The 230,686-nt window shown below is 57.2% G+C and carries 202 protein-coding genes and 1 pseudogene (2 of these 203 running past the window's edge); 96 read left to right on the plus strand and 107 right to left on the minus strand.

Features of this window, described 5'->3' with window-relative positions; genetic code table 11:
• Positions 1 to 1,428 carry the 3' portion of a protease pro-enzyme activation domain-containing protein gene (locus OHL23_RS14040; protein ID WP_263352535.1) on the plus strand. The gene continues 1,491 nt to the left of window position 1, outside the view, so 1,428 of the gene's 2,919 nt are visible here — the last part of the coding sequence; the start codon falls outside the window, past its left edge; it ends in the stop codon at positions 1,426 to 1,428.
• A 113-nt stretch (positions 1,429 to 1,541) separates the two neighbouring features.
• On the opposite strand, the gene phoU is transcribed toward OHL23_RS14040, so the two are convergent.
• The 9 genes and pseudogenes from phoU to OHL23_RS14085 all read right to left on the minus strand — a co-directional run bounded on the left by phoU (position 1,542) and on the right by OHL23_RS14085 (position 10,405).
• Complete coding sequence (phoU, locus tag OHL23_RS14045) at positions 1,542 to 2,258, minus strand: phosphate signaling complex protein PhoU (RefSeq protein WP_263352536.1); 717 nt, start codon at positions 2,256 to 2,258, stop codon at positions 1,542 to 1,544.
• Positions 2,255 to 3,013 (minus strand): phosphate ABC transporter ATP-binding protein PstB, encoded by a 759-nt coding sequence (pstB, locus tag OHL23_RS14050; protein WP_263352537.1) that lies wholly within the window; start codon positions 3,011 to 3,013, stop codon positions 2,255 to 2,257. The genes phoU and pstB overlap by 4 nt, the downstream gene beginning before the upstream one ends.
• A complete protein-coding gene (gene pstA, locus OHL23_RS14055) occupies positions 3,013 to 3,906 on the minus strand; it encodes a phosphate ABC transporter permease PstA (protein WP_263352538.1) in 894 nt (297 codons plus the stop codon). The genes pstB and pstA overlap by 1 nt, the downstream gene beginning before the upstream one ends.
• A gap of 16 nt (positions 3,907 to 3,922) precedes the next feature.
• Positions 3,923 to 4,909 carry a phosphate ABC transporter permease subunit PstC gene (gene pstC / locus OHL23_RS14060; protein ID WP_263352539.1) on the minus strand — a complete coding sequence of 329 codons (987 nt, stop codon included), beginning with the start codon at positions 4,907 to 4,909 and terminating at the stop codon, positions 3,923 to 3,925.
• Between the two features lie 341 nt (positions 4,910 to 5,250).
• Positions 5,251 to 6,294 carry a phosphate ABC transporter substrate-binding protein PstS gene (pstS, locus tag OHL23_RS14065; RefSeq protein WP_263352540.1) on the minus strand — a complete coding sequence of 348 codons (1,044 nt, stop codon included), beginning with the start codon at positions 6,292 to 6,294 and terminating at the stop codon, positions 5,251 to 5,253.
• 191 nt (positions 6,295 to 6,485) lie between these two features.
• Positions 6,486 to 7,856: pseudogene (locus OHL23_RS14070) on the minus strand (sensor histidine kinase); the annotation flags it as partial.
• Positions 7,857 to 7,934: 78 nt separating this feature from the next.
• The gene (locus OHL23_RS14075; RefSeq protein WP_263352542.1) at positions 7,935 to 8,633 is read right to left on the minus strand and encodes a winged helix-turn-helix domain-containing protein; all 699 of its coding nucleotides are present in this window, start codon (positions 8,631 to 8,633) and stop codon (positions 7,935 to 7,937) included.
• A gap of 178 nt (positions 8,634 to 8,811) precedes the next feature.
• Entirely contained in the window at positions 8,812 to 9,621 is an 810-nt protein-coding gene (locus OHL23_RS14080) for a hypothetical protein (RefSeq protein ID WP_263352543.1), read from the minus strand.
• Positions 9,622 to 9,661: 40 nt separating this feature from the next.
• Positions 9,662 to 10,405, minus strand: coding sequence for a class I SAM-dependent methyltransferase (locus OHL23_RS14085; RefSeq protein WP_263352544.1), 744 nt, complete (start codon positions 10,403 to 10,405; stop codon positions 9,662 to 9,664).
• Between the two features lie 864 nt (positions 10,406 to 11,269).
• Here OHL23_RS14085 and OHL23_RS14090 point away from each other — a divergent pair.
• Both OHL23_RS14090 and OHL23_RS14095 read left to right on the plus strand, forming a co-directional pair.
• A complete protein-coding gene (locus OHL23_RS14090) occupies positions 11,270 to 12,025 on the plus strand; it encodes a hypothetical protein (protein ID WP_263352545.1) in 756 nt (251 codons plus the stop codon).
• Positions 12,025 to 12,570, plus strand: coding sequence for a type II toxin-antitoxin system VapC family toxin (locus OHL23_RS14095; protein WP_263352546.1), 546 nt, complete (start codon positions 12,025 to 12,027; stop codon positions 12,568 to 12,570). The genes OHL23_RS14090 and OHL23_RS14095 overlap by 1 nt, the downstream gene beginning before the upstream one ends.
• Positions 12,571 to 12,647: 77 nt before the next feature.
• Here OHL23_RS14095 and bshB1 read toward each other — a convergent pair whose 3' ends face one another.
• Together bshB1 and OHL23_RS14105 are read right to left on the minus strand one after the other, a co-directional pair.
• Complete coding sequence (bshB1, locus tag OHL23_RS14100) at positions 12,648 to 13,388, minus strand: bacillithiol biosynthesis deacetylase BshB1 (RefSeq protein WP_263352547.1); 741 nt, start codon at positions 13,386 to 13,388, stop codon at positions 12,648 to 12,650.
• Between the two features lie 33 nt (positions 13,389 to 13,421).
• A complete protein-coding gene (locus OHL23_RS14105) occupies positions 13,422 to 14,900 on the minus strand; it encodes a hypothetical protein (protein ID WP_263352548.1) in 1,479 nt (492 codons plus the stop codon).
• A gap of 268 nt (positions 14,901 to 15,168) precedes the next feature.
• On the opposite strand from OHL23_RS14105, the gene OHL23_RS14110 reads away from it, so the two are divergent.
• The 4 genes from OHL23_RS14110 to OHL23_RS14125 all read left to right on the plus strand — a co-directional run bounded on the left by OHL23_RS14110 (position 15,169) and on the right by OHL23_RS14125 (position 19,104).
• The gene (locus tag OHL23_RS14110) at positions 15,169 to 17,028 is read left to right on the plus strand and encodes a bifunctional homocysteine S-methyltransferase/methylenetetrahydrofolate reductase (protein ID WP_396127374.1); all 1,860 of its coding nucleotides are present in this window, start codon (positions 15,169 to 15,171) and stop codon (positions 17,026 to 17,028) included.
• 41 nt (positions 17,029 to 17,069) lie between these two features.
• Positions 17,070 to 17,291 carry an exodeoxyribonuclease VII small subunit gene (locus tag OHL23_RS14115; protein ID WP_263352550.1) on the plus strand — a complete coding sequence of 74 codons (222 nt, stop codon included), beginning with the start codon at positions 17,070 to 17,072 and terminating at the stop codon, positions 17,289 to 17,291.
• Positions 17,292 to 17,472: 181 nt separating this feature from the next.
• A complete protein-coding gene (locus OHL23_RS14120) occupies positions 17,473 to 18,228 on the plus strand; it encodes an SDR family NAD(P)-dependent oxidoreductase (protein ID WP_263352551.1) in 756 nt (251 codons plus the stop codon).
• A gap of 27 nt (positions 18,229 to 18,255) precedes the next feature.
• The gene (locus tag OHL23_RS14125) at positions 18,256 to 19,104 is read left to right on the plus strand and encodes a fumarylacetoacetate hydrolase family protein (protein WP_263352552.1); all 849 of its coding nucleotides are present in this window, start codon (positions 18,256 to 18,258) and stop codon (positions 19,102 to 19,104) included.
• Here the strand turns inward: OHL23_RS14125 and fucP are convergent.
• Together fucP and OHL23_RS14135 are read right to left on the minus strand one after the other, a co-directional pair.
• Positions 19,101 to 20,414, minus strand: coding sequence for an L-fucose:H+ symporter permease (fucP, locus tag OHL23_RS14130; RefSeq protein WP_263352553.1), 1,314 nt, complete (start codon positions 20,412 to 20,414; stop codon positions 19,101 to 19,103). The two genes, OHL23_RS14125 and fucP, sit on opposite strands and share 4 nt — an antisense overlap.
• A gap of 17 nt (positions 20,415 to 20,431) precedes the next feature.
• On the minus strand, positions 20,432 to 21,292 hold the full coding sequence (locus tag OHL23_RS14135) for an amidohydrolase family protein (protein WP_263352554.1): 861 nt from the start codon (positions 21,290 to 21,292) through the stop codon (positions 20,432 to 20,434).
• A 110-nt stretch (positions 21,293 to 21,402) separates the two neighbouring features.
• Between OHL23_RS14135 and OHL23_RS14140 the strand changes: the two genes are divergently transcribed.
• Positions 21,403 to 22,608 carry a thiolase family protein gene (locus tag OHL23_RS14140; RefSeq protein WP_263352555.1) on the plus strand — a complete coding sequence of 402 codons (1,206 nt, stop codon included), beginning with the start codon at positions 21,403 to 21,405 and terminating at the stop codon, positions 22,606 to 22,608.
• A gap of 8 nt (positions 22,609 to 22,616) precedes the next feature.
• On the opposite strand, the gene OHL23_RS14145 is transcribed toward OHL23_RS14140, so the two are convergent.
• The 13 genes from OHL23_RS14145 to OHL23_RS14205 form a co-directional block, all read right to left on the minus strand.
• Positions 22,617 to 24,089, minus strand: coding sequence for an NADH-quinone oxidoreductase subunit N (locus OHL23_RS14145; RefSeq protein WP_263352556.1), 1,473 nt, complete (start codon positions 24,087 to 24,089; stop codon positions 22,617 to 22,619).
• On the minus strand, positions 24,086 to 25,618 hold the full coding sequence (locus tag OHL23_RS14150; RefSeq protein ID WP_263352557.1) for a complex I subunit 4 family protein: 1,533 nt from the start codon (positions 25,616 to 25,618) through the stop codon (positions 24,086 to 24,088). Before OHL23_RS14150 ends, OHL23_RS14145 begins: the two co-directional genes overlap by 4 nt.
• Entirely contained in the window at positions 25,618 to 27,132 is a 1,515-nt protein-coding gene (locus tag OHL23_RS14155) for a complex I subunit 4 family protein (RefSeq protein ID WP_263352558.1), read from the minus strand. Before OHL23_RS14155 ends, OHL23_RS14150 begins: the two co-directional genes overlap by 1 nt.
• A 5-nt stretch (positions 27,133 to 27,137) precedes the next feature.
• Complete coding sequence (nuoL, locus tag OHL23_RS14160) at positions 27,138 to 29,237, minus strand: NADH-quinone oxidoreductase subunit L (protein ID WP_263352559.1); 2,100 nt, start codon at positions 29,235 to 29,237, stop codon at positions 27,138 to 27,140.
• Between the two features lie 97 nt (positions 29,238 to 29,334).
• The gene (gene nuoK / locus OHL23_RS14165; protein ID WP_263352560.1) at positions 29,335 to 29,658 is read right to left on the minus strand and encodes an NADH-quinone oxidoreductase subunit NuoK; all 324 of its coding nucleotides are present in this window, start codon (positions 29,656 to 29,658) and stop codon (positions 29,335 to 29,337) included.
• Positions 29,655 to 30,218, minus strand: a complete 564-nt coding sequence (locus OHL23_RS14170) for an NADH-quinone oxidoreductase subunit J family protein (protein WP_263352561.1) — start codon at positions 30,216 to 30,218, stop codon at positions 29,655 to 29,657. Before OHL23_RS14170 ends, nuoK begins: the two co-directional genes overlap by 4 nt.
• Before the next feature lie 33 nt (positions 30,219 to 30,251).
• A complete protein-coding gene (gene nuoH / locus OHL23_RS14175; protein WP_263352562.1) occupies positions 30,252 to 31,433 on the minus strand; it encodes an NADH-quinone oxidoreductase subunit NuoH in 1,182 nt (393 codons plus the stop codon).
• Positions 31,430 to 32,080 carry a 4Fe-4S dicluster domain-containing protein gene (locus tag OHL23_RS14180; protein ID WP_263352563.1) on the minus strand — a complete coding sequence of 217 codons (651 nt, stop codon included), beginning with the start codon at positions 32,078 to 32,080 and terminating at the stop codon, positions 31,430 to 31,432. The genes nuoH and OHL23_RS14180 overlap by 4 nt, the downstream gene beginning before the upstream one ends.
• 25 nt (positions 32,081 to 32,105) lie before the next feature.
• The gene (locus tag OHL23_RS14185) at positions 32,106 to 33,263 is read right to left on the minus strand and encodes an NADH-quinone oxidoreductase subunit D (RefSeq protein WP_263352564.1); all 1,158 of its coding nucleotides are present in this window, start codon (positions 33,261 to 33,263) and stop codon (positions 32,106 to 32,108) included.
• Positions 33,260 to 33,910 (minus strand): NADH-quinone oxidoreductase subunit C, encoded by a 651-nt coding sequence (locus tag OHL23_RS14190; RefSeq protein WP_263352565.1) that lies wholly within the window; start codon positions 33,908 to 33,910, stop codon positions 33,260 to 33,262. The genes OHL23_RS14185 and OHL23_RS14190 overlap by 4 nt, the downstream gene beginning before the upstream one ends.
• Complete coding sequence (locus OHL23_RS14195; RefSeq protein WP_263352566.1) at positions 33,907 to 34,548, minus strand: NADH-quinone oxidoreductase subunit B; 642 nt, start codon at positions 34,546 to 34,548, stop codon at positions 33,907 to 33,909. Before OHL23_RS14195 ends, OHL23_RS14190 begins: the two co-directional genes overlap by 4 nt.
• A gap of 39 nt (positions 34,549 to 34,587) precedes the next feature.
• Positions 34,588 to 34,989: an NADH-quinone oxidoreductase subunit A gene (locus OHL23_RS14200; RefSeq protein WP_263352567.1), complete on the minus strand. Its 402-nt coding sequence runs from the start codon at positions 34,987 to 34,989 to the stop codon at positions 34,588 to 34,590.
• A 150-nt stretch (positions 34,990 to 35,139) separates the two neighbouring features.
• A complete protein-coding gene (locus OHL23_RS14205) occupies positions 35,140 to 35,385 on the minus strand; it encodes a hypothetical protein (RefSeq protein ID WP_263352568.1) in 246 nt (81 codons plus the stop codon).
• A 24-nt stretch (positions 35,386 to 35,409) separates the two neighbouring features.
• On the opposite strand from OHL23_RS14205, the gene OHL23_RS14210 reads away from it, so the two are divergent.
• On the plus strand, positions 35,410 to 37,809 hold the full coding sequence (locus tag OHL23_RS14210) for a tetratricopeptide repeat protein (RefSeq protein WP_263352569.1): 2,400 nt from the start codon (positions 35,410 to 35,412) through the stop codon (positions 37,807 to 37,809).
• 35 nt (positions 37,810 to 37,844) lie between these two features.
• Here OHL23_RS14210 and OHL23_RS14215 read toward each other — a convergent pair whose 3' ends face one another.
• From OHL23_RS14215 to OHL23_RS14225, 3 genes are all read right to left on the minus strand, one after another.
• Entirely contained in the window at positions 37,845 to 38,843 is a 999-nt protein-coding gene (locus OHL23_RS14215) for a PGN_0703 family putative restriction endonuclease (protein ID WP_263352570.1), read from the minus strand.
• Positions 38,844 to 38,958: 115 nt separating this feature from the next.
• On the minus strand, positions 38,959 to 41,487 hold the full coding sequence (locus OHL23_RS14220; RefSeq protein WP_263352571.1) for a TonB-dependent receptor: 2,529 nt from the start codon (positions 41,485 to 41,487) through the stop codon (positions 38,959 to 38,961).
• 341 nt (positions 41,488 to 41,828) lie between these two features.
• Entirely contained in the window at positions 41,829 to 44,339 is a 2,511-nt protein-coding gene (locus tag OHL23_RS14225; RefSeq protein WP_263352572.1) for a TonB-dependent receptor, read from the minus strand.
• Between the two features lie 260 nt (positions 44,340 to 44,599).
• On the opposite strand from OHL23_RS14225, the gene OHL23_RS14230 reads away from it, so the two are divergent.
• Entirely contained in the window at positions 44,600 to 44,986 is a 387-nt protein-coding gene (locus OHL23_RS14230) for a c-type cytochrome (RefSeq protein ID WP_263352573.1), read from the plus strand.
• A 97-nt stretch (positions 44,987 to 45,083) separates the two neighbouring features.
• On the plus strand, positions 45,084 to 45,233 hold the full coding sequence (locus tag OHL23_RS14235) for a lmo0937 family membrane protein (protein WP_263352574.1): 150 nt from the start codon (positions 45,084 to 45,086) through the stop codon (positions 45,231 to 45,233).
• Positions 45,234 to 45,256: 23 nt separating this feature from the next.
• Here the strand turns inward: OHL23_RS14235 and OHL23_RS14240 are convergent, their stop codons facing one another.
• Positions 45,257 to 46,477, minus strand: a complete 1,221-nt coding sequence (locus OHL23_RS14240; RefSeq protein WP_263352575.1) for a GntR family transcriptional regulator — start codon at positions 46,475 to 46,477, stop codon at positions 45,257 to 45,259.
• A gap of 252 nt (positions 46,478 to 46,729) precedes the next feature.
• On the opposite strand from OHL23_RS14240, the gene OHL23_RS14245 reads away from it, so the two are divergent.
• Positions 46,730 to 47,728: an aldo/keto reductase gene (locus OHL23_RS14245; RefSeq protein ID WP_263352576.1), complete on the plus strand. Its 999-nt coding sequence runs from the start codon at positions 46,730 to 46,732 to the stop codon at positions 47,726 to 47,728.
• Positions 47,729 to 47,797: 69 nt separating this feature from the next.
• Here OHL23_RS14245 and OHL23_RS14250 read toward each other — a convergent pair whose 3' ends face one another.
• On the minus strand, positions 47,798 to 48,700 hold the full coding sequence (locus OHL23_RS14250) for a carbohydrate kinase family protein (RefSeq protein ID WP_263352577.1): 903 nt from the start codon (positions 48,698 to 48,700) through the stop codon (positions 47,798 to 47,800).
• 177 nt (positions 48,701 to 48,877) lie between these two features.
• On the opposite strand from OHL23_RS14250, the gene OHL23_RS14255 reads away from it, so the two are divergent.
• The 4 genes from OHL23_RS14255 to OHL23_RS14270 all read left to right on the plus strand — a co-directional run bounded on the left by OHL23_RS14255 (position 48,878) and on the right by OHL23_RS14270 (position 51,285).
• Complete coding sequence (locus tag OHL23_RS14255; RefSeq protein WP_263352578.1) at positions 48,878 to 49,285, plus strand: hypothetical protein; 408 nt, start codon at positions 48,878 to 48,880, stop codon at positions 49,283 to 49,285.
• Positions 49,282 to 49,488, plus strand: a complete 207-nt coding sequence (locus OHL23_RS14260) for a helix-turn-helix transcriptional regulator (protein ID WP_263352579.1) — start codon at positions 49,282 to 49,284, stop codon at positions 49,486 to 49,488. Before OHL23_RS14255 ends, OHL23_RS14260 begins: the two co-directional genes overlap by 4 nt.
• 152 nt (positions 49,489 to 49,640) lie before the next feature.
• Entirely contained in the window at positions 49,641 to 50,585 is a 945-nt protein-coding gene (locus OHL23_RS14265; RefSeq protein ID WP_263352580.1) for a branched-chain amino acid transaminase, read from the plus strand.
• A 97-nt stretch (positions 50,586 to 50,682) separates the two neighbouring features.
• Positions 50,683 to 51,285, plus strand: coding sequence for an LbetaH domain-containing protein (locus OHL23_RS14270; RefSeq protein ID WP_263352581.1), 603 nt, complete (start codon positions 50,683 to 50,685; stop codon positions 51,283 to 51,285).
• A 104-nt stretch (positions 51,286 to 51,389) separates the two neighbouring features.
• Here OHL23_RS14270 and OHL23_RS14275 read toward each other — a convergent pair whose 3' ends face one another.
• The 6 genes from OHL23_RS14275 to OHL23_RS14300 form a co-directional block, all read right to left on the minus strand.
• The gene (locus OHL23_RS14275; RefSeq protein WP_263352582.1) at positions 51,390 to 52,658 is read right to left on the minus strand and encodes a BON domain-containing protein; all 1,269 of its coding nucleotides are present in this window, start codon (positions 52,656 to 52,658) and stop codon (positions 51,390 to 51,392) included.
• Between the two features lie 163 nt (positions 52,659 to 52,821).
• Positions 52,822 to 53,577: a WecB/TagA/CpsF family glycosyltransferase gene (locus OHL23_RS14280; protein ID WP_263352583.1), complete on the minus strand. Its 756-nt coding sequence runs from the start codon at positions 53,575 to 53,577 to the stop codon at positions 52,822 to 52,824.
• Positions 53,578 to 53,587: 10 nt separating this feature from the next.
• Positions 53,588 to 54,589 (minus strand): NAD-dependent epimerase/dehydratase family protein, encoded by a 1,002-nt coding sequence (locus OHL23_RS14285; RefSeq protein ID WP_263352584.1) that lies wholly within the window; start codon positions 54,587 to 54,589, stop codon positions 53,588 to 53,590.
• A gap of 251 nt (positions 54,590 to 54,840) precedes the next feature.
• Positions 54,841 to 55,413, minus strand: a complete 573-nt coding sequence (locus OHL23_RS14290) for a porin family protein (RefSeq protein WP_263352585.1) — start codon at positions 55,411 to 55,413, stop codon at positions 54,841 to 54,843.
• A 229-nt stretch (positions 55,414 to 55,642) separates the two neighbouring features.
• Positions 55,643 to 56,260, minus strand: a complete 618-nt coding sequence (locus OHL23_RS14295) for an HD domain-containing protein (RefSeq protein WP_263352586.1) — start codon at positions 56,258 to 56,260, stop codon at positions 55,643 to 55,645.
• Between the two features lie 10 nt (positions 56,261 to 56,270).
• Entirely contained in the window at positions 56,271 to 57,311 is a 1,041-nt protein-coding gene (locus OHL23_RS14300; protein WP_263352587.1) for a type I phosphomannose isomerase catalytic subunit, read from the minus strand.
• A gap of 532 nt (positions 57,312 to 57,843) precedes the next feature.
• Between OHL23_RS14300 and OHL23_RS14305 the strand changes: the two genes are divergently transcribed.
• From OHL23_RS14305 to OHL23_RS14330, 6 genes are all read left to right on the plus strand, one after another.
• Positions 57,844 to 59,262 (plus strand): UDP-glucose dehydrogenase family protein, encoded by a 1,419-nt coding sequence (locus tag OHL23_RS14305; protein WP_263352588.1) that lies wholly within the window; start codon positions 57,844 to 57,846, stop codon positions 59,260 to 59,262.
• 141 nt (positions 59,263 to 59,403) lie between these two features.
• On the plus strand, positions 59,404 to 60,330 hold the full coding sequence (locus OHL23_RS14310) for a UDP-glucuronic acid decarboxylase family protein (RefSeq protein ID WP_263353244.1): 927 nt from the start codon (positions 59,404 to 59,406) through the stop codon (positions 60,328 to 60,330).
• A gap of 495 nt (positions 60,331 to 60,825) precedes the next feature.
• A complete protein-coding gene (locus tag OHL23_RS14315) occupies positions 60,826 to 61,875 on the plus strand; it encodes a beta propeller repeat protein (RefSeq protein ID WP_263352589.1) in 1,050 nt (349 codons plus the stop codon).
• A 154-nt stretch (positions 61,876 to 62,029) separates the two neighbouring features.
• The gene (locus tag OHL23_RS14320) at positions 62,030 to 62,842 is read left to right on the plus strand and encodes an ABC transporter ATP-binding protein (RefSeq protein WP_263352590.1); all 813 of its coding nucleotides are present in this window, start codon (positions 62,030 to 62,032) and stop codon (positions 62,840 to 62,842) included.
• Positions 62,843 to 62,978: 136 nt separating this feature from the next.
• Positions 62,979 to 65,444 (plus strand): ATP-dependent Clp protease ATP-binding subunit, encoded by a 2,466-nt coding sequence (locus OHL23_RS14325; RefSeq protein ID WP_263352591.1) that lies wholly within the window; start codon positions 62,979 to 62,981, stop codon positions 65,442 to 65,444.
• Positions 65,445 to 65,590: 146 nt separating this feature from the next.
• Positions 65,591 to 66,949 (plus strand): aminotransferase family protein, encoded by a 1,359-nt coding sequence (locus OHL23_RS14330; protein ID WP_263352592.1) that lies wholly within the window; start codon positions 65,591 to 65,593, stop codon positions 66,947 to 66,949.
• 15 nt (positions 66,950 to 66,964) lie between these two features.
• Here OHL23_RS14330 and OHL23_RS14335 read toward each other — a convergent pair whose 3' ends face one another.
• A complete protein-coding gene (locus OHL23_RS14335; RefSeq protein WP_263352593.1) occupies positions 66,965 to 68,041 on the minus strand; it encodes a pentapeptide repeat-containing protein in 1,077 nt (358 codons plus the stop codon).
• A 59-nt stretch (positions 68,042 to 68,100) separates the two neighbouring features.
• A complete protein-coding gene (locus OHL23_RS14340) occupies positions 68,101 to 69,531 on the minus strand; it encodes an NCS1 family nucleobase:cation symporter-1 (protein WP_263352594.1) in 1,431 nt (476 codons plus the stop codon).
• Between the two features lie 312 nt (positions 69,532 to 69,843).
• Here OHL23_RS14340 and OHL23_RS14345 point away from each other — a divergent pair, with 312 nt between their 5' ends.
• Positions 69,844 to 70,557: a hypothetical protein gene (locus OHL23_RS14345; RefSeq protein WP_263352595.1), complete on the plus strand. Its 714-nt coding sequence runs from the start codon at positions 69,844 to 69,846 to the stop codon at positions 70,555 to 70,557.
• A gap of 96 nt (positions 70,558 to 70,653) precedes the next feature.
• Positions 70,654 to 71,718: a cobalamin-independent methionine synthase II family protein gene (locus tag OHL23_RS14350; RefSeq protein ID WP_263352596.1), complete on the plus strand. Its 1,065-nt coding sequence runs from the start codon at positions 70,654 to 70,656 to the stop codon at positions 71,716 to 71,718.
• A gap of 63 nt (positions 71,719 to 71,781) precedes the next feature.
• Here the strand turns inward: OHL23_RS14350 and OHL23_RS14355 are convergent, their stop codons facing one another.
• Positions 71,782 to 72,330 (minus strand): SRPBCC family protein, encoded by a 549-nt coding sequence (locus tag OHL23_RS14355; protein ID WP_263352597.1) that lies wholly within the window; start codon positions 72,328 to 72,330, stop codon positions 71,782 to 71,784.
• Positions 72,331 to 72,464: 134 nt separating this feature from the next.
• On the opposite strand from OHL23_RS14355, the gene OHL23_RS14360 reads away from it, so the two are divergent.
• Complete coding sequence (locus OHL23_RS14360) at positions 72,465 to 73,088, plus strand: TetR/AcrR family transcriptional regulator (protein ID WP_263352598.1); 624 nt, start codon at positions 72,465 to 72,467, stop codon at positions 73,086 to 73,088.
• A 12-nt stretch (positions 73,089 to 73,100) separates the two neighbouring features.
• Here the strand turns inward: OHL23_RS14360 and OHL23_RS14365 are convergent, their stop codons facing one another.
• The 6 genes from OHL23_RS14365 to OHL23_RS14385 form a co-directional block, all read right to left on the minus strand.
• On the minus strand, positions 73,101 to 73,658 hold the full coding sequence (locus OHL23_RS14365; RefSeq protein ID WP_263352599.1) for a carboxymuconolactone decarboxylase family protein: 558 nt from the start codon (positions 73,656 to 73,658) through the stop codon (positions 73,101 to 73,103).
• Between the two features lie 3 nt (positions 73,659 to 73,661).
• Positions 73,662 to 74,243: a carboxymuconolactone decarboxylase family protein gene (locus OHL23_RS14370; RefSeq protein ID WP_263352600.1), complete on the minus strand. Its 582-nt coding sequence runs from the start codon at positions 74,241 to 74,243 to the stop codon at positions 73,662 to 73,664.
• Positions 74,244 to 74,251: 8 nt separating this feature from the next.
• A complete protein-coding gene (locus tag OHL23_RS14375) occupies positions 74,252 to 75,598 on the minus strand; it encodes an APC family permease (RefSeq protein WP_263352601.1) in 1,347 nt (448 codons plus the stop codon).
• Positions 75,599 to 75,658: 60 nt separating this feature from the next.
• Complete coding sequence (locus OHL23_RS28855; RefSeq protein WP_396127361.1) at positions 75,659 to 75,901, minus strand: type II toxin-antitoxin system RelE/ParE family toxin; 243 nt, start codon at positions 75,899 to 75,901, stop codon at positions 75,659 to 75,661.
• A gap of 68 nt (positions 75,902 to 75,969) precedes the next feature.
• Positions 75,970 to 76,263, minus strand: a complete 294-nt coding sequence (locus OHL23_RS14380; RefSeq protein WP_263352602.1) for a type II toxin-antitoxin system ParD family antitoxin — start codon at positions 76,261 to 76,263, stop codon at positions 75,970 to 75,972.
• A gap of 112 nt (positions 76,264 to 76,375) precedes the next feature.
• The gene (locus OHL23_RS14385; RefSeq protein WP_263352603.1) at positions 76,376 to 76,855 is read right to left on the minus strand and encodes a nucleoside deaminase; all 480 of its coding nucleotides are present in this window, start codon (positions 76,853 to 76,855) and stop codon (positions 76,376 to 76,378) included.
• Positions 76,856 to 76,903: 48 nt separating this feature from the next.
• Between OHL23_RS14385 and allB the strand changes: the two genes are divergently transcribed.
• The 4 genes from allB to OHL23_RS14405 are packed head-to-tail and all read left to right on the plus strand — an operon-like array spanning position 76,904 to position 81,722.
• Entirely contained in the window at positions 76,904 to 78,370 is a 1,467-nt protein-coding gene (gene allB, locus OHL23_RS14390; RefSeq protein WP_263352604.1) for an allantoinase AllB, read from the plus strand.
• Complete coding sequence (locus OHL23_RS14395) at positions 78,367 to 79,629, plus strand: allantoate amidohydrolase (protein WP_263352605.1); 1,263 nt, start codon at positions 78,367 to 78,369, stop codon at positions 79,627 to 79,629. Before allB ends, OHL23_RS14395 begins: the two co-directional genes overlap by 4 nt.
• A gap of 46 nt (positions 79,630 to 79,675) precedes the next feature.
• On the plus strand, positions 79,676 to 80,452 hold the full coding sequence (gene allE / locus OHL23_RS14400; RefSeq protein WP_263352606.1) for a (S)-ureidoglycine aminohydrolase: 777 nt from the start codon (positions 79,676 to 79,678) through the stop codon (positions 80,450 to 80,452).
• Positions 80,453 to 80,474: 22 nt separating this feature from the next.
• Positions 80,475 to 81,722 carry a M20 family metallo-hydrolase gene (locus OHL23_RS14405; RefSeq protein WP_263352607.1) on the plus strand — a complete coding sequence of 416 codons (1,248 nt, stop codon included), beginning with the start codon at positions 80,475 to 80,477 and terminating at the stop codon, positions 81,720 to 81,722.
• 313 nt (positions 81,723 to 82,035) lie between these two features.
• Here the strand turns inward: OHL23_RS14405 and lon are convergent, their stop codons facing one another.
• The 3 genes from lon to OHL23_RS14420 form a co-directional block, all read right to left on the minus strand.
• The gene (gene lon, locus OHL23_RS14410; RefSeq protein WP_263352608.1) at positions 82,036 to 84,483 is read right to left on the minus strand and encodes an endopeptidase La; all 2,448 of its coding nucleotides are present in this window, start codon (positions 84,481 to 84,483) and stop codon (positions 82,036 to 82,038) included.
• Positions 84,484 to 84,896: 413 nt separating this feature from the next.
• Complete coding sequence (gene pheA, locus OHL23_RS14415) at positions 84,897 to 85,730, minus strand: prephenate dehydratase (RefSeq protein ID WP_263352609.1); 834 nt, start codon at positions 85,728 to 85,730, stop codon at positions 84,897 to 84,899.
• A gap of 162 nt (positions 85,731 to 85,892) precedes the next feature.
• Positions 85,893 to 86,759, minus strand: coding sequence for a UbiA-like polyprenyltransferase (locus OHL23_RS14420; protein ID WP_263352610.1), 867 nt, complete (start codon positions 86,757 to 86,759; stop codon positions 85,893 to 85,895).
• Positions 86,760 to 86,838: 79 nt separating this feature from the next.
• On the opposite strand from OHL23_RS14420, the gene OHL23_RS14425 reads away from it, so the two are divergent.
• The 7 genes from OHL23_RS14425 to OHL23_RS14455 all read left to right on the plus strand — a co-directional run bounded on the left by OHL23_RS14425 (position 86,839) and on the right by OHL23_RS14455 (position 94,327).
• Entirely contained in the window at positions 86,839 to 88,845 is a 2,007-nt protein-coding gene (locus OHL23_RS14425; RefSeq protein WP_263352611.1) for a PP2C family protein-serine/threonine phosphatase, read from the plus strand.
• Positions 88,846 to 88,897: 52 nt separating this feature from the next.
• On the plus strand, positions 88,898 to 90,373 hold the full coding sequence (locus tag OHL23_RS14430; RefSeq protein WP_263352612.1) for a M20/M25/M40 family metallo-hydrolase: 1,476 nt from the start codon (positions 88,898 to 88,900) through the stop codon (positions 90,371 to 90,373).
• A gap of 86 nt (positions 90,374 to 90,459) precedes the next feature.
• Positions 90,460 to 91,302, plus strand: coding sequence for a helix-turn-helix domain-containing protein (locus OHL23_RS14435; RefSeq protein ID WP_263352613.1), 843 nt, complete (start codon positions 90,460 to 90,462; stop codon positions 91,300 to 91,302).
• Positions 91,303 to 91,412: 110 nt separating this feature from the next.
• A complete protein-coding gene (locus OHL23_RS14440; RefSeq protein ID WP_263352614.1) occupies positions 91,413 to 91,874 on the plus strand; it encodes a VOC family protein in 462 nt (153 codons plus the stop codon).
• The gene (locus tag OHL23_RS14445) at positions 91,871 to 92,230 is read left to right on the plus strand and encodes an MmcQ/YjbR family DNA-binding protein (protein WP_263352615.1); all 360 of its coding nucleotides are present in this window, start codon (positions 91,871 to 91,873) and stop codon (positions 92,228 to 92,230) included. Before OHL23_RS14440 ends, OHL23_RS14445 begins: the two co-directional genes overlap by 4 nt.
• 92 nt (positions 92,231 to 92,322) lie before the next feature.
• Positions 92,323 to 93,303, plus strand: coding sequence for an ABC transporter ATP-binding protein (locus OHL23_RS14450; RefSeq protein ID WP_263352616.1), 981 nt, complete (start codon positions 92,323 to 92,325; stop codon positions 93,301 to 93,303).
• On the plus strand, positions 93,296 to 94,327 hold the full coding sequence (locus OHL23_RS14455) for an ABC transporter permease (protein ID WP_263352617.1): 1,032 nt from the start codon (positions 93,296 to 93,298) through the stop codon (positions 94,325 to 94,327). The genes OHL23_RS14450 and OHL23_RS14455 overlap by 8 nt, the downstream gene beginning before the upstream one ends.
• Positions 94,328 to 94,335: 8 nt before the next feature.
• Here OHL23_RS14455 and OHL23_RS14460 read toward each other — a convergent pair whose 3' ends face one another.
• From OHL23_RS14460 to OHL23_RS14485, 6 genes are all read right to left on the minus strand, one after another.
• Entirely contained in the window at positions 94,336 to 94,527 is a 192-nt protein-coding gene (locus tag OHL23_RS14460) for a hypothetical protein (protein ID WP_263352618.1), read from the minus strand.
• A gap of 140 nt (positions 94,528 to 94,667) precedes the next feature.
• A complete protein-coding gene (locus tag OHL23_RS14465; RefSeq protein ID WP_263352619.1) occupies positions 94,668 to 94,883 on the minus strand; it encodes a hypothetical protein in 216 nt (71 codons plus the stop codon).
• Positions 94,884 to 95,172: 289 nt separating this feature from the next.
• Positions 95,173 to 96,009 (minus strand): BON domain-containing protein, encoded by an 837-nt coding sequence (locus OHL23_RS14470; RefSeq protein WP_263352620.1) that lies wholly within the window; start codon positions 96,007 to 96,009, stop codon positions 95,173 to 95,175.
• A 169-nt stretch (positions 96,010 to 96,178) separates the two neighbouring features.
• A complete protein-coding gene (locus OHL23_RS14475; protein ID WP_263352621.1) occupies positions 96,179 to 100,453 on the minus strand; it encodes a translocation/assembly module TamB domain-containing protein in 4,275 nt (1,424 codons plus the stop codon).
• Positions 100,450 to 101,283 carry a SurA N-terminal domain-containing protein gene (locus OHL23_RS14480; protein ID WP_263352622.1) on the minus strand — a complete coding sequence of 278 codons (834 nt, stop codon included), beginning with the start codon at positions 101,281 to 101,283 and terminating at the stop codon, positions 100,450 to 100,452. Before OHL23_RS14480 ends, OHL23_RS14475 begins: the two co-directional genes overlap by 4 nt.
• On the minus strand, positions 101,283 to 104,711 hold the full coding sequence (locus OHL23_RS14485) for a POTRA domain-containing protein (protein ID WP_263352623.1): 3,429 nt from the start codon (positions 104,709 to 104,711) through the stop codon (positions 101,283 to 101,285). The genes OHL23_RS14480 and OHL23_RS14485 overlap by 1 nt, the downstream gene beginning before the upstream one ends.
• 497 nt (positions 104,712 to 105,208) lie before the next feature.
• Between OHL23_RS14485 and OHL23_RS14490 the strand changes: the two genes are divergently transcribed.
• The 7 genes from OHL23_RS14490 to OHL23_RS14520 all read left to right on the plus strand — a co-directional run bounded on the left by OHL23_RS14490 (position 105,209) and on the right by OHL23_RS14520 (position 109,722).
• The gene (locus tag OHL23_RS14490) at positions 105,209 to 106,042 is read left to right on the plus strand and encodes a sigma-70 family RNA polymerase sigma factor (protein ID WP_396127362.1); all 834 of its coding nucleotides are present in this window, start codon (positions 105,209 to 105,211) and stop codon (positions 106,040 to 106,042) included.
• Complete coding sequence (locus OHL23_RS14495; RefSeq protein ID WP_263352624.1) at positions 106,039 to 106,329, plus strand: hypothetical protein; 291 nt, start codon at positions 106,039 to 106,041, stop codon at positions 106,327 to 106,329. Before OHL23_RS14490 ends, OHL23_RS14495 begins: the two co-directional genes overlap by 4 nt.
• Position 106,330: 1 nt before the next feature.
• Positions 106,331 to 106,945, plus strand: coding sequence for a shikimate kinase (locus tag OHL23_RS14500; RefSeq protein WP_263352625.1), 615 nt, complete (start codon positions 106,331 to 106,333; stop codon positions 106,943 to 106,945).
• Between the two features lie 169 nt (positions 106,946 to 107,114).
• Positions 107,115 to 108,161: a heme o synthase gene (gene cyoE / locus OHL23_RS14505; protein WP_263352626.1), complete on the plus strand. Its 1,047-nt coding sequence runs from the start codon at positions 107,115 to 107,117 to the stop codon at positions 108,159 to 108,161.
• Positions 108,162 to 108,224: 63 nt separating this feature from the next.
• Positions 108,225 to 108,794 (plus strand): DUF420 domain-containing protein, encoded by a 570-nt coding sequence (locus OHL23_RS14510; RefSeq protein WP_263352627.1) that lies wholly within the window; start codon positions 108,225 to 108,227, stop codon positions 108,792 to 108,794.
• Between the two features lie 19 nt (positions 108,795 to 108,813).
• Complete coding sequence (locus OHL23_RS14515; RefSeq protein WP_263352628.1) at positions 108,814 to 109,143, plus strand: hypothetical protein; 330 nt, start codon at positions 108,814 to 108,816, stop codon at positions 109,141 to 109,143.
• 99 nt (positions 109,144 to 109,242) lie between these two features.
• Positions 109,243 to 109,722, plus strand: coding sequence for a single-stranded DNA-binding protein (locus OHL23_RS14520; RefSeq protein WP_263352629.1), 480 nt, complete (start codon positions 109,243 to 109,245; stop codon positions 109,720 to 109,722).
• Positions 109,723 to 109,825: 103 nt separating this feature from the next.
• Here the strand turns inward: OHL23_RS14520 and OHL23_RS14525 are convergent, their stop codons facing one another.
• The 6 genes from OHL23_RS14525 to OHL23_RS14550 form a co-directional block, all read right to left on the minus strand.
• The gene (locus OHL23_RS14525; RefSeq protein WP_263352630.1) at positions 109,826 to 110,002 is read right to left on the minus strand and encodes a Sec-independent protein translocase subunit TatA/TatB; all 177 of its coding nucleotides are present in this window, start codon (positions 110,000 to 110,002) and stop codon (positions 109,826 to 109,828) included.
• A 109-nt stretch (positions 110,003 to 110,111) separates the two neighbouring features.
• Entirely contained in the window at positions 110,112 to 110,510 is a 399-nt protein-coding gene (locus OHL23_RS14530) for a DUF1634 domain-containing protein (RefSeq protein WP_263352631.1), read from the minus strand.
• A complete protein-coding gene (locus tag OHL23_RS14535; RefSeq protein ID WP_263352632.1) occupies positions 110,507 to 111,343 on the minus strand; it encodes a sulfite exporter TauE/SafE family protein in 837 nt (278 codons plus the stop codon). The genes OHL23_RS14530 and OHL23_RS14535 overlap by 4 nt, the downstream gene beginning before the upstream one ends.
• Before the next feature lie 88 nt (positions 111,344 to 111,431).
• Positions 111,432 to 112,700, minus strand: coding sequence for a cupin domain-containing protein (locus OHL23_RS14540; protein WP_263352633.1), 1,269 nt, complete (start codon positions 112,698 to 112,700; stop codon positions 111,432 to 111,434).
• Between the two features lie 212 nt (positions 112,701 to 112,912).
• The gene (locus tag OHL23_RS14545; RefSeq protein WP_263352634.1) at positions 112,913 to 113,803 is read right to left on the minus strand and encodes a LysR family transcriptional regulator; all 891 of its coding nucleotides are present in this window, start codon (positions 113,801 to 113,803) and stop codon (positions 112,913 to 112,915) included.
• A gap of 108 nt (positions 113,804 to 113,911) precedes the next feature.
• Positions 113,912 to 114,856: a hypothetical protein gene (locus tag OHL23_RS14550; RefSeq protein WP_263352635.1), complete on the minus strand. Its 945-nt coding sequence runs from the start codon at positions 114,854 to 114,856 to the stop codon at positions 113,912 to 113,914.
• A 203-nt stretch (positions 114,857 to 115,059) separates the two neighbouring features.
• Here OHL23_RS14550 and cyaY point away from each other — a divergent pair, with 203 nt between their 5' ends.
• From cyaY to OHL23_RS14575, 5 genes are all read left to right on the plus strand, one after another.
• A complete protein-coding gene (gene cyaY / locus OHL23_RS14555; protein ID WP_263352636.1) occupies positions 115,060 to 115,368 on the plus strand; it encodes an iron donor protein CyaY in 309 nt (102 codons plus the stop codon).
• A 30-nt stretch (positions 115,369 to 115,398) separates the two neighbouring features.
• The gene (locus tag OHL23_RS14560; RefSeq protein ID WP_263352637.1) at positions 115,399 to 116,181 is read left to right on the plus strand and encodes a glycosyltransferase family 2 protein; all 783 of its coding nucleotides are present in this window, start codon (positions 115,399 to 115,401) and stop codon (positions 116,179 to 116,181) included.
• Between the two features lie 89 nt (positions 116,182 to 116,270).
• Positions 116,271 to 117,350, plus strand: coding sequence for a LacI family DNA-binding transcriptional regulator (locus OHL23_RS14565; protein WP_263352638.1), 1,080 nt, complete (start codon positions 116,271 to 116,273; stop codon positions 117,348 to 117,350).
• A 60-nt stretch (positions 117,351 to 117,410) separates the two neighbouring features.
• Positions 117,411 to 117,689, plus strand: coding sequence for a type II toxin-antitoxin system ParD family antitoxin (locus tag OHL23_RS14570; RefSeq protein ID WP_263352639.1), 279 nt, complete (start codon positions 117,411 to 117,413; stop codon positions 117,687 to 117,689).
• The gene (locus tag OHL23_RS14575) at positions 117,686 to 117,988 is read left to right on the plus strand and encodes a type II toxin-antitoxin system RelE/ParE family toxin (RefSeq protein WP_263352640.1); all 303 of its coding nucleotides are present in this window, start codon (positions 117,686 to 117,688) and stop codon (positions 117,986 to 117,988) included. The genes OHL23_RS14570 and OHL23_RS14575 overlap by 4 nt, the downstream gene beginning before the upstream one ends.
• 50 nt (positions 117,989 to 118,038) lie before the next feature.
• On the opposite strand, the gene OHL23_RS14580 is transcribed toward OHL23_RS14575, so the two are convergent.
• Complete coding sequence (locus OHL23_RS14580) at positions 118,039 to 118,401, minus strand: hypothetical protein (protein WP_263352641.1); 363 nt, start codon at positions 118,399 to 118,401, stop codon at positions 118,039 to 118,041.
• Between the two features lie 9 nt (positions 118,402 to 118,410).
• The gene (locus OHL23_RS14585; RefSeq protein ID WP_263352642.1) at positions 118,411 to 119,709 is read right to left on the minus strand and encodes a homoserine dehydrogenase; all 1,299 of its coding nucleotides are present in this window, start codon (positions 119,707 to 119,709) and stop codon (positions 118,411 to 118,413) included.
• A 141-nt stretch (positions 119,710 to 119,850) separates the two neighbouring features.
• On the opposite strand from OHL23_RS14585, the gene OHL23_RS14590 reads away from it, so the two are divergent.
• The 3 genes from OHL23_RS14590 to aqpZ all read left to right on the plus strand — a co-directional run bounded on the left by OHL23_RS14590 (position 119,851) and on the right by aqpZ (position 123,554).
• Positions 119,851 to 120,276 carry a hypothetical protein gene (locus tag OHL23_RS14590; RefSeq protein WP_263352643.1) on the plus strand — a complete coding sequence of 142 codons (426 nt, stop codon included), beginning with the start codon at positions 119,851 to 119,853 and terminating at the stop codon, positions 120,274 to 120,276.
• A 155-nt stretch (positions 120,277 to 120,431) separates the two neighbouring features.
• Positions 120,432 to 122,738 (plus strand): TonB-dependent receptor, encoded by a 2,307-nt coding sequence (locus OHL23_RS14595; RefSeq protein ID WP_263352644.1) that lies wholly within the window; start codon positions 120,432 to 120,434, stop codon positions 122,736 to 122,738.
• A gap of 117 nt (positions 122,739 to 122,855) precedes the next feature.
• The gene (gene aqpZ / locus OHL23_RS14600; RefSeq protein ID WP_263352645.1) at positions 122,856 to 123,554 is read left to right on the plus strand and encodes an aquaporin Z; all 699 of its coding nucleotides are present in this window, start codon (positions 122,856 to 122,858) and stop codon (positions 123,552 to 123,554) included.
• A gap of 13 nt (positions 123,555 to 123,567) precedes the next feature.
• Here aqpZ and OHL23_RS14605 read toward each other — a convergent pair whose 3' ends face one another.
• The 4 genes from OHL23_RS14605 to OHL23_RS14620 form a co-directional block, all read right to left on the minus strand.
• On the minus strand, positions 123,568 to 124,284 hold the full coding sequence (locus OHL23_RS14605) for an SIR2 family NAD-dependent protein deacylase (protein ID WP_263352646.1): 717 nt from the start codon (positions 124,282 to 124,284) through the stop codon (positions 123,568 to 123,570).
• Between the two features lie 9 nt (positions 124,285 to 124,293).
• Positions 124,294 to 125,262, minus strand: a complete 969-nt coding sequence (locus tag OHL23_RS14610) for a quinone oxidoreductase family protein (protein ID WP_263352647.1) — start codon at positions 125,260 to 125,262, stop codon at positions 124,294 to 124,296.
• A gap of 417 nt (positions 125,263 to 125,679) precedes the next feature.
• Positions 125,680 to 127,107 carry an alpha-L-fucosidase gene (locus OHL23_RS14615; RefSeq protein WP_263352648.1) on the minus strand — a complete coding sequence of 476 codons (1,428 nt, stop codon included), beginning with the start codon at positions 127,105 to 127,107 and terminating at the stop codon, positions 125,680 to 125,682.
• A 148-nt stretch (positions 127,108 to 127,255) separates the two neighbouring features.
• The gene (locus tag OHL23_RS14620) at positions 127,256 to 128,245 is read right to left on the minus strand and encodes a glycosyltransferase family 2 protein (protein WP_263352649.1); all 990 of its coding nucleotides are present in this window, start codon (positions 128,243 to 128,245) and stop codon (positions 127,256 to 127,258) included.
• Between the two features lie 150 nt (positions 128,246 to 128,395).
• On the opposite strand from OHL23_RS14620, the gene OHL23_RS14625 reads away from it, so the two are divergent.
• On the plus strand, positions 128,396 to 128,791 hold the full coding sequence (locus OHL23_RS14625; protein ID WP_263352650.1) for a VOC family protein: 396 nt from the start codon (positions 128,396 to 128,398) through the stop codon (positions 128,789 to 128,791).
• Between the two features lie 46 nt (positions 128,792 to 128,837).
• The gene (locus tag OHL23_RS14630) at positions 128,838 to 129,533 is read left to right on the plus strand and encodes a helix-turn-helix transcriptional regulator (RefSeq protein ID WP_263352651.1); all 696 of its coding nucleotides are present in this window, start codon (positions 128,838 to 128,840) and stop codon (positions 129,531 to 129,533) included.
• 59 nt (positions 129,534 to 129,592) lie between these two features.
• Here OHL23_RS14630 and OHL23_RS14635 read toward each other — a convergent pair whose 3' ends face one another.
• The 3 genes from OHL23_RS14635 to hemW form a co-directional block, all read right to left on the minus strand.
• Positions 129,593 to 129,883: a YXWGXW repeat-containing protein gene (locus OHL23_RS14635; protein WP_263352652.1), complete on the minus strand. Its 291-nt coding sequence runs from the start codon at positions 129,881 to 129,883 to the stop codon at positions 129,593 to 129,595.
• 138 nt (positions 129,884 to 130,021) lie between these two features.
• The gene (locus tag OHL23_RS14640) at positions 130,022 to 131,128 is read right to left on the minus strand and encodes a threonine aldolase family protein (protein ID WP_263352653.1); all 1,107 of its coding nucleotides are present in this window, start codon (positions 131,126 to 131,128) and stop codon (positions 130,022 to 130,024) included.
• A gap of 115 nt (positions 131,129 to 131,243) precedes the next feature.
• Positions 131,244 to 132,467 (minus strand): radical SAM family heme chaperone HemW, encoded by a 1,224-nt coding sequence (gene hemW, locus OHL23_RS14645; RefSeq protein ID WP_263352654.1) that lies wholly within the window; start codon positions 132,465 to 132,467, stop codon positions 131,244 to 131,246.
• A 156-nt stretch (positions 132,468 to 132,623) separates the two neighbouring features.
• Between hemW and OHL23_RS14650 the strand changes: the two genes are divergently transcribed.
• A complete protein-coding gene (locus OHL23_RS14650) occupies positions 132,624 to 133,406 on the plus strand; it encodes a CPBP family intramembrane glutamic endopeptidase (RefSeq protein WP_263352655.1) in 783 nt (260 codons plus the stop codon).
• Here OHL23_RS14650 and OHL23_RS14655 read toward each other — a convergent pair.
• From OHL23_RS14655 to OHL23_RS14670, 4 genes are all read right to left on the minus strand, one after another.
• A complete protein-coding gene (locus OHL23_RS14655; RefSeq protein WP_263352656.1) occupies positions 133,331 to 134,206 on the minus strand; it encodes a CPBP family intramembrane glutamic endopeptidase in 876 nt (291 codons plus the stop codon). The genes OHL23_RS14650 and OHL23_RS14655 overlap by 76 nt on opposite strands.
• Before the next feature lie 665 nt (positions 134,207 to 134,871).
• On the minus strand, positions 134,872 to 135,504 hold the full coding sequence (hxlA, locus tag OHL23_RS14660) for a 3-hexulose-6-phosphate synthase (protein ID WP_263352657.1): 633 nt from the start codon (positions 135,502 to 135,504) through the stop codon (positions 134,872 to 134,874).
• Positions 135,505 to 135,609: 105 nt separating this feature from the next.
• Positions 135,610 to 136,188: a 6-phospho-3-hexuloisomerase gene (hxlB, locus tag OHL23_RS14665; RefSeq protein ID WP_263352658.1), complete on the minus strand. Its 579-nt coding sequence runs from the start codon at positions 136,186 to 136,188 to the stop codon at positions 135,610 to 135,612.
• 89 nt (positions 136,189 to 136,277) lie between these two features.
• On the minus strand, positions 136,278 to 137,201 hold the full coding sequence (locus tag OHL23_RS14670) for a LysR family transcriptional regulator (RefSeq protein ID WP_263352659.1): 924 nt from the start codon (positions 137,199 to 137,201) through the stop codon (positions 136,278 to 136,280).
• A gap of 318 nt (positions 137,202 to 137,519) precedes the next feature.
• Here OHL23_RS14670 and OHL23_RS14675 point away from each other — a divergent pair, with 318 nt between their 5' ends.
• Both OHL23_RS14675 and OHL23_RS14680 read left to right on the plus strand, forming a co-directional pair.
• Complete coding sequence (locus OHL23_RS14675) at positions 137,520 to 137,816, plus strand: helix-turn-helix domain-containing protein (RefSeq protein WP_263352660.1); 297 nt, start codon at positions 137,520 to 137,522, stop codon at positions 137,814 to 137,816.
• A gap of 29 nt (positions 137,817 to 137,845) precedes the next feature.
• Positions 137,846 to 138,889 (plus strand): SDR family oxidoreductase, encoded by a 1,044-nt coding sequence (locus OHL23_RS14680; RefSeq protein ID WP_263352661.1) that lies wholly within the window; start codon positions 137,846 to 137,848, stop codon positions 138,887 to 138,889.
• Between the two features lie 206 nt (positions 138,890 to 139,095).
• On the opposite strand, the gene OHL23_RS14685 is transcribed toward OHL23_RS14680, so the two are convergent.
• Entirely contained in the window at positions 139,096 to 139,689 is a 594-nt protein-coding gene (locus tag OHL23_RS14685) for a hypothetical protein (protein WP_263352662.1), read from the minus strand.
• A 301-nt stretch (positions 139,690 to 139,990) separates the two neighbouring features.
• Between OHL23_RS14685 and OHL23_RS14690 the strand changes: the two genes are divergently transcribed.
• The 10 genes from OHL23_RS14690 (at position 139,991) to OHL23_RS14735 (ending at position 155,497) form a co-directional block, all read left to right on the plus strand.
• Positions 139,991 to 141,994, plus strand: a complete 2,004-nt coding sequence (locus tag OHL23_RS14690; RefSeq protein ID WP_263352663.1) for an ABC transporter ATP-binding protein — start codon at positions 139,991 to 139,993, stop codon at positions 141,992 to 141,994.
• A gap of 300 nt (positions 141,995 to 142,294) precedes the next feature.
• Positions 142,295 to 143,473 (plus strand): lipid-A-disaccharide synthase, encoded by a 1,179-nt coding sequence (gene lpxB, locus OHL23_RS14695; RefSeq protein WP_263352664.1) that lies wholly within the window; start codon positions 142,295 to 142,297, stop codon positions 143,471 to 143,473.
• Between the two features lie 76 nt (positions 143,474 to 143,549).
• A complete protein-coding gene (locus OHL23_RS14700; protein WP_263352665.1) occupies positions 143,550 to 145,562 on the plus strand; it encodes a M1 family aminopeptidase in 2,013 nt (670 codons plus the stop codon).
• Positions 145,563 to 145,861: 299 nt separating this feature from the next.
• Positions 145,862 to 150,334 carry a chitobiase/beta-hexosaminidase C-terminal domain-containing protein gene (locus OHL23_RS14705; protein WP_263352666.1) on the plus strand — a complete coding sequence of 1,491 codons (4,473 nt, stop codon included), beginning with the start codon at positions 145,862 to 145,864 and terminating at the stop codon, positions 150,332 to 150,334.
• 27 nt (positions 150,335 to 150,361) lie between these two features.
• Positions 150,362 to 151,651 (plus strand): phosphotransferase enzyme family protein, encoded by a 1,290-nt coding sequence (locus OHL23_RS14710; RefSeq protein WP_263352667.1) that lies wholly within the window; start codon positions 150,362 to 150,364, stop codon positions 151,649 to 151,651.
• On the plus strand, positions 151,651 to 152,277 hold the full coding sequence (pnuC, locus tag OHL23_RS14715) for a nicotinamide riboside transporter PnuC (RefSeq protein ID WP_263352668.1): 627 nt from the start codon (positions 151,651 to 151,653) through the stop codon (positions 152,275 to 152,277). Before OHL23_RS14710 ends, pnuC begins: the two co-directional genes overlap by 1 nt.
• Positions 152,278 to 152,339: 62 nt before the next feature.
• Positions 152,340 to 152,795 (plus strand): DNA glycosylase family protein, encoded by a 456-nt coding sequence (locus OHL23_RS14720; RefSeq protein ID WP_263352669.1) that lies wholly within the window; start codon positions 152,340 to 152,342, stop codon positions 152,793 to 152,795.
• Positions 152,796 to 152,991: 196 nt separating this feature from the next.
• Positions 152,992 to 153,960 (plus strand): deoxyhypusine synthase family protein, encoded by a 969-nt coding sequence (locus OHL23_RS14725; protein WP_263352670.1) that lies wholly within the window; start codon positions 152,992 to 152,994, stop codon positions 153,958 to 153,960.
• 303 nt (positions 153,961 to 154,263) lie between these two features.
• On the plus strand, positions 154,264 to 154,398 hold the full coding sequence (locus OHL23_RS14730) for a hypothetical protein (protein ID WP_263352671.1): 135 nt from the start codon (positions 154,264 to 154,266) through the stop codon (positions 154,396 to 154,398).
• Between the two features lie 13 nt (positions 154,399 to 154,411).
• Positions 154,412 to 155,497 (plus strand): YeiH family protein, encoded by a 1,086-nt coding sequence (locus OHL23_RS14735; protein ID WP_263352672.1) that lies wholly within the window; start codon positions 154,412 to 154,414, stop codon positions 155,495 to 155,497.
• 3 nt (positions 155,498 to 155,500) lie between these two features.
• Here the strand turns inward: OHL23_RS14735 and OHL23_RS14740 are convergent, their stop codons facing one another.
• Entirely contained in the window at positions 155,501 to 156,430 is a 930-nt protein-coding gene (locus OHL23_RS14740; RefSeq protein ID WP_263352673.1) for an alpha/beta hydrolase, read from the minus strand.
• 149 nt (positions 156,431 to 156,579) lie between these two features.
• On the opposite strand from OHL23_RS14740, the gene htpG reads away from it, so the two are divergent.
• Together htpG and OHL23_RS28860 are read left to right on the plus strand one after the other, a co-directional pair.
• Positions 156,580 to 158,454, plus strand: a complete 1,875-nt coding sequence (gene htpG / locus OHL23_RS14745; protein ID WP_263352674.1) for a molecular chaperone HtpG — start codon at positions 156,580 to 156,582, stop codon at positions 158,452 to 158,454.
• 64 nt (positions 158,455 to 158,518) lie between these two features.
• The gene (locus OHL23_RS28860; protein WP_396127363.1) at positions 158,519 to 158,767 is read left to right on the plus strand and encodes a tyrosine-type recombinase/integrase; all 249 of its coding nucleotides are present in this window, start codon (positions 158,519 to 158,521) and stop codon (positions 158,765 to 158,767) included.
• Positions 158,768 to 158,806: 39 nt separating this feature from the next.
• Here OHL23_RS28860 and OHL23_RS14750 read toward each other — a convergent pair whose 3' ends face one another.
• Both OHL23_RS14750 and OHL23_RS14755 read right to left on the minus strand, forming a co-directional pair.
• Entirely contained in the window at positions 158,807 to 159,028 is a 222-nt protein-coding gene (locus tag OHL23_RS14750) for an SRPBCC family protein (protein WP_263352675.1), read from the minus strand.
• 45 nt (positions 159,029 to 159,073) lie between these two features.
• Positions 159,074 to 160,066, minus strand: a complete 993-nt coding sequence (locus OHL23_RS14755) for an aldo/keto reductase (protein ID WP_263352676.1) — start codon at positions 160,064 to 160,066, stop codon at positions 159,074 to 159,076.
• A gap of 626 nt (positions 160,067 to 160,692) precedes the next feature.
• Here OHL23_RS14755 and OHL23_RS14760 point away from each other — a divergent pair.
• Entirely contained in the window at positions 160,693 to 163,245 is a 2,553-nt protein-coding gene (locus OHL23_RS14760) for an ABC transporter permease (protein WP_263352677.1), read from the plus strand.
• Positions 163,246 to 163,587: 342 nt separating this feature from the next.
• On the opposite strand, the gene OHL23_RS14765 is transcribed toward OHL23_RS14760, so the two are convergent.
• Positions 163,588 to 165,174, minus strand: a complete 1,587-nt coding sequence (locus OHL23_RS14765; protein ID WP_263352678.1) for a tetratricopeptide repeat protein — start codon at positions 165,172 to 165,174, stop codon at positions 163,588 to 163,590.
• Between the two features lie 323 nt (positions 165,175 to 165,497).
• On the opposite strand from OHL23_RS14765, the gene OHL23_RS14770 reads away from it, so the two are divergent.
• The 5 genes from OHL23_RS14770 to OHL23_RS14790 are packed head-to-tail and all read left to right on the plus strand — an operon-like array spanning position 165,498 to position 172,940.
• The gene (locus OHL23_RS14770) at positions 165,498 to 166,559 is read left to right on the plus strand and encodes a hypothetical protein (protein ID WP_263352679.1); all 1,062 of its coding nucleotides are present in this window, start codon (positions 165,498 to 165,500) and stop codon (positions 166,557 to 166,559) included.
• Positions 166,556 to 169,330 carry an FG-GAP repeat domain-containing protein gene (locus OHL23_RS14775; RefSeq protein WP_263352680.1) on the plus strand — a complete coding sequence of 925 codons (2,775 nt, stop codon included), beginning with the start codon at positions 166,556 to 166,558 and terminating at the stop codon, positions 169,328 to 169,330. The genes OHL23_RS14770 and OHL23_RS14775 overlap by 4 nt, the downstream gene beginning before the upstream one ends.
• Before the next feature lie 19 nt (positions 169,331 to 169,349).
• Positions 169,350 to 169,997, plus strand: a complete 648-nt coding sequence (locus OHL23_RS14780) for a carboxypeptidase-like regulatory domain-containing protein (protein WP_263352681.1) — start codon at positions 169,350 to 169,352, stop codon at positions 169,995 to 169,997.
• 42 nt (positions 169,998 to 170,039) lie between these two features.
• Positions 170,040 to 170,774, plus strand: coding sequence for a DUF4384 domain-containing protein (locus tag OHL23_RS14785; protein WP_263353246.1), 735 nt, complete (start codon positions 170,040 to 170,042; stop codon positions 170,772 to 170,774).
• A 15-nt stretch (positions 170,775 to 170,789) separates the two neighbouring features.
• Positions 170,790 to 172,940 (plus strand): tetratricopeptide repeat protein, encoded by a 2,151-nt coding sequence (locus OHL23_RS14790; RefSeq protein ID WP_263352682.1) that lies wholly within the window; start codon positions 170,790 to 170,792, stop codon positions 172,938 to 172,940.
• Between the two features lie 32 nt (positions 172,941 to 172,972).
• Here OHL23_RS14790 and OHL23_RS14795 read toward each other — a convergent pair whose 3' ends face one another.
• The 7 genes from OHL23_RS14795 to OHL23_RS14820 all read right to left on the minus strand — a co-directional run bounded on the left by OHL23_RS14795 (position 172,973) and on the right by OHL23_RS14820 (position 181,177).
• On the minus strand, positions 172,973 to 173,683 hold the full coding sequence (locus tag OHL23_RS14795; protein ID WP_263352683.1) for a DUF4384 domain-containing protein: 711 nt from the start codon (positions 173,681 to 173,683) through the stop codon (positions 172,973 to 172,975).
• A 261-nt stretch (positions 173,684 to 173,944) separates the two neighbouring features.
• On the minus strand, positions 173,945 to 175,819 hold the full coding sequence (locus OHL23_RS14800) for a bifunctional serine/threonine-protein kinase/formylglycine-generating enzyme family protein (RefSeq protein WP_263352684.1): 1,875 nt from the start codon (positions 175,817 to 175,819) through the stop codon (positions 173,945 to 173,947).
• 1,008 nt (positions 175,820 to 176,827) lie between these two features.
• Positions 176,828 to 177,364: a YybH family protein gene (locus tag OHL23_RS14805; RefSeq protein ID WP_263352685.1), complete on the minus strand. Its 537-nt coding sequence runs from the start codon at positions 177,362 to 177,364 to the stop codon at positions 176,828 to 176,830.
• 116 nt (positions 177,365 to 177,480) lie between these two features.
• Positions 177,481 to 178,257 carry a hypothetical protein gene (locus OHL23_RS14810; RefSeq protein ID WP_263352686.1) on the minus strand — a complete coding sequence of 259 codons (777 nt, stop codon included), beginning with the start codon at positions 178,255 to 178,257 and terminating at the stop codon, positions 177,481 to 177,483.
• A 291-nt stretch (positions 178,258 to 178,548) separates the two neighbouring features.
• Positions 178,549 to 179,115: an STAS domain-containing protein gene (locus OHL23_RS28865; RefSeq protein WP_396127364.1), complete on the minus strand. Its 567-nt coding sequence runs from the start codon at positions 179,113 to 179,115 to the stop codon at positions 178,549 to 178,551.
• Positions 179,060 to 180,466, minus strand: coding sequence for an MBL fold metallo-hydrolase (locus OHL23_RS14815; RefSeq protein ID WP_263352687.1), 1,407 nt, complete (start codon positions 180,464 to 180,466; stop codon positions 179,060 to 179,062). Before OHL23_RS14815 ends, OHL23_RS28865 begins: the two co-directional genes overlap by 56 nt.
• Before the next feature lie 51 nt (positions 180,467 to 180,517).
• Complete coding sequence (locus tag OHL23_RS14820) at positions 180,518 to 181,177, minus strand: peroxiredoxin (RefSeq protein WP_263352688.1); 660 nt, start codon at positions 181,175 to 181,177, stop codon at positions 180,518 to 180,520.
• 121 nt (positions 181,178 to 181,298) lie between these two features.
• Between OHL23_RS14820 and OHL23_RS14825 the strand changes: the two genes are divergently transcribed.
• The 3 genes from OHL23_RS14825 (at position 181,299) to OHL23_RS14835 (ending at position 188,715) form a co-directional block, all read left to right on the plus strand.
• On the plus strand, positions 181,299 to 183,038 hold the full coding sequence (locus OHL23_RS14825) for a winged helix-turn-helix domain-containing protein (protein WP_263352689.1): 1,740 nt from the start codon (positions 181,299 to 181,301) through the stop codon (positions 183,036 to 183,038).
• 246 nt (positions 183,039 to 183,284) lie between these two features.
• Entirely contained in the window at positions 183,285 to 185,111 is a 1,827-nt protein-coding gene (locus OHL23_RS14830) for a M20/M25/M40 family metallo-hydrolase (protein ID WP_263352690.1), read from the plus strand.
• A 313-nt stretch (positions 185,112 to 185,424) separates the two neighbouring features.
• Positions 185,425 to 188,715 (plus strand): TonB-dependent receptor domain-containing protein, encoded by a 3,291-nt coding sequence (locus tag OHL23_RS14835; RefSeq protein ID WP_263352691.1) that lies wholly within the window; start codon positions 185,425 to 185,427, stop codon positions 188,713 to 188,715.
• Positions 188,716 to 188,889: 174 nt separating this feature from the next.
• Here OHL23_RS14835 and OHL23_RS14840 read toward each other — a convergent pair whose 3' ends face one another.
• Positions 188,890 to 189,354 (minus strand): VOC family protein, encoded by a 465-nt coding sequence (locus OHL23_RS14840; RefSeq protein ID WP_317891687.1) that lies wholly within the window; start codon positions 189,352 to 189,354, stop codon positions 188,890 to 188,892.
• Between the two features lie 148 nt (positions 189,355 to 189,502).
• Positions 189,503 to 189,706, minus strand: coding sequence for a hypothetical protein (locus OHL23_RS14845; protein ID WP_263352692.1), 204 nt, complete (start codon positions 189,704 to 189,706; stop codon positions 189,503 to 189,505).
• A gap of 501 nt (positions 189,707 to 190,207) precedes the next feature.
• Here OHL23_RS14845 and OHL23_RS14850 point away from each other — a divergent pair.
• Positions 190,208 to 190,435 carry a type II toxin-antitoxin system Phd/YefM family antitoxin gene (locus OHL23_RS14850; RefSeq protein ID WP_263352693.1) on the plus strand — a complete coding sequence of 76 codons (228 nt, stop codon included), beginning with the start codon at positions 190,208 to 190,210 and terminating at the stop codon, positions 190,433 to 190,435.
• Entirely contained in the window at positions 190,432 to 190,821 is a 390-nt protein-coding gene (locus OHL23_RS14855) for a type II toxin-antitoxin system VapC family toxin (RefSeq protein WP_263352694.1), read from the plus strand. Before OHL23_RS14850 ends, OHL23_RS14855 begins: the two co-directional genes overlap by 4 nt.
• A 110-nt stretch (positions 190,822 to 190,931) precedes the next feature.
• Here the strand turns inward: OHL23_RS14855 and OHL23_RS14860 are convergent, their stop codons facing one another.
• The 6 genes from OHL23_RS14860 to OHL23_RS14875 form a co-directional block, all read right to left on the minus strand.
• Entirely contained in the window at positions 190,932 to 191,153 is a 222-nt protein-coding gene (locus OHL23_RS14860) for a cytochrome ubiquinol oxidase subunit I (RefSeq protein WP_263352695.1), read from the minus strand.
• 12 nt (positions 191,154 to 191,165) lie between these two features.
• Complete coding sequence (locus tag OHL23_RS14865) at positions 191,166 to 191,687, minus strand: DUF1641 domain-containing protein (RefSeq protein WP_263352696.1); 522 nt, start codon at positions 191,685 to 191,687, stop codon at positions 191,166 to 191,168.
• Positions 191,688 to 191,707: 20 nt separating this feature from the next.
• Entirely contained in the window at positions 191,708 to 193,834 is a 2,127-nt protein-coding gene (gene fdhF / locus OHL23_RS14870) for a formate dehydrogenase subunit alpha (RefSeq protein ID WP_317891688.1), read from the minus strand.
• Positions 193,765 to 194,715 carry a 2Fe-2S iron-sulfur cluster-binding protein gene (locus OHL23_RS28585; RefSeq protein WP_317891689.1) on the minus strand — a complete coding sequence of 317 codons (951 nt, stop codon included), beginning with the start codon at positions 194,713 to 194,715 and terminating at the stop codon, positions 193,765 to 193,767. Before OHL23_RS28585 ends, fdhF begins: the two co-directional genes overlap by 70 nt.
• A gap of 396 nt (positions 194,716 to 195,111) precedes the next feature.
• Positions 195,112 to 195,726, minus strand: a complete 615-nt coding sequence (locus OHL23_RS28870) for a response regulator (RefSeq protein ID WP_396127365.1) — start codon at positions 195,724 to 195,726, stop codon at positions 195,112 to 195,114.
• Positions 195,727 to 195,828: 102 nt separating this feature from the next.
• Entirely contained in the window at positions 195,829 to 196,440 is a 612-nt protein-coding gene (locus OHL23_RS14875; RefSeq protein WP_263352697.1) for an RNA polymerase sigma factor, read from the minus strand.
• Between the two features lie 665 nt (positions 196,441 to 197,105).
• On the opposite strand from OHL23_RS14875, the gene OHL23_RS14880 reads away from it, so the two are divergent.
• Positions 197,106 to 197,501: a nucleotidyl transferase AbiEii/AbiGii toxin family protein gene (locus tag OHL23_RS14880; RefSeq protein ID WP_263352698.1), complete on the plus strand. Its 396-nt coding sequence runs from the start codon at positions 197,106 to 197,108 to the stop codon at positions 197,499 to 197,501.
• Positions 197,502 to 198,220: 719 nt separating this feature from the next.
• On the opposite strand, the gene OHL23_RS14885 is transcribed toward OHL23_RS14880, so the two are convergent.
• The 5 genes from OHL23_RS14885 to OHL23_RS14905 form a co-directional block, all read right to left on the minus strand.
• Positions 198,221 to 198,979 carry an MFS transporter gene (locus OHL23_RS14885; RefSeq protein ID WP_263352699.1) on the minus strand — a complete coding sequence of 253 codons (759 nt, stop codon included), beginning with the start codon at positions 198,977 to 198,979 and terminating at the stop codon, positions 198,221 to 198,223.
• Between the two features lie 53 nt (positions 198,980 to 199,032).
• Entirely contained in the window at positions 199,033 to 199,425 is a 393-nt protein-coding gene (locus OHL23_RS14890; protein WP_396127366.1) for an efflux RND transporter periplasmic adaptor subunit, read from the minus strand.
• A gap of 335 nt (positions 199,426 to 199,760) precedes the next feature.
• Entirely contained in the window at positions 199,761 to 200,420 is a 660-nt protein-coding gene (locus OHL23_RS14895; protein ID WP_263352700.1) for an N-terminal phage integrase SAM-like domain-containing protein, read from the minus strand.
• Between the two features lie 918 nt (positions 200,421 to 201,338).
• Positions 201,339 to 202,547, minus strand: a complete 1,209-nt coding sequence (locus OHL23_RS14900; RefSeq protein ID WP_263352701.1) for an XRE family transcriptional regulator — start codon at positions 202,545 to 202,547, stop codon at positions 201,339 to 201,341.
• Entirely contained in the window at positions 202,544 to 203,197 is a 654-nt protein-coding gene (locus OHL23_RS14905) for a hypothetical protein (RefSeq protein ID WP_263352702.1), read from the minus strand. The genes OHL23_RS14900 and OHL23_RS14905 overlap by 4 nt, the downstream gene beginning before the upstream one ends.
• Before the next feature lie 528 nt (positions 203,198 to 203,725).
• Here OHL23_RS14905 and OHL23_RS14910 point away from each other — a divergent pair.
• The 15 genes from OHL23_RS14910 (at position 203,726) to mobF (ending at position 219,378) form a co-directional block, all read left to right on the plus strand.
• Entirely contained in the window at positions 203,726 to 204,058 is a 333-nt protein-coding gene (locus tag OHL23_RS14910; protein WP_263352703.1) for a TrbC/VirB2 family protein, read from the plus strand.
• 64 nt (positions 204,059 to 204,122) lie between these two features.
• Positions 204,123 to 204,422, plus strand: a complete 300-nt coding sequence (locus tag OHL23_RS14915) for a VirB3 family type IV secretion system protein (RefSeq protein WP_263352704.1) — start codon at positions 204,123 to 204,125, stop codon at positions 204,420 to 204,422.
• Positions 204,422 to 206,926, plus strand: a complete 2,505-nt coding sequence (locus tag OHL23_RS14920) for a VirB4 family type IV secretion system protein (protein ID WP_263352705.1) — start codon at positions 204,422 to 204,424, stop codon at positions 206,924 to 206,926. The genes OHL23_RS14915 and OHL23_RS14920 overlap by 1 nt, the downstream gene beginning before the upstream one ends.
• Positions 206,923 to 207,687, plus strand: a complete 765-nt coding sequence (locus OHL23_RS14925) for a TrbG/VirB9 family P-type conjugative transfer protein (RefSeq protein WP_263352706.1) — start codon at positions 206,923 to 206,925, stop codon at positions 207,685 to 207,687. The genes OHL23_RS14920 and OHL23_RS14925 overlap by 4 nt, the downstream gene beginning before the upstream one ends.
• Positions 207,688 to 207,692: 5 nt before the next feature.
• Complete coding sequence (locus OHL23_RS14930) at positions 207,693 to 209,054, plus strand: TrbI/VirB10 family protein (RefSeq protein WP_263352707.1); 1,362 nt, start codon at positions 207,693 to 207,695, stop codon at positions 209,052 to 209,054.
• Between the two features lie 13 nt (positions 209,055 to 209,067).
• Positions 209,068 to 209,361, plus strand: a complete 294-nt coding sequence (locus OHL23_RS14935; RefSeq protein ID WP_263352708.1) for a hypothetical protein — start codon at positions 209,068 to 209,070, stop codon at positions 209,359 to 209,361.
• A 57-nt stretch (positions 209,362 to 209,418) separates the two neighbouring features.
• Entirely contained in the window at positions 209,419 to 210,306 is an 888-nt protein-coding gene (locus tag OHL23_RS14940; protein WP_263352709.1) for a hypothetical protein, read from the plus strand.
• Positions 210,307 to 210,351: 45 nt separating this feature from the next.
• Complete coding sequence (locus tag OHL23_RS14945; RefSeq protein WP_263352710.1) at positions 210,352 to 211,212, plus strand: type IV secretion system protein; 861 nt, start codon at positions 210,352 to 210,354, stop codon at positions 211,210 to 211,212.
• A 22-nt stretch (positions 211,213 to 211,234) separates the two neighbouring features.
• Entirely contained in the window at positions 211,235 to 211,918 is a 684-nt protein-coding gene (locus OHL23_RS14950) for a type IV secretion system protein (RefSeq protein ID WP_263352711.1), read from the plus strand.
• Between the two features lie 36 nt (positions 211,919 to 211,954).
• Positions 211,955 to 212,767: a single-stranded DNA-binding protein gene (locus tag OHL23_RS14955; protein WP_263352712.1), complete on the plus strand. Its 813-nt coding sequence runs from the start codon at positions 211,955 to 211,957 to the stop codon at positions 212,765 to 212,767.
• Between the two features lie 66 nt (positions 212,768 to 212,833).
• Positions 212,834 to 213,844: a CpaF family protein gene (locus OHL23_RS14960; protein WP_263352713.1), complete on the plus strand. Its 1,011-nt coding sequence runs from the start codon at positions 212,834 to 212,836 to the stop codon at positions 213,842 to 213,844.
• The gene (locus tag OHL23_RS14965) at positions 213,831 to 214,133 is read left to right on the plus strand and encodes a hypothetical protein (RefSeq protein ID WP_263352714.1); all 303 of its coding nucleotides are present in this window, start codon (positions 213,831 to 213,833) and stop codon (positions 214,131 to 214,133) included. The genes OHL23_RS14960 and OHL23_RS14965 overlap by 14 nt, the downstream gene beginning before the upstream one ends.
• A 211-nt stretch (positions 214,134 to 214,344) precedes the next feature.
• Entirely contained in the window at positions 214,345 to 214,731 is a 387-nt protein-coding gene (locus OHL23_RS14970) for a hypothetical protein (protein ID WP_263352715.1), read from the plus strand.
• Between the two features lie 3 nt (positions 214,732 to 214,734).
• On the plus strand, positions 214,735 to 216,648 hold the full coding sequence (locus tag OHL23_RS14975; protein WP_263352716.1) for a type IV secretion system DNA-binding domain-containing protein: 1,914 nt from the start codon (positions 214,735 to 214,737) through the stop codon (positions 216,646 to 216,648).
• A gap of 6 nt (positions 216,649 to 216,654) precedes the next feature.
• Positions 216,655 to 219,378: a MobF family relaxase gene (gene mobF, locus OHL23_RS14980; protein WP_263352717.1), complete on the plus strand. Its 2,724-nt coding sequence runs from the start codon at positions 216,655 to 216,657 to the stop codon at positions 219,376 to 219,378.
• Positions 219,379 to 219,549: 171 nt separating this feature from the next.
• Here the strand turns inward: mobF and OHL23_RS14985 are convergent, their stop codons facing one another.
• The 6 genes from OHL23_RS14985 to OHL23_RS15010 all read right to left on the minus strand — a co-directional run bounded on the left by OHL23_RS14985 (position 219,550) and on the right by OHL23_RS15010 (position 227,123).
• Positions 219,550 to 219,918 carry a hypothetical protein gene (locus tag OHL23_RS14985; RefSeq protein WP_263352718.1) on the minus strand — a complete coding sequence of 123 codons (369 nt, stop codon included), beginning with the start codon at positions 219,916 to 219,918 and terminating at the stop codon, positions 219,550 to 219,552.
• A gap of 124 nt (positions 219,919 to 220,042) precedes the next feature.
• Positions 220,043 to 221,584 (minus strand): hypothetical protein, encoded by a 1,542-nt coding sequence (locus tag OHL23_RS14990; RefSeq protein ID WP_263352719.1) that lies wholly within the window; start codon positions 221,582 to 221,584, stop codon positions 220,043 to 220,045.
• A 152-nt stretch (positions 221,585 to 221,736) separates the two neighbouring features.
• Positions 221,737 to 222,357 carry a hypothetical protein gene (locus OHL23_RS14995; RefSeq protein WP_263352720.1) on the minus strand — a complete coding sequence of 207 codons (621 nt, stop codon included), beginning with the start codon at positions 222,355 to 222,357 and terminating at the stop codon, positions 221,737 to 221,739.
• Positions 222,358 to 222,377: 20 nt separating this feature from the next.
• Positions 222,378 to 223,016 carry a hypothetical protein gene (locus OHL23_RS15000; protein ID WP_263352721.1) on the minus strand — a complete coding sequence of 213 codons (639 nt, stop codon included), beginning with the start codon at positions 223,014 to 223,016 and terminating at the stop codon, positions 222,378 to 222,380.
• 45 nt (positions 223,017 to 223,061) lie between these two features.
• Positions 223,062 to 224,135: a hypothetical protein gene (locus OHL23_RS15005; protein WP_263352722.1), complete on the minus strand. Its 1,074-nt coding sequence runs from the start codon at positions 224,133 to 224,135 to the stop codon at positions 223,062 to 223,064.
• Positions 224,136 to 224,261: 126 nt separating this feature from the next.
• A complete protein-coding gene (locus OHL23_RS15010; RefSeq protein WP_263352723.1) occupies positions 224,262 to 227,123 on the minus strand; it encodes a tetratricopeptide repeat protein in 2,862 nt (953 codons plus the stop codon).
• 222 nt (positions 227,124 to 227,345) lie between these two features.
• Here OHL23_RS15010 and OHL23_RS15015 point away from each other — a divergent pair, with 222 nt between their 5' ends.
• Entirely contained in the window at positions 227,346 to 228,470 is a 1,125-nt protein-coding gene (locus OHL23_RS15015; RefSeq protein ID WP_263352724.1) for a helix-turn-helix transcriptional regulator, read from the plus strand.
• 82 nt (positions 228,471 to 228,552) lie between these two features.
• Here OHL23_RS15015 and OHL23_RS15020 read toward each other — a convergent pair whose 3' ends face one another.
• Positions 228,553 to 229,287: a hypothetical protein gene (locus OHL23_RS15020; protein WP_263352725.1), complete on the minus strand. Its 735-nt coding sequence runs from the start codon at positions 229,285 to 229,287 to the stop codon at positions 228,553 to 228,555.
• A gap of 279 nt (positions 229,288 to 229,566) precedes the next feature.
• Positions 229,567 to 230,686, minus strand: partial view of a chitobiase/beta-hexosaminidase C-terminal domain-containing protein gene (locus tag OHL23_RS15025; RefSeq protein ID WP_263352726.1) — the end only. 1,829 nt of this gene lie beyond the right edge of the window; 1,120 of the gene's 2,949 nt are visible here — the last part of the coding sequence; its start codon lies beyond the right edge, outside the window; it ends in the stop codon at positions 229,567 to 229,569.

Genomic DNA, 230,686 nt, shown 5'->3' on the forward strand with positions numbered 1-230,686 from the left:
GGGGCGGGAGTCCCGGCGGATGGAGCGCGTGACGTGCCCGACATCGCTCTCGACGCCTCGAATGTGCATGACCCGTACGTCTATTGCTCCAGCGATATTGCGGCAACCGGCATCTCCGGCAGCTGCTCGTCGGGATTCCTCGATTCGACGGGCAAGAATCTCACCGAGGCCGGAGGCACGAGCTTCGCGACGCCGATCTTTGCCGGCATTCTGGCGCTCATCAATCAGAAGGAAAACTCTACGGGACAGGGCCTGATCAACCCTACTCTCTATTCGCTTGCATCCAGCTCAAGCGTGTATGCTTCGGCCTTCCATGACATCAACACCGGGAATAACGACTGCAACTCGGGCAGCACATTCTGCCTGACCAGCGGTTCTTCGAGCGGCTTCAGCGCTGGAACCGGCTACGATCAGGTCACTGGATTGGGCTCGGTCGACGCGAACGGCCTCGCCACAAATTGGCCTGCCACGGTCGTCGGCACGGCGCCATCTCTGTTGGGCTCGGTCACCACGGTCACCACGTCCAGTTCGACAGCACCACTTTCAACCGCCGTCACCTTCACGATCAAAGTAGCGCCGATTTCAGGCAGTCGAACTCCGAGCGGAACTGTCAGTTTCAGCATGGACGGGGCTCAGGTAAGCACCGCCACTCTGAGCGGTGGGTCTGCGACCTACTCCGCGACCTTCACAACTGCGGGAAATCACATTGTGGAAGCGAACTACTCTGGCGACTCATCCTATGCACCGTCGGTTGGCACGGGCAGCATCAACGTGCTGTCTACTGCCGGGTCATTCTCGTTCGCTGCGGCAGCGACCAACGTCACTGTCTCTTCCAGCACAACCTGCTCCAATTCAGCGCTGGATGGAAACGGCTTCAGCACTTACTGCGATGTGCTAACCGTTACCCCCACCGGCGGCTATACGGGACTGGTTGATTTTCAAGCCACAACCACCGATCCAACGCTGGCTTCCGAAGGCTGCTGGAACTTTGATGAGGCTACCGTGAGCGGTACCGGAACCGGCAGCGGCACCATCTACATCTCCGTCAACTCCTCCTTCTGCAGCAGCAATGGCATTCCAGTCACCGGCAATCACCGTCCCAATCAGCGCTTCAAGCTGGTCCCGAAGACAACCGCGCAACTGCAGCATTCCAGCCTGCCCGCGCAATCGAGCCGTGCCGGATTGTGGGCGATCAGTCTGCTCGTGGCAGCATTGGTCGGCTTCCGCGTTCGCAAGCTGCGCGGCCTGGCTGCATTTGCCATGCTGATGGCGCTTGGATTTGGCCTGAGCGCCTGCGGAGGTGGTGGCAGCAGCAGCACTGGAACAACTACGACAGGACCAACCGGTGTGCCGGTTGTCGTAACGGGTACGGATACCGTTTCGCCTTCCCTCACGTCTTCCGTCACGCTCTCAGTGGTCGTGCAATAGCAGCCGCTGTCCGCTGATTCGCCCCTCAACACAAAGGGCAGGCACTCATGCAGTGCCTGCCCTTTGTTACTGGCGTCGTAACCTTGCCGATCTTGAGAGCCTTGAGGAGATTCTTAGCTCGTCGGACGTTCTGCCTTGGAAGTCTGCAGGGACTGAGCGGCGACGGCATCGACGCTGCCTTTGTGGCGCACATCCGCGCCTTTGACCCAGAAAATAACGTCTTCAGCAATGTTTGTAGCGTGATCCGCCACGCGCTCGAGACTGCGGCAGACCATCAGCGCATTCAGGGCCTGCGGCGCGAGATGGCCTTCCGTGGCCATGACGTGCGTGAGCGTCACGTGAGCAGCACGATTCATTCCGTCGACGGCATCGTCCATGCTGAGCACCGACTGCGCCATCTCTGCATCCGCTTCAATAAAGGATTGCAGCGATTTCCGGACCATGTTCGCGGCGAGAGAGGCCATGCGCGGAATGTCCACGGGCAGGTCGGCGACAGCCATCGATTCCATCGTGCGCACACGGTCGCTGATGCTCTTGGCCGCGTCGCCCACGCGCTCCAGATCGGCGTTGATCTTGATGACCGCGAGAATGAAGCGGAGGTCGATGGCCATGGGTTGCTCCATCGCCAGCAGGTCGAGCGCGGCCTGATCGATCTCGCGCTCCAGGCGATTGATCGCCATCTCGCTGCGGCTGACCAGGTCACATATGGACAGGTCGCGGACTCGATACGACTCCGTAGCCCGCTGAATCGCCTGCTCGGCAAGGCCGGCCATGATCAGAAGCTTTTCTTTCAATTCGTCGAGACTGCGTTGAAACCGGATTCGTGTCATCCAAACCTGCCTGTAATGTAGTCTTCGGTCCGCTTGTCGCTGGGGTTTGTGAATATCTTGTGCGTCGAATCGAACTCGACCATGCGACCGTTGAGAAAGAAGCCGGTTTTTTCAGCCACTCGCGCAGCCTGCTGCATGTTGTGCGTGACTATCACAATAGTGTATTGCGTCTTGAGCTGAAAGATCAGGTCCTCAATCTTAGACGTGGAAACAGGATCAAGCGCCGACGCAGGCTCGTCCATCAGCAAGACCTCCGGATCGACGGCAAGCGCACGCGCAATGCACATGCGCTGCTGTTGACCGCCGGAGAGGCTGGCGCCGGATTTCTTCTTGAGATCGTCCTTCACTTCGTCCCACAGCGCGGCGTGTTTCAGCGATCGCTCGACAATCTCATCCAAAGCGCGGCGGTTGCTGAAGCCGTTGAGCTTCAGGCCGGATGCGACATTGTCATAGATCGACATAGTTGGAAAGGGGTTCGGTCGCTGAAAGACCATGCCGACGCGGCGGCGAACTTCAACCGGCGAGGCATCGGCATAAATGTCGGTTGCGCCGATGCGAACCGATCCCGTCACCTTTGCGATCGGGTTGGTTTCGTGCATTCGATTGAGGCAGCGAACAAAGGTAGACTTGCCGCAGCCCGAAGGGCCGATCAGAGCCGTGGCGTGATTTGCCGGAATCGGCAGATTGATGTCTTGCAGCGTGTGGTTTGCTCCGTACCACGCGTTCAGGTTGGTGACCTCGATCCCTACACCCACTAGCTCGCTCCCTTCAAAATGCCGCGGCTGGCGACGTAGCGCACCAGCGAAACGGCCAAAACGATCAACGCAATGAGAACCAATGCACCCGCCCAGGCCAGACGGTGCTGATCGTCGTAGGGGGAGATGGCATAAATATAGATCTGCAGCGGAAGCGCCGCGATCGGCCGATTGACATCGACGCTCCAGAACTGGTTGCCGAGAGCGGTGAACAAGAGCGGAGCAGTCTCACCGGCAACGCGCGCAAAGGCCAGCATGCAACCGGTGATCACACCTGGAGATGCGGTCTTGAGCGTAATCGAAAGCACCGAACGCCAGTTGGGAACACCGAGCCCCAGCGCCGCCTCGCGAATTGAGTTCGGCACCATCAGCAGCATCTCTTCGGTGGTTCGTGCGACTGTGGGCACCATCATGATGCCGAGGGCAACTCCGCCTGAGAATGCGGAAAAATGCTTTTGCTGGAAAACTATGAGTGAGTAGATGGCGATGCCCATCACAATCGACGGCACGCCATTGAGTACATCGGCGGTGAAGCGAATGGCATTCGCCATCCGCGTGCCCCGGCCAAACTCCGCCAGATAAATGCCGCCGCCGATGCCGATCGGAACACCCAGCAGGCTGGCGATTCCAAGCAGCACTCCAGAGCCGACGATGGCATTGGCCATGCCGCCGCCAACTTCACCCTCCGGCTTGGGGATCTCGGTGAAGAAAGCCAGATTGACCGAGCTTGCGCCTTTGTAAATGAGGTATCCGAAGATCGCAACGAGCGGCGTGACGACAAGCACGGTCGCCAGTATCGCGAGGCCCGTCGCCACGTGATCCGTTGCGGTGCGCATCGCGCTTCGCATCATACTTTGCCGGCTTTGCCCGGCTATCATTTTCCCTTCGGCCATCGTTTCTTCCTCAAACTCAGTTCGCCCGCACCGGTGTGCCGCGGGTTACGGCCCAAACCAGAAGACGAGCCAGGCCGTTCACAAGGATGGTGACCAGAAACAACGCCAGGCCAATCTCAATCAGTGCGCTGCGATGCATATCGCTGGTGGCTTCGCTGAACTCATTCGCGATGACGGAGGCCATCGAGTGCCCTGTCGACAGCAGCGACTTGTGAATCTCCGCAGAGTTGCCGATCACCATCGCAACGGCCATGGTTTCACCCAGCGCCCGGCCCAATCCGAGGATGATCGATCCCACGATGCCGATGCGGGCATTGCGCAGAACGCCGACGCGAATCATCTCCCACCGCGTGGCGCCGAGCGCCAGCACGGCTTCGCGCTGCGAGTGCGGAACAGAGGACATGACCTCCCGGGTGAGGGACGCGATGATGGGCAGGATCATGATGGCGAGGATCACACCGGCAGCGAGCAGCCCCAGGCCCAGGTTGACGCCTCCGAATAGGCCGTCATCGCCAACAAGTCCCGTCCATCCGAAAAGCCTCACCATCCACGGAGCGCTGAAAATTCCGATAAAAATTGGATTGACCTGCTCCCGTAACAGCGGAACCAGCACAAACATGGCCCACAAGCCGTAGACGACGCTCGGAATCGCGGCCAACAGTTCCGTGAGAAACGACAGCGGCCCGCGCAGGAAACCGGGGCACATTTCGGTGAGGAAAACTGCTACGCCAATCGCCAGCGGAACCGCAATCAGCAGCGCAAGCAGCGACGAGATCAGCGTGCCGTAAAGAAACGGGAGGGCGTAAAATGTGCCGTTGACCGGATCCCAGAAAAGGGGCAGGTGGGTATCCGGATCGACATTGAATTTATAGAAGAACGGTAGACCGAACTTGTGCCAGCTGAGCTGCGACTGCATGATCAGTTCGGTGGCGATCAAGACGACAATCGCAAAGATGCTTGCCGCGCAGGCGAGCATGAGGCCGCTGAATGTCCGGTCCGCCATCGCCGAATTGCCGCGAGAGAGCAGGAAACGCCGGACCTCGGAAACCGGAGAAGCAGACGGCCCCGAATTAGACGACGCGGCGATCCCATTCGTTCCGGAAGGTTCCGAAGAGACCCCAGAAAAAGATTGAGAGGTGGTTTCCGGTTTTCGTACGCGAATCTCAGACAATGGGACAGTCACCTGTATGAGGCTAACGGCGCAATATGAATAGGGTGTGAATGCACCGCGAAATCAAGCGCATAGCAGCTTGTTTCCAGTAACCATCCGGTAATCAGTGCTTGCACAGAATCAAACGGCCCGGAAATTAGATTCCGGGCCCGGTTGCATAGTTGCAGGGAAGTTCAATGCAGGTTATCGACGGTAGCGTGTTCCTTGTCGACAAGCGACTTGGGCAATGGAGCATAGTAGAGCGCCGAGACTTCATTCTCGCCGCTGGTAAGCATCCAGTTCAGGAAGTCCTTGAGCACCTTGCCTTTATTCGCATCTGCCGACTTCACCGGAACGAGAAGCCACGTAAAGCTGGAGATCGGGTAGGCGTTGGCGCCAGGCGCGTTGGTGATGGAGACCCGGTAGTCGGCAGGCATTTGTTTTACGCTGGCCGCAGCCTCGGTAACACCGGCAATCGACGCCTTTACCCAGTTTCCAGCCGCATTCTTTATTTCGCCAAAGGAGATGTGGTTCTGCATCGCATAGATCAGTTCCACATAGCCAATGGATCCGGGAAGTTGCCGCACAAGACCCGCAACGCCTTCATTTCCCTTGCCGCCGATTCCCTTGGGCCAGTTGAGCGCCGAGCCCCGATTGGGACCATTCGCCCAGTCCTGGCTCACTTTGGTCAGGTAGTCGGAAAAGATAAAGGTCGTGCCGCTGCCTTCGGAACGATGGATGACATTGATCGTCTCGTTGGGCAGCTTTACGCCTGGGTTGTCTTTGGCGATGCGCCCGTCGTTCCAATTGGAGATCTTGCCGAGAAAGATGTCGGCCAAAACATCCGGCGAGAACTTCAGATCATTCACTCCGGTCACATTGAAAATCGGTACGACCGCGCCGAGAACGCTGGGAATATGGATCAGTTTGATCTTCGACCCCGCAAGCTGATCGTCGTTCATGGGGACGTCGCTGGCTCCGAAGTCAACCAAACCGCCCGTCACCTGCTTGATTCCGCCGCCGGAACCGATGGACTGATAGTTGATCTCAACGCCCGGATGCGCGGCGCTGTACTCGCTGAACCATTTGGAATAAATTGGATACGGAAACGTCGCTCCGGCGCCGGTCAACTTCTGGGCCTGCGCCACTCCGCCGGCCACCAGCAGCAACAACCCCCCGGTCACCGCTGCAACTTTGATGGAATTCATCGTTGAATTCACGAACGAAACTTTCTTCACGATTGGCTCCCCTTGGTTATGATGCGTGCCTTATTGTCCACTCCAAATGTTACGGACGATTGAACAAGGGCTGGCTGTCCCACACTTATTTCGGTTGCTAACGGACTGATTTCATGATCGGTCGACGACTGCGGCAAATTCTCCACGGCCAGCGAATGCACCGTCTCAGACCCTGGATGTTGAACCTCGCGCGCGACAACGGGAAGCGTGAAATGGAAGGCTGCGCCTGCGCCCAGTTCGCTTTCGCACCAGATGCGCCCGCCGTGGGCCTGCACAATGTGCTTCACGATGGCCAGACCCAGCCCGGTGCCGCCGGAATCGCGCGAGCGCGCCTTGTCGACCCGGTAGAAACGCTCAAAGATGCGGTTGAGATGCTCGAACGCGATACCCTGGCCGAAGTCCTGCACCACGAACTCAACCTGGTGGTCGAATGCCCGGGCGTAGACTCGGATACGCCCACCGGACTTCCCGTATTTCATAGCGTTCTCGATCAGGTTGCCAAAAACCTGGGTCATGGCATCGGGATCGGCGAGAACCACAGCCACCGGAGCGCCGCCCGACTCAAGCTCGATGCCGGAGTCGACGACCATGCCAGCCAGGGACTCTATCGCGTCTTCCACGAGCGACGAAGCGCGGATCGGCTGCGGACTAAGCTTGTAGTCAGGGCTCTCGACACTGGCAAGCTCCAGAAGATCCTCGGTCAAGCGGTTCATTCGATTGGAGTTCTTCAGAATAATTGAGAGAAATTCGCGCGTCGTTTCGGCTCGCGGAGCCGGGTCCTCAAGCAGTGTCTCAAGGTAGCCGGAGATCGAAGTCAGAGGGGTGCGCAGTTCATGGCTGACGTTGGCGATGAAATCCCGGCGCGACCTCTCGGCCGCTTCGACACTCGTTACGTCATGCAGCACCACTACTGCACCTCCGCCCGGCATGGGAGCGGCATTAATCTCGAAGATTCGCCCCGGAGCGAGGGACGTCGCCCGGCCATACCGCACCTCACGCTCTCGCAGCGCAACTTCCGCGCAGGCCAACACATCCGGGTCCCGCACCGAATGGACGAGCGCCCGGCCCTCACGGATCTGCGTGCCAGCCAGCCGCTGCATCACGGCATTGGACCAGCTCACATTTCCCTCGCGAGTGATGGCTACGACACCTTCCTGCATCGAGTCGAGCAACGCAGCCAGTTCACGGCGGCGGCTCTCAAGCTCGGCAAAACTCTGCTCAAGGCGCTCAGCGGTTGTGTTGAGCGCCTCAGCCATAGTGGAGATTTCGTCGTTGTAGGGATCCGCCAGCCTGGCTTCGAGATCGCCCTCGGCAATACGATGGGCAAACTTGACCATCCGGCGGAGACGCTGCGAGATGCTCAGCGAAAACCACGCCGCCAGCGGGAAGGCCACGAGGATAGCAGCCACCCCGGAAAGCAAAGCCTCTCGGCCCAGCACGGGCAGTGTGCTGACGGCCGACGTCTCCACGATCTGATGGAAGATGGCTCCCATCACGACCGCATGGAAGACCAACAGAAGGGAGAATGCCCCGAGGAGTTTGTAAAAAACCTTGCGCGTCACAGGAGCAGCCTGCCTTGGCCTGTCTTAGCTTGACCGGCTACGGAAGAACATGTCCATCGCCGTCCGTCGTCAGGGACGTTACTCGCCCTTGGGAATCTCGAATCGGTATCCGGCTCCGCGAACGGTCTTGAGGTAGCGCGGATTCTCTGCATCCACTTCGATCTTCTCACGAATGCGCCGGACATAGACATCGACAGACCGAGGCGTGACGAAACGCGCATCGCCCCAGACCGCATCCAGCAGATGATCGCGGCTGAAAACCCGGCCGGGATGCCGCGCCAGATAGTCCAGAAGACGGAACTCGGTCGCCGTGGTCGTGGTCAGCTCGCCGCGCACCTTCAATTGCATGGCGTTGGCGTCGATGATCACTTCTTCGAAGCTGATTACCGTCGGCGAAGTTGGCCGCTCGAAGCGACGCAAAACCGCCTTGACCCGCGCTACCAGTTCGCGCGTGGCGAATGGCTTGGTGATGTAGTCGTCCGCGCCAAGCTCCAGGCCGAGTACGCGGTCGTTTTCGCCGGCGCGCGCGGTGAGGAAGATGATGGGAATGGTCGAAAGCGCGGGGTGATTGCGCAATCTGCGGCATACATCCAGGCCATCGCCGCCGGGAACCATGATGTCCAGCAGAAACAGCGCAGGGGCCTGACGCTCGGCGTCGGGAATGAGGTTGGCAGGGGTGTGGAAGACGCGGGGAGAAAAACCCGCCGCCTCCAGATGATGCTGAACGAGACGGGAGATATCCGTGTCGTCCTCAAGCACAAAAACTATCTGGCTCAACAGCTCTATCCTCGCTTGTCAGTCCGGCTTTGTCTTCCTGAGCGAAACAAAGGGTTTGCGGCCAGACTGAGTCATTCTTAGAGTAGACTGCCGGGGCAAAGAGATTGCAAACGTTTGATGAATTTGCGAGATTCAACTTGAATCGGGGCGCGGATGCTGTTTTCTCAGTTCGCGGAGTTCAGAACCAGTAGTTTGGCGCGATCACCCGCAATGCTGCGCGAATGGCCCGGGTAAGAGCTGTCTTCGGCGAGCGATAGCTTCTGGATTTGAATCCTGAGTAGCCTACTGGCTCGATGTTGATGGGAAAGCGCAGATAGATTCCCGGCTGGCCCTTGAATGGAATGATTTTGCGATAGATCAGATGCTCCAACAGGCGGACGTCGGTGGAATTCATCTCTCTCTTTGAGTCCCGCAGCACATGGTCGTAGAAATCATGCGAGCAGACGAAAAGCTGTGTGCTGGCGTCGAAGCCTCGGCGGGGGAAACCGAGTTTGCGGCACTCTGCCATTAGTTCAAACGGCTCGCCAATTTTGTCGAGAGCCTTTCCGATCGCTGGGAAGGTCAGGCGCCCCGTCACCTTAATTATGTGCGTGGTTTGCTGCCGAAGCTGGCTTTGGGCGAGTCCCTCATCGAGCATCTGCATCTCTGTATAGCCGTAGTTGGTGCCTTCGGGGATTCGGTTTCCGGGCACAGAGAGAATTTCGACTGCCTTGCCGTGCGGATTTTCGTCCGCTGCGATGGCTCGCAACTCGGCCAAATCGGCGCCGGAGTTCTCCAGCAGGAGAATGCGCTCCGCTGCCGGATGGTCGTAGTTTAGCCAGTAGCGCAGCGCCTGTTTGTAGTCTTCCAGCCTGAGTTGTGGATCGGCACGGCGAACTCCAGCGTTTGCTGCGGGGATGATTGTGGCCGTCATCACCAGCAGGTAGCGTGGCGTGCGAAGGTCGGGCTGATTCGATTTCGCGCTTTGCCGGTCTTCGCCCGATGCCATATTGGCAATTCTAATCAGGCTCGGGCGAGCCGATGGCGGCTCAGGCTCGTGCGATGAAGCGCAGACGGACGTAGTCGCCTGTCCAGTTGCCTTGTTCGTCGCGCAAGACGGGTTCGAGCAGCGCGACCGTCTCGTCGATGACGGACTGACGCAGGTTTCCGGGGACTGCTTCCAGAACTCCGCTGCGGAAGGTGGTCAGCCACGCGGACATGCCTGCCGGAAGCGGCGTTGGGCGCGGAATGAGCTGTATTTCTTCGACGGTAAAACCGTGCGATGCAAGACGCGCTGTGTAACCCTCGGGTGTGGGATAGTAGTTCACGCCATCTTCGAGGCCCGCGCAACCGTGGCGTTCCAACACGGCTACCAAGGCGACGAGAATCGCCGCGACATTGCCGTGGCCGCCCATCTCGGCGACAAACCGGCCTCCTGGCTTCAAGGCACGCTTCACTCCGGCCAACATCGCGTCCTGGTCGCGAACCCAATGGAGTGCGGCGTTCGAAAAGACGGCGTCAAATTCGGAGCGGAAAGGCAGGGCCTCCGCGTTGCCGATGCGGGCGTCAATTCCCTTGCTCAATGCGCCTTCCACCATTGCGGGCGAAGCGTCTATGCCGACGACTTCCGCGCCGGATGCGGCGATCTTTGCGGTCAACTGGCCGTCGCCGCAGCCGAGATCGAGAATGCGCTCGCCGCGCTGCGGGGCCAGCCACTCCAGCACGCCAGCGCCGAGGCTGGGCACAAATGCTCCGACTTCTGCGTATACCGTAGGGTTCCAACTCTGAGCCATCTTGTCTCCTTGTGAGGATTCTCGGTCAGAGGTCCGCATAAGGCAAACTTATTCTATTTTGGTTGACGATAACTATATCTAATACTTACTCCGCCGCCCGATGGTTTCGTCGGAGCAGGAAGCGGGCAATTGCTGGAGTTGAAATGCGTCCTGACTGCCGAAAATGACGAAAATTAAGCTTCAGGGGGTGGGGGGTACTACTTTTGCGATATATCCCCAACCGAATGTATGACTTGCGAGATATTTTGAGTGCGATTTATGGCGGTTTTGCGCCACTTTTGTGCACTTACATAGATGCCGATCCATGGTGCTCAGCATAACTGGGAATGCTGTGGGATGTGCTAGAGACTTCGAACTCCACCCCCATTATGCGCCAATGAACGGTATTTCCACGCAACGCGAGGGAGACGCAATCCGCTTACCAACTCTGACCAGTTTGCTTCTGCTTTAACCTAAGTGGCATCTAACCGCCTTACGTGGAAAGAGTTGACGGGAGGGAAGAAGGATCAGTCTTCTAAGGTTTTGAGGAAAGCGCTGCGGGGATGTACTTGTATCTTTTATTCCATGAAACGCACTCTTTCGGCTCTTGCACTAGGCGCTTCTGCATTTCGGCGCGGGAAACCCTTGAAAGCTTCTGGAGAGCATCAATAAAGGCTTCATTTTCTGCGCATAACGAAGAAGGTTCGGTCTTCGTTGCTGTAGCCTATCGCTTTCAGTACAATTGTGCGATCTTGGATAAGAACAACCGTTTGCTCAGGCGGTTTGAACCGATCAACTCGATTTTCCATCGTCGCATAGACTTGGCGCTCACGACGTCAGGCCAATGCGTCCTACCCAAAGGGTATCACCACGGAGGCAGGAGCGATGGCCAGCAAACAATCTAAAGCACCGCAGGAATATAGATTTGAGATAGATGCCTTCACGCCAGAAACGATTCCCATGGAACGCCTAGCCCAATATCTCAGCGATTTGGCGCGGATGATGGGAGAAGCAAATGGCGTCCATCTCGCACGCATTGCAAAGGGCAGTACTGTGCCGATCATCCGCGTGGATTGGGAAGCAGAGCCAAAGGTCCGGCAAAGGATTCAAGAGGTTAAGTTCAATGAAGGTCCGAGAGAGGCCCAGCGAGCGTATCGGGAAATCAATAAGAAACTCGTTGAAGACAACGCAAGTGGAACCCTCCTGGACCGCTCTAAGAACCAAGTAATCAGATTCCCTGGGCGGGAAGCGGCAAACCAACTCGAATTTGGGCCAATTCGTCAGCACTCCACCTTGCAAGGGATTCCGATTAAGGTTGGCGGGGAAAAGGCAGATGTGCCCATACATCTCGAAGACGGCGACCTGAACCATATCGTTTATGCCCCTAGACGGATTGCTAAACAGATTAGTCAATACTTGTTTACTACCGTTGTTCGAATCGAGGGAATGGGTAGATGGTTTCGCAATCGATTAGGAGAGTGGGAACTAAGGGAACTGTACGCTGAGACCATTCACCCGCTTAGCGAAGGAAATCTTAAAGGCGATATTGCGCGTCTTCGGGCAATTCCCGCCGATTGGAAACAGATGGATGATCCAATCGGCGAACTGATGGCCCTTAGAAGTGGAGAAGGATCTAAATAATGGTGTCTATCGATACCAGCATACTGAGCCTGCTACTTCATCCGTCGGCAAAGCCGCCGATCGACCCCGCGACCAACAAGCCTCTGGAAAAAGCGCACGAGCGGGTAGACCAACTCGTCGACGACTTGGATTCAGCCAAGGAGAGGATCATAATTCCGGCACCTGCATTATCGGAATTCTTGGTGATTGCCGACGCTGCTGGACCTCAGTACCTCGCGGAAATATCCAATTTGTCGCATGTGTACATTGAGCCGTTCGATCAACTTGCGGCCATTGAGTTAGCTGCCATGGAGTTGCTTGCGCGTAAGACGGGAAACAAGCGACACCCCCTTCCCCCAGATGTTCCTTGGCAAAAGGTCAAATTTGATCGCCAGATAGTTGCGATTGCAAAGCGTATCGGATGTAGAGCGATCTATTCGGACGATGAACATGTGCGACGTATTGCAGAGGATATAGGAATGAAGGTTACATCCTCGTGGGAATTACCGTTTCCACAGAGCAAGACGCCACTATTGGACGCTTCGGGAAATCCGATAATTCTTTAGGCCATTGAGTTAGCCAACGTAATTATTGCCTGTATTTCTGATAGACGGCGAAGTCATGAAACGAGTGGCTGTAAGGCTCAGATCGACTGAACTGGGATCAGTGTCAGGTCGTCGACCAGCCCTACTTCGCGTTGCACAAAGGGTTCGCCGTATCGCACTCCGGCGAGGAGGCCGTAGTGTCTGGCTTCGGCGAAGGTCCGCTCGCGAATCTCTTCTTCCGGAACGAACAATCCCCCGCCCTGCGCCTGATTTGCATACTGCGACTTGTAGGCCATCAGCGAGGCGTGGCGCTGCTCGATGAATTGTGTAATATCCACTATGAAGCTGGGGCGCACGTCGGCGTAGAGGCTGGCGTAGACGATCTTGAAGGGACGATGCGGCGGCAAAGCCTCTACGCCCATCCCTTGCAGGCGGGAAAGTCCCGCTAGAAAACAGGCTTCGTAGCCGAGCGTGGAGCAGGTGGCGTGGTCCGGATGGCGGGCTTCCCCATACGGCAGAATTACTACCCTGGGCCGTAATTCGCGGACGACTCGCGCAATCTTGAGGCGATTTTCCAAGGTGTTCGAGACTGCGCCGTCGGGTAAGTCCAGCGCCTGCCGGTGGGTTACGCCGAGGATTCGGGCTGCCTCTTCGGCTTCAGCAGCGCGTTCCGTGGCGCTGCCACGGGTGCCGGATTCGCCTTGCGTCAGATCCAGAATTCCGGTGCGGAGGTTGCGCGCGGCCATGCGGAGGAGCGTGCCGCCGCAGGTCTGTTCGACATCGTCGCGGTGAGCTGCGATGGCCAGCACATCGACGGAAGGATCGGATGTGCTGGTCATCTGCTGGTCATGTGTAGCTCAGTCTGCATTGCCTTAGTAGACCGTGTTGTCTCCGTCTGTGATCGCGTCCATGTAGGCCACGTCGTAGGCGGTACCGGTGACGGTGACGTAGAAGTTGTTGATCGCCGATCCGTCGGTGGTCGAGTAGATATACACCTGGCCGCCTTCGGCGATGTAAACCTTGTTCAGACTGGTCACTGCGGCGATTCCCGTCAAGTCCCCCTGATACGGTTCGATCAGGGACACCGTGTTGGTGGACGTGTTGAACATTGTGAGACAGCCGTAGGGCTGGCCGGTCGCGTATCGCTCTCCCTCGGTGCAGCGAATGCCTCCGAGCCAGAGCGTGTTGTTATCGGCCAGAACCATGCGCGTCCGCTGACCTGGGGAGCTGTCACTGACGGAAATCGGGCTTCCGGCGGTGCTATTGGTGAGATTGATCGGGGTGAGATATCCGGAGAACAACTGGCCTGCCGCCAGAGTGCCGGTGGGAGATCCCTCTCCTAATACGTAGAGCGTGTCGACGTTGTCCGGACCGCCCGTCGCTTCCAGGGCGTTGCTGGCGCCGCCGGGCACCGCGATTGTGCTCTTTGTGAGAGCAGACGTGGTAGGAAGCGAGCCTTCCTGCTGGCCATCTGTCACGTTAAAGGGACCGGTCGGCAGAATGCTGACAGAGGAGGCGTTGCCGCCGCACTCGGGACCGCAGTTCAGGATGTAGATCGAGCTGCCGTCTTCGGAGAAGACGCCTTTGACCGGCCGATCGAAGCTCAACGGCGCACCGTAAGCGACGTTGAACTGCGTATTCATATTGTCCGGGCTCTGCATCTGCGCCAGGCACATGCCGGGTTTATTCTTCGGTTCGCAATCGACGTAGGGAGCCGGCCAGGTTTGATTCGTCAGGTAGAAGGCGGCGAGCGCGGCGGAGTCGGCGGAGGTCAGTTTCCGCGGATAGTAGGCGTAGTTGGAGTTCTGAACGAAGGCCAGCATGATCGTCCCGCCGGGATTCATCGAGACGTGGTTCACGCCGGGCAGGCTCAGGGCGTAGGTATTGCCCCCGGCCTTGTCCACTACCGTGAGCACGTTGGCCGACTGGCTGGCAGCAATGACCCATAACTGATTGCGTGAGACGAAGACGCTGGAGGAGAGTCCAGCGAGGGTCGCGGCGGAGCCGATTACGGACTCCTTCGCGTAGTTGATCAGGGTGAAGCTTCCGTCGCCCGATCCGTACACGGCGCCGATCTGCTCTTCGGGCATGTTTTGAATGGTGCTGGGCAGCGCGCCGCTATAGCCGCTGATGCTGAACGAAGGGACCTTGTCGTTGAAGCTTTGACGGATGTCGTAAAACGCGTCTACGAACTGAAGCAAGCCCTTGCTTGCCGCGCTGGGGTTCTGAATCGCGATGAGCACCCGATTGGCTATGCCGCTGGGTGGCAAAACACGGCCATCAAAATAGAAATTGTTTCCACAGCCCGCCAGTACACCCGCGGTGACAATCGCCGCCAAGGCGCAAATCACGAGACTTCTCTTCTTCAAAATCCTATACCTCAAATCAACAGGCTGACTGGCAAAGTATAACAAAGCGGGCATTGTACCCGCGCCCGGCCCAAGGGGCCGACTCGATATCCCGCTCGAACTGCTGTGAAAGAGAGTCTCGAATCCGTCTCCGCATTGGACGCAAATCAATGAACAAGGACAGCCGACTTGCAAACGCGATAGCATGATTTGTAACGTGCGAACCTTGAAGGAAATTTTTGCCGACCGGCCGGTGCTCTGTGACGGAGCGATGGGAACCGTCCTCTACGCTCGCGGAATCTTTATCAATCGCTGCTACGACGAGCTGAATCTCTCCGATCCCTCGCTGATCCTCTCGATTCACGAGGAGTATTTGCAGGGGGGAGCTGAAATTCTGGAGACGAACACCTTCGGGGCGAATCGCTTTCGCCTTGCCCGGCATGGATTGGCGAGCCGGACTGCGGAGATTAACGAAGCCGGTGTCCGTCTTGCGCGGCAGGCTGCCGAGCATCTCAAAGACAAGCAGGCGGGCGACGCCTGGGTAGCCGGATCGGTCGGCCCGCTTGGAGTGCATCTGGAGCCGCTGGGAAAGACCGGGCTGGAAGAGGCCCGCGCGGCATTTGCCGAGCAGATTGCCGCCCTGGCGGCGGCAGGCGCGGACATGCTGATGATTGAGACGATGCCCGCCCTGAACGAGGCTCGCGAGGCTCTGCTGGCGGCGAAAGAAACCGCTCCGGGATTGCCGGTCTTTGTGATGGTGACGGTGGATGATGACGGCAACTGCCTGGACGGATCATCCCCGGAACATGCGGCGACGATGTTCACCGAACTGGGAGCCGATGCGATTGGCTGCAACTGCTCTACGGGACCGGCTACCGTCCTGACGGCGATTGAGGCGATGCGGGCGGTTACTTCCCTGCCGCTGGTTGCGATGCCCAACGCCGGAATGCCGCGGGCTGTCGAGGGGCGCAACATCTATCTGTGTTCGCCAGAGTACATGGCGAGTTTTGCGCGCAAGGCCATCAAGGCCGGGGCGCAATATGTGGGTGGCTGCTGCGGAACTACGCCGAACCATATCCGGGCAATGAAATCGGCTATCCGCGCAATCGATGCTCAGAATCGCAATGAATCTCGCGATCAGGCGAATCCTAAGAGCGGGGTCGAGGTTCTTGGAGGCGCTTCTTCGGCGCTCAATGCAGAGATCCCGCCTGCGCCGCTTGCCGAGCGCTCCCAGATCGGCTCACTTGTGGCGGAAGGGACGTTCGTTACGCTGGTGGAGATCGTTCCGCCGCGCGGCATCGATTGCCATAAGGAGATCGAGGGGGCGCGGCTACTGGCTTCGCTTGGCGTACATGCGATCAACGTGCCGGATTCGCCGCGCGCTTCGGCTCGCATGAGCGCGCAGAGCCTGTGCATTCAGATTCAGCAGCACACCGGGATCGAGACGGTGCTGCACTATACCTGCCGCGACCGCAATGTTCTCAGCATTCAGTCGGACCTGCTCGGAGCATCGTCAATCGGATTGCACAATATTCTGTGCCTGACCGGCGATCCGCCCAAGCTGGGTAATTATCCCGATGCGACGGCGGTGTTTGACGTGGATGCGATTGGTCTGGTGAACATCGTGCGGAAGCTCAATTATGGCTTCGACATTGGCGGCAACTCGATCGGTGCCTCCACCAACTTCACCATCGGCGTTGCAGCCAACCCCGGCGTGCCGGACATTGAGCAGGAATTGCGCCGATTTGCCTGGAAGGTGGAGGCCGGCGCGGAATATGCCATTACCCAGCCGGTCTTTGACCTGCGATTGCTGGAGACATTCCTGCGCCGTATTGAGGAGTTTCGAATCCCGGTGATTGCGGGAATCTGGCCGCTGACCAGCTTGAGGAACGCCGAGGTGCTGCGCAATGATTTGCGTGTTTCGGTGCCCGAATCTGTGATGCTGCGCATGGCCCAGGCGGATTCGCCCGAAGCTGCCCGTGCGGAGGGCGTAAGCATCGCACGTGAGATGCTGATGGAAGCCCAGCCGATGGTGCAGGGCGTTCAGGTCAGCGCACCTTTCGGCCGGTACGCGCTGGCTGCCGAGGTCATTGCATCGGTCCTGCCGGAAGCAACAGGGCCGACACGCTAAACTGCTGCGGATCGGGCCACAAAAAGGAGCAAAGAGCCTGTATGGCTAACTTCGAAGACTCGCTGAAGAAGCTGGAAACGATTGTCGCGCAACTGGAGCAGGGCGATCTGGCTCTCGAAGAGTCCCTCAAGTTATTTGAAGAAGGCGTAGGCCTGTCGGCTGCCTGCAAGCAGGAGCTGGACGCTGCGGAAGGTAAAGTTCAGATGCTGGTGAAACAGCGCGACGGCAGCCAGAAACCTGAACCATTCCTGGCGGAGAGCTAGCCCGGCTGCTTCTAGGGCCATCGTTCAACTGGCCGTCAGCATGTATGATTTTTTGAACAGGATTGCCTGCTCTCAGGGAAGGCCTGTTCTAATTACTTCGATGCCTGAATCCAATCAAGACACAATTTCCAAATCCGAAGCCGCAGATTCGACGGCGCCTACCTCAATCCATGAAACGGCAGTGCGCGAGCCTTTTCGGCTAGACGGCCTGCACGCGCTCGTCACCGGCGGGGCAAGCGGCATCGGCGAGGCAACCTCGCGGGAGCTTGTTCGCGCAGGCGCGTTCGTCTGGATCGCGGACATCAACCTGACCGCGGCGAAGGCGCTTGCCTCCTCGCTGGGCAACGCTCAGGCCGTTTCCATGGATGTAACCTCAGCACAGTCCATAGAAGAGGCCGCTCTGCAACTGCCGCAACTCGATATTCTAGTGAACAATGCCGGGATCGGACATGTGGGCGGCATCGCAACGACACAGGCCGAGGATTTTGACCGGCTCTTGAACGTCAATGTCCGATCGGTTTTTCTGGTTACGCAGCGATTGCTGCCGCTGCTGCTGGCAAGCCCCGCAAAAGGCTCGATTGTGAACATCGGCTCGGTGGCCGGAATGATCGGAATCCGGCAGCGCTTTGCCTACTGCACTACGAAGGGTGCGGTGCTGGCCATGACGCGGCAGCTCGCGGTCGAGTACCCCAAGGAACTGCGGGTTAACGCCATCTGTCCCGGCACCGTGGAAACACCCTTTGTCGAAGGCTATCTGGACAAGTACCACGCGCATGAGAAAGAGAAGATTCGCGAAGAGTTGCGCGCGCGCCAGCCGATGGGACGCCTGGGACAGCCGGAAGAGGTTGCATCAATGGTGCGATATCTGAGTTCTCGCGAGGCCAGCTTCATCAGCGGTTCGCTATTCACAATCGACGGCGGTTGGACTGCCGCTTAAGCCTCTGTAACTCGAACGGGAGTTGGCATGAAATTAGTTTCCTTTTCTGAATTGAATAGACCTGCTGGTCCCGGTTCGATCCGTCCCGGAGTCCTGTTGGACGAGGGCAGCCGGGTAATTGATCTCACCACAGCCGGCCACGCCGATGCGCTGGCGGCAATCACCGCCGGAGTGACGGCGCTCACGAATGGCGGCGCGTATCGCGGCTACGCTGTCGACGAAATCAAGCTGCATGCGCCGCTCTCGAATCCGCCGCGCATCTTCTGCATCGGGCTCAACTATCGCGACCACGCCATCGAGTCCGGCATGGAGATCCCCAAGTTTCCGGTGGTCTTCTTCAAGATGGTGCCGTCGATTGTCGGGCCTGGCGACACAATCGTGATCCCGGAGATTACGAAAGAGCCGGATTATGAGGCCGAGTTTGCGTTCGTGATCGGAAAAGGGGGATTTCAGATTCCCGCGAGCAAGGCGATGGATCACGTCTACGGCTACACGATCATCAATGACGTTAGCGCTCGCGACATTCAGTTCTCGACGTCGCAATGGTCGCTCTCGAAGAGCCTGCCCACATTCTGCCCGATGGGGCCATCGATTGTGACTGCGGACGAGATTGCCGACCCGCATGCGCTCGATGTGCAACTCGCAATCGACGGCGAGGTGCTGCAGCACTCCAACACGCGCGAGCTGATCTTCAAGATTCCGGAGTTGATCGAATACATCTCGTCGATCACGCCGCTGTTGCCGGGAGATATCGTCTCCACCGGGACTCCTTTTGGCGTGGGGCTGGGGCGCAATCCGAAGCGCTGGCTTAAGGCGGGCGAGACCGTGACCATCACCATCGAAGGCCTGGGACAACTGACAAATCCAGTTGCCTAGGCCGCGGTTGTCTTCGCGGGACGCGCTCCGAACCAGGCGTAGAGCGCGATGCCGAGGAAGCATGCACCGGGCACACTGTAGGCGACATTTACGCTCATCGCGTCGGAGATCTTGCCCATGACAGGCGTGAGCGCGGCTCCGCCGATGATGGCCATCACCATCAGCGATCCGCCTGTCTTTGTTCGCGATCCGAGGCCATGAATCCCCAACGCGAAGATCGTCGGGAACATCATCGACATGAAGAAACTGCTGCACAGCAGGCAGATCACACCGACCCAGTTGAGCTGAGTAATCGCCATCAGCACCAGAAGGACGTTGCAGGCGGCAAAGATGCTGAGCAGCCGATCTGGGCGAACGTATTTCAGCAGCCACGCTGAGAGGAAGCGGCCAATGGCGAAGGCTGCGAGGGTTCCGGTGAGCATGTACCCGGCGACGCGCTCGGGCACTCCGGCATACGACTGCACATACTGGATGAAGTAGCTCCAGGTGCCTACCTGCGCGCCGACGTACAGGAATTGCGCCACGACGCCAAGGATAAAATGCCGCTTGAGCAATGTTCCAAGGCCGTCGCCGGTGCTGCCCTCTTCGTGCTCCTCTTCGACGTCGAGCGATGGGAACTTAGTGCGAGCGATGAGAAAGGCCAGGACCAGCGCTGCTATCCCGAGCACGAGATAGGGCGTCACGACGCGGATGATCTCTGAGTGCAGGTAGGCGGAGTATGTGCCATCCGCCTTCTTCGCTGCGATTTGACCTGCCGTCAGTTCCACGCCGGAAAAAATAAAAACCGTGCCGACCAAGGTGGCCGTGATGCTGCCTAACGGATTGAATGCCTGGGAGAAATTGAGCCGCTGCTCGGAGTTCTCCGGCGCACCCATCCGCACGATGATTGGATTGGCCGCCGTCTCAAGGAAAGACAGGCCGGAAGCGATGACGAACAGAGCCAACAGGAAGAAGCTGTAACTTCCGGCATTGGCTGCCGGCCAGAAAAGAAAGGAGCCGCTCGCGAGCAGGCACAACCCGGTCAGAATACCGAGCTTGTATCCGAAGCGCCGCATCAGGATTCCCGCCGGAATCGCCAAGCCAAAGTATCCCAGATAGAATGCCGTCTGAATGAATCCAGCCTCGAATCGCGTCAGGGCGAAGGATTTCATGAACTGGCGAATGAGGATGTCGTTCAGGTTGTTCGGAATCGCCCACATATAGAACAACGCCGTGACCAGCACAAAAGGCACCATGCGACCCGGCGGGACAATGGGCTGGTTCGACTCGCGCATCGGGTGAGTCTGCGAACTGGGAACAGTAATGTTCAAGTTAGTTCCACCTCGTCTTAGTAACTTGATTCGTCGAGCCTGTAGAAGCGCACGGCATTGCGGCCAAAGATCATTTCCTGCTCGTTCCGGCTAAGCTCTGATACAAAATCCTTTACAACATTGGCCCATCGCACATAACCACAAGCTGCGGCGCAGACAGGCCAGTCGGAACCAAAGAGCAACCGCTCCGGCCCGAAGGCCTCCAGCGCTGTCTCGACATAAGGCCGTAAATCGTCAACTGTCCATTCGTCGAAGTCGGCTTCGGTTACCATGCCGGAGAGCTTGCACGAAACATGAGGCCTTCGCGCAAGCTCGCGGATATGGGTTCGCCATGGCTCCAGTTCGCGGACGGCGATCAATGGCTTTGCGATGTGATCCAGGACCATCGGCTGCTCTGGGTGTTTGTCCACAAACCGGATCGCGGCGGGCAACTGGCGCTCGAAAATCAAGACATCGTATGTCAAGGAGTAGCGTTGCAGCAGTGCGATGCCGGAATTGAAATCATCGCGGGCCATGTATTCATCGGGCTCGCCCTGCAGCACGTGCCGCACTCCCTTCAGCTTCGGGTTTGCAGAGAGTGTATCGAGGGTCCGTTCGACATTCGGATCAATCAGCGGCACCCAGCCGACTACGCCCGCGATCCTTGGCTCTTTGTCAGCTAATTCGAGCAGCCATTCAGTTTCCGCCAGAGACTGGCAGGCCTGCACGGCAACCGTCGCGTCGATTCCTGCCTCGTCCAGCAAGGGCAGCAAATCCGCAGGCAAAAAATCCCGCCGGATGGCCGCCATCGAATCGTTGATCCAGCCAAATTCTTCGCGGGTATATTGCCAGAAATGCTGGTGCGCATCGACACGCATCGGTTTCGTTTCTATAGACATAGGCAACGCAATCGTATCCGCTCACACACAGGGTTGGCTATGGTATTCTCCGCGATGGTGGTCCCTGTCCGGAACCGTTTGTCATGGGACGAGCATCCAAGAGTGAAGTTATGAAGCCGATTTACATCGCCGCCTATTCTCAGTCCAAATTTGGCAAGTTGCTGGCCGTCACACAGGAGCAGATGATCGCGTCCGCTGTCGCAGGCGTCTGCGCCGAGATCGGGGTCACTGCTGACCAAATCGACTCCGGTTCCATCGCCGCTGCGTGCAACTTCTCGCTGCACCAACAGGGGTTGATGGCTGGCCTACTCGCTGGAGTTCCGGGGATGGCTGCGAAGCCCCTTGAGGCCGTCGAAAACGCTTGCGCCTCGGGAGGACAGGCGGTGCTTTCGGGCATCTACAAACTCCAGGCGGGGATTGGAGAAACGGCAATCGCTGTCGGGCTCGAAAAGATGCGCGATGACCAAGGCCGTGCCGACGGGGTTCGCGTCGGCGCTGCGCTCGGATATTTCTCCGACCCGGCCGAGCGGGGAGGCAAGACCTTTGTCTTTCCGCATATTTTTGCCGAGATCATGCAGCAATACATGCAGCATTGGTCGGTTTCGGAAGCCGAACTTGCGGCAATCGCCGTGCAGGAATACGCCAATGCCAGGCACAATCCGTTTGCGCAGATGCAGAAGGTCGAGGTGACTCTGGAGCAGGCCACAACGATAGGCGGAAACAATCGCTATCTGATCGATGGCTTGCCGCTCAAGACGTACGATTGCTCGCAGATTACGGATGGCTACGCCGCCATGATCCTTGCGACGGAAGAGGGCCTGAAGCGGCTCGGAGTCGACCGGCATAGCTGTGTGCAAATTGCAGGCTGGGGGCAGGCCGTCGACCCGCTGCAACACCAGCAGCGCCATGTGCTGGAACCGGCTGGTGCGTACCGGGCGATGCGCGGCGCATATGCCATGGCGGACATCACGCCGGCGGAGATTCAGGCTGCCGAGATTCACGATTGCTTTACGGTGATGGGCGCGCTGGGCACGGAGATCCTGGGCAAGGCCAAGCCCGGCAAGGGTGCGGCTTATTGGGCCGACGGCAACGCCGGCCCTGACGGGGATTGCGGTATTAACACTTCGGGCGGTCTCATTGCGAAGGGACACCCGGTTGGCGCAACGGGCGTTGCGATGATTGGCTGGGCGGCCTGGCAATTACTGAGCAAGGTACCGGCTCCGTTGCAGGTAGGCAACGCGGAACACGCGGCGACCTTTAACATCGGTGGACCGGTCTGCGCTTCGGTCTGCACGGTGCTGCGCGGCCCGCAATAGCCTTCCAATCAGCCGAGCGGAATCCAGCCACTGAGGGCGCTTGGAAATACGCCAAGCAGAGCTACTGCGAGCGCGATGATCACGAGAGTTGCGAGTTCGACGAATGAGATCAGCAGCGGCTCGGTCTGCGCTGATTTCACCACGTACACCCGCTTCAGCACCTGCAGATAGTAGAAGAGAGAAATTGCACTGGCGCCCAACGCCAGCGCCACGAGGGGCAGACCCCAATGGCCAGCGGTTGGCGAGCGCAGCACAGAAGCAAAAAGATTGAACTTGGCCCAGAAGCCGACTAACGGCGGAATTCCGGCGAGCGACAGAAGAAAAATCAGCATCGACCCCGCCAGAAGCGGATTGCGCCGGCTTAAGCCTGCGAACGCATCCAGCTTGTCGCTCCCTGTCGAACGCTCCACGATGGAGATTACTCCAAAAGCTCCGATGATCGTTAACGCGTAGGTCAGCGTGTAATAGAGGACCGACGCGCTGCTCTGGGGTGTGTGGGCGGCGATTCCAAGCAGCATGTAGCCTGCGTGTGCGATTGCCGAGTAGGCGAGCAGCCTGCGAACGCTGGTCTGGACCAGCGCTGCAAGATTGCCGAGCACGATGGAAGCGAAGGCCATCCAGACCAGGACCATGATCCATGGGGGATTTTGACCGTAAGGCTGGCTTCCGAGTACGCCGTCGGTCAGCGCAATGAGCACGGAGAAGCTGGCAACCTTGGAACCGGATGCGATCAGCGCAGCGATCTGCGTGGGCGCTCCCTGGTAAGTATCCGGAGCCCAGAGATGAAACGGCACTGCGGCGATCTTGAATCCGAGACCTGCGGCGACTAGCACCAGGGCCACGACCAGCAACGGACTGATGCTCTGCGACGCGAGGGCTGTGGCGATCTCAGACAAATTCGTGCTGCCGGTGAGGCCGTAGAGATAGCTGAAGCCGAAGAGCATCATTGCGGCGGACATGCCGCCGAAGAGGTAATACTTGAGAGCCGATTCCGCCGACTGCGCGGAACTCTTGGCGAACGCCGTCAGGACGTAAAGCGACAGGCTCAACAGCTCGAGTGCAACGAAGATGATCAGCAGATCACGCGCCGCCGTGACCAGGAGCATGCCGGTCGCGCTCAACAGCACAATGGCTGCATATTCGCCGGGATTGCGGGAGAACTCCGCTTTGACGCTTAGTAACAGCACCAAGGCTGTCAGAATCAAGATTCCGATCTGCGCTGCGGCCACGAGCGGGGTTGCCGCCAATGCGTCCGTGGCGAGGCTTGCTGTCTGAGGATGCGCGGACAGCCAGAGGACCGACGACAGACATCCGAGCACCCCCAGCACACACGCAGCCGCCATGCGGGTCGATTGCGCGCTCTTGCGCAGCCAGCCCAGATCGACGACCAGCACGAGCAGGGAGACTATTTCCAGAATCGTCTCTGGCAAAGTGACTGCAAACAGGTTGCCGTAATTCACGCCGTTTACAAGCGAGTTCATTGCCGGCCTCCCGTGAGCAGAACGTGAGGCATTGCCTGTACCGCTGGTGCGATTACGTCGAGCAGAAGACGCGGGTAAAGACCGATCACGAGACTTGTTCCAGTGAGCAGGATTACACCGGTCTTCTCCGCCCAGGTCACGGGCTCATACTCTGGTATTGGGACGCTGGCTCCGCTTGAGTCAATCGCTGGCAGGTCGCTGAAGAAGACCCGCTGCATGGCTCGCCAGGTGTAGGCGACACCGATGACGATTCCGAGACCGGCCAGCACGGCGAACCACGGGAATGCACGCCATGCGCCAACGAGAACCTGCACTTCCGCTACAAAACCGCTAAAGCCCGGCAATCCCATCGAAGCCATTCCGGCGATGACAAAGAGCCATGCGGCAAAGGGCATCGCCTTGCCCAGTTGCAGCCTGCTCAAGATTCCCAGATCCCTAGTGTGGGTGCGTTCGTAGACGATGCGGCCGACCGTTGCGAAGAGCAGGCCGGCGAGGATTCCATGCGAGAACATTTGCAATACCGCGCCATCGATACCGATCTGCGTCAGTGTCAGCAGGCCGAGCAGAACGAGCCCCATGTGGCTCACACTGGAGTAGCCGATGACAAATTTGAAGTCGTTCTGTACCAGGGCGACCACTGCGCCGTAGAGGATGCCGATGACGGCGAAGAGCGCGAAGACCGTGCGCCAGGAATCGATGCCCAGGACTGAGAATCCCCATGGATCAAGGCCGTGCGGGAAAAGCGTCATCGCAACGCGCAGGCAGCCGTAGGCGCCCAGCTTCATGACTACGCCGGCCAGCAGCATGGAAGCGGCGGTTGGCGCGGCGACGTGACCTGTAGGCGCCCAGGTGTGAAAGGGCCACATGCCCGCGAGAATTGCGAAGCCGGTAAAGACCAGCGGGAAGGCCCACATCTGGAAGCTGATAGGAAAGGGATACTGCGCGAGTGCCTGCAGATTCATCGTGTGGCTGCCTGCCGTTGCGTAAGCCGCCAATAAGCCGATCAATACCATCGCGGAACCTGCAAACGAGTAGAGAGCCAGTTTCATTGCTCCGTATTCGCAGCGGGTCGAGCCCCAGATCGCGATGAGGAAATACTTGGGCACGATCGCGATTTCGTAGAAGACAAAGAGCAGAAAGACATCTACGGAAAGAAAGACGCCGTAGACGCCTCCGATCAGCGCCAGAAAGAAGGCGAAGAACTCGTTGGCGCGATCCCCTTCTTTGTCGCCGATGTTCCACGAGAAAAGAATTCCGGCGACTGCAGCGAGGCCGGTGAGCAGTACCAGAACCCGGCTGATGCCGTCGGCAGCCAGCGTGTAGCGGATGCCCATCGCCGGAATCCACGCGACATCGGCGACGGCTACCGGGCCTTGCGCTCCTGCAGCGACAAAGCTCATGAGGGCCACGGCCAGCCCGATTACGGCCACTGCCAAGGCAATGACTCGAACAATTGCCGCGGCGGCTCTCGGCATCATCGCCAACACCAGCGCGCCCGCGAATGAGATGTAAATCGTGAGGGCCAGCATCAGAATCTCCACCCCGCAAGCAGGTGCATCACAGTAGCATTGATTGTTCCAAGAGCCAGTTGCGGTACAAGGCCGAGTACCGCCATCAACACAAGGGCCGGGGCAACGGCCAATCGCTCAACCGCGGTTAAATCCGGAAACGCGTTCCATCGCTCCGGCAGCGGTCCGCTGAAGACGCGCTGAATCACGGTGAGAATCACTGCCGCAGTAATCAACAGTCCCAACACAGAGACTGTCGCGGAAACCCAGCTTAGCGGGAAGACTCCGCGGAAGATGAGGAATTCACTGACGAAGCCGTTCAGGCCCGGCAAGCCGAGCGAAGAGAAGAGCGCGATGCCCATCAGTCCACAGAAGACCGGCGCGGGCTTGCGCAGTCCTCCGAAATCGTCGATTCCCAGCAACCCTCCGGAGCGCTCCTCGAGCAGAGTCAGGAACCAGAAGATGGCGGCTGCGGTCAAACCATGGTTAAACATCTGCAGCACCACGCCATCGAGGGCTGCGGTCTCGCTCAGGCTCGTCGCCCCACTCGATCCTGAGGGCAGCGCAACGGCAAAGATAGCCAACAGGCAATAGCCGAGATGATTAACCGATGAGTATGCAAAGACTCGCTTTAGATCTTTCTGAACTGCAGCGGCCCATGCGCCGGCAACCACCGTAAGCGTGGCCAGCACCAGCAATGGTGTTCGCACCTGGGCGAGTTCGTGGCCGAAGATTGGCAACGCCAGCCGCAGCAGGCCGTACACGCCCATCTTGGACATGGCTCCTGTCAGCAGCATCGTGACCGGCGTCGGAGCTTTTGAGTATGTAGCGGGAAGCCAGGTGTGGAATGGCATTAGCGGTACTTTCACAGCAAAACCAAGCAGTACGGCGAGAGCGAGCCAGAGCGTAATCGGTCCGAGATGGGCCTGAATTGCGGTAGCCAGTTCGCCGGTCGCGGCCATCTGTGTCAACACCTCAAAGTCCATGCTGCCGGTGGCGAGAAACAGAGCCAGAAAAGCTAGTAGCAGCGCGACGGAACCGACCATAGTGTAGACAAAGAACTGCGTAGCCGCCGGGCCACGTCCTTCTCCGCCCCAGAGTTTGATCAGAAAGAACGCAGGGATCAGGCTGAGCTCCCAGAACAGGAACCAGTGGAAGAAGTTGAGTGCTGTGAAGGTTCCGAAGAGGCCGGACTCCAGCAGCAGAATCAGCGCGAAATAAAGCCCTGGCTGGCTGGCGACTTTCCTTGATGCCGCGATTACCATCAGCGAAACGATTGCGGCAAGCAGGAGCATCAACGCACCCAGCCCGTCGACACCGAGGTGGTATTCGATGCCCAAGCCGGGAACCCAGTCGGCGCGCTCGGCAAACTTCATTGTGCCGTCGGTCCCAATGCCGAACCAGACCCTGGCCGCAAGCGCGAGCGAGACTGTTCCGGCAACGAAAGCCACGCTACGAGCCACTGCTGCACGATTACCTGCCAGCAGCGCGATGACTGCGGCTACCGCGGGGATTGCGGTCAAAACGGTCAGCATGGGGATCATAGCCGCACCTGCCCAGTTGCCGCACCTACGACCAACGCCAGTCCGGCAAGCACAAGCACTCCCAAAGTCAAGACGCGCAGATATCCCGGCGCACGGCCGGCCTGCAACCAGGCCAGCACTCCGCCGCCGGTCACGAGCTCTTCGCAGCCCTTGTCGAAGGCGCCGTCAATCCATTGGGAATCGATGGATTTGTTTGTCAGTCCAAGGCCGCGGAAGCCGCTCGAAACGGCAGCTACGATTCCGCCCCAGACGCGCCGATCCAGCCAATCTGAGAACCGCGCAAGAGCTGCATACCAACGCAGTACCGTAGCCTCATATAACTCGTCGAAGTAGAGCCGATTTGCAAGCCCCTTCCATACCACAGGTGTAGAAGATTCGAGGACGTCTCTCATATCACAAGGAGTATCTTCTGGCTCATCGCCATGCTCTTGAAGATGGTGATGCGCTGGGGCTCCCACAGGCGCCTCGATGGGCTTGCGAGCATAGAGCCACCACCCAGCACCGAGCCCAGCAGCCACCAGAAGCGTGGTAAAGCCCATAAGGGGCAGCAGCCCCGGCTCACTGAATGCTTGTATATCCACACTAAGAGATTTGCTCTCGATGAAGCTTGTAAACCACGGCCATGCAGGCGTCCCGAGAATGCCAAGACCAATTGCGAAAACAGCGAGAATTGACAACGGCAGCGTCATCACCATCGGGCTCTCGTGCGGATGGGTGTGATGCGAGCCTCGCCAGTTTCCGAAGAAGACATAAGCGACTTGCCGGGTCATGTAGAAGGCCGTCAGTAATGCGCCGATTATGAGAAGGACGAACGGGCCTTGCGAGACAGGCCAGGAGTGCGCTGCGCCGATGATTGCGTCCTTGCTCCAAAAGCCGGAGAAGAAGATCGGGAAGCCGCTCAATGCCAACATGCCGATGGAGTACGTAAGAAATGTGATGGGCATAGCCTTCCGGAGATGGCCCATACGGCGAATGTCCTGCTCCTCGTGGCAGCCGTGAATGACAGACCCGGCGCCGAGGAAGAGCAGCGCTTTGAAGAATGCATGCGTGATCAGATGGAACATTCCGACGGCCACGCCGCCAACGGCGAGGCCAACCATCATGTAGCCGAGCTGTGAAACTGTTGAGTAGGCGAGGATGCGCTTGATGTCGTTCTGCGCAACGGCAACGAATGCGCCAAAAAGCGCGGTCAATGCGCCAACCCAGGCTACGACGGTCAGAGACACCGTAGAGCCTCCGACTGCCGCTCCAGCCGACATAAGTGGGTAGACACGCGCGACCAGATACACGCCCGCAGCAACCATCGTTGCCGCGTGGATCAATGCCGAAACCGGCGTTGGGCCCTCCATCGCGTCCGGAAGCCAGACGTGGAGCGGCAACTGTCCGCTCTTGCCCGCTGCGCCCGCGAAGATCAACAGGCCAATCGCGGTTGCGGCTGACAGGCCGAGGGCTGCTGGCTGACTCAAAAGGATCGCCAACGCTGCCGGCTCCATTGCGCCCGCGCCGTGGTTGTAGAAGAGCAGCGTGCCTGTCTGCGCAAAAAGCCACACCATGCCTAACAGAAAGAAGATGTCGCCCACGCGCGTAGTGAGGAATGCCTTCTTCGCCGCCGCTGCCGCACTCGATTTTTGATACCAGAAGCCAATCAGCAGATACGAGGTGAGGCCGACAATCTCCCAGCACATGAAGAGCAGGAGCAGGCTGTTGGCGATCAGCACGCCGAGCATGCCTCCGGCAAAGAGCGACAGGAAGCAGAAGAAGCGCGTGAAGTTTTCGTCATGCGCCATGTAACCGGTGGAGTAGATGAAGATCAGCAGACCGACAAAGGTGACCATCACCAGCATGATCGCTGCGAGCGGGTCGAGTATCCAGCCCAGTTGAAGATAGGTCGCTCCGAGATCGATCCAGTTGAAGTTGACGACCTCGCGCGTCGCGGTTCCCTGCCCCCATGCGGTCAGCACATGCGCAAAGGCGCATAGCGCGAGTAGAAGCGAAACGCTTAACCCGCCTATCGCGAGTGCTGCGGCAGTCTTACGTAGCGGCTGCTTCAACAGGGCGATCAATCCGGCGGCCAGCATGGGTACGGCAGGAATCATCCACAGATTCGCCACGATCCACGATGGTGAAATCGGAGGCAGGTCTTGAGGTATCTGGGCAGCTAAAAGGGATGCACTACAAGCAATCATTCCTCGTTCATCCCTTCATCCGCGTCATGGCATCCAGATCGGTCGTTTTCGTATGGCGATGATATGCGATCACCAAGCCAAGGCCTACTGCGGCTTCCGCAGCGGCAACGGCAATCGAAAAAATTGCGAACATCATGCCGGTGAGTCCATCATTGTGCCCGTTTGCGTGTGGAGTAAATCGCCAGAATGCGATCAGGTTCAGATTGGCGGCATTCAACATGAGTTCAATGCCAATCAGCACCAGGATGGCGTTGCGTCGTGTGAGCGCGATGGCCAGGCCAATCGCGAAAACGAGCGCCGCAACAATCAGGAAAGCTGCCAGTGGAGTCATTTGCCGCTGCTCGTTTCTGCGCCGGACGTGTCTGCGCCGATCCTGGGCGTGCGCGTTTCCGGCATCGCTACGATTACGGCTCCAATAAGTGCGACTGTAAGTACGACCGCGACGATTTCCAAGGGCAGCACATAGGTGCTCATCAGCGCGGCTCCGATCGACTGGACAGAGACAGCGGGGACGGCGGGCGCTACGCTCGTTGCGATATTCGCGGGAAGGCTTCTGATTACAGACCACGCAAGCAGTGCGAAAACTGCGGCTGCAATCACCAGACAGGCCAGCCAACTGGAAGAGAAGCCGCGATACTCTGGGATGCCCGCGCCGCGAGTAAGCAAGATGGCGAAGACGACAAGGATCGCGACTGCTCCGATATAGACAAGAATCTGCGAAAATCCGGCGAACTGCGCATCAAGCTGCAAATACAGGAGCGCAAGGCCAGCAAAAGTAACCGTCAGGCTGAGCGCGCAATGCACGAGATTCTTGAGCAGAGCTGCCGCGAGTGCGCCTGCAACCGTAAGGGCAGCCGTCAACAAAAAGACGGCGCTTAGTCCGAAGATCATAGGTTCGTACTCCTCACCGGAGTTATTTCAGAGCTACTCCGCATAGCGATAGCTCCTCGGGCCGAGACGCTGATGGCGCATTAGAATGCGGCCAAGCAGCACGTAGGCACACAAAAGTACGAGACTGCAAATCACCCAGCGCGACCAGCCTTCGCCGAGGAACCGCCAGGCGCCGGCAACGAGGATATTCAGCAGCGTCATGGGCAGCATGAACTTCCAGGCGAAGTTCATCAGTTGGTCCTGACGCAGGCGGGGCAAGGTTCCGCGTAGCCAGATAAAGAAGACGATTGCTGCCAGAAGCTTGAAGAAGAACCACGCCCAGGACGGCACGAAACCCAGGAAGGAAAACGGTGCGCCCCATCCTCCAAGAAACAACGTGATTGCGAAGCCGGCAATCGAAAACATGCCGAGATACTCGCCCAGGAAGAAGAGCGCGAACTTGAAGCCTGAGTATTCGGTGAAGTAACCGGCGACCAGCTCCGATTCGCCCTCGGGCAGATCGAATGGCGAGCGGTTGGTTTCAGCTAGCGCGGCGATGACGAATAAGACGAAGCCCGCGAATCCCCATGGCGTGAACACGTACCAGTGAGGAAAGATGCCGGTAAATCCACTCTGCGCTTCCACGATCTTGACGGTCGAAAGCGAGCCGGTGATCATCACCGCGACCACGCTGGAAAGCAGCAGCGGAACCTCATAGCTGATCATCTGCGCCACGGCTCGGAGTGCGCCAAGAAGCGAATACTTGTTGCGGCTCGACCATCCAGCCATGAAAATCGAAAGCTCGGTCGACGCGCCAATGGCGAAGAAGAACAGGAGTCCCGCGTCCATGTTCATCAGCACCATATTGCGCCCGACCGGCAGCACTGCGTAGCCCAGGAAGATGGCTACCACCAACACGACCGGCGCGAGGAAATGCACGACTGCATCGGCGCTGCGCGGCACAATGTCTTCCTTGGTCAGGGACTTGATGCCGTCGGCGACGGGCTGCAGGATACCCAACGGCCCTACACGATTCGGCCCGAGGCGATTCTGAATGCGGCCCAGGCCCTTGCGCTCAAGCACCGTGGTGACGGCAAAGATAGCGGGGAAGGTCGCGACGATTGCGACCACGGCGACCACCGCTCCCACCGCTGGCTGCAGTGACTGCGGAAAGAAGCCTTCGATCCAGTGTTGCAGGAGCACGAATATCTGATCGAATTGCGAGGAAAGGCTCACGCGCCGGGCTCCTTTGCGGGAGCAACCTTTGCGACGGGAGCGGCAGCAGGAGTTGGCGGCGCGGCCGCAGCAGCCGCAGCTTTCGCAGCAGCCGCCTCTGCCGCGGCTTTGGCCTTCGTCTCAGCCTTGGCCTTTTCTTCAGCGAGCCGCGCGTCGACTTCCGCTGCTTCCGTCGGATGAATCTTGTGATAGTGCTCGTTTGACTTGGAGAGCTGCTCGCGATCGTACAGAAGACCGCCAAAGCGATCGGTCGTGCTCAACTCGAACTCCGTGTCCATCTTGATCGCCTCAAAGGGACAGACCTCGACGCATATCTGACAGCTCATGCAGACGGAGATATCAATGTCGAATCGGGTCGGATAGATCTGCATCTTGCCTACAAAATCCGGCTTCTTATCGGTGGACTTTACGATGTAAATGCATTTAGGCGGGCATTCTTTTTCGCAGATTTGGCAGGCTACGCAGCGCAGCCCGGCCATCGGGTCATTGCCGTCATAAATCAGAATCGGGAAATCGCGGGTGTTCTCGATCGGCGCGATCCGCTCTTCGGGATATTGCACCGTGGTAAGCCGTTCTTTCGAGACAAAGCTGCCGGCGAAGTTCTTCGCCGTCTCTGCCAGTCCCTGCAGAATTCCTTCGCCTAACATCGGGCGTACTCCTTTTGTACGGCCATTATCTGTCTACCTCGCCCAATACAATGTCCACGCTGCCAAAGATCAGGACCACGTCGGCTACGTTCCGGCCGAGGCACATGTCCTCGAGCACTGTCAGATTGATCAACGATGGTGGCCGAACGCGATATCGATATGGATTGGGGCTACCATCGCTGATGAGATAGAAGCCAAGCTCGCCTTTTGGAGCTTCGATGCGCCCATAAGCTTCGCCGGCCTTGGGTCGAAAGCCGCGAATCTTCGATTTCGGGTCCATGATCGGGCCTGCGGGAATATCCTTGATTGCCTGCTTCAGAATTTCAATGGACTCGCGCATTTCCAGTATGCGGATCATGTAACGGTCATAGATGTCGCCGTGATCGCCGAGCGGCACGCGGAATTTGAAACGGTCATAAATGCCGTAGTGATCGACCTTGCGGATGTCGTAGTTCACGCCGGTGGCTCGCAGCATCGGCCCTGTCACTCCGGCGTTCACTGCCAGATCCGGTTTGAGGATGCCCACTCCCTGCGTGCGGGCCATCAGGATTTCATTCCCGGTCAAGAGCGCTTCCGTTTCGTCGATGAACTCCGGCAAGCCATCGACGATCTTGCTGACCTGTTCGAGCCAACCCTTGGGAAGTTCGACGCGGCATCCACCGAAGCGCATGTAGTTGCACATCATGCGCGAACCGGTGAGCGCCTCAAACAAATCGAGGATTTTCTCCCGCTCGCGGAAAGCGTACATCAGCGGAGTGCCGCTGGCGCCCATCTCCTGCAAGAGAAAGCCGATGGCGCTGGCGTGGTTCTGAATGCGGGTCAGTTCCGCCGTGATGACGCGAATGTATTGTGCGCGCTCCGGAACTTCCATCCCGGCGAGCTTTTCAACCGCGATGGCATAGGCCCAGTTATTGGTCAGCGAGCAGAAGTAGTCGAGCCTGTCGGTATACGGCATCGACGCGAGATAACTGGTTGTCTCGGCAATTTTTTCGTGATTGCGATGCAGATAGCCGAAGACCGGCTTGAGCCGTACGACCCGCTCGCCATCGAGCGCGACATCCATGCGAAAGACCCCGTGGGTCGAGGGATGGTGCGGTCCCATCGCCACTTCAAGCAGTTCATCGCCTTCCTCGGAGAGTTCGATGACGGGCGGCCGGTAGCTTTTGAGATCAGTCGCGGTCATGCCGTCACCCCGGTATTGGCCTTATGTTGTTCCGCGCGTTTCAGGACCTCGTCGTGCGGCGTCGGTTCGTATTCAAAGTCGTCCGGGTCCACATAGTCGCGGCGCATGGGGTGGTCTTCGAAGCCGTCCCACATCAGAATTCGCCGCAGGTCCGGGTGCCCGGTGAATACGATTCCAAAAAGGTCGAAGATCTCCCGCTCCTGAAACTCCGCGGAGCGCCATACCGGCGTCAGCGACGGCAGTTCTACCTGATCGGTCCGGTTGACCGTGCGCATTCGCAACACGACTGGACCGGCGATCTCCCGGTGCGCGTGTTTCATGGAATAGAGGTGATACACGGCCTCCAGGTAGCCCGCCTGGACGCGCTTGACGGTCTCTTCCACAATGGTCTCAACACCGTCGACGACCTTGGTCACCTTCACCTTTTCGGTGATTTCCTTACCCGGCCAGTCAACGCCTGTTGCGTTGGAGCAGTAGTCCAACGCCAGCTCCGGATCATTGCGCAGAAAACTTGCGACAGCCAGAGCATGAGCCGGATCAAGCCGCAAAGAGTGCTGCGCGGAGGGACTGGGATTCGGCACCAGTTCCACGCCCGCTTCCGGCAACGCCGTCTTGATTGCGGCGAGGATTTCTTCGGCGGACTTCATTCGCAACTCCCTGTTGGCTTGCCGCTGGTCGATGGAGCGGGCAGTGGCCACACCAGCCGGTTCACGGGTGGCTCCAGATCGTGGGCGCCCTGCTCCGGAACGGGAAACAGGCCCTGCGCGTCGGCGTCCAGATGGCGCGGCCTGTCGCCGCCGGTCAATGGCTGGGCGTCGATCCTGGCTTGCAGCGTCATGAAGGCATGAATCAGCGCTTCCGGGCGCGGTGGGCAGCCGGGAATGTGCACATCGACCGGAATGTAGCGGTCGATCCCCTTGAGCACGTTGTAACCCTGCTTGAAGGGACCGCCGGAGATGGCGCAGGCGCCCATCGCAATCACGTATTTCGGCTCGGCCATCTGGTTGTACAGGCGAACGACCTGCGGAGCCATCTTCTTGGTGATCGTTCCGGAGATGATCATCAAATCCGCCTGACGCGGCGAGGGTCGAAAGACCTCTGCGCCAAAACGCGCCAGATCATACCGGGCCATAGTCGTGGCGATCATCTCAATGGCGCAGCAGGCGAGTCCAAACTGCATGGGCCAGACAGAGTTCTTGCGCCCCCAGTTATAAATCTCGCTAATGGTCGTCACGAAGACGCCTTGTTTGCCGAGTTCGATCTTCAAGTCAGGCTCAACCGCCATCCATTGCTCCCTTAATTCGCAACACTCGGAACCCGACACTCAGGCCCAGGTCAGTACGCCTTTGGCCCAGGCCCACGCCAGCCCCTCGGCCAGCAACAGGACAAAGACCAGCATTGCAACGCATGCGCCCACGCCCAGCCCGGTAAAAGCTACCGCAAACGGAAGCAGAAAGACCGCCTCCACATCAAAAATGAGAAAGATGATCGCGTACAGGTAATAGGCCGATCGGAACTGCACCCAGGCGTCGCCGCGCGACTCAAGTCCGCACTCGTAAATCGCGTTCTTGATAGCGTTCGGCTTGGCGGGCGAAACGAGCCGCGCCCAGGCCCAGGCCAGCCCCAGCGGAGCCAACCCGAATCCCAGCGCCGCTATGAACAAAACTGCCAGTGGAAGATAAGGATTTGAGGCCATCGTCATATCGAGTAAAAGTCTTGCGGACAACGTTTTGGATATCCTGGCTGCTTACTGCCGAGGTGGGCAGCTGGAAGTTTCCCCCATCCCAAACCAGACCCGCATTTTGCAGTTCATCGTACTTTATTTGCCATTCGCTGCGCTATATGGCGATTGGGCAAAGCGCGCCGAAGTCCCACATCATGGCCCATGGCTCGCTTGAGAACCGCGCACGACCTCCATCAAAGCTGTCAGAATCTCCATCTTCCGGTGGATGACAGTCGACGCCTCGGTGCTGCTATCGTTCGCAATGGAGATTCCGGCGTCAATTCTTCCCCATTCCAGCGCCAGGCTCTCCATTTCCGGGGGGACGCGAAGCTGATGCACGACAAACTTTTCCGCCAATTGGCCAACTGTCCAGCTCGCCGATACCGCCAGGCCCGTCACGTTGCGACATCGAGGCGTTTCCGGATGCTGGGTGCGTCTTTCGGCCTCGCAGCTTTTGTCTTCGCGCCGGTTGGATTGGTTCGCGCAGGCACCGGTTTGCCATCAGCCCAACAATCGGCGGCTCAGACCCAGGCGGCTCAGGCTCAGACCCAGGCTCAGACTCCAGCTTCCTCGCAAACTCAGCAGCCCGCAGCAGTCCCCGCCGACGAAGGCACCTTCGGCAGCGCACCCGGAACTCCCAGCACCACCCCAACCGTAGCCCCGTGGATGACGGTCCCGCCGACCGAGTACCATACGCACGTCGCCTCCAAGTACAACTATGCTTTTGGAAAAGAATCGCCGTTTTTGCCCTCGAACGCGACCTCGTACAACGGCGAGTTCATGAGTCCGAAGAGCTTTCCCACCGCGCAATATTGCGGCCATTGCCACCAGGAGAGCTACCGCCAGTGGCGCCAGTCCGCGCACTCCAATAGTTTTCGTGCGCCCTGGTATCTCAAGAACGTAAATCTGCTCATCGAAGAGAAGGGCGTGCAGTTCTCGCGGCATTGCGAGGGTTGCCACAATCCGGTGGCGCTGCTCTCCGGCGATCTCTCGCAAGGCATGCCGCGCAAACGGCCCTTTGAAGACGAAGGCCTGACATGCATGACATGCCATGCCATCACTTCTACGACCACCTACGGGACGGGCAGCTATGTCATGGGCTATCCGGCGGTGATGGTCGACGAGAACGGTCAGCCAATCACGCATTCCGTGCCGGACAGCGAGATCCTTGCGCACCTAGACCGTCATTCGAAAGCCGTTATGCGGCCGCTACTGCATACATCGGAATTTTGCGCCGCCTGCCACAAGGCCGCGATCCCGAAGTCTCTGGATGACTACAAGTGGCTGCGCGCCATGACGCCGTACGATGAGTGGCAGGCAGCCAGCTTCACCAAACAGTCGCCACTTCCCTTCTACCGCAAGGAGATTGTCTCCACCTGCCAGACCTGCCACATGGTCAAAGAGGCCCTCCCGGCAAGCTCGTCCGACTACGGAGCAAAAGAAGGCAAGCTGGTCAGCCATCGCTGGCTTGGCGCGAACACACTGATTCCTCAGTACTACAAGTTCGATGAACAGGCCGAAAAGACTGCGGCCTTCCTGCGCAACGGCGTCTTCAACGTCGATATCTTTGCTTTAGAGACGGAAAGCTCCGGGGGGACCTCTGCCGATTCCGTTCTGATTGCCCCGCTCGGCCTGACCGGCTTCTCGCTAGCCTCAGGTGAAACCCTGACCGCCGACGTCGTCATCCAGAACAAAGGGGCTGCGCACTCGCATGTGCCGGAGCAGCGCGACTTCTACGAGTCGTGGGTCGATTTCACCGTGAAGGATGCAAGCGGCAAGACGCTTGTCGAGAGCGGATTCCTCAAACCTGACGGCTATCTGGATGAATCGGCCCACTCATTTACCAACCGCATCATCAATAACAAGGGCGAGTTCAACGATCTTCACCAGATCTGGCACAACCGCGTGCTTGCCTACAACAACACGATCCAATCGGGGCGAAGCCAGTTGGTGCGCTACCGTTTCCGCATTCCGAAGGACCTTACCGGCTCCTTCAGCGTCACAGCAACCGTCAAGTATCGCCGATTCAATCAGCGCTTCATCGATTACGCGATGAAGGAGAAGCACTACCCCGAGCCGGTGATCGAAATGGCTGGCCAGACGCGCACCTTCGCAATCGGTGAAAACGCGCCCGTGAAGCCCGGCCCCGACGAGAACAAGGAATGGATGCGCTGGAACAACTACGGCATCGGCTTGCTGGATGCTCAGCAATACGCCGCCTCGGTCCATGCCTTCGAACGGGTTGCGGCCCTCCGGCCCGATTACGCCGACGCCTTCACCAACATGGCTATCGTTGAGATTCTGTGGGAAAAGTACGACGACGCCCGGCCAAATCTCGCCAAGGCGCTATCGTTGCTGCCCGACGATCCTCGCGCGCTCTATTACCGCGCACTGGTTGAGCGCAACGGAGGGCAGGTCAAGGAGGCCATCACGGACCTCGAAGCCGTGCTGATCAAATATCCACGCTCCCGCGATGCACTGCGCGAGCTTGGCTTCAGCTATTACCAGCAGCACAATTACCCGCGCGCCCGCGACATCTATGAGCAGTTACAGGGCGTCGACCCGGACGATCTGGCCGCGCACTACAACCTGGCTATCCTCTACCGTCGTCTAGGTCAAAAGGACAAGGCCAGTTACGAGGCGGCTCGTTTCGCCGATCAGAAAGATGACCCGACAGCCTCCGTTTATGCGCTTGAATTCCTGCGCAAGCATCCTGAGGTTGCGAATGAAAGCGTCGTCTGGCATGCGCATGACTTGACCGGCGATCCAATCAAGCACTCCGACAAGATCCAGTACACCTATATGTCAGGCGGAGGCGAGTAATTTCCGTTGCCGCCGCCGGGAGACTGCGGCGCAATTTAATCCACCGCCACAATCCCGTACTTCCGATCCAGAAACTCCCGCAATGGCTCTGGTAGCAGCGCCGCCAGCTCCTGCCAGGTCAACACCTTACACCGCACGCGCATCTCCGCGCGCCGGACCGCCGTTATCACTCGAAACCAGGCCTCCCGCAGATCCGGCCTGCGCTGGTCGTGCATCACGCAAAAGCTGCATCCAGTAGCATAGGCCGCCAGTACATTGCGAATGAGTTGATAGCCCGCGTAGCCCGGCTCCACCGGCTGTTGTGCTACTCCCTTCGCCACAATTGCCTGCTGATATGCTTTCGCCGCTGCGGCCCTCACATTCCTCTCGTCGTCTGGCGCGTCCGAAGCCTCCCACTCCTGCGAAAACTCCTCTGGAAACTCCGCCGCGGCCTTCTGTCTTAAAGTCCTAAGCTTCACCCTCGGGAGCAAATCCCGATCAAAAACCTCATCAAAATCCCGGTACGCCTCGACGACGGTGGCAGAGCGCGTCTGGAAATCCGCCTCGGTCAACTTCGCTTCAACCAGCAGCCCGCCCCATCGCATATCGACTTCAGTCCGGTCTTCGCGGGCGTTCCTGAGCGGCACACGCGCCTTCCATCCGAAGACAGGCGGCTCATAGCCGGCGACTCCCAGCGCGCGATGCACTCTTGCCGATTCCACTACCCCTGGCGTACAAAATACATTCATCAGCAGCGCATCCGAGCTGGTCGAGGAGTCCAGCTCACGCCAGAGCCGGCCCGTCTCATGCCTGGGCAACGACTGCCTGGCCTGGGCGTGAATTTTTGTCAGCCGCCGCATCCATTCCGGCCGTGCGCAAATGGCCGCATAGGCGTCGTCGAAAAAGTTCCCGTGCCGCCCGCCATCCGGCGCGTACACAATCACCGGCTGGCTCCCGTAACTCTCAACATGCACCCATCCGGTCGCGTATTGCCGGTTGCGCTGGCAAAGCTCGTGCCGCAGTCGACTTGCGTAGCTGTAGTTTTCCTCCGCCATACCGAGAGCCTATAGCGGTTCGGCTTCCTTCACAAACGCCGAAAGCCCCCTCGATGACGCCTCGCCCGTCGCCGGGTCCGGTCTCATCGAAGAGGCCTTCGGTTGATTCCGCGAACTACCTTCCCTTCGAACCGAACCCAAGTTGGAAGGTAACCATCACGCTGCGCCCTGGAACCAGCGTCAGTATGTCACCGCCGTTGGGAGCATATGGATTCGCAGCCGTACCTGGATTCGCAGCCGTCGTTAAGGTGTTGTTGTTGTTGTTGAACAGGTTGTTGACGCTGAACCGGATCTTCGACTGATCCCACTTGGAACCATTCTTGAGCGTATAGTTCAGAAACAGGTTGGCCACCGAGAACGGAGCAATCGGAATCGCCTGATGCAACAAGTTGCCGTTCGCATCGGTGTTGTCGTTCCACTGCGAGCCGACACGTTTGTTAAAGAAGCCCAGACTCCAATTCCTATCCTGGTACGTCACGCCTTCCGTTTCCGTGTCGTGCGGAGCGCCGGCTACCCAGAGCGAAGGCGTTGCAGGAGCGCCCAGAACCGGATTCGCCGCTGCTGCCACGTACTTCGCCGAAGCCAGGGTGCCGTTCAGGAAGACGCTCAGCTTGTGAGTCACAGCGATGTTGCCCTCAGCCTCGACACCAGTCGTATTGGAGGGTGGAGTCGCGGTGTAAGTGTAGCTATTTGCCACCGGAGCCGCAACATAGGAGTTCTCGAAGTGGATGTAGTAATAGTCCGCATCAAAGCTGACACGATCCAGCTTCACCACTGTTCCGCCCTGGTAGGTCGAAGAAACCTGCGGCTTGGGCAACACCGTAACTCCAGACGCCCCCGATCCCGAAGTCTGGTTTATGTCATAAACTGAGCTCGGCGGAATCTGACTACCCATGCCGTACTGGACATACGCCGACCAGTTAGGCTTGATCCGGTAGTTGGCCTCAAAAGAGGGCAGCCACGAATTAAAGTTTCCGTCGTTGGTTACGTAAGGCGCGCCGTTCAGGTTGCCCACAATATGACCGTTATCGGCATACTGCTTCAGGCTCATGTTGTAATAGGCATCCTTCAGGCCCAGCGTGATCGTCCATTTCGGAATCGCCACCAGTTGATATTCGGCAAAGGGCTGCGCCGAATTCGTCCAGAAGTTCTCGTGGAAGTTGATGCCCGCGATACCGGCCTCATCTAACTCATTAACCGGGTTGGACTTGATCTGAAAGCGGTTGGTGCTCGCATATTCATACCAGAATCCCGTTCGGAACACACCGTATTTCGACGCTGAACTCGCCGAGACGACTTCACCGAACTTGAAGTACTGGTTCATCTTGTCGATGGCGCTTGTATCCGTCACCGTATCCGAATTCTGGTAGTACTGATGGTTTGAATAAGCGTAGACGTACGGCTTTACATCCAGCTTCCAACCATGCCCAAGGTCCTTGTTAAGGTCCACGTACTCGAAATCTGTCGGGATGTGGTTGAAGTAGAACTTGTAGTAGAAGGGGTCGTAAGTGGTCGTACCTGGAAGGAACTCCGTGTTATCCATCAGGTAGTTATTGCCGTGCTGGGCGATCTGCGCAGCCGTCACATTATTGTTTGGAGTATTGGCATCGAGAATTACCGAGTTGCCATCGACCGTCAGGTAAGTCTTGTCAGAAAACTTGTAAGTAAATTTCAGCGCCTCGGCTGTCCGCGTCTGATAGTTGAAGGTCTGATAACCGTCCGAACTCATGTGGTGAGCGTCGAACCAAAGATTGGCCTTGGGATTTTTCCCGCCGAACAGCCCCGAGTTAAACTCGCCGTCGATCAGATTCGTATTCCACGAACCGTATGAATCCGACAGCCTGTAGAGCCGGTCCGGCGGCAACTGCGGCGATAGGAAGTGGATCGATCCGCCATAATTCGCCGGCCCGATGTCCGACGCGGTGCCCGGGCTGCGGTCGAAGTCCACGCCGCCAATGCTCGGCCCAGGGAAATAAGCCCACGAGTGATGCGTAGGGTTGTTGGTGTCCTCGAACGGGATACCATCGTAGGTCACGGTGTAGTCGCCATCGATGAATCCGCGAAATGAGGTGTCGCTGTCGCCCAGGCCCACGCCGTTCGGGCTCACGCTGAATGTGCCGGGCGCCGTCTGCATGATCTCAGTAAAGTCCGTCACGGGCGACGTGAATTCACGGATGAATTGGTTGGTGATCTCCGTCCGCGCCGAGCCGGCATCCAGCAGCGCCTTTACCGGCGACAGTTGGGCTGCCAGTGAGGTGTTGTCTTCCGCGCTCACCGTCACTTCCTCGGCCACCGATGCCAGTGTCAGAGTGACGGAGAGACTTGGACTTGCATCCGCACCCACACGAACATGACTGCGGGTAGCGGGAGCAAAACCTGGCGCCACGATCTCGACCGTGTAGCTTCCGTCGGCGAGTCCGTTTATCGAGAAGCGACCCTCGTTGTTCGTAGCCACCCTGTGGATCGCCGTATTACTTTCGTTATGGACGATGATCGCCGCACCCGCAAGCGCCTGCCCTTTGGGGTCAACGACCGCACCTTGCAGGGTTCCCGGTGCATTCGATTGAGCCCTCATAAATGGCGACCAAGTCGCCACCAAAATCATCAATAAGCTGTTAAAGACAACGTGATGCCAACGCTTCAAAAAAAGCCTCCATGGATTGACTCTCTTCCGGCCATCGTTCAGAAACCCGGCGATGAATCGACGTGCAGAGTTAAGTTAAGAACTGATTGCTAACGGCTGTTAACAATCCTGTTAAAACCGTTTAATAGAAAAATGCATAGAAATTAATAAAGGGCGTAATCAAGGTCGATTTGTCTCACTCAGCATGACTTGCCTGAAGGATTTTGCGGCCATCGGCGTCACCGGCACATGCCCCAGCGCCGATGGAAAAGCCCCGCATCTGGCGGAATCCCGATGCCCTGGGACTTTTCCAAATGCGGGGCTATGGTTGAATTGCGTTCAGTTCAGATAAGAGGCTTCAATTACCGTCCCTTCGGGCCAAGACCCATCTGGAAGGTAACCATCACGCTCCGCCCGGGCAGAAGCGTTAAGGTATCCGCACCATTCTCGGCAAAAGGAGTTGTTGATGTCGCGGCATTTGCCGGGGTGATGGCGGTTACGTTGTGATTGTCGAACAGGTTGTTGAAGCTGAGTTTGATCTTCGACTCGTCAAACCGTGAGCCGTTGTGCAGCGTGTAGTTGAGGAAGAGGTTGGAAACAGAGAAAGAATCGATCGGTACCGCTTGATGCACGGACCCGTTGTCATTCCACTGCGAACCGATCCGCTTGTTGAAGAAACCCAGGTCCCAGTGCCTGTCCTGATAGGTAAGCCCTTCGCTCTCCGTATCATGCGGCGTGCTCGCCACCCATGCTGAAGGAGTAGCCGCAATGGCCGGCGTAGTGCTTGTGGCGGCCTGTGCCGGAGCCGCAACGTACTTCGCGGTGGTCACAGTGCCATTGAGAAACACGCTCAAGCCGTGAGCCAGATACAGGTTGCCTTCGGCTTCAAAGCCCTTCGTGCGGGAATCAGGGCTCAGGTATTCGTAGCTGATGCCTTCGTCCGGACCAGAGGTTGGAGTAAACGAAGAGTATGCATTCTGGAATCGGATGTAGTATCCATCCGCATCCAGGCTGAGCCGGTTGAGCTTGAGCACCGTTCCGCCCTGGTAGGTCGAGGCTTTGGTCGGATTCGGCAGGCCCTTCACTTCAGCGTTCGTCACGTCAAAGACACTACTCGGCGGAATGATGCTTCCCTGGCCGAACTGTCCATAGACGGACCAGTTTGGCCGCACACGGTAGTTCGCCTCAAAGGACGGAAGCCACGAGTTATAGCCGGCGTCGTTCGTCACATACGGAGCGCCGCCAAGGTTTCCAACGATCTTGCCGTTGTCCGCATACTGCTTCAGGCTCATGTTGTAGTATGCGTCCTTGATACCGAGGGTAATGGTGAGCTTCGGTATCGCAACGTATTGGTATTCGGCAAACGGCTGCACCGAGTTGGTCCAGAAGTTCTCGTGGAAGTTCGGCACTGTTTGGTCAATCCAGTCGGTTGGATTGGCAGGAGTCTGATACCGGTTGGTGTACGACCACTCATACCAGAGACCCGCCCGGAAAACTCCATACTTCGAGGCCTGGCTGACCGTAAGTGTGTCGCCGAGCCTGTTATAGGAATTCAATTTGTCCGTCGCGCTGGTTGCCGAGATTTTGGTTCCGCTGCCGTTGTAGTGCTGATGGTTGTAGTAAGAGTAGGTATACGCCTTCGTATCCAGTTTCCAGCCGTGCCCGAGATCTGAAGTCAATCCGGCGTACTCGAAGTCCGTCGGCACATGGTAGAAGAAGTACCGGTAGTAGTTAGGGTCCAGGTTTCCATTCGCCAGATACTGCGTGCCATCCAGTAGGTAATTATCGCCAAACTCAGCGATCTGGGCCCTTGTCGGACTTGCGTTGGGCGTATTGCTATCCAGGATAACTACGCTGCTGAACAGGGAAAGCACAGTCTTATCGGAAAACTTGTAGTTGAACTTCAGCGCGCCTGAGGTTCTTCTCTGATAATTGAAGGTCTCATAGCCGTCCGAGCTCATGTGATTGCCTTCAAACCACAGGTTGGCCTTCTTGCCCGAGCCGATGAGGCCCGAGTTGTATTGACCGTCGATCAACTGAGTATTGAAGGAACCGTACGAGTAATCGAGTATGTATCCCTTTTCAATCGGGAGTTGCGGGGAGAGCAGATGGATCGATCCGCCGAAGTTGGTCGGCCCGATGTCGGAAGCTGTACCGGGGCTGCGGTCGAAGTCCACTCCACCAATGGTCGGCCCAGGAAAGAATGCCCACGAGTGATGCGTGGGGCTGTTGGTGTCCTCGAAAGGAATTCCGTCATAAGTGATCGTGTAGTCGCCGTCGGCAAAGCCGCGGTAAAAGGTGTTGCTTTGGCCAAGACCGACGCCGTTGGGGCTCACGCTGAAGGTGCCGGGCGCCGCCTGCATGATGTCGGTGAAGTCGGTTACCGGCGAGGTGAATTCACGGATATAGGAGTTCGTGATCTCCGTGCGTGCCGAACCGGCGTCGAGCATCGCCTTCACCGGCGATAATTGCGCCGCTTCGGAAGTTACGTCCTCCGCGGTTACCGTGACCTCTTCGGCCACTGAAGCTACTGCTAACGGGATCGACAGAGCCGGAGTTGCGTCCGCGCCTACCCGCACGTGATTGCGCGTAGCCGGAGCAAAACCGGAAGACGAAATCACGACAGTATAGCTCCCATCTGCAAGTCCGGTAACTACGAACCGACCTTCGCTGTTGGTAGCTCCTTTGTGGATCTCATCCTTGCTTTCACTCTGTACGGTGACAACTGCTCCAGAGACTGCCTGCCCTTTCGGGTCTACAACGGAACCTTGCAGAGTCCCAGGCTCATTCGATTGCGCTGCCAAAGGTAACGGCAAGGCCGCCACCATCATCAACGATATATTTGCGATAACTACGGAAAGCCAGCGTTTCAAAAAAGTGCCTCCATGGATTGATACACTTCGGGGTAGAGTTCTAGACCCACGAATGACTTGAAGTGCTAACTTACCTTAAGAATTGATTGCTAACATCTGTTCACATTCTCGTTAAAACCCTTTAATCAATTAATGTTTAAGTTTTAATAGAGAATCTCTCACGATCCGAGACGGTTCGGCATGCCAGAGGCCGACATTCAAGTCTGCTAACCCACCGTGAGATGGAGGAAAAGCCCTTCGAATAATGAGAAAATGATTCTGTGATCGTGCTCAAAGTGCAGCATCTGCGTCTGTCTTCGGCTCTGGCTCTCGCCTTCTTCTTCCTGATCCTCTCTCAAATGGTTCTCGCCGCGGGGCCCAAAGACGCGGAAGCGGCAGGCGCAACGCTTTTTCGCGATAAGGGATGCTCCTACTGTCATGGGGCGACCGCTCAGGGCACGCAAAAGGGCCCCTCGCTGGCCAACGTTCGCAAGAAATTGAAGCCTGCCCAGATTGCAACTCAGATTGAAAACGGCGGGCAGAAGATGCCTAGTTTCGAAGACTCGCTTTCCAAAGACGAGGTGGCGCAACTGGTCGCGTTTCTACGCGCGAAACATCGGCCTGAGCCGGCTCCCATAGCGCCCAAGCCGCAAACTCCTGCCCCGTGATCAATCCGGGTCAGTAAGGATAGAGCCGGTCTGTCACTATCATCTCCGCGCCCTTCCCCGGGGTCGATCCCATATCAGGGAAGACAAGGAGAACGAAATGCTTTGGACGATTTTTGTAATTCTGCTGGTGTTGTGGCTTCTGGGATTCACGCTCCATGTTGGCGGCGCGTTGATTCACCTGATCCTGGTCGTGGCAGTGATCATGCTCATCTACAACCTCATTGTTGGACGTCGGCCCGTCCTTTAATCAAGAAGACGGTCCTGCGGGGATCACCTGTCCGGATTCGTGCTCGGATTCGTGTCCAGATGCGCACCGCACGACCGTCGCACCACCAGCTTCGTAGGCACCAGAATATCTCTTGTCGGCAGATCCGGGTGTTCCAGTCTTTCCAACATGGTAGCCATCGCGATCACCCCAATAGCCGGGCAGTTCTGGTGCATCGTGGTCAAGGGAACCGGTAGCAGGCTGGCGTATTTCACGTCATCGATGCCGACTATTCGCACATCCTCCGGAATCCGCCGTCCCATCGCCAGCAACGTCTGCATCAGGCGCGCGGCTGTTACATCATTCGCGCAAACGATACCTTTCGCCTGCGTGATTTCCAGCGCTTTTTTCACAAATTCCTGATCCTGCGCGCTGCCTCGCCACGCCGGTTCCACTTCCGGACGAATTCCGTGTCGTCTCAGCGCCTCATGGAAACCCGTGATGCGCGCATCAACCGTCGAGGCTGAGTGGTCTTCGGCGAGGAACGCCAGTTCTCTGACTCCGAGCTGGATCAGGTGTTCCGTTGCCAGAAAGCCGGTGCGCCGGTTGTCGATGCCCACCAGATCCAGAGATGAACGCTCTGGGTAGGGCAGATAGCACCGGTCCAGCAGCACGATTGGAATCTTCATCCGCTCCAGCATGCGGACAATGCGCCGGTTCGCAGCATCCTTGTCCGGAATCAGTTCCAGAGGCGCAAAAAATATCCCGGAGACCTTTCGAGCGATGAAATGCTGCGCCATGTGCTCAGCTTCTTCCGCAACCTCCCGACGCGAGCCGGAAGCTCCCGCTCCGGAAGCGTTGCCCCAGACAAGCGCGTCCGGTCTCGCAAACGGCGAGCGCATCATGCCGTGGCAGATCGGCTCGAAGATCTCGGTCAGCCCAAGCTCTGGAATCAGCAACCCAAAGGTGTGCCCGTCCACCTGCTGCCTGGTTTGGACGTGCGTCCCGGCGCCCGGACGTCGCGTCACAAGATTCATGCGCTGTAGTTCCAGCACCGCCTTCGCCACCGTAATGCGCGAGGCGTCGAACATCTTGCCCAATTCCGCTTCACTCGGCAGCCGGTCGCCCGGTTTGAGCACTCCGGATTGGATACTGCCGTGCAAATAGTCGAAAACTACCTGATGCTTGGGGATTTTTTTCGAGGACTCGGGGTGCGACGCCTCCGAGATTACAGTCGAGATCGCAGCCGCGTCCGCCGCAGGTATAGTCTTTCCGTGCTTAGCCATTCACCAACCTTGCAATTTCGATACTCGTTTGTTCTCTTGATTTCCTGTTCTCTTGATTTCCAATCCCGATGAAACGGAGATCAAGAGAACGGTACACGAATGTATCATCTTTTGTCGATAGATTGACGATACGATCCATTTTGATTGACTACTCATTACCCTGCGGTGCAATTTTCGAAAATGCGCCATCTGATGGCTCAACCTCATCTCTGGCAAAGGCTGCAAAACACAAGAAAGGAATTTACCCTTCCAATGGAACATCGTCTTTTTGCCCAAACAGGCATCTCAGTTTCCCGCATGGGACTCGGCTGCATGGGCATGTCCGAGTTTTATGGTTCCGGACACGCCGACAGCGATCCGACTGAGTCGATCGCAACCATTCACGGCGCGCTCGACCTCGGTGTCAATTTCCTCGACACTGCCGACGTTTACGGCGTGGGCCGCAACGAAGAACTGGTTGGCAAGGCCATCGCAGGTCGTCGCAACGAGGTCTTTCTCGCAACAAAATTCGGCAATGTCCGTTCCGCTGAGGGTCAGTTCCTCGGTCTTAGCGGCAAGCCGGACTACATTCGGCGGGCATGCGAAGCCAGTCTCAGACGTCTCAATGTCGATGTGATCGACCTTTACTACCAGCATCGCGTCGATCCCACCACGCCAATCGAAGAAACCGTTGGCGCCATGGCCGATCTGATCAAGGAAGGAAAAGTCCGATTTCTGGGGCTCTCGGAAGCGGGACCGAACACCATCCGGCGCGCCCATGCGGTCCACCCGATCGCCGCCCTCCAGACCGAATACTCCCTCTGGACGCGCGATCCCGAAGCTGAAATCCTCGGCGTGACCCGCGAACTGGGCATCGCCTTTGTCCCTTATAGTCCGCTTGGCCGTGGATTTCTCACCGGTCGGTTCCGCACAATCGATGATCTGGACCCGGCCGACTGGCGGCGCAACAATCCCCGGTTTCAAGGCGAAAACTTCCAGCGCAACCTGGAACTCGTCAAGCTGATTGAATCGCTGGCTGCGGCGAAGGGCTGCACGGCGTCGCAACTTGCTCTCGCGTGGCTTCTCTCTCAGGGAGAGGATGTTTTTCCGATCCCGGGCACTACTAAGGTCCACCGTCTCAAGGAAAACATCGACGCTGTGAAGGTCACACTCACCGCCGATGATCTCGCCGAGATCGACCGCTGCTTCCCTCCCGATGCCGCAACCGGCACCCGCTATCCCGAAGGCGGGATGCGTGTCCTCAACGGCTGAAGTAGTTGAGGTTCGGTTATCCCAGGTCTCGATATGATGCTCTCGTGCCGAGAACCTGGGATAACTGATTCAGCCCTCGATCTCTCGAGTGATCCGCTGCAAGGTTTCAGGCCCGATCTCAGGCATCGCGCCCGACTGCGAGGCGACATAGCTCCCCCAGCGGTTCCCTGCTTCGTTGAGCACGCTCAGGGAAGCGCCACGCAGCAGGTAGTGCGTCATGGCCGCTGTAAACGCGTCTCCAGCCCCGATTGTGTCCGCAACCTTGATCGGAATCCCGGGGTGTTCGTTCCATTCCGAACGGCCCACCAGCAAACTCCCCGTACCGCCCCTCGTAATTGCAACCAGCGCCAGACCAGTAAAGTGTTCCAACAACCGCTCAGCGCCCCCGCGCAAAGAAGCGGCAGTGGGAAAGCCGAGCAAATCCAGCACCAATTGGACTTCGGCATCGTTCATCTTCATGACAGACGCCAGTTCCAACGATTCCCGCACAATCTCCGCACTGTAAAACGGCGCTCTCAGGTTCACATCGAAGATTCGCTGGCACTGCGGGCGCGTGGCCTTCACGAGCGCATGAATGGTCTGTCGCGACTGCTCGCTTCGTTGAGCAAGGGAGCCAAAGCAAACCGCGTCCGCCTGCGCCGCCTCGTTCAGCCAGCTTTTTGTCAGTTCAAAGAAATCCCACGCAACGGGTTGGTGGATCGTATAGCTCGGTTGACCGTCCTCCAGCTTCACAGTCACGCGGCCGGTTGCCTGCTCCGGGTCCACTTGCAACCGCGTGCAATCCACAGGAAACGGACGTAGCATTTCGAGCGCCCGCTCGCCCAATCCATCGCGCCCGATGCGGCTCAGAACTGTCGCGTGATTCCCCATACGCCCGGCCATGACGCTGTAGTTGGCCGGCGCTCCGCCCAATTGCGGACCCTCCGGCAGCATATCCCAAAGTAGTTCGCCGATCCCCAGGATGGTATACACAAAATCTTCCTTGCAGCGTTCCGTGGCCGGAAGCGTCCTCAAGATTGTACGACCCAACCCTAAGCTTCAATCGGATTCCCACCTCAGAGCCATAACATCAAGAAAATGACAAGCAAGCTTGACATGTCTAATCTTTTTATGTAAAGCTCAATTGTCATAAAGGAAAGGAAACACGTCATGCAACTCTGTCGAAGGAATCTCAGTACCTACCAACGGCGCTCAATGCGCACCATCGAAATTCTGATGGGACTTTGTATCGCCCTCAGTATCGTCCTCCAGGCCATACTGGAGCGACACAACCTCTCCATGGTCACGCGATACGGAATCGCAGTTCTTTCCATCGCCCCGGTGATCGCGACCATCATCGTTGTAGCCCGCTATCTACGAGGCGAAAACGACGAGTATCTTCGCAACCTTGTCGTTGAGTCGATGCTGTGGGGACTGGGCATTGTGCTCGTCGCCGATACATTCTTCAGCTACGTTCAGCCCTACTCGTCCCTGATTCCCTTCGGCAACATCAGCCTGGATATCTTTATCGTTACCTCTTCCATCACCCTGGAAGTCAAACTTTGGGGGAACCGGTGAAGAACCGACTTCGCGTCCTTCGCGCTGAGCGGCAATGGAGCCAGGCCGACCTTGCTCAAAAGCTAGAAGTCTCGCGACAGAGTGTCAACGCCATCGAAACCGGCAAATTCGATCCCAGTTTACCGCTGGCATTTCGTTTGGCAAGACTCTTCGAAACCAGCATCGAGTCGATCTTCTCCGACGAACCAGAAACTATCTCATAGCAACCCAACCGGTCTATCGGAGTTGGCGTTGGCGATGATACAGACTTGATTCGTTTTGATTCGGGAATTAGGCAGGTATTGGTGACACTCCGCCCCGCTTCGCGATACTCTAGACAGTATTCTTGAAGTAAGACAAGAGAGGTACTCTAACGATGCCAATCCAGCCTACGGAAAAAATCTGGCGTAATGGCCAGCTCATTCCCTGGGAACAGGCGAATATTCACGTGATGAGCCATGTCGTGCACTACGGCTCCAGCGTATTTGAAGGAATCCGTTGCTACGGCCAGCCCTCGGGAGCAGCAGTCTTCCGTCTGCCTGAGCACATGCAGCGCCTTATCGATTCCGCGAAGATCTACCGTATGACCCTGCCCTACTCGCTCGATGAGCTCTGCGCAGCCGTCGTCGACGTCATCGAGAACAATGGCGTCGCCCCCTGCTACATTCGTCCCATCGCCCTGCGCGGATATGGCGAGATTGGCGTCAACCCCACAGGCTCGCCGATCGATGTTTTCATCGCCAACTTCCCCTGGGGCAAATATGTTGCAGGTGGACACGGCGGAGCGGACGTCTGCATCAGCAGCTGGAACCGGCTTGCGCCAAACACCATGCCCGCTCTGGCCAAGGCCGGCGCGAACTATATGAACTCGCAGCTCATCCGCATGGAAGCCGATATCAACGGCTATGCGGAGGGCATCGCTCTGGACGTCAATGGCCTGGTTTCCGAGGGCTCCGGCGAGAATGTTTTCGTAGTACGTAACGGCGTGCTCTACACCCCGCCGCTGGCCAACTCGGCGCTTTCCGGCATCACCCGCGACTCGGTGCTGACCATCGCCCGCCATCTTGGCCTGCCTGTGTTCGAGCAGTCGATTCCGCGTGAGCTGCTCTACATCGCCGACGAAGTCTTCTTCACCGGCACGGCTGCGGAGGTTTCGCCAATCCGCTCGATCGACCGCATTGTGATCGGGGACGGCAACCCAGGCGCTCTCACCAAACAGATCGCCGATGAGTTCTTTGGCATCGCCAACGGACTCAAGCCCGACCGCTTCGGCTGGCTGACGCCGGTCAAGGTCGACGCCGTAGAACCTGTCAGTGCATGAGCTTCTTGACAGATATCAAGTCGCAAAGGGATGAGCCATGGCTCATCCCTTTGTTTCAAGGTAAACCCTGTCCAAATTATCTTCTCTGGAATATGGAATGGCCAAGCAGCTTCATTACAACGCAGCCGAACACATAGCCGCGGATACCGCCGAGGACCCTTATCTTCGGCCGGCGTTCTCAATTCAAAACCGGATCATGCGACTGACCTGGAATATCTGCTGGCTACTCTTGTACCGGATTTCCCCACGTCCGTTCCATTCCTGGCGATCCATGCTGCTGCGGCTCTTTGGAGCGCAGATGGGCCCGAACTGCCATTTCTATCCCGGCTCCAAGATCTGGGCCCCATGGAACCTGATCTGCGCCGATCAGGTCACTGCCGGCGATGGCGCAGAGATCTACAATCCAGCACCCATGCACTTTGGATCGCATGCCATCGTCTCTCAGGGAGCCTACATCTGCGGGGCAACTCACGACTTCGATGATCGTGCATTTCCGTTGTTGGCGTACTCAATGGTGATCGGTTCCTATGCCTGGATATGCGCCCGCGCCTGCGTAGGTCCGGGAGTGCAGGTCGGCGAGGGAGCGGTACTTGGACTCGCCTCTGTCGCCTCCCGTGATCTGGAGCCATGGACAGTCTACGCGGGTGCTCCGGCGGTCAAGGTAAAGGACAGGAAGCAGTTTCTTCAGAATGAGCGTTAGTCTCTCGCCCAATTCAACCCAATCTGTTCCCCCCAAAAAGAAACCGGCTCCAGAAAGCATCTGGAGCCGGTTTCTATTAACTTACGCAACTTGGGGCCGCGAGATTAGTAGGGGCGATAGTAATAGCCCGGAGGCGGAGGTGGCGGAGGATATCCGTAAGGGTAGTATCCGCGACGATAGAGCGTTGGCCGCTGCGACGGTGGAGGAGCATTCGCCGCAAGGCGCATTGCCTCCTGCGAACTGACCGGAGTTACCGTCAGCGGATTGTTCAGGTGGAAGTCCATGAGCGCTTCCGCAGGAATCCAGACCTGAGGTCCGGGAGTAGCGGCCGAGGCCGCCGTTCCGCCGACCGCGCCAGCTCCGGCACCGATGGCAGCACCGCCACCGCCGCCCACCGCGCCACCAATAATCGCACCGAGAAGCGCGCCGCCAAAGGCGTTACCGACTGTTCGCCCAGCTTTATTGGGGCCTTTCACGCTGAAGGGGTCTGAATCTAGCGCGTAGTTCCTGCCGCCAAGGTCGAGCGAATCAAGCTTCAGAGCCAGCTCGGGGCTGCCACCCAGCGCGCCAGATTTCTTCACATCGAGCACTTCCCCGTGGATCGTTGCGCCGCGAGGAATCGCCAGCACTCCCGCCGCGTAGACATCGCGCACCACGGTGAACTCGATGGCCGTTCCATCCTTGGCCTTCTTGCTGCTCAATGGTTCGCTGGTGCGAACCTTCAACAGAGTTCCTTTCACCAGAGTAACTGGCTCATGAGGAGGCTCCGGCATCTGCGCCACTTGGGGCTGTGGCTGCGCGTAGCCGCCTTGCGGAGGCGGCGGGTATCCGGGTTGAGCCTGTTGGTAGCCGGGTTGAGGTTGTTGATAGCCGGGCTGATAAGCCGGCTGCTGCGGAGCGGGCGCATTCTGTTGCGGGGCCTCGTTCCCATAAGCTGGAGCCGGTTGTCCCTGATCCGCATAATCGACCTGATCTTGGGGCTGCCCCTGTCCGTTCTGGGCAGTCTGCGGGTCACCGACTTTGAGATTGTTGACGACTTTGGTTACGCCAGGAACCTTCCCTGCGATCGACTCAGCCAATTGCCGGTTCGCAGCGCTGGCCGAGGTGCCGGACAGCGTTACTTCTCCCTGCACTGTCCCTGCGGTAATCCAATCGTTTTGGAGCGACGGCGCCGCATCCAGCGCATGCACGACGTCCATCTCGATCTGTCCATCGGTGCGTTGCCCTGCTGCGGCCGTATCCTGGGCCGCAGCTCCGCCATCCTGGGCCATCGCTAAGGGGCCGCTCAAAGTCATCAAGCCACCAAAGCTCCCAATCACGATAACCGCAGGCCAAATATTGCGAAACGTCTGGTTGGTCCCAATTCTGGTCATGGTTTTTCCTGTTCCTCCGTCCCATGCTTCCGGAACGATCTCCACTGCTCTTGCCATTACTCTTAAATAGCGTACTTGGGCAAGAACCGCCAGTCTCTTAGACCCAGCTCAAATCGAAAAGTTCCGGCGAAAAATCCCGAAGTTGGAAAAGAAACAACTTGACCTAAAGGCTCCCGATCGGCAAACGATCCCGATACTTCAACAGCAACCGAGCCAGATGCCGCGCGTCCCAGTAGCGCGGAAAAAACCGCTTGGGATCTGCCACGGTACGGTAGAACCATCCTAACCCCAGCGTATCCGCCCAGACCGGGATGCGCACCTGATCGCCGCTGAGAAATGCAATTGCGGCGCCAATGCAATGAATAGCCGGCCGGTACGACAGTTGCTGTTTCAAATACAGCCCCAGCCGCTCCTGCGTTCCCCCGCCGACCCCCAGAACAATGTGCCGGGGCCTTCGCTCCTCGATGCGCCCAAGCAGCTCTTCGTCACTGATCGTCTGGCCGTAGAGAGGCGCAAGATAGACGTCTTCGTTGGCGACATTCACGCCATTCTCGCGCAGCCAGCTTATATTCCGCTGCGCGCTCACAGCGGTGGGCATAACCCAGAATGTGCTCCCGCTCGCCTTGAAATCCGGCTCCTGCACAAGCGCCCGGAGGTACTTGAGGCCAGAAAGTTTGGGAATGCGATTGCGATCGATCAGGTTCCATAACAGCACCATGAAAGCGCTGTCGGCAATGGCGAAATCCGCCCCCAACAGCGCTTCCCGATAGCCCTTGTCAACAGCCAGATTCTTCAACGCCGGTGCGGCAGGCACAACTACGAGACCGCCGCACTGCGACACCTCATCAATTGCACCCTGGGCGTCGCCCACAAAAAAGCGAACGCCCAGAATCTGCTGGAACTGCGGAGTTGAACTCATGGAAAGGCTCCTACTTGGTAGCAGTTGTAGCAACGCCGGCAAGCATTTGCTGTTCAATCCAGGCCATAGTTCTTTCCAGCCCATCGCGGAGTTTGATGCTGGGCTCCCAGCCTAAATACTGTTGGATTTTGGTGTTGTCGCTATTGCGGCCATTCACGCCCTTCGGCGCGCTCAAGTTATAGTGGCGCTTCAACTTGACGCCAGCCAGATCTTCGGCTACGTCGACCAGTTGGTTGATGGTTACCAATTCGCTGGATCCGAGATTGATGGGCTCCAGGATGTCGCTGTGATAGATATCGACGACCCCCTTCGTGCAATCGTCGACATACATGAAGCTGCGAGTCTGATTTCCGTCGCCCCAGATTTCGATTTCATGCTTTCCCGAAATTTTGGCTTCCAGAACCTTGCGGCAGATGGCCGCCGGAGCCTTCTCGCGACCGCCCGTCCAAGTCCCGAGTGGGCCATACACGTTATGAAAGCGCGCCACACGCGTCTCCAGACCGTAGTCCTCGCGGAAATGCCGGCACATACGCTCGCTGAAGAGCTTCTCCCATCCGTAGCCATCTTCCGGCAGCGCCGGATATGCGTCTTCTTCCTTGAGCGCCACTACGTTGGGATCTGTCTGCTTGTCACCGTTGTACACGCACGCCGAGGAAGAATAGAAGAATCGCTTCACACCCTGTTCACGCGCTGCCAGCAGCATGTGCGTGTTGGTCAACACACTGAGCATGCACAGAGCTTTGTTGTTTTCGATGAATCCCATGCCGCCCATATCCGCAGCCAGTTGAAACACTGCGTCAATTCCTTTTGCGGACTTCAGGCAGGCTTCTTTCTCCTGAAGATCCAGCACGAGACTCTCCGCAGCTGGATTTGTCTGGTACCACTCATCCAGAGGCTTCAAATCTACTGCACGTACACTCGCTGCTCCGTCTTCCAGGAGTTTGTTGACAAGATGGCCTCCGATGAAGCCGCCAGCTCCACAAACCAGAGCGCGCGCGCCACGAATCTGCATAGGCTAAGTAGTCCTTTCTTAGGTACAAGTGCTTAAGAATTTCTTATCCCCGGCGGCTTAGAGACACACAAGCGCTGGAGACGATCAGGCATAGTCGCGGAGGCAACTCAAAACCAAATTCCATGCCAAGGTACCTTTAAGTATACCAATTGACCAGAAAGCGGAATCCGGAACTTAGATACCTCAGAGAGCGTTATGCGTTCAGTCCACGTATCGGCGGTTGAGAGCAATCGAAATCACTTCACCGCACATCAGCGGTGAGCATGAATGCCGCGCAGATAGTATGTCGCGCCTATCGTGAAGCCATTGGGATTGAGCGTATTTCTACCGAAATACTGGTCCACGAACTGGTACTCGTAGTCCCCGCGCGCGTACAGGGTCTTCCAGATTTTGTACTCGCCTCCACCGCCAAACGCGTACATGGTGAAAGTGTCGTGCGTATAGAAAGGATTGCGTGAGGGAAAGTCGATACTGGCGATACCTATCAGCCCCTTGACATACGGGCGAATTCCAAAAATAGGATGAGTGCGGTAAATCGCGCCACCCTTGATTGTGTCCTGGCGCATTCGCTGTAGCTCAGAAGGTTTGTCGGCAAAAATCGACGTGCCTTCTGCCTCCACGCCCAGACCGTGAAAGAGGTTGTAGTCCGCCCAGGCGGATACGCCGATCATTCGGCGACCCGAGCCATAATCCACACTGTAATCTGAAACACCAGCGCCTACACCCAGGGGAAGGCCACCGATCTTGACCGCAGGGGCTACCTGGGCAAAAACGGGTAGGGTGGAGAGGGTTAAAAGTGCTGCCAGGACAAGCTTCGATCGCATTCGACGTCTCCTTGTGATTGCAGACCTCCTCCCCCGAGGCCGATCTTGGTAGAAGTGTACAACGACCCCTCCCGAATCCAATGCAAAGAAATTGCAAAGACTTGCAAAGAAAAGGGCTATGCCACATTTATCGGTAAAAATACATACAAAACTGCACACAATTTTATTTATTATTCCCATTTTGGGAAACGCCATAACCGGAAGGATTTGCACGATCTGAGGTACAGTTTCAGTACAAATTTTGCCCTGCCTCTTCGTAGATAGCAGTCAGGAGGGCTGCAAGCGCTCGCACCCGGCCTTGTGCCAGATCTCGGGACCGGTTGAGCTGTAGTTTGCCGGGAAGAACCTCCAATGCCCGTTCCAGGACGGGAACCACGTCCGAATAGGTTGCGAACCGGGTGTCTCTTCCAACCTTGACGAACGCTCGCAAAGCTCCGATTGCGCCCAGCTGTTCGAGAATATCGGCATCCCGCAGGACTACGGCCTCCGGAAGAATGGCGTGGTCGTTGGATTGATGCGTTCGGATCGACTCGGCCACCGCAGCCAGCTTTTCGCTAGGAAAACCCCAGCCAGACAGCAGTTCCCTGCTTTTTTCAATGGTGTAGGGGACATGATCCCATGCGGCGAGTTGGACAGGATCAGCGGGCCGGTGCCCAAGAAACACTCCCAGATCGTGCATCCATGCAGCAGCGAAGAGCACGTCATCGTCGCAGTCTTCGCCTTCGGCAATTTGCCGCGCCAGCGCATATAGCCGCGGCTGATGGCCAAACTTGTCCGTTGGCGTTGCCTCCGCCCGGATGTATGCAATTACGGATTCGCGCCAACCGCCGCCCACCGGTTTCGTCATCTCAGCTCCATTACGCCGTGTGTGTCACTTCGGTTGCGGGAAAGCGCGGTGTGATCCGGATCAGTTCCAAGCCGCCGCGATCCTCGATCTGCCAGGCAGGCGAGGTTGCAGGAACAGCCACCATGCCCCGGGGAGCCAACTCCACACCCTCAAATGCCTCTGATCCCGCGGACGAAATCCAGCCTGAGCCGCTGGCAGCGAAAAGATATGTCAGCCCTGGATCACCACCAGCCTCCGTGCCCTCAGTCGCAATCATGGAAGAGCCAGTCCTTACTCCGCTTACGATCATTTTCTCGACGCAGAAGTACTCCCGTTCCACGAGCACAGCCCGGTCTGTCAACTCCACTGGCGCAATCTTTCCAGCCGCGGTCTGGAGCCGGATTGCTTCCAGAGCCTTCGCCACGTGCAACTCGCGCGGCCTCCCATAGTCGAATAAACGGTAGGTGATATCGGAGTTCTGCTGGGTCTCCAGCAGCACCGATCCGGGCCAGATCGCGTGCACAGTCCCGGCATCCACGTAAACCAGATCTCCTGCCGTCACCTGCACAACCTCCAGGCATTGTTCCAGCGAACCGTCGGCAACCCCGCTCTCCACCTGTTCCAGGGTTGTACCAGGCCTGAGCCCTGCCGCAACCTCCGCGCCCGGCTCCGCCGCCAAGGCATACCAGCACTCTGTCTTACCGCGAGGCTGGCCATACTTCTGCGCGAGACGATCATCCGGATGCACCTGTACGCTCAACTTCTCGCGCGCGAAGATCACTTTCATCAACAAGGGAGATGCGCCATGGATTGAGTCCGGAACCGCAGACCCCAGCATCGCCCCGGAGTGCGCAGCGAATACCTGCCCCAGCGTCATTCCCGCCAGACTACCGGTTGAAACCTTGCACTCATCGCCGGTCAGCCACACTTCACCGATCGGGTTGTGACCTGGCTCTGCGCTGGACACATAGTTGTACCAGGGCCTGAGATCGGCCGTGCCCCAGATCCGTTCCACAAACAAAGGGTCCAGCCGAAACGGCGCTAACGTTGCGATTTCAGACTTCGAATTCATCTCACTCCACGCTTCTGAGCGCAAATCCTGCTCGATTCCAACACTGTAGCAAAGTGACGTTCGACCCCGTTGTTCGACGCTTGTCCTGCGGTTGTTCCGGGGGCAAATCCTGCGCCGCGATCTCCCTACAGACCGGCGTTCTCTGCTAACCGGGCTCGCGATTTCGAGGGTCGCGAGCTGCAAATCCAAGCCAGCGATTCACTTATGAGTAACAATTAAAACTTAAAAAAGAACCGCATCGATTTCCGCGAATGAGAGAAAACATTGCTTGCAAGCCTCCCTTGCGGATAACCTGAGTGTGACAGGCGACGTCGAAGTCCGATGACGAAGCGATCGCCAGGAGATCAGATTTTCCTCAGGGACGCGCTCAACCCCTATTGACTGCACCCGAACCGCCATTAGAACCTTCCCGGCCTCAATTCCGGGCCTGGCGGTCCGGTCGTCGCAAGCCGGGCCCCCTGCCAACCATGAACCCACGGGTAGGCGCGACCCGCCGACCTGTCGCCTGAAACGGCTTAGGAGAGCCCTACGCATGACGAATCAAGTTTCCATCTGTGTGCTTGGATCCGGGTATGTCGGCCTTGTTGCTGCTGTTTGTTTTGCTGAGATTGGCCACAGGGTCATCTGCGTTGACAACAATGAAGCCAAGGTAAACATGCTCAACGAAGGCGGTGTTCCGATCTACGAACACCACCTGCCCGAATTGCTGGGCAAACACCTCAACCGCGGCGTCGAATTCACTACCAATCTCGCTTACGGCGTCGAGGAGTGCGAGGCTATCTTCATCGCGGTAGGCACTCCCCAGGGCAGCACGGGATCGGCTGATCTGTCCTACGTCGAAGCCGTTGTCAGCGAGATCGCCCGCGCCGTCAATGGGTACAAAGTGCTGGTGGAAAAGAGCACGGTTCCGGTCTATACCAACGAGTGGATCACTCGTTGCATGCACCGGCACGGCGTTGAGCCGGGTACATTCGACGTCGTTTCGAATCCCGAATTTCTGCGCGAAGGAACGGCAATCGGTGACTTCCTGCATCCCGACCGCATTGTCGTAGGAGCCAATAATGATCGTGCTGCGGATGTGCTTCGCAGCATCTACGCGCCGCTCACCGACGGCAGCTACTTCGCAAAGTCCGACTCGCTTCCTGGTCCGCTGTCGCAGGAGAATCCGGCCAAGCTGCTCGTAACCTCCGCTCAGAGCGCGGAGATCATCAAGCATGCCTCCAACGCTTTCCTGGCGCTTAAGATCTCCTTTATCAACGCCGTATCCAATCTCGCCGAATCAGTGGATGCGGACATTGAAGACATCGCAGCCGGCATGGGGCTGGATTCGCGTATCGGGCCGAAATTCCTGCGGGCCGGCCTGGGATACGGCGGTTCCTGCTTCCCGAAGGATGTAGCGGCATTTTACTGGGTTGCGCAGCAGCAGGGTGTCGACTTCCAGCTTCTTGAAGAGGTGCGCAAGATCAACGCCACTCAACAGGAAATCTTCTTCAACAAGGTTCGCTCCGCGCTTTGGACGCTTCGCGGCAAGAAACTGGCTGCTCTCGGACTGGCTTTCAAGGGAGATACGGACGACATTCGCGACTCTCCCGCAATCGACGTGATCAAGAAGCTGATCGCAGCGGGAGCGACGGTGACCGCTTACGACCCAGCCGCGATTGAGAAGGCAAAGGGCGTACTTCCTGCTTCGGAAAGCATGAGCTACGCTGCAAGCGCTTATGAAGCTGCCGAGAACGCAGACGCGGTTCTGATCCTGACGGACTGGGCGGAGTTTGCGGAGCTTGACATGGTCCGCCTGGATCAGGCGCTTAAGTTTCCCATTGTCATTGACGGCCGCAACCTGTACAAACCGGCGTACATGCGGGAACAGGGCTTTACCTACGTCAGCGTCGGCCGACCGGCTGCCTACACGGCTCAACAGGGCAAGCCGAAGCGGCTGGTTTTATCCTAGCTGGTCTTGTCCTAGCTGGAACGGTGAGCGATTTCGCTTAACAGCCGGGAATTCTTTTTCCCGGCTGTTGCATGCCGATCTGCTTACAAACGATTCCGAAACGGATTCCGATAAAACATTCCGGAGCGTAACTCTTTGACTATGCGTGTACTTGTTACCGGCGCTGCCGGTTTTCTGGGTTCTCACCTTACCGACCGCCTGCTGGGCGAGGGCCACTCGGTGCTCGGCGTCGACAATCTTTCGACCGGCGACCTTGGCAACATTGCTCATCTTGCGAATGAGCCGCGATTTGTGTTTGAGCAAAAGGACATCTGCCAGAGCTTCGACCCGGGCAAGGTGGATGCGGTCTTTAACATGGCTTCGCCGGCCAGTCCGCCGGAGTATCTGAAGCTGGCGATTGAAACGCTGCGTGTCGGCTCGGTTGGCACAGAAAATACGCTGGAAATTGCTCAGAAATATGACGCTGCCTATTTGCATGCTTCTACTTCAGAGTGCTACGGCGATCCGCTGGAGCATCCGCAGACGGAGAGCTATTGGGGCAATGTGAATCCGGTTGGGCCTCGGTCGGTTTACGACGAAGCAAAGCGTTACGCGGAGTCGCTGACGATGGCTTACCACCGATATCGCGGGGTCAACACGCATCTCGTCCGCATCTTCAACACCTACGGGCCGAGGCTGCATCCGAGCGATGGGCGCGTCATTTCCAACTTCATGATGCAGGCACTGCGCGGTGAGCCGCTTACGGTTTATGGCGACGGGCAACAGACGCGCAGTTTCTGCTTTGTCTCGGACCTGATCGATGGCATCGTGCGGCTTTCGCGGTCGGACGAACATCTGCCGGTCAATATTGGCAATCCTGTAGAGTTCACCATTCTTGAGTGCGCTCAGGCGGTGCTTGAGGTGACGGGTTCGAAGAGCGAGTTACTCTTCAAGCCGCTGCCGCAGGATGATCCTACGCGGCGGAAGCCGGATATTTCCAAGGCGAAGGCGATTCTCGGTTGGGAGCCGAAGATCAGTCTTCGCGAAGGGTTAGAGCTTTCGCTGGATTTCTTCAAGTCGAAGGTCTAATGGACCTTCGACTGGCGGGTCAAATTTGGCGAAGATACGACAAATAAAATAAGAGGGAGGGTAGGGGGTGGGCATTTTTCTCCTGTATCCCCCACATTCCAGATTGGTTAGATGATATTTAGGGTGCGTTAAAACGCCACTTTTGGGCTGTTTTAGTGACGTTTTTCGGCGTATTTTTCTTCTCCTGAAGACATCGATTGGCCAAAGTTTCCGGCCTTCTTTATTGTGGGCTTTTGCGGGGTAATTCTGCGCAATTTGGGATTCGGTTTTTCGCTGGCGAAATGCCCGCGGCTGAAGCCGCTTTGCTCTTGAGCGGGCATTTCAGGGGCATGAATGCCTCTGCTCCCTCCGGAAGTGACGGATTAGCCCTTTGCTTGAGCGAGCTATACTCGGGCGATGACTTTCCACTATTGCAATCGAATTCTGATCGCTGGTGCGATCTTATCTTCTTGCTGTGGCGCAATTTTTGCGCAGACGCATGAGGCTGGCGACGCGGTGTCTCAATCGCTTCGTTGGGTCATGCAGGATTCGGGGACGACGGCTGGGTTGCGCGGAATCTATTCAGTTGATGGCAGGATCGCGTGGGCCAGTGGAACTGGCGGAACGGTGTTGCGGTCCACTGATGGTGGTGAGCATTGGACTAAGTGCGCGGTGCCCGATGCAGATAAAGATGGCGCGGCGTTAGACTTTCGCGGAGTACAGGCTTGGGATTCTCAGACGGCCATCCTGATGTCATCTGGCCCGGGCGACAAAAGCCGGTTGTACAAGACAGTTGACGGCTGCAAATCTTGGATGCTGGCATTGCGCAATGAAAATCCCGACGGCTTCTGGGATGCAATTCGCATGTGGACGCCGACCGATGGTTTTCTGGTTGGTGACCCCGAGGCAGATTCTGACTCTGACCACCCAAAAACTAAATTCTTATACCTTTCGGAATTCACTTCCTGGAATGGCATCGTAGATGATTCCGTCTTTAGTGAGAGCGTCGAGGCTAAACCCGGAGAATCGTCCTTTGCCGCTAGTAATCGCTGCCTCGCCATAGGTCCTTTCCGAAACAAGGATGGAGAAGCGAGGGAAGCTTGGCTTGCTACTGGAGGCCCAAGTGGTTCGCGTGTGCTCCATTACTCACATTTTCTGGGTGGAGAACCGGAACGCCAAGCGAGCAACGAAGTGGAACTTCCGATGTTTCCGAAAACTCCCAGTGGTGGTATTTTCTCTCTTGATCTTCACGGCTCATTGGCTCTAGTCGCCGTAGGCGGAGACTACACCAAGCCTAATGACAGCATTGGCACAGCCGCTTACTCCCTTGACGGCGGGCTGCACTGGACGGCGGCAGCAAAGCCCCCGCATGGCTATCGGTCTTCGGTAGCGTGGAGAGATGAACTGAAAACCTGGATCACGGTTGGGACGAATGGAAGTGACATCAGCCGCGACGACGGAAAGACATGGCAGCCATTGGACGACGGCAATTGGAACGCGATTTCGCTGCCCTTTGTTGTCGGACCGAAGGGGCGGATTGCGCGGCTCGTTGTCGGGCTGAAATGAACAACGAAGGCTGGAAAATGGATCTCTGTATAGACAGAGCGGAGGGCTTCTGCTTCCATTCGCTCTGCTGCCGCATCCAACTAAAGTGGCATTTCCTCTTTTCGCGGCGAATGGGGCGCACCGAAATTCCCGCGTTAGGATATGAGTCATAGGAATGAAAGAATCGTTCCCCACCCCGATCTCCTATGGCGGCAGTGTAACCTTCCCGCTGCCGGAACCGGGGATGCGTCAACTTCCACATTCTGAAGATCAAGAGCCGTTGCTCCGCGTGGAGGGGTTGTCGAAGGAGTATCCAGGCAACAGCAGGAGCGGCCGCGGAGCTCTTCGATTGTTCGACGGACTCGATCTGGAGGTCCGGCGCGGCGAACTGGTGGCCATCGTGGGCCAGTCCGGAAGTGGGAAAAGCACACTTTTGCACATGCTGGGCGCTCTTGATACCCCTTCGGCGGGAGAGATATACTGCGCCACAACTCAGGTAACGAATTTGAGCGTTCGTGAGGCGGCCCGGTTTCGCAATGAACAAGTCGGGTACGTGTGGCAATTTCACTATCTGCTGCCGGAGTTTACGGCGCAGGAAAACGTGGCCATGCCGCTGCTGGCGCGAGGCGTTGAAAAGCGGAAGGCGATGCAGGACGCAGCTGCGTGGCTCGCGGAAACGGGCCTTGCAGACCGGGCGGCGCACAGACCCGGCGAGTTGAGCGGCGGAGAACAGCAGCGGGTGGCACTGGCGAGGGCGCTGGTGACGAATCCGCAGCTTTTATTGGCAGACGAGCCGACCGGCGATCTGGATAACGATTCGGCGGACCTGGTATTTGGCTTGATTGAACGGCTGCATGAGGCGCACGGACTGACCTCCGTGCTGGTAACGCACAACCTGGAACTGGCCGGGCGATGTACCCGGACGCTACGTTTGGCGGGGGGCAGGCTGTTGGAGGTTCCCCGGAGCATGTCAAATGCAGAGAAATAAGAACGAGCAAAGGCGAGCGTTCACCCACCACAGTAACCCGCGGTAAGTCTTATCTGAAGGTTGGAACGTAGATCGGATTGGAATTTCGTTCCGTACTTCAGCCACCGCAGCCGATAGTTATCAGAAAAGGAGCACCATGTTCGAACGCTACACGGAGAAGGCGCGGCGCGTAATCTTCTTTGCACGGTATGAGGCAAGCCAGTTTGGTTCGCCTTATATCGAGACGGAGCACTTGCTGCTCGGCCTGTTGCGCGAAGACAAAGCACTCACCAACAGATTTCTGCGCTCCCATGCTTCGGTGGAATCGATCCGCAAGCAGATCGAGGCGCATACAACGATTCGCGAAAAGGTTTCGACCTCGGTCGATCTGCCTCTGTCGAATGAATGCAAGCGAGTGCTGGCCTATGCGGCGGAAGAAGCCGAGCGGCTGGGGCATAAGCATATCGGCACGGAGCATCTGCTGCTGGGATTGCTGCGCGAGGAAAAATGCTTTGCCGCTGAGATTTTGCAGGAGCGAGGATTGAAGCTGGCTGCGATTCGCGAGGAACTGGCGCGCGTGACGCAGGAGAAGGCTCCGCAGCAGGCGCGGCAGCGCGAGAGCAGTTTGCTGGCCGAGTTCAGCCGCGACCTCACGCAGTCCGCGATGGACTCGCAGCTTGATCCGCTGGTGGGCCGCGATGGCGAACTGGAGCGCGTGATTCAGATCCTTTGCCGCCGCACGAAGAACAACCCTGTGCTGATCGGCGAGCCGGGCGTGGGCAAGACCGCCATTGTCGAGGGACTGGCGCAGCGCATTGCCGACGGCGAGGTGCCGAGCTTCCTCGCAGACAAGCGCGTGCTGGCGCTGGATCTATCGCTGATTGTTGCCGGAACGAAGTATCGCGGGCAGTTTGAAGAACGGCTCAAGACGATCATGAAGGAGTTGATGGAGAATCAGAACTCCATTGTCTTCATCGATGAGCTGCACACGCTGGTGGGCGCGGGTTCGGCGGAGGGTTCGCTGGATGCTGCGAACATACTGAAGCCGGCGCTGTCGCGCGGCGAGATTCAGTGCATTGGCGCAACCACGCCGGCTGAGTTCCGCAAGTCGATTGAGAAGGATCGCTCGCTGGAGCGGCGCTTCCAGGCTGTGAAAGTGCCTCCGCCGAACGAGACCGACGCGATCAAGATCATCATGGGCATCAAGGACCGCTATGAGAAGTTCCACGCGGTCAGCTATACCGATGCGGCGATTGAGTTTGCGGTGTCGCATTCGAATCGCTATATTCCGGATCGCTTCCTTCCGGACAAGGCAATCGATCTGATCGATGAGGCGGGTGCGCGCGTGAAGCTGCGGCAGACTTCCCTGCCCGAAGAGATCACCGAGGTTCAGAAGCGGATCAAGTTCATTGTGCATCGCATGGACTCGGCGATTGCGAATCACGAGTTTGAGAAGGCTCGCTTCTACTCGGATGAGGAACGCAAGGAGCGCGAGAACCTGCGCACTCTGCGCGAGAAGTATCACCTCGATGATTCTGCTGCCGGGATCGTTGGCCGCGAGGACATTGAGGATGTGGTGAGCCGCTGGACCGGTGTGCCGATTACTTCGATCAAGGAAGAAGAGACGCAGAAACTGCTGCGCGTGGAAGGAGAGCTGCACAAGCGCGTGATTTCGCAGGAGAAGGCGATCTCGGCGCTGGCGCGGGCGATTCGACGTTCGCGGGCTGGTCTGAAGTCTCCGCTGCGGCCGATTGGCAGCTTCCTCTTCCTGGGACCGACAGGCGTGGGCAAGACGGAGATGGCGCGGACGCTGGCGCAGTTCCTGTTTGGCAGCGAAAAGGCGCTGATCCGATTCGATATGTCGGAGTTTATGGAGAAGCACTCGGTGTCGAAGCTGATCGGTTCGCCTCCGGGATATGTGGGCTACGAGGAAGGCGGCCAGTTGACGGAGCGCGTGAAGCGCTCGCCGTACTCGGTGGTGCTGCTGGATGAGGTCGAGAAGGCGCATCCGGATGTCTTCAATCTGCTCTTGCAGGTCTTTGAAGACGGGCAGTTGACGGATGGGCTTGGCAACACGGTCGACTTCAAGAACACGATCATCATCATGACTTCGAACATTGGCGCGCGGCACCTGATGAAGAAGCAGGGGCTGGGCTTCCAGAGCGAGCGCGAAGACCTGGTGATGGAGAAGATCGAGGAGTTGGTGAAGGGCGAGGTCAAGCGCACCTTCAATCCTGAGTTCCTGAACCGCATTGACGAGGTCATCCTCTTCCAGTCGCTGTCGGATGCGGACCTGATCCAGATTGTGGATCTGCTGGTTACGCAGCTCAACACGAATCTGGCGCAGAAGTCGATTACGATTTCGGTGGACGAGGACGCGAAGAAGTGGATTCTCGACAAGACGCTGGGCGACCGCAGCTATGGTGCAAGGCCCTTGCGACGCGCATTGCAGCGTTATATCGAGGACCCGCTCTCGGAAGCGCTGATCAGTGGGCAGATCATGGATCGGCCGGCGTTCCTGGAGGTCTATATCCGCAACAATCAACTCTTCTACCGCTCGGTATCGAACGCTCCGAGCGATACGGAAGAGAAAGCAGATGGGATTTTGCTCTACAGCGCGTAGAGTTCGATCCATCACAAAACCAAGGGCCTCCGCAGACAATGCCGAGGCCTTTCTTTTGCTATGACGCAAGTGGAATCAGGGGCGTGATCCACGAGCAACGCCGCGATGATACGATGTTTTGAATCTTCTTTGTGGGGAGCAATGCGATGAGCGACACGGTCCAGATAGCGGGTCTCACGTCAGAGCAAGTCACAGGCATTACGCGCGAGTATAACTACGGCACATGGCGCATTCAGAAGACGTGGAAGCCGTTGCATGTGGTGGATGCCGAGGGTTGCTATTTCATGGATGCTGCGGGCAAGCGGTATCTGGATTTTTCATCGCAGTTGATGTGCGTGAACCTCGGGCATAAGAATCCGCGGGTGATTGAGTCGATTGCGGAGCAGGCGCGCGAATTGCCTTACGTTCTGCCGGGGTATGCGACAACGTCGCGCGCGAGGCTCTCGCAGAAGCTGCTGGAAGTGCTGCCGGAGGGACTGGAGAAGTTCTTCTTTGCGACTTCGGGGACTGAGGCGAACGAAGCGGCTTTCAAGATTGCGCGCATGTATACGGGCAAGACCAAGATCATCTCGCGGTATCGCAGCTATCATGGCTCGACTTCGGGGTCGATTGCGGCTACTGGCGATCCGCGGCGCTGGGCAATGGAGCCGAGCGGCAAGGGGCAGGGATTTGTTTTCGCGCCGGAGACGAACTGTTACAAGTGCCCGATCAAGCATACGTATCCGAGTTGCGGCATTGCGTGTGCGGACTATATCGAGCATATGATTCGCAATGAATCGGATGTTGCGGCTGTAATTGTGGAACCGGTGGTGGGAACCAATGGAGTTCTCGTTCCGCCGAAGGAGTATCTGCCGCGGCTGAAGGCTATCTGCGAAGAATATGGCGTGCTGCTGATTGCCGATGAGGTTATGACTGGGTGGGGACGCACGGGTAAGTGGTTCTGCGTGGATCACTGGGGAGTTAAGCCAGATATTTTGGTTACTGCCAAGGGAATAACTTCGGCGTATGTTCCGCTGGGGCTGTGCGCGACCACGATGAAGATTGCGGAGTACTTTGAGGAGCACTATTTCTCGCATGGGCACACGTATGAGGCGCATCCGATGACGCTGGGGCCGGCGGTGACCACCATCGAAGAGATGGAGCGGCTGAAGCTGGTGGAGCGGGCTGCTTCGCTTGAGCCGTATGTACGCACGAAGCTGGAGGCGCTGAAGGAAAAGCATCCGTCAATTGGCGATGTGCGCGGGCTGGGGCTTTTCTTTGGCGTTGAGCTAGTGAAGAATCGCGAGACCAAGGAACCGTTCAACACCATGCGCGATAAGGTGGAAGGCAAGCCGCTGGTGGTCGATCTGGTGGCTGCCAAGATGATGGGCCGGGGTGTGGCGTTGCAGGCTTGGGTGAGCCACTTTGTGATCGCTCCGCCGCTGATTGTGACTGAGGCGGAGTTGGATGAGGGCATCAATGCGCTGGATGAGGCGCTGGCGATTGCGGATGCGTTGGTCGAATAGCAGTGGAATACGATACTACTGCTGTGTCTGTGATACCAATCGTTTCAACGATGCGTCGTACTCGGCCTTCGTCGGTTTGGGATTGGTATTTAACCACCCTTCTCCTTTGGGATTAAATGTGTAGTATTCAGTCAAATATTTTAGAAGCTGAGGACTTATGCGATGGGCGCGCCACCACGCACACCAACTAAAATTCGCGCCTTCAAACTTTGTGATGCCGCTAAAATCGGCGCGGTCAACGACATTGTTGGACAGGTTGACCGACGTGATGTCAGCCCCATTCAGATTGACTCCAGTAAGATCGCAGCTAGAGAAGCTAACAGACGCCAGATTCAGGTTTAGGTGAGCGTCATGGGTCGATTTCAGCAGTGGGAGGATCTCGGTGCAGGTGTACGTAATTTCATTTGATAGGTTGTTCAAGGCTGTTCGATCACCATCTGAAAGCTTTGATTCAATAAAAATATCCCTTTTCTTATCCTGTCCCTTATTTAGTAAGATGTCTGCCTGCGATCCGAGATGAATGTTCAATGCCACAATCTCGGGAATGGAGTCCCAACTGATCGGCTCAAACGTCGACTTAAAAATATCTTCGAAAGAGGCGGGATCATTCGCTTTCTGAGTTAGGAGTTTCAACATTTCCTGATGCGCAAGTTCTTTGTAAGCTGGAGTGGTAAAGCTTTGCAGAAGAGCCTCGGCAGGAGAAAGTTTCTCCGACTCAGATATGAGCTTCAATGCCTCAGTCCAACGCGTTTTTTCTTCCGCTTCTACCTGACGCTGCATATCTACCGCTTTGTCTTGTTCTGACTTACGGAATGAATACGTCTGAAATACGAGTGTGCATGCCAGTACAAGGGTAGTGAGAAGAGGGGTCACCGAAGAAACGAGGTCTCGCCACACGCCGCGGTTCTCTTTTTCTCGATTTCGCTGAATCTCCTTCTCTTCTTCCAATATCTTGATTGTGTTCGCTCGTTCTCCTTCTATCTCATCGAGAGTCTTAATGAAGCTTGCGACCTGATCGAAGTCCGTATGATTTTTTGCTTCTGACAACAGCTTAGTTGCATAGTCTCTTAGGGACGATATGTCTACAGTCACGCAGGTCTCCGTTGCGATTTTCAAGAGTAGTTTAGGTTTATGGTAAAACATAATACGAATTACTTCGAAACGTCAAGGTCAATTGACTCTCCGATTAACTTAGCCCTATTCATCAGCAAAAGATACACAAAGCCTGCTAAAAAGAAGCCTACGAACCAGGAATAGTCATAGACGAAATGCAGTGACGGTACGAAGAGTCCAACCAGTGCGACGGCTACGCCTGTTACCAATGCTGCTATAGCGCGGGGATTGATGCCTTTGGTGTAGTGGTAGATGCCTTCGCGGTGATAGAGCGAGTAGATAGACAGTTTTGTTCGGCGGATGAAGAAGTAATCGCAGATCATGATGCCTGCGATTGGGCCCATCAGGCCTGCGTAGCCGCTGAGCCAGCCGAAGATGTAGGCGTCGGGAGTCGCGAGTAGCTTCCAGGGCTGCATGGCGAGGCCGAGGACGCCGGTGATCATGCCTCCTGTGCGATAGCTGATGAGTCGCGGATATAAGTTGGAAAAGTCGTTCGATGGAGATACGACGTTGGCGCCGATGTTTACGTTGAGCGTGGCAACGAGAATTGCGATCATTGCCACGAAAGCCACGAATGGTTGATGGAAGCGGCCCAGAAGATCGATGGGGTTCCAGATGGGCTCGCCGAAGAGAACTACGGACGCAGATGTGACGGCGATGCCGACGAAGGTATACAGCGTCATGGCAACGGGCAGGCCGAAACCCTGGCCGACGATCTGCGCGCCTTGCGACTTCGAATAGCGCGTGAAGTCGGGGATATTGAGAGCGAGTGTTGCCCAGTAACCGACCATGCCGGTCAGGGTTGGAAAGAATACGGGCAGGAAGTCATGCCAGCTTTGAAATTTGCTCGGCGTGGATAACATCGTGCCGAAGCTGCCTGCCTTGATTCTGACCCAGATGAGCAGAGCGGCGGCCATAACGAACATGAAGGGCGCAGCGAAGCCTTGCAGGAAGCGGATGGATTCGACGCCACGCCAGACTACAGCCATGTTCAGCAGCCAGAAGCCGAGAAAGCAGGCCCAGAGCGCCCATTCCACATGCCCGACCGAGGGCCATATCACGACGAGCATGGAATGGATGGCCTGGCCGCCGATCCAGGATTGAATGCCGAACCAGCCACAGGCTACGAGCGCGCGCATGATGGCGGGGATGTTTGCGCCGCGTACGCCGAAGGGCGCGCGGATGAAGACGGGGAACGGGATGCCGTATTTTGCTCCGGCATGAGCGTTCAACAGCATCGGAATGAGCACGATGAGGTTGCCTATGAGCACCGTTCCAACGGCTTGCTTCCAGTCCATGCCTTTGGCAATGAGGGAGCTGGCGAGCTGGTAGGTGGTGATCTCCATGGACATGGAAAACCACAGCGCGATGTAGTTGTAGGTGCCCCAGGTGCGATGCGCGGGCGTGGTTGGAGCAAGGTCGTCGTTGATGAGGGACGAGTCTTTCCCGGTCAGGATCGCTGTGCCCAAAAGGTCCTCCAATTGGGGAATGAGAATTTGAAAATAGCCGAAAGCTGCTGATACGGCAATGAATTTCTTTGGCTGAGCGCGACGGCGATGTAGGTCACTTACAGGGCACGGGCTGGACGACAGAATCGCAGATAGAAAACACGGCTACGTTGACTGGCCGATGCCGGAAGAGAATGTTTGCGAGTTGCGCAATATCGCAAATTGCGCGACAATTATGCCCGAAATGCGTGGAGAGACTTACAAGCCGATTTCCCTGCACTGACTTGAGCCTGACTACGCCAACCTGGGTCGGAAGCCGATTGAGGAGGCAATATGGCACATGTTATAGAAAAGCCGCTCGGTTCAATTCAATCGAGTACTCCTGAAAAAGATAAGTTGCCCGCCGGTGAGCCTGTGATGCCCGTCAGCCAGCCGTCATGGGCTGACAACCCGGCGCCCGGTGAAGAAGCGCCCGGTGGCCGTAAGTATTTTGGAATGCCTTCCGGGGCCGCTGTCGTGATTGGCATCGTGGTGCTGGCAGCCCTGGTCGCAGTTGGCATCTATTTTGCGGGCTTCAGCCAACGCTCCGCAGAATCGACCGTCGCGTCGGGAGCGCCCCCAGTCTCCCAGGCCGCAACTCCGGCAGCGGCCGCTCCCACATCCAAGGTTCAATTGAGCGCCTCGGATATCAAGGAGATGAAGGCTCGCGACGACTACGCAGCGAACCTCTCCAAGTTTCTTCACGTCAAAATGCCGGACTACAAAAACGTAAAGATCTACGCCGACAGTTGGGCAGGAACGAAAGCTCCGGCGAAGACGCCTCTGGCCGATATCAAGTCCAGAACCGGCGACAATCTGATGCTGGTGTTCTGGTCGCCGGAAGCGGGGACGGCGCGAAGCCTGGCGGCCTTTACCAAGTCTCAGGGCGCGCAAGAGGCCGTCAATGCGGGATTTGCGGAGTTCCAGTTCGTCGATCCCGACACCTATTGCTATGCAACGGTTGTGCCGGTAACTGGGGTGGGCGGAGTGGTCTGCGGAATTCGGTGATGGTCCGAGGAAAAGACAGACCTGATTGTGAAATGAAATTGGGGTCAACCTTTCGGTGGAAGTGTTCCTTGCTTTCGCCTTGGTAGGCTTCTGCGCATGACGATTCCTACCGAAGCGATTGGCAGCATTCCCCGTCCTCCGGAACTGATTGAGGCAATTACCTCCTTTCATCTAGGCAAGTTTGCGCCGGTAGAACTGGAAAGCGCATACGATGCTGCGCTTCGAGATACCATTGGCCGGCTGGAACAGACTGGTTCGCCGGTACTGACGGATGGCGAACAGACCAAGCCAAGTTTTGCAACTTATCCACTGAGCGGCTTGACCAACCTTGCCTCCGACGGAGTCGTTATCCCGTTTGCCGACGGGCACCAGCGGCAGTTGCCACGACTGACAAGCGGACCATTCCACTACGGAGTTCATGCGGCAACGTATCTCAGGGCAGCGCGCACATACACGAAGCGTCCGATGAAGCAGGCAGTCATCTCTGCCTCCGCGTTGAGCCTGCTTTATCCCCCGGACGGAATTGCGGATTATTCGCGCGAAGCGTTTGTTGCCGACTTACTGGACGATGCTGAGGAGGATATTCGCGGCGCGCTGAATGCGGGCGCGGCAAGTGTCCAGATTGACTTTACTGAAGGACGGCTTTCGCTGAAGCTCGACCCTTCGGGTGGCTTATTGCGCAGTTTTATCGCTCTGAACAATCAGGTGCTTGATCGTTTTTCCGCATCCGATCGGCAGAAGATCGGAGTGCATGTTTGCCCCGGCGGCGATCATGATTCGACGCATTCCGCAGATGTGGACTATGCCGCATTTCTGCCTGATTTATTCAAGATGAATGTTGGGCGTTTCTATCTGCAATTGGCCAGTGAGCCGGATAGGAAGCGTGTCTTGCGATTGATCAGCAAGTTGAGGCAGCCGGATCATCTTGTGTTTATCGGCGTAATTGATCCGATCAATCCCAGGATAGAGAGCGCGGAAGAAGTTCGCGACCGCGTTCTTGAAGCGGCGGCGTATTTACCGATAGATCGCCTTGGCACTACGGACGATTGCGGTTTTTCGCCGTTCGCCGACGACATTTCAACCGCTCGCGAAACTGCGTTTCGGAAGATTCAGGCAAGAGTTGAAGGGACTGCGCTCGCAGCGAAAGAGCTGGGGCTTTGACGCTGCGAGCAGGTGGTTTCCAGTTGCAACAATTACGGCTCATCGCGCTCCAGGTGATAAGGGCTACTCGAAATACTTCTGGAGAGTATTCAAGTAGTGCTCGTGCCATCCTGAGTCGAGGTGATCAGCCAGGCCTTCAGGGAAACCTGTGTGGTCCAGCACCAGCGTCGCCCCCCCGCCGTTCGATTTCAGTTCGAACTTCACGATCGAGTAAATGCCCGGGCTCCATGACGCTGGCCGCCAGGCCTGCACGATGCGCTGGTTGGCGATCAATTCGATATTTCTTCCGACAATCTGCCCGCCGAAGAGAGAAAAGGCGCCGCCAGCCTTTGCATCGATCTCCGCCGGCATGCCGGAAAAGGCAGCGAATTGCTTTGAATCCAGCAGCGCCTCGTAGATACGCTGAGGTGCGGGTTTGAAATCGACCTCATAATGCAGGGATGTTCGCGTCTTATTGGCGGCAGAGCTGGGTATCTCCTTCATCGTTGATTGAGGCGTCCCTCCCCAGGCCTTCGAAACGCCAAATGCAGCCAACACAATGGCCAGTCCCTTGACCAGTTGCCTTCGGCTCTCAAGTTCAACCGCCGGGTACGAACTCAGAATTTCTTTCATCGCATTCTCCCCAAAACGATGGCATCGACCACCACTGCATCGGAACACGCAAGTGAATTATGTTCAAGATCATATTTTGGGCGGTAGAATGCGTTGGAATTCTGATAGCACGTTGCAAGAGGCAAGGAGCTTTCATGCCCTATCCGGCCGGTCATAGCGTTGAAATCAGAGGCAAGATCGTTCAAAGCGCGCGAAGACTGTTCAATCGCCACGGCTTCGACAATGTCTCCGTGGACCAAATCATGTCCGGCGCAGGACTAACGCGCGGCGGCTTCTACAACTACTTCCAGAGCAAGAGTGATCTCTATACGGAGGTCCTCGGCTGCTTCTTCACCGACCCGGAATGGAAGAACTGCTGGGAGGGAGTAGAGGTCGACTTATCGTCTGCCGATGTAGGACAACAAGTGGTTCGCGCTTATCTGTCGCGCCAGCACTTCGAAGATGTGGAGAACTCCTGCCCCATGGTTGCGCTGCCCTCCGACGTTACGCGCAGCAGCGACAGCGCGAAGTGCGCTTTTGAAAATGTCTTCAGCGCGATGGTCAGCATATTGGAGCGAAGCATGGCCAGAGAAAGTTCTATCGAGGGCCGGTCTGGACGACGCGACAGAGCCAGTGCCGTCGCTGCGCTGTGCATTGGTGGAATGGTCGTTGCTCGTGCCATGGGTAATCGCACGAGCGCGGACCAGTTGCGCGATGGATGCCTAACCGTGGCCCTCGAACTTGGAGGCTGGCAAGAAGTTGCAAGCGGAAAGACATGATTGGCCTTTCCCTCAATCCGCTGCGCTTGGACGGACTGAGGGGGTTCGATAGCCTTCGCTTGCGAGATGCCGGCCCATCTGCGCGTACATGGATTCCTCCTGCGGCTGCCAGGTAGCCAATCCATCGACATAGCGGTTGTACATGCAAAAGGCTGCCGCGATAAGAACCGTGTCATGGATTTCAAGGTCGGTGGCGCCCTGCTGGCGCGCCGCCTCTATATCTTCCGCAGTAACATGTTTTCCGCCCTGCTGAACCTTGCCTGCAATGACCAGGAGGTGCTTGAGTTTTTCGGAGATTGGCGCCTGCATGAAGTCGGTCTTTACCTGCTTTACCGTGGCCTCATTTCCCAGATGACATGCGGCGGCGGCTCCGTGGCTGGTCTGGCAGAAGTAACAATCATTTCGCGAAGACACATAGGTCGCAATCAGCTCTCGCTCACCGGGAGTAAGGCTGTTTGGCTCGTGCAGCAGTATGTGAGCGAGTTCGCGCATGGGCTTCGCGGTTTCCGGACGGAAGGCAAAGCCGGAGCTGATTCCGGGAAGCCCCCGGGGAAGATCGATATGCGGCATAAGTCAGGCTCCTTGTGTTTCTAACTCGGGTTGAGGTAGATATTCGCGGCTCATGGTCACATAGCCATCTCTGGCGGTCTTTTTGCCGCGCTGGCGATAGAGTTCTTCGTCCTCCGGCTGCCAGGTTGCGAGACCATCCACATAGCGGTTGAACATGCAAAAGGCTGCAGCGATCAGCACGGTGTCATGAATTTCGATATCGGTCGCTCCCGCCTGGCGCGCCTCTTCGACATCGCTCGCTGTCACATGCTTGCCGCCGCGCTGCACTTTGGATGCAATGACCAGCAGCGCCTTCAGCTTGGCGGATATGTCTGCGTGCTGGAAATCCGCCTTCACCCGTCGCACCAGGTCTTCATCGCCATCCAGATGAGCGGCGGCAATCGCACCGTGTACGGTTTGGCAGAAGTAACAGTCGTTGAGATGTGAGACATAGGTTGCGATCAGTTCGCGCTCACCGGGCGCGAGCGAGTTAGGCGCGTGCAGAAGGATCTCTGCCAGTTCGTTAAGCGGCTTTGCGGTCTCAGGACGAAAGGCCATGGGTCCGCGAATGCCTTGCAGACCTTCGGGAAGTTGAATATGGGGCATGGTGGCTGTTAACTCCCTTCTGTAACTTCGGATATGTGTGGCGTGGCAGCATGTGGTGTGGCGAATAGTCTGCGCAATGGAAGACCGCAGAGCACGATGGCGACCCCAGCCAGCGCCGGCCAGGGATCGTGCATGAGAATGAGGAGCGCAATCATGACAGAAATGACGATGAAGAGGATGGGCGCAATGGGATACCACCATCCACGCACTGGCGTTTGCACACGGAACAGCGTGGAAGCGGCCAGCGCAAGGAACAGCACCGCCGAGAAGATGATGTAGGACAACACGCGATCGAATGCGCCCAGCAGGAGCACTGCAAGCGAGAGGCCTGTTTGCAGAAGGATGGCGTTTGCGGGTGTTCCCCAGCGCGGATGCAGTTTGGCGAATGCGGGAAAGAACGCGCCGGACTGCGCCATTGCGTAGCAAACGCGAGGAGCAGCCATCGTAAGCGCGGCCATCCCGCCGCAGACGCAGATCAGCACGCAGATGGAGAGAATACGCGCGCCGAGAGATCCAAAAAGCACCTGACCGAACTGAGCGACGAATGCGGTGTTCGAAGTGAGGCGCTCGATGGGCAAGACAGAGAGAAACGCTGCGCTGATAAGCAGGTAGACGGCTGTCACAACGGCAACGCCGCCGATAAAGGCTAGCGGCAATGTGCGCCTCGGGTTGCGAACTTCGCCTGCGATCTTGCTCGCCTCCCACCATCCGCCAAAGCTGAAGAATGCACTCACCACGCCGCCTGCAATGGCGGGAAAGATCGCCTCCGAACCGGGCCTGCGCACGGTGAATGGCATCAAGTTGCTCAGGTGCGCGTGGCCGGAAACGGCCGCCCAACCGACGAGTGCGAAGAGGATGACCAGCTTGAGGATGTTCACGAATGACATGATCGAGCCGCTCAATCGCGTGCCAAGCAGGTTGATTCCACCGAAGAGGCAAAGCAGCACGACGGGCATTGCGCTCAGCCACGCCGAACCGATGGGAAGAACCTGGGCCAGATAGGGAACCGATCCGACAGCCAGCGCTGCCGCCACGCCCGGATACATGACGATGGAACTCATCCAGCCGTAGAGAAACGCTACCGGTTCACCGTAGCCCGCCCGCAGATAAACATACTCGCCGCCTGATTCGGGAAATCGAATCGCGAGTTCGGAGTAGCAAAGTGCGCCGCACATGGCCATCAGTGCGATGACCAGCCAGACGAGCAGAAGCAGGAGCGGCGATCCAAGAGACCTGGCCATGGCTGCCGGGGTAAGGAATATGCCCAGCGCGATGGATTCGCCGGTGACAACGGCAATGGCCGCTGCCAGACCGAGTTGCCTCTGAGGGCGCGAGGAATTCGAATCAATCGGCACGCGGGAATACTACGTGGCGATCAGCGCTCCCGGCATCCATCGAAAGTTTTAGTTGGTCTCTCAGTCAAGTAGTGCCTCGATGTCGCGGGAGCCGTGGATAACTCGCACGACCTCAATACCCTGGTGTTTGGGTTGGTAGAAAATAAGCCAATTTTCGAAGCCTTTCAGTGGCCAGCGGCGAATCCGACGCAAAGATAGTCTGCGAAAACCGCAGCGCAGACCCATTCTCGGCATGCGCCAATGCTTCGAAGGTTTCGCGGGCAGCCGTAACAAATTGGTCAGCCAGCCCAATCCCTGCCTCATTCTCCAGGTAGGCAGTGCAATCGATCAGATCCCGACGGGCTCGGGGAAGAATGAGGACGCTTGGCAAGCTACGAAGCCTTAGCCGACTGAACTACCATTTTGGCGGAGGTCTTACGGGAACTCGACCGCTCTCTTATTTCGTTTCGCAGGGTTGCCCACCACTCCGGGGTCGCTTCCATGGCCTCACCTGAGTTGAGCGCATCCAGCAAGGTTTGCTCCAGTTGCTCTTTCGCGTGACGTTTCTGGTCGGCGCGCACCAGTTCGCGAATATATTCACTTGCGCTCGAATACGCTCCGGCAGAAACCTGCTCTTCAACAAACTGTTTCATTGGATCGGGAAGAGAGATATTCATGGTTTGCATGGAATGCTCCTCTCCAGCAGTGTAATTTCATTGACAAAAATTGGCAATTCCTGCCAATGCACGAAAATCTAAGAATAACCATCCGCGAAAATCAAGGCCCTCACCGCATATATCAGTAATTCACCTTTATCGGGGCTGTGATCCAGGTTGCAAAGGGCTCCCATGCCTCGGACTGGAGGAGCTGAACGGACGGAATATTGCGTTGCCCGGCGCTCTTGCGGAACTCTTCATACAGAAATGCGTCATCGAAACCCGCCTTGGCTGCGTCCTGCTGATTACTGCCGAAGTAGATTGCCTCCAGACGCGCCCAGTAGATGGCCGCGAGGCACATCGGGCATGGTTCGCAGCTGGTGTAGATTTCGCAGCCGGTCAGTGAGAACGTTCCCAGTTGTGTGCAGGCTTTGCGGATGGCGTTGACTTCGCCGTGGGCTGTGGGGTCATTCGTCGTGGTGACGGAGTTGGCGGCCTCGGCGATTACTTCTCCGTCGCGAACAATCAGCGCGGCGAATGGTCCACCGGCGCCCTCAAGCACGTTCTGGGTAGCAAGCTCAATGGCGCGGCGTAAAAAGGCGGGGTTGGGTTGACGCGACATCGAGCTCCAGACCTCCGATACACTTGATTCTCAGGGAATATCGACAGTATGGCACAAGGTTCAGGAGAAAGCTGGAAGACAACACTGACGTGGGCCTTTCGCTCGCGGCGGGTGGCGACAGCGGATGGCTTGCGCCCGGCAACTGTGGTGGTGAAAGCCGACCGGATTGTGGATGTAGCGGAATGGAACGAGGTGCCGGTGGCTGCGCATCTACGCGATTATGGAGACCATGTACTGCTCCCCGGTCTGGTCGACACGCATGTGCATATCAATGAACCGGGGCGAACTCACTGGGAAGGATTCAGGACCGCGACCCAGGCCGCGGCGGCAGGCGGCGTTACGACGCTGGTCGATATGCCGCTGAACTGCAAGCCGGAGACGATCTCGGTGGCAGCGCTGGAGGCCAAGCGGGCAGCTGTGCATGAGAACGAAAGCGGTTCAGTGACCGGAGCCAGCGAAGGCGTGAGCCATGCCTGGGTGGATTGGATGAGCTGGGGTGGTGTCGTTGGGAATCATGGTGGGGGCGGCAACGAGGCTGAGATTCCGTGGCTGATTGAGGCCGGTGTTCCGGGCTTCAAGTGCTTCCTTGTACATTCCGGAATCGACGGCTTTGCATGGGTCGACGAGGCTCAGTTGCGCAAGGCGCTGGCGATGCTCCGAGTCTCTGGATTGCCGCTGCTGGTTCACGCGGAGCTGGCTGGCCCGATAGACCGCGCGACGGCGCTGATCAACTCGTCGAGTTCGGCTGACTGGCGGAGCTACGCCACCTATCTCGCATCCCGGCCCGACGAAGCGGAGATCGAAGCGATTGAGCTTCTGATTGGTTTGGCGGATGTCTTTGACGCCCGGCTGCACATTGTCCACCTTGCAACGGCCAAAGCGCTTCCGGCAATTCAACAAGCCCGGGCTGCCGGACTCAAGATTACGGTCGAAACCTGTCCGCAATACCTCTGGTTTGCCGCGGAAGAGATTCCGGATGGGGCTACGGAGTTCAAGTGCGCTCCGCCGATCCGCAATGCGGACAATCGCGAGGCGCTTTGGCAGGCGCTCCGCGACGGCGTCATTGATATGGTTGCAACGGACCACTCACCATGCCCGCCTGAGATGAAGAACCGCGATTCGGGGCGCTTCGATCAGGCCTGGGGTGGAATTGCAAGCCTGGGACTGGCTTTGCCCGTGGTCTGGACTGGATTGCGGCAACGCGGAGGCGGTCTGGAACTGCTTGCCAAATGGATGGCCGAAGGACCGGCCCGGCTGGCTGGGCTAACTGGCCGCAAGGGAGCGCTGGCTCCCGGTTACGACGCCGACTTCGCCGTGCTGGACTCGGAGGCAGAGTGGACGGTGACGGAAGAGGACTTGCGATTCCGGCACAAGCTTTCGCCTTACCTCGGAGCTTCTCTGCGCGGCAAGGTGCTTGAAACCTACCTGCGCGGAGAATGCATTTACTGGGGGCGAAGCCAAGACTCCGTTCTCGATCCAAAGGCGCGGGGACAAGAGATTCGGCGGACGCCATGACGGAACCAACTGCGACAGATACAAAGACCAGAGCCGCGGCGGCGATTGCCGAGTGTCGCCTGATCGCCACCATGAGCGAAGAGGCGGGACGGACGACGCGCCGGTTTCTGACGCCACCCGTCACCAAGGTTCACGCGCATCTGCGTGCTCGCATGGCCGCGCTTGGGATGTCGGTAAGGGTTGATGCGGTGGGAAATCTGCGTGGACTGTGGCAACCAGCTTCCGGTACATCGAAGCGGTTCGTACTCGGTTCGCACATCGACACGGTTCCCGATGCTGGAGCTTTCGATGGCGTTCTCGGCGTGGTGCTGGCGCTTGAACTTGTGGAGATGGCGCGCGTCCGTTCTCTGCCCCTCGCGATCGAGGTCATCGCCTTTTCAGAAGAAGAGGGCGTTCGATTCGGCGTTCCTTTTCTTGGGAGCCGCGCTGTGGCTGGGCGGTTTGACCCCGCGTTACTGGATCTGCGTGATTCCGCAGGAGTGTCGGTGACGGAATCGATCCGGAACTTCGGGCTTGATCCGGGAGAAATAGACGCGGCGCTCTTAAGCGACGCCGCTACCGGCTTTTTTGAGATTCACATCGAGCAGGGGCCGGTGCTCGAAGCGGAAGGGTTGCAACTCGCAGTGGTAACGGGCATTGTCGGGCAAACCCGCTGCGAGGTGTGCTTCCTGGGACAGGCCAATCATGCCGGGACGACTCCGATGGCGCACCGCCGGGATGCGCTGACGGCAGCGGCGGAATGGATATGCGCCGTGGAAGCGGCGGCGAAGGAGCACAACAGCGGCCGGGATGAAATCATCGCGACGGTCGGCAAGATTGTCGCGGAACCAAATGCGGGAAACGTCATTGCCGGGAGTGTTCGAGTAAGCCTGGATGTGAGGAGCACGCGGGACTCTGTTCGGGAGGCGACCGTCGCAAGGCTGCTCGATCTGGCAGCAGCCATCGCAGCCAGACGCGGATTGAGGTGCGAGGCAAAGCGGCAGATGGAGCAGCCAGCCGTTCCGATGGATGAGCAGTTGACGGCGTACCTGACGGAAGCTCTGGAAGCCGCCGACTTCCCGGTACGGCAGATGCCGAGCGGTGCAGGCCATGATGCTATGGTGATGGCAACACGTGTTCCGACTGCGATGCTTTTTTTGCGCAGCCCCGGCGGCATCAGTCACCATCCGGCGGAAGCGGTTCGCGAAGAAGACGTAGAAACAGCCCTGATCGTCGGTGACGTCTTCCTGCGTCGGCTAGCGACTATTCACACGCATTAACCACATTGACATCTGTTGCTTACAGACAGAAGTGAAAGAGGATTCCGTGCCGCATGGATTGGGAAATACCCGAAGCAGCCTGAAGGCGGATCATCTCCTGCAGACTCCGGACACTTTCATTCGCACACCGCTCCCGGGCGCGAACGGCGTGGAATTCGTGGTGCACACCGGATCGCGTCTCGGCACCGCTTTTACGCAGATGACTGCCGAATTCGCCCGGAATGGATCGCTCGCCCCAGCCGGACCGGGAGTGCAGCGGTTCGTATACGTGCTGGACGGGCTCGTCGATCTGGAAGTCCTGGGAGGAAGAACAAGCGGCGCACTGACTCCCGGGGGCTTCGCCTACATTCCTGCGGATGGGGCCCACCAGATTCGCGCACGGGAGGTCTCGCGTGCGGTTGTGATCGAGAAGCGCTACACGCTCCTGGCCGAAAGCATCTTCGGAACAGGCGCGCAAGCCAACCAGCCGGAGGTAGTCATCGGCGACGAAGCGCAAGTTGCACCCGAAGCGCTAGGCGGCGATGAAGGTCTGCAGGTTCGGCATTTGATGCCGGACGGACCCGGTTGGGATTTTGCTGTGAACACGATGACCTATGACCCCGGCGCAGCGCTGGCGATGGTCGAGATTCACGTCATGGAGCATGGGCTGTTTATGCTCGAAGGCGGCGGAATCTATCGCCTTGGGGACAGTTGGTATCCGGTAACGGCGGGCGACTTTATCTGGATGGCTCCGTATTGCCCGCAGTGGTTTGGGGCGATTGGGAAGACTCCGGCGAAGTATCTGATTTATAAGGATTGGTACAGGCATCCGCTGGCTACGTAAATAGAAATCTGGGTGAGAGAACATGGCCGAAGTGGCACCGCTCGTCGAAATCGACAGATTGATGGCAGAGCTGGCGAAGCTTGCGCGCATTTCCGAGGCCGAGCCGCCGGTCGTGACCCGCATCGTATTCAGCAAAGCGGACCTGCGGGCTCGGGCGTACATGAAAGACTTGTGTCGCGTAGTGGGTTTGTCGATCCGCGAAGACGCCGTCGGCAACACATTTGTCCGATGGCAGGGCGCTGATCCGAAGCTGGCGGCCGTCGCGACCGGTTCGCATATCGATGCCATTCCCAATGCGGGCGCCTATGACGGAGTGGTCGGCGTGCTCGGCGGTCTCGAAGCAATTCGCGCTCTGCAGCGCACGGGATTTCGGCCCCGCCGACCGATTGAGCTGGTGATCTTCACCTCCGAGGAGCCGACCCGCTTCGGCATAGGCTGCCTGGGAAGCCGGATGATGGGTGGAGTGATGACGCCGGACCATGCTCGAACTCTGCGGGACAGCGAGAGCCGCAGCCTGGACGAGCTGCGAGGGCAAGCCGGATTTTCCGGCAACCTGGAGACGGTTTTGCTTTCAGAGGGTCATTTTCATGCTTTTGTCGAGCTGCACATCGAGCAGGGGCCGATCCTGGAAAGCGAAGGGATCGATCTCGGAATCGTGACGCACATCGCGGCGCCCGCGTCGTTGAAGGTGACGATCGAGGGCGAAGGTGGACATGCCGGCGCGATGCTTATGCCCATTCGCCACGACGCCCTGACCGCAGCTGCAGACCTGATTCTGGCTCTTGAGGCCGCGGCAAAATCCAGCGGCGTGATCGATACGGTGGCGACGGTCGGTGTATGCGAGGTCTTTCCGGGGGCGGTGAATTCGGTTCCGTCGCTGGTGCGGCTCGAATCCGACATTCGCGACACGGACGGGACGCGCAGGGACGGGGTCGTGGAAAATTGGAAGGCCGTTGCGGCAGAGGTCGCTGCCAGGCGAGGAGTACAGATCAACTTTGAAACCGTGAATGCGGACCCGCCGGCCATCTGCGACGCCTCTGTTCTGGAGGCTGTTCAGAACGCGGTGAGCAGCGCCGGAAAGACCAGCGTGCGGATGGTCAGCCGGGCTTATCACGATTCTCTGTTCGTGGCCCGGTTCGCTCCGGTGGCGATGATCTTCACGCCTTGCCGAGGTGGCGTGAGTCATCGGCCCGACGAATATGCCAGTCCGGAATGGATTGCCAGCGGGGTCGAGGTCCTGGCGCGAACATTGGCCAATCTCGCGAGATGAAGAGAGAGCAAGAGGTAAACCCTAGTAGTTTTATCTTTATAATCAATCACTTAAACTGCAAAACTAAATGTAAATTATCATAATTTGAAGCGCTCGTCTTTCATTTTGGAACAGTCAGCCACATTTTGGACTATTTTGTGGAAAACCTGTGGGCATCGATCTATATTCCTCTCGCAATTTTCTGCTAACGCATTTATTTATCAGTCCATTACAGAATAAATCTAAAGTTTGCTTCTCCGAGGCAACTTCTTCAAAAAAGATCCCCGGCTCCAAATGGAACCGGGGACCGTTTGTGCTGTCCTTTCAGCTCAGCTCAGGCAACGTGACCAACAATCACGCCGCTCAAGGCCTCAGCATCCTGCGGCCGGGCGTGGAGGAGCGGCAACGCTGCTGCCAGCACCTCCTCGACGCGACTCGCGTAGTGGATCGTGACGCCCTCGGTTTGGGCCGGGGTCAGATCCTCTTCGACGTTCTGGCGGTTGTCCGCAGGCAGAATCACGTGCTGGACTCCGGCGCGCCGGGCGGCGAGGAACTTCTCCTTGATCCCGCCGACCGGCAGTACGTTTCCGCTGAGAGTCACTTCGCCGGTCATGGCCGTAAAGGGCCGGATCGGCGTGTTCGTCATGAGCGAAACCAGAGTCGTGACCATGGTGACGCCTGCGGACGGACCATCCTTGGGGATGGCGCCCGCCGGCACATGAATGTGCAGGTCGACGGAGTTGGTGAAGTCCTCTTCCAGGCCGAGGCTTCCGGCGTTGGAGCGGACCCAGGTCAGCGCGGCCTGCATGGATTCCTGCATGACTTCGCCGATCTGGCCGGTCATCGTGAACCCGCCCTTGCCCTTCATGCGGTTAGCCTCAATGAAGAGGACATCGCCGCCAGCGGGTGTCCAGGCAAGACCGACCGCTACGCCAGCCCGGCGCGTCCGCTCGAAGACTTCCATATCGACGCGAACCTGAACGCCACCGAGGAACTCCTGCAGAAGCTCTTTGTCGATGACCAGCTTCTCCTTGTTTCCTTCGACGTAGCGCCGAGCGACCTTGCGGCAGACCGTGCCGAGCACCTGCTCCAGCCTGCGGACGCCGGCCTCGCGGGTGTAGTGACGGACGATGTGCTTGACCGCCTCCTCAGGGAACTCAATTACCTCGGCCGGAATGCCGTTGCCTGCAATCTGCCTTGGAATCAGGTATTTGTATGCGATATGGACCTTTTCCTCCTCGGTATAGCCCTGGAGCGAGATGATCTCCATGCGGTCGAGCAACGGCTCCGGAATGGGATCGAGCATGTTCGCGGTGCAGATAAAAAGCACTTTGGACAGGTCGAACGGCACATCCAGGTAGTTATCCCGGAAGGTGTTGTTCTGCTCAGGGTCGAGCGTTTCGAGCAGGGCAGCCGCCGGGTCGCCGCGGAAATCGCGGCCGAGTTTGTCGAGTTCATCGAGCATGATCACCGGGTCGTTGGTGTCTGCGCGACGGATGCTCTGCATGATCTGGCCGGGAAGCGCGCCTACATAGGTGCGTCGGTGGCCGCGAATCTCGGCCTCGTCGTGCATGCCGCCGAGCGAAACGCGCTGGAACTTCCGCCCGAGCGCCCGAGCGATGGACCGTCCCAAAGAGGTTTTGCCGACTCCGGGAGGTCCGACGAAGCAGAGGATCGGCCCCTTCATATCAGGCTTGAGCTCGAGAACGCTGAGGTAGTCGAGGATGCGGTCCTTTACCTTTTTCAGGCCGTAGTGGTCGTCATTGAGGATCTCGGCAGCTTTGCCCAGATCGACTTTCGTACCCGAACTGCGTGCCCACGGCAGGGACGCAAGCCACTCGACGTAGTTACGAACAAGGGACGAATCCGATGCCATTGGAGACATCCGCGCCAGCCGATTCAGTTCCTTGAGCGCCTCTTTCTTGACGTCATCGGGCATTCCGACTTCTTCGATTTTCTTGCGCAGCTCGTCGATATCCTTTTGTCCTTCATCGACTTCGCCGAGCTCTTTTTGAATTGCCTTTAACTGTTCCCGGAGGTAATAGTCCCTTTGTGACTGTTGTACCTGATCCTGCACCTCGGTCTGAATCTTGTTCCGGAGTTGCTGGACATCGATCTCTTTGGCGAGAAACTGGTTGATCTTCTCCAGACGCGCGGCGACGTCAGCGGACTCGAGCAGGGTCTGCTTGTCGGTGGTGGTGAGGAACGGTAGCGACGAGGCGATGAAGTCCGCGGCGCGACTGGGCTCCTGGATGTTAGCCGCGATGGTCTGCAACTCATCGGACAGGGTCGGCGATGCGTTGACGATCTGCTGGAACTGGAAGATAACGTTGCGCTGCAGAGCCTCAACCGCTGACGATGCGGCAGCCTCGGCCGCCTCCACGTCCGCGACCGGCTCGACTTCAGCCATCAGAAACGGCTCCGTCTGGCTGAAACGGACGAGGCGCACGCGAGCGGTGCCTTCGGTGAAGACAAAGCGGCTCTGGTTCGGCATCTTCACGACCTTGTGGACGGTGGCGAGTGTGCCGTACTCGTACAACTGGTCGGGCTGCGGCGAGTCCACACGGGCGTCGCGCTGCGCCACGACTACGATAGTCCGTTGATCGCCCAAGGACTCAATCAGCTGAATCGAGCTTTCGCGGCCCACGGTCAACGGGAGCACGGCGTGGGGAAAAAGCACCGTATCGCGCACCGGCAATACGGGAATGGCCTTGGCGGCGGACTGGGTGAGCTCTAGTCCGGACTGGGAACTGGGCTGGGAATTGGAAGATGGATTGAACATTGCGCGTCCTCGTATCAACTTTCCTTATTAGACACTACACAAGCTTGAAAGTTTCAGAAAGGGATTTTCGATACCAGTTCCCTTGCTTCAAATCTCCTGGCGCATCAGGAGTTACGTAAAATCACCGCCCTCCCGTTCCATGTGAATGAACTGTGGCCTGGCTTCGCAGCTTGCAGACCCACTTCCAACGGGAAAAAGCTCCGCAGGCCGCCTAGAGGCAGTCAAGGGATGTATCGGCGCTCTGGTCGATTGCTTTATCTAAAGAAGGATGGCGGAATTGGCCGGAAATATCTGAAGTATTTGGAGATAGTGTAAGGGCTCGCTAATTACTTCCGGGGTTCGCCGCTCCGGCTGAGGCAATTTCAGAGTTAAACAAGCCGGACTGCCTGGAGACATAAGCCTTGAAGCCGCCCTTAGCGGGCGGCTTCGACGTAGCGCCCAAGTTCCTTGACCATGGAACAGTGGGTGCGGAGCGCCTCGATTGCGCGGGTGCCGTCTGCGGGGCTGTGGAGCTGGCAATCGACGTAAAACACGTACTCCCAGGGACGGCCATGGACTGGGCGGGACTCGATCTTGGTGAGGTTTGTGCCTTCCTTGGCCAGTTCCGAGAGCGCGGCAACCAATGTTCCAACCCGGTTTTCGACGGTAAACGCGAGGCTTAGCTTGTTCGCATGGGGGTTCGGTACTGCGTCGGCTAGCCGGCGGAGGTAAAAGAAGCGGGTGTAGTTTTCCGGATTGTCTTCGACGCCAGAGACGAGAATCTGAGCGCCGTAGTAGCTGGCCGCCTCTGCGCTCGCGATCGCCGCAGCGTGACGGTCGCGGAGCTCGACCAGTTGCTTTACGCTTCCCGCCGTATCGTAAAAGGCGAACGACTCCATCTTCGGATGTTCGGACAGAAAGCGCCGGCACTGCGCCAGGGCAACGGGGTGGGAAAAGACGCGGTCGATCTGGTTGAGGGATGCTCCGGAGATCGCGATCAGGTTGTGGCGGATGCGCAGCAGAGCCTCGCGGACTATGGTGACATCGTGCGTCAACATGAGGTCGAAGTGTTCTGTGACGGAACCGGCCAGCGAGTTCTCAATGGGGATGACAGCAGAGTCGACGTCGCACCGGGACAGAGCGGCGAAGGCCTCGGCGGAGAGGGAAAACGGGATGATGCGTGCGTCTTCGCCCATCTCGGCAGCCAGCCGGGTGGCAGCCTCGTGGCTGAAAGAGCCGGGTTCTCCCTGGATTGCGATCTTGGTCAAGATAAAAGGACACTCCTGCAAGGGATGCGGATCAATCTCTGGTTTGTTCTGGACCCTCGCGGGTGGAAAAACGCGTGTATCCGAAAAATATCATAGTGCTGGACAAGGATCTTGCCGCTTTTGGGTGATGCGCATTGGAGAAATGCCACTGAGACGCAAACACTAGTGCTTGAACCAAAGGTCGGCGGCTACAAACGCCAGAAAGACCGTGGCGATCACCCCGTTCATGGTGAAGAAGGCGGCGTTGAGCTTGCGCAGATCTCGTGGGGAGACCAGGCTGTGCTCATAGAGCAGCAAAACTGCGACGGCGGCGATGCCGATACGGCCTGGCCAGCCGAAATAGAAGAGGATGGCGAACCAGCCCAGCAGCACCACGACTGTTAGATGAAGGATGCGGGCCATCCAGAATGCGGCGTCGAGACCGAGGGCCTGCGGAATACTGAACAGGCCCGCAATTCGGTCGTGTTCCATATCCTGGCAGGCATAGAGAATGTCGAAGCCCGCGACCCAGCAGGTGACGATAGCAGTGAGCAGGGCGATGCGCAGGTCTAAAGAGCCGCGGACGGCGATCCAGGCGGCAGACGGCGCGATACCGAGCGCCAGCCCGAGAACGATGTGCGACCAGCGGGTGACGCGCTTCATGTAGCTGTAGCCCAGCAGCACTGCGAGGACGATAGGCGAAAGCTCCAGCGTCAGTGTGTTGAGTTGCCAGCAGGCCAGTTCAAAGACGGCGATCATCGTCAGGATGAAGGCGAGTACGAAGCCGCGCGAGAGCAATCCGGCCGGAATGGCCCGGGTGCTGGTGCGGGGGTTAGCGGCGTCGAGCGCGGCGTCGGCCCAGCGATTGAAAGCCATGGCCGCGGACCGCGCGGAGACCATCGCGACCAGAATCCAGCCGAGGGTTCGCATCGAAGGAAGGCCCTGCGCCGCGAGCAGTGCGCCGGTCAGCGCAAACGGGAGCGCGAAGATCGAGTGCTCCCACTTGATCATTTCCAGCGTGATCCTGGTTTTCGCCCAAAGGGTAGTCATAAAAACGTAATCAGCCCACTCTTCAGTGTACTTGAGGGATCGACGATGGTAGGTTGGAACGAATCTCCGAGGAGGACGCTTGAACCCTCCGGAATCTCTCATTCCTAACCGCATACCTGAGCGCTGGCGCTGGCTCTTTGCTATCGCAGGGTGCCTGGGTTTAGCGATTGCGTCGCCGCCCTTGAGGGCGCAGAGCTTCGATGCCACCAATCTGCGCGTACCGGCAGAGCTGGGTGCAACCGGCGTCTTCATCGGTGGAGATGACCCCGCCTTCGCGCATCCCAACTATGACGACTCGAAGTGGCTCTCCGCCAACGACAAACGACCGGTACGCATGATCATTCCTTCCAGCCAACCGGAAATCGTCTGGCAGCGCATACACGTGAAGGTTTCGCCCGACGAGACCGGATTGGCTGTCAAAGCCTTCGATGTCGCTGATGCCTTTGAGCTTTTTGTGAACGGTCAGAAGTTGCTCGAATCTGGCCGGTTTGCTCCCCTGGTTCGCTACACTGAGGGCGCAAGGCTTGTGGCGCGAATTCCAGATGCTCAGATCGCAACCGGAAACCTTGTGATCGCGATCCGCGAACGCACGAGGCCAACATGGTGGCGGCAATCGAGTGACGTCGCGTTCTTCGCGGAAATGCTCTCTCTGGGGGAGGAAACCGCACTAACCGACCATGTCCGGCTTGGCGTGATCTACCCCAACGCCTTCGGCTGGCTTGTTCAGCTCATGGGCATCGGCGTGAGCGTGGTTGCCTTAGCCCTCTTCACCGCGCAGCGGCAGCAGAAGGAATATCTCTGGTTGGCTCTTCAGGGGGGATCTATATGCCTCGATCTTCCCATCGAGATAATCCAATCGCTCAGAAATATACCTGCTTGGGTCCAATATCTTTATCCGCTTTCGGACGGACTCTTGAATTTCTTTACTGCCCTTATGGTGTTTGCGTTTGTCCACCGGAAACTCCGCGGATGGCTGCGCATTTATATCGTCCTGAGCTGTATCAGTATCGTCCTCGTGAACTGGGTGGAATTGTCCGACATCATCCTCCCGGCCTATTACAGACCGATCATAGATGTTCCCTTTTTTGCGATATTCGCTATTGTGATCCCCGCTGTGCTGATCTCAGATCTGCGATGTGGCAACCGGGGAGCACGCATCCTACTGATTCCTGTGGTTTCCTGGTGCGTGAGCAATGTTCTCTGGGGGGCCGAGATTGTGATGGGTATTGTCCCTAGATGGCACGCGGCAGGAACTCATCTAGCACAAACGATGAATTCTTTTGCGGTCGGGCCATTTATTGTGAACACAGGTTCGGTGACGGCCGCTATTGGCTACGTCTCGCTGACCGTCATCATGGTGCTCCGCTCGACACAGACCAGCCGCCAGCAGGCAGTGTTCGAGGGTGAGTTGGAGGCAGCCCGCCAGGTGCAGCAGGTCATACTGCCAGAGCAGATCGAAGCAATTCCCGGATTCATTGTCGAAAGCGTCTATCAGCCCGCGCAACAGGTCGGCGGCGATTTCTTCCAAGTGCTTCCAACAGATGACCTTGGCCTGCTTCTGGTTATTGGCGACGTTGCCGGCAAGGGCTTGCCCGCAGCCATGCTCGTTTCCGTACTCGTGGGGTCGATTCGAACCGTGGCCGAAGACACGCATGACCCTCAGATCATCCTGCGCAGGCTGAATGAGCGCCTGATAGGCCGCACCAGAGGCGGTTTCTCGACGGCGCTCGCCGCCCAAATCACCGCCGACGGCGCGGTGACCATCGCCAATGCCGGCCATTTGTCACCCTATCTCGATGGGCAAGAGATAGAGCTGCCCGGCGCGTTGCCCTTGGGCGTCGTGAGTGGCGCAAGCTACGAGACATTCCAGTTTCAACTCTCCCCAGGCAGCCGGCTCACCTTCTATTCCGATGGTGTCATCGAAGCGCAAAGCGAAAAGGGCGAGCTATTCGGATTCGAGCGCGGACGCGAGATTTCCACGAAGCCTGCCGCCGCAATCGTGGAAGCCGCGAAGCAATTCGGCCAATCCGACGATATCACTGTTGTAGCCATTACCCGCGTCGCCGCAATTGCAACCGCCGCCTGAGGCAATGGGTACGTACCCCTGAGCAGGCGAACGAAAAAGGTAGACTGGTGCCATGCTTTCAAGACGCCTTCTTTTCTGTCTGTTCGCTGCGATCCTGTTGCCGCGGCAGACGCTCGCTGCCCCAACCCCTGCGCAGGCAGCGCACCAATACACGGCCGGTCATCAGTCTGAGCTGATAAAACAGTTCAGCGACTTTCTGGCTATCTCGAATGTCGCTGCCGATCCGGCCGGCCTCAAGCGCAACGCTGACCTGTTGGTGGATGAACTGAAGAAACGCGGTGCGGACGCTCAACTGCTTTCGATACCCGGCGCACCGTCTGTCGTATATGGACGGATCGATGTTCCGGGCGCTAAACACACCATTGTTTTCTATGCCCATTACGATGGCCAGCCGGTGACTCCCTCGGAGTGGACGGTAACGCCGCCATTTATGCCGGTTCTACGAGAGGTCGACGGAAGCCAACGAATTTACGCGCGGTCTGCGGGAGACGACAAGGCGGCGATCTTCGCGCAGCTTATTGCCCTCGACGCGCTGCGCGGCGCTGGGATTCCGCTGCGCGCCAATATCCGCTTCGTCTGGGAAGGCGAAGAAGAGGCGGGATCGCCGCATCTGGAAGAGATCCTTACCGCGCATCGGGACCTTGTGCATGGCGATGTTTTTCTGGTCTGCGACGGACCGGTGGATCAGAGCGGAAAGCAGACGGTGGTTTTCGGCGCGCGCGGCGATGCCCATCTCGAAGTCACGCTTTATGGGCCTCATCACGGTCTGCACAGTGGCCACTACGGCAATTGGGCTCCGAATCCGGCGATGATGCTTGCCCAGTTGCTGGCTGGCATGAAGGATGAGTCAGGACATGTGCTGATTCCGCACTTCTATGACGGCATCGCGCCGTTATCCAGTCTGGAAAAACAGGCTCTCGAGCGCGCTCCGGTCAACGACCACATGCTCATGGACGCCTTCTGGCTGGGTCACATCGACGGCTCTGGAGCGCATCTGCTTGACCTCATCAACCAGCCGTCGCTGAATGTCAATGGAATCTCGTCCGGACAGACGGGCCCACATGCTGCGAATGTCATTCCGCCGACAGCGACCGCCGATCTGGATTTGCGACTTGTTGTCGGCATCGACTGGCAGAAGCAACAGGAGCGCGTGGTGGATTACGTCCAGTCTAGCGGCTATTTCGTGGTGGCGAGCGAGCCGACGCGCGAGATACTGCTGGCCCATCCCAGGGTCGCGCGCATTGTACACGATCCGGCCAGCTACAACGCTGTTCGCACACCGATGGATCTTCCGATTGCGCAGGAAGTAATTCATGCCGTGGAGGCTGCACGTGGCGACGTCGTACTGCTGCCGACGATGGGCGGCAGTGTGCCGCTGGGTGCAATGGAGCGGGCGGCGCAAACGCGTACCATCACTGTCCCAATTGCCAATTACGACGACAATCAGCACGCGGCGAACGAGAACCTGCGGCTTGAGAATCTCTGGGATGGTGTCGAGACGATGGCTTCGCTGTTGCAGATGGAGTAGTACGGCGAATGTACTGAGCAAAAGCTTAGGCGTAGACTGGAAGACGCTCGCGTCCTCATGCGCGAGTCGCAGCGTGATTGGAAGCCATGTTCTACCGCCGCTACACTCCGCCACCTCCGCTGTCGGCCTTCGTCGACTGCATGTGGTATTCCGAGGGCTTTGAGGGTACCCATCAGCGCGAGCGGCTTCTGCCGAACGGCGAGTCGGGTATCGTCTTCGACCTGCGCGAGGAGCAGCCGGTTCGTAATCCGGTCCGGATATTCAACCCGCAAAACGACGCCCGATTCGAAACCTTCGCCCCGGCTATCTTCTGCGGAGCCCGGACTGACTGCTTTGTGATCGAAACCAGCCAGCAGGAGCGTGTCATCGGCATCCAGTTTAGGCCGGGCGGCGCGTTTCCCTTCCTCTCCATGCCCGCGTCTGAGGTTGCCAATGCGACTTACTCGCTGGACGACATCTGGCCGGGTCAGGCTGCGTCGATTCGCGATGCGCTGATGAACGCGTGCGATTTCCGAGCGATGTTTTCCATCCTCGAACGAGCGCTGCTGGCGCGGCTCAGAAACGCCTCGCCGTTGCATCCGGCGATCGCGTTTGCTATTGCTCGCCTGGCGAGGCCCAGTCAATCCGGTGAAAATGTGCGCGTAGGCGACATTGCCGATCGCGTGGGATTCAGCTCCCGCCGGTTTATGGAGCTTTTTCGCCAACAGACGGGACTGGCCCCGAAATCCTTTCAGCGCGTCAGGCGCTTTCAGCGTGTTCTGCAAACGCTGCGCGCCGAGTCGGTCGAGAATTGGGCTGATGTTGCGTATCGCTGCGGATACTACGATCAGCCGCATTTCATTCATGACTTCCGGATGTTTTCGGGGCTAACGCCGGGTGAGTATGTCGCCGTGGCTACGCCGCATCTGAATCATGTTCCGCTGACCTGAGTTGGCATCGACTGCCGTATGGTTTCTGGGAACAAATTCCACCAAGGCCACTTTTTTACAATCCTTCGCAACTGCGGTGGTCAAGAATGCTTGTACAAGGAGCATTCGTTATGACCGAGAGTGTTATGATCCAGACCCGTAAGGTTCCCGAGGGCTATCACAGCGTGCAGCCCTACCTGATGTTTGTCAACACGCGCGAAGCTATGGCCTTCTTCGCCAAGGTCTTCGGGGCGAAGGAAAAACTCTGCATGCAATCGCCTGAGGGGCGTGTTCATCACGCGGAGATCGCGATCGGCGATTCCGTCGTGATGATGGCGGATGAGAACCCGGCGATCGAAGCCTTTGCAGCGTCACACTACGGAGGGTCGCCGGTCAGCGTGATGGTCTACGTCGACGACTGCGACACGACCTACGCCAAGGCGCTCGAAGCAGGAGCAACCAGTCTTCGCGAGCCCGCCGATCAGCCCTATGGCGACCGCATGGCCGGCATTCTTGACCCCTTTGGCTACAAGTGGTGGGTCGCTCATTCACTCGCAAACAACGCCCAGCGCGGCACGGAGGAAGGCCAATGACTGCCGACGAATTCCGCGAACTAGCCCTCAATCTCAAGGACGCGACCGAGTCCGCGCACATGAAACATCCGGACTTCCGCGCACATGGCCGCATCTTCGCCACGCTTGGCTATCCTGACAGCTCATTTGGCATGGTCAAGCTCTCACCGCAGGATCAAAGACATTTCGTCGATCTGCATCCTCAGGCGTTTGTGCCAGTCAGAGGCGCGTGGGGATTGCAGGGCTGCACCAGTGTTCGTCTTGGGGCGGTCAAGCCGGACGCACTGGCGCAGGCGCTCGATCTTGCCTGGCAGCGGAGCGCCGAGGCTCCTCCGGTCAAAAAGGCGAAGAAAAAAGTTGCCCAACGCACGGCATGAATGGTGCCAATTGCGTGAAATTCCGGCAACTGTAGAGATGAATGTTGATCGCAAGAATTGATTCAGCTTAGTCTTAGGCCATGTCTATCGAGATGAGGACCCCTACGCAGAAGACGCCAGCCAGCGCTCCGGCCTCCGGCACATCGGCAGGGCCGACGCTGCTGCTGCGCGGGCTGCGCAAGGTCTATGCCGATGTGGTCGCGGTCGATAGCCTCGACCTTGAGGTTGCGCGCGGCGAGTGCTTTGGCCTGCTCGGACCCAACGGCGCGGGCAAGACCACGACCATCGAGATCTGCGAAGGTCTGACCACGCCCGATGCCGGCACTGTGGAATTGCTTGGCCTAGGCTGGAGCGCGAACGCCAACGAGTTGCGTCAGCGCATCGGCATCCAGCTTCAGGAGACGCAGTTCCCCGACAAGCTCACGGTTGAGGAGACGTTGCGCCTGTTTCGCAGCTTCTACAAGCGCGGCATCTCGGTCGACGAATCGATCAAGACCGCGCAACTGGAAGAGAAACGAAAATCGCGAGTCGGTGGACTTTCCGGCGGGCAGAAGCAGCGCCTGGCCATGGCCTGCGCTCTGGTAGGCGACCCGGAGCTGCTGTTTCTCGATGAGCCGACCACGGGTCTCGATCCGCAGGCCCGGCGGCATCTATGGGATCTGGTCGACAACCTGAAGCGGGCCGGGCGCACGATCATCCTCACAACACACTATATGGATGAAGCCGAACGGCTCTGCGACCGCGTGGCCATCATGGACCATGGCAAGATCATCGCGCTCGGCACCCCGCAACAACTCATCGCTTCGATTGGCGGCGAGCATATCGTTGAATTTGCATTGAGCGCTGACCTGACGCCGGATATCGCGCCTCTGCTGGCGATCGCAGGCATCCAGTCTCACCGCGTCGATGCCGGACGTCACCAGCTCTCCGTTTCTGAGCTGCATGTCGCCGTGCCGCGCATCTTTGCCGCGCTCAACGACCAGGGGCTGCACCTGAGCGAATTCCGCACCCACTCGGCTACGCTCGAAGATGTTTTTGTCGGATTGACAGGGAGGAATCTACGCGATGAGTAGTTTTGAAAACAGCTCCCTGTTTCAACTGACGATGACGCGCTTCCGGCTCTTTCTGCGCGAGCCGGAGGCTATCTTCTGGATCTTCGTCTTTCCCGTTCTGCTAGCCGTTGGCCTCGGCATCGCCTTCCGCAACCGTCCGGCGGATGTGCTGCAGGTGGGCGCGACGACCGCGCAGCTCACGCAATCGCTCGCCGCCGACAAGGGCCTTGCCGCAACGACGATGGACGAGGCTGAGGGCACGCACGCGCTCGCAACCGGAAACATTCTGCTGCTGGCAATCAAGACACCGGATGGCGTCACCTACAAGTACGACGATACGAATCCTGATGCGCGAACGGCGCGGCTGCTTGCTGACCGGGCAATTCAGACGGCAGCAGGCCGCAAGGAAGCTCTGCCTTCCGGCAACCAGCTTATCCATGAGACAGGCGCGCGTTACATCGATTTCGTTGTTCCCGGCCTCTTGGGGATGAATCTGATGGGCTCGGCGATCTGGGGCCTCGGCTTTGCCATTGTCGAAGCGCGCCAGAAGAAGCTCCTAAAACGACTGGTGGCCTCGCCGATGCCTCGCTGGCAATACCTCGCCTCTTATATCTTGTCGCGTTTGATCATGCTGGTGATCGAGGTCGTGGCTTTTCTGGGCTTTGCCCGGCTGGTCTTCGGGGTGCCTTTGCGCGGCTCGCTTCTGGAGCTGGGCATACTCTGCGTGCTCACTTCCCTCGCCTTTTCCGCATTGGGCCTGCTTGTCGCGTCACGCGCGAAGACCATGGAAGCCGCATCGGGTTTGATGAACCTGGTGATGCTTCCCATGTGGATTCTCTCCGGAGTTTTCTTTTCGGCGAGCCGCTTTCCGGCGATCATTCAGCCATTCGTGCAAGCTTTGCCGTTGACCGCTGCCATCGTCGCGCTGCGCGGCAACATGCTGCAGGGGATGCACCTAGGCCAACTTGTCACCCCGGTTGCAATTCTGCTGGCCTGGCTAATCGCGCCATTCGCCGTCGCGCTGAAGATCTTCCGCTGGAGATAGGCGGTGAGCTACCCGAGCCACGGGAGGGCGGGCTCGAGCTGATGCAGGTCCGACTCGAACTCCGACCACTGCGCCTGGGTGATGGTTTTTTCCTGATAGAGCCGGTACAACTGCTTCTGCACCGTAACCAGACTGCAATTCCTGAGCAGTCGCCGTTCCTTGAACGCGAGAACGAAGCTATGCCATTCCGCGACGCACATTGGAACCTCCTTAGCTCAGGCAACTGTGCCTGAGCTAAGGAGTAGTGGCGGGAAGCCCAAAACCGTTACAGGAAAAACGTGAAAGGGAACCTACAAAGAAGACGAACTGAATCCTAGAAAACCGTGCAACCAGAAGGATTCTATCCTCGAATTTCCGTGGCCGACTTCAACCGCCAGGGCAAGCTTGGTTCCAGCCGATGAATCCCGGCCTCGAACTCCGCCCATTGCGCAGTCGTAATGGAGCGCGACTTATAGTACTGATAAAGCTGCGCCTGCACCGCGTGCAGATTGCAGCCTTTGGGCAATTTTCGTTCCTTAACCATGAGCATGAAACTCTGCCATTCGTTCGGATACACAATAGCCTCCTCTTTATTAAGCGAAAACGCTCGCCATTTTCCTTCTAGCGATTAGTGGTCTCTTACGGAATAACGTTACAAATTGAATTTATTCGGTTCGCTTGATTGTACACTTCGGCGGTCTCCGCCGCTTCAATAGGTGAAATGGGGATAACTGCCGTTACAATCGTGCATCGTTTGAGAACACGCAGTCTGCCGGTCAAACCGTAAAAAAGCCCGGACTTTTCGATCCGGGCTTAAGGCTTTATCGTTTCGGCCATGTGTCTGGATTCGGCACAACGGTAGTGTCTTAGTTCTGCTTGACCTTGTTGTTTGCGTTGTCTTCCGGAGTCTCGTTGGCGACCTGCAGATAGTTCTTCACGCCGAAGACCCCTGGAACGCTGTTGGCGCGCAGATACGCGACATCCTTGTCAGCCTTCGTATCGACAACTCCGTACAATTCGACATTGCCGTTCTGCACCGAGATCCGAATCGGCTTCGCCGGGTCGATCGCGTATTTGTTCAGGCTCGGAAAACCATAGACAGACCGCGCCACTTCCATCCGAATGCGATCGTCCATCTGCGAAACTGGGTCGACCTGGATCTCCTCATTCACGTCCTTGACGCCGGGGTACATGCTGACCAGCGCCATCGCGGAATCTCTGTCAACATAAGTCCTGGCATGACCGGCAAGAGTCACCACGCCGTTCTGAACGTCGACCGATATGGCGTTGAAGGCGTTGCCATAGCCGACGCGATCATATTGCAGCTTCTCGACAAGTTTGGCCTTGAGCTGGTCGTCGGGAACGGATGGTCCCGAAACCTCGATCTGGTTGCGCACCGCTGCGATTCCCTTCACTTTCTGGGCGCGCTTGGCCGCATCGGCCTTGTATTCATACATCTCGACCGTGCCGGTCAGTGTGGCGATGCCGTTGTCTACGGTGGCTTTGACGTTTTGAAACTGTTTCTTGTCGAGTTTGGCGGTTACGGCTGCGGCGGCCGAGTTCTCATCTTCCATGCTTGCCGTCGCTCCAGGCGTCCCAGAAGCGGATAAAGGAGCGGCAAAAGAAGCCTGCGGAAGGCTGAGGAGGGCCCCCATGACGAGTCCGGCGAGAGTGATCCTGCCGGTAATGCGAGTGGGAATCATACCCAAATCCTCCTTTTACGAGCGCTGGAGAGCTTGGCTATTGAATTTGTCCAGATAGGCTCTGAACGCTGCCCAAGCCTTCGACATCCATCGTTCGTTCACTATAGACACGAGGCTCAACGTGGAGTTGTGCCGTTTGGAACGGCGCGGCGGTTGGATGGAAAATATCTTACTTGAATCGCCGCCGGATCTTCACCACCATGGAGAAAATCCCGGATTCATCCTGCGTCAGCACGAGGGAGACGTGGCGATTGATGGCAATTTCCGCCTGGATGAGCTGTTGGGTGGTGGTGTTTACGTTGCTGGCGTAAGTAAAGGTCAGGTTGTTGCCGATCTGCTCCACGACCGTTACCCGAGCCGTCGAGTTGCCCAGCGTCCCGATGAAGTTGGGATCGACTTTGATCGCTCCGGTGCCGAAAAGACGCTGCACTCGGTTGGATACGGTGGCATTCAGGGCCCCGCCGAGCAGCGCGTCGGTCATAGGATTGTCGCCCGCCTGCTGTTGCGTCTGGCCGCTGTAGGTAGTTCCCTCATCCTGCGTGTGCCCGAGGGCAAGCAGCGCAATGATGTCGGCTTCGGGCAGCGGCGGTTCCGAGCGATAGCTGAGTCGCGGCTTATCGGAGCTGCCATGCAGGCCGATGGTGATGTCGTAGTCCTCGACGCGGGCTGTCGCATCCACATCGATAATCGGTTGGATGCGGACCGGATTGCTGAAATTGATATCGCCGCGCTGCAACTCATATTTGGTCCCGCTGATCGTGGTGCTTCCTTCTGTAAGTGATATCCGCCCGAGCAGCGAGGGCGAGGCCAGTGTGCCGCGCAGGTGCAGATCGACGTCGCCGGCCAGCTTTGCGTAGGCGTTCTGGAAGTTGAGTTGAGGCGCAGAGGTGAGGTGAACGTCGAGACGCAGGTGATTCGACGGCGCATCGGGCGAAACGATCGGCTGCGCCGCGCCGGTCTGCGCGGTCAACGCAGCGATGTCCAGGTCGGAATTGATGGCGAAGCGCGTCACCATGACGGTTCCGTTGAGCAGCAGATTGTTCTGCGGTCCCTGCAAGCGAAGATTGGCGTCCGCCAGCGAACTCACACCTTGCGGATAGCGCAGGCGGATGGCTTTCCCAGTCGCGGAAAGGTCCGCGTAAAGACCGTGCTGGAAGCCGAGATATCCGGCAACGCTGAGCTGGCCGCCGCCGCTCATCGCCGTCAGAGAACGCACTTCGAGCCGGTTCTGATTGAATTCCAGGGTCCCCTGAATCTGGCTCAACCCGTTGGGGAAGTCCTGAAGCGCGAGCGAAGCGTTCTTGAACTCGACTCTGCCTTGCAGAATCGGATCGGTCATTGATCCGTGGGCCTGGAGTTGAAAATTGGTTGCGCCGGACGCGATCAGGTCCGGATCGAGCGTCTCGGCGAGGCGCATGTTCACCGAGCCATCCGCCTGCAGATCGAGCTCCCGTTTTCCTGTGATCGCAACCGAGCCATGCAGCTTCAAATCGGTGTCTTCGCCGGTGATTTCCAGAGGATCAAGCCGTGCGACGCCTTCCATGAGTGTGGCGTGGGCTGCGCCTTTGCTCGCCAGATGCACCCCTTCGACGACCACGGCAAGGTCGTTCAGTTTCGCCTCGCCGCGTAGCTTTTCCGGGTGAGCCAGCGGCCCGGAGATATTGGCCGTGCCTTCCAGGTTCGATTGGCCGTTGATGCCTGTGATGTGGAGCAGTTTAAGCAACGCGCCGATATCGAACTTGGAAAACTGCAGACTGGCCTGGGTCAGGTAGTCGGTCTTCAGACTGGTTTCGCCATGCGCCGTGAAATCGCCGGTGGACTGGTGCGAGTTGAGGTCGTATCGGAGCGCGCGTTGAGCCGCTGTGGCAGAGAGATGCAGATCAGCGACGGGTTCGCCGGCCACGCTCACATTGCTTACAGTCGCGTGGGCGACGAAATGCGGGTCGGCTATGGCTCCGTCGCCGATGGCTGTGAAGCCCACCCGGCCCGCGATGGTCACGCCTGCGCTCTTCACCTCGGAGATGCTGGCCAGATCGATCGCCGAACCGCGAGCATCCACCTTGAAGCTCTTATGGGCAAGGTCATAACTGCCGGTCGCGGTAAATTGTCCGCCATTTTTTCCCGAGGATTGCCGGGCTGTCAGGCTGGTGATCTTCAACTGCTGGCCACCAACTGAGCCTACGGCGTGGATGTGGTCGATGGATTCGCCGTACACCGTGAGCTTGTCCAGATCGACATTGCCGGTGCCGGAGAGTCCGTTCGAGCCTGCATCCGTGCCCAATTGCCCCTGAAGACTAACGGAGGCGCTGAGTTTTCCGGCGATCGGGGCGGAGATTCCGGCAAGAGGAAGCAGTTCGCTGAGAGGAAACTGCTCCGCATCCGCCTTCAAGCTCAGCACCGAGCGCGCATCAAACTCGGGCTCCGTATCGCCGATCTTGTATTCGGGGTCATCCGCGTCGAGGTGGCCTTGCACGGTCAGGCTGGCCGCACCGCGCCGAAGCAGGCCGTGGTGGATGACGATGCTTGCCGGGGTGTACAACCCATCCACATCGATGGAGTCCCAGTCCAGAAAGCTCAGAGCTGCATTGGGGTCGGTATTGGCAGAGGGAATCTCGATACCGATGTTGCTCGCCGTCAGATGGCCCTCCACCCGCGGAGTCAGCCAGGAGCTGTTGAACTGGCCGCGAAATTGCGCTTCGCCTTTGAGAGCCACGGGGAGCGCCGCGGAACCGACTCGGTTACCCTGCTTCAGCTCCAAAGTGCGCAATATGCTGTCGAACTCCGAAAGATCCGTCGATTGGAAGACGAGTTCCATCTCGGACGCGCGAGTAATCGGGAAGACACCGAGTGAGCCTTCGCCCTGAACACGGCTGTGCGGCAGCTTCACATCCATCGCGCGGACATTGATCGATCCGGCATCCGCATGGAATGTTCCGTCGACAAAGCCCTGCACCGGAGCTTCTCCTGGGATCGTCGTGCCGGAAGGCGCAAGCGCCAACTGACCGCCGATGGCAAGATCCTGCGCCAAACCGGTCCATTGCGCGGTCGCTGGACCGGAAACCACGGTGTCGAGACCAAGATGTCGATACGGCGGAGCGGCAAGCATGGTCAGGATGGTGTCCAATGACACGCCGTTGAGATTGGCGCGGACCATGCCTGTCGGCACGGGCCATGATTTGTGAGCACGCCGCAAGGCTAGCTGTGCGGCAGGAGTCGGCGTGAAGTCGAGCCAGTTTTCGAACTGAAATTCCCCATCGACTTCCCCACCCTGCACCAGACGGGTCCGGATATCCGAGATAACCAACTGCTTCGCATCCGCACGGAAGCGAGCGGTAAGGGTGCTCTGCGCATCGACAACGGGATCACGGTAGTGAACGGAACTCGATGCAAGATCGCCTGTTACACCAAACTGCGCGCCTCGTCCGGAAGCGGAAGCGTTAAGGGTAACGACCCCCTCTCGCACGAAGAAGAAGCCGGTGTAAGGCGCCAGGACGCGCAAGTCCACCTGGCCGCTCGCCTGCCCCTGCCAGGCGGGATGAGCGAAATCAGTCAGCGTCCCTTTCAGCGATAGTGTCTGATCCAGAGCTGCCAGGCGCAGACTGTCCAGTTGCACGCTGTCGTGAAAGAGCGTGAGCGAAGCATCGAGCCGGCTCTTCGGCGGCGTGAAATTCCCTTGCGCGAAGCCCAGATCGCCGAGGCTGAGCAGAACGCGGTAGCTCCCTGCCGGGTTCGGCTTCGCCGCTCTGGTGTTGGTCGGGCCAATCGCCGCGCCGCTGTCTGGAACCCAGCTTAGCTGCAAATTTGCGTCGCGAGCCTGCAGATCCAACGGAACAACGAGGTCGGCGATATGCAGCGTTCCCTGTTCCACGGCAAGCTGGCCGATCTGTGCATCGAAGAGCGTGTCCATCGCCGGTTTGGTGGACTTGCGCGTTCGGCGCGGATGCGGCTGATTCGTCGATCCGTCCGAATAGACGATCAGATGAAACTCCGGCCGCAGGATCTCCGCTTCGCGCAGGATGATGCGCGGCGAAAAGGTGGAGGTGAACAGGTCAAGGATCGCAATTTGAAAACGGAGCCGGTCGACATGCGCGTAAGGCGCTTCATTGGCGCCTTCGAGGCCATGAATCGTGATGCCATCCGCCTCAACGCGCAGATGGAGCAGGTCCCAATGGAAGGCGCCCATCTCTACCCTGCCGCCGGTGGCGTCCGTGAGTTGCGCGATCACGCGATGGCGCACCGTGTCTTCAAAGGCGGCTGAGCTGGCCCAGTAATACAGCCCGATCACGAGTCCGACCAGGATCAGGACAACCACTCCGAAGGAAATCCCAAGATGCCGCTTCCATCGCCATTTGCGACGAGTCGGCGGATGGGTGGAAGACGGCGTCGCCTCGGGTTCGATCACTTCGCCTGTTTCAGGAGCGCCCGGAACATTGGAAGTTGTCACGGTCTGCCTCCCTTCCCGGGCGATGCGCTCTCTGCCGGTGCGCTGGGCGATGCTTCCGCTCCTGACTCGGGCGGAGCCGCGTCGCGCAACGCGGGATCGAGAATCTCAACCTGGCCCTGATCCTGAAGACTCTTCACCCAGTCGCCCAGCAGAACATTCACCTTCTGCTGCAAGAGAATCTCTTGAATCCGCGGGGAAAGCTTCTCTAAAGATGGTGCGTCTTCAGGCTTTGCATACTTCGGAACCAGCGTCTCCTGATAGTACTTCCGAATCTCGTCCGGCAGGATGCGGATGCCGCTGCGGAAGCGCATTTCGATGAAGCGGAGCAGCGCCATCCGGCGCGCCCAGTATGCGGAAACCCGTTCCGGAGTAAGACCGAGCGTGGCTAGATACGAGGACCATCCCTCTGCGGTGGCGCAATCGTGGCTCTTGCAGGCCGGCAGGCTCTGGCGCAGCTCAGCAAGAGAGTCCTCAAGGTCCTTCGGCGTAACGTCGAGGCCCTGCGGATCTTCCAGCAGAATCTGCTGTTCGATAAGGGTACGGGTGATCATTCGCTCGAGCGCCTTCGCGCGAGTGAAATCGACGCGGGTGCCGATCGGCAACAGGCGGAAGAGGCGCATCTCCAGATCGATATCGCTGGCCAGGATCACCTGGTTGTTGACGACCGCAACAACGCTGTCCAGTGTCTCAGCGTGCGGCGCTGTTTCCGGCTCTGGACTCGCAGGCGCGGAGTCAGCCTGCGCGTGAGCCGGCACAACGCAACAAATCAGCAGGAGCAACGCCGCGGCCTGGGCCGCGCAATGGACTGCGATCGTTGCATTGATCCGCATCAGAAGCTTTGCCCCAGGCTGAAGAAGAAGTTGAAATGCGCACCTTCGCCTTCGTACGGGTTGGTTAGGTTCGTGTCTGTGATCGTGTTGTAGGTCACAGGATAGATCGGAGGGTTGAGATTCCAGCTGAAATCGACACGCACCGGCCCAACCGGCGTGTGATACCGCAGGCCGAGTCCGAGCGCATGCGAGAAATAGTTAAAGCTGCAAGTGCCTTCCGTGCCGGTCGATGTGACCGTTCCGGTCGGCGGCCCTGGCGCCAGGTCGCGGCATCCCGCGCGGTCCTGCTGGCGGAATCGTAAAAAGCTGGGCCAGACATCGCGTGAGTTGTCGAAGACGTTGCCCATATCGTGAAAGAGCACGAAACTCACAGAGTTACCGACATACGGCAAAGTCGGCGGCGGCATGCGCAACTCGGTCGAATTTACGAATACGGCAGCGCCACCGATGGGAAAGCCCGACTGAGGATCACGCGGACCGGCGGAGTTGACGCCGAAGCCGCGATGGGAGTTGCCGCCGCCGGCGTAAAGCCGCTCCGGCAAGGGAATGCTCTCATCCACTGCGTTACCGTAAGCCCGCTCCTGCCCGTAGCGCGTGTTACGCGCCAGAACGAAGCGATGATGGTCCAGATCGTAGTAACTGGAGTTGGACGCGTCCAACTGGTTGAAGTTGGCCTCCGAATCGAAGATTGCCGAAGAGATGAACTCCTGAAAGCTCGTGTAGGTACCGCGATGAGCGTCCAGCGGGGCGTCGCGTGTATCACGAATCCATGTAAAGCTCGGGCCGCCTACGCGCACCGCCTGCAACAGAAGGGGAATCTCCGTGATCGGCAGCGCGACGCTGTCCTGGTTCACCTTTACCCGGCGATATACGAACTGGTAGATGAAGGTATTGGCCTTGCTGAACAGCGTGTGTTCGCCGTTGAACTTCTCCGTCAGGCGCAGGCTGCCTTCCAGTTGCGAGGCGCTGTAGGTAACAACATCCTGACTGTTGTTGTAGCCCGCAGAGAAACTGAAATTGAAGTTCCTGGCGCCGAAAACATGGGGATACTGGTACACGAATTGGACCCGCTGCTCCAGCAGGCCTAGATTCCCGCGAACGGAAACGGTCTGGTCGCGGCCAAAGAGATTGATGCGGCTCAGCTCAAGGACTCCGCGTGGACTCGCGCCAACTGTTCCATTCGGGCCGGGAGAGCTCCCTCCGTTCACGGTGCCGGTCTGCACCTCAAAGCCGCCTCCGTAACTGAGATCCCATCGCCGGGCCTCGGTCGTCTGCAGCAGGACGGTCTTGCGCGGTTCCTCGCCCGTGGGATTTTGAATCACGGGACTGACCTCGTTGAAGAGCGCCAGGTCGTACAGATTGCGCTGCGTATCCAGAAGCGCCGATTGATCGAGTGGCTCGCCTTCTTTCATCGTGATGCCGTGCGCGATGGTCTGCGGCCGGGTGTAATGCAGGCCTGTGATCATCAGGCCGCGCAGGAAAACCTGCTCACCTTCGCGAATGTGAAAGATAATATCCACCTGGCCGGAGGCTCCAGTCTGTTTATCCGGCTGCTGATTTTCCTGCGTCTGCTTGTCTGTTTTCTGTGTACCCTGAGGCGCGGCCTGGGCGACATCGACCTGGGCCTGATCGAATCCGCGGCTGAGGTAGTAGGTGAGCAGGGCCTCGCGATCGCCAGCCAGGCTCTCCGGCGAAAGCGGCTGCCCCGGAGCGGTATTCAGGAGCTTTGTCAATTGAGCCGGCGCAATTCGCTCTGTTCCCTCAAGCTGCACGGAATGAATGCGCTCCTGTTGCCCTTCTTCGATGTGGTACACCACGTCGAGGCCGACGAGCTTGCCGTGTGCCCGGCTTCGACTCTGGCTCTGGTCCTGACTCTGACTCCGGCTCTGACCCGCGCCAGGTTGCGCCCCGTTGCCCTGGCCTCGATTGTCTTCGTCCAGAATCTCAGGCGTCACCTTCACGTGCGCGAATCCGTTGTTCTGGTAAATGGCTTCCAGGGAACTCACATCGGTATTGACGAGAGACTGGTTGTAGACACCCTCACGATCAAAGGCGTCCCGCGCGCGCACGCTTAGCCGTTCCTGCAGCGTGGGCAGATCAAAGTATTTGGCGCCGGCAATCGTTACGCTGCCCACGCGATGCCGCGCACCCAACTGCACGTGGAAGGCAATATCGACCAGATCGGCACTCGGAGGCTTCTGCTCATGCTGCACCTTCACGTCAAAGAAACCAAGCCGCTGACAGTAGTTCTGAAGCCGCCGGCTGCCTTCGTTAAGGAGGTCTTCATCCACGCTTCCTTCTTCGTAGATCGGCAATAGCTTGCGCATCTTCGCATCGCTCAGCTTGACGCCGTCAACGGAGACATGGACGACCGGCCCGCGATTGGCGAAAAACTGATAATCCACCGCTTTGTTCGCGACGATGTACTGCTTCGACTCTTGCCTGACCTCGGCCTCCAGCCGCTGCTCCTTTCGGTAGTGATTCTCCACACCGTTGAGCGCCCTCGAAGTGGTTTCCTGGTCGACGGTATGCCCTGATTTCAGCTTCGAGTAGCTCCGGAATTCCTCCGGCGTCAGTCCGCTTTCTCCACTCACGGACACGGCTCCAATCTTCGCGTGCGGCCCGGAATCGACGGTAAAAGCGATATCCACAAGCTGGTTCTCCGGGTGCTGGGAGAGCGAATACGAAAAAACCGGCTCATAGTAGCCGCTGTCGGCCAGCGAATGCCGCATCGCCGCCTCGGCGCGGTCCAGACCGGAGGCGACGAAGCGAGTACCGGGCGTCAGACGGCTGATACGGGCCAGCAGGGAGTTGGTGTTGCTGCCTTTTGCTCCGTTCACGCTGACCAGGCCGATAAAAGTCCGTGGCGTTCCACGAAAAACGAGTACCACGCGTCCGTCCGCGATGCTTCCCTGCGCCGTAATCGAGTCATACAGGCCGGACGCGTAAAGCCGGCGCAGACTTTGGCGAACGTTCTCGGCGCGAAGCGGGACGTTTGGCTGCTGCGGCAACTGATCCGGCAGCGGAGCGAGCCGCGGCGCGGCGACTCCTTCGAAGTCAATGCGCAAGACCGTCTTCCCCTCCAACGCCTCAAGCCGGTCCTCGGCCGTTTGCTCGCTCCCCGCGAAATCGCCCTCATAGGGGCGTGGACTGGCTAGACTGGCCGGCCTGGCTGCGGAATTTGATTCCGATGCAGCCCCTTCCTGCTGCGGCGACGGAGCATCGGGAAGAGATTCGCTCCCGGCCGACTTGTCAGTCGACGGTTGGCGAGTTTCCGGACCGATTGCCTGCGCGACGGCTGCGAATCGGCCATTTCCATCCAGCGTTCCCAGTAGACAGGCAAAAAACAGGCCTGTAACGCGGAGCGGGCCTCCGCGAAAGCCCGCGCGAGATTTAGTCCGGTTCGTGGGCTCCTTTTTCGCTTTCACTGTGAACAGAATGGCTCCAAATCTCCAAAACACGAGCGACTTCCCGTCATGCATCCGAGAAGCACCGTTACCCCAACCAGAATCCCAGTGGCCACTCGGAACCCAGGCCACCCAAAACGCGCGAAGGCAAGGGAATCCGGTCAATCCTACCAAATACCTATCGCCGCCCCCTGATCTGTTTCGGACGCGGCGAGGAATCCGTTTTCGCGCACCAAGGTTCTCTTTTTCAACGCCGTTCGGGTTCGCCGACAGATCCAGAATCAGGCCCCATCGGACGGTACCCTATTGCGCTTAACCGCTGCTCCCTATACTAATAACCTCAAGCGAACTACGCCGGGGCAAATGCTCGCAGCCCGCTCCGAGCCTGGTTCACGATCTGGCAGACATCCCGGGGCATTCGCCAGGCCGGATGAAGCAAAGCCTCAACAGCGACTGGTCAAGTGCTCAGCCTTGCATTTGGACGGACAGATGCACCTTTTAGGTTCGAAGGACTCCCAATGGGCTTATCGAAATCCCCCGGCGTGACTGACACTGATCTCCCGGCCGCTGATGCAACTGAGACCGCCAAGGCCGAAACGGGTTACGATCCGGTCCGAGAAAGCGCTCAGACGCAAACCGCCGAGAATGCATCCAATACTCAGGAGCAGGAGGATTCTTCAGACCGCGACCGATCAGAAGGTGCGCGGACGGATCGCTCCGAAGAATCAGTTCCGGCATCTACTGGACCGGCGAAAACGCAGGATGCAGGCGCGGAAGGCGAATCGGCGGAAGCTGTCATCCTCGCCCGGGCACAATCGGGGGATCATGCGGCATTTGCCCAGCTCTATTCGGCTCATAAGCGCCGGGTCTATTCCTTATGCCTGCGCATGTTGGGCAACGTAGCAGAAGCCGAGGACCTGACGCAGGAGTCTTTCTTGCAACTGCATCGGAAGATCGCAACATTTCGTGGCGATTCAGCTTTCTCGACCTGGCTGCACCGCCTTACTATCAACGTGGTGCTGATGCACCTTCGACGTAAGGGCCTGAATCTCATCTCGTTGGATGAGGCGCTTGATCCTTCGCCAGACCACGGTCCCGCGCGCAGCTTTGGGGCGCCGGATTTGCGTCTGACTGGCTCGATCGATCGCATGACACTGGAAAAAGCGGTGGAAAGCCTCCCGGCGGGATACCGTCTTATTTTCGTCCTGCATGATATTGAAGGATATGAACATAACGAAATCGCAACCTTGCTTGACTGTTCCATTGGAAATTCAAAGTCTCAGCTCCATAAGGCCCGAATGAAGTTGCGGGAAGCGCTGCGCGCCCCTGCGGATGAGGAGATGGCCAAGTGACCCAACCCCAGGATAGGTACCGCACATCAGAAGAAGTCAAAGAAATCAATCGGGACATCCTCGACGCAGATTGCGCCAGATTTCAGGCCAGTATGCCGGAACGCGTCGGCGCAGGCGAGGAGTTACAGGCAGATCCCCACATGCTTACCTGTGAGCGATGCAGCGCACTGGTGCGCGAACTCGAGTACATTGCTGAAGTAGCGCGCCAACTGATGCCCATCGAAGAAGAGCCCCGCGACGAGCTCTGGGCCAATATTCAATTGGCGATCGAGCGCGGAGACGCCTGAAATGCCGTCTGGGAATTCGGATCGAGTGCCGATTGAGCTTGCCGTAGAAGCACCTGCCGGAGTGCGACGGATTGTATTGACTGGATTTATGGGCGCGGGAAAGACGACGGTCGGGCGCTTGCTGGCCCGGCGTCTATCTTGGCAATTTCTTGACGTCGATGCCGAGATCGAAGCCACCACGGGAACCACAATCGCGCAGATCTTCCAGAATCGCGGCGAACCCTGGTTCCGTCAGTTCGAACAGGAGACAATCCGCCGGCTGCTGGCCTCCGAATCGCTCGTCCTCGCCCTAGGCGGCGGCGCAATCGAAGATTCGCACACCCGCAACCTGCTTCTAACCGGGGACGGCACGCGCCTGGTCCATTTGGAGGCCACTCTTGAAACCGTTCTCACCCGCTGCCGGGGAACGGAACCGCTGAGACCCGTCCTGCAGGACCGGGACAATCTCGAAGATCGCTACCGGCGCCGTCTGCCACTCTATCGCGCATCACACTTGACCGTCGCGGTCGATTCCCTGCCCCCGGGCGCGATTGTGGAGACCATTCTCGAATCGATCGGGTCAAACCAATCAATCGGTCAGCCGATCGTCGGCCAAATCAAGGAGCTGCAACGTTAAGGAAGGAATCCGAAAGGAAATCCGGCCCGGATTTCCTGCCTTTTGGCAAAACTGGTTGGACCCTTACCATAGTGCGGAAGCATCCAAGTTTCAGCCTTGCTATCATCAGGATAGTTTGCGCCTTACAGAAAACCGGCGGCGTTGCCGCAAGTGAGGTCTTCCCTTCCGAATGTCCACTGCCCCTTCAGCGACCGCCAAAGCGGGAATCCAGTTGCCCGCTCCGGCAGCGGGATCGAAGTCGCCGACAATTTTGGAAAAAGCATCCGGACCGGGAAGCGCCTCCGCCGTGCTGCATCCCGCACCGGGCGCCACGGCTACATTCATAGGCGACCTGCGCGAACTCTTCAAATTTAAGGTGACGGCGATGGTCCTGGTCACCACCTGGGCCGGTTTCTACCTTGGATCGATGCACTCCGGGATCTCCAGCATCCAACGCGGCCAATTCGAAACCTTGCTGGAAACCCTTGTCGGCGTGGCACTTGTCTCCGCAGGCGCAAGCGCGCTGAACGAAGCCCTGGAGCGCAAGACCGACGCCAAGATGATCCGCACCGCCCAGCGGCCCATCGCGGCCGGACGGATTTCGCTCTTCCAGGGCCTCGCGCTCGGTCTGGGAGCAGTCATTTCCGGTGGTCTGTGGTTGCAGTACTTCACCAACCAGCTCACCGTGGGCCTGGCGCTGCTGACCGTCTTCCTGTACGTAGCCATCTACACGCCGCTCAAGCAGGTTACGACGCTCGCCACATTCCTCGGGGCATTTCCCGGCGCGGCAGGTCCGCTGCTCGGGTGGACAGCCGCGCGCGGCCAGATCGAGTGGCCCGGCATTGCCCTCTTCGCGATCCTTTTCGTATGGCAGTTTCCGCATTTCATGGCCATCGCCTGGCTCTACCGGCATGACTACGGCCGCGCCGGCATCCGCATGCTCCCGGTTGTGCAGCCGGACGGCTTTTCCACCGTGATCGAAGCGCTTTTCTATGCGGTGCTCATGATTCCAGTGAGCCTCGCGCCCTGGTGGCTCGGCATGGCCGGGCTGACCTACGCGATCCTGGCCACGGTGCTGGGGCTGGTTTATCTTGGCTACACCATCCGCTTCAGCCGCATTCTGCGCGCCACGACTGAGACGCAAAGCCGCATGTTCGCCCGCGATCTGTTGAAGGTGAGCGTCCTCTACCTGCCGCTGCTGCTCACCGTCCTGATGCTCGCCGCGACTGTGAAATAGCTCTCATTTTTCCTCATGATTCGCGAAGAATCGCCAACGACGAACTAACACTGACCTGGAATTATGACGACTCAAACCACAGCCCACAATCGACAAATACCTCCCACAGCCAGTCCCCGGCCGTACATCGCAGCGATCGTCGCCATCAGCCTGGTGGCCACGCTGTTCCTCTTCTGGCTGATTTATGTTCATCCGGCAGCGGACGCAGCCAGCGTCGAACTCACCTTCCTGCCCGCGCTCAACGCACTGTTCAACGGACTCAGCGCCTCGGCCCTGCTCATCGGCTACACGTTCATCCGGGCGAAGCGAATTCCTGCTCATCGCGCGGCCATGTTCACGGCCTTTGCGTTTTCGTCTCTTTTCCTGGTCAGCTACATCGTCAATCACGCCTTGCATGGCGAAAGCCACTATCCCGGCCACGGCCTCATCAAGACCATCTACCTCGGAATCCTGATCAGCCACGTCCTCCTGAGCGTGATCGCGCTGCCTCTGGTTCTGACGACTTTCTTCTTTTCTCTCAGCGGCAGAATTCCCATGCACCGCAAAATCGCCCGCTGGACCTTCCCAATCTGGTTGTATGTATCGGTGACGGGCGTGGTTGTTTACGCAATGCTGGCCGCGGCGCGGGCATAAGCTGAAGACGAAGGGACGAATGCTCGCAGCCCCGATGGCACCCAAGCGCCAAACAACCGGTCAGGATAACCTTCTACCCGACGACGGCACGACCCAGCTACTACGCTGGGGATCGCTCATCATGGCCGTGGGAGTGGTGGCAATCGGCCTCCTGATGACACTGCTCGGCGGCGTCGGTGTCGAAGGGGCGCGCTCAAACTCCGGCTGGCTGGCGCTGATTACCGGCATGATGTGCCTTCCTTTCGGCTTGATGCTGACCGTCCTGGGCGCGGCAAAGTGGCTGCGCAGGCGCAGTCTGAAACGCGAACTGGGACGCGATCAGGGACGCAATCCAGGGCGCAACAAATAGCAATGCGGCCTTAACTCAACCCCGGCTGGCAGAAGACAGGCGAATCCTCTGCTATTCTTTTTCCTTACGTCCCGTGATTGGGCAAGTGGAGCGAATTTTATGGCAAAGAGCGTAAACAAAGTAATTCTGTTGGGAAATGTGGGCAAAGACCCGGATATTAAGGTTCTGCCGAGCGGGCAGCCCGTGGCCAACTTCTCGATTGCGACCAGCGAACGGTTCAAAGACCAGCAGGGCAACTGGCAAGACCGCACCGAATGGCACAACCTGACCGCCTACGGGAAACTGGCCGAGATTGTGCGTGACTACGTGAAAAAGGGCAACAAGCTTTACGCCGAGGGCCGCCTGACCACCCGCAGTTGGGACGACAAGGAAAGCGGCAAGAAGGTCTACCGGACCGAGATTGTCGTCGGCGACATCTCGCTGCTCTCAGGCCGCGGTGAGGAAGGCGGAAGCTCCGGCGGAAGCTATCAGCAGCGCGGCAGCAATTCCAGCAACACATCGAGCTTCGATCAGCGCCCTTCCGGCGGTGACGACTACGCACACTCGGCAGAAATCACCGACGACGACATACCCTTCTGACCACTTTCGAGGCCATGGATGCGCAACTGATGACAGGGCGCATCCATGGAGCTTCATCAATCCATGGATGCCCGTCCGCAGAAAGCACGGACCACCATCCTCACTAAGCCTTGTTCGTGGGTTGATCCTCTTCGCGAAAGCCTTTAATTCCATCCCGAAATGCGCGAAACCCTTCGCCGATTCCCTTGCCCAGTTCCGGAATCTTCTTCCCTCCGAAGAAGAGCACGACGATTCCAAGGACTACTGCGAGGTGGGTGGGGGTGAATAAATTTTCAAGCATGAGGAGTCTCCTTTCGATGAGGCTCGTTTCAACAATTGGTGAATGCGAGGGCGAAGACTGAATGTATCTGACGATCAGTCGTGCCTCTCGGATTGATATCGAAGTCAATTCAGTGCAGCAATAGACTGCCCATTAGAGTCGCCAGCACAACACATGTGATGGCGACATAGATGCGGTCACGCTCCAAAGCAAAGCCGACAATCGAGAACGTCACCCGGATGATCGGGGTGAGCAGGAGCGCTATGATTCCCAATTGCGTTATGGCCAGCCCACGTTCTAGCTGGGTAACGCCATGAAGTTCGAATGCCTGACGCAGCATCAGACCAGGAAAGGCATAGAGCGAATGAGTGCCCTCAAAAAGATGGAAAGATACAGGCTTTGCATCCGGAGCTGTCAGAAATAGGAGTCCGCCAACAATTCCGGTTATGCTCGCTACGAGGACACCGCCGCGCAGGGTAGCCCCGATCAACCGTTGCAATTTCGTATCAGTCAATACAATAGCGCTCATAGCCTTCCTCTCAATCCCTGCGTAATCATCTGGACTGCAATCACTACGACAACCACGGCAAAAATGCGGCGTAATGTCATTACTGGCATACGAGGCAGGAGCCTTGCTCCAAGCATTGAGCCCCCAAGTACACCGAGCATAACCGGTAGTGCGATGAGCGGATGAATGTATCCGCGCTTGAGATAAATTGCGGCGCTCGCAACCCCTGTCACACCGATCATTAAGGAACTGGTAGCCGTCGATACTTTGAACGGAATGCCCATGATGCGATCCATCGCAATTACCTTAAGAGCTCCCGACCCGATGCCCAGCATTCCGGATAGCACGCCTGCCACGTACATCAGTCCGAAGCCCGACTTTGCGCGTGATACGCGATAATCGACTGTTCCCTCTGAGGAATGAAACACGCCGTTGAGCTGAAGCGTCTCGCAGAGAGGGTCCGCCGCCTGATTCCGATTCTGCTGTTTCTTTGCCTGAATCACCTGCCAGGCTGAGTGAAGGAGTACTGCGCCAAAAAGAATTGCCAGCGCGTTTGTTGGCGTCCTGCTGGCGAGGATTGCCCCACAGATTGCGCCCGCCGTTGTTGCCATTTCCAGAAACATGCCGATGCGTATGTTGGAGAGGCCGTCCTTCACATATGCCGCAGCCGCACCTGAGGATGTTGCGATAACTGAAACCAGACTTGCTCCGATGGCATAGCGAATATCCACACCCAGTAGAAGTGTGAGCGCGGGAGTAACAACGATCCCGCCGCCAAGCCCCGTCAACGCTCCAAGGAGGCCGGCCGAGATAGAAACAAGAAAGACAATAAGTGTGAATTCATACGCAGTCATTTTTACCTTTCATCACCGCGCGAGTGAAACACGGCGCGGAATACTGGGTTGGAACCAGTCGTCCGCGCCGGCTGGAGATGGAATTGGATTATCCTGCGATGACTGCCTGCTTCTCCGAAGGAATCTTCTTGAGCGTTTCCGCATCGAGATTCAAGTGAGAAGTGGCCATTTCCGGCGGCATGCGCCTGATCCAGTTGTTCAAGGAGATATCCAGGAATCGCGGTGCTTTGAACATTTCAAGGAACACAAGATCTTCTGTGCCAGTGTTCTCGATGTAGTGTCCTGCGACTGCGGGAACAAAGCCCACGTCATTCGCATTAAAGTCCATCGTGCGAGCTCTGCCTTCCGGCATAACGATGGTCATGCGGCCCTTTCCAGATAGCCAGAACTGCCACTCCGTTGCGTTGGGGTGCCAGTGCAGCTCGCGCATCCCTCCCGGCTTGAGACGTACCAATCCGGCTGCAACGGTGGTGCTGGCCGGAAAGTTCGACGAATCGACGACACGTACTTCGCCGCCCGCGCTCGTGAATGTAGGGGCCATCGATCCCATCTTGAATGTGTACTGCTGCGGCGCCTGGACGCGGCTTCCTCCAATTGCGGCCTTGTCTGCGGCCAGCGATTGCGGCAGGTCTGCCGGGAAGATATACAGCTGTTCTTTCGGGAGCTTCGCGATATCGCTCGGTGACAGACGCGAATTTTTGGTCAGGATGTCTGGCGGAATGTGGGCAACAAACTCGGAGAGCAGGAAGGTATTGTCCTCTGAGAAATTCCCTTCATCAAATACCAACAGGAACTGGCAGCCGTCTTTCCCAAGCCCTTGAATCGAATGCGGATATCCGGCCGGGAAGAACCAAAGATCACCTGGGCCCACGTCATCGATGAACATGGTTCCATCCGGATTCAACACCGAGACGCGTGCAGTTCCATACTCCATAAACGCCCACTCGTTGGCTGTATGCCAGTGCAACTCGCGGAAGCTGCCCGAGGTCAGGCGCATGTTTACTCCGGCGAGATCTTTCGAAGTGGGAAGCTCTCTTTGGGTCACCTGATGTGTCCAACCGCCCTCTTCAACGCGCTTACGAGAAAGGTCAAAAGAGTACCAGACCGGGCCGATCTCGCCGTGGTCTGTCGGTGGAGGTGTATTGGTGTGCGGATTCTGTTTGAGCAGTACCCGATTTTCAGGCCCTGGATCGCTCGATGAATTGTCACCCTCTGCTTTGGCCGTGTCATCGCGCTGTTGCGCATTGGCCGTCAGACCCGCCATTGCAACTGTTGCCAGCGCGGCTGATCCAACTCCCAGGAAACTACGTCTCGACACTCCGTCGAGAAATGGCTTCTCTTCATTCTGATCGCTCATGTCTCTCTACTCCTTGTTTATTACAGTGTTTCGAAGTGCCGTTTAAGGCCGTTGCACTTTCAATTACGATTACAAAAGAGCAGCCATAGATTCGTCCAATCGTATTATTCGCATTCAATAATTAGATTTTGTTATTACAGAAAAAACGCATAGAAGGGCATGGCCAGGAAGAGACGCAGATCATAACTTGACTTATCGTTTTTGCATATAACTTAACTAATCGTCTTGCATACCTTGCGCGCAACAGAGACGAACGATTCGACAAGGGATGAGTTATTGCCTGCTCGTGTGGCAAGTGCGATCTCGGAATGTTCTGTTGATTTCGACAATGGCTTCATTACGATATTTCTCGACTGAGCACGAACCACGGATTGCGGCAGGATTGCAATGCCAGCGCCTGCCCCAACCAACGCAATCGCGGTGTACATCTCACCTGTTTCCTGAACAATATTCGGGCTGAAGCCTTCGCGGTTGCATATTTGCATAACGGAATCAAAGAAACCAGGCGCCCAGCGCCGGCCATATGCGACAAACGGCTCCTCCCGCAACTGCGCAGCGCGAAGCTGCTTCTCCTTGGCAAGCCGGTGTTCTTTCGGCAATATCACCACAAATTTCTCTCGATGGATGATGGTGATGCTCAACTGATCATTGGATAGGGGTAATCGTACAAACCCAATATCAAGGGTCTTCTCAAGCAACCCTTCTACCTGATTGGCAGTCTGTATATTGATCAGATCGAGAGCCACTTCAGGATGTTGTTTCCTGAACTCGATTACGATGCCGGGAACAATTTCGAGCGCCGCTGAAGAAACAAAGGCAATCTTGAGCCTTCCGAATTCGCCACGAGCTGCCTTTTGTGCACGATCCGCAGCTTGCCTGGCCCGGGCTAAAGTGGCTCTGGCCTCTTCAAGAAAGATCGTTCCAACATCGGTAAGCTTGACCGTTCGCCGGTTGCGCGCAAGCAGTTGGACGCCGAGTTCTTCCTCAAGTTTCTGGATCTGGCCAGTGAGTGCCGGTTGAGAGATGTGAAGCTGCACTGCTGCGCGCACAAAGCTCAATTGATCTGCCACGGCGACGAACGATGTCAGGTGCTTTAGCTCCACTGAATTCCTTATCTCGCAGCCCGCTATCCCCATCATAGTATCGGGCCTCAGACTCTGCGATGGTCAGGATCAGAACAGGCCGTCAGCACTAAAACAATTGCCCGGAAGTCAGCGCGAAGTAACCAATGAGGCGGGTTGCGCTCCGGCAGCAATCACAGGCTCACGAACCAGCGCCGCGGCCTGTTGCAGACTCAACCCGGAGGGCACGGGCGTAAAGCCGCCGCGAACCTCGCTCGTCTCGCGCGCGATGGTTTTGAACAGCATTGCGCGGCCAATCATGTGAACCTCCAGCCGCTGCGTCTTCCAATCGCCATTGCCGGAAGCGGAACTGCCCGCATTGACGTGGGTTCTCTCTAGCCGGAACCACCCGCCCTTGTACAGACGGCCCAGGAATCCATAGCCGAAGTCCACATTCTCCTGCAGCTTGCCATCGAGGCGCACCAGCCGCTTGTGATCCACGCTGATCCAGAGATCGCCAGTCATCGCGTGAAAAATGCGCGATTCAATCGAGTGCGCTGGATAGTCGGGATTGGGACGGAAGCGCATGTGATAACACGCGCATTCCGGCATCTGCGGACTCCTAGCTTCTTCCTCCGCAGGCTCATAGAGAAAGGCATCGGGAAGAAGCGCGAGGATGCGGCCAATGCGATGCTCGTCGTCTGAATATTCTTTGCGATGCTGTGCCTGCTCGCTCGGCGAAGTCAGCAAATGCTGCAGCCTGCGGTCTTCGTCCTCGCGGGCATCTTCCGAGAGAGGGTGGCCGTTGTTCAACTCCAGCCGTGCAACCGGACCATCTGGAGTCTCGACCGCTTCCTGCATTTGAGTCTCTTTGCTGGAATGCCGTTCGATCCAATAGCGCCAGTAGCCATGCGTGTCATGATCGTGAAGCTCGTTATAGACCACCTCGCGAACCAAATAAGCGGAATTCCCGTCCGCCTTCGCTCCCGCACTTCTGACCGCAAATGGGGACTCTCCGCCCGCCGTGATCGGGGCGAGCGCAAGCCCCAAAACCGCCGTCACACAACAGAATCCGATGAGCTTTCGTATTTTCACGATTGTCTCCAGTCGAAGTGGTGTTGGTTGAAGTGGCCTTACGTTTATTAGACTGCTGCAAATCAAGTAAAGGGTGTACGAAGCGGATGTGAATTGACAGAGAAAACCGGTACAAAGCCCAACAAAAGCCAAATCGGAGTTAATCGCGCGCCCTTCTGTCCCAATTTGGGCAGAAAATAGCCTTGAATTGATACACTGGCGGCATGATGGACGAAGTGGAATTTCGCAAGGCGGCCGATGCGGCCATTGAAGAACTCAAACAGGAACTCTACGCCTCCGAAGACGACGGCAACTTTGAAGTAGAAGAGCAGGCCGGCGCGCTTTATGTAATCTTCGAGGAACCCGAAGGCAAATTCGTGATCACACCTAATACTCCAGTGCAACAGATCTGGATCTCCGCCCGCAGCACCAGCTTCAAGCTGGATCTCACCACCGAAGGCTTTGTCCTGTCCAAGACGGGCGAGAAACTCGGCCCGCTGGTGAAGCGCCTGATTGAAGAGCACACTGCCTGATCTCGCCCCATTCAGCCAATACCCCATCCGATGAAGCTCTCCATAGCTATCCTGGCCTGCAACGAGGCGGCGAATCTTCGCCGTACACTCCCCAGCGTTGCCTGGGCCGACGAGCTGGTCCTGGTCGATTCCGGCTCTACGGACGATACGGTCGCCATTGCAAAGGAGTTCGGCGTCAAGGTCTTCATTGAGCCATGGAAAGGCTACGGGCCGCAGATGAACTCCGCCATCGACAAATGCACCTCACCCTGGGTCTTTTCGCTCGACGCGGACGAAGAGCTGACACCGGAGTTGCAGACCGAGATTCGGGCGCTGCTTGTAGGCGAGCCAAAGTTTGATGCCTACTGGGTGCCGCGCCGCAATCAGATATTCGGCCGCTGGATGCGCTACGGCGGGCAGTATCCCGACTATAAGCTGCGCCTGTTCCGCCAGGGAACGGCGCGCCTGCCCGAAGATACCGAACCGCACGCGACGCCTAAGTGGCCCGGGCCCAAGGGTAAGTTACGCGGCGACCTGCTGCATTACCAGTATCCGACCGTCGCGCTCTATGTCGAACATATGAACCGCTACAGCTCCGCCAGCGTCCCGCTCGTCCTGCGCAAAGACCGAAGCTGCCGCGGTCTCTTTGAATTCCTGGCCATGACGGTTGTGAATCCCGTACTTACCTTCGTGAAAAACTATTTCTTTCGGAGCGGCTTTCTGGATGGCCGCGAGGGGCTGCTTTTTCATCTCTATCACTCGGCTTACACGAGCTGGAAGTACGCCAAAGCCTGGGAATCCACCCGATCTTTGAAGTCAGATAGCCCACGCTAAAACCCCGTTTCTTCGAAATGTCAGTTTTCGGTACTTTCCTTCTGGAAAAGCCTTTTACTCCATACTTCAATTCTGTTACAAATTGACGGATGCCAAAGGTACCGTCAGATTCGAAGCCTGGCCATGTCAACCTGAAAATGCTGGCCGAGCATCTTCAGCTATCACAGACAACGATTTCGCTGGTCTTAAACAACTCTCCGTCTGCGAAATCGATTCCGCAGGAAACGCGCCAGCGCGTCCTGGACGCCGCCGAGAAGTTGAATTACCGGCCTAACTACTTCGCGCGGTCGCTACGCCAGAGCCGCAGTATGAGCGTCGGCGTGCTCGCGCCCGATCTCAGCGAAGGTTACTTTACCCGCGTAATGAGCGGCGTGGTCGAGGAACTGACACTGGCCAGGTACTTCTATTTCACCGCATGCCATGACTGGCGTCCCGAGTTGCTCGAAGAGTACCCGCGCATGCTGGTGGAACGCGCCGTAGACGGCTTTCTGCTCCTGAACACTCCAGCTGAGATCGACGTGCCGGTGCCTGTGGTGGCAATCTCGGCACACGGCTCCGAGGCAGGCGTGACGCATATCGTGCTTGACCATCTCAAGGCCGCCGAACTGGCCCTTGGTCATCTCTACGAGCTTGGCCACCGGCGCATTGCCTTCATGCGCGGACCGAAAGCCATCCCGGACTCGGACTTTCGCTGGGAAGGGATCGAGCAGGCCGCCCGGGCACTCGGATTGGAGCTGGACGCCAGCCTCGAAACCCGCATCGACGCCGGAAACGGCAACGGAAGCTGGAGCGAAAAGACCGGCCACCACCCCATGTCGCCCGAGATCGGCTACCTGCCGATGAAACAGTTGCTTGCAAGAACCCGCGCCTTCACCGCAGTCTTCTGCTTCAATGACATTGCCGCAATTGGCGCGATTCGCGCCCTCAGCGAGGCCGGATTGCGCGTCCCGGCCGATGTTTCCGTCGTCGGCTTCGACGATATTCAGTCCGCCGCTTTCTGCACGCCCAGCCTGACAACAGTTCGGCAACCACTGAACGAGATGGGCAAGCGCGGCGCGCGAATCCTGCTGGAGCGCATCGCCAACCCCGAAAAGACAGAACTCGCAGCCGAAGTGGTCATGGAGCCGGAGCTGGTTGTGCGGGAGTCGACCGGCCCGATCAAGGCATAGACGAAGTTCTGCAAAAACCGGAATATTCGAGTAGGATAGAATCCTATTCGGAGCGGATTTATGCGAACAACTCAGCAATTCAGCATTACGCTAACGAACGAAATGGCACAAATGGTCCGTGCCAAGGTCGAATCCGGCGAGTATGCGAGTGAGAGTGAAGTCATTCGCGATGGACTGCGGACCCTGCAACTCCATGAACGGGCGCTGGAAACCTGGCTTCGGGAGCAGGTTGCTCCGGCTTACGATGCGATCAAGGCCGATCCGTCCAGGGCTGTCTCGGCAGACAAGGTGCGCGCCTCGCTGGCTGCTGCCCGTAAATCGACACTGCGCGCCGGATGATCTATCGCGTTATCTATACGCCCGAGGCAGAGGCTCAGCTTGTAGCCCTCTATTTCTATATCGCCGCGGCAGCCTCGCCAGAGATTGCCGCTAAGTACACAGAAGATATCGTGAGCCAATGCGAGAGTCTCGCGACCTTTCCCCTGCGAGGCACGGTGCGAGAAGAGATTCGTCCAGGTTTGCGTACGATGGGCTATAAGAAGCGAGTTACAATCGCCTTCGATGCTACAGATGGCCAAGTGACTGTTTACGGAATCTTCTATGGCGGACAGGACTTTGAGACGGCATTGCGCGAATAGGTGCTCTTTGCTGCGACCTCAAGACCCTTCGCGTACTCGGATGGCGTCCATCAAACATAGGTAGACTTGCCCGCGTAGTGGATCGAATAAGATTCATATTGATCGCTGTCGTCGTATATCTCGAGCTGTGTGCCATTCTCAAAGCCCAGACATAATACGCTGCCCGCTGACATCTGCGACGAGACAATTGCTACATTGAGCAACTTCAGGAGGAAGTCGGCTTCTTCTCTGAAATCCTCAGATTTCTTGCACGCACCGTCCCCGTCTACGCATCCGATCGAGGACCAGATCGAGACCGTGGCCAAGGTATCTCCCTGAAAGTTAAGAATGAGATCATGCGGACCAAAGCAAGCCTGAATCAGTGTCTGGCCGACGAAGAAGCTAACATCGGTATCCGGGCTCAGTCCATGCATTCCGTATCCCTACTTCTCCAGCATCTGCAGGTCCAACGGCTTCTCCAGCAGCGCAGACATCTGACCAATCTCCTTCAACGCGCGTTTGAGCGACGAAGTCTTGCAAGGCTCAACCGTGACCACAAACGGCAATTTATCGAGCGAAAATCCCGGCTTCTGAAGGATAGCGTTCAAATTGATGTTCTCACGGGCCAGCGCTCCGGCAATGCCGGCCACGATGCCAGGCCGGTCGCTGACCGTGAATCGAATGTAGTGCGGCACTTCCAGCTCGGTGCCAACCGTGGCAGGCTTGCTGGGAATCGCTATCCGGCACGATCCCTGGGCCAGCCCGACCAGGTCGCTCACCACTGCGACCGCAGTGGGATGGCCGCCAGCGCCATGACCAGAGAAGACGACATCTCCGCCATAGTGGCCGGTGGTGACAACCATGTTTTCCGTTCCCCGCGACCAGGCCAGCGGTGAGGTCAGTGGCACCAGCATCGGCCGGACGGTCGCGGCCAGATGGCCATCGACGCGCTCCGCGCGGGCAATCTGCCGGATCGTGCAATTCAAATCCCGGGCATACGAGAAGTCGATAGCCGTAACTTCGGTAATCGGGCAAGCCAGAATATCTTCCGGATGCACCTGCGCCCGTAGCGCCAGACGGATCAGAATCGACAGTTTAGCCCGTGCATCGTATCCGGCCACGTCTTCCGTGGGATCGGCTTCGGCGTAGCCCAGCGCTTGTGCTTCGGCCAGCACAGCGCCGTATTCCGCGCCAGCCTCCATTTTGCTGAGAATGAAGTTGCATGTGCCGTTCAAGATTCCTTCCACACGATCCACGCGATCGCCGGCAAGACCGTGCTCCAGGCCTGGAATGACCGGAATGCCCCCGGCAACTGCGGCTCCGTAAAGCAAATGCAGGCCGTTGGCGGCGGCCATCGATTCAAGTTCGAGGCCGTGATAGGCGATCAACTTCTTGTTCGCGGTCACGACGCTTTTTCCGGATGTCAGGGCCTTGCGCACCCAGTCTCCGGCTGGCTGCAATCCGCCAGCGAGCTCGACGATGATGTCCGGGCCTCCCGGCGAACGCGCCAGGATGGATTCCGTATCCTCGGTCCAGGTGACCGAAGCCGGAACCCAGTCAACTCGCTTGCGGTCGACATTGCGATTGACGATGTGCGTCAGTTCCAGGCCAGCCGGGGCCGATTCAACAAGGATGCGGGCCACCGAACTGCCAACGGTGCCAAAGCCGAAGATGGCGACGCGGAGCGGACGGGAAGAGTTTGTCGGAAACGAAGACGAAACGGACGCGGAGCTTTGAGACACGGAGACTTCCTCTTGTTTGAAACTCTTGTTTACTGCATAAGGGTACGAAACCAAGGCGCGAAGGATTACGGGAATTCGCGTTTTTCCGATAATACCTGAGGCGATGCCTCCGGGAATGCGGCTCGTGTACGATAAAGTCGGATGCGACGGACTCTTTCCATTTTAATGCTGCTGGTTCTCGGATTGGGACAGGCAGCTCCCGCAAGCATACTGGCGTCTGGCCTGATGTCCGGTCCGGCTTCAGTATGGTCCGGCAAGGTGGATGAATCGCGCCTGCCCGCTTGCTGCCGTCGCAATGGCAAGCATCATTGCGCCATGGACTCGGAAGCGTCACAGGCGGTTGACTCCAGCGGCGAGACGACGATTTCCGCTCTGGACTCATGCCCGTTCATGCCCCACGCGTTGACTTCGACCGCTCCATCGGTCATGGCAATCGCGGCTTCGGCGGCCAATTCATCGGCCCTCGCGTCCGAGCTACGCGTCGAGCACGGCGTCGTCACAGCAGCTCAAATGAGCGAACGCCGCAGCTGGTCTCAGCGCGGACCGCCCGAAGCGCAAATCCTCTAAAATTCCCATCTTCAATTCCACTCCGGGCCTGATCACCGGGGGAAGCCGTGCGATTCAAGACGCGGCTAACAGCGGCACGACTGATAGCCAATATCGGCCTGCCGGGCGCGAGTGCATCTACTAACTCGCATTCCTGTTTCATTTTTGGAGTTTGTATGCGTTTACGTACTTTAATTACTGTGGCCTTCCTGTCGTTATGGGCAGCTTTTGGATCGATTCCGAGCCTGGCTACAGTATTTTCTTCTCTGCATGGCGTGGTTCACGATGGACAGCATTTTCCTGTCAAGGGAGCGGAAGTTACGATACACGCCGCTGATTCGGACTTCGAATTGACGGCAACAACCGATGGTAACGGCCAGTTCGATCTGGCTTCTGTGCCGCTCGGCACCTATCGCATTCACGTAGAGGCCAACGGATTCTCCGACGCGGAAGAAGTCGTGACTCTGCTCTCGGGGACCCATCCTGTGTTGCACTTCGCCCTGAATGTAGCCAGTCTCAAGACAACCGTCACAGTCAATGGAACGGAGAGCCTGGTCGACTCCGTCACGCCTACGACCCTGGTTTCGCGCGCGGATATTGACGAAACCCCAGGCGCCGGCCGCACCATCGGCTCGCAGATGATCACCGACTACGTCCCCGGCGCATATATGACCCACGACATGCTCCACATGCGCGGCGGCCACCAGACCACCTGGCTTCTCGATGGAATCGCGATTCCCAATACCAAGATCGCCTCCAACGTCGGCCCGCAGATCGATCCCAAAGACATCGACCAGTTGGAAGTCGAGCGCGGCAGCTACGATTCGGAGATCGGCGACCGCACCTACGGCGCCTTCAACGTGCTGCCAAGAAGCGGCTTTGAACGCAATCGCGACGCCGAGTTGCTGGTAACGGGCGGCACCTACGATACTGGCGAAACCCAGCTCTCGCTAGGCGATCACTCCGCCCGAACCGCCTGGTACACAAGCGTCACCGGCTCGCGTTCCAACTACGGCCTGGCTACGCCGGTAGCGGCTGTCTTTCACGACGCGACCAACTCCGAGAGCGTTTTCGCGTCCGTAGTGCGCAACCAGACCCCGAAAGACCAGCTCCGGTTCACCGGGCAGTTCCGCAATGATCACTTCGATGTACCCTACGATCCCAGCAACACCGATTACGAATTCACCTCGGGCTACTACGACTCTTTCGGCCTCCGCGACGCGCAGACCGAGCACGATGGGTTTCTCATCGCCAACTGGGTGCACACCATCTCGTCCAAGGCAATGTTCCAGATCGCTCCCTTCTACCACCTCAACGAATCCGACTACGACTCGCTTCCGACCGATCCGACCGTGGCGACCACGTGGCACCAGCGATCCAACTACGCCGGCGCACAAGCCGACCTCCGCGCTGACGTAGGCAAGAGAAACAGCTTCTCCGGCGGCCTGTACTCGTTTTTCCAGAACGAGAGCGACCTCTTCGGGTTCATCGTCAACGACGGCTCAGCGCAATCCCAGCCCAACACCACAGGCGTGGCCAACGCAGGGCTAGTCGAGTTCTACATTTCCGACCACCTGCGCGTGAACCAATGGATCACGCTCCTTGGCGGAATGCGCTTCTCGATCTACCACGGTGGTCTCGACGAGAGCGCGGCCTACCCACGCATCGGCGCAACAGCGGAGATCCCCAAGCTGCACTGGGTCCTGCGCGGCTATTACGGACACTTCTTCCAGCCCGCCCCGCTAGAAACCGTCTCAGCCTCCGTGCTGAACTACGCAAGCAACCTGCCGGCCGGCGAAAACACCTTCACTCCCATCCCGTCCGAACGCGACGAAGAGCACCAATTCGGCATTCAGATCCCCTACAAAGGCTGGGTGCTCGATGTCACCAACGTGAAGAACCGTGTGAACAATTTTCTCGATCACTCGAACCTCGGCGAATCGAATATGTATTTCCCGATTGCCGTCGACGGCGCATTGGTTCGGGCCTGGGAAACAACGCTCCGTTCGCCGCGACTGGCGAAACTCGGGCAGTTTCATTTGACGTATTCCAATCAGATCGCCGAGCAGCGCGGCAACATCATTGGCGGATTCACCTGCAGTATTCCCAACGACCCGGCCTGCTATCTCGGCCCGGACTACACCCCGGTTGACCACGATCAACGCGACACCCTGAACACCGGATTCACGACCAATCTTCCGGTGCATACATGGTTCTCGACGAACGTGTACTACGGCTCAGGATTTACGAATGGCCTTGCGGGTGCCAACGAGGGCCCGTACAACGGAGCGTACCTGCCGGCGCACACTACCTTTGATATTTCAGGCGGCCATGCGTTCGGCGAACGGCTTCACCTGTCAGCAAGCGTGCTCAATGTTACCAACCACCGCGTCCTGCTCGATAACTCAGTTACCATCGGCGGATTCCACTACAACGATCCGCGCATAATTTCAGCGCAGTTGAAGTATCGCTTTCACTTTTGATCTGCAACGACAGGAATTAACTTGCCTCCACGGACGGAAGTCGTGTAATGTTTGCGCGCGTAGCGGCGAAGACATCCAGCACAATTCCGCTATAGATTAAACCCGTGGAGGAGTCCCGTGTCTCTCATTAAGCGCTCGTTCGCTGAGTGTTTTGGAACTTTTTGGTTAGTCTTTGGCGGATGTGGCAGCGCGGTGTTTGCCGCTGCCTATCCGACCCTCGGCATCGGATTCGCCGGGGTCGCGCTGGCCTTTGGGCTGACGGTGCTGACCATGGCCTTCGCCATCGGCCACATCTCCGGATGCCACCTGAACCCGGCCGTCACTGCAGGACTCGTGGCAGGCAAGCGATTCCCCGCCAGCGAGGCCTTGCCTTACATCCTCGCGCAGGTTGTTGGAGCAGTTCTTGCAGCCGGTGTGCTGTTCGTAATCGCCAGCGGCAAGGCCGGCTTCAGCCTTGCCGGAGGATTCGCCTCCAACGGCTACGGTGACCACTCCCCCGATCATTACTCACTCATGGCCTGCCTCGTGGCGGAGATCGTGCTGACTGCGTTCTTCCTCATCGTCATCATGGGATCGACCGACTCACGCGCCCCCAAGGGCTTCGCGCCCATCGCCATCGGGCTCTGCCTCACGCTGATTCATCTCATCAGCATTCCCATCACCAACACTTCGGTGAATCCAGCGCGCAGCACCGGCCAGGCGCTATTCGTGCAAGGATGGGCGCTCGAACAACTCTGGCTCTTCTGGGTGGCTCCGCTCGTTGGCGGCATTCTCGGCGGCCTCATCTACAACGGACTGTTCGGGAAAGAAAATTAAGTCCACAATTGCTTCAACTCACAGACAGCAGGCCGGGGAGCACTTCCCCGGCCTTTCCTGTCACCACGTGCGTAAAGGCAGATGCATTCAGCGGAGCTTCCGGACCGACATAAACAGTCCTCGCGCCGCCCTGCCGCGCCCAGTGGACAAAGTTGGCCGCCGGATAAACAGACCCCGAAGTACCAACGACAAGCATCAGCGTAGAGCGGCGAATCTCGACCGTGATCCAATCCATCTCCAGCGGCGTTTCGCCAAACCAGACGATGTGCGGACGCAGCAGCGCTCCACAGGCACATCGCGCAACGTTGGCCAGTGTTGGATAGAGCGCGTGATCTGTTTGCGGCGGTTCGCCGCACTCCTCGCTGCATCGCGATGTAAACAGCTCCCCATGCATGTGGACGAGACGCCGCGAACCGGCTTTCTCATGCAGATTGTCCACGTTCTGCGTGCATAGAAGATAACGCTCGCCTAACTCCGACTCCAGCTTTGCCAGCGCAAGATGCCCAGGGTTCGGCTGCGCTTTTTCCGCAGCCTCGCGCCGGGCCGAATAGAACTGCCAGACAAGCTCAGCGTTGCGATCCCATGCCTCCGGCGTGCAGACATCCTCAATACGATGGCCTTCCCAAAGCCCATCCGCAGCGCGAAAGGTCGGCAAACCGCTTTCCGCGCTGATCCCAGCGCCTGTGAGCACAAATACCTGATCCTCTGCGGTGATTTCAATCGTCGACACAAGAGTCCTCTACGGAATCAGCAGCAGCTTACCGGTCGTATTGCGCGAAGCAATGTCGATCTGCGCCTGCGCTGCCTCGGCGAGCGGGTAGGTGTGAGAGGCGCGGACCTTGAGCTTGCCTTCTTCAATCCAGCGAAAGACGTCTCCGGCCCTCCATTCAAGATCCTTGCGGGTAGCAATGTAATCCTTGAGCGTTGGGCGAGTCACAAACAGCGAACCTCGCGTGCTCAATTGAATCAGGTCGAACGGCGGCACCGCTCCGCTCGACCCGCCAAAGAGCACCATCATGCCGCGCGGGCGCAGGCAGTTCAGCGATTTCTCAAAAGTCGTCTTGCCCACCGAGTCGTAGACCACATCCACGCCGCGCCCTTCCGTGAGCCGCTTCGTCTCGGTCTCGAAATCAGCTTCGGTATAAAGAATGACCTCGTCCGCACCTGCTGTGCGGGCCAATTCAGCTTTCGCCTGTGTCGAAACGGTGGCAATCACTCGTGCCCCAATCGCATGAGCCATCTGAACCAGAAGCTGACCCGTCCCGCCCGCTGCGGCATGAATCAGCGCCGTATCGCCGGACTTGAGCGGGAAGGTCGAATGCGAAAGATAGTGCGCCGTCATGCCTTGCAGAATCGCCGCAGCAGCCTGCTTCAAATCCAAGCCAGCCGGCACTCTGACCAGTTGAGTGGCCGGGACCAGTGCATATTCCGCATAGCTTCCGATCACGCCGGTAGACGCAACCGCATCGCCAACGGCAAAACCGTCCACGCCGTCGCCAAGCTGCTCGACCGTTCCCCCAGCTTCCATTCCCGGAATCAGCGGCAGCGGAGCCTTGTACCGGCCCTCGCGAAAGTAGATCTCGATGAAGTTGACGCCCGTAGCCGCGATCTTGATGAGCACTTGCCCCGGACCGGGCGTAGGGATGGGAATCTCGGCCACGGTAAGCACTTCCGGGCCGCCTGTCTGGTGAATCTGAATAGCTTTCATGACTTGCTCAGAATACCCTGTCCGGGGTGCCCTCTGCCCCTCGAATCATAGGCGTCGGGGATCAAGTGATTCGTTGTACAGAATCGAGAGAGGCATCAGCGCTTCAATTACACGATTTGCTTTCTCGCATCATTGACGGGCTGAAAGGGCTAAACCGTCTTGGCATTTGGAAACTCGACTTCGCCCCAAAATCCCCTCCATCTCTCTTCGGGCCCTACCAAGCTAAATACGACTCCGGTCTCCTTCTCCAGAAACCATCTTTCATCGTGGTAGGTGCGTCGATCACTGCTGACTGGAATTTCAAGAACATATCCGCGCTCGATCGTCTCACTGAGCATTCGTTGAACTTCCCTGTAATCTCGCTCGGAGGCGAACTGTCTACCAAGATACATCTCACGAAAGACCGTCATGACTCATTCACTTGGCTGTTTGCAGCCGAAGCACCCAGTCATAACTGCCCGGAAGCGAAGTCGGCAGCGTCACTTCGAGATCATCCGCCTTCTGGCTCCATTTCAGCGGCCCGGAGTTACCCAACAGAGTTATCTCCGAACCCGGCGCGGCAACCAGGTTATGCAGCACAACCGTGGAAGAAGCGGGCTTGCCGAAAAGCGTGGCATAAAGATGCCCGTCCTTCTGCGTAAAGCGCAAGTCGACAGTGCGGCCCGCAGCATCTTTCTGATTCGTCGTTCCATTGGGTCGCGTCCACGGATGAGTTCCGTAAATCGCCTCGCCATTCTGTTTGAGCCACACGCCAAGCTTCTCCAGGCGGTCGAGCTGAATCGGCGGAATCGTCCCGTCTGCCTCCGGACCGACGTCAAGCAGCAGATTGCCATTCTTGCTGACAATGTCCACCAGCAGTTCAATCAGCTCCTGCGGTGCGATGGTCTGCGCATCGCCCTCCGCGCGGTTGTAGCCGAACGACATTCCCAATCCGCGGCATTCTTCCCACTTCTTCTTGCTGATCTGGTCGAGTTTCGCATACTCCGGCGAAGTAAAGTCCGAGTGAGGAACGCCGAACCGGTCATCCACTACCCCATCCGGCGTCGAGTTATAGTAGTCGGCCATGATCTGCAGCGGCTTGCCCGACTTAGGCCAATCAATGTCATTCCAAAGCACCGCAGGATGATAGAGATTGATAAGTTCTTCGATCTGCGCGTCGGCATAGACTCCGTAAGCCGTCGATTCCGGCTTTACATTCTCATAATCCGCCGGCTTTTCGATTGGCCCGCGATTGAAGGTCCAGTCATATCCTCCCGAGTAATAAAGCCCCATCTTCAGGCCGGACTTGCGCACCGCCTGAGTTAGCTCCCCGACTATGTCCCGCTCCGCCTGCAGATTGCCCTGGTTCGGGTTGACCACCTTGCTCGGCCACAGCGTAAAGCCCTCATGATGCTTGGTTGTGAGGACCACATACTTCGCCCCCGCATCGCGGAAGATAGCCGCCATCTTATCCGGGTCCCACTTCTTGCTTTCCTGGTTAAAGGTCGAAGTGAAGTCGTAATAGTTATGATTCGGCCCGAAATGTTCGCGGTCATACTGCGCCGTCGGCGAGTTAGGGATGCGCACGACGTTGTAATACCACTCGGCATAGGGATCGTTGACGATGTAGTCGAGAGACGCGAAGTCATGATCTGCGTGCTGCACCGGTGCCCATCCCGGAACGGAATATAGCCCCCAGTGGATGAAGATCCCGAGCTTGGCATCGTCATACCAGGCTGGCAGCGGATGCTTATCGAGCGACTCAATGGTTGGCTCGTAATGCGCCAGCTCAGCATTTTGGGCGCTTGCTGCGATGGATACGCTTACAAAAAGAATCGGCGCGATGGCAAGAATCTTACGGAGCAATGGGATCTCCCTCTTTCGACAGCACTTCGGAACAGATTGGACAGACAGAGAAAGTGTACACAAAGCAAGGCACGCGAAGCCACGCACCAACGAAAAACCCCGCTCCGGCAGCCGGAGCGGGGGTCGATTTCGTCTTGTACTGAGAGCGCTAGTTGCCCGAGAGCAGACTTGGCTCTTCCGGAGCCCGCAGCCTCACCAGCCGGTCAATGGCATACGGCGCGCGATGACTGCTCGTATGGTAGTGGCGCACCTGCAACTCACCCAGCAAGCCAATGGCCAGCATCTGGATTCCAGCCACAATCAGCACAGCGGCCACCACAAACAGCGGTCCGTGCTCATCCATCACATTCTGGTGGGGATGAATCAGCTTGGCCACCAGCAGGAACAGCGAGAACAGCATACCGGTGACAATACCCAGCGCCCCAAACCCTCCGAAAAAGTGCAGCGGACGGCTCATGTGCTTGAGCAGGAAGCGGATCGTCAGCAAATCAAAGAAGACGCGGAAGGTGCGGCCAATGCCGTAGTGGCTCTTGCCCCGCTCACGCATCACGTTCTTGATCGGAATCTCGCAGATGGACGCGCCATACCAGGCCGCCAACGCCGGAATAAACCGATGCATCTCGCCGTAAAGTGGAATGTTATGAATGATTTCCCGGCGATACGCCTTAAACGTCGTGCCGAAATCGTGAATATCCACTTCCGAAAGCTTGGCCATCAGCCAGTTGGCGCAACGCGACGGAAAGCGGCGCATGACAAAGTTGTCAATCCGCTCCTTGCGCCAGCCGCTGACCACATCGTAACCCTCTTCGAGCTTCTCGATAAAAGCAGGAATTTCATTCGGGTCGTGCTGCAGATCGCCGTCCATGGCGATGATGAAGTCGCCATTCGCGTTGTCGAAGCCCGCCGCCAGCGCCGAAGTCTGCCCGAAATTTCGCCGCAACTTGACCACCAGCACACGGCTGTCGACCGCGGCAATCTCTTCAAGCAGCTTGTAAGTGCGGTCGCTGGAACCGTCGTCGACCAATACCAGCTCAAAACTGTCGCCTACCTGTTCCATTACGGATTTGAGTCGGGCGTATAGCTGGGTTACATTCTCTTCTTCATTGTGGAAGGGGACCACGATGGAAAACTTCGGCATATTGACATTATAGATGCGCGTCCAATGCAAAAGGCGTCAGAGGAAGTTGATATAGCAACAACTTTTTCCAAATGACTACTGACAGGATGCTGTCAGTATGGGTGGAGCAATATCACTCTTAAGCGTGACTTTTCACGCGGGGAGATAGAGATGACAAAGGAAAAGCGCCTCAATAACGTGGTCTGGTTTGAACTGCCGGTTACCAACCTGGACCGCGCCACCCAATTCTACGAGACCGTCTTCGATACGAAATTGGCCACCGATCAGCGTTTTCCGGGGATTGCGATGTTTCCGAAACGCCACGAGACAGCCACCACCGGAGCCCTCGCCGTCACCCACGACCCCAAAATCGAAGGTCGCCCTTCGACCGACGGAGCCGTCGTTTATCTCAATTGCGATGGCGAACTGGATGCCGTGCTGAAGCGGGCCAAGGCAGCAGGCGGAGAACTGTTGCAGGAGGTCGCTCAACTGCCCGGCGAGATGGGTTGGATTGCCCAGTTTCGCGATCTGGACGGCAACCGCGTCGGCTTGCACGCTACGTTTTAGGCGGTTCCTGTGCCAGATTGCCCCGTTGGGATAGGATGCCATCATCATGCGTCGGGCCGACCGGCTATTTCGAATCGTCCAACTGCTGCGCGCGGGCCGGCTGCAAACCGCGCGCAGCCTTGCGCAAAAGCTCCAGGTCTCCGACCGCACGATTTACCGCGACGTGCAGGATCTTCAGCTCTCCGGCGTCCCCATTCTGGGCGAAGCCGGGGTCGGCTACACCCTGCGGCGCGACTTCGACCTTCCTCCGCTTATGTTTGATCGAAGAGAAATCACGGCCCTCGTACTCGGCAGCCGCATGGTGGCGTCCTGGGGAGACGCCGAGCTAGCCGCTGCTGCCAACGACGCGCTACGCAAGATCGAAGCTGTTCTCACCCCGGCGCTGCGCGACCGCATCGATGCCGTTCCACTGTACGTCCCGGGGTATCACCTTGAAAATCAAGGCTCTACGCGGCAGCTGCTGGAGCAGTTACGCATTGCCATCGATAGCCGCCAGGTGATCGAGGTTGCCTATTGCGACGAGAAATCTCAGATCACCGAGCGCAGGTTGCGTCCCCTGGCGCTGCTCTTCTGGGGGAATGTCTGGACATTGGTGGCCTGGTGCGAACTCCGGGTCGATTTTCGCAGCTTTCGCGTCGACCGCTTTCAGAGTCTTCGCATCTCCGAAGAGCAATTTAGTCCCCAACCGGGCCAGTCTTATGAGGATTATCTGGCGCAAGTCAAGATTCAATTCGGCACCTGACAAAAAGGCCAGCGCAGAGGGGAGATCTGCGCTGGCCTGCTGCGTTGCGTTATATAGGATTACCGCCAGTGGCCTTCAACCATGACGTAACCGCCGTTCTTGTGTACCCAGCGATGGGCAACCCAGTGCGCGCCAGGATGGGGTGGACGATCCCAGCGGCCTGCAACCCAGACGTAGCGTTGTCCGTCCCAGCGTTGATAACCATCGATCCAGACAAAACCCGGTCCCGGTGCGGGGCCGCGTCTTTCGACAACTGGCGCGGGCGGTCCAATGCGGACCACAACCTGCGCAAAAGAGGCGGCAGGTAGCAGAGAGACAGCAAGCAGCAAAGCTGGAAGAAATTTCTTCACTTGTGTTGACTCCTTCTCGGTGAATTCTTAGAGCCTCGCCGTTTAGCTGGCGGGCATCCGGTCTTTCTATTGCATAGAACGTCGAACGACTCGAATTAGTTGCGTTTCTATGGTTAAAACATGAGGAAAAGTCAGCGTCTAGACCACCGAAGCTGTTGCCTGGCCTACACTTGCGAGCTCTTCAACAAGAACCTGCGCAGCCTTCCGGCAAGCTGCCCCATCCGCATCATGATGCGTCACCAGGCGCACCGATTGCGGGCCTACGGCGCTCATCAGAATGCCTTTCGCCTTGAGGCTGGCCGTCAGATCCACCGCTGGCACCGTGCGCAGCGAGAAAATCACAATGTTGGTCTGCACCGCATCCAGATCGATCTCGACGCCCGGAATCTGCGCCAGCGTCCCGGCGATCATCCGCGCATTGGCGTGGTCTTCGTGCAGGCGCAGCGACATCTTCTCCAGCGCAATCAGTCCGGCGGCGGCCAGAATTCCTGCCTGGCGCATCCCTCCGCCCAGCGCCTTGCGGTAGATGCGGGCCTCATCAATGGCGGCCTTGCTGCCCACCAGCATCGATCCGACTGGCGCCCCCAGCCCTTTGGACAGGCAGAACATCACCGTATCGAAGCCGCTCGTCAGCTTCCGGACACCGTCAAAAACATCCCCGCCCAGAGTCGTCGCCGCATTGAAAACGCGAGCGCCATCAAGATGAACCGGCAAACCGCGCTTCCGCGCTTCCGCCCAGATCTCTTCCAATACTGGCAGCGGAGTAACCGTCCCGCCAGAGAGGTTGGCCGTATTTTCGATCTCGATCAGGCCGGTATCCGCGCGAAACCCTCCGCGTTTGAAGATCACCGGCGCAATATGATCCCAGGTCAGAATGCCGCGAGGAGCCGCGACCGCGCGAATCATACACCCGGAAAAGCTCGCTGCCGTCGCCATCTCCCAGTCCAGGATGTGAGACCGCGACTCGCAGATAATCTCCTGCCCGGGCCGCGTATGCAGCCGAATCGCCATCTGGTTGCCCATCGTTCCCGTAGGCACAAAGATGGCGGCTTCGCGGCCAAAGATCTCGGCAGCTCTGCGTTCCAGTTGATTGATGGTTGGATCTTCACCATAGACATCGTCGCCGACATCGGCGGCAGCCATGGCCGCGCGCATCTCGGGCGTAGGCCGGGTGACTGTGTCGCTGCGCAAATCAATGACGTTATCGGGCGTATTCTCTGCTTGGGCTTGGTACAAATTAGGCATTGTAATCTCCGGATGAAATCCGTCTCAGTTGCATTCCATCCCAGTCTAATTTGCAGCAGTACAGATATGAAACGTGCCGGGATTGCGATTAAGCAAGGTCGCGGAAATCACCCGTTCAGCGCGCCATTTCTACAGCGGAAGCAAGGCCCAGGAACTCGGCGAAAACATCATTGGAGATAAGACGCCCGCGACTTGTCAGCCGCACAATATCGCCTTCCATAATCAGCAATCCGTCTGCAGCGAGACGACGCGCCGCATCCACCGGGGGCTCAATTGCCGACGCGCCAAACTCACCGCGCAAGTCGTCAATGCGAACACCTGAGTTGCAGCGTAGCCCAAGAAACCAGGCCTCTTCCAATTGCTGCGCCGAACCGAGCCATGCCGTCTCCGAAGACGCTTCCGAGTTGCTCAAATAGCCAGACAAATCGTCCGTCGTTGTTGCTCTCAGCACGGCGCGGTCTTCCTCAACCGAAGATCGCAGCATCGACGAAGCATCGAGGCCAACCCCGAGATATGGCCGCCGCTGCCAATAGCGCAGATTATGCCGGGAAGCCTGGCCTTCCCGAGCGAAATTCGAAATCTCATACTGCTGCAGTCCCGCGTCGGCGAAGGCGAGAATCGCGTCTTCATACATCCGCGCAATGGCATCATCAGTCGGCACCAGTCCGGCAGAATAGCGAGCCCCACCCGAGATCAACTCCCGTCCCAGCCGCGAATCCTCGTCAATCTCCAGCATGTAAACGCTGGCGTGCGGCACACCCGTCTCCGCCAGAACCGAGAGCGATTCGCGCCACGAACTCATCGTCTGCTCGGCCAGTCCAGCCAGCAGATCGATGTTGAGATTTGCGATTCCAGCAGCACGCAACCGGCGTAGATCGTCCAGTACCTGCGTACGGGTGTGAAGCCGTCCGCTCAACGCAGCTTCCCGATCCACAAAAGACTGCACACCGAGGCTCACGCGATTGACGCCCGCCTCGGCCATGCTCGCAAGAGTCTCATCGGAGAGCTGTCCTGGTGCGCACTCGATAGTGATCTCTGCATCCGCATCCACTTGAAACCGGTCGCGAACAGCCGCAAAAATTCGCGTGAAGAGTTCGGGCGCGAGCAGCACCGGCGTCCCGCCTCCAAAATAGATCGTGTCAACCTGCTTCGGTAAATCGACCTGCATGGATTCCGCCCAGGATGGCGCATTCGCAAGATCTTCGAGCAATCGATCCACGTAGCGGGCATGGTCGCTCGCAGGATAGACGCCCGAAGCAAAGTTGCAATACGTGCACTTGGCGCGGCAAAACGGAATCGAAAAGTAAAGGCCGAGCGAATTGTGAGAAGAAGCTGGCATTCAAAGGTATTTTCTCATCTCCGGCCCGAACACAGTCCTACTGGCCGATTGCTCCATGAATCGAAGCGAATGAGACGAACTACAATCTGCGCAGTGCGCATCCAAATTGCATGGCGCTGCGTCCATTGTTTTGTTTGTGGTAAAGAACAGGGCTGCATGACTCTGATTGCAACAACCGAATTTCAACCCGGCGTCCCGGAACGCCTTCCGGCCACGCATCGCCGGCAACGGGATATATGGGAGCTTTCCGGAGTGTATTGCCTCATCCTGCTTGCACTCTGGACTCCGCGGCCATGGCAGACATATCTCGCAATTGCGACGCTGGCCCTGGTTCTAATCGTCACGTGGCGCTCGTTCGACGGCTCGCGAGAAATGGGCTTTCGCGTCGCGGGCTTTTGGCGTTCCGTCTGGGTTGTAGCTGTCGCGCTTGCGCTAGCCGCTGCCGCTGTCGTTTTAGCAGCTCATCTGCAAACGCTGCACGCACCCTCGTCAGCCGGTCTTTTCCTATCGCGCTACTGGTCGTACACCATCTGGTCATTCCTGCAGGAGTTTCTGTTGCTGAACTTCTTTCTACTTCGTTTCATGCGGTTAGTTTCAAACAGGTATCTGGCCGCAATTGCAGCTACCGGACTGTTCGCGCTGGCGCACCTGCCAAGTCCCATACTGACTGCGTTGACTCTAATATGGGGCTACGCCGCATGTCTTATCTTCCAGCGTTATCGCAACATTTACATCCCGGCTATTGCGCACGCTATCTTCGGCATCTGCATCGCAATTACCATTCCCGGACCCATCGACCATAACATGCGCGTGGGCCTCGGCTATCTAACCTATCGCGAACACGCGCATCATCACGGCAATCATCAGCGCAGCCAGATCGACCACACGGTATCAACCGTGGCATGTGTAATCGCGGAAGCTCCGACGCGCCGTTCCTGACGCCATGCACGGCCATAGAAGACACCGGCCAGAATCGCCAACAACACATATTGCCAATTGAAGCTGGTAGTCCGCTTATTCCAGTGCGATAACCCAAAGAGCGCCGCGGTAAGAATAAGTGCAGGATAACGGCCAATGCGGCGCTCCAACAGGTTCTGCATCCACCCGCGAAAGAAGAGTTCTTCCGGCACGGCGATAAAGAAAAACGTGAAAAGATACGCACCACTGAACTGCATCGGCGAGGGCCAAAGATCATGGAAATGCAGGAAGCCGATGCCTAAGCCAAGAACGATCGCAATCGGCGTGTAGAAAAGAAATTCGCGGAGCCCTAACCGCAGATCGCGCAATCGCAGCCGCAAATCGAAGCCCACGCCGTCAAGCCGACGGAGCATCCCGAAGCCGTAAATGCCCGCGTCGAGCAACAGGATTTTGTTGAAGACTGCGAAATGCGCAGGCCATGCAGGCTCAAACCAACGCAGATCGACAGCCATACCCAACAAGATCAGAACGAGATAGTCGCGCCAGTTCCCACGTTGCTCGGCATCGGCGCAGCGAGCCTGATGCAACATGACTGCAATCGCGACCGGCAGTGTCGCGTAAAGTGCCAGCCAATACCACCGGAAAACTCCGAACGAGATCCCAACGATGCCATACGGAACACACAGGGTAGCAGGAGCAACAAGGCGCGCCGCCACGCTGAGCTTCTCAGTGACAGTCGCAAGTTGCCGTCCGAAAAAAGCTCCTGCTAGATACGGGGCGAGCGTCAGCAGAGCCGCGATCACAATGGAAAACGTTAGCATCGATTAGCTTTAGTTCAGCTTTAGTCTAGCCTTCCAAGAGTTCGCTCTCAAGGTGCGCACAGCCAGCCATAATTCTTATCGATTGTTACAGCAGAAAAGGGATGAGCATGCTCTAGCGTCTTGAGCTGGGCTGCTCGACGAGAAGATGAGACCGGAAATAATCCAGAGTTTCATTCAGGATCATTTCACTGCATCGATGGTTTGCTTCGTCCTGCTCCAAATCAGCCTCACGAGCCCGCGTTGATATTACATCGAAACAAGCGGGGCATGCGGACTCATATTCCCCGTATTCGTTGATTCTCCGCAGGAAAACAGGGGGCTTTTCACTCGACATGGACGGGTCCTCGGATTGGACCCAAGGCAACTCAATAGCTCAACCTGGCTCGCTTAAAGTATGTCTGTCCCATCGCGCCAGACGTTTCCTCCATCTCGACGGGATGAAGGCTGCTCTTAACAGGAATATAGAAAATAATTGGCGACTTGTCACCGAAAACATACGCTCAGTGCAGCGAGGTGATGTGAGTGGCGCGGTAAAGTCTTGAATTATTATGCGGTTCGTGCCAATTTAATCAGACCAGATGAAGTGGAAACTCGACAGATTTCATCGGCAAAAAAGTGGGACGAGCACTATTCGCCCGTCCCACTCATAATTTGTTCTGACAACCTTATCCGAGTTGCTTGATCTTCTCCCGAAGCGCCTTTGCTGCAGCTCCAGGATCCTTCGCGCCATAAATCGCCGCGCCCGCAACAGCGATCGTCGCTCCCGCGTTCTCAACGCCTTCGATGCGGTCGGTATTGATGCCGCCTGCAACAGAGAAAGGCACGTCCGCCTTGCGTCCTACTTCAAGCAGCTTCTCAATCGAGTAGCCGGCCTGCGCCTGTTCGTCGAGACCAGCGTGCAGTTCGACCCAGCTCACGCCGAGCGCCTTCAGTTCTTTCAGGCGTGCTGCCTTATCGACCACGCCGATCATGTCGGCCACAACGGCCTTGCCGTGCGCCTTGCCGGCCTTCACAGCGCCTTCGATCGTGCTGTCGCCGGCGGAGGCGAGCACAGTCATAATGTCCGCGCCGGCCTTGAATGCCAGATCAGCTTCAAGTTCGCCCGCATCCATGGTCTTCATGTCCGCGAACACCAGCTTATCCGGATAAGCGGCCTTTACATTGGTGACAACGCTGAGGCCCTGCTGCTTGATCAGCGGGGTTCCAAGCTCAATGACATCGACGTGCTCCGCTACCGAATTCAGCAGTTTCAGCGCATCCGCGGTTGAAAGAAGATCAATTGCAACCTGTAGTTTCATCGTTAACTCTCTTTCCTATTACTTCGTGAAGATTGGGCCGTATCCACGGCCATTAAAAATTGTTGAGTGACGCCGCACAGTGATTCTTTTCGCACCCTGAGTTGCTTACTCAAGGTTTGCGTGTCGCTTATAGAGCTCTTCCGCGCTCTCGCCCCATTCGCGCCACATCGCATGAAACATCGAATCTGTAAGCAACATCACACTCTGCTCGAAGAGCGCACCGGCATACTGCGCGGATGCTGTCCCATTCAGGTTCTGCTTGGTCGCTGCGGGAATCACAATCAGCCACTGCGCCAGGTTTGCCAACTTCGAGTCGCGCGTCGCGGTGACAGCCAGTACCTCGGCGCCGACCTTCCGCGCAACTTCGGCTGCATGTACCGCGCTGGCGGTGGCGCCCGAACCGGATGCAACCAGAAGAAGATCGTCCGGACCAATCGCTGGAGCGGTGACTTCTCCAGCCACGTGAACCTCCAGCCCAAGATGCATGAAGCGCATCGCAGCCATCTTCAGCGCCAACCCACTACGTCCTGCACCTGCGACGAAGATTCGCTTTGCTGCGAGGATTCTCCGTTGGGCTGTTTCGATTTCTGCTTCGCTCACGGCTGCGAGCGACTGCTTCAATTCATCAAGAATCAAAACCTGATTCAGGGAATAACTCTGCGGTTCTAATACGCCAAGCGACATAACTCTGTCAGAATGACATCGTCCCGCGTGCGAATCAAACTGGAAATTCTGATTAGTTGATAGCTTATTTCTATCAGGGCAGTTGTAATCTAACGAGGCGATTTTACCCGAAACTTCTGATAGGCGGTCAGCATCGCGCGAATCGCACTGACCATCTCGGGCGAATGCGCCATCTCCATAAACGCATGTACCGCAGCCGGAAGCGGATTGCTCTTTACGGTCACGAATCCGACATTCGCCTGCTCCACCGGCTTGACAATGGCAATGGCTCGGAGCGACGACACCGATGGCAGAGTTGATGCCAGCGATTGCGGCAGCACCGTCGACCATCGTCCTGTATTCAGATGGGCTGCCAGCACTGCTGTTGAATCGGTGTAGATCATCTTCGACGCTCTTTCAAGCTGCAGCTCCGCGCTGCGCGGCATTGCCGAGCGCAAAAGGCAAAGCGGAAGTGCGGCAACATCCGCCCAGCTCACGCGGTCTGCTTCTCCCGCGTCAGTTGATGTGAACAGAAACATTCGCTCGCGATACAAGGCGAATGCGTCCAGCCCGTCCGTCATCGGTTCGTCGATATAGGTGAGCGCTACGTCCACCCCGCCGTTACGCACGGCGTGTAGCAACTGGGTCACGTCGCCGGTCTCGGTCGACATCTGTATATCCGGAAATTTTTCAGAGAAGGCGATGCTCAGCACCGAACTGATCGCGGAGGTTGCCGGCAGCATGGCCAGTCGGAACGGCCCCTGCATTCCGTGTTCGCGGAGTTCGTGCAGCTCGCGCTTCAGCCGCACGCAATCTTCCATCATCTGTTGCGCCCAGGCGAGCACTCGCTTTCCTTCGGGTGTAAATCCCTCGAATTTACGGCCGCGCTTGACGATCAGCACATCCATATCTTCTTCGAGTTGCTTGATTCCGGCGGAAAGGGTCGGTTGGGAGACATGACATTCCGCAGCGGCACGGGCGAAGTGGCGCTCTTTATTCAAAGCGAGCAGGTACTCAAAATTTCTGATAATCAAGGCTGTTTATGCGGTTTAAGGCCGTCCCCTTCAGTCTCTTAGCTTCAAAGTTGCCAACTCCAATTGGACGCGGCAGGCATCGTGCCGGACACAGCATTTTTAGCTGCTCTGTAGGGAGGACGGTGAGACTCACTGCCGTTCTATGGAAATGTTCCACGTGGAACATTTTTGGGTGGGATTTCCGGCTTGTGAGTGTCAAGTGGAATTTCCTGCATGTGGTTTGTTTTCGGTGACATGAATTTGCGCAACATTTAGCCGTTTGTGCATTGGTTTATGGCTTGCGTTTTATATATAGCGTGCATGCTATCTTCCACTTCCATGACTAACATTTTGCGACAGGAAGAACGGATTGCGAGGGATGCCGCGTTTGAACGGATGCTTGCGGAACTTAGACCGGAGTTTGGATTGACGGAGCAGATCAGGAGGGCTCGATTGCGCGCGGGGATGACCCAGGCGCAGCTTGCGCGGCGAATGGGTACGACGCAGTCGGCGATTGCGCGGCTGGAGGCAGGGCTCGGATTGCCGAAGATCCGGACGCTGAAGAAACTGGCGGAGGTGACCGAAAGCCGCCTGGTGCTGAGGTTGGATGAGGGGCTGGATGAGCGGATTCGGTAGGATGGTCGGGTGAAGGAGAATCTCTATTTATGAGCATGGTTCTGGTTACGGGTGGTTCGGGATTTATTGGCAGTCATTGCATTCTGCAACTGCTGGCGGCGGGGTACCGGGTGCGGACGACGGTAAGGAATCTGAAGCGCGATGAGGATGTACGGGCCATGCTCGCGGCGGGTGGGGCGGAGGCTGGTGATCGCTTGACCTTTGCGGCTGCCGATCTGGAGAAGGATGCGGGTTGGGCGGAGGCTGTGGCGGGCTGTGAGTTTGTGCTGCATGTGGCTTCGCCTTTTCCGCTGCGCGTGCCGAAGGACGAGAACGAACTGATTGTGCCCGCGCGCGAAGGGACGCTGCGCGTGCTGCGAGCGGCGCGGGATGCGGGTGTGAAACGGGTGGTGCTGACCTCGTCGTTTGCTGCGATTGGTTATGGGCACGAGGCGACGACGACTCCGTTTAATGAGACGACGTGGTCGAATCTCGACGGAAAGGTGAATGTTCCTCCGTATATGAAGTCGAAGACGCTGGCGGAGCGGGCGGCGTGGGAGTTTATTGCTAAAGAGGGCGGCGGGATGGAGCTTTCCGTGGTGAATCCGGTGGGCGTGTTTGGACCGGTGCTGGGGCCGGATTATGCGACCTCGATTGTGATTGTGCAGCGGCTTATGGATGGCGGGGTACCGGGGTGCCCGCGGCTGAGCTTTGGGGTAGTGGATGTGCGCGATGTGGCGAATCTGCATCTGCGCGCGATGACCGACCCGGCAGCGAAGGGCGAGCGCTTTCTTGCGGTTGCGGGGGAATCCGTCTCGATGCTGGAGATGGCCCTGATCCTAAAGCGCCGCATGGGTGCGGCAGCCAAGCGGGTGCCGACGGGGCAATTGCCGGATTGGCTCCTGCGGACGATTGCGGTCTTTGATCCGACGGTGAGGCAGATTGTGCCGGAGCTTGGCAAGGTGAAGAATGCTTCGAATGCAAAGGCGCGGCGGGTGCTGGGATGGGTTCCGCGGTCGAATGAGGAGGCGATTGTGGCTACTGCCGAGAGCCTGATGAGGCTTGGGCTTTTGAAGGATAGTGCGAAGAGGTGAAGTTCGCGCTTGATCCGAAACCGTCGAAACTCCGGGGCTGAAGCCCCTTTTCGCTATTGGTTGTTCTCAGCGGCCTGAAGGCCCCTGCTCCCTCCGGTGACGCGTGATTTGGATGTACGATTTTGGCCGAGACGGGAGAGACAAATTCAGCAGTCCGGCCTTGAAACAGACTCGGAGTTCGCTGGGGAGGCTGGGGTCACTCCTGTTCAGGGGGTGGGCTGGGGTTTCGGTGGAGCATTCGGATAGGACTTTTCTACTTCGTCTTTCAGCCTGCGGAGGAGCATGACGTTCGGGCCGCTGAGGCCGCGTTCCTGTTCGCTGCGCCAGATTGGGCCCTTGAGTTTGCCGTCCGATTGGATGGTGTAAACCCATAATTGATCTTTTTCTTCTCTCAGACCGTCGGGCGAGGGGTTGCCGGTGCCGCTTTGTGATGCATCTGCGGGGTCCTGAATGGGAGAGTGGCCGCCTGGGATTCGCAGCGTGCCTGGAGTTGCGGAGTTGGGCTGATCGCGCACTATCCGGCCTTTGTAGACGACGAGGATCAGGTCTGCGTCGCGGCGTGAACGGCTGAGGGTGTAGCGGCCCCAGTCCTGAATGCCGTCTTGGACATCGAGAATGGCGTTGCGGTCGTCGGGATCGAGCCGGATGTCGGTAATGTCGACGCCGTCGCGGGTTTCAACGAAGACCGTGTGAGCGGTCTCGAAGGCCTCGGGCAGAGATGGCTTCTTGGACTTGGCTGTTGCCGAATCTAATCCTGCGAAAACCAGTAAGAGCAGGAGCACCGCGGAGTTGCGCCTCATGCTGCACCTCGTTGCGAAGCGTAGTATGGCACGGAGGAACGGCCTTGTGCCTTCGCTCATCGATAATATTCCCTCGGTGAGGGCAATGGACCGGGAATCAGCAATTTGACGTGTGATAGAGCGGGCTTTCAGCCTTGTGATCCCTATTCCGGTCTACCTTACCCAGGCCGATGGCCTGGGTAAGGATAATGACGCGCCGTTGGCGCTGTATCAGTTTAACGAAGAGACAGAAGTCTTCCCGCTACAATGGTTCTGAAGCGAGATCCCCCGGCGGATCATCCAAAGGGTCCAGACATCCTGAATGGCAGACGAGACGAATACGCCGAAAAAGGCTGAGGACGAGGTTAGCGGCAAGGCTTACGATGGCCGGCTGATGATGCGGCTTGGCCGGTATTTGGGGCCATATCGGCTGCAGGCTACGATTTCCGTCATTGCCGTGATTCTGAAGGCTGCTTCGGATGTGGTGGGGCCATATCTGGTGAAAGTCGGGCTGGACCGGTATCTGACTTCCCACGCCACGATCCTTTCGGCTGGTCCGAGCACGAACTGGCTGGGGCGGCGGCTGAGCGATGATCCGTTTACCGGGCTGGGGCAGTTGGCTTCGCTTTATCTGGGAGCGCTGCTGCTGGCGTATGGGTTTGAGTTTACACAGACTTACCTGATGCAGTGGACCGGGCAGAAGGTGATGTTTGACCTGCGGCGCGAGATCTTCCGGCATATGCAGCGGATGCATATCGGGTTCTTTGATCAACATGCGGTGGGGCGGCTGGTAACGCGGCTGACCTCGGATGTGGACGCGATCAATGAGATGTTCACGGCTGGCGTGTTGTCGATGATTGACGACGTGTTTGCGCTGACGGTGATGGTTTGCGTGATGCTGGCGATGAACTGGAAGCTGGCGCTGCTCACGCTGAGCGTGCTGCCGCTGATTGTGGTGGTGACGAATCTGTTTCGCAAGTCGGTGCGCGAGAGCTACCGGCGGGTGCGCGGGGCGATTGCGCGGATCAACAGCTTTACCCAGGAGCATGTGAGCGGGATGTCTGTGGTGCAGCTCTTTAATCGCGAGGAGCGGGCCTTCAACGACTTTACGAAGGTGAATGAGCTGCACATGATCGCCTTCAAGGACACGATTTTTGCCTATGCGCTGTATTACCCGGCGGTGGAGATCCTGTCGTCGATTGCGATTGCGCTGGTGATCTGGCGGGGTGGGTTTGGGGTGATCCACTCGGCTGAGGCGGGAACTTCGATGGTGGCGGGCGCGGTCACGATCGGGGTGCTGTCGGCGTTTATCCAGTATTCGCAGCGGTTTTTCCGGCCGATTATGGACTTGAGCGAGAAGTTCAATATTTTGCAGGCGGCGATGGCGGCCTGCGAGAGGATCTTCAAGCTTCTCGACACGCCGACGGAGATTGTTTCGCCTGCTGAGGCGAAGGCCGGGGATGGGTCGAATCGGATCGAGTTCCGGCATGTTTGGTTTACCTACCAGGCGCTTACGGAGGAGCAGCGAGCGAAAGTTGCGGCGGCTTCGGCGGCGGAGTTGGCTGCTATGCCGGATGTTGAGTGGATTTTGAAGGATGTTTCATTTGTCGTGGAGCCGGGGCAGACGGTTGCGATTGTCGGACACACCGGCGCGGGCAAGACTACGCTGACGGGCCTGATGATGCGCTTCTACGATGTGACGCGTGGTGCAATCTATCTGGATGGGGTGGACCTCCGGGAACATGATCTGGGCGCGTTGCGGCGGCATTTCGCGGTCGTCTTGCAGGACCCGTTCCTATTTACCGGGACGATTGCGGAGAATATCCGGCTGGGCGCGGCGGAGATTACGGAAGACCGCATGGTGGCTGCGGCGCGCGATGTGAATGTGCTGGAGTTTGTGCAGGGGCTGGCGAAGGGGTTTGATGAGCCGGTGCTGGAGCGCGGGAATTCGCTGTCGACGGGGCAGAAGCAGCTGATCAACTTTGCACGGGCGCTGGCGTATGATCCTCGGATTCTGATTCTGGATGAAGCTACTTCGAGCGTCGATACAGATACGGAGATGAAGATTCGGCTGGCGCTGGAGCGGATGGTGGAGGGGCGGACTTCGGTGCTGATTGCGCATCGGCTATCGACGGTGCAGCGTGCGGATGTGATTCTGGTGATGCACAAGGGGCAGCTGCGGGAGTTTGGTTCGCATCAGGAGTTGCTGGGGCAGCGGGGGATTTATTGGAAGCTGTATCAGTTGCAATATAAGGATCAGGAGCCGGGGGCGGCTTCGGCTGTGCTGGCGCCGGAGCTGGCTTCGGGGTTGGCGCTGGGGGACTGAGGCGTTTTTTCACGCGAATTGGCTTCTTCCCGATCGAATATATATCCCGGAGAAAATGGAACGCGCAGATTGTGCAGTAAATCCAGTGCGGCTAGACGTCGCTGCATTTCCTCTGGTGTGAATTTGGAAGTCATCCTCTTCAGTTTATCTTCGAAAGCATAGAGCGGGCTTTCAGCCCTGTTCGTCTCCGCATTCGCATTTTTCCCAGGCCGATGGCCTGGCTGGGATAGCGTCGCGCCGTTGGCGCTGGGATGCTTGTACGATAGAACATCTTGCTTAGAAACCTATAAGCTGAATGAGATGCAGAAGACATCTCCGAACATTTTTCTGTCTGCGGGTGAGGCGAGTGGCGAGGCTTATGGGGCGTTGCTGATCTCGGAGCTGAAATCCCGTTGCCTTGGTGCGATGTTCTTTGGCATGGGCGGAGAGCGGATGGAGGCTCTGGGCTGCGAGCGGGTCGTCAAATCGGAAGACGTGGCGGTGATGGGGATCACTGAGGTGATCCGGCATTTGCCGCAGATTTATCGCGAGTACCGGAAGCTGAAGGCTGCGATTCGGCAGCGACGGCCGGATGTCGCTGTTTTGATTGATTTTCCGGATATTCATCTGAAGCTGGCGGAGGAGTTTCATGCGCTGGGGATTCCGGTGATCTTCTTTGTGAGCCCGCAGCTTTGGGCGTGGAAAAAGGGGCGAATCCGGAAGGTGCAGCGGTTTGTGGACCGGATGCTGGTGATCTTTCCGTTTGAAGAGCCGTTTTACCGGGAGAGCGGGGTGAATGCGACGTATGTCGGGCATCCGCTGGCGGATTTAGAGTTACCCGGGGTTTCACGCGCTGAGTTTGCCGAGGGAAACGGGCTTGACCCTGGCAATCGCTGGATTGGGTTGTTGCCGGGGAGTAGGGCGAAAGAGATTCGACTGAATCTGCCGGAGATGGCGCGAGCGGCACGGCTGCTATTTGAGCGCGATCCGCATATGGAGTTTTTGCTTCCGCTGGCTCCGACGCTGACGATAGCGCAGGCGCATGTGGTGACTGGGCTGCTGTCGGAGTTCGCGGATGGTCTACCGGTGCGCATGGTGCGCGATGCACGGGCTGCGCTTTTTCATGCGCGGGGGGCGATTGTGGCGAGCGGTACGGCGACGGTCGAGGCGGCGCTGATTGGGAATCCTTTTGTAGTGGTGTACCGGGTGTCGCCGGTGACGTATGCAATTGCCAAGCGGGTGGTGACAGTGCCGCATGTCGCGATGGTGAACCTGGTGGCGGATAAGCGTCTTGTCCCTGAGCTGATTCAAGATGACTTTCAGGCAGGTCGCATCGTCCAAGAGCTAGAACCGCTGTTGGCAGATGGGGATTCGCGCGCGGAGATGATGGCTGGCCTTGTGGCGGTGGGGGAAAAACTGCGCGCTGGGCGGGGATCCAAGGCGACGGCAATTGCCGCGGTGGCCACAATTGTGCTGGAAACGGTAGGATTAGCGAGTTAGCGCGCGTTCCGCGCAATGGCGAGTTGGCAGGTTAGCGGGATTTATGAGAAAGATCAGGTACAGGATGATTTCCACTATGCGGAAACAATGGACTCAGTTCCCTTCTCTCTTGACCGCTGCCTTGGCTATCACAGGTCTCTCGCTGGCGTCGCCGGGAGTGGTTGCGGCTCAGACTTCGCTGGCGGCTAACCGGATGGCGATTCAGGGCTATGTAATTGACGCGGAACTGGACCCGGCCGCTCATCATCTGGTGGCCACGGCGGTGGTGACTTTCACAGCGCCGGAGACTGCGGACCAGGTGACATTTGGGTTTCATCCGGCGCTGAAGCTGACGAAAGTAACCGATGACGCGGGCAAGCTGTTGACCGGGGATCGGACGGCGGACGGAAGTATTCGGATTTCTCCAGCGACGCCTTTTGTGAAGGGGAAGCCGGTTCGCTGGACATTTGCGTATGAAGGCACGATCTCCGGAAACGAGGACGGCCCGGTCGAAGGACTGAAGCTGGCGGCGATTCAGGAGCCGGTTACTTATCTCCTGTACCCCGCGCGGTGGTTTCCGACGACGGGCTACCTGACAGACCGGTTTACGGCGCAGATGCATATCAAGGTGCCGCAAGGTATGCGGGTGCTGGCGAGCGGAAGCGAGGGTAACCCGACGGAGGTGACGCTGGCCGACGGCAAGCCGGGAGATCAGTTCAATTTCAATTGGACGAAACCTGGGTTTCCTGGAACGGTGATTGCGGGACGGTTTGTGGCTCCGGTTTCTCCGAGTGGCGCGGCCAATATTCATGTTTATCTGACGGTGAGCCATCAGCAATCGAGAAATGAGCTGGCTGAGACGGCGGCCAAAGAAGTTGATTTCTTTACCAATATCTTCGGCGCGCCGGAGTCGGGACGGCTGAATGTGGTGGAGTTGCCGGACGATACGTTGCCTGCGGCCTGGGCGCCGGAACTGGCGGCGATCATGGGTTCGCGGACGGGAGATAAGTCGGGGATTCGCCTGCTGGCGAACACGATTGCGCACCAGTGGTGGGGTTCCGAAGTCAGCCCGAATTCGATGAACGATGCGTGGATTACCAATGGGATGTCGCGCTATGGCGAACTGATGTATGTAGAAGACGAGAACGGCAAGACGGCGATGAAGACGGCGATTCAGGATGTTTCGGCGGGCGCGCTGGCATACGATACGACGCCGCTGTCGAGCGCCGCGCGGTTGAGTCCGTTTTCGCCGCAGTTCCAGTCGATGACGCTGGAAAAGGGCGCGATGGTGTTCCATATGCTTCGCTGGGAAGTCGGCGACGACATGTTCAAGAAGATATTGAAGGGCGCGTTGAGCCAGTACACCGACAAGCCGATGCGGTCGAGCGATTTCGAGAAAGTCGCGGAGGCGCAGAGCCAGATGCAGCTTACTCCGTTCTTTGCGCAATGGGTGGACGGTACGGGTGCGCCGCAGTTTGTGAATAAGTACGCGGTATACCGGCTGGGGAATAACAAGGGCTTTCGTACGATCGGCGAGGTGCAGCAGGATCTGGACTTATTCCGGATGCCGGTGGAGTTGCGGGTAGAGACCGACGGCAAGACGGAGATGAAGAAGGTGGACGTGGTCGGCTCGGACTCGCAGTTTGTTGTGGATACTTTTGGAAGGCCTCGACATATCGCCATCGATCCGGATAACTGGCTGCTGAAGGCTACTCCCGACTTACAGGTGAGAGTGGCAATCCTGAAGGGGCAGCAGTTAGTGGCGCAGGGAGATCTCGCGGGAGCGCTGGGCGAATTTCAAAAGGCGCTGGAAGCGAATGCACAGAGTTCGCTGGCGGATTATCGCATTGGCGAAGTGCTGTTTTCGCAGCGCAATTACCAGGCCAGCGCCAATGCTTATCGCGATGCCTTGCGCGGCGATGGCGATCCGCGATGGACTGAGGTTTGGAGTCATATTCAGTTAGGGAAGATATTCGATGTTACGGGGCAGCGCGACCGCGCTGTGAACGAGTATCGCCAGGCCGTGCAGACGAATGACAATACTCAGGGAGCGGTGAACGAGGCGCGGCAATACCTGCAGAAGGCATACCAGCGGCCGGATACGGACTAAAGAATACGGATTAGATAGGATGCTTCTGGATTTGCGATAAAGTTCAATTGCAGGATTTCTTCCAATAGATAGCCGAAGGGCCTCGCCCTGAAAATCAAAGCCATTACGCTCGCGTGAAGATTTCTTTCGCGCGGGTGTTTCCATTTGGGAACCATCTCGTCTGCCGGGTGCCAGCGCGGGAAATTGTGGGAGTTACCCCGTCAGGTTCCACGCATTGCGACGAGGACGGTATGGCAGGCTGGGCTTGAAGCTCTGCGACGAGTTGATGCAGAGCTTCGGGAGATCCAGTCGAGATGCGAATGCATGGAAGATTGCTGTCCGCTGCGCGGGCCTTATTGAAGTCGCCGTTTGCTCTGATGGCAGGGATGGCGATCACGGCCCTGATTCCGGTTTGGGCGCAGACGCCATCTCTGGTGACAGCAATCGTGGAGGAAGCCAATCGGGTGACGCTGGCGGGCAATGTCTCTCCTGTGGTCCGGCCCGGGAGGGACCTGGGGCTGGTGGAAGACTCGTTTGAAACGGGACGGTTGTATCTGATTTTGAAGCGGTCGAATCAACAGGAGCAGGCACTGACGGAATTTCTGCGAGATGCACACACGCCGGGGACGGCGAGTTACCACCAGTGGCTGACGCCGGATGAATTTGGCAAGCGGTTTGGAGCTGCCGACTCGGATTTGGCTGCGGCGACGGCGTGGCTGGAATCGCATGGATTCGCGGTAAACAAGGTGCATCGGGGGCGCATCGCAATTGAGTTTTCGGGGAATGCCGCGCAGATCAGGGAAGCCTTTCACACGGAGATTCATCGATACGGCGTGCAAAGGAGCGCGTTGAGCGAGACACGGATTGCGAATGCGGGCAATCCCGAGATTCCGGCGGCTCTTGCTTCGATAGTGTCTGGAGTTTCACCGATGCAAAGCCTTCGAGCCCGGCCGTTGCTGAAAGAGATGGGCAAGGCGCGATATAACGCAACGACGCATGAGGCTGAGCCGGAGCGGACTTATCCCGCTTCTCCGACGAATGTGACGTATGAGCTTGGGCCTGCAGATTTTGCGGTTCAATACGATGTCGCGCCGGAGTACAACACGGGTATCACGGGGATTGGTCAAAGCATTGGCATTCTGAGCTATTCGAATGTTGATTTGAGCCTGGTGCAGGCGTATCAGAAACTCTTTGGTTTGCCGGCAAACCTGCCAACTGTCGTAGTGGATGGCAACGATCCGGGAGAAAACGCGGACGCAACCGAGGCTTATCTCGATCTTGAGCAGGCCGGAGCGGTGGCTCCGGGCGCGACGGTGGTGATGTACACCTCGGCGGGATCGGTTTTGACCGACCCGCTGCTAACCTCGGGGTTGCGCGCCGTGGAAGACAACCTGGTGAGTGTGATCAGCGTGAGCGCGGGCATGTGCGAAGCGGAACTCGGCGCGTCGGGAAACGCGGCCTGGGCTGCGCTGTGGCAGGAAGCCGCAGCGCAGGGGATTACTGTTTTTGTGGCTGCGGGAGACAGCGGATCGGCGGGTTGCGACGACTCTGAGACGCAGAGCTTCGCCCAGAGTGGGCTGGCGGTGAATGGGTTGGGGTCGACTCCGTACAACGTGTCGGTCGGGGGAACGGATTTCTATTTCAGCGACTACGCGGCGAACGTGAGCACGCTGGATAGCCAGATTGGCTCGTATTGGGGTGCGTCTTCTAGCAAGACGCCCGTGGTTTCCCTGCTGCAGCCTTCGCCGGAGCAGGTCTGGAACGACGCCTTCGGATTGAACGCGAACGATGGCGGCGTTTACAAAGCCGCCGACTCGACGATTATTGCCGGGGGTGGGGGTGCGAGCAATGCCGCGTTATACCCCGGCTCGGGGACGGTGACCGGTTACCCGAAGCCTTCGTGGCAGGCGGGTGCGGGCGTGCCAAACGATGCGGTGAGGGATCTTCCGGATGTATCCCTGTTTGCGGGCGATGGCGCCAACTTTGTGCAGTATCCGATTTGCGCGTATCCCGGCGATTGCGGGAATACGACGAGCGATGGCGCGGTGCAGATTACGAGCGTTGGCGGAACGTCGGCGGCGGCGCCTGCGATGGCCGCCATTCAGGCGCTAGTGGATCAGGCAACGAAGAGCCGGCAGGGGCAGGCCGATTATGTGTATTACGCGCTGGCGCAAAAGACGCTGGCTGCGAAGCCCTTCCGCGACATTACGACCGGTGGAAATGAGGTGCCTTGTTTCGCCGGAACGCTGAATTGCGTTCTCGGAGCCAGTGGGCCAACCAAGGGCGACTATGTAGAGAGCGGCTACCCGGCGGCTGCGGGGTACGACCGCGCTTCGGGACTGGGCACAGTGGATGTGGCCAATTTGATCGCGAACTGGTCTGCTGCGACGTTCAGGCCGACGACGACAACGCTCAACATCACTCCAACCACGTTTGCTCATGGAACTGCGGTGGCGGTGAAGGCGACGGTTGCGCCCGCGAGCGGCTCTGGAACACCGACCGGCAGCGTCGCGATTACCAGCACAGACCCGGTGGCGTACACGAATGGGCTGGGAGTACTGACGCTTGCGAACGGGACGGTGAGTTCGTCGATGAGTAAGCTGCCGGGCGGCACGTATGAGGTGAGCGGCGAGTACTCGGGAGATGGGAGCTTTGCAGCCAGCACTTCCACCCCGGCGACGGTGACGGTGACGCCGGAAAAGGACGTGCTCAATGCCTCCGGCTGGGTGCTGAATCCGGTTGATGGCAACCTGTACCCGTTGCAGGCGGGGATGTCGATTCCTTATGGTGCGGTGGTTTATGTCGACGTTGAGCCTGCGGGGGTAAACGAGGGGACGCTGGCGCAGGGACGGTATACTCCGGCAACGGGGGCGGTCACCTTCAACGACAAGGTGGGAACGGCGACCCAGACGGCAACGGTTCCTCTGAATAGCGAGGGCGTGGCGGAGTGGACGCCGGGGTCGCTGGCGGTAGGCAGCCATGTGATTGGCGCGGCTTATGCGGGCGACGCCAGTTATGAGGCGTCGACGCTGGCCGCTGCGGCTACTCTTACTGTCTTCAAAGGCACTACAACGATCTGGTTACAGCCGATGGAGACGAGCGTGGCTGCGGGGAGTAATGTCACGGTGGATGTGCTGCTTTACGCCGATTTTCTGGCGTTGAGCGGGACTCTGCCTACCGGGACGGTCACGGTGACGCTTGGCAGCCAGACGCAGACGGTCGCTTCTCCCTTTAAGAGCTGGACGACGACGGGTGGGGCTGTCGAGGAAGCCGTGGTGACGTTTTCCAAGGTGCCGGCGGGAATTCTGCCGCTTTCCGCTACGTACTCGGGGGATGCGAACTGGTTTGGGAGCTCGGGCCTTTTCGGGTCGGTGGAATCTCTGGCGGCTAAGCCTGCGCCGGGTGTGACTTTGACTGCGGCGGCGACTTCGTTCACCCCGGGCCAGACAGTAACTCTGACGGGGAATGTGACCGGGACGGCGGCTTTGGGCGCGCCAAGTGGCGCGGTTATTGTCAGCTGGGCCGATGGGAACGCCCCATCCAACGCGGCACTGACGGCGGCGTCTTCAACGGCTGCGGCGTGGTCGCTGAGTTTTCCGGCTTGGCAATTGGCGAATGGCGCAAATACGGTAGTCGCCACCTATATGGGAGATTCGCATTATTCCGCGCAGTCTTCTGCTCCGTTGATTCTGACGCTGAATGGGGGCGACTTTTCGCTGACCACTACTACTCAGGAGGTACTGGTGACGCCGGGTAATTCGGTGGTTGGTACGGTTGCGGTTGCGCCGATCAACTCGTACAGCGGAACGGTTGCGATTGCGTGCTCGGCTCCGGCGGGGATCACCTGTTCGGCAGCGACAGCTTCGCCGAACGTGGGTGTCGGCGTTTCGGATGCGATTACGTTTCATGCCGCGAGCACGGTCGCTGTGGGCACGTATCCAGCGGTAATCACCGCAACTGGTGGTGGGCACACGCATACGGCGCAGATTCTCGTTGCCTGTACAATGCCAGCGACCTCGCCAACCTTTGTCCCGGCTGCGGGCACTTACACGGTGGCGCAGACGGTGACGATCACCGACGCGACTCCAGGCGCTTCACTCTATTACACGACGGACGGAAGTGCGCCGAGTGGCTCGTCTGCCCGGTACACCAGCCCGATTGCGGTCAAATCGACGGCGACTGTGCGAGCGGTTGCGATTGCTCCGGAGTATGCGCCGAGCGGCGTCGCGTCGGCGAGCTATACGATTTCGCCGACGCCCGCTACGCCGACCTTCTCGGTGCCATCCGGGACTTATACCAGCGCTCAAACAGTGGCAATTGCCGATACTACGTCGGGCGTGAGGATTTACTACACGCTGAACGGGGCAAACCCAACGATCCAATCGACTTTGTATATGGGGCCTGTACGAATCGACAGCTCATACACATTGCAGGCGATCGCGGTTGGGGAGGGCGGCACGCCAAGCAAGGTTGGCTTTGCCAGCTATCTCCTGAATGCAGCTGCTCCGGTTCTATCTCCGCCAAGCGGTCGCTATCCTGGGATCGTTACCGTGACTATGGCTTCGGCTTCGCCGGGTGCTTCCATCTTCTATACAACGAACGGCAGTGCGCCTACTGCGGCATCCACGCGTTATACAGCGCCGTTCGTTGTCCATGCCTCGGAGACCTTGTCCGCGATTGCCGTCGAAACGGGGTTTACCTCCAGTTCGGTCGTAAAGGCGGTCTATACCATGGGTCCAGTAGGATCGCCCCCTACTTCTCCCGTGCAGCCAGTGGCTGCCTCTGCTCACTGACTTCGGAAGCTTGCAAGGGCTGCCTTCGTGTCGGCGATACACTGGAATTTCGGTTGCCTGCTCGCGGCCGGATGGATCTGGGGGATCTCAAACATTACACGGGACGCACAACTGGCGCATGGGCTTTCCGGTTCGCTGGAGGCGCCGGACTGGCCGCCGCTCACTTTGCCGGAGGTCGATGCCTTGCTGCGGCGATATCCTCAGGCGGGCGGAGCAGAGGAGTTGCTGTCGTTCAGTCCACGGCCGTTTTCCGCAGCGAGTGTGGTGGCGACACCGATGGGAAAGGTGTTTGTGAAGCGGCATCACCGGTCGGTGCGAGATCGCGAGGGACTGCTGGAGGAGCATCGGTTGATTGCTCACCTTGCGGAGGCGATGCGAGATACGACCCAAGACTCCATCCCGTTTGTGCAGCTCGTCCAGATTGTTCAGCCTGTGCTGGCGAATCGGAATGGAGAAACCGTTGCGACCTCAGGCGAGTGGACTTATGAGGTTCATCCGCTGGCGGAGGGGGTCGATGTGTATGAGCAGGCGCTTTCGTGGACGCCGTTTCTCTGTGCAGGCCATGCTCGGGCGGCGGGCCTGGCTTTGGCGCGACTGCACCGGGCGGCGCGGAGTTACGAGGTTCCGGCGCGTAAGACGCAGCAACTGGTGAGCAGCTTCACTATTTTCGCGGGTGGCGCGCCTTCTGAGCGAATGGAGTCCTATCTGGAAAGCCGTCCCTTGCTGCGCGAATACGTTAAGCAACGAGATTGGCAGGCTTCCCTGGATAGGTTGCTGATGCCTTTTTACTGGAAGCTGGAACCATGGCTCAGTTACTTGCCTCCGCTTTGGACGCATAATGATTTTCATGCTTCAAATATGACGTGGCGGGTATCTTCGAACAGCAGTTGCGAAGACGCTGAGGTTGCTGGAGTTATCGATTTTGGGCTTGCTGACCGGACGAATGCGGTGCATGACCTGGCGACGGCAATCGAACGCAATATCGTCGAGTGGCTGCGGATTCAAGATCCGGGAGCCGATGTGGTTCATCTGGATCATCTGGATGCATTTCTGGCTGGTTACGAAGAGTTATCTCCGCTGAGTTATGAGGAGGCAAGGGCCCTTGCGGCAATGCTTCCACTGATGCATTGCGAATTTGCGCTTTCCGAGACGGATTACTTTCTCAGTATTCTGCGGTCGCCGGAGAAGGCGTTTCTGGCGTATGAGGGGTATTTTCTGGGACATGCGGCGTGGTTTCGGAGTCCTGATGGGCGGAGGTTGCTGAACCATTTGGAGCGGTGGGCCGAAAACCGTCCATCGGACGGGGGTGGGCGGTAATGGCGCACTTGGCGCAGTGGCTTAGCGAGCACTGGTTTGAGTTGCTGGCGGCGGCGATCAGCGCAGTGGATGTGTGGCTAGCGACGAAGCGCAGTATGATTTCGTGGCCGGTGACGATTCTGGCCAGTGCGCTCTACCTGGAGCAGTTTCGCGAGAGCAGGCTTTACTCGGACATGCTGCTGCAAGGGGTTTTTGTGGCCTTTGCAGTGTATGGATGGTGGCACTGGCATCGCGGTCTGAAGGCGGAGGGTTCGGTGCGTGTGGTAACGCCCGGCGTCGCATTACTGTTGCGCGACGCGGCTTTGGGCGCGCTGGGAAGCCTGCTGCTGGGATATTGGATGATGAAGCATACAGATGCTTCCCTGCCCTGGCTGGACGCGGCGTTGACGGGATTCAGTCTCGTCGGTACGTGGTGGGGGGCGCGGAAGTATATCGCCAACTGGTGGCTGTGGATCGTGGTGGATGTGATCTACATTGGCGAATATATGTACAAGCATCTGAATCTTACAGCCGGACTCTATGCGGTTTTTGTTGCGCTGGCGGCCCTTGGGCTGCGCGACTGGCGGCGGGCTCTCGCGCAGCAGAGCGCGATCACGATGGCAGAGTCCGGATTGGCAGAGGCTTGAGCGGATTGAGCAAGTGCATTTCCCTTGACACTTGCGCTGGCGCAGGCACTGTGAAGACTCGCATGCGGGTTTTTCCGGTGCATTTTTCGCGGACCTTTTCGACGCAACGGCTTGGGCTTTACGATCCAACGGCAGACGCTGGAAAAGACCATTTCCGGAAGGCGTTTTTCTATCGGGGTGAGCCGGCTGCGATTGATTTTCTTCGCGACGGCGAGTTTCTCCAAGTGCGGGCTTACGGCAGCTTTGCAGCGCCATTGCTGACAGAGACGCTTCAGGGGTTGAGCCAGGACGATCTCTATTCCAGTTTTGCCACCGAGGACAACGGGGGGTGGCGTTTGCATCGCAGTCTGCCGGGCTTGCGGCTGCTGCGGGTGCCGGGAATTGGGCCGTCGACGACCGAGTCGGTAATGGGTTACGGGGCGGGCGATGCGGATGCGGCGATTCCGGGGGATCTGCACTTGCCGCACTTGGTGAGCTATGCGCTTGCGGGGAACCGGAGGGTTCGGATGAGCGAATGATGGAGTTGCTGGAGCCGTTTCGCGGGCATCGGTTTCGGATTATCCGGCTGCTGTATGAATCGCGGCTGGCTGTGCCGCGCGGATAAGAGGCAATTCCGGTCATTTCGCACCTTGAGTCCGCTGCTGGTCATCTCATTTCTGTAACAAGTTTGTGATATTTTCGAGGATGGCAGTCTATGCCGTAAGGGGTGTTTCGTTGGCAATTAGGGAATTTATCAAGCATCACTATCGCCACTTTAATGCGGCTTCGCTGGTGGATGCGGCGGAAGGCTACATCAAGCTGGTGGATGCCGGCGGCAAGATGTTTTTGACGATGGGCGGGGCGATGAGCACGGCTGAGCTGGGCCTGTCGCTTGCGGAGATGATCCGGCAGGACAAGGTTCATGCGATTACCTGCACCGGCGCGAATCTGGAAGAGGATGTTTTCAACCTGGTGGCACACGACTTCTACGAGCGGGTGCCGCATTATCGCGATCTGACCCCGGAAGACGAGGTCAAGCTGCTGAACCGGCACATGAACCGCGTGACCGATACCTGCATCCCGGAGATGGAGGCGATGCGGCGCATCGAGAAGGTGGTGCTGAAGGAATGGATGCGCGCGGATCAGGCGAATGAGAGTTATTTCCCGCACCAGTTCATGTATAAGATTCTGCTTTCGGGCGAGTTAAAGGATTCGTATCAGATCGATCCGAAGAATAGCTGGCTGTTGGCGGCGGCGGAGAAGAATCTGCCGATGTTTGTGCCGGGCTGGGAGGATTCGACGCTGGGCAATATGTATGCCGGGCATTGCATCTCGGGCGATGTGAAGAAGGTGCATACGGTGCGCACCGGCATTGAATACATGATGGAACTGGCGGAGTGGTACACGAAGACCACGGCTGAGATTCCTGTGGGATTCTTCCAGATTGCGGGCGGCATTGCCGGAGATTTCCCAATCTGCGTGGTGCCGATGCTGCACCAGGACTTGCAGCGCGAGCATGTTCCTCTGTGGGCTTACTTCTGCCAGATCAGCGACTCGACGACGAGTTATGGTTCGTATTCGGGGGCGGTGCCGAACGAGAAGATTACGTGGGGCAAGCTTGGCGTGGATACGCCGAAGTACATTATCGAGTCAGATGCGACGATTGTGGCGCCGCTGATCTTTGCTTATGTTCTGGGCTGGTAATAAGGACGTATAAGTCAGGCCCGGTCGCGATAGAAGCGATCGGGCCTTTGCTTTTGGCCGATGAAAGTCCAGGATTGACGGATGGACCCGGTGCGGGTATAAACGCGGTATGTCTTCAGAACGCTGCGCCTTCGGAATGGGTTGTCGCTGCAACTGTTGTTGCGGACGGTGTGCGCGCCGGCGTTCCGGAGGTTGGGGTCTAAGCTAAGCTTTCCCGACAAGTTTTGTATCCGGCCTGTACGCCAGCATTCGCTGCGTACAGGCCTTTTCCTTTTGGAGCGGAATTGTATTGGAGGGATGAGTATGCCGGATGATTCTGTTGAGGTTGCGACGGTAGCTAACAAGCGTGGATTGACGCTGGATTGGTGGGCAGTATTGCTCGCCCTGGGGCTTGCCCTGCTGGTGCGGGTGGGTGTGTTGCGACATATTTCCTGGTAAGTGCGAGAGACCTATGGCGACGAATACTCTAGCGATTTCGAGCGAAACCGAGAATCCTCTCCGAGGCGTGGTCAGATTGGTTCCCGGCATTCTGCTGCTGGCTGTCATTGGCTACGCGGCTAAGTGGATTGAGCAGTCCATCAATGGGTACACGAAGGCCCACCATATCGTCTTTTCTAACATTGAGTATGTGCTCTGGGCGATTGTGATTGGCCTGGTGATTGGGAATCTGGTGCGCGTTCCGGAGATATTTCGCGCTGGGATCGATACTTACGAGTTCTGGCTGAAGGCGGGAATTGTGCTGCTTGGCTCGCGCTTTCTGGTGGGCGATATTCTCAAGCTGGGCGGAATCAGCCTGCTGCTGGTGTTTGTGGAGATTGGCGGCGCGTTGCTGTTGATGACGGCGCTGGGGAAGGCTTTTAGGTTGCGGCCAAAGCTGATCAACTTGCTGGCGATTGGTTCGGCGGTATGCGGCGTTTCGGCGATTATTGCTGCCAAGGGTGCAATCGACGCCGATGACGAGGACGCGTCGTTTTCGATTGCCGCGATCTTGGCGCTTGGTGCGATCTCGCTGTTGACGTTTCCGCTGATCGGCCATGCCATTCACTTGAGCGATCATGCCTATGGTGTGTGGGCGGGGCTGGCGGTGGATAACACGGCGGAGGCTACGGCTGCCGGCGCACTGTTTTCGGATTCCGCCGGTAAGATCGCGGTGCTGACGAAGACCTGCCGAAATGCGCTGATTGGCTTTGTGGTGCTGGGATATGCCATTTACTGGGCGCGGCGTGGACAGGCGGGCGTAGTCGGGAACAAGGCTGCGTTTCTATGGCAAAAATTTCCTAAGTTTGTGCTGGGATTTCTGGTAATTTCGCTGGCTGTTTCGTTGCAGACCTTCAACGCCGACCAGGTGAAGAGCCTTGCCAATCTATCGCGATGGGCCTTTCTGCTGACCTTTGCAGGTGTGGGGCTGAGAACTAACTTCCGCGAGCTTTCGAAACAGGGGCTCAAGCCGTTCGCAGTTGGTGTGCTGGGAGAGGTGTTGATTGCCGTGTTGACGCTCGGCCTGGTGGCGGGCGCGGATCGCATCTGGGTCTTGTAGGCGTTAGGCTGACGGTACAACCACACGCGGTCGAATGCCTTCGCCGATTGGCCCTTTGTGGTGCAATCGCGCGTTGAGCCACTCTGTCATCTGGCGCTCCCAATCGGGTACGTTGGGTAGTTTGTTCCAGCCGCCGGTACCGTGTTTGCCGCCGGGGATGCGGATGATCTCGCAGCGCACGCCGACCTTGTGCAAGGCGGTCTGAAGATTGGTCGCCTCGGAGAACGGGATGTATTCATCTTGGTCGCCGAGGATTTCGAGAAGGGGTGGATCGTTCTTCGAGACGTAGGTGATAGGCGAGGCTTCGCGGATGGCTTCTTTCTCTCCTTTTTGCGCGATCAGGGGATCAAGCAGGCGATGCACGTCTGCGTTCAAAGGAACGAATTCGAAGCTGCTCTGCGCGTAGAGGCTCACGACCGCCTGCGCCTGTGCGCTGACGCGGTCTACAGGGTCCGTTGCGGCGGGGTCGCCGGGAGCGTTGAGCAGACCGACCATGTTACTGAGAAAGCCGCCTGCTGAGCCTCCGACGAGGGCGATCCTGTTGGGATCGGCGTTCCATTGCTTAGCGTTGTAGCGGATGTAACGGATGGCCCGCTGGACGTCCAGAACCATGTAGGGATAGGGATATTTTGGCGCGAGGCGATAGTTGACGGAGAAGACTGCATAGCCGGTGGGGGCGAGGAAATCCGCCACATAGGCTTCGCCGCTTTTGCTGTCGCCGCCGTGGTAGCCGCCGCCGTGAATCACGATGACGATGGGATGGTCGCCGCTTCCTTTGGGCGCGTAGTAGTCCATGGTCAGCGGTTGCCCGTCCGCGGTTCCGTAAAGGATGCCGTCCTGGGTCGGTGTTCGCGTCTCGGCTGCGTTCGCGCGGATGGAGACAAGGCAGAGTGCGGCAACGGCAAGCGCCACGGTCTTGATTAAAATTCTCATTTTTGTATCGATCTCCAGAGAGTGATCTTATATGCGCAATACTTCTTCGAAGGGGTACTTGCCATGGTAGACGTTGTCAGGCGGTTTTGAGATTCCGTTATGAGCGGCGCTCTCGATTTATATTTATTTATATCGGTGAAAAAACATCTATGTCGAAACGTGAATTTCAGACTGAAGTCAATCAGCTCCTGCAACTGATCATCCACTCTCTTTACTCTCACCCGGAAATCTTTCTCCGCGAACTCATTTCGAACTCTTCCGACGCACTTGACAAGCTCCGACACCTGACGCTAACGGACGATGCGTACAAGACGGTTCCCTTTGAACCGCGCATCGATCTGGAACTCGACGAAGAGGCAAAGACGCTTACCATTGCCGACTCCGGCATTGGCATGAATGAAGAGGATCTGGTATCGCATCTCGGAACGATTGCGCGCTCCGGCACGAAAAACTTCCTCTCGCAGCTCTCCGGCGACGCCAGGAAGGATTCGAACCTGATTGGCCAGTTCGGCGTGGGCTTTTATAGCGCGTTCATGGTTGCCGACAAGATCGAAGTCGTCTCGCGCAAAGCCGGGGAGGACAAAGCCTGGCGCTGGATCTCGGATGGTCAATCGGGATTTGATATTGAGCCGGCGGAACGCTCGACGGTCGGCACGACGATACTCCTGCATCTGAACGAAGAAGGCAAGCAGTACGCCAACAGTTGGCGGCTCCAGGAGATCGTAAAAAAATACTCCAACCACATCGCTTTTCCGATCTTCCTCACTTATGACAAGAGCGAGTGGAATGCGGAAGAAAAGAAGTCCATCAAGACTCGCACTACGGAACAGGTAAATGCCGCCAGCGCACTGTGGCGCCGATCGAAGAGCGAACTAAACGACGAGGATTACAAAGAGCTTTATAAGTCGATTAGCGGCGACTCGCAGGACCCGCTGTTCTGGTTTCATACCAAGGCGGAGGGCAGCCTTGAATACACTACGCTCTTCTACATTCCGGCCAAGGCTCCGCTGGACCTGTATCAGGCCGATTACCGCGTGGGCGTCAAGTTGTACGTGAAGCGCGTCTTCATCATGGATGACGCGAAGGAGCTTTTGCCGCAATATCTGCGGTTCGTTCGCGGCATCATTGACAGCGAAGATCTCCCGCTCAATGTGAGCCGCGAAATCCTGCAGCAGAATCGTGTGCTGACGAGCATTCGCACTGCGAGCGTGAAGAAGATACTTTCGGAACTCAAGAGCATTGCGACCAACAAGCCGGATGAATATCTCAAGTTCATCGGCGAGTACAATCGACCGCTGAAAGAAGGGCTTTATGGCGACTATGCCAACCGTGAGACGCTGCTCGATCTCATACGTTTCAAGTCAACGAAGGTGGATGGGCTGACAAGCCTCGCGGAAGTGATGTCGCGCATGAAGGAGGGACAAAAGAGCATTTACTACATTACCGGCGGCTCTGAGTCCCTGCTGCGTACCTCGCCGCTGCTTGAGATTTACCGGAAGAAGGACTTTGAGGTACTTATCCTCGAAGACGAAATCGATGAAATTGTCTTTGCGGGAGTGGACAAGTACGGAGAGATCGATCTCAAGGCGGTCAACAAGGCCTCGACGAGTGAAGATCTCAAAGAGGAAACAGAAACCGGCAAGGAAGAAAAGGCCGAATCGCTGAAGCCACTGCTCGATAAGCTCAAGGCCACATTGGGCGACCGGGTCAAGGATGTGCGTGCCTCGGTGCGCCTTGCTGACAGCCCATCCTGCATTGTCTTCGACGAATCGGAGCCCTCGTTGCAGATGCAGCAAATGCTGCGCGCCATGGGTCAGAAAGATGTTCCGGCACCAGTGCCTACGCTGGAGGTCAATCCGGATCACGAGATCGTCAAGAAGCTCCTCGCCCGAACTGACGACGCGATCACCCAGGACGCCGCGTGGTTACTCTTCGATCAGGCCCTGCTCATGGAAGGCGTTCCGCTCAAGGACCCGGCGACGTTCGTTCAACGTCTCAACCGCATGCTGAGTCTTTCCGTTTAGATGTTGATTCGAGTAGCTGCGCATTCGCGCAGCTACTCATTTGCGCAAGGCCCAGCGAGACAGAGTGGCCAATCACGACAAATGCTCTGGATTTCAAAATCGGATCGCAGCCAGGGCAAAATTGCCAATTCGGTGCGCGAACTGGTACCTGCACAAGTTCCGTCACATCTTTGCTACAAGAATCCTCCGGTCCGTCGATATCCGGAGGCTGCAGGTCACGCCTGGGCACAAGAAGATTGCGACCATTAGGAAATATTTGAAGCCGTTGCGCCTCCTGAATATCAGACTGCTTCCAGATTCATGCTTTGCATGATTTCTCCTGCGCTGTATCACAGGTCTAACACCAACAGAACTAGAACTTCACCGAGGCTTGCTTGTATTTCGGCGCAAGGGTGCCACCTTCGGCTAGCTTTTTCATATTGCGGAGCATCTTCTCGAATAGCAAATGGTAGGTTTCCATCTGCCTCTGTCGCAAGGCGTCGTCTGGCTCCGTGGAGCTATCCCACACCAGGGTGTAGTAGAGGGTAGTGCGTTCCGATCCGAGCGGACGCGCCTCAAGTGTTCCGTGGTACATCGTGGCCCTTTCTGCTGCCCTTCGGCCCCTACTTAAAAGAAGCACTCAGCGTCCAGTCATCTTCAGTGCGGCTTCAGGAAGGCGGGCGCCTTCGAGTTTCAGCCTGGAAGAAGCTTCGTCGATCTGCTTGAGGTCATTCTCGGTCAGCTCGACGTTCACCGCGCCGAGATTTTCCTCGAGTCGATGTAGCTTGGTGGTTCCTGGGATCGGCACAATCCACGGCTTCTGCGCCAGCAGCCACGCGAGTGCGACCTGTGCCGGTGTCGCGCCTTTGCGTTCCGCTACGGCCTTGACCAGGTCGACCAGAGCCATGTTGGCCTTGCGTGCTTCGGGCGAGAAGCGAGGCACCATGTTCCGGAAGTCTGTGGGATCGAACTTCGTGTTCTCGTCGATCTTGCCAGTCAGGAATCCGGCGCCAAGCGGGCTGAACGGCACGAAGCCGATTCCAAGCTCCTCCAGGGTAGGCAGAAGCTCGGCCTCCGGTCCACGCCAGAACAGCGAGTATTCGCTCTGCAAGGCGGTGATCGGCTGGACTGCGTGCGCCCGGCGAATGGTTAGATCTCCGGCTTCCGACAAGCCAAAGTGTTTGATCTTGCCCTCGCTAATCAACTCTTTGACTGCACCAGCCACTTCCTCGATCGGTACGTCAGGATCGACGCGGTGTTGATAGAAGAGATCGATGTGATCGGTGCGCAAACGCTTCAGGCAAGCGTCGGCCACAGCCTTGATATGCCCGGGACGGCTATTGGTTCCGGAACCGCGCTTGCCAGTCTCAAGATCGATATCGAAGCCGAACTTTGTTGCAATCATCACTTTGTCTCGAATGGGCTGGAGCGCCTCTCCCAACAGTTCTTCATTGGCGAATGGCCCATAGGCTTCGGCGGTATCGAAGAGAGTCACACCACGGTCATGGGCGGTACGAATCAACTGAATCATCTCGCCTTTATCGGCAGGCGGGCCGTACCCCGAACTCATGCTCATGCAGCCTAGCCCAAGGGCCGAGACTTCCAGATCTTTACCTAATTTGCGCATCTGCACTGTTCTTCTCCATTCATTTGTTCAGAAGATGTGCAATTTTATCGGTTTGCAACGGCACATTGCGTCCCAGTATCTCTGAATTAGTCTGGAAACAATCCATTTGCCTTGCGAACGATCTGATCTGCGTCTCGATGAAGAACCAGTCCAGGCACTTCAATCTTCTTAAGACCTCTGTGATATCTGTCTCCGAAAAGGCTTTGATGCAGTCGTAAGAGGCGATGATCGAGGATTGCATTTCCTGTAGTCAGAACGCATCTCGAACGCCCTGCAACGGCTTTGCGTCCGGCTTGTTATAGCCGCAAAAGGGCGTTTATGCGGAGCCAGAACTCGCCTCAAGCGATTTCCACAAAACGACTCACTTTATTTACTCACCTGAAATCAAAGAGAACCACGGCGATGCTTCGCGTCAAACTATTTCGATTGGCCGGTGCTGGACATCCGCAATCACAAACTCTTGCAGATACCTTGCCGCAAAACGTCCGATTTCGAACACACCCTATCAATTGTGAACACAGGTCGCGATCGTAAGATCGCTAACCCATTTGAATCAAGCAGCTAACGCAGAATCCCTATGGTACGTAAAATGCTTTCATTGTGTTCAAGCCGACGTGTGTGGAGGTTAGGCGATGAGAGTTCTGCTGCAGGATCTAGGTTATGGATTCCGCCAATTGCGCAAGACGCCAGGGTTTACCGTGACCGTGCTCCTCACGCTCGCCCTCGGCATAGGCGCCAACTCGGCCATCTTCACGCTGGTCAATGCCATTCTGCTCCATAACCTGCCAGTGGTAGACCCCAAAACCCTCATCCGCATTGGCGATAGCGACGACTGCTGCGTCAATGGCGGCTGGAACGACAACGGGGACTATTCGCTCTTTGCCACAGACACCTATTACATGTTCAAGAAGAGCATGCCGGAATTCGAAGAGCTGGCTGCGATGGAGTCCGGCTACGCCTGGCGGCCCATTACTGTTCGCCGGGCAGGACCCCAGACCGTGGCGAAGTCCGTTATGGGCACCTTCGTCTCCGGCAACTACTTCCGCGTCTTTGGTCTTACACCCGCGGCGGGCCGGCTCTTTGTTGATGGCGACGACCAGAAGGGCGCACCTGTTACCGCCGTGATGAGCTATGACGCATGGCAGCAGGATTATGAAGGCAATCCGAGCGTTGTGGGAAGCGCGTTTTACATCAATACCAAGCCAGCTACGATCATTGGTATCGCGCCGAAGGGATTCTACGGAGACCGTATCGATACCAATCCTCCCAAATACTTCCTTCCCATGAATTCGATGGATCAGGTCATTGGCGCACCGTACTTCACCGATCCCGACACTCAGTGGGCCTACATCATCGGTCGGGTTAAACCGGGAACTTCCCTCCCGACCCTCCAGGCCAAGGCCAGCACGCTGCTCAAGCAGCAGTTTACGCCGCTCAAGACATTTGCCGATCCGCGCGCCAAGCAGGTTCTCCCCCGCACCCATGTGACGCTCACCCCTGGCGGCGGCGGTATCCAGAACATGCAGGATGGTTACAAGGATCACTTGAAGCTGCTGCAATGGATCGCCGCGCTGGTCCTTCTCGTCGCCTGCGCCAATATCGCTAACCTGCTGCTGGTGCGCGGTATGAGCCGCCGCGCGGAGCTTTCGATTCGCACAGCACTTGGTGCGCAGCGTAGCCGTATTGTGCGCCAGCTTCTCACGGAGAGCGTTCTTCTCTCGGGTATGGGTGGCCTGCTCGGTCTCGCGGTTTCCTATCTCGGAGCGCACGCTCTGCTGGCACTCGCCTTTCCCGATCAGCACAACATGCCGGTCACGGCTTCACCTTCGCCGAGGGTCATCGGCTTTTCCTTTGGGATCTCGCTCGTTACGGGCATCCTCTTTGGCCTGGCGCCCGCCTTGATGGCCGCACGCACGCATCCAGCTGAAGCGTTGCGTTCCAACGCGCGTACAACCGCCCACGGAGCCTCCTTCCTGCAGCGCGCGCTCGTTGTCTTACAGGCTGCTCTCTCTCTAGTGCTCCTCATTGCCGCGGGCCTCTTTGCGCAGAGCCTCAATAAGGCAGAGAACGTGGACATGAAACTGGATGCAGTGAACCGCTACATTGTCCACATCAATCCTCAGGCGGCCGGCTATAAGAACACGGAGGTCGAGCCGCTCTACCAGACCATCGTGGATCAATTCCACGCTATTCCCGGTGTTCTCAAGGTCGGCCTCGCCACCTACACCCCAATGGAGTCGAACAATTGGGGATCCGGTGTAAAGGTACAGGGCGAGCAGGACCTGAACAAGGGCGCATCCTGGGTGAAAGGCACTCCAGAGTACTTCGACTCCGTCGGCACGCATGTCGTCATGGGCCGCGGCTTCCAGTTACAGGACACGCTGAATGCATCGCCCGTCGCTGTGGTTAACCAAGAGTTCGTTAAGCAGTTCTTCGGCAACCGTAATCCCATTGGCCATCGCTTCGGTTTTTCCGGCCCAGGCCAGGCCGGGATGGATGGAGCGCATGAAATCGTCGGCGTGGTGGAAGACACCACTTACACCAGTGTCTATTGGAAAAACCACGCTATGTACTTTCTGCCGCTCACGCAGCGCGCTGGCAGTGCAAACGACCCCAACGGCCCTCTCGAAAAAGATCAATCCATGTACGCCGGCGCAATAGTCATCCAGACCGCTCGTCCCATCGCCGGGTTTGAAAAGATCGTAGGTGACACCCTGGCCAGCATCAATCCCAACCTCACTATCGTGAAGTTCCAGACCTTCCAGCAGCAGATTGACGACCGCTTCGTCGAGGAGCGTCTCATCGCACGTCTCACGTCCCTTTTTGGCCTACTCGCCTTGCTGCTCGCCGCTATCGGCCTTTACGGGGTCACAGCTTACACCGTAGTCCGCCGCACACCGGAGATCGGCATCCGCATGGCACTGGGAGCGGCGCGCAGCCAAGTCATCGGAATGGTCATGCGCGGCGCCATGCTACAGGCTGTCGCTGGGCTCGCTATCGGTATCCCGGTGGCAATCTTCTGTGTGCGATACGTCAAGTCTCAGCTCTACGAGATCACCAGCGTGAATGTTCCGGTCATGACAATCGCTGTTGGAGTGCTGGTGCTTACGGCTGCCATTGCCGGCCTAATTCCGGCCCGGCGCGCGGCCTCTATAGACCCAGTAAGCGCCTTGCGCATTGAATGATTCGCGCCTTCGTAAGAGTCTTAGGCAAATGCACTTTGCCGCTCAATGCAATCCTCACTCACCTGCCGGAGAGATCGCTTCCGATAAGCTGTTCGCGCTTCTTAGCTGAGAACACATCGCACGCAGCACTCTAGGTGCGGATGCTCAACTGATGGGTGCCATTCGTCTTGTGCCCGATACGGCAAAGCTCTCGCTTCTGCATTCTCCGCATGGGGCGGCGCTACCAAAATATAGATCCGATGCCAAATGCGATAATTCCTCAAGGCAAATGGTCAGCACAGAGCAATGTCCCCTAGATGTTCCTGACCAACTGACATCGCGAGAATCCGATTCTGATTGGGTTCATCGATGCTGCTGCGTGGATAGAATCTGTGCGAGAAGTATTTGGATCTTGTGCGAAGCCGGATCCAGAGAGGCTGCCTTGCGTAGAGAGGCAAGCGAATCGGCCAGGTTTCCCTGGACCAGCTGTGCACGGCCCAACTCGTACCACGCCAAAGCGCCCTGCTCCGCAGTGGCTCCATTCACGATTGCCGCCTGACCGAAAGCGCTCGCAGCAGGCGCGTTCATTCCGCAACGCAGATAGCCGATCCCCAGGAAGAACGAAGTCTTCCACAGATCGGGGCGCAACTCATGTGCGCGTTGGTAGGCTTCGATTGCAGTATTACAATCTTTCCTTTGAATTGCCGTCTCTGCCCACAGTTGCAACGCAACAATATTGTGGGGAGCGACCTGGACCGCATGGGAAAAGAGCGAGGCGTCATCCCGAAACTGTTGAGACGCGACGCGCGACTGCCAAACCTCTGCGCAAAGTATGATTGCAATGATACCGATCGCGAAGGCACGCAACGGTGCACTGCGCTCAACCTTGGCAACGAGAGCAGCAATCAGCATTGCCATTCCAGCAGCGGACAAATAGAGATATCGGTCATGAAACAAGTCATAGTCTCGAAGGAAAAACGTGCTTAGACAAACGGCAGCCAACGGAAGTACAACTACCAGTAGCGCCCAAGCTGCGAACTTCGATCGCATTCCGATCCAGAGAATGATGCCTGCGATACCTATCAGCGAGGCCACCTGTATTGCCATAGAAGCGAGGGAATGCGCCTGATCAATCCACAGGTCGTAGAATTCGCTCACTGGCATTGGCCAGACGAGTTTGCGAAATGCCAGAAGGAAGACGAACGGCGTCACGGAAAGAATTTCTGCGATTGATCGGATATCGGTGTGACGGAGTGAGGAATGAATCCATAAAAAGGCTGTGAATGGAAACACTAGCGGCAGATAGGCCAATACTGTTGAACGGCGCAGATTTCGATCAAGACAAATAAGTTCATAAGAGAGTACCAGCACAACGGCGACAATCGCGGTCTCCTTCGCGAACATAGCCAGTGTAAGTGCAAATGAGGAAGTTAGACGTAACGCAAATGCGTCCCTTGGAGTGGAAGATCGACAACCAAGCGACACGGCGCAAAGAGCCAGGAGAACAAACAACGTATACAGCAACTCGCTGCTTGCAGAGACCCAGCTAACTGTCTCTGTCGTTAATGGGGAGCAGGCAAAGATGCAAGCTCCGCCGAATGCAGGGAGCAACCGGCGAAAATGCAGGAGGAGGAACAGAAACAGAGCTAATACGACAACAATGTGCATGCTAATGCTCACAAGGTGCCATAACAAGGGATAAGAGCCGAAAAGCATGTGCTGAAAGAAGAGCGCAAGAAGGAAGAGCGGTCTGTAATAAGGCGAAGCTCTCTCCGGCCCGAGTTGCGCCCAGAGAGGCTCCCGCAGTGCTTGGCCCAGACCATTCCATGATTGAATTTGCTGGTTGAACTCTATCTGAAGGTGGTCGTCGTAGACGAAGCCAAAGTGAAGCGAAGGGGACCAGAGCCACGCAGTCAACAGTACAAGCATCGTTCCCGCTGAGATGATCATCCATCGCGCTGATCGGCTTGGCGGGGGCGCTGCATTGATTATGGGATCGATGGCAGAGTAGGCTGCAACTTCGCTGCTGGGAACGAAGCGTGATCTTCGCAACGGTTTTCGGCGTGATCCAGATGCCATCGCGTTGATTATAGGGAAAACTCAGCCACCGAGCGATCGCTCATTGGACGCAGTGGCTTTCGCATTGACCGGGGAATTCCTTAACGCCGCGTTCATTTTTTATTTGACAAGGTCGCGTTCATAAGTGACCATGATCGCCTCTACGGATTCATCCGCCTTCGCATGCGGAAATTACACGGAATGAGGCTGTTGCCATGAGGCAAAGGGCCTGCGGTGTACTCCGGACGATTGTATTCGTTGCTCTCGCTATTCATCTGGCGGGCTGCGGATTTCCTCCCTCTTCGTCGTCCAAAGCGCCTACGGGCAGCACGCCGTTGTCCGCCAGCAGTACTGCGGCATCAGGACCACTGCTCGGGGCATGGTGGGATTCAAACCAAAACGGTTTGCGCCCGATTTACGGAGTTGCCGGAGCGGCATACCAGGGGCCGGCCACTTATAGCGACGGTATGTACACTGGCGCTGCAGCCTGCATGCGGAAGAACGTCGCTCTGCTGACGACACCGGCCGGTGCCTTGTTTTCCGCGACGCTGCCGCTGGGCAAGCCTTTCCTGATTGCCGCCAATGGCATTCCCAAGGCATCGATTGCATTCAGCCCGTCTTGCACATCGTCACTAATCTACTTGCCTGGTAGCCCTCAAGCGCTTCTCGTGCAAGCATTGCTCTCAACTCCAACGATAACTTCCGTGACGCTGCCAGCAGGGGTTTCCGCGGCAATCGTCGCGGATTCTGGCTCCATTCTTGTCGAGACATCCGAGGCGGATGGTTCTGCTGTAATTCAGCTACTCGCCAGCGGGACTAATTCTCTGCAACCTGTTACCTCTCTCTCAATGTTCGGAGGTATGGCGTTTTTACCTGGGGCAGACACGGCGCTCCTGGCAGATGCGACGATGAATACCGTCCTTGAGGCGTCTCATCTCACAGCGAATATGAGCTTGTCTACTATAGCGAGCACAGCTGATGGCGTTTCAAAGCCTATGGCGGTCGCAATTTCTGCGGACGGTCGCCTTGCCGCGGTTGCCAACAACAATGGCCCGGGCGTGCTTCGGCTGGATTTGTCGGGTCAATCGGCTCCGATAAAGACAGCCTGCAACTGCTCGCCTTCAGAACTGGTGCCGCTCGCGGGAAACTTCGCATTTCGACTGAACGAAGCAGGCTCGGGGACCGTTTGGGCGTTTGACGGCAATAGCGCGAAACCTCGTGTCTTCTTCATTCCCAGCGATCAGGTAGCGAGTACCGGCAAGCGGGGCGGCCTATGACGCGCGCATGGCTCCGATTCCTACCTTTGCTGTTGCTGATTCCAGCACAGAACGGCGTACCACAAAAGGCAGCCAGCACAACCACCCTTCAAAGCAACAGTTCGACTTTGCAGTTGCCGGGCAGTCTTACGCTGAGTGCTACCGTTGCTCCTCCGACGGCGACGGGGGGCATGCCTTCCGGAGATGTGCAGTTTTTTACAAATAGCACGTCTTTGCTCGGAACAGCCGCGCTCAAAGCGTTACCGGCGACCGAACACTTCTCAGCACCACCGCTCACTGGCAATTTCGGGAACCAACCTTTCGGTTTATTTACTCTTCCTTCGAGCACTTCTAAGTATTCGATTCTGGGCTTGCTGGATTACACCGCTTACAATCCCACCACAGGTACCACCTATCCGGAACTCACGATCTATACGGGAAAGTGGCCGACTCTCTTCCTGACCCCGGATGTTTATCAATTAACGAACAGCGGAATCACCGCGTCCTACCCCGGTGTTGACGCCTTTGCTACAGGAGATTTCAATCACGACGGAATTACCGATGTGCTGATTCATGGCTTCAACAATACCGATACCACGAGCTTCGGGAACGAGTACTATGTTTTGCCCGGCAAAGCGGGCGGTACTTACGATCCGACCACGAGTGTTATCAGTCCTGATAAATCAGGCATTACATGCAATTGCAGCAATCCCACAGAGGTCATCACTGTCGATGATTTCAATGGCGACGGCTATCCGGATGTGGCCTACACTGCGAACGGACCCGGGTCCGGTGGAACAGTGGGTGTGGCATTGAATGCGGGAGCCGCGTCGCCAGGCAGTTTCCCGACTTTCCTTACCGCACCTCCGATCACTCCAACGGTGAAGGGCGAAACATTTCAATCCACGGCCATTGCTTCTGGCCACTTCACGTCGAGCGGATATCCGGATATTGCAGTTGCCGGGTCACCCACCACGGACGGTGACGGATATGTGGCGTTGTATCTGAACCAAGGGCCCAGCAAGGGCATCATTACCTTCGCGGTCCCAGTCTTATTCGATGCCGGACTTCAGCCGAGCGCTATCGCAGTTGGCGACTTCAGAGCGAATGGATTGATGGATGTGGTTGTTACTAACGTAGTTCCGGGCACACAGACAGGGGCGGTACAGGTGTTGTTCGGCGACGGCAAGGGCAACCTGACAACCTCGTCAACGGTCGCCGTCGGTGTTGAACTGGCTTCGGTTTCTGTCGCGGATTTTAATAACGATGGGTATCCGGATATCCTTGCAGTGGGATTCGACGGCTCGCTGAATCTTCTGCTGAATGATGCGACGGGACACTTCAAATCCACGCTCTCGATCAGTGGGTCTACCGTTGGTTCCTTGAGCGCAATCGGCGATTTCAATGCCGACGGTCTGGCCGATATTGCCGAAATTACCCAGTCTCCCCAAGGCGAAGGCTCCGCGTCAACTGTCCTGGGATTTTTCAACTCAGCGTCATCCCAAGCGATACTTGCAACTGCCGCCCAAACGCTTCCCGCCGGAACAGACGCGCTTACAGCAGTCTTCCCTTCGGATGTTAACTTCAATACCAGCACTTCCGAACCCGTTTCAGTCACTGTAACTCAAACTGCATCGACGTTAACTTGGGCTCAGCCGGGTGTTATGGAGTATGGAGCGCCGTTGAGCGCGACCCAGTTGAACGCCGTGTCCAGCGTGCCCGGTGCCATCACATACGCTCCCGCGGCGGGCACAGTGTTGCGTCCTGGCCCCAACACTGTGACAGCGACATTTGCGCCCACGGATGCTTTCGATTACACCGGGGCAACGGCAACGCAGACGATCACCGTTGCCGCTCCAACTTTGATTGGCATTTCGCCTTCCAGCGCGAAGCTAGGTGATCCAAGCACAACGATCGCTGTCAACGGACAAGGCTTTGTGCAAGGGGCTGTCGTTGAATGGAACGGCTCTGCACTAGCCACGACTTGGATGAGTCTAAATCAGCTGACAGCCGTTGTTCCTGCGTCGTTGCTTACCGCAACAGGAACCGGCACAATTACGGCTGTCGATGCGAACAAGATTGCTGTCACCGGGTCGCAGGTATTTACGGTGATCGCCAGTCCAGCGGCGGCGTCGGTAACTGCTCCATCAACCGCAGAAGCGGGACAAGGTTCTTCGGTGACTTTGACGGTCAATCCGTATCCAGTAGCAGTTACCGCTACTCTGACACTGAGCTTTACCCCGGATCCGCCGAACACTGTTGGCGATCCGGCGGTGCTCTTCCCCAATAACACGACGACCGAAGTGATTCAGATTCCAGCCAATAGCTCCGCTCCGATTCCGGCTGTCGATTTTTCGACCGGCTCGACAGCGGGGACCATCACGTTGACGATCACACTCACTGCAAGCGGTGTGGATATAACGCCAGCAAGCCTCGTTCCTGTAGTCGTCACCGTTCCGGCGGCGTCACCAGTGATCAATTCTGTGACTCTCACTCGGAACGGCAACGACATCACCATTGCGATTCTTGGCCTGTCATCAACTCGGGATATGACTCAGGCGGAGTTCCAATTTACGCCTGCTTCCGGGGCAAGCCTGAAAACGACTAATTTAACAGTCGATCTTACCGCGCCTTTCACCACTTGGTACCAATCGTCAAATTCCGATAGCTTCGGTACGACCTTCTTGTACACGCAGCCTTTCACGCTGTCCTCCGACGCAACCAGTGTGGGTGGTGTGACTGTCACCCTTACGAATTCGCAGGGCGCATCACAGCCGGCAAACGCACAGTGACACCCATGGGAGACTACATATGGATGCTGTGAAGACATTTTCTAGACTCGTATCTCTCGCTGCGTTCTGCCTTATCTTTGTCGCTAGTTGTCCGGTGATGCGCGCTCAGGCGACAAATGGCGCGCCGGCGCTGGTCATTACCATTCTCGAGGGAGAGGGCGCGCTGAACGACATTCGTCAGCGCACGGCGCGAGAGCCCATTGTCGAGGTGCGGGATGAAAATCATAAGCCGATCGCAGGCGCGGTCGTGCTCTTCACACTACCAGGCTCAGGCCCCGGCGGATCATTTGCGGAAGGCGCGCAGAGCTTCTCAACGGTAACGGATAGTGCGGGCCGCGCAGTTGCTCACGGTTTGCGACCCAATACTACCTCTGGTTCCTATAACATTCACGTCAAGGTGAGTTTTAATGACTCCACGGCAGAGACAAACATTCACCAGCAGAATGTTTCGGGCCAGTCTTCCGTGACACAACACGCGGCTCACGCGCTTTCAGTAAAGACTATTGTGATTGTCGTTGTAGCAGCAGCCGCTGCCGGCACCGTAGCGGGTATTCTGGCGACGAACGGGGGCGGTTCTTCTACTGTAATTACTGCGGGAACACCAACGGTAGGAGCCCCTTCAGCGGTTGGAGGCATCCGCATCTCGCTGCACGGTCACTCCCATTAACATCATAGGATCACCTCTATTGAGAAGCACGCATTGAATCCGATGTCGCAGGCGCGGTCACACTTCAGCCAATGCATGTGGCTCTACGCTTTGCTGCTCGTCCTTGTTGTAGAACCTGCGCGCCTTGAATCGCAGAACACTAACTCGGCGGGTCTTATATCGATTCGCCTGGAACAAAAAAATGGAGACAGCACGAAGACGGTTCAGCAAAATAAAGTCTTCCACAACGGCGACATCCTGCGCTTTCGCCTCACGAGCCGCATCGCAGGCTATCTTTACGTTGTGGACAAGGGATCGTCTGGACAAACGACGACTCTCTTTCCGATCGCAGCTGGTGCGGGCGCGCAGAATCGGATCGAGCCGGACCAGAATATAGTCGTACCGGCCATCGGCGACGGCTGGTTTGAAGTTTCCGGTCCATCGGGATTCGATACGATCTACATTCTGGTCAGCGCCACTCCTATCCTGATACCGCCGGCAGCCCTACCGGAGAGCCAAAGCCCTGAGAATCGGCAAAATGCGGCACCTCTGCCCTCGAACCTGCTGCCTCGCTGCGACGATCAGATATTCAAGGCGCGGGGTGATTGCGTCGACCCCTCCGCCGGTGCCGCCCCCTTGCCTCCGGACGCGCCAGTACCCCGAGAGCTTGTTCCCTTTGCCAAGTCTGCTGCAAGAGATATTATTCTTACCGATGACGGTGACGGAGTTTCTGTGAAGCCAGCTCCTTCCGCGAAGCTGCCTCTCATTTACACGTTTCGCCTGGCGCATCTGCAGTAAGTCGAAGTGAGGTCGATGATGCATCGCAATCCATGTTTTTGCGCATTTCTATTCGCATGGATCACGATCGTCCTTTGGGCCGATCCAGGCCTGCGGGCACAAGCGCCCGCGACTCCGCAGAATCCGCCCGACACCACACGAGATCTGAAACCTGTCCACCCCGAGGACAAATCAAAAACAATCGTTCCTGGCGCGGTGCCGCAAAGTTATGCACTGGTTATCGGAATCGCAACTTACAAGAATCTTCCCGCGACGGCTCAACTGCATTTTCCCGGCCGCGATGCACAGTCTATCTATACGACCCTGATCAGCGAACAAGGCGGCGAGTTTCCCGCAAACCATGTGCACATGTTGACGGACTCACAGGCCACTCTGGCCAATGTTTCGCACGAACTCGACACGTGGCTGCCTTCTGTCACGGCACCAGACGACCGAGTTCTCATTTATTTTGCCGGCCATGGATTTATCTCTGGCGGCAGCGGCTACCTGGCTCCTTACGATATCGATCTGCATAACATCGCTGCGACCGCTATCCCAATGGAAACGCTGGGCAAGCTGATCGGCACAAAGATCAAGGGTAAGTGGAAGGTACTGATCACCGATGCCTGCCACAGCGGTGCAATTACCCCTGAAACTGACCCGAAGCAACTCAACCAACTCCTCCTTGACGTGAATCAATCGATCTTTTCACTGACCGCGAGCCGCGACCGCGAACAAAGCTTTGAAAGCGCGGACTGGGGGGGCGGTCACGGCATCTTCACTTACTATGTGGTGCAGGGTCTGCAGGGAGCCGCGGACACAAATGGCGATGGCGTTGTAACTGCCGACGAGCTAGCTGAATACGTCCACACGAACGTCCGCGACGCCACGTCTTCGCGGCAGAATCCGACATCGGAGCGAGGAAGCTTCGATCCGAATATGTTGCTTGCCTTCAATCCGGATCGTGTGAGAGTTGCAAGTCAAGCCAGCTTGAACTATGGGACTCTCGTCGTACAGAGCAACATGGATGATACGGAGTTTTGGCTCGATGGCAAAAAGGCCGGGATGGTGAGCAAATCCGCAGCACTTCGTCTGCCGGGACTTGCGCCGGGGTCTCACACGATTAAGGCTGTTCACATGGGCTATGAGCCGGATGGTCCGCGAGAAGAGATGATTTATCCCGGTCAGGAAAGCTCCGTCAGCATACGAATCCTGATTCCTCGCCGACGCACTCAGAGCGCCGTCGATCTTCTTGACCAGGGCATCGAATTCTACAAGAAAGGCTTCGAATCCAACTATAAAAAGGCAGAAGAAAAGCTCACCCAAGCGATAGCGTTGGATCCGAATTACAGCGAGGCCTATATGTATCTTGGCCGCGTCGAAAATGCTCTCTGGCAGGATGACAAGTCGACCGCCGCGTTTCAACACGCCATCGCCATCGATCCTGACTACGAAGAAGCGCGAGTCAGTTATGCATCAGCTCTTCTCGATCAGGGTGGTCTGGACGAAGCGGTTCGGCAATTGAACGCCGCACTTGAGAGACAGTCGAATGATGGCACGGCTTTGTATCTTCTGTCGCAGGCCTACGCGCGCGAGGGAGAATACGCTTCCGGGAAGAAAGCAGCACTCCGCGCGACGGAAGTCGCCCCCGGCAACGGGGAAGGTCATTTCTGGCTTGCGGAGTGTGAGCGGCACCTGAATGAAGCGTCGGAAGCCGAAGCGGAATATCGACTATATCTGCGTCAAACCAACTTCAACTCAGGGGCTCTCGGCAACGCGAACTACTATCTGGTCGGATTTCTGCTTGGCATGGGAAGTAAGCATCACGCCGCCGAACAGGATATCTGGCGCGAGCAGCAGGGCCAGGCAAATCTTGGCATCTGCGACTGCGAGTGGATGCAAAAGCACTACGATGCAGCGATCCCATTTTGCGAAAAGGCATTGAATCTGATGCCCGCTGATCTCTGGGCGAATTACCGCCTGGGCGTGATCTATATCGAGCAGGCAAACGCGCATGCGCAGGCTGCCAATACCGGATCTTTGAGCAAGGACAGCGTGACTGACCTTCTGAAAGCGGCAAGAGTCAGGTTTGCGAATGTTCTGACGGCAAATCCTGATACAGACGAAGCGGGCCGCGCACGCCAGTACATCGCCCGTATCGATGCCGCGCTCGCATCGCATCCCTGAGCGAAATCTGGAAAAGTATCTTTCTGCGCCCACTATTCGTGGCGTAGATCGAGACTCAACACCACGCGGGAATTCGAGTCCGGGCCTGCGCCCTTGCTGACCACATAGATAGCTTTTTCGCCCTGAGTATCTGGCTTGGAAGATTCATTCACCGTCTGCTCGTCAACGAGTGCCAGATCACGGCTCGCCAGTTGATGCACTAAAACATCTGGAATTGTGTTTTCAGCTTCCAGCATTTGTCCGGCGCCTCCGACCGGCTGCTCATCATGTTGTGCGGGGCCGCCGCTCCTCAGATTCTGGATAGCGCGGTCGATGTCGGTGATGGGTGTCCGGCTCAGGATAACGTAAAGCTTCTCGTCGCCCGGGTTCTGATCGAACGCGAATGCCCGCGTACCGCCTGGCACAAGCTGGGACTGACCTGCAACCACCTTGTTCGCATCCGGGGCAGCGTTCGGTGGTGGGAAGATGGGCGACCACGCACCAGTAGACCCCTGCTGAATGACATAGAAATAGCCGGGCTCATTGGCAAGAAAACTCAAGCGGATATGATCGCCGCTGTGGAAGACGCTGCCTGGTGCGACCTCGACGTATTCATTTTGGGCATTGCGTAGCATCACCGAGCAACGCAGGCCGAGACGATTCTCCGCAGTCCGCACCAGGCGGGGTGCTGCTCCATAGCCGTTTGCGACAACAAGCTCCGCGACCTGGGTATTGCCCTGCGGTTGCACAGCTCCTCCAGACATCTCTGTACTTGTATCCTGCCTGGGATGAGGACGTGGTTCCACGTGTTTATGAGCAGCTGGATTTGGCGCTACAGTGATCAGATCACTGGCAGACCAAAACGTATCCCGCGCGGTGGGCTTTTGGGCTGAAAGTGCGCAAGGAATTACTATCGCGAAAGCTGCGGCCAGCAATACATGGTTTCGAGTAATCATCGATTCTCCTCGTCGCGGAACGCTCAGACTCGGGCGCCGTCGCAGGAACAAGTGCCTGCGGGTTACTGGCTAAGGAGCGCTCCGGACGCAACGGAAGCCAATCCACAAGGATCGAGCGTCCACGGGCAAACCCCGGCGTTTCGCTGTGTCAAATTCCTCACTTGCTCCGGGAGCAAAGCTGCCGCCCTTAATCATTCTCCAATCCGCGGAAAAGTTCTGCCCCTTGAGAAGGCGCTTCATCCCGGCGTTATCAGCCGGAGTGGGCGAATAGGAGGTCGCGGTCCATTCCCAAACGTTCCCAGCCATGTTATATGCGCCGTAGGGGCTCCGGCGCAATGGTTCTGATATTACCGGCTGCAACCGGTCTGGAACGTTCCCTGTCCATGGGTCATTTCCCCACGGATAGCTGCGCCCATCCGTACCGCGCGCAGCTTTCTCCCATTCCTCTTCCGTAGGCAATCTTCGCCCTGCCCAGGTCGCATATGCGCTTGCATCATCATAGGAGATGTTGCTTACGGGGTAGTCGGGATGCGCAGCGTAATCCGGTGTAGTTGGTGGCTGGTGCCCTGTTGCTTCACAAAAGCGGCGGTATTCGGCGTTTGAGACTTCGGTTTCATCCACGTAGAAGGCAGGAAGTGAAACCATCCGAACGGTATGATCGGCAGCCGCGCCGAATTGGAAGGAACCCTCCGATACCAGCAGCATTCGGCCGTGCCCATCGGTGTACGCCGGCGCAGGCGCAGGTGCGTGCGTAACCGCCGGGGCGACAGATGCCTTGGGGCGCAGCAGCCAGAAGGCCGTAGCAGCGATTCCCAACAACAGGACAGCGAGTATACCGGCGACAGCCACCCAGCGGGTCGAACTTGACTTTGGCACGATTAGTTCGGAAGCCGGATATTCAACGTGAGGAGTCTGGCGGCCGTTCGTCGTGGCGTTCATTGGAGCTACGGGCCTGGCTTCCGATTGATCTATAACTGCGGCGCTCGAAACCGGCGTCGCGGTAGACATGGCAGGAACATCGAGGGGCAGCCCATCAGCCTGCGATATCACCTCACGGAGCCTGCGCTCAACGGATGGTCGCAGATCACTGGCGCTTGTGGTTGCACCACGGCCAATCAATACAGACAGTAACTCTGCGGTGTTCTGGTATCTGTCTTCAGGCTGCTTGGCAATGAGCTTCTGCACGATGGCATCACATTGGGCGGGAAGTTCCGGATCGTAGTCGAGCAAGGACGGTGGCGCTGTATTCAAATGCGCCATCTGGGTGGCAATCGTGGTCTCGTTGTCAAACGGCCGTCGCCCGGTGAGCAGTTCAAAGAAAACCACACCGAGGGAATATAGGTCGCTGCGAATATCGCACACTTCTCCGCGAATCTGCTCCGGGCTCATGTAATAGGGAGTGCCCATGCTCTCGCCGGGACGGGTTAGTCCATCGGAGTAATCGGTAATCCGAGAGATTCCAAAGTCGAGCAGCTTAATGCGGCCACTCTCATCGAGCAGCATGTTCGCCGGCTTCAGATCACGATGGACGATGTGTTTAGCTTCCGCACAGGATAGAGCTTCCGCGACCTGCGCAATCACGTTCGCGGCCTGTGGGAGGGCTAAGCGACCCTCGCGCCTCAGAAAACTGGCCAGGTCTTCTCCCGGGATAAATTGCATGACGATGAAATAGAGGCCGTTTCCTTCACCGATATCGAAGATGGGAACGATATTCGGATGGTTGCCGAGCGAGGCCGTCATACGAGCCTCACGCTGGAACCGGCTTACGATGCTGGGTTCCTGCGCGAGATGTTCGGCCAGAACTTTGATCGCAACAAGACCGCCATGAAACCGATGCCGCGCCAGGTATACCTGCGACATTCCGCCTCCGCCGAGATGGCAGAGAATCTGATACTTGCTTCCCAATGCTTCGTTGAGCCGATCGTGTGGTGCCGCTTGTGCCATTAAGGTTTCATTTCGGAATCTGGATCCAATGTCCCAAGGCCTGACGTGTAAGGCGTTCGTCATCCCGTTATTCGAAGCATCGACTCACTGTTACAGCTTGGCACCTACGCGGGCCTAGTGTTCCAATCAACGGATGCTCGCTCTCATTCCCAGAATCCGGATTGATCATCCCTTGGAGCTTGCCGTGAGTCTACACGAGTCTAGCTTATCGCAGGTCTAATACGGCGGGTATTTCACTATCAATCCAACGGACTAACGGAAAAGTTGATTGCAAGAATGCTGGATTGGGCTCCTTCACGCAAAGCACCGGGACGATTGCCAACGGTTGTCGATTTCCAGGTCCACTTTGCTGGCCGGGTTTCCCATGGACGTCCTATACCGCACTGACTTCGCGGTGCTCAGAAAATCGACAGCGTTGCGTGTGGCGTTAGTAAACGGGATAGTAAGCGCAGAATAATCGCGTAACTTATTGATTAAAAAGTGCGTGAGTAGTTCAGCGGCAGAACGTCAGCACCGTTGGAGCCACTTTTATGTGAATCATCCAGATCAACAAATTCCAAGAGGGAAAGCACTCGGCGGGACGTCCTGCGGTCATGATGATTTCGCGGCAAGTGCCAGATTTGCTCTTAACGCCTCAATCGAGGCGTGAAATAGGCCCAGACTTCATCCAGCCCGATTCGGAGAGCATGGTGGCTTTTACTTCGAGTGTCACGCGGCTTAGCAGATCAGCGATACCTTCTCAGGCAACATATCCGGATTTCTGTGCGGCGGATTGATAGGCATGGCTTCCTTTGCGAAGATCTCCCTGAGCCGCACCAGATTCGTCGCGAAACAAGGAGCAACCAGTAAGAAGAGGTAGAAACGTGCAATTCGCATCGGGAAAGCTTCACGGGAGAAGAGATGGTCATCTTCGAGAGCGCCACAATAATCTCCGTAGCATCATTGGCGAGAGACTCTACTCATTTGTTGACACGACGGCGCAGCGCGTGTCGGGCCCCAGCGGCAGCCTCATTTATCCGGAATCACCATGTTGCGAAAGATTTTCCAGTTGCCGTCTGACTGTTGTTGCCACACAGTCAGATATTTCTCCACCAAATTTTTCTCGCCGCCGAACGTCGCCTCCGCCTGACCCCATTCGTACACAAAGTTCCCTTGCTGACTTGTTCCCCAGGTCTTTACCGAAGCGGTGTGCGCAAGCCCGAGACGCGCAAGTTGCGCTTTCATATGCTGTTCGATCTGGGATTTTCCTCTGGTGCATTCGCCGGTCGGACCACAGTCCACTGCGTCCACAGCATAGGTCGCGATAATCAGCGGAACGTTGCCGGTTTTCACTCCGTCGATCCATGCCTGATTTCCGGCATCGATCTGGGCTCGCGTCGAGTCAGGCAACGTTCCGCTCTGCGCCATGCAGGCTGCCGCGGCCAAGCTACTAACCGCAATAGCAGATATCAGTGTTTTCATTTGCATAGTTTTCCTCTCGGACAGCGGCTTCACACCGCACGACGCGCCAACGATCCACATGGCGGTTGTTTGCAGCCGATCCATCTGGTTTCGATCTTCGCCGGCATTTCGATCTTGCGCCAGCCCGAAGACGACACGATTTTTGCGAATCTCTGTCGATTGCACATTACAACAAAGTCGACCGGCCAATCGAAAATGCTCTAGTGCCTCCGCCGTGCAAGCGAGTCCGCCACCACCCAGGATGCGCCAGTCACGGCAAGATTCACGGCACTCTCGCTCCAGTTCCAATGGCTGCAGTGATCGGCCAGCAGTATCCGCTCGTTCACCAGCAGGCCGAAGGACGCGAGCATGGCGGTCACCAGGATCGCGGCGAGGCGGGCCTGCACGCCGGTCAGGATCGCAACACCCGCCGCGACGAAGCCAACTCCGGTGGCATAACCCCAGAACTCTTGCGTAGGCGGCAACCATTTGGGGACCAGCGGGGCGGTGTTGCTCATATAAACAAAATGCGCTCCGCCGAATACCAGCGCACAAACCCCAAATGCCCACTGGCCCAGATGCGTAAGGCGAGCGGCAAGTGCCGCATCGATCTGGTCATCAATCTGGGCGGTGGTGGCGTAGACGATCAGCCCGCCTGCGGCGATCGCGAACTGCATGGCGATGTTTTCGTATGTCACGTATACGGCGTAATCGGCGAGCAGCAGGCGGCCGTTCATCAGGATCACGACAAAGAGCGCGTAGTACACGGTGAGCGCCGCTGCGCCCCAGGCCGCGACTCGGCGCCACTCGACAGCCACGGCTGCGGCGACCATGAACGCACCGGCGGCATAGGCCAGGACGATGCGAGCTGGAAAGTTCTTGGGCATCGGCTGTCCTGGGTCGAAGTTCCCGAACGTAAGGCAGGCTATGCCCAGCCCCATCACACCCAGGCCGTAGACGCGCCAGCCAAAGGCCATCGTCGTTTTTTCCGCCGTCATGACTGCTCCAGCTTAGTTCATGTGATTTCCGCGCCGTTGGATTCTTGTGGTTGTGAGCTTGCTTTTCGCGACTCGCTGATCGAGTCGGCAACTAGCCGGGCCGCGCCAGCTAACGCCTCGTACACTGTGTTGCCGACCCAAGGAAAAAATTCATGGGGAGAGGTGAAGAGTTTGGGCGCGCGCACCACAGCTTCAGAGCTCATTATCATCGAACCTACAGGATGGTTTTGCCCAGAATGTGTGATTGGCCTGTTTGCCGCGACTGAAGATTCACCCTGCTGAATATGGCCTTCAGATTGTGGCGATCGGAAACACATTTTCCATTCTGTTGATCCTGAGCCGTTCCTGAACCCGAGGGCTTATACCCGTGATGCTCAACCGGATCCCTCTGCACTGACACCGAACGTAATGGTTGGCCAGCATGCCCAGAGCGATTGAATCCATGTATGGAACCTCCGTCAAGTCAAAAATCTGAGCCGGGATACGTGTGGAAGGCGTTTCGTCGCCCGGCTTCGCTTCGAAGATATCGCGAAGGGTATCAGGAGACAGCGAATTGTACATATCCCGAGCGGTGAACGGGCCGGACAGTCGAAAGACTGTACAGTAGGTTTCGTTTTTGGCGCGTTCGATAGTGAGTCTCGAACTCTTCCAAATCTGAGTTTCAATCGTTCGCATCGTATTTTCCTTTCGGGATTTCAGTTGCCTGATGAATTGCCGCCCTTGCCTGTCCTGTTCATCTAAAACGAGAGTGCGGCATGACAGTTCGGCTGAAGCAGCATCTCCAGCCGAAGAAATTCGAACCTTACACTCCAACTCCGGTGGGAATGGCGGACGGAAGACCAGCCGCTTTCCACGCATCGAATCCTCCGATGAGGTTGGCGATTTTACGGAACCCAACCCGCCGCAGAAGACTGGTCGCAATCGAGCTTCGATAGCCGCTCCGGCAATACACCACCACCAGCTTTTCGGGGTCCAGTTTTTCTGTCCGCGACAGCAGTTTTCCAAGCGGAATATGGATTGGGCTCTCAATCGAGCCAGTTTCTGCTTCCGCTGATTCCCGCACGTCGAGCACCGTGATCTGTTCCGGCATCTGCTGAAGCAACTCTTCAAGATCCTTCGCCGCAACCTGAGGAATCGAGTCGAGTGTGTTCCCGCTCCTCACCCAACCGGCTATGCCATCCTCCAAATATCCGACCACAGTCTCAATACCAACACGCGCGAGGCGAAGCTGTGACTCACGTACCTGCTCCAGGTCCTCTCCCACAAGAATTAGTGTGGTTCCCAAACCCAGAATCCGCGCCGCCCAGGAAGCGTATTGGCCCGTCAGCGCAATGTGAATGGAACCCGGCACATGCGCGGCAGCAAACTGAGTAACCGGCCGGGTGTCCACCACGACTGCCCCCATCTCTTGAAGCCGCAGAGCATCCTCAGCCGAGAGAGGCGTCAGCGCCGGCAGTCGGGACAAAGAACTGGCGCCTTTTCGGTTGAGATCCACTTCCTTGGCAAAGTATTCAGGCGCAGCAGACAGGTTGTCAGTGAGCAGGTGGATGAACTCCTCGCTGGTCTTGGCGAGCAAGGCATAGTTCGACTGGCGCTGCTTGCCGATCGTCGAAGAGCTCTCCGAACTCATGTTGCGCCCGCAGAGAGAGCCTGCTCCATGGGCCGGATAAATCTCGGTGTCATCGGGAAGCGTCAGCAGTTTTTCATGAAGACTGCGGTACAGAGCGGCTGCAAGTTGCTGCGGCGTGTGATTGGGTGAGAGGTCCGGGCGACCCACATCGCCCACGAAGAGGGTGTCTCCCGTAAACACGATGGCAGGCCGTTCCGGCAAACCACGATCCCGCATCGCAATGCAGATGCTTTCGATGGTATGGCCCGGCGTCTGCAGTATCTGCAGGCTGCATTGGCCGAAATGAATCTCGTCTCCGTCGCTGACCGCCAGATGGGGAAATTGCGCACCGGAGTCCGCACCGAGGTAGATTCGCGCTCCGGTTCGCTCCGCAAGTTCCCGATGTCCCGACACAAAGTCGGCGTGGACATGGGTTTCGATAATGTGTTCGATCTTCCAGCCCCTGGCAGCGGCAGCTTCAAGATAAATATCCACGTCGCGCTGGGGATCAATGACGGCTGCCACGTTTTCTGACCCAACCATGTACGATGCGTGTGCCAGACATCCAAGAAAGAATCGTTCTACCCGCACTGGTTCCATGACACTGCCTCCTCGGTTTTCCAGGTTGCTTTTCAGGTTCGGCTTTCAGGTTCAGCAAGGCTGCGCGACGACTCGCAGATAAGGCAGGACTGTCGTCCAGCCATTGGGATATTTCTGCCTGGCGTCTTCGTCGGAGACGGCGGGAACGATGATCACATCCTCGCCCTGCTTCCAGTTCACGGGCGTTGCGACCTGATGCGTGGCGGTCAACTGCATGGAATCGAGCACACGCAGCACCTCGTCGAAGTTACGCCCCGTCGTCATGGGATACGACAGCATGAGCTTGATCTTCTTATCGGGGCCGATCACAAATACGGTGCGGACTGTAGCGTTGTTTGCGGCGGTGCGGCCTGCGCACGTGTCTCCAGCCTCGGCAGGCAACATGTTGTAGAGCTTGGCGACATTCAGGTCGGAATCGCCGATCATCGGGTAGTTCACCGCGTGCCCCTGGGACTTCTCGATGTCCTCTGCCCATTTACCGTGGTTCGCCACCGGATCGACGCTAAGACCGATGATTTTGCAGTTGCGCTTTTCGAATTCAGGCTGCAGGCCTGCCAGATAGCCGAGTTCGGTGGTGCATACCGGGGTGAAATCTTTCGGATGCGAGAAAAGCACCCCCCAGGAATTGCCAAGCCATTCGTGGAAACAGATGGGCCCCTGGGTGGTTGCGGCCTCAAAGTCCGGTGCGATATCGTTGATCTTCATTTTCAAATTCCCCTTTCCCCGAGCGTTTTGTGTGGGTGCCTGTGATCTCTGCAACCCGATGAATCACTTGTAGCGGAGTTCCGGAGCAGCCTCCATAGATCTGACATGAGCAAGGCCTGAGGATTCTATGAGTGATTCCGCAAATATCCTGCGATTCGAGTCGTTTGAGCTGGACACGGCAGCTGGGGAGCTGCGGCGGAAGGGCGATCGCATCAAGCTCGCGCCCCAGCCATTTCGGGTACTTGAGCTGCTTGTCCGCCGTAGCGGCGAGATTGTTACTCGAACGGAAATCCGTGAACGTGTTTGGAGCGACGACACCTTCGTAGACTTCGAACAGGGCTTGAACTTCTGTATCCGGCAGATTCGCGAAGCCGTGGGCGACACCGCCGGCACGCCGCGTTTTATCGAAACTCTGCCGCGGCGCGGGTACAGGTTTCTCATACCCACGGAGACGGCGATGCCTGCCCCACCCAGAACAATCACCCGGCTCATCGTTCTGCCGTTCCGTATCCTCCGCCCCGATCCGGCGACAGATTTTCTCGCGTTCAGCCTGCCGGATGCATTGACGACCTCCCTCTCCGGGCTTAAGTCGCTTGTTGTACGATCAAGTCTTGCCGCTTCCCGCTTTTCCGCTGCCGCCCTGGATCTGAAGACCATCGCGACGGAAGCAGACGTGGATCTTATCCTGACTGGCACGCTGCTTGCCGCCGGAGACGAGATCCGAATTGCCGCGCAGCTTACCGACGCCGCCAGCGGAACCCTGATGTGCTCGCACTCCATGCAGGCGCCCACCGGCAATATCTTCCGGCTGCAGGATGAGATCACCGAGTGCCTCGTGAACACGCTCGAACTGCAGCTAACGGCAACTGAACAAAAAACGCTGCGACAGGACGTTCCCTCAAACGCCAAAGCATACGAGTACTATCTGCGCGCCAATCAGTTCAGCAACGACTCAAAACAGTGGGGCGCGGCGCGAGACCTGTACCAGCGATGTGTTGAGGCCGACCCTTGTTACGCTCCCGCATGGGCGCGCCTGGGGCGGATATACCACGTCATGGCGAAGTTCATCTCCTCTGAGATCAAAGCGGAGCAGCAGCGAGCGGAAAGTGCTTTCCGGCAGGCTCTCGATCTCAATCCCGATCTCGGCATCGCACACAAGGCTTATGCGCAATTGGAAGTCGACCTCGGCCGTGCCGCCGACGCCATGAAGCGCCTGCTCGTGCGTGCACGTGATGCGGCAGATCCAGACCTCTTCGCCGGTCTGGTAAGTCCGTTGCGCTATTGTGGCTTACTCGATGCCTCCGTGGCGGCACACCGCCGCGCTGTAGCTCTTGAGCCGAAGATCCGGACCAGCGTCCAGCACACATGGTTTCTGCAAAGAGACTATGAACGCGTCGCGAAATCGAAGATCGAAAATGACCCCTACATCGTGGGCATTTCGTTGGGTGAAGAGGGACGAAAACAAGAAGCGATCCGCGCGTTGTTGCTGCTGGAAGAAAAGAGCATGACGAGGATGGGCAACTTCGCGAGGACCGCACGCAAGTTGCTCGAGGGGGATGCGGCGGGAAGTGTTTCCGCGGCGGAAGCAATCGTTTCATCCGGGTTCGGAGACCCGGAAGGGCTCTACTATCTCACACGGCACCTTGTTCATCTGGATCAAGTCGACGCCTGCTTCAGCCTCCTTGAGCGCATCATTGCCGGCGGTTTCTCTTGCTATCCAGCTATGTTGCGCGATCCGTGGCTGGATCCGATTCGTACGTTTCCACAATTTTCCGAGCTGCTTGACAGGGTGAAAGACAGGAGCCATGCAGCCGAGATTGAGTTCGCATCGCTGGAGGGACATAGAATTTTGCAGATGAAATTGTGAGTTGGCGAGAAGAGATCGCTATACGGAAATCTCGCGTGCGAGCTATTTGTTATTGCATCGAAGTACGATCCAGGCTTGATACTATCTGACTTCGCGAATTTGCCTTCCGAGAAGAGTGATCCAACTTGCATGGAATTGCACGGCTGTGGGCCGGGCACTGTAGCATCTCCAAGTCACGGGCAATCACCGTGACGATGCTCTTGCAAAGTGGCATTCCAGCAAGTGCGCCGCGACATGGATGCTAGCATGAACTCGCAGACTCGCGATTCCTTCCAAATCTACAGAGAGGTTCCTTCAACGCACATGGAGAAGCTCAGACTCCGTTTTATCTTCGTACTCTTTCTCGGCCTTGGTGTTTCTGTTCCGCATGCAACTGCGGCAGACAAGGCCAACGCTGCTGCGGATTCCGCAACCAGTTCCTACGAGGCGCCGCAGCCAGATCGCGAAACCCTCAACCTCGATATGTATCAACGGATCCGTGAGGAAGGGCTGTACCACTCTCACATCATGGAGTACGCATCCGCATTGACCGACGGCATCGGCCCGCGTCTCACCGGTTCGCCGAACATGGCCAAGGCCAATGCTTGGACGCGCGATCAGTTCACGGCGATGGGCTGCTCCAATGCTCATCTGGAAAGCTGGGGTGAATTCGGAATGGGGTGGCAGCAGTTGAATGCCTGGGCGCGAATGACCGCACCCGACACCGCAGTTTTCATCGCACAGGCGGCTCCGTGGTCGCCAGCCACTTCCGGCCCCGTTACAGGGCAGGCGATCTGGCTTGACGTGAAGAGCGAAAAGGACCTCGATAAATACAAGGGCAAGCTCGCCGGAAAGATCGTTCTTCTGGGCGACATGCGCGAGATCGGCAACTTAGACAAACCGCTGCTCACTCGCCGCGACGAACAGGAACTCAACGAATTGCAGGCGTATCCACTCAGCGATCCCGAGGCCGACTTCGGCAAGTTTCTTAAGGATTACATGGATCGCATCTCGCTGCGCGGAAAGATCGGCAAGTTCGCCGCGGAGGAACATGCCACTGCCATCCTCGTACCCAGCCGCGACGGCGCGCGCAACGGCGGATCAGGCGGGACCATTTTTGATGACAGCGGCGAGGGCCTCGACTGGTTCGCTTACCGGCGCGATCACATTGCTCCGTTGCCGATCATGGTCACGGCGATTGAGAGTTACGGCCGCATCTACCGGCTCCTGAAGGCAAATGTGCCCGTGAGCATCGAACTGAATGTGGATACGAAGTTCTTTGGCGATCATGAGCCGGGATTCGACACCGTGGCTGAGATTCCGGGCACGGACCCGAAACTGAAGGATGAAGTGGTGATGGTAGGCGGCCACCTCGACTCGTGGGCTGCGGGCACCGGCGCAACCGACAACGGCGCTGGAACGCTGGTTGCCATGGAGGCTATGCGCATTCTCAATGCGCTGGGAGTCAAGCCACGCCGCACGATCCGAGTTGCTCTGTGGAGCGGCGAGGAGGAGGGACTGTTCGGCTCGGTTGGCTATGTTAAACAGCATTTCGGCTCTTTCCCACTGTCAAATGCGCCGGATCAACAGGAGTTGCCGGATTTCGTGCGTAAGCCGAGCGGCCCGCTGACGATCAAGCCGGAGCAGAAATTGATCTCTGCCTATTTCAACGTCGACAACGGCGGTGGTAGACTCCGCGGAGTCTACCTGCAGGGGAACGCCGCGATCGCACCCATCTTCGCGCAATGGATCGCGCCGCTCAAAGATCTGGGCATGACCACGCTGACGCTGCGGAGCACCGGCAGCACGGATCACGTTTCCTTCGACGCGGTTGGAATTCCCGGCTTCCAGTTTATCCAGGACGGATTGGATTACGGCTCTCGCACTCATCACTCCAACATGGATACGTATGAGCGCCTGCTGCCCGAGGACCTGAAGCAGGCTGCGGTCGTCGAGGCCATTTTTGTTTACAACACCGCAATGCGAGACCAGATGCTGCCGCGTAAGCCGCTCCCGCATCCCGAACTGGAAGAGAAGCAGAACGAGCCTCTGCCGAACGTGATGCCGGGGGCGATTGCATCTCCGGCTAACTGAGCCGAGGCTGTGTTATGCTCTGTTCATTCAATGTTCATACAGGCATCAATCCCGCAGGGTTGTTGTTGTACCCGTCAGCGCGTGTGAGCCTATAAACTCTTGCTGCCTACTCTTCGGCAACTGTTTTCGATTCTTCAGGATAGTTTCGATTCATTTGTTGCAGTTTTTGAGCACCTTGCAGTGAAGCTGTATCCGTGAGCGTTGCATCCACGCAGCCTTCGGGTTCATTCTTCGATATAAAAACCATCCCCAGTTCTGCCGCAGCTCTATCAGCCGCACGGACCGGACCATCTGTATCACTTTAGGAGGAACAATGCAACGATTCAAAAGTTGGCTGAAAACATTTTCAGTCCTGCTTGCCCTGTTGTCGCTGTTCTCTGTGCCATTGTTGGCGCAGACCTTCCGCGGCAGTATCAATGGCACAGTTACCGACAGCTCAGGTGCGGTAGTTCCCGGCGCCAAGGTAACGGCCACCGACGTGTCCACCGCAGCGGGTCGTGATACGGTTACATCCGGCGCGGGCGAGTTCCTGTTTAGCGACCTCCCGCTGAGCACTTATACGGTTAAGGTGGAGGCGGCCGGTTTCCAGACCACCGAGGTCACCGGCGTGCAGGTGCTGGCTGGCAAGATATACACGCTTCCCGTCAAGCTGTCCGTAACGCAGCAGGCCACCACCATCGAGGTCTCCGCCGACAGCCTGTCGCTCGACACCACCACCGTCACGCAGACCACGACCCTAGAAGGCAAATCGCTGCAAGATGTGCCACTTAACGGCCGCGATTTTACGCAGCTTCTCGGCACCTCGGCGGCCTTTGCGGGCTACAACAACACCGGCTCAGTCAACGGTACGCGCAGCAACCAGATTAACTACACCATCAACGGCACGGACAACAACGATCTGTACCTGAACGCGGACGCGGTCAATCAAGGCAGCATCAGCGGCATAGCCGGCGTCATCTATCCCATTGACGCGCTCGACGAGTACTCGCTCCAGACGACCGGCAACAGCGAAACCGGCCGCAGCCCCGGCGGCAACCTGAACGTCACCACCAAATCCGGCACCAATGAGTTCCACGGCGATGCTTACTACTACAACCGCAATGAGGCGCTGGCCGTAGCCTCGCCGTTTCATACCCCGGGGTCGCCCGCACTGCCGTTGCGCAACCAGAATTATGGCGCTTCGGTTGGCGGGCCCCTCTGGCGCGACCATACCTTCCTCTTCCTCCTCTACGAGGAACAGAAGTTCGTCATCGGCGAGGCCAATAACGTCACCGAACCTTCGCCGGCCTACCAGACCGCGGCGCTCGCGGAGTTGAGCAAATACGGCGTCCAGCCCAGCCAGGTCTCGCAGAACATCCTCAACACGCTGTGGGATCCGAGCGTCATCGCCAATCTGCCCGCCAATCCGCTCAACTACACCACCAGCGCACCGGAGAGCGGCTACAGCCACAATGTCGTGGCCCATCTCGACCACAACTTCAGCGACCGCAGCCATCTTTCTGCCATCTGGTACTTCGGCCAGGGCTTCGCCGTGGCTCCCAGCTGCGTGTTCGTCTGCGGATACCTGCCCGAGTACTTCCAGTCCGTTCCCTCGCACATTCAGAACTTCAACACAGTGTGGAACTTCGCTATCCGCCCCAACCTGAGCAACCAGCTTGCCGCCGGCGCCAGCTTCTTTACGCAAGCCTTTGCCGATGCGAACCACAGCCAGGATCCTCTGACTCTGGCCGGCCTCAACACGGGCGCTAGTCTGTCCGGCGCTCCGCAGCTTACCATCAACGGTTTCGACTCGATTGGTGTTACGCCGACCTCTGGCCGCAATGACATCTCCGGCCAGCTTGCGGACACGCTTTCCTGGACGGTCGGCAAGCACCAGGTGCGCTTCGGCCTTGAGTATCGCCGCGCCTACATCGACCTCTACTACAACTGGGGCGGCCGCGGCGCCTTCAACTTCGGCACCGGCCCAAGCCCACTCGGACCCTGGGCAGGCGATCCTTCTGTTTCCGACCCCAATGTCCTGTATCTGGCCGACTACATGGCCGGCTACGCGTATACGTCCGGCATTACCCTCGGCACCCAGGAGCGCTTCATCTATACCCACACCGGATCCGCGTTCGCGGAGGACTCCTGGCAGGTCACGCCGAAGCTGAACGTCAACCTCGGCCTGCGTTATGACTACCAGCAGCCCTTCTACACCAACCCCGCAAACCTCTCCATCTTCGACCCCAATAACGGAGGTCTGGTGGTAGCCGACTCCGGCTCAGGCACTCCGCAGTATATCTACGACAGCAACAAGCTCAACTTCTCGCCGCGCTTCGGTCTCTCTTACCAGCCATTCAGCCACACGGTCATCCGCGCCAACTACGGCCTGTACTTTGACCAACCAGCCGGCCAGGCCTTCTTTGGCAATATCGGCATCCCCAACGGCGGCGCCGGTGGCGTCAACAACAACCCGGCCGGCAGCCAGCCGAACGAATCCATCGTTCTAAACGCTCCCAGTACTCCGACGCCCATCTGGACGTCCAACCAGGCAACGCCTATCTTCACGGCCAGCCAGGGTCAGCCCACAGGCAGCAACGTGGTTTCCATCTACTCGGCCAGCCGCAACTTCAAGACGCCCTACGCCGAACTCTTCGGTCTGAACATTGAGCAGAGCCTGGGTAGCGGGTGGCAGTTGAACGTCGGCTACGTGGGTTCGGTCAGCCGCCACAACCTCGTCTTGCAGGACATCAACCAGAACGCACTGGGAGGCGACCAGAACCCCTCGACTGTGACGGTAAACGGAAACACGTTCACTTATCAGCAGTCCACGCGGCCCTACTTCAGCCAATACCCCAATTTCGGGATCATCAACCAGCTTAACTCCGCCGCCTCGGCCAGCTATAACGCGCTGCAGATTACGCTACGTAGTAATTTATGGCATGGGTTTACTAACCAGTTCGCCTACACCTGGAGCCACAATCTGGACGACTCCAGCGCCTTTAACATTCTCCCGCAGAACTCGAATAATCTGGCCGGAGATTGGGGCAACGCGGAGTATGACGTCCGAAACCACTTCTCCGCATATGTCAACTACGCGATTCCCACCCTTGCGTACGGACCGAAGGCTCTGACGCGCGGCTGGGAGGTCAACGGCATCCTCAAATTCCAGAACGGTGAGCCTGTCAACATCCTCAGCGGCTCGGACAACAGCGGTACGGCCGAGGGCGAAGACCGTGGCACCATCACAGGCTCGGCCCTCAACAACAACCGCTCGGTGCAGGGGCACTCCTTTGCGCAGTACCTCAACCCGAGCAGCTTTGCTGCGCCGGCTCCTGGTACCTATGGCAATCTGGGCCGCAACCAGGTCATCGGACCCGGCTTCTCAGACGTGGATTTGTCGCTGATTAAGAACATACCCATCTATAAGGAACGCGTCCGCGCGCAGTTCCGCGTGGAAATGTTCAACGTCTTAAACCACATCAACCTGGCAGCGCCGGTTAACAACGTCGCCTCGGGCAGTTTCGGCGCGAGCACTTCGACCATCGGCATCCAGTACGGCGCACCCGGCATCGGCTCCGGCGAACCGTATAACACTCAACTCGCCCTGAAGATCATTTTCTAAGGCGCTTTCGGATCAACCCAGAGAGCCGGCCGACTTTGGCCGGCTCTCTGCTTTCCCTTCTGCGCTAGTTCAACAACAACGACATCGATAAGGACGAAAACTTTATCGAGGCATAGATATCCAGTGCGGTCCGTGAGCACCGCAGTTCTGACTGAAAATGGCCAGAGAAGCCTCTCAGTTCTCGTGTGCGGCGGCTTCCAGCGCGGGCAGATCCATCTTGATCATCCCCATCATGGCTTCCATGGCTTTGGGGTGATTGATCAGCTCGCCGATATTGTGTGGCACGATTTGCCAGCATAGGCCGAAGCGGTCCGTGAGCCAGCCGCAGGCCATGGGTTTGCCACCTTCGATCAACTTGTCCCAGTAGTTGTCGATCTCTTCCTGAGAATTACAACGGACGAAGAACGAGAAGGCTGGGTTGAGCTGATGCGCAGGGCCGCCGTTGAGAAAGACCATCTCCTGGCCCTCAAGCTCGATCGTGATAGTGGCAATCTTGCCCACGGGCCAGGGGCCGACGCCTTTGGAACGCAGCTCATCGAGCCTGCGCGCGTGCGGGAAGACACTGAGGTAAAACTCGGCAGCTTCTTCGGCGTTGTCATTGAACCAGAGAAATGGCGCAAGTTTGTTCATGGTTGGCATGGTACCAGTCAGGAGGTCACTTCCGACAAGCCGACGTTTGGGGAGTAATCGGCCTCAATGAATACGTTGGTAATTTATCGCCTGTCAAGAGGCGGATTGGCGTTACCCCGAGCGTAGTTGTTTCGTGAAATGCAGGCCGAGATCATCGTCACCCCAGAAGTATCGCCATACCAATCACAATCGGCGTTTTGATGGCCGTTCCGGTTGGAATCGGATAAGTCGTACATGCATCCGATGCATCCGTAAATGTTGCGGTTCTGGTTTCGGCCTCGATTTCGTCAAAGCGTTTCAAAACGTCTGTCAGTAGATCGACGTTGAGCTTGTCCTTTTCGTCACGCGTACGTTGCACCATCAACCGGACACGTATCCGATTCCCGGTGATTGCGGAGAGGCCTTCTAGGTTCGCGCCTGGGTTGACCAAGCCCGCGTCGGAAGTTCTTCTTTGAGGTAGCGGTCTATTAGCTGCCCAAAGGTGTAGCTGATTTTCCCGGCCAGTGTGTTAGGCCATTTTATATCCCCGTTCGACCGCGACCTCTGTCGCTGGATGGCAGAAGCCGCGGATCCAAAATGGTATTGAAATCACAAATTATTCCCTTTCAGGGAACAATGGATGCATGCAATATGACTCACCAATGTTGCCTCCCTGGGGCTGCCGACCCCTGATCGAGGACTTCCACAGACAAATTTGGACTGATATTGGACCCGCTATCCCTGCCTCCAGTAGACCTGCGACCGAAAATACTCCCCCTTATGGGGCGATCTCGATAAAGGCGGTTGCCCGTATCGAAACCAAACAGGCTTGACTACAACAACAGGTCATATTATTCTGGTCATATTGGCAAGGAGATCCGTCATGCAAAAAATGGCCGCCGCACAATTCAAGGCTCAATGTCTCGCCGTGATGGATCAGGTATCACAAAGCGGTCGCGCCGTCGTGATTACCAAGCATGGCAAAGCTGTGGTGAAACTTGTTCCCGCAAACGAACGAGAGGATGAAATTTTCGGGGCTTTGGCAGGCATCGCCCGAATTACAGGAGATATAGAGAACACCGTTCCGGCCAGCGATTGGGGAGTGGAGTGATTCTTCTCGACACGCATATTCTGATCTGGCTCCTAATTGCCCCCGACAACCTTTCACCCAAAGCAAAGAAGGCGATTCTCGCGTCCCGTAAATCCGGGCCGCTTGCACTTTCTGCGATCAGCCTGTGGGAGATTGCATGGCTGGTGGAGAACAAGAGAATCGCTATCGATGTGAGCGTTGATTCCTTTGTCAAAAAATGCGCGTCCTATGTGCAAGTTCTCCCCATCACTCAGGAGATTGCGGTTCGTTCTGTTCAGTTCCCAAAATCCTACCCGAATGATCCGCGGGACAGAATCATCGGTGCTACGGCGATTGTTGAGGGCACTCGACTTTTGACTCACGACAAGCTGATCGCAAAGTCCGGCTTGGTTCCTCTAGCACTGTAACGCTGAATACAAAGTCGTATGCTGTCCCCGGCATACGTGCAGTCAGAAACTTTAGGTATCCTTCCCGCAACGGCGAATCCATTTGAAATCCTCTACGATCTGTTCTTCCATCAAACAATCTGCGGCAGTGACCTGCCCCCCACAGCGAACAAAATGGCTGTACCTTTTGCCCAGCGTTTTGCCAGGACCAGATAGGCCGCATCACCGGTTTTGTGCCACAGGAATTCCGCAATTGTCATCATTCGCGGAAGGGCCACACCAACCACCGCAAAGATGATGTGAAATGCCAGTGACATTCCCATTTGAGATCGGGCCGCCAGTAAGTCGCTCATCGCTCTCCTTTGTTAACGAACGGGATTGTCATAGAACCGACTGGTCAGAGACTTCCAAAACGAAGCGTGAGGTGTGGCTGCGGGCCGCGATTCTCCTGTCTGCTTGCGCAGGGCACTCCCAAAAATGTTCAGCAGACGGACTGCTGCAGCCATCCCGCGGCGGGCATCTGAACTCATGGCGTCCCGTCCCAGTTTCAGCATGGACGGCGGCTGACTGTCGCTACCGGAGAGGAGAGCATGCATCCGGCCAACATCAAGCGCACTCAACAGGTTGATGAGCATAAATGTCACTCGAATTCCGTTGACCCCCTCTCGCGAGAGCGCCATGTCCGCGCAACGCTCCACCACAGTGTCACTCGCACTCAGAAGTCCGTTGGCGACATCGATGAGGCCTTTATCATGCATCCTCTGGAGCAGTTCATAGGTGGATAGCAGAGCTTCCACATGCTCGTGGGGAGCCTGCTCAAGTCTTCTCAAGAGATCGTTTCGTGCGTCCTTGGGCGTAAACTCACGGAAATCTACCGGCATTGCCATAGTGTTGCCCTTCTCCTTCTCTATTTACTGGTTTCAATCTGAACGAGCGCTGGAGTTCCTGGCATCCGATAGTCCTTGCGTTTCCACTTCCTCTCGACTTCAACTCCGGTCTGGGGCGTGGGTCGGCCCGAGTAGCGGAAGTTCAAAGGTTGGAGTGGGTTGGTACCCTTCTCAGGAAGAACTTCAATCTTGACTGCAGTTTCCTTATAGGCCGGCGTATTCGTATCCGGATCGACTACTGAGCCTGTCAGGATATTGACCGGGCCCTCCTGGGAGGTAAGCGGAAGATAAACCTGCTTTCCAAAGACGCGATCGGTTACAAGCACTTTGATCTTGATCGCACCGTGTCGGCTGACAACCCTGACCCATTGGCCAGAATCAATGTGCCGCTCCTTTGCCAGGTCGGTTGAAATCTCGATGTATCGTTCTGGATTCTCGGCGTGAATACCTGCCACCCTGTGCGTCAGGTTTCCCTCATGAAAGTGCTCCAGCACTCGCCCATTATTGAGATCCAGATCAAATTCTGCATCCGGTTGATCGGTTGGTTCACGGAAGACGAGGGGATACAGGCGAGCTTTCTTGTCTGGAAACTCGAACCCGTTCAGATAGAGCGTTGGTTGATCTGTGCCATCCTCGTGTACCGGCCATTGAAGAGTGTTGTAGCCCTCGAGGCGATCATAGCGCACGCCCGCGTAAAGAGGGGTTAGAGATGCCATCTCGGCCATAATTTCTGAAGGATGCTGATAGTTCCATTTCGCTCCCATGTGCTGCGCGATCATCTGAGTGATCTTCCAATCAGCGTTGCTGTCCCCGAGTTCGGGGATTGCCTGATAAAGCCGTTGGATTCTCCGCTCGGTGTTCGTGAACGTTCCGTCCTTTTCGAGCGCAGGAGCTCCCGGCAGAACCACATCTGCATAACGGCAGGTTTCCGAAAAGAAGATGTCCTGAACTACGAAAAAGTCCAGCTTTTCGAATCCGCCAGCAACGTGGCTCGCGTTCGCATCGGCAGAGATCATGTCTTCCCCTGCGAGATACATGGCACGAAGCTTCCCATCATAGATTGCGTCGATCATCTGGTGGTTATCCCAGCCGCGTACTCCGGAGAGGGGAGCGCCCCAGCGCTCTTCGAACTTCTTCCGAATGGCGTCGTCGGTAACGTGCTGGTAGCCAGGAAAGTTATTCGGCATGGCGCCGATGTCACTCGCACCCTGTACGTTGTTGTGTCCCCGCAGCGGATAGGCTCCGCAATTGGGACGCATATAGTTTCCGGTGAGCAGCAGGAGATTGGAGATAGCAGTAGACGAGTCAGATCCCATCGAGTGCTGCGTAATTCCCATCGCCCACAAGACGCACATGTTTTCCGCCTTGCCAATCTCCTCGGCGACCCTGGTGAGCGTCTCGATGGGCAGGTTGCAGACTTGGGCGGCATACTCCATCGTGAAGGGTTCAAGGCTCTTACGATAGTTGTCCAGCCCGTTTACCCATTGATCGAGAAACTCCTGACGGGCATATCCGTGCTCGAGCATATAGCGGCTCATGGCCGATAGCCAGACAAGGTCTGTGCCTGGCTTGGGCCGAAAGAAGATATCTGCACGTTCAGCCATCTCATGAGCGCGGATGTCGGCGACAATCAGTCTCTGGCCATGGAGTTTATGGGCGCGCTTGATACGCGTCGCAATGACAGGATGGCTTTCGGCTGTATTACTCCCAATGATTAGAACGAGGGCGGAACCGCCGATGTCCGTGATGGAGCCGGCGTCGCCCGCAAGCCCTACCGTGCGAAACAGCCCCTCGGTCGCAGGGGATTGACAGTAGCGGGAACAGTTGTCGACGTTGTTGGTTCCAATGACGGACCGCGCGAATTTCTGCATGAGATAGCCATCCTCATTTGTCGTCTTTGAAGAGACGACGATACCGATTGAATCCGGGCCATGATCTTTCTTGATCGAACCCAGCTTATTGCAGACCAAATCCAACGCTTCGTCCCATGTCGCTTCCCGGAATGTCGTGCCCTTGCGAATGAGAGGTGTCTGGAGGCGATCCTTGTGATTGACAAACTCCCATCCAAACTTGCCCTTTACGCATGTCGAAATCTGGTTCGCATCACCGTGTAGTGGCTCAATCTTGAGAATCTTTCTTTGGTCCACACGTCATAACTACAGCCGACGCCGCAAAAAGTGCAGACTGTCTTCGTCTGTTTGACTCTTTCCTCGCGCATCTTCGCTTCCGTTTGGGAAACCTGCATGATCATCGTGTAACCCATCTCAGGTTCGATGTCCTTCACCACATCGATCATCTTGTCCAATGCCGTTTTAGGCAGGCCGGTCATAAATCCCGCTTCGCCCAACATCGACCGTTCCATCAATGCATTACAGGGGCAGACGGTTACGCAATGACCGCAGGACACACAGCTTGACCCTCCGATCTTCATCGCGCCATCCCAGAGGACCCGCGGGTGATCCAGCTCCCATCCGATGGAGAGCGTTTCATTTACTTCCACGGTCTGACAAGCCTGCACGCAACGTCCGCAGAGGATGCACTGGTTCGGGTCGTAGCGGTAGAAGGGATTTGAGTAGTCGACCTCGTATGGCTTTTCCTTGTAGGGCCACCGCTGATGCGTGACATCCAGCGATAGTGCAGTGTTGTGAACCGTACAGTTTTCATTGTTGTTATCGCAGACCGTGCAATAGAGCATATGGTTCGTGAGGATGACGTCGAACGCTTCAGATCGCGCGCTTGTCGCACGATCTGAACTGGTCACGACCTGCAAGCCGGGAGATACTTCCGTTCCGCACGCGCGTTCCAATTTTCCGTTCACTTCAACGAGGCATGTATCGCAACTCCGGATTGGCCCCATCAGTGGAGAGTGATAGCAGACATGCGGGATTTGCTTTTCGCGCAATATTGCTTCGAGGAGCAGTTCCCCATCTGTGACAGCGACAGCCTTTCCATCGATGAACATTTCCGATCCTGCCTTAGCCGTGTCAACCGGGGCCTTCACGCTTAGTACGCTGCCGGGATTTGTCATAAGCTCCCTTTCGTTTCATATCGGTTGAGGGTCGATGGTTTAATCCGTCGATGCGAAATCTGATCAGCTCACCATTACTCGGTCGACGAGCAGCAAGAGAGGGAGAATCGCGGTCTCATTTCACCCAAAGCCATTTCGGGACTAGTGCTTAGAGGAGTGTATTTGAGCTTACCCAACCGATCAGTACGCAACTGTCGGCAGTGCAGGAACGACCAGTCTTCTGTCGAACGAATAAACGGAGGATGGTGACGCGGGCGAAGACTCGCGTCACAAGGAGCGGCGGAGACGGTAGGTATTTGAGGGGTGGGCACCTCTTGGCCAAAAGCCGCTGACGCAAAGCCACCCACAGTGAGAGTCGCCAGAACGACTCGCCGCCACCACTTCCGTCCGTTCGATTCAACACTGCTCACAAGTTATCCGTCGGTTATGGAGAAAAATAGTCCGCTTGTCCAAATCGATCACACTGAACGGTGCCACAATTTGAGCCGAGCAGAGGCGGGCAGATCCCCTATTAAACTCAGCGCGGCCCGGTACTCGCCACTCGTTTTTTCCCAACCACCAGAGCCGATGCCCTCGATACCGAGGATGAAGATCTCTGCCCATTACCTGGCTTTCCGGTGGGTCCGGGATCGGAGTCAGATAGGAACGTATGGTATTCAAGAAAAGATGTATCGGTTCTCCTTTGTCGAGGCAGCTTGAGAACATAATGCGTATGTCGTTCGGTAACTCCCGACTCATACCGCTGAGCAACACGATCGGGAAAGATGCGTGTGCAGCGCGTAGACGCAGTAAGAGCTGAAATCCGTTAAGACCGGGCATGTCAAAATCTAGTATTGCCAAGTGGAACTGTGGCACGTCATACTCCAGAGCCATCAACGGACAGCTGACGGCGGTCACAAAGTATCCCTCGTCTTCGAGCAGAGCGGTGCGCAATCCAAGGCCAATGTGGTCATCGTCGACACAGAGAATGCAGTATTTTGGGAGCTGCTGAGGTAGCTGATTTGAACTCATCTGTGTTCCCTAATTCTCTTGTAAATCCGCTTTTGGTTATTGCGATGCCGACAGTAGCTGGAAGGCAATCGGCGTCCTCCAGTCAATTTCACAACGCAGGCACTAATTTCTGCCAAGGCGTCTCCGAATCCGCGATCTGGCCCTGAAGAGGCGCGATTTCACGGCTGCTTCGGAGATCCCCAACATCTTCGCGATCTCCGCTACTGGGGCGTCTTCTCGGTGCCGAATTTGCATTACAGCCCGAAGAGTAGGGGATAGATATCGAATGACATGATCGAGTTCATCTTTCAAAGCGTTCTGAATGCAGGACTCTTCGGGGTTATAGGAGGTCTCCATAGGTTCAGGCAACTTGAAATCGTCCCCGTCAGAAACGCTTTCAAAGCTGTACACAGGTTGAGATCGCTTCTTTCGCAATAACATCAACGCGGAATTAATTGCGATTCGAGTTAGCCACGAAGAGAAGGCGCTCCTTCCTTCAAATTCTCCGATGTGAATGTATGCCTTCAGCAACGTCTCCTGTAAGGTGTCCTCAGCATCCGCAACGTCGCGTGTAATCCGTAGAACAGTTTGAAGAATCTGTTTTGAATGCCGCCGGCACAACTCTGCATATGCCTGATGGTCTCCGTCTTTGGCAGCGGCAACCAAATACATATCGCTGATGTCAGTTGTGATTTCAATAGGTGACTCTTTTGTAGCGTAAGTCAGCAAGTGCATAGTTTTGGCTCCGGTACGCTTATGTCAAAGCCGACGAAGTTGATATATCCCTCGACGGCGTTCTACGGTTAGTTGAATGCGCGCTATGAGATCCGTCTGCCGCCGCATTGCGATTACACAGTTGTTGCTGTAGTCCACGCCACTACATCTTGCTCATCCATTCGCGGACTAAATCCGGACAATTCCTGAGCTCGATGCTCCTCGCATCGCATGCTGCGAAGAACCTGACCATCTCGCGGTCTACAAGCGTCACGTTTTCTAAATCAAGAATCACAGAATCTGTTTCCTGGGCGATGAGCTCTTTGATCATGCTCACGTGCGCTTGCTGAAGATGTCCGCTTATCTGGAGGAGAACTAAATGATCACGCTCGACAAGTCGTACTACTCTGCATGTCATTCCCTCGCCTTCGCTCTTTACAAGAGCACGTCGCGTACCACGACGCACGCACTCAAAGAATTGCCTATACTGCACAAAACAAGTGGCTTGTAAGATAGCGAGTGCCGAACTGCCTGGTTGCGCGCCAAACCTCTGGCTCCAAGACAAAGAGCAAACTGACACCAGGTTCTGAACGGATAACTCGGAGTTCAATGTTCATAAGATTTAGGAAGCTAGGCAATGTGTCCTTGTTTGGTAAGGCCGGATCTCGGAGATTCTACTTTTTCCGGTGGAGCAGCCTCCGGTTCTACGCACCTACCCAGAGTTTGAGGACATACAGGAAGATTGCCCAATCTCGGTGTACAGTCTGAACGAAATTGCTACCGAAAAAGTAGTAGCTCTCCAGGACCGAGCGCGCAACGAGCCGCGCGATCTATACGATCTCTGGTTCCTCACCTCTCACGCAGGTGTCGAAATCGGTCACCTCATCGGAGCCATTACGGAAAAATCCGCTTTCGGAAAAGAGATATTACGGGCATCGAAGCCCGCATCCTCGCAAAAAAAAGCTCGCCTAAAGACGCTGTGGGGCAGTCGCCTTGGACATCAGATGGAAGCATTGCCCGAATACGATGAGGTCTTTCGCACCCTGCGGCGTGCGCTTCGTCAAGCAGGCTTTCCTGAGTAAAGCACCCTCAAAAGTCCGCTTTGAGTAAAGCGGGCCCTCGATGTGTTGCGAATCACTTCAGTCATCATCATTGCTCGAAGCTTTCATAATTAGGTCCGGCAATGTGCGGTCCTGAGTTTGGAAGCAGGTTCTCTAGGAAGATGCTGATGCGGTCTACGACACGGACGGCACGGTATTAGCACCCAGGAAATCTAAATACACCTTTAACGCTACGCCCCAAGAGTACCCAAATGGCGATGAATAGCCGCGACCACAACAGACCCTTCGCCAACAGCAGACGCCACGCGCTTGACCGAGCCGGACCGGACGTCACCAACCGCAAAGATGCCACGCACCGACGTCTCAAATAGCCCTCGCACCTCAGATCAGAAAGATGTTCGCACGAAACCATTCGCATCGAGGTCCACACAATCCCTCAGCCAAGTCGTACATGGGTCTGCCCCGATCATCATGAACAGCTGTTCTGCTTCGAAGCGAGTCTTTTCGCCAGTAACCACTGACTGCCAGGTTACGTGACTCAGAACAGAACTCACCAGGCTCGAGCGAGATGAAATGCTCGTCACCGTCGATCGCATCCGACCAGAATGTCTGTACTGTCCCTTCCAGCACGATGTAAAAATCGGCCGCACGTTCCCCCTGGCGATATAACCGTGTAATGGTGCAATGGTTTCGCTGAATCCCATATCGCGCGGCCCTCGCCAGTTGGCCCGGGGACATCTTCACGTAAGCGCCGGACGGAACAGAGACCCGAACCAGTCGTCGATGTGTCCGCGGCTCAGGATGACCTGCAAAGAGAGAACTCCAATGACTGCAAGGATCAATCCTGGGTAGTCTGTGTGCCGCAATCGCAGCGAATCCACTTTCGGCAACACAGGAAAATTTCTCTTCAGAAGCCGAATGGCTGCAGAAGCCAGAATAATATTTGGCACGCAGATCAGTCGCCAGTTGAGGCGATCGGTGAGAAAGCCGCTGAGGATCAGACCCGCCATGCTTGCAAAATACAGCCTCACCGAAGCCACCATCATGGACGGACCGCGGTTCTCTCTCGGCACAATCATGTAGATTCCGGCTAGCCACCACACGGTGAGACCGGCACCAGTCAATCCCTCGATAGCACGGAAAATAAGCATGATCCATAACGCAGGCGACAACGCGGCGCCCACGGACATCATGGCAAACAGGGCCGTATTCCATATCAGAAAGCGTTTGTGGCCGAAACGAGCGGCCAACCAGAAAGACAATGGCACACCGAGAAAAAGAAAGGAACTATAGACCGTCAGTAACCCGCTTGCCTCATCGAAAGAGACGCCGAGCGATCCGGTGATATCAGGAAGGACGAGATTCATGCTCTCGAAGGTATAAAATTCCATCGCCGTCGCAAGGGCAAGACCGAGCAGGAGATATTTGCTCTGGTTGGGCCTCAGTTCTATGGAAGAGCTGTCTGAAGGCGGCTGTGTATGAGCTATCTGTTCCTGCATCCGATTCCTCCTCTTATTCGGCTACGAGACGAATAGCCGCGCCGAGCGCGCTCCTAGAACATCAACGAACTGGTTCTGATCTTGAGCTCGACGTTCATCCCAGGACGGAGCACCTCACCGTCGTTCGGACCCGGATGGACAAGAATCTTTACAGGAATTCGCTGCACTACCTTTACGAAGTTTCCCGTGGCATTTTCGGGAGGGAGCAGAGCTTCCCGTGAACCGGTCGAGCTGGCAATCGAGTCCACTACACCGTGGAAGGTTTTGTGTCCGTAGGTGTCCACCTCAATTTTGACCTGTTGTCCGGGGCGAACATGCGCCATCTGCGTCTCTTTCAGATTCGCCGTTATCCATATTTCATCGAGGGGTACGAGGTTGAACATTGCCTGTCCAACAGCAAACTGCTGACCTTGTTCGACCGTGCGCTTCGTGACAGTCGCGTTCATAGGAGCGCGTAGCTGCGTATACCGGCGTTATGAATCACAGCATCGAAGGTTCCGAGTTGATTGACTTGATCGGCAACGTGTCTTGTCTGAGCAATGCTGGTGAGGTCCCCGATCACTATCTCCTCTGCTTCGGGAAGTTTTTCTTGGTCTCATCCGCCCGTTGTTGGTTTCGAGCATGCAATACAACACTGTGGCTCTGCTCAACCAGGAGTTGCGCAGCCACGAGGCCTAAGCCATCGGATGATCCGGTGATGAAAACACGAGCCATAATTGCCTCCCTTTCTGAAAATCTGATAAAGGAAACGGTTTGGAAACGGTACCGCCATGAAGGCCTATCACACGCAACGCTCGGAACAGTGATTCGAAGTTTGCAAACGTTTTCCTTCCAGGTTGTAAGGCTCGGGGAGCGCCTCAACCAACGCCTTGAACTCTGTAGGCGTCAATATGACGATTGCCTTTTGCCGCTTAGTGCTCCCCTTGACGCGAACTAGCTCCATTGGGTTGCGGCCAACAGGGATGTACTCCCGCAGCATTGCGAGGCCGAGCAGTTTGGACACCATATTGCGGGTCCGCGCCTTCGATGCCGCGCCAAACGGCAGCTTGTCCAGCCATGTCTTGACGCCTAGAGCCGTGATATCGGCGAGCCTCACGTCCTCCCACTTTGGCCGGATGTGCAAGTCAATGAGGCTCGTGTTTGTCGTCTGCGTCGAATGGCGCAACGTGGTGAAGTCTTCCCGCATGTATCGGTCAATTACAGTGCCCAGTGTGGCTGCAACCTTGCCCGCCAGCGTGCCCGAATTGAGTGCGCCAAGCTGCCCCTCTACGGCCTTGCGTACCGCCGTCTCTGTGGGGTAGGTGACGGAATCGAAGGTCTGCACCTTGAGCTTTCGTTTACCATCTACGGTCTGGTAAAATCGAAATTCCCATACGAAGCCGTGGGAGCGAGGAACCTTTCGGATACAGCCATGTGGATACCGTTCCCTATTGACCTTCATTTCTCCAGCCTCCAAGCTGTGAAGTCCAGTGCAACAACAATGGTTTTACATGGTGTTTATGGCTCCTCGAAAATGCTTCAGGCTGTTGATTCTAAATAAGTTGCGGGAGTAGTTCAGTGGCAGAACGTCAGCTTCACCATTGATTCCCAGTTATCCTCCTCACTTAACCCCCTGAAATCTCATATAAATCGATCAAAATGATGAAGATAGCGGCCTGCGCAAGCTGCTTTTTATTTGTCTCCAGATGTGGCAGATTTTGCGCACTTTTTGGTGATTTTTGGCATGTGGATAGTAAAAATGGATAGTAAAAACCGCGCTAATTTTGCTCAATTCCGACGATAGAACGTCGCGAGGGACTACTGAAGGAATTTCGGCCACAGTTTACTGTCCACCGCACGCAGATGGATAGTAAGCGGCCGTGAATCGATGACAGAACCTTCTGCGGCGGCCTGAATGATTTTCAATTCTGTGAACTGACCAACCGGCTAACAGCCGGTGGCTTCAGAGTTACGGCTGAAAGCCGGATTGATCGGCCATGCGGCCGATATTGCTGCTTCAGCTTCGTTACCCTGAACGCCTTTGTGCTCACTCCGTCCCTGCTGGCCAGAAGAGGGCTAAAGGAAAGAACAAGGGCTACCGCCGCCTGAAGGCGTGGGGTTTACACATCCCCGATAGGCGACTCTAAATGCGATTTGGTCTGTTAATCGTCAACGCAGGATCATGCGCAGACAGATCAGCGGACGCTGGCCGACTTTTCAAGAGTAACAAGTGTTGGCTGAAGCTTTTGAGCCTTTCCAGGTCTCAGAAATCGAGACCTCGGGCACCCATTCCTTCGAGGGGGATTGAGATGTGGGTCGCCCGCCAAACATGTAAATGCGCAAGGCGGACATAATTCCGCCCTGCGCTTCGCAAAAATTTTTACCGTTTAGATGACTGGGAAAAAGGAACCAACACACTGCCACTATCATTTTTCCGTGTAAAGGGAGTTGACGATTTCAACCGCGCAAACTGCACGACATTATCGGTCCTTCCCTTGAAGTACCCTTCGGGCAATCCGGCTAGCATTTCTACGTCTGAATCTGAAAGCCCAATATGCTTCGGAATTGATTCAAGCGGCATAACCTTTTCATCGACCAGCAAGTCAATCGTGCGTTTCAACAAACGAGGCTGCTCAGGAGCACGATCGTTGTCTCCCGGTTCAGACTTCGCCCCCCATTTGTAGGAACGGCTCTTAAATAGCGCCAGCTTCCCAGCATCATCCAGCAACTCAATCGCGTGTAGGCGCATGATAATGGCCCCAACTGAAACACCAGATCGATGTTTGAGAAGTAGCAAGTCATCCAGGGTCGGAGGGATGCGGACATCTCGGGCGAGCGTGTCCGCTGGCAACAGTAGAGCACCCGCGAAGCGGTGAGCCTGTTGCTCAAGCATCTTGAATCTCTCTTGTTCTGTCGGGCGCTTTATGTGCCTATGAAGAACGAGGTGCCCTAGCTCATGCGCCAAATCAAATCTGCTGCGATAGCCGTTGTCCTTATCAGCCGAAAGCAACACAAGTGGCCTGTTAAGGCAGTCACTCCACGTAGAGAGACCCTCAATCTGGGCAACCCCTGTTTCTTCGCGGATAAGAATGACTCCAGCGCTTTCGGCGGCTAATGCCAGGTCTTGAATGTAGGCACGCCCCAGCCGCCAGAGTTCTCGACACTCACAAGCGGCCTGTTCAATATCCTCCGTAGTAATCTCTTCAGGGTTCTCATAATTGCGTGTGGGCAAATTGAGATCCGGGAAATCCACGAAATCAGATAGAGCAACGGCGACGTCTTCGGCCCATTCAATTCGAGCAGACAGCATGTTTCGTGCAGCAACGTGCGCAGAGGCATTGCTGCGAAATAATGTCATCGATTTTTTTGGCACAACAGGCCGCGTAAACCACTCAGGCGAAACATTCACGACGCTTGCTAGGCGGTCCAGAGCTTCACGCTCAGGAGGCTGTGCGCCAGTGCGCCATTTGCTGATTGTGGCAGGTGCAACACCCACCATAGCTGCAAGTTGAGCCTGACTTAAACGACGAGCAGCAAGAATCTGGTCTAGGCGACCAGTCTGAAAGCCTTGAACTCCGATCCTACTCATTTTCCTTTACCATCATTCCCCTGCTGCTGATCGGCGATCCTTTTCAATCTGGGCACAGCAAGATCACGCTGTAAGTCTTGCACGTGACTGTACCGTTCAAGAAACGAAGAAATAGGCTCCCTAAGGAGCCAGCTCTTCATTTGGCTATCAGGAACGGCGATCTGTATGGAGGTAGGCGCTTCAGGACTAACGCGCAGCGAACCAGCAAAGACCGCGACAAAAAAAACCGTGGCCTTAGTGGCGGGTGTATAGCTGGAAAAGAGTTCCGGCTGCACCAGAGGTTCAATTGACCTGTTAGCCTCGGACAACTGTTTGCGCGTGAGGCTCCGCCTGTAGTTCGTCCAATACCCTTCATGGATATTGAATCGCGCAAGAGAAAAAATGCCAGCTCGCCCTACGACAACTTTGTTGCCGCATAAGGGCGAAGGATTCGCCTGATTAACAGCAAGTGCTCTGTGAAACGTTTCGTTCATGTGAAAATGGCGCAGATGCCCCACAACAGTGGGGAGATGACCCTCTTCCATGCCCCGTGCCGAAGCATAGGCACGCTGCGCACCAACAGGGAGACCGTCCTCTATGCTGGTAACAAGATCAATGGGCAGTGAACTAACCAGTAGTTCCGGAATCGTTGTATCGATCTGGAAGGCCAAGAAGCAACTCCGCACGAAGGTTTCGCTAATTAGGAATATACATCTAAAATATTTCGTTATCAAATTTTATTGCGTGGATAGTGAACCTTTTATCTATTTTCGGAGATTCAAGCCTTGAGGGCCGGCCTTGAAATGGGGGGAGGGAGAGGTTAAATCTTGGCAACCATCGCCCTATGGCCCGCCGGGGGTGGCCTGCATACCAAGGACCGCACCCAGCCACAATTTAAGGGTGCCCCTCGATTTCTGAGACCTGGGATCGCACGGAACCCTCCCAGCCACGGATTACACCCGGCAAACGCCCATAGGCTCTCAGGGCATTTCCGGGATGTCGCTAAACCGCCAACGCACTCGGCGAGTACTTAAACGAGTGTGGATACTGCGGCACCTGACCTGTAAAACTGGCCTTACTCCGGGACTTGTAATGACTGTCCGTTATCACATGAATTCGATTCGTCATTGGACGTAAGGCAACAATCGGGAGCAATGTTGCGGCATATCGCGACCCTTCACGGGCCGCTGGAGGTGCCGATGATTGCCCAATTTCCACCCGTACTCCATCGCAGAATCGTCCGCGGGCAAATTCTGTGCTGGATTCGCCCTGGCCTAAGCCTCTTCACCCTGCTGATCCTATTTCCGGCGCTTTCCCACGCACAGTCGCCGTTCGATACCGGCTTCACCGCAATGCAAACCCTGTTCACCGGCACGGTTGCCAAGGTCGCAAGCCTGATCGCCATCGTGGTTGGCGGATACCAGTTCGCGCACGGAGAGCCGGGTGCCAAAAAGACCTTAGCTGGGGTAGCAGCCGGCACAGGCATTGCCGTGCTTGCCACCAACGTACTGACCTGGCTATGGGGTGTGTAAGCAAAACCTTTTGCCCTACCAAACAACGAAAGCCCAATGATTTCCCAAGCTGTGAGGGGCGACGATGCAGACACACGCTACAACCCATCGGAGGAATCGGGTTTACAAAAGCCTGCACAAGCCCCTCACATACCTCGGCGTCGAGCGGACACTCTTTTACTTCGTCTGCGTCGGGGCCGTGGGCGCGTTCAACCTGTTCAACAGCCTGGTCGCCGGAGTTGCTGTCTTCGTCGGAGGTTATGCATTCGGCCATTGGGTCACCAACACCGACCCCGCATTTCTCCGCATTCTTGCGAAATCGGAACGTTACAACGTGCGCTATGACGCCGCCAAACAGAGCATTCCCCGCGTGGAGGTGGTCTGATGTTGCGACTCGACAAGGTCATCAAGCCGTGGAAAGAGGCTGCCGCTCTCAACGAACACATCAACCTGTATGGATTCTGGAACGAGACCACGTTTCTGACCAAAAGCGGGGACGTGGGGATGGTGCTACACATCTCCGGCGTGGACTACGAGAGTCTCGACCACGCAGAGCAGGAATACGCAGTAAAACGGCTGGAGGCCGCGCTCAAAGCATTCGGCCCTGGCTTCCACGTCTATCAATATCTGTTCAAGCAAAACCGGCCCGAGATCCCCTTCGCCCACTACGACGCCCCCGTGGTGGAAGCCGCCATCGACCAGCGGCGGCAGTTCTTTGAGGCCAAACGCGACCAGCTATACCAGATTGAGATCTTCTATTGCATTGTGCTCGAAGGCGCACGGTCGAAGACTGGCGTCAGGGCGGCACTTGCACGCCTATTGCGAGACCCGGCAGGGGCAATGGATGAGTTTAAGAGGCAGTTTGCTGGGAGCGGCATGAAGACGCTGCTGCGGACGCAAATCGAAGCTGACTTCGTCCGTCTTGAGCAGCGCGTCCAGGCATTTGCTCGACAGCTCGGCGATTTCGTTGGGATTGAAGTACTGAATCAGCAAGGGCACTTGAGTTTTCTTCGCCGGTTGCTCAACTATGACGACTGGCGGATTGCTGGCAAGCCGCAATCCACGCAGTTCCTTGACTACCAGGTAGCGAATTCCACCATAGAAGCCGAGCGCGATCACCTGCGTGTGGGTGACCACTTCGTCCGCGTCCTGACCATGAAGGAGGCAATCACGGAGACGCGGCCTCTTGTTCTCGATTCACTGCTCAAGATCGCCGCTAACTTTTATGTAGTGACGGAATGGACGCCGTTGACCGCCGAACAGGCGCGCAAGGAAGTCAACAAGCGCCGCCGCCACTTCAATGTCTCAAAGACCGGCTTCATTTCGCAGATGGGCAACGACGCGGCGCAGACAAATCCTCGCGATGTCCTGGTCGATGAATCGAAACAAGCGGACATCGAAAATCTCGGCGATTGCCTGCGGGCATTGGGCGACGGCCAGCAGCTTGGCGATTTCTCCTCCACGATTGTGCTTTATGGACGCTCAATGCAAGAACTTGAGCCACTCGTGGGCGAATTCAGCGGAGTTTTTACGAACGCCGACGGCAATCTTTTCGTTGAGACCTACAACCAGCTCAACGCCTACTTCGCCACAGTGCCGGGAAATTATGCGCTCAACCTGCGCAGGCTGTACCTGCTGAATACGAACTACGCCGACCTGAGCTTTCTGTTTACGATCCTGCCGGGCGAGAAGACGAATGCGCATCTGGATGCGGAGTATCTCGCTGTGCTTGAAACCGACAACAGCACGCCGTACTACCTCAACCTGCACAATGGCGAAGTTGCGCATACGCTGATCCTGGGAATGAGCGGGTCCGGCAAATCGTACCTTTGCAATTTCATCCTGCAAAATGCGCAGAAGTATGCGCCTCTGACATTCATCTTCGACATCGGCAACAGCTTCCAATCGCTCACTTCGATCTTTGGCGGCTCGTACCTGAACGTCGGGCAGGAGGCGCGTGACTTCAGCATCAACCCATTCTCGCTTAAACCCAATAAAGAGAATCTGCAATTCTTGTTCAGCTTCTTCCGTGTGCTCATCGAGGGCAATGAACATCGTTATCGGCTGGACTTCAAAGAAGAGCGCAAGCTGTGGGATGCGATCGAGCGGGTTTATGTTCTGGAACCGGAGCAGCGGACAGTTTCCAACTTCGCCAACATCGTCGGCGAATTGAAAGACCGGCTGCAACGGTGGACGCGGGGTGGGCAGCATGGATTTCTTTTCGACAACGCCGGAGACACGCTTTCGTTCAACCGCTTTCAGACATTCAACTTTGCGGGGTGGGGCGACTCGCCCGATGTCCTGGAGCCGCTGCTCTTCTATGTTCTGCATCGGGCATCGAACGAGATTGCCGACCCGGCCAAGCTGGGCACCTTCAAGATCTTCCTGCTCGATGAGGCGTGGCTGTTCATCAAAAACGAGACCATCCGTAATTATGTGGTGCAGGCACAGAAGACCTGGCGTAAGCACAACGCGGCTATGATTCTGGCCACGCAGTCGATCAAGGAGCTTGAGGAATCTGGCATGTTGCAGATCGTCTCCGAGAGCTGCCCGACAAAGATCTTTCTTGCAAACCCGGAGATGAACCGCGAAGTGTACCGGGAGGCGTTTCACCTGAACGACACAGAGTTGGACTTAATTGCAGGACTTGTTCCCCCTGGTCAGATGCTCATCCGCAAGGCGCAGTCGTCAAAGAAGGTCCAGTTGAACGTCGATTCCGTCTCGCACTGGATGGCGACGAACAGCGCCCGCGACAACCTGAAAAAGCGCGACTACTTCGAGCGTTTCGGCATTGCCGACGGCCTCCGCCGGCTCGCCGAAGACTTCCCATACCGGCCTCCCACGCAGGCCGGCACCACCACTCCAAAACCCCAAGGAGCTGCCGCATGAACCGCAAACTCATCTTCATCGCCTGGCTCGCCCTGGCGCTTCCAACACTGGCGGCCATTGCGCAAGAACCATCGGCACGCACTGTTCAGTACCACTCCCAGGACATTGTTCCCATTCACGCTAAGCTGAAGTACACAACCCTGATTGAGGTTCCGCCCACCGAGAAGATCATGGAGGCGGCGACTGGCGACAAGGACTTCTGGATCGTGGACGTGGTAGGCAACTTCTGCTTCGTTCATCCCGCGAAGGCAGGCATCAGCTCCAACCTCAACCTCATTACCGACAAAGGCAACATTTATTCGTTCACGCTCCAGGATGTTTCAGGTACATCCGAAGCACCGGACTTGAAGGTACTGATTGAGCCTGCCGACCACTCTTCGATTGTTGCTGCCAATGGACCTCCGCAGTTTGTGCCTTCCGCCCAACTGGAGCGGACCAAGGAACAGCTTGCCTCTCTTCAATCGCACGTCGAGCAGGCAGTCGATGAATACAAGAGCGCCTACCCGGTGCAGTTGAAATTCGATTACACCTTCAAGGCCAACGAGGCTCCCTTCGACATTCAGTCGATCTATCACGATGACAAGTTCACATACATCAAAACAAACGCGCCGGAGAAATTCAGCATCTACGAGATGAAGGACGGCAAGCCGGACCTGGTCACCTACGACCTTCGGGATGGGACGTACATCATCCCGAAGGTCTTGGACTCGGGGTATGTCGAGCTGGGCAAGAAGCGGATGGACTTCACACGGAAGGGATAATCGCCATGGCCGAGAACAACGTCATTCCCCCAGTTCTGCCTGTGACCGAGCCGGAACTGCGTCGCACGAAAATCGATCCCAAGGGAGTGCTGCAAAAGAATCTCAAGACCTTCGTGTACCTTGGCGCGGCGCTGCTCGTGATCGCAGCGGCACTCTTCAGCTCGACCGCTAAGAAGACGCCGCAGGCGTCAGCGAAGGGTCAGCCACCCCAGCCCACTCTTCAGGACAACACCGACAACAACGTTCAAGATCTGAAGAACCAGCTCAAGGCTGAGCGTGACAAAGAGGCTCAACAGCAGGCAGGGGCTACCGCGAATTCCAACGATCCCGCGCTGGCGTCTGCGACGCCGGCGCAACGGGCTGCCGCCGCGGCTTACGGGCCGACTGGCGTTGCAGTTCCTTGCATTCCGAATCAGGCCAATCCGGCGCAGCCCTGCCAGCAACCGGGCTACGGTACGGCAGGATATGGACAGCCGGCGAACCCACAACCCCAGTTATCGCCGGAACAGCAACAGGCACAGCTCATCGCCGCGAAAGAACGCGAGCGCGCCGACGAGTCGCGCTTCGCTTCGAATCTCGTGTACGCCCGTACCCAGGAACCGCAGCAAATCTCGGGTCAGACGCCCGCTGCGCAATATGTTCCTGCTGCCCAGAATGCGCAGCGGCAAGAAGATTCGAGCCTACAGGCACCGCGAGCCCCTGGAGATCCCCCAGAGCAGGCGGGAGGGTACAAACGTCCGATGGAGGCAAATATCGATTCAGCTAGCGGGCAACCCTATCTCGTCTATGAAGGTTCAATTCTCGACACGGTCCTCATGAATCGCCTGGACGGCGACGCCTCCGGCCCAGTGAAGGTTCTTGTTTCAAACCCGCTGTATTCCCATGACCACCAGCACGTCATCATTCCGGAGGGAACTGTCGTCCTTGGGGAAGCAAAGAAAATTGGCTCGGCCGGGTTCGGGCAGCAACGACGGATTGCGGTTGTCTTTCATCGCTTGATTATGCCTGACGGTTACTCGGTCGATCTCGACCAGTTTCACGGCCTCGACCAGATCGGCGAAGAGGGGTTAAAAGACAAGGTCAACAACCATTACTTTGAAATCTTCGGGGCGTCTATCGCTTTAGGTGTGATTGCCGGAGCAGGTGAGATTACCGAGGGCGGCGGAACGATCAGCACCAGTGGTTCCCAAGCCTTCACCACTGGCACCGCTGGCAGCATCTCACAGTCAGCGAACACTATCCTGGATCGCTTCATGCAGATACCGCCCACCATCACGATCCGCGAGGGCCACCGCGTGAAGATTTATTTCACCCAGGACATGCTTTTGCCAGCGTACTCGAATCACACCATACCGCAGACGTTCTGAGGAGGTTTCCCCAATGCGATTGATGGCTCTCCTGCTACTTTGCACGCTCATCCTTGCGGGCTGCGAAAGCAAGGCAAAAAAGGTTCAACAATTGCAAGCGCAATACAACGCTGAATACCCGGCTTATGCCAAGGACTGTGTAGACGTGGAAACCGCGGATTCTGCGCGACTGCTAACCGGGCAAAAGCTGTCCGACGAAGAGATGGCAACTCTCGCAACCAAGCGGAAGGAGCGGGAGGCCCGATGCAAGCCGCAAGCCGACCATCTTGCGGATCTTCAACGGCAGATCATTGCCGCTCAGCAATAAGCCCACACTGATCGTTTGACAACCAAAACAATTCACCGAAAACAACAGGAGATCCCTATGCGAAAAATGCCCCTTTCAGCGCTTGTAGTCGGACTCGTGGCGGCGTTGCAGCCAGCTGCCCACGCGCAGTTCGGCTCCGGCATCGTGTTCGACCCTACGCAATCCGGCCATGCCGTCGTCCAGATCGAGCATGAAGAACAGTCCATCAGCAACCAAATGCAGCAAATAGAGAACGGGCAGCAGATTTTCTCCAACACGGTGAAGATCGCTTCAACAGCCCTTCAGACATACAACCAGATCAAACAGCAGTACAACCTTTATCACGAGATGATGGTCGCGCCGCAATTGCTCTACGAGCGCTTCCTGTCTCCGACGACCGACTTGATGATGACGCAGCAAATCGCCAACCACTACGGTAATGGTTCCGGTTCTCAGTGGGTCAATTCCTCGAATACCGGCACGGCTGCGGCGGCCTCCATTCAACTCGCCAGTATCCCTCCGCTCACGGCCACCATCCCCACCGCGAACGTCGTCACCTTTGCGGGCCAGCAACAGCTTGCCGCGCAGGGCGCGACCGTCGATCTGGGGGATTCGGTCGCAGCAACTGAACTTGAGACCATCGGCACTATCAAAGCAAACCAGACGGCGCGGCAGGCGGATATAACGGCTCTCGAAAATGCAACCAACACCACGGACCCATCGCAGGAATCGGAGATGGCGGTATTGCAAAGAATCAACCGCGCTTTGCTTCTCCAGCTTCGCACCATGCAGGACGCCAACCAGATCAACGCCAACGCCGCGCTGCAGCAGATGCTTGCCCAAAAGCAGCAACAAGACGCGATGAAGTCTGCGTTTCGTGACTCGGCAGGATACGAAGGCTTCTACAACGCAAACATCACTACCACAAGCAGCGGTGCGGCAAATCTGCTTACCCAGTCGTACTGAGTCGCGGCGATGAAGACACAAGCCACACAAACCGAGAGGTGCTGAATGGGCACAGGTCTCTTCGATCTAATTGCACAAGGGTGCCAGTCGCTAGCAGCAACGGCGGCACCCTCTATTACCGCCATTGGGGTCCACATCGTAATCGCCCTTGCGACCATGATGCTCGTCTGGTTTGGCGTTCAGGAATCCCTCACATCGGCACAAGGCGGAGTTGGATTCAACATTGGCCGGTTCATCAGCCTTTTCATGTTGCTTACTTTCGCGTACGCAATGGTCAACTACTACGACAGTGCAATCCCTGGACTGGGATTCTCAATCAAGGGGTTCATTGATGGAGGTACAGCCAATCTCGTTAGCGTCATTGGAGCGGATGGTTCGACGACTATGTTGAACCAGATACACGCGGCGTCCTCGAAGACCGGGCCTTCGATGCTGACCAGCGTCATGTCGCCGTACTACTCCATTGTGTACTTTGTTGTACAGTTCCTTTTGGCCGTCCTGGCAGCGGTTGTCTCCGCCATCATCGCCTACGGCGCAATCGCTTCGACCATCATAGGGCTTTTGGGACCGCTCTTCATCCCTTTTCTCGTCTTCAATAAACTCGATTGGTTGTTCTGGGGTTGGCTGAAAGCGTACCTCGGATTCAGTTTCTATAAGGTCGTCGCAGCAGCAGCGATGAGCGTCCTTTCTCACGTTCTGACGAGCTATTACGTCCAGCTTGGACAGAGCGTCTCCGATCCATCGCTCATTGTCCAGACTCTACCCCTACTGATTCTCTTGGTTCTCGTGAACGTCTACATACTTTTCAAGATTCCAGCGATTACACAGTCCCTTTTCAGCGGCCACACCAGCGGCGGTGGTAGCGGTGTCGGCGTGGCAATGATGGCGCTTCGCGCTTTGATTTAATCGCAGCCAAAGGAGAATTTAAATGACCACACAAACCAAGACAACGCCAGAGATCACACGGGCCGCACAGCGCTACCTTGAACAATACGGCGATCCTTTGGTGATGAACACCTACTTGAAAGTCACGATCCTCGTGCTCGCTGTCGTCTGTCTCGCCCTTGCGGGCTTGACGTATAAGAGCCAGAGTGCGCTCGCCAGTATGCACCCCATGATCGTTCGGATCAACGATGTGGGCCGGGCAGAAGCAATTGACTATCGCAACTTTCAGTACCGCCCTCAGGAGGCGGAGAACAAGTATTACCTTACCCGCTGGGCGGAATTGTATTTCGGTCGGAATCGTTTCACTATCGAGCGCGATCAGACCAATGCACTGTACTTCCTCAACAGCGACGTTCAGCGTGCCGTAATCGACCAGGACCGGAAGGACAACATCATCCCGACGTACATCAAGGACAGCTCGCTTCCGTACGTCGATGTCGAGGTCAAAGAGGTCGTCCTAGACGACCTGAGGCAGTCGCCGTATTCGGCGCGAATCGAGTTCGTGAAAATCTTCGCCAATCCCACGGATCATTCCGAGCTTAAGCGCGAGCGATGGACAGCCAGCGTCACATATGTCTTCCGGGAGAACGTGAAGAACAACGAACTGGCCGTCGATCCTCTCGGGTTGACCATCGTCCGCTTCCGGGCCGACCAAGCCTTCGAGTAACCCAGTCCGGATACACATCCCATACGAGGCGTTTCCATGTCCCTTCGCGGTCACAAATCGCGGCAGATAGGCCCTTCGTTTCTTCGCAGGCGGAGAATCCCGCCGACAGTCGCGCAGAGACGGCATGTCCGTTCGCCGTTCAAGTCCCTTGAGCAGGCGGCAACGAGATGGTTCCGCAGCCAGCAGCGCAGGTATGGCACGCCGGGAATTCCTCGGTCGATGCAGACCATGAAGCGCTCGTCTTCCGTTTCCATCCCTACTCTGTCTGGTCACACGCTTCGGGCAATATCCGGCGCCCGGCGGCACGTCGCCGCTCTGCTTTCCGGACTCCTCTCCCAAATCAAGTTTGGGCCCCTGCTCCAGAATGCACGGCTTGGCACTTGGGAGCCGGGCCTCTCGCTCGGGCTTCGCCAAGGGGTGACCCGGCCAATCCGGGAATTCAAACAACGGAGACTCACCATGTATCAGAATCGCATTACGCTCATCGGCTTCCTCGGCAACGACGCCATCTCCCGCACAGCCAACAACGCCAGCTTCACTGTTCTCTCACTTGCCACCAAGTCCAGCTACAAGGACAAGAAGACGGGCGAGTACAACAGCCATACCGAGTGGCATCGCTGCGTCGTCTGGGGCCGGCTAGCCGAGTATGCAAAGACGCTCACGAAGGGTGCTCATCTGTCCGTCGAGGGCGAGTTGCGCAGCCGCGAACAGACGAACAAGAAGACCAACGCCAAGCAGCGTGTATGGGAAGTTCGCGTGTCTTGGATCCTGAAGCTCGACCGCGCCGAGAAGGTCAGCCCGGAAGAGCAGGAGCCCGAAGAGATCAACCCGGAGGAAGAGGCCGCATAGGCCCTTCCTCCTCCGTTTCGGAAGCCGGGCTTAACGCTGGGCTTCCATCGTTGAAGAGGTTCCTGCATGAGCTTCGAGTTAATCCTTCCGTTCCTCCGCCCCATCGAACCGCTCTTGCTTGACGAGAGCGTCAGCGAAATCATGGGCAATCCCGATTCGACATGGTGGTACGAACGAGACGGCATTCTCTCCCGCGACGCCAGCATTGAGTTCGATGCTGCGCGCCTGCGGACTGGCCTCGAAGTCGTAGCCAACAGACTCGGCAAGAAGCTCGACGAGGACAACCCGCTGCTCAACGCGCAGCTCCCCGATGGGAGCCGCCTGGCCGCCGTCATTCCGCCGGTAGTCCGTGACACTCCAGCGATGGTCATCCGCAAGTTCACGAGCCGCCGTTACACGGTGGAAGATTTGATCGCTCGCGGAACGCTATCGCGTCCCCTTGCGGAGTTCCTTGCCGCCCAAATAGAGGATGGCAAGACCATCCTTATAAGCGGCGGAACGGGTACCGGAAAGACAACGCTATTGAACATCCTTGGCCAGTCGATTCCCGATCATGAACGCATCGTTGTGATCGAGGATACCGCCGAATTGCGCATAGAGAAGCCGAACATCCTGCCCGTCGAATGCCAGACTGATACGCACCGGAAGCCGGTGACGTTCGACGACCTGCTGAAGGCCGCGCTGCGCTGGCGGCCGGACCGGATCATCCTGGGCGAGGTACGCGGAATCGAGGCCCGCACGCTGCTCGATTCCTTCAATACTGGTCACGCCGGCTCGCTTGCCACCATCCATGCCAACTCAGCCGCAAAGGCGCTTCGCCGCTTTGCGAATCTTGTGCTGCGCAGCCATTCTCAGGCGACCTTTGCGGACATCGAAGCCGAGATCGGGGAGTCCGTCGATTTCGTCGTCCATGTAGCCCGCGAGCCGGGGCGTCGCGTCATTCGCGAAGTGCTTCGATTGAACGGCTACAACCGAGCGTTGGAGAGGTTTAACTACGAGATGGTTTACGGCGCAGATACCATCCCCAATCCCAACCACTATCCCGACAGAGAGGAGCCACACAATGCCATTGCTTGAGATCATTCAGACCCGTCAGATTTCCGCCACGATCCGCGTCGACGAGACGACCGCCGAGCAGATCGACCAGTACGCGGCCTTCCTCCACGCCTCAGCCGATGAGGTCGTGGATAAGGCGCTCGCGTACGTCTTCTCCAAGGACCGCGACTTCCAGGAATTCTTGCGGACTCCCGAAGCCGCCAGCGTCGCACAGAGCCTTCGTATCCGCCGCACTCAACAGAATGGTTCTGCGTCGGAGGCGATTCGGCAGCCCGTGAAGCCAGCCCGGAAGGCTGGTGGTGCCCAGTGAATTGTGCCCGCAGAATCCTTCGTGCAGCCCGCGAGTGCCCGCTCGGTGCTACGCACCGGGTGTATCTCGACACTCCACCCCTGAAAGGGTGGCGTTCGCTACCGCGTGGTAGCGAACGGGATCACTTTTAGAACAGGGCAGTTACGGAAAGCGCGTTAGCAAATGGTATCGGCAGGCGTGGAGTGTTGCCGGCCAGAACTGGAGGCGAGCAATGGCCACCAAAACAGTGATGGAAGTCGTTTCTGGATCTGTGCGGCGTCCTGCAGTGCGAAGCCGGCAAATTGGAATCCGGCTCACGGAAACAGAGTATTCCGAGCTTGAAGCGACGGCATGGAAGTCCCGCAAGACACTCGCCGATTGGGCGCACGATGTATTGCTCAGCAACCGTGCCGACTTCAGCTCGGAAGAAATGCAGTTGCACATCTTCACCGAGCTTGTCGGCATCCAGATGCTCTTGCTGGCAACGAACGAACAGCTCCTACGTGGCGACAAGGTGGCGTTGGATCAGCTCAACGTTCTCTTCCGTCAAGTCCAGGCAACCAAGGCTGCCAAGGCTCAGGAACTCTTGGCCCGCCGCAGCCAGAAGCAGGAGAAATAAACTATGCCAACCGTTCAGCAATGGGGTCGCAGGGAGTCGATTATCTGGCCGCCGCGCGGCTACCTTTACACGCTCGGAGCGTTCTTTCTGGCGATCGTCGCAACTGGATTCTTCATCTGCTTGCGCTTTCAATTCGGGTTGGCCCCCCTCCAGCGCTACTACCTGCCCTACTACCTGCGCAGCGAGACTGCTGGCCTCACGCATCTAATGAGCAAATACCAAATGCTCTATGTCTCGGATGGAGTCTCGAACCGCCGGGCGGCGCTCGAAGCGGATGTTCAGCCAGGAGCCACGCCGCCGTTTGGTGGTCCATCGATTCCGCTCACGCTCACCCTGAAGGCCGCTATCCATGGCACCTATTACCTTGAGCGCGAGGCCCCTCGTACCTACCCAAACAAGACGCTTCACGCCTGGCTCGCTCATTGGATTTACGAGGACGCTTCGATCTACGACCTCTTCAAGTTACAGCTCTTCTTCGGACTCGCTGCATTCGTTCTGCAGGTTCCGTTTTCCATTCGGAAAGACATCGCGCGCATCAAGCAACTGCGATATGGCCGGCGCCTGAAGGGCCCCGTCCTTGTCAACGCAAAAGAGTTTACCAAGGCAGTTGTAGGTAATGGCATCGGGATCTCGACCAATGATTCCAAGCTGCCTCTGCGCATCCCGCGCGACGCCGAAAACAAGCACTTCCTGATCGTGGGCGATACGGGATCGGGCAAATCGAGCATCATCCGCCAGATGCTTTACCAGGTCGATGCGCGTGGCGACAGCGCCATCGTTTATGACCCTGCCTGCGAGTTCGTGAAGCAGTTCTACGACCCGCACCGTGGCGATATTGTCCTCAACCCACTCGATGCCCGGATGCCGTATTGGAATCCGTCAAAAGAGTTGCGCCGCAAGGCCGAAGCAAAGGCTCTGGCCGTGTCACTTTACCAGCCCGAGGGCGTTACGAATCGCTTTTTCGTAGAGGCCCCGCAAAAGATATTCGCGCATTTGCTCAGCTATCTGCCCACGCCGGAGGATCTCATCAAGTGGATGTCCGACCCATCGGAAATCGACAAGCGTGTCCAAAATACTGAGTATTGGATGCTGATCGATCCGAAGGCTCCGCAACAGCGAACCGGCGTGCTCGGCTCGCTCAATATGAGCGCGGACAGCTTTCGGCTGCTTCCGAAAGAGAGTGAAACAACGTCTGCCTGGACGGCAACCAAGTGGGCTGAGACGCGGCGCGGCTGGATCTTCATCACGTCCCGCCCTACGATGCGTGAGGCGCTTCGTCCGCTCATCAGTCTTTGGATCGACACGTTGGTTTTGCGTTTGCTCAATGAGCCCATGCAAGACCAGAAACCTGTCTGGTTTGTCATCGACGAGCTGGCCAGCTTGCAGCGGTTGCCGCAGCTTCATACCGCGATAACCGAGAATCGCAAATCTCAGAACCCAGTCATTCTTGGCTTCCAGGGCCGCAGCCAGATGGAAGCTCGATACGGAGAGGATTCCGAAGCCATGCTTTCGCAGCCGGCTACCAAGATATTCCTGCGCACCACGGAACCGCGCGCAGCCAAATGGGTCAGCGAGGCCATTGGCGAAGTGGAGATCGAGCGCCTTCGGGAAACTCACTACGACGGCTCACGCACCGGGAAGAATTTCGCACTTGACCGCCAGACGGAACCGCTTGTCCTGCCTTCGGAAGTGTCCGGCCTCGACGATCTGCGCGGCTTTCTCAAGTATGGCAATCATGTTGCTCGATTCTCATTTCCCTTCATCGCTCTCCAAGAGAAAAGCCCCGGATTCGATGAACGAATGATGGACGACCTGATCGTGCCCAGCCCTCCACTCCCAGTCGAGCCAGAGCCGACTCAGGGACAATTCCAATTCGCCGAACATGCAAATTCCACACTTGGACAAGGAATGCAGTAGGCGCTGATGCTCACTATCTCCAAACCGCTCTCCGCCAGCCAGGCGCAAAGCTACCATGCCAAGGAATTCACGGCCAAAGAGCAGAATTATTGGTCCGAACGCGGCGTGATTCAAGGCGAATGGCAAGGGCGGCTTGCGTCGCAATTTGGCCTTACCGGAGCCGTCTCATCGGAGGACTTTGCCAGATTCAGCCAAGGCCAGCATCCGGCGACCGGCGAGCAGCTTGTCCGCCAGCGTGCCTCCTATGAATATCAGGATGCAGACGGCAAGACGGTTAAGACAATGGAGCATCGCGCTGGTTGGGATGCGACCTTTTCCGCCCCGAAATCCATCTCACTGACCGCACTTGTCGGCGGCGATGAAAATGTGCGCATCGCGCACCGAGAGAGTGTTCGCATGGCGCTGGAACAGCTTGAAATGTATACGCAGGCCCGCATCGGCGGAAACCACGCGCCCGAAACGACTGCGAAATTCATCGCGGCCAAATTCGAGCACGACACTGCCCGCCCGGTCGATGGTTACGTTGCGCCACAGCTCCATACCCACGCGGTCGTCTTCAACGTGACCGAGCGCGACAACGGCCAGCCGCGCGCCATCCAACCGCAAAGCCTCTTCGCCTCACAGCAATTTGCCACCGCTATCTATCAATCGGAGTTGACCTACCAGCTTCGCCAGCTTGGTTACGAGATCGCTGTTGGCCGCAGCGGCGCGCCGGAGATCAAGGGCTACACCCAGGAATACCTTGACGCGTCCAGCCCGCGTAGCCAGCAGATTCGTGAATATCTTGAGCGCACAGGGCGCGTCGGCAAGGAGGCCGCAGAGATTGCCGCGCACTCAACGCGCGACCGCAAAGAAATCCACTCTCCGGGCGAAGTCATGGCGGCGCATCGCAAGCTCGCCGCCGACTTCGGCCACCAGGCCGAAGCGGTCGTCCGCGCCGCGCGGGAGCGCGTTCAGCATCAGGAGAAGCCCGTCAACTCCTTTGACCGCGTGCGCGAGTCGCTGACCTTTTCCCGCGACAAGAACTTCGAGCGTGAGGCCGTGGTCGATGAGCGGGCACTGATCCGTGACGGTCTCCGCCGCGGCATGGGTGAAGTGACTTTCGCCCAGGTACGCGGCAACCTGGATGCTCGCCTCGCTTCAGGGGAATTCCAGATCGTCAACCTCTCGCAGAGTCAACCAGCCCGCCAGTTCACCACGGCCAAAACCATCGAAGCTGAACATGAAATCGTCCGCCGCGTGCGCGAGGGCCAGAATACGGTCGAGCCCGTCATGTCGCGGCAGCAAGCCATCGCTGTGACCGACCAGAACACGCATCTCAACCGCGCCCAGAAGAGCGTGGTCGAGGATGTGCTCAGCTCTACCGACCGTGTTCAAGGTATCCAGGGCTACGCCGGCGTGGGTAAAACGACGACTCTCTCCGTCATCCGCAGCGCAGCGGAAACGCATGGCTACCAGGTCGAGGGCTTCGCCCCGACCTCCCGCGCTGCACGTCAGCTTGGAGAGGCTGGCATCGAATCAGGGACCCTGCAAGGGTTCCTCGCTCGCTCGCCCAAACCAGCCACTCTGGAACAACGGCACTTCTACTTTGTCGATGAGTCGAGCCTCGCCAGCACCAACCAGATGCGCGAGTTCCTTGCGCGCCTTGGCCCCAACGACCGTGTGCTCCTGATCGGCGACACCCGTCAGCACCAGGGCGTTGAAGCAGGCCGCCCCTTCGAGCAGTTGCAGGAAGCCGGGATGCGCACAGCTAAGCTGGACGAGATCGTCCGCCAGAAAGACCCGGCGCTCAAGTCCGCCGTAGAATTGTTGGCCAAGGGCCAGGTTTCCGCCGCACTTGAATCGCTACAGCAGCAGGGTCGCGTGAAGGAAATTCCCGGCACCGAAGAGCGCATCCGTGCCATCGCCAGGAGCTACGTTGAATCACCTGAAAAGACCCTGATCGTCTCGCCTGACAATGCCTCGCGCCGCGAGTTGAACACCGCCGTGCGGCAGGAACTGAAGGCCAACGGAACACTTGCGCCGGAGGATCACCGTTTCCGTGTGCTCGTTCAGCGCCAGGACATGACCGGCGCCGAACGCTCCTGGGCAAGTCACTACGAAGTGAACGACGTGGTGCGCTATGCGCGGGGTAGCAAGACGGCTGGAATCGAAGCAGGAACCTATGGAGCGGTTGTCGGTATCAATCCCGCCGCCAACCTGCTCACTGTCGAGAAAACCTCCGGCGAGCAGGCCGTATATGACCCGCGCCGGCTAACCGGCGTCAGCGTCTACCGAGAGATCGACCGCGAATTCTCCGTGGGTGACCGCATCCAGTTCACCGCCCCAGACAAGGCGCTTGCCGTTGCCAACCGCGACCTCGCCGCCATCGAGTCCATCACGCCGGTCGGCCGTATTTCAGCCCGTCTCGACAACAACCGCGAGATCGAATTCAATGCCCATGAACACCGCCACTTTGACCACGGATACGCCGTCACCAGCCACAGCTCCCAGGGCCTCACCGCCGAGCGCGTCCTGGTCAACGCCGATACGACCGTCCACCCGGACCTGCTTAACTCCCGCTTCGGCTACGTCTCCATCTCCCGCGCCAGCCACGAAGCCACGCTGTTTACCGACGACATGAACAAGCTCAGCCCGCAACTCAGCGCCGATGTCTCGAAGACTTCCGCGTTGCAGATCAACCAGTCGCTGTCTGCCTCCCAACAAATCGGAATTGGCACGGAAATTTGACGGATGCAGCCGACGAAATGTAGCCTTCGCCAGTCTGGGCAAACCTCCATTAAGTGTCGCTACAAAGCGGCGGAGGAATTGCGATGGCCAAACTGATTTCCAAAGCCAACGGCTCACAAATCAATGCGATGATCCACCGTGGACGGCCTAAGAATCGCCGCGAAAGCTTCGTCAGTTATCTCGCTCCAATTTGAGCGTGGCAAGCCTAGTGGGACAGCGGTGAGTATGGGCTAAATAGACTGTCCAGCCACCAATGGCCGCGCCGGGTTTCAGCGGATACGGAAGGATGTCCTTGTCGGTCTTCTGTGTGGAGGCACTGTCTGCTGGCGTATAGGTGTAGCTGAACTCGAACGTCTTGAGCGTTGTCGAGCCGGTGTTCTTGATCTGCCAGGTACACATATCGCTCTTGATCTGCGAGAAACTGACCGTGACCTGCCCATCCCCGATGCTTTGCCACGGACCCCATTCTGCGTATACCGAAGCAACGAAGAGAATTGCGGAGAGCGTGGCGACACTTGTGTACCGTCTCTTCCTCTTCATTTATCTACCTCCTCGTTGCGAGACAGCAATGCTCGTGCAAGGTGCGAACTGGTAAAGGCAGGAACTCGGTGCCGGACAGAGTTTATGTGGTTGATGCGTCCTCGATGCCAAGTACACCTTGACCCTACTTCCAGTCTGAGGGTAGTTGCTTGCTGCAATCCTTGGTGGCCGTCTCAGACTTGGGAAAGCACATATACCGGATCTCGCCTGAGTCCGGGTTGCATGTCCAGTCGCCGCCCCATTCTCCCCCAACCGTCTGGCCAGACTGAATATCGCCGCCACCGTAGTTGTGCCAGACACCATCTTTCAAGTAAGCCCAAGTGCAACTCACCGGTGCTCCGTTGTTGTCTGTAAAGCTCACATCAAGTTCTTTCTGACAAAAACCACCTTGTGGCCCATGCCAACCAACATGCACTACGACTGAGCTTGTCACATCGGTACATCTCGTCTCGATCGATCCAGTGCCGGTACCGGTATAGGGGTTATAGCTGCCCTGAGCGGGCGTTGAACTATAAGGGTTGTAGCCGCTGTTTGTGGCTCCCCCCGACGAGGCGGTATTCGACGATGAACCCGCATTGTTATTGTTTGAAGACGACGGATACGGTGTGGCACCTGCCGCCTGCACAGGCTTGGAACTCGTAGATGCAGCCAAACGGGCCTGTGTCTGGGCTTGCTGTCGCTGCTGGGCAGCTGCCGCCATCGCCTGAAGATTCGCCTGCTGCTGGGCGGCTGCATTTTGAATGCTCGTTCCGTTCTCTGTGGCTACCTGTTGCAGGTTGCCGCCGTACGAGGTATCGCGGGGCTGCCTTGCCTGTACCTCCTCACCTTGCAGGCGCTCGATCTCTTCCCGATCAGCGTCAGCCTGGTTTCTTGCTTGAGCCGCCTTCTGCCTGAATCTAGCCGCGCCGGCTTCGCCCAAGGCTTGACATATAGCAGCTCCAGGCCCGGAACAGTTGTTAAGCACTTGATTAGCGCTATTCTCATTATTCTCAGCATTCTGTTCCTGCGATTCAATGTCGGATCGAAGTTGTGAAATCTTCCCCTGCAGATCCGATTCATCTGCTACGGTTTCCTGCGCCTGCGTTGCTTGCTGGGCCGCTACAGCTTGTCGCTGCGCCTCCTTCTGCGCGGCCGCGATTGCATCCATCCTTCTTTGTCTGGCCGCGATATCTTCCTGCTGTCTTCTCGCTGTCAGTGTGGCCACATCTTCAAAAGGCAGTTCTCTCCCGTGGCACAGAGACACCGCATGGATCAGTCCTTTCGCGTAGCGTTCGGCCAGTGCATCACTTTGAAAGATGAGTTCGAACACCGGCGTTGATGGTCCGCGGTTCGACGATTCGATGCGAAGATACGCAACTGCAGGGGGAGTGACCCTTTGGTAACCATCGAACCACGGAGCCGCAGATTGGTCCGCAGCATAGTCGATCGCCACGCCGGTTATATCGGCCAGCCGAATACGATGTTCGAAGCTGGAAACCTCAGGGTCCACAGCCCCTGCGCTCAGCTGTCCCAATCTCCGGTGCTCGACGATGGCCACGCTGCATTGGTCCGCAGACAGCACTGCCTTGTCATAATCCACCGAGCTCTGGAAATACTGGTTCCCCTCGCGCGCCATGCCAAAGGTCATATGCGTCCATTCAAGTGTCTTGTCTTGAATAAACTGCATAGTCACTGAAAGTGAGGGCCCCTGGTCCTGTGTGGATACAGTTGCGGAGCTTGGCTTTTGTTGCGCCATCGTCCTGACGTGACTCAGAGATAACAAGCAGTACATGAGCAACACAAAAATCCGCGAATTATTCCTCATATCTCCCCCTGGAACTAAAACGGATCTTTACTGGCACTCGGGTTACAAAGTTGAATGGCACGTTGCATCGCCTTGGTCACTGTCTCCGCATTTGCCTTCTCGTGAAAGAACAGATCGAAATGAATTGACTGGTTCAGCCTGACTTGCAGGATAAAAACCTGCGAGTCAGTACGATAGTGGAACTCAGGCCGTTTTATGAGCTGCTGTTGAAGCTCAACGCCATCAAGGATGGATACTGACTCTGACGTTATGACGAAACGTCCCGACTTCAGATCAAGATGGATCTGCCTAGGTGTGGGAGGGAGATCTTGATGGTCGGCATTTGGTCCCTCCATTTTGAAATATGTCTCGTCTTGGTAATCAATTCGACAGCCCGCGGCATCGGCGACGAAGTTGCTTTGAGTGATGCTGTTAAGCCCCATTTCGTGTTCGCGCATGGTTCCATTTCCAATATCGTGACTGCTGTAAAGCCGATACTGTACCGGCCCCTCCGCGCTCATCTTGTCTTGGATCAACTTCATCGTCGCCGCAAGTTCTGATGAAACAGGAGCCTGAGCATGGATGACACGCACCGAAACCCCAACCGCAATCAGGGAAACACTTCCAACCAAACAGAGACGCAACAAATTCCTCATAAACTCCCTTTCACCAAAAGCTAAAACGGGTCTTTCCCCGCACTCGGGTTGCAAAGTTGAATCGCACGTTGCATTGCCTTGGCCACCACCTCCGCGTCAGCCTTCTCATGGACGTAAATCTCTGTGCTGTAGGTCTGCCCCAGCCTGACCCTCGCGATAAAGACCTGCGGGACCGTCTCATACGCCCAATCAGGATGACGATGATCGGTCGCGAGCAGATGCCATCGCTCAGCGGCGTCGATCACAGAAACGGACTCCGGAGTAATAGCAACAGTGCTTCCATCGCTGTATACCGCTCCTGACTTCAGGTAAAAATAAGGATTCGTTGAAGAAAGGGGAGATGGGGTCAGGAGCGCGTTGGGAACTTCAGGTTCATTGTGTCTCTCAACGTGATAGTTGATTCGACAAGCGGAAGCATCCGCAGCAAAACTGCTTTGGGAGATGGTGTATATCGTCCCCGGCACCTTCCTGGCTCCCTTCTCGTCCAGATTGTAAAGGTGGTATTGCACTGGCCCTTGCGCGTTCATTTTGTCCTGAATGAGCTTCATTGCTGCGTCAAGAGTCAGTCCCTCGATCACAGGTGCGGCGACCTGCGCAGAGGATCGGAAGTAGGGAATAGTCACGAGCGTTACAACCAGTAAAGCTTTAAAACATTGCATAGATCGCCTTCAAGTATGAAACCCGATTGTCGACTGAACTCTAGCCTAAGAGCTTTTGACTTGCGACAACTTGAAGTTAGTCACCGCATAGGTTATGTCAATCGGTTTCGGATGGTTGGGGTCTGTCGTATCAACCACATCGTATTGCTGGCCGGGGATATCCAGAACAATGTCTTTCTTGATGTTGTGGTTGGAATCCATCAACGGCGCTGCCTGGGTTGAATTCATAACCACCCAAAAGCCAGGTTTTAAGAGAAATGGGTTTGACGAACTACCATCGTAGAGCCGAAAGTCCAAGAGCTTCCCCTTAAGTATTGGAATCAAGTCGTGCTGTTGTGAGAGTTGGGCGGCCATTGTTCCTATCGCCTTCACAGTGTCTAGAGCAAGTTTCGGCATTGGAATAAGACCAAGAAGTCCAGAGTCGCTGACCGTGCCAAACGCTTTTATAATATGGTCCCAGATGCTTTCCTTCTTCATTACGGCGAGGCCGAGCTGAAGCTGTAGTTCTCCATTGACTATCGTCACGTTATCGCCTGGCGAAGAGAAGGATGTAAGCGAGTTTTGCTGTGCAAGGGTAGACTGTTTGTCGGCCCCTTTCATAGAGTCCGATGCGATATTGACGCCGGAAAGGACGATCCACTGGAATACCTCGTCGAATTCGTCAACAGCTTGCGCCGTGAATGTTAACTGCACATTATTTTGCCCAGTATTCCAGTACTGAGTCGCATCCTGCGAGGATGTATGAAAGTTATAGATGCTGGACTGAAGTGTGTAGTTCCCAGGCTTTACCGTGGTGCTATCGACCTTGAGATTATAGGGATTGATTAGCTGGTTGGTCGCCGTGTCCCAGAAGAAGAATAGTACACCCGGTAAGGCACCTGGAGCCGGAGCAGCATAAAGAGAACTCTTTTTGCCAAGATATAAGTGTTCTAGTTCGCCAGGGGAGTAAGCGGAGCGCACATCGAAGTAGCTCTGCAATGCAGTGAGATCGCGAGCATCGTTATGGGGCGCCTGTTGTGCGGAGGACCCCAGCGACTGCTCCAAAACGCTAATTGCAGCCAGGGCTTTGGGAGCGCCCGATAAAAAGGCTCTCCTCGAAATCGATACCGGAAGACGCATGGACAACCCTCCTTGCGGGCGCAGGCCATTTGAGCCTTGGAGCGCCCTCAAGGGCTAGGATTCCATAGCCTTTCACCTGGCCACATCTCCCATTTGGGAGATATCTTCGGCTACCGGTGGATCGGCCTATTGTGCGGAGTGAAAGGAACGCAGAAATGCGTCGATCTTGATGGCAAAGATTCCATAACCGAGTTGCTCCGCGTCGTGCTTCACGCGTTCCAACTCCGGTTTTGCGGATGGCCCTTGCTGATGAAAGTGCAACTCGGCGAGTCCCAGACGGGCCTGCAGCTCGACGTAACGCGCCCTCCGAGTCTGCGCCATCTGCAGAGCTCGATCGAAATCGGCATCTGCTCCGGGGTAGTCACGGTCGGTCATCCTAACATCGCCCCGCGCGAGCAGCATGTCCGGCAAGGGCTCGTGAGCCAGCGATTTCTGGTCGCGAGCAAATGCCTCGCGGATCTCTTCTTTAGCTTCTTGCAATCTACCTTGGGAGAACAGGGTTTGGGCAATTAACGCGTAATTTGCGGAGCAACAAACATTCCCCACCACCAGCTGCTGATCCAGTTTGAGCTGTTCCCGTGCCAGGACTTCTGCCCTAGCCGGATTTTGCACGAGTTCCAATCTTGCCAAATCGCCAAGCGCTTCACGCACCTGATTGAGGCGGCCAAAAGAGCGCATAGTGGCCAGGCTGTCTTGTAGGGTCCGCTCGGCGTCATCCATTTTTCCCGATCGGAACAGTGATATTCCCAAACGAATTCTTGCGATGGCGGCACGATCTCGTTGGCCTAACTCTTCATATGCCTGGCTCGATTGTCGAAAGAATTGTATGGCCTCTGGATTACGTCCTTCCACCTGATCCACAATCCCCAGATCAAGCAGGCGACCAGCGATCCGGCTCTTGTCGTTTGCAGCCTGGCTCAACGCCATCGCCTTTAGATAGAAGATGCGCGCCTCTTCATACTGCAAACGCTGCATGGCCTCATCGCCGATCAAACTGTAGACGTACCCCTCTTCCGCTTCATTTCCAATGGTGTGATAGATGGCAGCGGCCTGATTGTACATCTTGACCGCCTCTGGCATTCCACCGTCAGGGGCGCGATCTACTGCCATTCGGACAATCCCAAGGTGCGAGAGGCAATAGGCTATGCCAGCATTGTCACCTATCGCTTGACTCAGGCTAAGCGACTCATTGAAAAACGCCCGTGCAGTTGGAGCATCGCCCTTCTTCCACGCCATGTTTGCCTGACGATTTAATGCTCTGGCCATGCCGCCGCGGTCGCCAATTGAGTCATAGCTCTGTCCCGCCAAGCGCCACAGACGCAGTGCATCGGTCCAATTGCCAAGCATATCGTTGGCGTCACCCTGCTCCATTCGCGCATCGGCAACGAGCAAACCTACACTCTGCGCCTCTGCATGTACTTCCGCCTGTTTTGAGGCCGCGAGTTGCCCTTGATAGTCAGAGCGCGCGGAATCGGCGGCAGCCTCGACGAGATCAACACGAGGATCTGACCGCGCAGTCTCATTCTTACTCCGCAAGGTACGCACGGTCTCTACCGCAAGCTGCGCTTTTGCTGCGTTTATCTGCGCAGTTGCTAATTTCAATCCATAGCTGACGCTGTCTGGATATCGAAGAAAGAGTTTCGTGTAAATGCCGACCGCAGCCGGCCAATCACTTTTGGCTTCGTCGGCAAGCCCCTCATATTCAAGTTGCTGAATTGGCGAAAGTCCTTTCGCCAGATTCATGGCAATTAACGCTTCCTGCTGGCTCTTCTTTTGATAGCCAAGTGCGGCCCATGCAGTCGAAAGAGCCGCGTGCGTTGCGGCGTGCTCGGGTTCGAATTGCTCTGCTTGAGTCAAGAGTGCACTCGCCTCCTCAGGCTCGAAGTGCTCCAATGCTGAGGTTCCTTCTGCGTAGAGCCGTGCCGCCGCGAGAATCGACGGTAGAGTAGCCCGCAAATAACCCAACGACTGGTTTGAAAGCTGCTTCAACCCCAGCTTCGACCTGAGCACTTCTCCCGCATTGAAAACCAGTTGTGCGATATCGCCCTTGGCCCCAACGACAGTCATCGACTCCGGGCTCTTGTGATCTCGCGTTTTGTCCAGGCAGACATTGAGGCGCCAGCGGTCTCCTGATGCCCCGTCATCGGTCGCAGAATAGTCGCCGTAGACGACCATATCGGCGTCGAAAGCCCTACGAGCAGTATCAAGCACTTTGCGCGGCAATTCGGCGCAACCGCCTTCGGCAGCTCGTGTCCGAAGTTCAGGATTGTTTGCCCCCTGAACGACTTGGAGATCTCCGCCTGCGCCAAGATCGGTCGAGAGCCAGTCCGCCACGGAGTGGGATACCCAAATATTCTCAGATGAGTTCGAAACGTCTTGGAAACCGAGAACCAGAACTGTCGGGCGACTGTGAACGGGAGACATAGATTTTCCGTGCAACCACAATGCGATCAGGAATACCGCCAAAACGATGCCGCCAAGAGCGGCCATCCACCAGGAAGAAAACTGGCGATACAGGCGTCCGTGTGCGGGAACGAGTGGGACCGGTAACTCCCGAAGAATCTCAGGTTCGCTTACAGCGTCGACAGACTCGATAGACCGCGCCACCTCCAGCGGTGTCGTCGAACTTTCTCGATTGGGATTGGTTTGCTCGATCGTGGCTTCGCCGAGGAAGCGGTAGCCGCGCCCCTTGAGCGTTTCGATGTAACGCGGCTTGGCAGGATCGTCGTTCAGGCTCGAACGCAGCTTGGCGATCGCCTTGTCGAGCCGGCGATCGAAGTCGCCCTCGATCTCCCCAGGCCATAAAGCGGCGACCAGCTCGGAGCGCTGGACAATATCTCCGTCAGCTTCAATGAGCATCGAGAGGACTTTGGCGGGTTGACGCTCAAGGCGCAGCCGTATCCCGGAGCGGCTCAATTCGCCTGTCTTCGAGTTAAATGAGTAGGGAGAGAACCTCACCTGTCCTTTGGATTTTGCCTCAGCAGGCATCGCTAACCCCGCTCCCGAGTGTGCCGTTTGTTTGTCAGTATTTTACATCAAGTCTTTTTCGATCAACAATTTGCACGGGAAGGTTTACGGAGGGATCTAAGGGGTTGAGTTGTGTGGCCGGTTTTGAACATAGTTCTTCTAAGAGCTATCTTTGCCATTTCAGAGGGCTCACGAGAATCCGATAACGCAGAAAACACTACCCCCGCGGAGGCGCATCGCAATATGGTTGTTGGCGCAGAAGCAGTATCTCAGCTGATCGGACAGCTCTATGGGGCAGCGGCAGACCCTGCGCGCTGGGAAGTCTTCCTGGAATCCATGATGCACACGATGGGGGGGACAGCTTCGAGCATCATCGTTCACGGCGACGAGGAGGCAGGCGTGGGCCGGCACACCGTGAGCAAAGGAATTCGAGACGAATATGCTCGGGCTTATGAGGAGTATTACAGCTCCAAGAATATTGTCCTTGAAGCCTCTCTCGCGATCGACCCTCTTAACTACGTCGGGACACTGCAGTCCTGCATAGATTTGGGAGTCTACCGAAGGAGCGAGATTTACAATGACTACGCGCGCCCCCAGAATCTCTTTTACCAGTGCAGTGCTCTCCTGTCACGCAACGGCGGCAGTGCAGCTGCAATCTCGTTCATGCGTCCGGAGCGAGATGGCGCCTTTGGGGAGGAGCATGTGCAGTTGCTCACTTTGCTTGCGCCGCACATGCGTCAGGCCTTTCATATTCATGGAACGTTGCGGCGTCATGAGCGGTCCGAGGCAGGACTGGAAGCCGCCCTCGATCAATCTGAAACCGCGATGTTTCTGCTGGATGGAGCGGGGCGATTGCTACGCGCCAACGCTCGCGGGCATCAGATGCTCGTCGAAGGCAATGGCCTAGTTGCAAGAAGCGGACAGTTGCAACCCTCGGTACCGCAGAACGGCCGGGAGTTCGACGAGTTGGTTTCAGCCACCTGCGCTACCGGTGCGGGACGTCGCCAGTTTCCAGGGGGTTTCCTGCTACTGCACCGTCTCGAGGGCCGTCCGCTGCACTGCAGATTGACTCCGTTCTACAGCTACAACTCGTTCCTCGAAGCATCGCCCTGCGCCATACTCCTAGTCGGTGATCCCGACCGCAGACCTTCTTCGCGAAGCGATGTGCTTCGAGCCCTCTACCGGCTGACTCCTTCAGAGGGCCAGTTGGCCGATCTGTTGCTCGCCGGCGAAACCGTCTCGACGGCCGCTGAAAAGCGCCGCATTACGGAAGAATCTGCTCGCACCCAATTAAAGAGCATCCTGCACAAGACCGATACCAGCCGCCAGAGCGACCTCATTCGGCTTCTCCTGAGTATTCCTGTCTGATTCGACCCAACCTGTCAGGCATCTCTCCAATTTCCGTTGGACGCTGGAGGCGGAGCGTCCTGGCATAGTTTCTTTTCCGGTGCTAGCTTTGGCTTGCAACCTTGCAATTTTCGCAAGTCGACTCGTGTAGCGCCAACTCGGTCCTTGATTGATCCACTAACGTTCTCGACTCTTCCTGCGCCGCAAGAAACAGTTGAATGGAGTCAGGTGATTTTTGGCTTTCACGAATAGTCCGCTGGCTGTGGAAATTCGCGCAAATATGTTCCCGATCAAGTAGCGTCTTCTTCAGTCTCAAACAAACCACGCAGGATGTGGTAAACATCCCACGTTTCGAATATGTTCCATCAAATACCCCTCGGCTGAATCCATAAGCTGTGCGGGTTCGGGTTTCCGGGTTATATAGTCCGTAGACAATCACGTTATTTCCCAGTTCGAGGATCGTTTCGAAGCGATAACGCCTCCCTCCGATTGTGCCTTCAGCACCGAGCACGTCTTCGACGCTATCGAGTGTGCGGTGTGCGATCCCACGCTCCGGATCGTCGATCCACGGTGCATGCGGCTTTGAAGGATCCGGCCACGAGAATTCCATTTTTGAACCCCAGCGCACCTCATTGTTCGAACTGCGTATAGCTACCTTGGGATAACCAATATACACAGCGCCACCAAGCTTCAGCTCGATGAATACTTCAAAGTAAAAGAAATTCCCTGGCACGGGCGTCGCAGGCTGAGGTGGGCTGGCCGGCCGAGTCTCTTTGCGAGGCGGAGGCTTCAGGTTGAGCTGAATTGGCGCGCCACGCCACCCCTGCATCATCTTCATAATCCCTTGCAAAACGCTTCGCAGCATATCAAATGGGAACCTTCAGCTCCTTCAAATGAGGCCGGGAGAGGGTGTGTCTCAGAACGTGTCGATTCGCTTTCGCCCAAAGTTTGGCACTACAGTTACCCTTCCCATCCGCCTCGCGCAATCAGCGCGGCCGCTTGGCTGCTTTGGTCTTGATAAGCGATCGGGTACAACAGCCTAAAACCTGCTCATCCTCCTTCGCCAATTCTACTGACTCTGGCTGGTTGAGTGTGCTTTAGCCTCGGACAGGAAGAGTCACTGAACCGTCAATGCGACGGTTCCAACCGAGGCGCTGATAGTTCCGGAAGTGCCGGTCACCGTGATTGTGTACGTTCCGGCAGTGGTACCTGAGTTCCCGCCGCTACTGCCTCCTCCACCACCACCGCAACCAACCAAACCAGTGGCAAGGACGAGAACAAGGAACCCCATGACTGCCAGCAAATAGCGCCGCCGTCTTGGAACTAGCAAGAACAGGACCGCTGCCAGCGCAGACCCACCCGCAGACGGCAAGAAAGGATTCTTGATTGTATTCGCAGCACTCGATGCCGCGGTGGTGGTCACCGTTAGCGTTGATGTCTGGGCGGTCGCTCCGCTGAGAGTGACGGAAGCGGGATTGAGACTGCAAGTCGGCAAGTCGTTCACGCCGGATATGGACGTGGTGACGTTGCAGGTCAGGTTTACTGTCCCGCTAAAGCCGGTTGCCCCCACGACGCTAACCGTCCCGGTATTTCCTGTAGTTGAGCCGGATGTGACTGTGATGGAGGTTGTTCCTCCGTTACCTGGACCGAAGGGTGGCGGGGTGATTGTCAGCGCTATGCTCGCGGTCGCGCTCAACGGGCCGGAGATTCCGGTGACAGTTACCGTTACCGGTGTGGAATTGACTGCAGCCGAAGTGCTGGCCGCGAGAGTAAGCACCTGAGTCCCTGCGCCAGAGCCGGCAGCAAACGAGGCGGTCACTCCACTCGGCAGCCCGCCAGCGGATAGCGTGACACTTCCCGAAAAACCTCCCAAATCAGTCACAGTAATGGCGCTAGTTGCGCTGTTGCCCTCGGCAACCGAGACGGACGACGGTGAAGCCGATAGTGTGAAGCCCGGCACGGTGATGGTGTAGGCACCCGATGCAACGGTACTGGTTGCGTAGCCCGGAGCTGTGGCGAGCGCTTCGACAGTTTCTGTCGTGGAGACGGTAATCGGGCCGGTGTACTTGGTAGACGACGTCGTTGGCGTCGTTCCATTTGTGGTGTAGTAGATGGTTGCGCCCAGCGTCGAGGCGCTGATGGTTACTGTCTGAGCCGAGGTATACGTTCCGGCGGCGGGCGAGAACTTCGGCGTGGCCGCAACTGGCAGGTTGATCGTGTACGTTGCAGAGGCTACG

Origin of the sequence: Acidicapsa acidisoli (genome assembly GCF_025685625.1) — a bacterium.
GTDB lineage: Bacteria > Acidobacteriota > Terriglobia > Terriglobales > Acidobacteriaceae > Acidicapsa > Acidicapsa acidisoli.

Bases quoted from the DNA above. Each gene is read 5' to 3' on its own strand.
- OHL23_RS14470 (WP_263352620.1), bottom strand. From the start codon at position 96,009: ATGATTCCCACTCGCATTACCGGCAGGATCACTCTCGCCGGACTCGTC.
- OHL23_RS14975 (WP_263352716.1), top strand. From the start codon at position 214,735: ATGCCAACCGTTCAGCAATGGGGTCGCAGGGAGTCGATTATCTGGCCG.
- OHL23_RS14830 (WP_263352690.1), top strand. From the start codon at position 183,285: ATGAACTCGCAGACTCGCGATTCCTTCCAAATCTACAGAGAGGTTCCT.
- OHL23_RS14800 (WP_263352684.1), bottom strand. From the start codon at position 175,819: ATGGCACAAGCGGCACCACACGATCGGCTCAACGAAGCATTGGGAAGC.
- OHL23_RS14285 (WP_263352584.1), bottom strand. From the start codon at position 54,589: ATGCAGATTCGTGGCGCGCGCGCTCTGGTTTGTGGAGCTGGCGGCTTC.
- OHL23_RS14910 (WP_263352703.1), top strand. From the start codon at position 203,726: ATGATTGCCCAATTTCCACCCGTACTCCATCGCAGAATCGTCCGCGGG.
- OHL23_RS14730 (WP_263352671.1), top strand. From the start codon at position 154,264: ATGCCGGATGATTCTGTTGAGGTTGCGACGGTAGCTAACAAGCGTGGA.
- OHL23_RS14240 (WP_263352575.1), bottom strand. From the start codon at position 46,477: ATGGCTAAGCACGGAAAGACTATACCTGCGGCGGACGCGGCTGCGATC.
- OHL23_RS14190 (WP_263352565.1), bottom strand. From the start codon at position 33,910: ATGAAGTCCGCCGAAGAAATCCTCGCCGCAATCAAGACGGCGTTGCCG.
- OHL23_RS14985 (WP_263352718.1), bottom strand. From the start codon at position 219,918: ATGAAGAGGAAGAGACGGTACACAAGTGTCGCCACGCTCTCCGCAATT.
- OHL23_RS14990 (WP_263352719.1), bottom strand. From the start codon at position 221,584: ATGCAGTTTATTCAAGACAAGACACTTGAATGGACGCATATGACCTTT.
- lon (WP_263352608.1), bottom strand. From the start codon at position 84,483: ATGTTCAATCCATCTTCCAATTCCCAGCCCAGTTCCCAGTCCGGACTA.
- hemW (WP_263352654.1), bottom strand. From the start codon at position 132,467: ATGCCAGCTTCTTCTCACAATTCGCTCGGCCTTTACTTTTCGATTCCG.
- OHL23_RS14145 (WP_263352556.1), bottom strand. From the start codon at position 24,089: ATGAACTCGCTTGTAAACGGCGTGAATTACGGCAACCTGTTTGCAGTC.
- OHL23_RS14995 (WP_263352720.1), bottom strand. From the start codon at position 222,357: ATGAGGAATTTGTTGCGTCTCTGTTTGGTTGGAAGTGTTTCCCTGATT.
- OHL23_RS14305 (WP_263352588.1), top strand. From the start codon at position 57,844: ATGACGAATCAAGTTTCCATCTGTGTGCTTGGATCCGGGTATGTCGGC.
- OHL23_RS14885 (WP_263352699.1), bottom strand. From the start codon at position 198,979: ATGCAGGAACAGATAGCTCATACACAGCCGCCTTCAGACAGCTCTTCC.
- OHL23_RS14210 (WP_263352569.1), top strand. From the start codon at position 35,410: ATGCTGGGTGCGTCTTTCGGCCTCGCAGCTTTTGTCTTCGCGCCGGTT.
- OHL23_RS14515 (WP_263352628.1), top strand. From the start codon at position 108,814: ATGCTCGCAGCCCCGATGGCACCCAAGCGCCAAACAACCGGTCAGGAT.
- OHL23_RS14295 (WP_263352586.1), bottom strand. From the start codon at position 56,260: ATGACGAAACCGGTGGGCGGCGGTTGGCGCGAATCCGTAATTGCATAC.
- OHL23_RS14765 (WP_263352678.1), bottom strand. From the start codon at position 165,174: ATGATCATCTCAGCGGGAACGATGCTTGTACTGTTGACTGCGTGGCTC.
- OHL23_RS14795 (WP_263352683.1), bottom strand. From the start codon at position 173,683: ATGTCTGGAGGAGCTGTGCAACCGCAGGGCAATACCCAGGTCGCGGAG.
- OHL23_RS14700 (WP_263352665.1), top strand. From the start codon at position 143,550: ATGCGGAAACAATGGACTCAGTTCCCTTCTCTCTTGACCGCTGCCTTG.
- bshB1 (WP_263352547.1), bottom strand. From the start codon at position 13,388: ATGACCAGCACATCCGATCCTTCCGTCGATGTGCTGGCCATCGCAGCT.
- OHL23_RS14110 (WP_396127374.1), top strand. From the start codon at position 15,169: ATGGGAACCGTCCTCTACGCTCGCGGAATCTTTATCAATCGCTGCTAC.
- OHL23_RS14860 (WP_263352695.1), bottom strand. From the start codon at position 191,153: ATGAGCGACTTACTGGCGGCCCGATCTCAAATGGGAATGTCACTGGCA.
- OHL23_RS14310 (WP_263353244.1), top strand. From the start codon at position 59,404: ATGCGTGTACTTGTTACCGGCGCTGCCGGTTTTCTGGGTTCTCACCTT.
- OHL23_RS14580 (WP_263352641.1), bottom strand. From the start codon at position 118,401: ATGCATGGACTGAGCCCGGATACCGATGTTAGCTTCTTCGTCGGCCAG.
- OHL23_RS14450 (WP_263352616.1), top strand. From the start codon at position 92,323: ATGAGGACCCCTACGCAGAAGACGCCAGCCAGCGCTCCGGCCTCCGGC.
- OHL23_RS14440 (WP_263352614.1), top strand. From the start codon at position 91,413: ATGACCGAGAGTGTTATGATCCAGACCCGTAAGGTTCCCGAGGGCTAT.
- OHL23_RS14720 (WP_263352669.1), top strand. From the start codon at position 152,340: ATGCGGGTTTTTCCGGTGCATTTTTCGCGGACCTTTTCGACGCAACGG.
- OHL23_RS14500 (WP_263352625.1), top strand. From the start codon at position 106,331: ATGCCGTCTGGGAATTCGGATCGAGTGCCGATTGAGCTTGCCGTAGAA.
- pnuC (WP_263352668.1), top strand. From the start codon at position 151,651: ATGGCGCACTTGGCGCAGTGGCTTAGCGAGCACTGGTTTGAGTTGCTG.
- OHL23_RS14090 (WP_263352545.1), top strand. From the start codon at position 11,270: ATGGCCAGCAAACAATCTAAAGCACCGCAGGAATATAGATTTGAGATA.
- OHL23_RS14150 (WP_263352557.1), bottom strand. From the start codon at position 25,618: ATGCTGGCCCTCACGATTTACATCTCATTCGCGGGCGCGCTGGTGTTG.
- OHL23_RS14750 (WP_263352675.1), bottom strand. From the start codon at position 159,028: ATGTACCACGGAACACTTGAGGCGCGTCCGCTCGGATCGGAACGCACT.
- OHL23_RS14590 (WP_263352643.1), top strand. From the start codon at position 119,851: ATGCGACGGACTCTTTCCATTTTAATGCTGCTGGTTCTCGGATTGGGA.
- OHL23_RS28585 (WP_317891689.1), bottom strand. From the start codon at position 194,715: ATGACAAATCCCGGCAGCGTACTAAGCGTGAAGGCCCCGGTTGACACG.
- OHL23_RS14950 (WP_263352711.1), top strand. From the start codon at position 211,235: ATGACCACACAAACCAAGACAACGCCAGAGATCACACGGGCCGCACAG.
- OHL23_RS14460 (WP_263352618.1), bottom strand. From the start codon at position 94,527: ATGTGCGTCGCGGAATGGCATAGCTTCGTTCTCGCGTTCAAGGAACGG.
- OHL23_RS14455 (WP_263352617.1), top strand. From the start codon at position 93,296: ATGAGTAGTTTTGAAAACAGCTCCCTGTTTCAACTGACGATGACGCGC.
- OHL23_RS14270 (WP_263352581.1), top strand. From the start codon at position 50,683: ATGGCCAAGCAGCTTCATTACAACGCAGCCGAACACATAGCCGCGGAT.
- cyaY (WP_263352636.1), top strand. From the start codon at position 115,060: ATGATGGACGAAGTGGAATTTCGCAAGGCGGCCGATGCGGCCATTGAA.
- OHL23_RS14420 (WP_263352610.1), bottom strand. From the start codon at position 86,759: ATGACTACCCTTTGGGCGAAAACCAGGATCACGCTGGAAATGATCAAG.
- OHL23_RS14345 (WP_263352595.1), top strand. From the start codon at position 69,844: ATGGCACATGTTATAGAAAAGCCGCTCGGTTCAATTCAATCGAGTACT.
- OHL23_RS14890 (WP_396127366.1), bottom strand. From the start codon at position 199,425: ATGAACGCGACTGTCACGAAGCGCACGGTCGAACAAGGTCAGCAGTTT.
- OHL23_RS14530 (WP_263352631.1), bottom strand. From the start codon at position 110,510: ATGAGCGCTATTGTATTGACTGATACGAAATTGCAACGGTTGATCGGG.
- OHL23_RS14790 (WP_263352682.1), top strand. From the start codon at position 170,790: ATGATGCATCGCAATCCATGTTTTTGCGCATTTCTATTCGCATGGATC.
- OHL23_RS14895 (WP_263352700.1), bottom strand. From the start codon at position 200,420: ATGAAGGTCAATAGGGAACGGTATCCACATGGCTGTATCCGAAAGGTT.
- nuoL (WP_263352559.1), bottom strand. From the start codon at position 29,237: ATGATTCCTGCCGTACCCATGCTGGCCGCCGGATTGATCGCCCTGTTG.
- OHL23_RS14350 (WP_263352596.1), top strand. From the start codon at position 70,654: ATGACGATTCCTACCGAAGCGATTGGCAGCATTCCCCGTCCTCCGGAA.
- hxlA (WP_263352657.1), bottom strand. From the start codon at position 135,504: ATGAAACTACAGGTTGCAATTGATCTTCTTTCAACCGCGGATGCGCTG.
- OHL23_RS14435 (WP_263352613.1), top strand. From the start codon at position 90,460: ATGTTCTACCGCCGCTACACTCCGCCACCTCCGCTGTCGGCCTTCGTC.
- OHL23_RS14620 (WP_263352649.1), bottom strand. From the start codon at position 128,245: ATGCCGAAGTTTTCCATCGTGGTCCCCTTCCACAATGAAGAAGAGAAT.
- cyoE (WP_263352626.1), top strand. From the start codon at position 107,115: ATGTCCACTGCCCCTTCAGCGACCGCCAAAGCGGGAATCCAGTTGCCC.
- OHL23_RS14180 (WP_263352563.1), bottom strand. From the start codon at position 32,080: ATGTTAGGCGAAGGAATTCTGCAGGGACTGGCAGAGACGGCGAAGAAC.
- OHL23_RS14320 (WP_263352590.1), top strand. From the start codon at position 62,030: ATGAAAGAATCGTTCCCCACCCCGATCTCCTATGGCGGCAGTGTAACC.
- pstC (WP_263352539.1), bottom strand. From the start codon at position 4,909: ATGGCGGACCGGACATTCAGCGGCCTCATGCTCGCCTGCGCGGCAAGC.
- OHL23_RS15000 (WP_263352721.1), bottom strand. From the start codon at position 223,016: ATGCAATGTTTTAAAGCTTTACTGGTTGTAACGCTCGTGACTATTCCC.
- OHL23_RS14640 (WP_263352653.1), bottom strand. From the start codon at position 131,128: ATGCCTAATTTGTACCAAGCCCAAGCAGAGAATACGCCCGATAACGTC.
- OHL23_RS14865 (WP_263352696.1), bottom strand. From the start codon at position 191,687: ATGGCAATGCCGGTAGATTTCCGTGAGTTTACGCCCAAGGACGCACGA.
- OHL23_RS14535 (WP_263352632.1), bottom strand. From the start codon at position 111,343: ATGACTGCGTATGAATTCACACTTATTGTCTTTCTTGTTTCTATCTCG.
- OHL23_RS14650 (WP_263352655.1), top strand. From the start codon at position 132,624: ATGACTCTGATTGCAACAACCGAATTTCAACCCGGCGTCCCGGAACGC.
- OHL23_RS14770 (WP_263352679.1), top strand. From the start codon at position 165,498: ATGAGGCAAAGGGCCTGCGGTGTACTCCGGACGATTGTATTCGTTGCT.
- OHL23_RS14525 (WP_263352630.1), bottom strand. From the start codon at position 110,002: ATGCTTGAAAATTTATTCACCCCCACCCACCTCGCAGTAGTCCTTGGA.
- OHL23_RS14445 (WP_263352615.1), top strand. From the start codon at position 91,871: ATGACTGCCGACGAATTCCGCGAACTAGCCCTCAATCTCAAGGACGCG.
- OHL23_RS14655 (WP_263352656.1), bottom strand. From the start codon at position 134,206: ATGCTAACGTTTTCCATTGTGATCGCGGCTCTGCTGACGCTCGCCCCG.
- OHL23_RS14195 (WP_263352566.1), bottom strand. From the start codon at position 34,548: ATGGCGGTTGAGCCTGACTTGAAGATCGAACTCGGCAAACAAGGCGTC.
- OHL23_RS14810 (WP_263352686.1), bottom strand. From the start codon at position 178,257: ATGACGGCGGAAAAAACGACGATGGCCTTTGGCTGGCGCGTCTACGGC.
- OHL23_RS14155 (WP_263352558.1), bottom strand. From the start codon at position 27,132: ATGCTGACCGTTTTGACCGCAATCCCCGCGGTAGCCGCAGTCATCGCG.
- OHL23_RS14915 (WP_263352704.1), top strand. From the start codon at position 204,123: ATGCAGACACACGCTACAACCCATCGGAGGAATCGGGTTTACAAAAGC.
- OHL23_RS14265 (WP_263352580.1), top strand. From the start codon at position 49,641: ATGCCAATCCAGCCTACGGAAAAAATCTGGCGTAATGGCCAGCTCATT.
- OHL23_RS14875 (WP_263352697.1), bottom strand. From the start codon at position 196,440: ATGCACTTGCTGACTTACGCTACAAAAGAGTCACCTATTGAAATCACA.
- OHL23_RS14325 (WP_263352591.1), top strand. From the start codon at position 62,979: ATGTTCGAACGCTACACGGAGAAGGCGCGGCGCGTAATCTTCTTTGCA.
- OHL23_RS14945 (WP_263352710.1), top strand. From the start codon at position 210,352: ATGGGCACAGGTCTCTTCGATCTAATTGCACAAGGGTGCCAGTCGCTA.
- OHL23_RS14405 (WP_263352607.1), top strand. From the start codon at position 80,475: ATGGCCGAAGTGGCACCGCTCGTCGAAATCGACAGATTGATGGCAGAG.
- OHL23_RS14235 (WP_263352574.1), top strand. From the start codon at position 45,084: ATGCTTTGGACGATTTTTGTAATTCTGCTGGTGTTGTGGCTTCTGGGA.
- mobF (WP_263352717.1), top strand. From the start codon at position 216,655: ATGCTCACTATCTCCAAACCGCTCTCCGCCAGCCAGGCGCAAAGCTAC.
- OHL23_RS14900 (WP_263352701.1), bottom strand. From the start codon at position 202,547: ATGAGTAGGATCGGAGTTCAAGGCTTTCAGACTGGTCGCCTAGACCAG.
- OHL23_RS14520 (WP_263352629.1), top strand. From the start codon at position 109,243: ATGGCAAAGAGCGTAAACAAAGTAATTCTGTTGGGAAATGTGGGCAAA.
- OHL23_RS14115 (WP_263352550.1), top strand. From the start codon at position 17,070: ATGGCTAACTTCGAAGACTCGCTGAAGAAGCTGGAAACGATTGTCGCG.
- OHL23_RS14245 (WP_263352576.1), top strand. From the start codon at position 46,730: ATGGAACATCGTCTTTTTGCCCAAACAGGCATCTCAGTTTCCCGCATG.
- OHL23_RS14480 (WP_263352622.1), bottom strand. From the start codon at position 101,283: ATGCGGATCAATGCAACGATCGCAGTCCATTGCGCGGCCCAGGCCGCG.
- OHL23_RS14355 (WP_263352597.1), bottom strand. From the start codon at position 72,330: ATGAAAGAAATTCTGAGTTCGTACCCGGCGGTTGAACTTGAGAGCCGA.
- OHL23_RS14570 (WP_263352639.1), top strand. From the start codon at position 117,411: ATGCGAACAACTCAGCAATTCAGCATTACGCTAACGAACGAAATGGCA.
- OHL23_RS14940 (WP_263352709.1), top strand. From the start codon at position 209,419: ATGCGAAAAATGCCCCTTTCAGCGCTTGTAGTCGGACTCGTGGCGGCG.
- htpG (WP_263352674.1), top strand. From the start codon at position 156,580: ATGTCGAAACGTGAATTTCAGACTGAAGTCAATCAGCTCCTGCAACTG.
- OHL23_RS28865 (WP_396127364.1), bottom strand. From the start codon at position 179,115: ATGCGTGGAAAGCGGCTGGTCTTCCGTCCGCCATTCCCACCGGAGTTG.
- lpxB (WP_263352664.1), top strand. From the start codon at position 142,295: ATGCAGAAGACATCTCCGAACATTTTTCTGTCTGCGGGTGAGGCGAGT.
- OHL23_RS14825 (WP_263352689.1), top strand. From the start codon at position 181,299: ATGAGTGATTCCGCAAATATCCTGCGATTCGAGTCGTTTGAGCTGGAC.
- hxlB (WP_263352658.1), bottom strand. From the start codon at position 136,188: ATGTCGCTTGGCGTATTAGAACCGCAGAGTTATTCCCTGAATCAGGTT.
- OHL23_RS14380 (WP_263352602.1), bottom strand. From the start codon at position 76,263: ATGCAAACCATGAATATCTCTCTTCCCGATCCAATGAAACAGTTTGTT.
- OHL23_RS14330 (WP_263352592.1), top strand. From the start codon at position 65,591: ATGAGCGACACGGTCCAGATAGCGGGTCTCACGTCAGAGCAAGTCACA.
- OHL23_RS14735 (WP_263352672.1), top strand. From the start codon at position 154,412: ATGGCGACGAATACTCTAGCGATTTCGAGCGAAACCGAGAATCCTCTC.
- OHL23_RS14255 (WP_263352578.1), top strand. From the start codon at position 48,878: ATGCAACTCTGTCGAAGGAATCTCAGTACCTACCAACGGCGCTCAATG.
- OHL23_RS14215 (WP_263352570.1), bottom strand. From the start codon at position 38,843: ATGGCGGAGGAAAACTACAGCTACGCAAGTCGACTGCGGCACGAGCTT.
- pstA (WP_263352538.1), bottom strand. From the start codon at position 3,906: ATGGCCGAAGGGAAAATGATAGCCGGGCAAAGCCGGCAAAGTATGATG.
- OHL23_RS28870 (WP_396127365.1), bottom strand. From the start codon at position 195,726: ATGAGTTCAAATCAGCTACCTCAGCAGCTCCCAAAATACTGCATTCTC.
- OHL23_RS14785 (WP_263353246.1), top strand. From the start codon at position 170,040: ATGTCGCAGGCGCGGTCACACTTCAGCCAATGCATGTGGCTCTACGCT.
- OHL23_RS14925 (WP_263352706.1), top strand. From the start codon at position 206,923: ATGAACCGCAAACTCATCTTCATCGCCTGGCTCGCCCTGGCGCTTCCA.
- OHL23_RS14510 (WP_263352627.1), top strand. From the start codon at position 108,225: ATGACGACTCAAACCACAGCCCACAATCGACAAATACCTCCCACAGCC.
- OHL23_RS14780 (WP_263352681.1), top strand. From the start codon at position 169,350: ATGGATGCTGTGAAGACATTTTCTAGACTCGTATCTCTCGCTGCGTTC.
- OHL23_RS14385 (WP_263352603.1), bottom strand. From the start codon at position 76,855: ATGTCGCGTCAACCCAACCCCGCCTTTTTACGCCGCGCCATTGAGCTT.
- phoU (WP_263352536.1), bottom strand. From the start codon at position 2,258: ATGACACGAATCCGGTTTCAACGCAGTCTCGACGAATTGAAAGAAAAG.
- OHL23_RS14430 (WP_263352612.1), top strand. From the start codon at position 88,898: ATGCTTTCAAGACGCCTTCTTTTCTGTCTGTTCGCTGCGATCCTGTTG.
- OHL23_RS14575 (WP_263352640.1), top strand. From the start codon at position 117,686: ATGATCTATCGCGTTATCTATACGCCCGAGGCAGAGGCTCAGCTTGTA.
- OHL23_RS14080 (WP_263352543.1), bottom strand. From the start codon at position 9,621: ATGGCATCGGGCGAAGACCGGCAAAGCGCGAAATCGAATCAGCCCGAC.
- OHL23_RS15010 (WP_263352723.1), bottom strand. From the start codon at position 227,123: ATGCCTGCTGAGGCAAAATCCAAAGGACAGGTGAGGTTCTCTCCCTAC.
- OHL23_RS14930 (WP_263352707.1), top strand. From the start codon at position 207,693: ATGGCCGAGAACAACGTCATTCCCCCAGTTCTGCCTGTGACCGAGCCG.
- OHL23_RS14135 (WP_263352554.1), bottom strand. From the start codon at position 21,292: ATGTCTATAGAAACGAAACCGATGCGTGTCGATGCGCACCAGCATTTC.
- OHL23_RS15005 (WP_263352722.1), bottom strand. From the start codon at position 224,135: ATGCGTCTTCCGGTATCGATTTCGAGGAGAGCCTTTTTATCGGGCGCT.
- OHL23_RS14560 (WP_263352637.1), top strand. From the start codon at position 115,399: ATGAAGCTCTCCATAGCTATCCTGGCCTGCAACGAGGCGGCGAATCTT.
- OHL23_RS14920 (WP_263352705.1), top strand. From the start codon at position 204,422: ATGTTGCGACTCGACAAGGTCATCAAGCCGTGGAAAGAGGCTGCCGCT.
- OHL23_RS14280 (WP_263352583.1), bottom strand. From the start codon at position 53,577: ATGAGTTCAACTCCGCAGTTCCAGCAGATTCTGGGCGTTCGCTTTTTT.
- OHL23_RS14675 (WP_263352660.1), top strand. From the start codon at position 137,520: ATGACTAACATTTTGCGACAGGAAGAACGGATTGCGAGGGATGCCGCG.
- OHL23_RS14775 (WP_263352680.1), top strand. From the start codon at position 166,556: ATGACGCGCGCATGGCTCCGATTCCTACCTTTGCTGTTGCTGATTCCA.
- OHL23_RS14300 (WP_263352587.1), bottom strand. From the start codon at position 57,311: ATGAATTCGAAGTCTGAAATCGCAACGTTAGCGCCGTTTCGGCTGGAC.
- OHL23_RS14170 (WP_263352561.1), bottom strand. From the start codon at position 30,218: ATGATCTTCGGACTAAGCGCCGTCTTTTTGTTGACGGCTGCCCTTACG.
- OHL23_RS14760 (WP_263352677.1), top strand. From the start codon at position 160,693: ATGAGAGTTCTGCTGCAGGATCTAGGTTATGGATTCCGCCAATTGCGC.
- OHL23_RS15020 (WP_263352725.1), bottom strand. From the start codon at position 229,287: ATGAAGATGATGCAGGGGTGGCGTGGCGCGCCAATTCAGCTCAACCTG.
- OHL23_RS14970 (WP_263352715.1), top strand. From the start codon at position 214,345: ATGGCCACCAAAACAGTGATGGAAGTCGTTTCTGGATCTGTGCGGCGT.
- OHL23_RS14805 (WP_263352685.1), bottom strand. From the start codon at position 177,364: ATGGATCGGCTGCAAACAACCGCCATGTGGATCGTTGGCGCGTCGTGC.
- OHL23_RS14625 (WP_263352650.1), top strand. From the start codon at position 128,396: ATGACAAAGGAAAAGCGCCTCAATAACGTGGTCTGGTTTGAACTGCCG.
- OHL23_RS14490 (WP_396127362.1), top strand. From the start codon at position 105,209: ATGGGCTTATCGAAATCCCCCGGCGTGACTGACACTGATCTCCCGGCC.
- OHL23_RS14850 (WP_263352693.1), top strand. From the start codon at position 190,208: ATGCAAAAAATGGCCGCCGCACAATTCAAGGCTCAATGTCTCGCCGTG.
- OHL23_RS14125 (WP_263352552.1), top strand. From the start codon at position 18,256: ATGAAATTAGTTTCCTTTTCTGAATTGAATAGACCTGCTGGTCCCGGT.
- OHL23_RS14275 (WP_263352582.1), bottom strand. From the start codon at position 52,658: ATGACCAGAATTGGGACCAACCAGACGTTTCGCAATATTTGGCCTGCG.
- OHL23_RS14960 (WP_263352713.1), top strand. From the start codon at position 212,834: ATGAGCTTCGAGTTAATCCTTCCGTTCCTCCGCCCCATCGAACCGCTC.
- OHL23_RS14290 (WP_263352585.1), bottom strand. From the start codon at position 55,413: ATGCGATCGAAGCTTGTCCTGGCAGCACTTTTAACCCTCTCCACCCTA.
- OHL23_RS14965 (WP_263352714.1), top strand. From the start codon at position 213,831: ATGCCATTGCTTGAGATCATTCAGACCCGTCAGATTTCCGCCACGATC.
- OHL23_RS14595 (WP_263352644.1), top strand. From the start codon at position 120,432: ATGCGTTTACGTACTTTAATTACTGTGGCCTTCCTGTCGTTATGGGCA.
- OHL23_RS14845 (WP_263352692.1), bottom strand. From the start codon at position 189,706: ATGGTGCAACGTACGCGTGACGAAAAGGACAAGCTCAACGTCGATCTA.
- OHL23_RS14360 (WP_263352598.1), top strand. From the start codon at position 72,465: ATGCCCTATCCGGCCGGTCATAGCGTTGAAATCAGAGGCAAGATCGTT.
- OHL23_RS14370 (WP_263352600.1), bottom strand. From the start codon at position 74,243: ATGCCCCATATTCAACTTCCCGAAGGTCTGCAAGGCATTCGCGGACCC.
- OHL23_RS14095 (WP_263352546.1), top strand. From the start codon at position 12,025: ATGGTGTCTATCGATACCAGCATACTGAGCCTGCTACTTCATCCGTCG.
- OHL23_RS14835 (WP_263352691.1), top strand. From the start codon at position 185,425: ATGCAACGATTCAAAAGTTGGCTGAAAACATTTTCAGTCCTGCTTGCC.
- OHL23_RS14185 (WP_263352564.1), bottom strand. From the start codon at position 33,263: ATGACCGCGACTGATCTCAAAAGCTACCGGCCGCCCGTCATCGAACTC.
- OHL23_RS14935 (WP_263352708.1), top strand. From the start codon at position 209,068: ATGCGATTGATGGCTCTCCTGCTACTTTGCACGCTCATCCTTGCGGGC.
- OHL23_RS28855 (WP_396127361.1), bottom strand. From the start codon at position 75,901: ATGAGGCAGGGATTGGGCTGGCTGACCAATTTGTTACGGCTGCCCGCG.
- OHL23_RS14395 (WP_263352605.1), top strand. From the start codon at position 78,367: ATGACGGAACCAACTGCGACAGATACAAAGACCAGAGCCGCGGCGGCG.
- allB (WP_263352604.1), top strand. From the start codon at position 76,904: ATGGCACAAGGTTCAGGAGAAAGCTGGAAGACAACACTGACGTGGGCC.
- OHL23_RS14140 (WP_263352555.1), top strand. From the start codon at position 21,403: ATGAAGCCGATTTACATCGCCGCCTATTCTCAGTCCAAATTTGGCAAG.
- OHL23_RS14085 (WP_263352544.1), bottom strand. From the start codon at position 10,405: ATGGCTCAGAGTTGGAACCCTACGGTATACGCAGAAGTCGGAGCATTT.
- OHL23_RS14740 (WP_263352673.1), bottom strand. From the start codon at position 156,430: ATGAGAATTTTAATCAAGACCGTGGCGCTTGCCGTTGCCGCACTCTGC.
- OHL23_RS14630 (WP_263352651.1), top strand. From the start codon at position 128,838: ATGCGTCGGGCCGACCGGCTATTTCGAATCGTCCAACTGCTGCGCGCG.
- OHL23_RS15015 (WP_263352724.1), top strand. From the start codon at position 227,346: ATGGTTGTTGGCGCAGAAGCAGTATCTCAGCTGATCGGACAGCTCTAT.
- OHL23_RS14680 (WP_263352661.1), top strand. From the start codon at position 137,846: ATGAGCATGGTTCTGGTTACGGGTGGTTCGGGATTTATTGGCAGTCAT.
- OHL23_RS14840 (WP_317891687.1), bottom strand. From the start codon at position 189,354: ATGCCAACCATGAACAAACTTGCGCCATTTCTCTGGTTCAATGACAAC.
- OHL23_RS14540 (WP_263352633.1), bottom strand. From the start codon at position 112,700: ATGAGCGATCAGAATGAAGAGAAGCCATTTCTCGACGGAGTGTCGAGA.
- OHL23_RS14565 (WP_263352638.1), top strand. From the start codon at position 116,271: ATGCCAAAGGTACCGTCAGATTCGAAGCCTGGCCATGTCAACCTGAAA.
- OHL23_RS14690 (WP_263352663.1), top strand. From the start codon at position 139,991: ATGGCAGACGAGACGAATACGCCGAAAAAGGCTGAGGACGAGGTTAGC.
- nuoK (WP_263352560.1), bottom strand. From the start codon at position 29,658: ATGACTCCACTGGCAGCTTTCCTGATTGTTGCGGCGCTCGTTTTCGCG.
- OHL23_RS14705 (WP_263352666.1), top strand. From the start codon at position 145,862: ATGCATGGAAGATTGCTGTCCGCTGCGCGGGCCTTATTGAAGTCGCCG.
- OHL23_RS14815 (WP_263352687.1), bottom strand. From the start codon at position 180,466: ATGGAACCAGTGCGGGTAGAACGATTCTTTCTTGGATGTCTGGCACAC.
- OHL23_RS14685 (WP_263352662.1), bottom strand. From the start codon at position 139,689: ATGAGGCGCAACTCCGCGGTGCTCCTGCTCTTACTGGTTTTCGCAGGA.
- OHL23_RS14610 (WP_263352647.1), bottom strand. From the start codon at position 125,262: ATGAAAGCTATTCAGATTCACCAGACAGGCGGCCCGGAAGTGCTTACC.
- OHL23_RS14955 (WP_263352712.1), top strand. From the start codon at position 211,955: ATGTCCCTTCGCGGTCACAAATCGCGGCAGATAGGCCCTTCGTTTCTT.
- OHL23_RS14365 (WP_263352599.1), bottom strand. From the start codon at position 73,658: ATGCCGCATATCGATCTTCCCCGGGGGCTTCCCGGAATCAGCTCCGGC.